This window comes from Ensifer sp. LC163, from assembly GCF_001695855.1.
Lineage (GTDB): Bacteria > Pseudomonadota > Alphaproteobacteria > Rhizobiales > Rhizobiaceae > Ensifer.
Window position 1 is genome coordinate 171,441 of record NZ_MBSS01000012.1, and the last position, 221,909, is coordinate 393,349.

General features: G+C 61.7%; 227 protein-coding genes, 1 tRNA gene and 3 pseudogenes. 98 read left to right on the top strand and 133 right to left on the bottom strand.

Going from position 1 to position 221,909, the window contains the following annotated elements; all coding sequences use genetic code 11:
- The first annotated feature begins 95 nt into the window (after positions 1–95).
- The 3 genes from BC360_RS10705 to BC360_RS10715 all read left to right on the top strand — a co-directional run bounded on the left by BC360_RS10705 (position 96) and on the right by BC360_RS10715 (position 3,942).
- Positions 96–1,496 carry a multicopper oxidase family protein gene (locus BC360_RS10705; protein WP_065795173.1) on the top strand — a complete coding sequence of 467 codons (1,401 nt, stop codon included), beginning with the start codon at positions 96–98 and terminating at the stop codon, positions 1,494–1,496.
- A 78-nt stretch (positions 1,497–1,574) separates the two neighbouring features.
- Positions 1,575–2,726: a ribonuclease D gene (gene rnd, locus BC360_RS10710; protein ID WP_065787207.1), complete on the top strand. Its 1,152-nt coding sequence runs from the start codon at positions 1,575–1,577 to the stop codon at positions 2,724–2,726.
- A gap of 172 nt (positions 2,727–2,898) precedes the next feature.
- Complete coding sequence (locus BC360_RS10715; protein WP_065787208.1) at positions 2,899–3,942, top strand: adenylate/guanylate cyclase domain-containing protein; 1,044 nt, start codon at positions 2,899–2,901, stop codon at positions 3,940–3,942.
- A gap of 3 nt (positions 3,943–3,945) precedes the next feature.
- Here the strand turns inward: BC360_RS10715 and BC360_RS10720 are convergent, their stop codons facing one another.
- Positions 3,946–4,353 carry a DUF2000 family protein gene (locus BC360_RS10720; RefSeq protein ID WP_065787209.1) on the bottom strand — a complete coding sequence of 136 codons (408 nt, stop codon included), beginning with the start codon at positions 4,351–4,353 and terminating at the stop codon, positions 3,946–3,948.
- Here BC360_RS10720 and BC360_RS10725 point away from each other — a divergent pair.
- Positions 4,352–5,248 carry an AraC family transcriptional regulator gene (locus tag BC360_RS10725; protein WP_083222509.1) on the top strand — a complete coding sequence of 299 codons (897 nt, stop codon included), beginning with the start codon at positions 4,352–4,354 and terminating at the stop codon, positions 5,246–5,248. The genes BC360_RS10720 and BC360_RS10725 overlap by 2 nt on opposite strands.
- A 114-nt stretch (positions 5,249–5,362) precedes the next feature.
- On the top strand, positions 5,363–6,721 hold the full coding sequence (locus BC360_RS10730; RefSeq protein ID WP_065795557.1) for an esterase-like activity of phytase family protein: 1,359 nt from the start codon (positions 5,363–5,365) through the stop codon (positions 6,719–6,721).
- 57 nt (positions 6,722–6,778) lie between these two features.
- On the opposite strand, the gene ppx is transcribed toward BC360_RS10730, so the two are convergent.
- The 4 genes from ppx to BC360_RS10750 all read right to left on the bottom strand — a co-directional run bounded on the left by ppx (position 6,779) and on the right by BC360_RS10750 (position 12,404).
- Positions 6,779–8,302 carry an exopolyphosphatase gene (gene ppx / locus BC360_RS10735; protein ID WP_065795174.1) on the bottom strand — a complete coding sequence of 508 codons (1,524 nt, stop codon included), beginning with the start codon at positions 8,300–8,302 and terminating at the stop codon, positions 6,779–6,781.
- An 11-nt stretch (positions 8,303–8,313) separates the two neighbouring features.
- A complete protein-coding gene (locus BC360_RS10740) occupies positions 8,314–10,500 on the bottom strand; it encodes an RNA degradosome polyphosphate kinase (RefSeq protein WP_065787211.1) in 2,187 nt (728 codons plus the stop codon).
- Positions 10,501–10,565: 65 nt separating this feature from the next.
- The gene (gene hdaA / locus BC360_RS10745; RefSeq protein ID WP_065787212.1) at positions 10,566–11,255 is read right to left on the bottom strand and encodes a DnaA regulatory inactivator HdaA; all 690 of its coding nucleotides are present in this window, start codon (positions 11,253–11,255) and stop codon (positions 10,566–10,568) included.
- A gap of 27 nt (positions 11,256–11,282) precedes the next feature.
- Positions 11,283–12,404, bottom strand: a complete 1,122-nt coding sequence (locus BC360_RS10750; RefSeq protein WP_065795175.1) for an AI-2E family transporter — start codon at positions 12,402–12,404, stop codon at positions 11,283–11,285.
- Between the two features lie 260 nt (positions 12,405–12,664).
- On the opposite strand from BC360_RS10750, the gene purM reads away from it, so the two are divergent.
- Together purM and purN are read left to right on the top strand one after the other, a co-directional pair.
- The gene (gene purM / locus BC360_RS10755; protein WP_065795176.1) at positions 12,665–13,735 is read left to right on the top strand and encodes a phosphoribosylformylglycinamidine cyclo-ligase; all 1,071 of its coding nucleotides are present in this window, start codon (positions 12,665–12,667) and stop codon (positions 13,733–13,735) included.
- A complete protein-coding gene (gene purN / locus BC360_RS10760) occupies positions 13,735–14,406 on the top strand; it encodes a phosphoribosylglycinamide formyltransferase (RefSeq protein ID WP_065795558.1) in 672 nt (223 codons plus the stop codon). The genes purM and purN overlap by 1 nt, the downstream gene beginning before the upstream one ends.
- Positions 14,407–14,417: 11 nt before the next feature.
- On the opposite strand, the gene BC360_RS10765 is transcribed toward purN, so the two are convergent.
- From BC360_RS10765 to BC360_RS10785, 5 genes are all read right to left on the bottom strand, one after another.
- Complete coding sequence (locus BC360_RS10765; protein ID WP_083222510.1) at positions 14,418–15,803, bottom strand: virulence factor family protein; 1,386 nt, start codon at positions 15,801–15,803, stop codon at positions 14,418–14,420.
- Positions 15,800–18,409: a bifunctional lysylphosphatidylglycerol flippase/synthetase MprF gene (gene mprF / locus BC360_RS10770; RefSeq protein ID WP_065795177.1), complete on the bottom strand. Its 2,610-nt coding sequence runs from the start codon at positions 18,407–18,409 to the stop codon at positions 15,800–15,802. The genes BC360_RS10765 and mprF overlap by 4 nt, the downstream gene beginning before the upstream one ends.
- 103 nt (positions 18,410–18,512) lie before the next feature.
- Complete coding sequence (locus BC360_RS10775) at positions 18,513–19,109, bottom strand: NUDIX domain-containing protein (protein ID WP_065795178.1); 597 nt, start codon at positions 19,107–19,109, stop codon at positions 18,513–18,515.
- A gap of 48 nt (positions 19,110–19,157) precedes the next feature.
- Positions 19,158–20,051 carry a cation diffusion facilitator family transporter gene (locus BC360_RS10780; protein ID WP_065795179.1) on the bottom strand — a complete coding sequence of 298 codons (894 nt, stop codon included), beginning with the start codon at positions 20,049–20,051 and terminating at the stop codon, positions 19,158–19,160.
- 15 nt (positions 20,052–20,066) lie between these two features.
- Positions 20,067–22,202, bottom strand: a complete 2,136-nt coding sequence (locus BC360_RS10785; RefSeq protein WP_065795180.1) for a molybdopterin-dependent oxidoreductase — start codon at positions 22,200–22,202, stop codon at positions 20,067–20,069.
- 69 nt (positions 22,203–22,271) lie between these two features.
- Here BC360_RS10785 and BC360_RS10790 point away from each other — a divergent pair, with 69 nt between their 5' ends.
- The 4 genes from BC360_RS10790 (at position 22,272) to BC360_RS10805 (ending at position 25,049) form a co-directional block, all read left to right on the top strand.
- Entirely contained in the window at positions 22,272–23,144 is an 873-nt protein-coding gene (locus BC360_RS10790) for a 23S rRNA (adenine(2030)-N(6))-methyltransferase RlmJ (RefSeq protein WP_065795181.1), read from the top strand.
- Between the two features lie 47 nt (positions 23,145–23,191).
- Entirely contained in the window at positions 23,192–23,638 is a 447-nt protein-coding gene (locus tag BC360_RS10795; protein WP_065787220.1) for a hypothetical protein, read from the top strand.
- Between the two features lie 2 nt (positions 23,639–23,640).
- Entirely contained in the window at positions 23,641–24,357 is a 717-nt protein-coding gene (locus BC360_RS10800; RefSeq protein WP_083222511.1) for a ribonuclease T2 family protein, read from the top strand.
- 101 nt (positions 24,358–24,458) lie between these two features.
- Complete coding sequence (locus tag BC360_RS10805) at positions 24,459–25,049, top strand: glutathione S-transferase (protein WP_053246953.1); 591 nt, start codon at positions 24,459–24,461, stop codon at positions 25,047–25,049.
- Between the two features lie 49 nt (positions 25,050–25,098).
- Here BC360_RS10805 and BC360_RS10810 read toward each other — a convergent pair whose 3' ends face one another.
- Entirely contained in the window at positions 25,099–25,737 is a 639-nt protein-coding gene (locus BC360_RS10810; RefSeq protein ID WP_065787221.1) for an outer membrane protein, read from the bottom strand.
- Positions 25,738–26,102: 365 nt separating this feature from the next.
- Here BC360_RS10810 and BC360_RS10815 point away from each other — a divergent pair, with 365 nt between their 5' ends.
- The 5 genes from BC360_RS10815 to BC360_RS10835 all read left to right on the top strand — a co-directional run bounded on the left by BC360_RS10815 (position 26,103) and on the right by BC360_RS10835 (position 30,432).
- Complete coding sequence (locus BC360_RS10815; RefSeq protein ID WP_065787222.1) at positions 26,103–26,867, top strand: SDR family oxidoreductase; 765 nt, start codon at positions 26,103–26,105, stop codon at positions 26,865–26,867.
- Positions 26,864–28,888, top strand: coding sequence for an excinuclease ABC subunit UvrC (gene uvrC / locus BC360_RS10820; protein ID WP_065795182.1), 2,025 nt, complete (start codon positions 26,864–26,866; stop codon positions 28,886–28,888). The genes BC360_RS10815 and uvrC overlap by 4 nt, the downstream gene beginning before the upstream one ends.
- Before the next feature lie 230 nt (positions 28,889–29,118).
- Complete coding sequence (gene pgsA / locus BC360_RS10825) at positions 29,119–29,706, top strand: CDP-diacylglycerol--glycerol-3-phosphate 3-phosphatidyltransferase (RefSeq protein ID WP_065787224.1); 588 nt, start codon at positions 29,119–29,121, stop codon at positions 29,704–29,706.
- Positions 29,703–29,963, top strand: a complete 261-nt coding sequence (gene moaD / locus BC360_RS10830) for a molybdopterin converting factor subunit 1 (RefSeq protein ID WP_065787225.1) — start codon at positions 29,703–29,705, stop codon at positions 29,961–29,963. Before pgsA ends, moaD begins: the two co-directional genes overlap by 4 nt.
- A gap of 4 nt (positions 29,964–29,967) precedes the next feature.
- Positions 29,968–30,432, top strand: coding sequence for a molybdenum cofactor biosynthesis protein MoaE (locus BC360_RS10835; protein ID WP_065787226.1), 465 nt, complete (start codon positions 29,968–29,970; stop codon positions 30,430–30,432).
- A 28-nt stretch (positions 30,433–30,460) separates the two neighbouring features.
- Here BC360_RS10835 and BC360_RS10840 read toward each other — a convergent pair whose 3' ends face one another.
- Positions 30,461–31,357, bottom strand: a complete 897-nt coding sequence (locus tag BC360_RS10840; RefSeq protein WP_065787227.1) for a branched-chain amino acid ABC transporter permease — start codon at positions 31,355–31,357, stop codon at positions 30,461–30,463.
- 67 nt (positions 31,358–31,424) lie between these two features.
- Here BC360_RS10840 and BC360_RS10845 point away from each other — a divergent pair, with 67 nt between their 5' ends.
- Positions 31,425–31,985, top strand: a complete 561-nt coding sequence (locus BC360_RS10845; RefSeq protein WP_065787228.1) for a CGNR zinc finger domain-containing protein — start codon at positions 31,425–31,427, stop codon at positions 31,983–31,985.
- A 5-nt stretch (positions 31,986–31,990) separates the two neighbouring features.
- On the top strand, positions 31,991–32,491 hold the full coding sequence (locus BC360_RS10850; RefSeq protein ID WP_413813741.1) for a hypothetical protein: 501 nt from the start codon (positions 31,991–31,993) through the stop codon (positions 32,489–32,491).
- Between the two features lie 74 nt (positions 32,492–32,565).
- Here BC360_RS10850 and ndk read toward each other — a convergent pair whose 3' ends face one another.
- Complete coding sequence (gene ndk, locus BC360_RS10855; RefSeq protein WP_065795184.1) at positions 32,566–32,988, bottom strand: nucleoside-diphosphate kinase; 423 nt, start codon at positions 32,986–32,988, stop codon at positions 32,566–32,568.
- A 103-nt stretch (positions 32,989–33,091) separates the two neighbouring features.
- Positions 33,092–33,781, bottom strand: a complete 690-nt coding sequence (locus tag BC360_RS10860) for a glutathione S-transferase family protein (protein ID WP_065787231.1) — start codon at positions 33,779–33,781, stop codon at positions 33,092–33,094.
- A 141-nt stretch (positions 33,782–33,922) separates the two neighbouring features.
- Between BC360_RS10860 and BC360_RS10865 the strand changes: the two genes are divergently transcribed.
- A complete protein-coding gene (locus BC360_RS10865; protein WP_065795185.1) occupies positions 33,923–34,435 on the top strand; it encodes a DinB family protein in 513 nt (170 codons plus the stop codon).
- Here the strand turns inward: BC360_RS10865 and BC360_RS10870 are convergent.
- Positions 34,376–37,042 (bottom strand): AMP-binding protein, encoded by a 2,667-nt coding sequence (locus BC360_RS10870; protein WP_065795186.1) that lies wholly within the window; start codon positions 37,040–37,042, stop codon positions 34,376–34,378. The two genes, BC360_RS10865 and BC360_RS10870, sit on opposite strands and share 60 nt — an antisense overlap.
- A 249-nt stretch (positions 37,043–37,291) precedes the next feature.
- On the opposite strand from BC360_RS10870, the gene BC360_RS10875 reads away from it, so the two are divergent.
- Positions 37,292–38,377 carry a GGDEF domain-containing protein gene (locus BC360_RS10875; protein ID WP_065795187.1) on the top strand — a complete coding sequence of 362 codons (1,086 nt, stop codon included), beginning with the start codon at positions 37,292–37,294 and terminating at the stop codon, positions 38,375–38,377.
- Between the two features lie 97 nt (positions 38,378–38,474).
- Here the strand turns inward: BC360_RS10875 and BC360_RS10880 are convergent, their stop codons facing one another.
- The 3 genes from BC360_RS10880 to BC360_RS10890 form a co-directional block, all read right to left on the bottom strand.
- Complete coding sequence (locus BC360_RS10880) at positions 38,475–38,945, bottom strand: MarR family winged helix-turn-helix transcriptional regulator (RefSeq protein ID WP_065795188.1); 471 nt, start codon at positions 38,943–38,945, stop codon at positions 38,475–38,477.
- Between the two features lie 88 nt (positions 38,946–39,033).
- A complete protein-coding gene (locus tag BC360_RS10885) occupies positions 39,034–39,312 on the bottom strand; it encodes a hypothetical protein (RefSeq protein ID WP_065795189.1) in 279 nt (92 codons plus the stop codon).
- Between the two features lie 69 nt (positions 39,313–39,381).
- The gene (locus BC360_RS10890; protein WP_065787237.1) at positions 39,382–39,669 is read right to left on the bottom strand and encodes a hypothetical protein; all 288 of its coding nucleotides are present in this window, start codon (positions 39,667–39,669) and stop codon (positions 39,382–39,384) included.
- Between the two features lie 325 nt (positions 39,670–39,994).
- Between BC360_RS10890 and BC360_RS10895 the strand changes: the two genes are divergently transcribed.
- Positions 39,995–41,884, top strand: coding sequence for an ABC-F family ATP-binding cassette domain-containing protein (locus BC360_RS10895; RefSeq protein ID WP_065795190.1), 1,890 nt, complete (start codon positions 39,995–39,997; stop codon positions 41,882–41,884).
- Positions 41,885–41,926: 42 nt separating this feature from the next.
- Here BC360_RS10895 and BC360_RS10900 read toward each other — a convergent pair whose 3' ends face one another.
- Positions 41,927–42,769 (bottom strand): GNAT family N-acetyltransferase, encoded by an 843-nt coding sequence (locus BC360_RS10900; RefSeq protein WP_065787239.1) that lies wholly within the window; start codon positions 42,767–42,769, stop codon positions 41,927–41,929.
- Between the two features lie 227 nt (positions 42,770–42,996).
- Between BC360_RS10900 and BC360_RS10905 the strand changes: the two genes are divergently transcribed.
- The gene (locus tag BC360_RS10905; protein WP_065795191.1) at positions 42,997–43,923 is read left to right on the top strand and encodes a Gfo/Idh/MocA family protein; all 927 of its coding nucleotides are present in this window, start codon (positions 42,997–42,999) and stop codon (positions 43,921–43,923) included.
- Between the two features lie 284 nt (positions 43,924–44,207).
- Here the strand turns inward: BC360_RS10905 and BC360_RS10910 are convergent, their stop codons facing one another.
- Complete coding sequence (locus tag BC360_RS10910) at positions 44,208–44,657, bottom strand: DNA polymerase III subunit chi (protein WP_053246931.1); 450 nt, start codon at positions 44,655–44,657, stop codon at positions 44,208–44,210.
- A 41-nt stretch (positions 44,658–44,698) separates the two neighbouring features.
- Positions 44,699–46,189, bottom strand: coding sequence for a leucyl aminopeptidase (locus BC360_RS10915; RefSeq protein ID WP_065795192.1), 1,491 nt, complete (start codon positions 46,187–46,189; stop codon positions 44,699–44,701).
- A gap of 325 nt (positions 46,190–46,514) precedes the next feature.
- Between BC360_RS10915 and lptF the strand changes: the two genes are divergently transcribed.
- The 6 genes from lptF to rsmA all read left to right on the top strand — a co-directional run bounded on the left by lptF (position 46,515) and on the right by rsmA (position 54,107).
- A complete protein-coding gene (lptF, locus tag BC360_RS10920; protein WP_065787242.1) occupies positions 46,515–47,684 on the top strand; it encodes an LPS export ABC transporter permease LptF in 1,170 nt (389 codons plus the stop codon).
- Positions 47,681–48,763, top strand: coding sequence for an LPS export ABC transporter permease LptG (gene lptG / locus BC360_RS10925; RefSeq protein WP_065787243.1), 1,083 nt, complete (start codon positions 47,681–47,683; stop codon positions 48,761–48,763). The genes lptF and lptG overlap by 4 nt, the downstream gene beginning before the upstream one ends.
- Positions 48,763–51,111, top strand: coding sequence for an LPS-assembly protein LptD (locus tag BC360_RS10930; protein WP_065795193.1), 2,349 nt, complete (start codon positions 48,763–48,765; stop codon positions 51,109–51,111). The genes lptG and BC360_RS10930 overlap by 1 nt, the downstream gene beginning before the upstream one ends.
- Before the next feature lie 183 nt (positions 51,112–51,294).
- Positions 51,295–52,236: a peptidylprolyl isomerase gene (locus BC360_RS10935; protein WP_065787245.1), complete on the top strand. Its 942-nt coding sequence runs from the start codon at positions 51,295–51,297 to the stop codon at positions 52,234–52,236.
- Positions 52,237–52,251: 15 nt separating this feature from the next.
- A complete protein-coding gene (gene pdxA / locus BC360_RS10940; protein WP_065795194.1) occupies positions 52,252–53,280 on the top strand; it encodes a 4-hydroxythreonine-4-phosphate dehydrogenase PdxA in 1,029 nt (342 codons plus the stop codon).
- On the top strand, positions 53,280–54,107 hold the full coding sequence (rsmA, locus tag BC360_RS10945; RefSeq protein WP_065795195.1) for a 16S rRNA (adenine(1518)-N(6)/adenine(1519)-N(6))-dimethyltransferase RsmA: 828 nt from the start codon (positions 53,280–53,282) through the stop codon (positions 54,105–54,107). Before pdxA ends, rsmA begins: the two co-directional genes overlap by 1 nt.
- A 305-nt stretch (positions 54,108–54,412) precedes the next feature.
- Here the strand turns inward: rsmA and gmk are convergent, their stop codons facing one another.
- The 7 genes from gmk to fabD form a co-directional block, all read right to left on the bottom strand.
- Positions 54,413–55,072, bottom strand: a complete 660-nt coding sequence (gene gmk / locus BC360_RS10950) for a guanylate kinase (protein WP_065795196.1) — start codon at positions 55,070–55,072, stop codon at positions 54,413–54,415.
- Between the two features lie 3 nt (positions 55,073–55,075).
- Positions 55,076–55,963 carry a YicC/YloC family endoribonuclease gene (locus BC360_RS10955; RefSeq protein ID WP_065787249.1) on the bottom strand — a complete coding sequence of 296 codons (888 nt, stop codon included), beginning with the start codon at positions 55,961–55,963 and terminating at the stop codon, positions 55,076–55,078.
- Positions 55,964–56,067: 104 nt separating this feature from the next.
- Complete coding sequence (gene mltG, locus BC360_RS10960; protein ID WP_065787250.1) at positions 56,068–57,255, bottom strand: endolytic transglycosylase MltG; 1,188 nt, start codon at positions 57,253–57,255, stop codon at positions 56,068–56,070.
- A 366-nt stretch (positions 57,256–57,621) separates the two neighbouring features.
- On the bottom strand, positions 57,622–58,887 hold the full coding sequence (gene fabF, locus BC360_RS10965) for a beta-ketoacyl-ACP synthase II (protein WP_065795197.1): 1,266 nt from the start codon (positions 58,885–58,887) through the stop codon (positions 57,622–57,624).
- Between the two features lie 221 nt (positions 58,888–59,108).
- On the bottom strand, positions 59,109–59,345 hold the full coding sequence (locus tag BC360_RS10970) for an acyl carrier protein (protein ID WP_003531676.1): 237 nt from the start codon (positions 59,343–59,345) through the stop codon (positions 59,109–59,111).
- 336 nt (positions 59,346–59,681) lie between these two features.
- The gene (fabG, locus tag BC360_RS10975) at positions 59,682–60,419 is read right to left on the bottom strand and encodes a 3-oxoacyl-[acyl-carrier-protein] reductase (protein ID WP_065787252.1); all 738 of its coding nucleotides are present in this window, start codon (positions 60,417–60,419) and stop codon (positions 59,682–59,684) included.
- Between the two features lie 27 nt (positions 60,420–60,446).
- Entirely contained in the window at positions 60,447–61,391 is a 945-nt protein-coding gene (gene fabD / locus BC360_RS10980; RefSeq protein WP_065795198.1) for an ACP S-malonyltransferase, read from the bottom strand.
- 249 nt (positions 61,392–61,640) lie between these two features.
- Between fabD and BC360_RS10985 the strand changes: the two genes are divergently transcribed.
- The 6 genes from BC360_RS10985 (at position 61,641) to rplI (ending at position 65,974) form a co-directional block, all read left to right on the top strand.
- The gene (locus tag BC360_RS10985; RefSeq protein WP_065795199.1) at positions 61,641–62,684 is read left to right on the top strand and encodes an aldo/keto reductase; all 1,044 of its coding nucleotides are present in this window, start codon (positions 61,641–61,643) and stop codon (positions 62,682–62,684) included.
- Between the two features lie 14 nt (positions 62,685–62,698).
- Positions 62,699–63,211, top strand: a complete 513-nt coding sequence (locus BC360_RS10990; protein ID WP_065795200.1) for a ClbS/DfsB family four-helix bundle protein — start codon at positions 62,699–62,701, stop codon at positions 63,209–63,211.
- 284 nt (positions 63,212–63,495) lie between these two features.
- Positions 63,496–63,942 carry a 30S ribosomal protein S6 gene (rpsF, locus tag BC360_RS10995; RefSeq protein WP_025426449.1) on the top strand — a complete coding sequence of 149 codons (447 nt, stop codon included), beginning with the start codon at positions 63,496–63,498 and terminating at the stop codon, positions 63,940–63,942.
- Positions 63,943–63,969: 27 nt separating this feature from the next.
- On the top strand, positions 63,970–64,218 hold the full coding sequence (gene rpsR / locus BC360_RS11000) for a 30S ribosomal protein S18 (protein ID WP_025426448.1): 249 nt from the start codon (positions 63,970–63,972) through the stop codon (positions 64,216–64,218).
- A gap of 193 nt (positions 64,219–64,411) precedes the next feature.
- Positions 64,412–65,365 (top strand): DUF2232 domain-containing protein, encoded by a 954-nt coding sequence (locus tag BC360_RS11005; protein WP_065787256.1) that lies wholly within the window; start codon positions 64,412–64,414, stop codon positions 65,363–65,365.
- Positions 65,366–65,398: 33 nt separating this feature from the next.
- A complete protein-coding gene (gene rplI / locus BC360_RS11010; RefSeq protein WP_065787257.1) occupies positions 65,399–65,974 on the top strand; it encodes a 50S ribosomal protein L9 in 576 nt (191 codons plus the stop codon).
- Between the two features lie 73 nt (positions 65,975–66,047).
- Here the strand turns inward: rplI and BC360_RS11015 are convergent, their stop codons facing one another.
- The 3 genes from BC360_RS11015 to BC360_RS11025 all read right to left on the bottom strand — a co-directional run bounded on the left by BC360_RS11015 (position 66,048) and on the right by BC360_RS11025 (position 69,271).
- Positions 66,048–67,112 (bottom strand): HlyD family secretion protein, encoded by a 1,065-nt coding sequence (locus tag BC360_RS11015; RefSeq protein WP_065795561.1) that lies wholly within the window; start codon positions 67,110–67,112, stop codon positions 66,048–66,050.
- Between the two features lie 18 nt (positions 67,113–67,130).
- Positions 67,131–68,699, bottom strand: coding sequence for an MFS transporter (locus tag BC360_RS11020; protein WP_139110022.1), 1,569 nt, complete (start codon positions 68,697–68,699; stop codon positions 67,131–67,133).
- A 128-nt stretch (positions 68,700–68,827) separates the two neighbouring features.
- Positions 68,828–69,271, bottom strand: a complete 444-nt coding sequence (locus BC360_RS11025) for a MarR family winged helix-turn-helix transcriptional regulator (protein WP_065795201.1) — start codon at positions 69,269–69,271, stop codon at positions 68,828–68,830.
- A 330-nt stretch (positions 69,272–69,601) separates the two neighbouring features.
- Between BC360_RS11025 and BC360_RS11030 the strand changes: the two genes are divergently transcribed.
- Positions 69,602–71,104 carry a replicative DNA helicase gene (locus BC360_RS11030; RefSeq protein ID WP_025426442.1) on the top strand — a complete coding sequence of 501 codons (1,503 nt, stop codon included), beginning with the start codon at positions 69,602–69,604 and terminating at the stop codon, positions 71,102–71,104.
- Between the two features lie 17 nt (positions 71,105–71,121).
- Here BC360_RS11030 and BC360_RS11035 read toward each other — a convergent pair whose 3' ends face one another.
- From BC360_RS11035 to BC360_RS11045, 3 genes are all read right to left on the bottom strand, one after another.
- Complete coding sequence (locus BC360_RS11035) at positions 71,122–71,427, bottom strand: AzlD family protein (RefSeq protein ID WP_065795202.1); 306 nt, start codon at positions 71,425–71,427, stop codon at positions 71,122–71,124.
- A complete protein-coding gene (locus BC360_RS11040) occupies positions 71,424–72,077 on the bottom strand; it encodes an AzlC family ABC transporter permease (RefSeq protein ID WP_065787351.1) in 654 nt (217 codons plus the stop codon). Before BC360_RS11040 ends, BC360_RS11035 begins: the two co-directional genes overlap by 4 nt.
- Positions 72,078–72,200: 123 nt before the next feature.
- Positions 72,201–73,058 (bottom strand): AraC family transcriptional regulator, encoded by an 858-nt coding sequence (locus BC360_RS11045; protein WP_065795203.1) that lies wholly within the window; start codon positions 73,056–73,058, stop codon positions 72,201–72,203.
- Between the two features lie 154 nt (positions 73,059–73,212).
- On the opposite strand from BC360_RS11045, the gene alr reads away from it, so the two are divergent.
- The 5 genes from alr (at position 73,213) to BC360_RS11070 (ending at position 79,059) form a co-directional block, all read left to right on the top strand.
- Entirely contained in the window at positions 73,213–74,352 is a 1,140-nt protein-coding gene (alr, locus tag BC360_RS11050) for an alanine racemase (protein ID WP_065787261.1), read from the top strand.
- Positions 74,353–74,509: 157 nt separating this feature from the next.
- Positions 74,510–75,913, top strand: coding sequence for a DNA repair protein RadA (gene radA, locus BC360_RS11055; RefSeq protein WP_065795204.1), 1,404 nt, complete (start codon positions 74,510–74,512; stop codon positions 75,911–75,913).
- Positions 75,914–76,047: 134 nt separating this feature from the next.
- Positions 76,048–76,671 carry a CvpA family protein gene (locus BC360_RS11060; RefSeq protein ID WP_065787263.1) on the top strand — a complete coding sequence of 208 codons (624 nt, stop codon included), beginning with the start codon at positions 76,048–76,050 and terminating at the stop codon, positions 76,669–76,671.
- Positions 76,672–76,815: 144 nt separating this feature from the next.
- A complete protein-coding gene (purF, locus tag BC360_RS11065; RefSeq protein WP_065787264.1) occupies positions 76,816–78,306 on the top strand; it encodes an amidophosphoribosyltransferase in 1,491 nt (496 codons plus the stop codon).
- A 12-nt stretch (positions 78,307–78,318) separates the two neighbouring features.
- Positions 78,319–79,059, top strand: coding sequence for an SDR family NAD(P)-dependent oxidoreductase (locus BC360_RS11070; RefSeq protein ID WP_065795205.1), 741 nt, complete (start codon positions 78,319–78,321; stop codon positions 79,057–79,059).
- A 179-nt stretch (positions 79,060–79,238) separates the two neighbouring features.
- Here BC360_RS11070 and pssA read toward each other — a convergent pair whose 3' ends face one another.
- The 4 genes from pssA to BC360_RS11090 all read right to left on the bottom strand — a co-directional run bounded on the left by pssA (position 79,239) and on the right by BC360_RS11090 (position 84,792).
- Entirely contained in the window at positions 79,239–80,114 is an 876-nt protein-coding gene (gene pssA / locus BC360_RS11075) for a CDP-diacylglycerol--serine O-phosphatidyltransferase (RefSeq protein WP_065787266.1), read from the bottom strand.
- Between the two features lie 9 nt (positions 80,115–80,123).
- A complete protein-coding gene (locus BC360_RS11080) occupies positions 80,124–80,822 on the bottom strand; it encodes a phosphatidylserine decarboxylase (protein ID WP_065787267.1) in 699 nt (232 codons plus the stop codon).
- A 113-nt stretch (positions 80,823–80,935) separates the two neighbouring features.
- Positions 80,936–82,828 (bottom strand): ABCB family ABC transporter ATP-binding protein/permease, encoded by a 1,893-nt coding sequence (locus BC360_RS11085; RefSeq protein WP_065795563.1) that lies wholly within the window; start codon positions 82,826–82,828, stop codon positions 80,936–80,938.
- Between the two features lie 218 nt (positions 82,829–83,046).
- Positions 83,047–84,792: a LysM peptidoglycan-binding domain-containing protein gene (locus BC360_RS11090; RefSeq protein WP_065795206.1), complete on the bottom strand. Its 1,746-nt coding sequence runs from the start codon at positions 84,790–84,792 to the stop codon at positions 83,047–83,049.
- Positions 84,793–85,035: 243 nt separating this feature from the next.
- Between BC360_RS11090 and BC360_RS11095 the strand changes: the two genes are divergently transcribed.
- On the top strand, positions 85,036–85,656 hold the full coding sequence (locus tag BC360_RS11095) for a TIGR00730 family Rossman fold protein (protein WP_065787269.1): 621 nt from the start codon (positions 85,036–85,038) through the stop codon (positions 85,654–85,656).
- Positions 85,657–85,730: 74 nt separating this feature from the next.
- Here the strand turns inward: BC360_RS11095 and rarD are convergent, their stop codons facing one another.
- From rarD to cysS, 8 genes are all read right to left on the bottom strand, one after another.
- On the bottom strand, positions 85,731–86,669 hold the full coding sequence (gene rarD, locus BC360_RS11100) for an EamA family transporter RarD (RefSeq protein ID WP_065787270.1): 939 nt from the start codon (positions 86,667–86,669) through the stop codon (positions 85,731–85,733).
- 432 nt (positions 86,670–87,101) lie between these two features.
- Positions 87,102–88,718: a citramalate synthase gene (cimA, locus tag BC360_RS11105; RefSeq protein ID WP_065795207.1), complete on the bottom strand. Its 1,617-nt coding sequence runs from the start codon at positions 88,716–88,718 to the stop codon at positions 87,102–87,104.
- A gap of 26 nt (positions 88,719–88,744) precedes the next feature.
- Complete coding sequence (pip, locus tag BC360_RS11110; RefSeq protein ID WP_065795208.1) at positions 88,745–89,707, bottom strand: prolyl aminopeptidase; 963 nt, start codon at positions 89,705–89,707, stop codon at positions 88,745–88,747.
- Positions 89,707–90,207 carry a GFA family protein gene (locus BC360_RS11115; protein ID WP_065787273.1) on the bottom strand — a complete coding sequence of 167 codons (501 nt, stop codon included), beginning with the start codon at positions 90,205–90,207 and terminating at the stop codon, positions 89,707–89,709. The genes pip and BC360_RS11115 overlap by 1 nt, the downstream gene beginning before the upstream one ends.
- Entirely contained in the window at positions 90,204–90,680 is a 477-nt protein-coding gene (locus BC360_RS11120; protein ID WP_065795209.1) for a GFA family protein, read from the bottom strand. The genes BC360_RS11115 and BC360_RS11120 overlap by 4 nt, the downstream gene beginning before the upstream one ends.
- The gene (locus BC360_RS11125; RefSeq protein WP_065795210.1) at positions 90,677–91,168 is read right to left on the bottom strand and encodes a GFA family protein; all 492 of its coding nucleotides are present in this window, start codon (positions 91,166–91,168) and stop codon (positions 90,677–90,679) included. The genes BC360_RS11120 and BC360_RS11125 overlap by 4 nt, the downstream gene beginning before the upstream one ends.
- A gap of 12 nt (positions 91,169–91,180) precedes the next feature.
- Positions 91,181–91,561 carry a VOC family protein gene (locus BC360_RS11130; protein ID WP_065787276.1) on the bottom strand — a complete coding sequence of 127 codons (381 nt, stop codon included), beginning with the start codon at positions 91,559–91,561 and terminating at the stop codon, positions 91,181–91,183.
- Positions 91,562–91,669: 108 nt separating this feature from the next.
- Complete coding sequence (gene cysS, locus BC360_RS11135) at positions 91,670–93,061, bottom strand: cysteine--tRNA ligase (protein WP_065787277.1); 1,392 nt, start codon at positions 93,059–93,061, stop codon at positions 91,670–91,672.
- Between the two features lie 413 nt (positions 93,062–93,474).
- Between cysS and BC360_RS32350 the strand changes: the two genes are divergently transcribed.
- Positions 93,475–93,627: a hypothetical protein gene (locus tag BC360_RS32350; RefSeq protein ID WP_167590824.1), complete on the top strand. Its 153-nt coding sequence runs from the start codon at positions 93,475–93,477 to the stop codon at positions 93,625–93,627.
- Between the two features lie 13 nt (positions 93,628–93,640).
- Here BC360_RS32350 and BC360_RS11140 read toward each other — a convergent pair whose 3' ends face one another.
- The gene (locus BC360_RS11140) at positions 93,641–94,420 is read right to left on the bottom strand and encodes an SOS response-associated peptidase (RefSeq protein ID WP_065787353.1); all 780 of its coding nucleotides are present in this window, start codon (positions 94,418–94,420) and stop codon (positions 93,641–93,643) included.
- Positions 94,421–94,481: 61 nt separating this feature from the next.
- Here BC360_RS11140 and BC360_RS11145 point away from each other — a divergent pair, with 61 nt between their 5' ends.
- The 9 genes from BC360_RS11145 to BC360_RS11185 all read left to right on the top strand — a co-directional run bounded on the left by BC360_RS11145 (position 94,482) and on the right by BC360_RS11185 (position 100,156).
- A complete protein-coding gene (locus tag BC360_RS11145; RefSeq protein WP_065795211.1) occupies positions 94,482–94,949 on the top strand; it encodes an NUDIX hydrolase in 468 nt (155 codons plus the stop codon).
- Positions 94,949–95,401: a TIGR02301 family protein gene (locus BC360_RS11150; protein WP_065795564.1), complete on the top strand. Its 453-nt coding sequence runs from the start codon at positions 94,949–94,951 to the stop codon at positions 95,399–95,401. Before BC360_RS11145 ends, BC360_RS11150 begins: the two co-directional genes overlap by 1 nt.
- Before the next feature lie 159 nt (positions 95,402–95,560).
- A complete protein-coding gene (locus tag BC360_RS11155) occupies positions 95,561–95,830 on the top strand; it encodes a hypothetical protein (protein ID WP_115420638.1) in 270 nt (89 codons plus the stop codon).
- A gap of 16 nt (positions 95,831–95,846) precedes the next feature.
- Positions 95,847–96,617: a hypothetical protein gene (locus tag BC360_RS11160; protein WP_065795212.1), complete on the top strand. Its 771-nt coding sequence runs from the start codon at positions 95,847–95,849 to the stop codon at positions 96,615–96,617.
- A 71-nt stretch (positions 96,618–96,688) separates the two neighbouring features.
- Positions 96,689–97,534: a YgfZ/GcvT domain-containing protein gene (locus tag BC360_RS11165; RefSeq protein WP_065795213.1), complete on the top strand. Its 846-nt coding sequence runs from the start codon at positions 96,689–96,691 to the stop codon at positions 97,532–97,534.
- Positions 97,531–98,139 (top strand): YfbR-like 5'-deoxynucleotidase, encoded by a 609-nt coding sequence (locus tag BC360_RS11170; RefSeq protein ID WP_065795214.1) that lies wholly within the window; start codon positions 97,531–97,533, stop codon positions 98,137–98,139. The genes BC360_RS11165 and BC360_RS11170 overlap by 4 nt, the downstream gene beginning before the upstream one ends.
- A gap of 1 nt (position 98,140) precedes the next feature.
- A complete protein-coding gene (locus tag BC360_RS11175; RefSeq protein ID WP_065787282.1) occupies positions 98,141–98,680 on the top strand; it encodes a tyrosine phosphatase family protein in 540 nt (179 codons plus the stop codon).
- A complete protein-coding gene (locus tag BC360_RS11180; RefSeq protein WP_065795215.1) occupies positions 98,667–99,662 on the top strand; it encodes an NUDIX hydrolase in 996 nt (331 codons plus the stop codon). Before BC360_RS11175 ends, BC360_RS11180 begins: the two co-directional genes overlap by 14 nt.
- Before the next feature lie 245 nt (positions 99,663–99,907).
- On the top strand, positions 99,908–100,156 hold the full coding sequence (locus BC360_RS11185) for a hypothetical protein (RefSeq protein WP_065787284.1): 249 nt from the start codon (positions 99,908–99,910) through the stop codon (positions 100,154–100,156).
- Positions 100,157–100,253: 97 nt separating this feature from the next.
- Here BC360_RS11185 and nadC read toward each other — a convergent pair whose 3' ends face one another.
- From nadC to BC360_RS11205, 4 genes are all read right to left on the bottom strand, one after another.
- On the bottom strand, positions 100,254–101,162 hold the full coding sequence (gene nadC / locus BC360_RS11190; RefSeq protein ID WP_065795565.1) for a carboxylating nicotinate-nucleotide diphosphorylase: 909 nt from the start codon (positions 101,160–101,162) through the stop codon (positions 100,254–100,256).
- A gap of 55 nt (positions 101,163–101,217) precedes the next feature.
- Positions 101,218–102,816 carry an L-aspartate oxidase gene (locus tag BC360_RS11195; protein ID WP_065795216.1) on the bottom strand — a complete coding sequence of 533 codons (1,599 nt, stop codon included), beginning with the start codon at positions 102,814–102,816 and terminating at the stop codon, positions 101,218–101,220.
- Positions 102,817–102,871: 55 nt separating this feature from the next.
- Positions 102,872–103,951 (bottom strand): quinolinate synthase NadA, encoded by a 1,080-nt coding sequence (gene nadA, locus BC360_RS11200; RefSeq protein WP_065795217.1) that lies wholly within the window; start codon positions 103,949–103,951, stop codon positions 102,872–102,874.
- 170 nt (positions 103,952–104,121) lie between these two features.
- Positions 104,122–105,360: an MFS transporter gene (locus BC360_RS11205; protein WP_065795218.1), complete on the bottom strand. Its 1,239-nt coding sequence runs from the start codon at positions 105,358–105,360 to the stop codon at positions 104,122–104,124.
- A gap of 195 nt (positions 105,361–105,555) precedes the next feature.
- Between BC360_RS11205 and BC360_RS31460 the strand changes: the two are divergent.
- Positions 105,556–105,705 (top strand): annotated as a pseudogene (locus BC360_RS31460) (phytanoyl-CoA dioxygenase); the annotation flags it as partial.
- 29 nt (positions 105,706–105,734) lie between these two features.
- Here BC360_RS31460 and BC360_RS11210 read toward each other — a convergent pair.
- The 5 genes from BC360_RS11210 to recO form a co-directional block, all read right to left on the bottom strand.
- Complete coding sequence (locus tag BC360_RS11210; RefSeq protein ID WP_065795219.1) at positions 105,735–106,586, bottom strand: MOSC domain-containing protein; 852 nt, start codon at positions 106,584–106,586, stop codon at positions 105,735–105,737.
- Positions 106,587–106,685: 99 nt separating this feature from the next.
- Positions 106,686–107,342, bottom strand: a complete 657-nt coding sequence (locus BC360_RS11215; RefSeq protein WP_065795220.1) for an HD domain-containing protein — start codon at positions 107,340–107,342, stop codon at positions 106,686–106,688.
- A gap of 9 nt (positions 107,343–107,351) precedes the next feature.
- Positions 107,352–110,171, bottom strand: coding sequence for a DUF2339 domain-containing protein (locus tag BC360_RS11220; RefSeq protein WP_065795221.1), 2,820 nt, complete (start codon positions 110,169–110,171; stop codon positions 107,352–107,354).
- Positions 110,172–110,375: 204 nt separating this feature from the next.
- Positions 110,376–110,885: a PaaI family thioesterase gene (locus BC360_RS11225; RefSeq protein WP_065795222.1), complete on the bottom strand. Its 510-nt coding sequence runs from the start codon at positions 110,883–110,885 to the stop codon at positions 110,376–110,378.
- Positions 110,886–110,949: 64 nt separating this feature from the next.
- Positions 110,950–111,696 carry a DNA repair protein RecO gene (gene recO, locus BC360_RS11230; RefSeq protein ID WP_065795566.1) on the bottom strand — a complete coding sequence of 249 codons (747 nt, stop codon included), beginning with the start codon at positions 111,694–111,696 and terminating at the stop codon, positions 110,950–110,952.
- Between the two features lie 236 nt (positions 111,697–111,932).
- Between recO and BC360_RS11235 the strand changes: the two genes are divergently transcribed.
- Positions 111,933–112,670, top strand: a complete 738-nt coding sequence (locus tag BC360_RS11235) for a L,D-transpeptidase (protein ID WP_065795223.1) — start codon at positions 111,933–111,935, stop codon at positions 112,668–112,670.
- A 15-nt stretch (positions 112,671–112,685) separates the two neighbouring features.
- Here the strand turns inward: BC360_RS11235 and BC360_RS11240 are convergent, their stop codons facing one another.
- Positions 112,686–113,042: a glyoxalase/bleomycin resistance/dioxygenase family protein gene (locus tag BC360_RS11240; protein ID WP_065787293.1), complete on the bottom strand. Its 357-nt coding sequence runs from the start codon at positions 113,040–113,042 to the stop codon at positions 112,686–112,688.
- 13 nt (positions 113,043–113,055) lie between these two features.
- Positions 113,056–113,538 (bottom strand): SRPBCC domain-containing protein, encoded by a 483-nt coding sequence (locus BC360_RS11245; RefSeq protein WP_065787294.1) that lies wholly within the window; start codon positions 113,536–113,538, stop codon positions 113,056–113,058.
- 49 nt (positions 113,539–113,587) lie between these two features.
- On the opposite strand from BC360_RS11245, the gene BC360_RS11250 reads away from it, so the two are divergent.
- The 3 genes from BC360_RS11250 (at position 113,588) to rkpK (ending at position 116,426) form a co-directional block, all read left to right on the top strand.
- Complete coding sequence (locus BC360_RS11250) at positions 113,588–113,920, top strand: ArsR/SmtB family transcription factor (protein ID WP_065795224.1); 333 nt, start codon at positions 113,588–113,590, stop codon at positions 113,918–113,920.
- Positions 113,921–113,989: 69 nt separating this feature from the next.
- Entirely contained in the window at positions 113,990–115,033 is a 1,044-nt protein-coding gene (locus BC360_RS11255; RefSeq protein ID WP_065795225.1) for an NAD-dependent epimerase, read from the top strand.
- Between the two features lie 79 nt (positions 115,034–115,112).
- Positions 115,113–116,426, top strand: coding sequence for a UDP-glucose 6-dehydrogenase (rkpK, locus tag BC360_RS11260; protein WP_065795226.1), 1,314 nt, complete (start codon positions 115,113–115,115; stop codon positions 116,424–116,426).
- A gap of 91 nt (positions 116,427–116,517) precedes the next feature.
- Here the strand turns inward: rkpK and BC360_RS11265 are convergent, their stop codons facing one another.
- The 4 genes from BC360_RS11265 to BC360_RS11280 all read right to left on the bottom strand — a co-directional run bounded on the left by BC360_RS11265 (position 116,518) and on the right by BC360_RS11280 (position 122,125).
- Positions 116,518–116,835 (bottom strand): hypothetical protein, encoded by a 318-nt coding sequence (locus BC360_RS11265; protein ID WP_065795227.1) that lies wholly within the window; start codon positions 116,833–116,835, stop codon positions 116,518–116,520.
- Positions 116,836–117,044: 209 nt separating this feature from the next.
- Positions 117,045–119,351, bottom strand: a complete 2,307-nt coding sequence (locus tag BC360_RS11270; protein WP_065795228.1) for a Tex family protein — start codon at positions 119,349–119,351, stop codon at positions 117,045–117,047.
- A 172-nt stretch (positions 119,352–119,523) separates the two neighbouring features.
- Positions 119,524–120,780, bottom strand: a complete 1,257-nt coding sequence (locus tag BC360_RS11275) for an SAM-dependent methyltransferase (RefSeq protein WP_065787300.1) — start codon at positions 120,778–120,780, stop codon at positions 119,524–119,526.
- A 298-nt stretch (positions 120,781–121,078) separates the two neighbouring features.
- Positions 121,079–122,125: a glutathione S-transferase family protein gene (locus tag BC360_RS11280; RefSeq protein ID WP_065795229.1), complete on the bottom strand. Its 1,047-nt coding sequence runs from the start codon at positions 122,123–122,125 to the stop codon at positions 121,079–121,081.
- Positions 122,126–122,281: 156 nt separating this feature from the next.
- On the opposite strand from BC360_RS11280, the pseudogene BC360_RS33035 reads away from it, so the two are divergent.
- A pseudogene (locus tag BC360_RS33035) lies at positions 122,282–122,434 on the top strand (glycerophosphodiester phosphodiesterase); the annotation flags it as partial.
- Between the two features lie 289 nt (positions 122,435–122,723).
- On the opposite strand, the gene era reads toward BC360_RS33035, so the two are convergent.
- The 8 genes from era to rpoZ form a co-directional block, all read right to left on the bottom strand.
- A complete protein-coding gene (gene era, locus BC360_RS11285) occupies positions 122,724–123,653 on the bottom strand; it encodes a GTPase Era (RefSeq protein WP_065795567.1) in 930 nt (309 codons plus the stop codon).
- A gap of 8 nt (positions 123,654–123,661) precedes the next feature.
- Positions 123,662–124,378 carry a ribonuclease III gene (rnc, locus tag BC360_RS11290; RefSeq protein WP_139110025.1) on the bottom strand — a complete coding sequence of 239 codons (717 nt, stop codon included), beginning with the start codon at positions 124,376–124,378 and terminating at the stop codon, positions 123,662–123,664.
- Positions 124,378–125,121 carry a signal peptidase I gene (lepB, locus tag BC360_RS11295; protein WP_065787357.1) on the bottom strand — a complete coding sequence of 248 codons (744 nt, stop codon included), beginning with the start codon at positions 125,119–125,121 and terminating at the stop codon, positions 124,378–124,380. The genes rnc and lepB overlap by 1 nt, the downstream gene beginning before the upstream one ends.
- A gap of 165 nt (positions 125,122–125,286) precedes the next feature.
- Positions 125,287–125,706, bottom strand: a complete 420-nt coding sequence (gene acpS, locus BC360_RS11300) for a holo-ACP synthase (RefSeq protein ID WP_065787303.1) — start codon at positions 125,704–125,706, stop codon at positions 125,287–125,289.
- Positions 125,703–126,167 (bottom strand): DUF2062 domain-containing protein, encoded by a 465-nt coding sequence (locus tag BC360_RS11305; RefSeq protein WP_244512708.1) that lies wholly within the window; start codon positions 126,165–126,167, stop codon positions 125,703–125,705. Before BC360_RS11305 ends, acpS begins: the two co-directional genes overlap by 4 nt.
- Positions 126,168–126,451: 284 nt before the next feature.
- On the bottom strand, positions 126,452–126,604 hold the full coding sequence (locus BC360_RS11310) for a DUF3563 family protein (protein WP_065787305.1): 153 nt from the start codon (positions 126,602–126,604) through the stop codon (positions 126,452–126,454).
- 356 nt (positions 126,605–126,960) lie between these two features.
- Positions 126,961–129,186, bottom strand: coding sequence for a RelA/SpoT family protein (locus BC360_RS11315; RefSeq protein ID WP_065787306.1), 2,226 nt, complete (start codon positions 129,184–129,186; stop codon positions 126,961–126,963).
- Positions 129,187–129,289: 103 nt separating this feature from the next.
- Complete coding sequence (gene rpoZ, locus BC360_RS11320; protein ID WP_065787307.1) at positions 129,290–129,697, bottom strand: DNA-directed RNA polymerase subunit omega; 408 nt, start codon at positions 129,695–129,697, stop codon at positions 129,290–129,292.
- Positions 129,698–130,167: 470 nt separating this feature from the next.
- On the opposite strand from rpoZ, the gene BC360_RS11325 reads away from it, so the two are divergent.
- Positions 130,168–130,749: an NYN domain-containing protein gene (locus tag BC360_RS11325; protein ID WP_065795230.1), complete on the top strand. Its 582-nt coding sequence runs from the start codon at positions 130,168–130,170 to the stop codon at positions 130,747–130,749.
- A 184-nt stretch (positions 130,750–130,933) separates the two neighbouring features.
- Here the strand turns inward: BC360_RS11325 and smpB are convergent, their stop codons facing one another.
- Together smpB and dapA are read right to left on the bottom strand one after the other, a co-directional pair.
- Positions 130,934–131,413 (bottom strand): SsrA-binding protein SmpB, encoded by a 480-nt coding sequence (gene smpB, locus BC360_RS11330; protein ID WP_065787308.1) that lies wholly within the window; start codon positions 131,411–131,413, stop codon positions 130,934–130,936.
- Positions 131,413–132,297, bottom strand: coding sequence for a 4-hydroxy-tetrahydrodipicolinate synthase (gene dapA / locus BC360_RS11335; protein ID WP_065795231.1), 885 nt, complete (start codon positions 132,295–132,297; stop codon positions 131,413–131,415). The genes smpB and dapA overlap by 1 nt, the downstream gene beginning before the upstream one ends.
- Before the next feature lie 295 nt (positions 132,298–132,592).
- On the opposite strand from dapA, the gene BC360_RS11340 reads away from it, so the two are divergent.
- From BC360_RS11340 to BC360_RS11345, 3 genes are all read left to right on the top strand, one after another.
- Positions 132,593–134,665, top strand: coding sequence for a lytic transglycosylase domain-containing protein (locus tag BC360_RS11340; RefSeq protein ID WP_065795232.1), 2,073 nt, complete (start codon positions 132,593–132,595; stop codon positions 134,663–134,665).
- A gap of 226 nt (positions 134,666–134,891) precedes the next feature.
- On the top strand, positions 134,892–135,377 hold the full coding sequence (locus BC360_RS30695; RefSeq protein WP_083222512.1) for a BA14K family protein: 486 nt from the start codon (positions 134,892–134,894) through the stop codon (positions 135,375–135,377).
- Between the two features lie 217 nt (positions 135,378–135,594).
- Positions 135,595–136,488 carry an alpha/beta fold hydrolase gene (locus BC360_RS11345; protein ID WP_065795233.1) on the top strand — a complete coding sequence of 298 codons (894 nt, stop codon included), beginning with the start codon at positions 135,595–135,597 and terminating at the stop codon, positions 136,486–136,488.
- Positions 136,489–136,607: 119 nt separating this feature from the next.
- Here BC360_RS11345 and BC360_RS11350 read toward each other — a convergent pair whose 3' ends face one another.
- From BC360_RS11350 to BC360_RS11355, 3 genes are all read right to left on the bottom strand, one after another.
- Positions 136,608–137,669, bottom strand: a complete 1,062-nt coding sequence (locus BC360_RS11350; RefSeq protein WP_065795234.1) for a porin — start codon at positions 137,667–137,669, stop codon at positions 136,608–136,610.
- A gap of 136 nt (positions 137,670–137,805) precedes the next feature.
- Entirely contained in the window at positions 137,806–138,195 is a 390-nt protein-coding gene (locus BC360_RS32515) for a hypothetical protein (protein WP_208858172.1), read from the bottom strand.
- 137 nt (positions 138,196–138,332) lie between these two features.
- Positions 138,333–138,422, bottom strand: a tRNA-Ser gene (locus tag BC360_RS11355).
- A 273-nt stretch (positions 138,423–138,695) separates the two neighbouring features.
- Here BC360_RS11355 and BC360_RS32355 point away from each other — a divergent pair.
- Both BC360_RS32355 and BC360_RS11365 read left to right on the top strand, forming a co-directional pair.
- Positions 138,696–139,130, top strand: coding sequence for a hypothetical protein (locus BC360_RS32355; protein ID WP_065795235.1), 435 nt, complete (start codon positions 138,696–138,698; stop codon positions 139,128–139,130).
- Between the two features lie 430 nt (positions 139,131–139,560).
- Entirely contained in the window at positions 139,561–141,522 is a 1,962-nt protein-coding gene (locus tag BC360_RS11365; RefSeq protein WP_161491373.1) for an acyltransferase family protein, read from the top strand.
- 111 nt (positions 141,523–141,633) lie between these two features.
- On the opposite strand, the gene BC360_RS11370 is transcribed toward BC360_RS11365, so the two are convergent.
- Entirely contained in the window at positions 141,634–143,169 is a 1,536-nt protein-coding gene (locus BC360_RS11370; RefSeq protein ID WP_065795237.1) for an anti-phage dCTP deaminase, read from the bottom strand.
- A 72-nt stretch (positions 143,170–143,241) separates the two neighbouring features.
- Here BC360_RS11370 and BC360_RS32135 point away from each other — a divergent pair, with 72 nt between their 5' ends.
- Complete coding sequence (locus BC360_RS32135) at positions 143,242–143,415, top strand: hypothetical protein (protein WP_161491374.1); 174 nt, start codon at positions 143,242–143,244, stop codon at positions 143,413–143,415.
- A gap of 84 nt (positions 143,416–143,499) precedes the next feature.
- Here the strand turns inward: BC360_RS32135 and BC360_RS11375 are convergent, their stop codons facing one another.
- The 7 genes from BC360_RS11375 to BC360_RS11400 all read right to left on the bottom strand — a co-directional run bounded on the left by BC360_RS11375 (position 143,500) and on the right by BC360_RS11400 (position 148,329).
- Positions 143,500–143,901: a DUF1515 family protein gene (locus tag BC360_RS11375; RefSeq protein WP_065795238.1), complete on the bottom strand. Its 402-nt coding sequence runs from the start codon at positions 143,899–143,901 to the stop codon at positions 143,500–143,502.
- On the bottom strand, positions 143,874–144,095 hold the full coding sequence (locus BC360_RS32700; protein WP_244512709.1) for a hypothetical protein: 222 nt from the start codon (positions 144,093–144,095) through the stop codon (positions 143,874–143,876). The genes BC360_RS11375 and BC360_RS32700 overlap by 28 nt, the downstream gene beginning before the upstream one ends.
- Entirely contained in the window at positions 143,998–144,240 is a 243-nt protein-coding gene (locus BC360_RS30705) for a hypothetical protein (protein ID WP_208858173.1), read from the bottom strand. The genes BC360_RS32700 and BC360_RS30705 overlap by 98 nt, the downstream gene beginning before the upstream one ends.
- Positions 144,237–144,890 carry a lysozyme gene (locus tag BC360_RS11385; RefSeq protein ID WP_065795240.1) on the bottom strand — a complete coding sequence of 218 codons (654 nt, stop codon included), beginning with the start codon at positions 144,888–144,890 and terminating at the stop codon, positions 144,237–144,239. The genes BC360_RS30705 and BC360_RS11385 overlap by 4 nt, the downstream gene beginning before the upstream one ends.
- Positions 144,891–144,917: 27 nt before the next feature.
- Positions 144,918–145,397: a hypothetical protein gene (locus BC360_RS11390; RefSeq protein ID WP_083222514.1), complete on the bottom strand. Its 480-nt coding sequence runs from the start codon at positions 145,395–145,397 to the stop codon at positions 144,918–144,920.
- Positions 145,394–146,779: a hypothetical protein gene (locus tag BC360_RS32705; RefSeq protein WP_244512710.1), complete on the bottom strand. Its 1,386-nt coding sequence runs from the start codon at positions 146,777–146,779 to the stop codon at positions 145,394–145,396. Before BC360_RS32705 ends, BC360_RS11390 begins: the two co-directional genes overlap by 4 nt.
- Before the next feature lie 284 nt (positions 146,780–147,063).
- The gene (locus tag BC360_RS11400) at positions 147,064–148,329 is read right to left on the bottom strand and encodes a hypothetical protein (protein WP_139109995.1); all 1,266 of its coding nucleotides are present in this window, start codon (positions 148,327–148,329) and stop codon (positions 147,064–147,066) included.
- 129 nt (positions 148,330–148,458) lie between these two features.
- Between BC360_RS11400 and BC360_RS31475 the strand changes: the two genes are divergently transcribed.
- The gene (locus BC360_RS31475) at positions 148,459–148,599 is read left to right on the top strand and encodes a hypothetical protein (protein WP_139109996.1); all 141 of its coding nucleotides are present in this window, start codon (positions 148,459–148,461) and stop codon (positions 148,597–148,599) included.
- Positions 148,600–148,833: 234 nt separating this feature from the next.
- Here BC360_RS31475 and BC360_RS11410 read toward each other — a convergent pair whose 3' ends face one another.
- The 17 genes from BC360_RS11410 to BC360_RS11485 all read right to left on the bottom strand — a co-directional run bounded on the left by BC360_RS11410 (position 148,834) and on the right by BC360_RS11485 (position 164,866).
- Complete coding sequence (locus tag BC360_RS11410) at positions 148,834–150,813, bottom strand: hypothetical protein (RefSeq protein WP_083222515.1); 1,980 nt, start codon at positions 150,811–150,813, stop codon at positions 148,834–148,836.
- Positions 150,810–152,870 (bottom strand): phage tail tip lysozyme, encoded by a 2,061-nt coding sequence (locus BC360_RS11415; RefSeq protein WP_065795243.1) that lies wholly within the window; start codon positions 152,868–152,870, stop codon positions 150,810–150,812. The genes BC360_RS11410 and BC360_RS11415 overlap by 4 nt, the downstream gene beginning before the upstream one ends.
- The gene (locus BC360_RS11420) at positions 152,870–153,133 is read right to left on the bottom strand and encodes a hypothetical protein (protein WP_065795244.1); all 264 of its coding nucleotides are present in this window, start codon (positions 153,131–153,133) and stop codon (positions 152,870–152,872) included. Before BC360_RS11420 ends, BC360_RS11415 begins: the two co-directional genes overlap by 1 nt.
- Positions 153,130–154,659: a tail fiber domain-containing protein gene (locus BC360_RS11425; protein WP_065795245.1), complete on the bottom strand. Its 1,530-nt coding sequence runs from the start codon at positions 154,657–154,659 to the stop codon at positions 153,130–153,132. Before BC360_RS11425 ends, BC360_RS11420 begins: the two co-directional genes overlap by 4 nt.
- Positions 154,660–154,662: 3 nt before the next feature.
- Positions 154,663–155,109: a GNAT family N-acetyltransferase gene (locus BC360_RS11430; RefSeq protein ID WP_065795246.1), complete on the bottom strand. Its 447-nt coding sequence runs from the start codon at positions 155,107–155,109 to the stop codon at positions 154,663–154,665.
- The gene (locus BC360_RS11435) at positions 155,106–156,716 is read right to left on the bottom strand and encodes a hypothetical protein (protein WP_065795570.1); all 1,611 of its coding nucleotides are present in this window, start codon (positions 156,714–156,716) and stop codon (positions 155,106–155,108) included. The genes BC360_RS11430 and BC360_RS11435 overlap by 4 nt, the downstream gene beginning before the upstream one ends.
- Before the next feature lie 2 nt (positions 156,717–156,718).
- Positions 156,719–157,321, bottom strand: a complete 603-nt coding sequence (locus BC360_RS11440; RefSeq protein ID WP_065795247.1) for a hypothetical protein — start codon at positions 157,319–157,321, stop codon at positions 156,719–156,721.
- Positions 157,318–157,920, bottom strand: a complete 603-nt coding sequence (locus BC360_RS11445; RefSeq protein WP_065795248.1) for a hypothetical protein — start codon at positions 157,918–157,920, stop codon at positions 157,318–157,320. The genes BC360_RS11440 and BC360_RS11445 overlap by 4 nt, the downstream gene beginning before the upstream one ends.
- Positions 157,917–158,090 (bottom strand): hypothetical protein, encoded by a 174-nt coding sequence (locus tag BC360_RS32140; RefSeq protein WP_161491375.1) that lies wholly within the window; start codon positions 158,088–158,090, stop codon positions 157,917–157,919. The genes BC360_RS11445 and BC360_RS32140 overlap by 4 nt, the downstream gene beginning before the upstream one ends.
- Positions 158,087–158,410, bottom strand: a complete 324-nt coding sequence (locus tag BC360_RS11450) for a hypothetical protein (protein WP_065795249.1) — start codon at positions 158,408–158,410, stop codon at positions 158,087–158,089. The genes BC360_RS32140 and BC360_RS11450 overlap by 4 nt, the downstream gene beginning before the upstream one ends.
- Positions 158,407–158,631 (bottom strand): hypothetical protein, encoded by a 225-nt coding sequence (locus tag BC360_RS11455; protein WP_065795250.1) that lies wholly within the window; start codon positions 158,629–158,631, stop codon positions 158,407–158,409. The genes BC360_RS11450 and BC360_RS11455 overlap by 4 nt, the downstream gene beginning before the upstream one ends.
- A 73-nt stretch (positions 158,632–158,704) precedes the next feature.
- Positions 158,705–159,700: a DUF5309 domain-containing protein gene (locus BC360_RS11460; RefSeq protein WP_065795251.1), complete on the bottom strand. Its 996-nt coding sequence runs from the start codon at positions 159,698–159,700 to the stop codon at positions 158,705–158,707.
- Positions 159,701–159,724: 24 nt separating this feature from the next.
- Entirely contained in the window at positions 159,725–160,696 is a 972-nt protein-coding gene (locus BC360_RS11465; protein WP_065795252.1) for a hypothetical protein, read from the bottom strand.
- A 31-nt stretch (positions 160,697–160,727) separates the two neighbouring features.
- The gene (locus BC360_RS11470) at positions 160,728–160,967 is read right to left on the bottom strand and encodes a hypothetical protein (protein WP_065795253.1); all 240 of its coding nucleotides are present in this window, start codon (positions 160,965–160,967) and stop codon (positions 160,728–160,730) included.
- Positions 160,964–163,021, bottom strand: a complete 2,058-nt coding sequence (locus BC360_RS11475) for a phage portal protein (RefSeq protein WP_065795254.1) — start codon at positions 163,019–163,021, stop codon at positions 160,964–160,966. The genes BC360_RS11470 and BC360_RS11475 overlap by 4 nt, the downstream gene beginning before the upstream one ends.
- Complete coding sequence (locus tag BC360_RS11480) at positions 163,021–164,439, bottom strand: terminase large subunit domain-containing protein (protein WP_065795255.1); 1,419 nt, start codon at positions 164,437–164,439, stop codon at positions 163,021–163,023. Before BC360_RS11480 ends, BC360_RS11475 begins: the two co-directional genes overlap by 1 nt.
- Positions 164,342–164,866, bottom strand: coding sequence for a hypothetical protein (locus BC360_RS11485; protein ID WP_065795256.1), 525 nt, complete (start codon positions 164,864–164,866; stop codon positions 164,342–164,344). Before BC360_RS11485 ends, BC360_RS11480 begins: the two co-directional genes overlap by 98 nt.
- A gap of 164 nt (positions 164,867–165,030) precedes the next feature.
- On the opposite strand from BC360_RS11485, the gene BC360_RS33130 reads away from it, so the two are divergent.
- Together BC360_RS33130 and BC360_RS11490 are read left to right on the top strand one after the other, a co-directional pair.
- A complete protein-coding gene (locus tag BC360_RS33130; protein WP_083222516.1) occupies positions 165,031–165,198 on the top strand; it encodes a DUF2158 domain-containing protein in 168 nt (55 codons plus the stop codon).
- A 289-nt stretch (positions 165,199–165,487) separates the two neighbouring features.
- Positions 165,488–165,760, top strand: coding sequence for a helix-turn-helix domain-containing protein (locus BC360_RS11490; protein WP_065795257.1), 273 nt, complete (start codon positions 165,488–165,490; stop codon positions 165,758–165,760).
- A gap of 105 nt (positions 165,761–165,865) precedes the next feature.
- Here BC360_RS11490 and BC360_RS11495 read toward each other — a convergent pair whose 3' ends face one another.
- The 9 genes from BC360_RS11495 to BC360_RS11535 are packed head-to-tail and all read right to left on the bottom strand — an operon-like array spanning position 165,866 to position 170,307.
- Complete coding sequence (locus BC360_RS11495; protein WP_083222517.1) at positions 165,866–166,426, bottom strand: hypothetical protein; 561 nt, start codon at positions 166,424–166,426, stop codon at positions 165,866–165,868.
- Positions 166,427–166,876, bottom strand: a complete 450-nt coding sequence (locus tag BC360_RS11500) for a helix-turn-helix domain-containing protein (protein ID WP_065795258.1) — start codon at positions 166,874–166,876, stop codon at positions 166,427–166,429.
- Entirely contained in the window at positions 166,873–167,628 is a 756-nt protein-coding gene (locus tag BC360_RS11505; RefSeq protein ID WP_065795259.1) for a YdaU family protein, read from the bottom strand. Before BC360_RS11505 ends, BC360_RS11500 begins: the two co-directional genes overlap by 4 nt.
- The gene (locus BC360_RS33135) at positions 167,625–168,119 is read right to left on the bottom strand and encodes a DUF1376 domain-containing protein (RefSeq protein ID WP_083222519.1); all 495 of its coding nucleotides are present in this window, start codon (positions 168,117–168,119) and stop codon (positions 167,625–167,627) included. The genes BC360_RS11505 and BC360_RS33135 overlap by 4 nt, the downstream gene beginning before the upstream one ends.
- A complete protein-coding gene (locus BC360_RS11515; protein WP_065795260.1) occupies positions 168,116–168,949 on the bottom strand; it encodes a phosphoadenosine phosphosulfate reductase family protein in 834 nt (277 codons plus the stop codon). Before BC360_RS11515 ends, BC360_RS33135 begins: the two co-directional genes overlap by 4 nt.
- Entirely contained in the window at positions 168,946–169,131 is a 186-nt protein-coding gene (locus BC360_RS11520; RefSeq protein ID WP_065795261.1) for a hypothetical protein, read from the bottom strand. Before BC360_RS11520 ends, BC360_RS11515 begins: the two co-directional genes overlap by 4 nt.
- A gap of 4 nt (positions 169,132–169,135) precedes the next feature.
- A complete protein-coding gene (locus BC360_RS11525) occupies positions 169,136–169,498 on the bottom strand; it encodes a hypothetical protein (protein ID WP_065795262.1) in 363 nt (120 codons plus the stop codon).
- 2 nt (positions 169,499–169,500) lie between these two features.
- Positions 169,501–169,881 carry a helix-turn-helix domain-containing protein gene (locus BC360_RS11530; RefSeq protein ID WP_065795263.1) on the bottom strand — a complete coding sequence of 127 codons (381 nt, stop codon included), beginning with the start codon at positions 169,879–169,881 and terminating at the stop codon, positions 169,501–169,503.
- Between the two features lie 51 nt (positions 169,882–169,932).
- Positions 169,933–170,307: a hypothetical protein gene (locus BC360_RS11535; protein ID WP_065795264.1), complete on the bottom strand. Its 375-nt coding sequence runs from the start codon at positions 170,305–170,307 to the stop codon at positions 169,933–169,935.
- A gap of 47 nt (positions 170,308–170,354) precedes the next feature.
- Here BC360_RS11535 and BC360_RS11540 point away from each other — a divergent pair, with 47 nt between their 5' ends.
- Positions 170,355–170,612, top strand: a complete 258-nt coding sequence (locus BC360_RS11540) for a hypothetical protein (protein WP_065795265.1) — start codon at positions 170,355–170,357, stop codon at positions 170,610–170,612.
- Positions 170,613–170,751: 139 nt separating this feature from the next.
- On the opposite strand, the gene BC360_RS32960 is transcribed toward BC360_RS11540, so the two are convergent.
- Genes BC360_RS32960 through BC360_RS11550 form a run of 3 tightly spaced genes read right to left on the bottom strand, consistent with a single transcriptional unit; the run spans position 170,752 to position 171,769 of the window.
- On the bottom strand, positions 170,752–170,880 hold the full coding sequence (locus BC360_RS32960) for a hypothetical protein (protein WP_274533918.1): 129 nt from the start codon (positions 170,878–170,880) through the stop codon (positions 170,752–170,754).
- Positions 170,877–171,524, bottom strand: coding sequence for a hypothetical protein (locus BC360_RS11545; protein WP_065795266.1), 648 nt, complete (start codon positions 171,522–171,524; stop codon positions 170,877–170,879). Before BC360_RS11545 ends, BC360_RS32960 begins: the two co-directional genes overlap by 4 nt.
- Positions 171,521–171,769, bottom strand: coding sequence for a hypothetical protein (locus BC360_RS11550; RefSeq protein WP_065795267.1), 249 nt, complete (start codon positions 171,767–171,769; stop codon positions 171,521–171,523). Before BC360_RS11550 ends, BC360_RS11545 begins: the two co-directional genes overlap by 4 nt.
- Before the next feature lie 87 nt (positions 171,770–171,856).
- Between BC360_RS11550 and BC360_RS11555 the strand changes: the two genes are divergently transcribed.
- The 14 genes from BC360_RS11555 (at position 171,857) to BC360_RS11625 (ending at position 179,549) form a co-directional block, all read left to right on the top strand.
- Positions 171,857–172,552 (top strand): S24 family peptidase, encoded by a 696-nt coding sequence (locus BC360_RS11555; RefSeq protein ID WP_139109999.1) that lies wholly within the window; start codon positions 171,857–171,859, stop codon positions 172,550–172,552.
- A 537-nt stretch (positions 172,553–173,089) separates the two neighbouring features.
- Complete coding sequence (locus BC360_RS11565; RefSeq protein WP_065795573.1) at positions 173,090–173,422, top strand: hypothetical protein; 333 nt, start codon at positions 173,090–173,092, stop codon at positions 173,420–173,422.
- On the top strand, positions 173,422–173,667 hold the full coding sequence (locus BC360_RS11570; protein WP_065795269.1) for a hypothetical protein: 246 nt from the start codon (positions 173,422–173,424) through the stop codon (positions 173,665–173,667). Before BC360_RS11565 ends, BC360_RS11570 begins: the two co-directional genes overlap by 1 nt.
- Complete coding sequence (locus tag BC360_RS11575) at positions 173,664–173,900, top strand: hypothetical protein (protein WP_065795574.1); 237 nt, start codon at positions 173,664–173,666, stop codon at positions 173,898–173,900. The genes BC360_RS11570 and BC360_RS11575 overlap by 4 nt, the downstream gene beginning before the upstream one ends.
- On the top strand, positions 173,900–174,430 hold the full coding sequence (locus BC360_RS11580) for a siphovirus Gp157 family protein (RefSeq protein WP_065795271.1): 531 nt from the start codon (positions 173,900–173,902) through the stop codon (positions 174,428–174,430). Before BC360_RS11575 ends, BC360_RS11580 begins: the two co-directional genes overlap by 1 nt.
- A 2-nt stretch (positions 174,431–174,432) precedes the next feature.
- Positions 174,433–175,392: a phage recombination protein Bet gene (gene bet, locus BC360_RS11585; protein WP_065795272.1), complete on the top strand. Its 960-nt coding sequence runs from the start codon at positions 174,433–174,435 to the stop codon at positions 175,390–175,392.
- A 2-nt stretch (positions 175,393–175,394) separates the two neighbouring features.
- A complete protein-coding gene (locus BC360_RS11590) occupies positions 175,395–175,820 on the top strand; it encodes a hypothetical protein (protein WP_065795274.1) in 426 nt (141 codons plus the stop codon).
- Positions 175,817–176,008, top strand: a complete 192-nt coding sequence (locus BC360_RS11595; protein ID WP_139110000.1) for a hypothetical protein — start codon at positions 175,817–175,819, stop codon at positions 176,006–176,008. The genes BC360_RS11590 and BC360_RS11595 overlap by 4 nt, the downstream gene beginning before the upstream one ends.
- A complete protein-coding gene (locus BC360_RS11600) occupies positions 176,005–176,319 on the top strand; it encodes a hypothetical protein (RefSeq protein ID WP_065795277.1) in 315 nt (104 codons plus the stop codon). Before BC360_RS11595 ends, BC360_RS11600 begins: the two co-directional genes overlap by 4 nt.
- 1 nt (position 176,320) lies before the next feature.
- The gene (locus tag BC360_RS11605) at positions 176,321–177,013 is read left to right on the top strand and encodes a hypothetical protein (protein ID WP_065795279.1); all 693 of its coding nucleotides are present in this window, start codon (positions 176,321–176,323) and stop codon (positions 177,011–177,013) included.
- Positions 177,013–177,432: a DUF968 domain-containing protein gene (locus BC360_RS11610; protein WP_065795280.1), complete on the top strand. Its 420-nt coding sequence runs from the start codon at positions 177,013–177,015 to the stop codon at positions 177,430–177,432. Before BC360_RS11605 ends, BC360_RS11610 begins: the two co-directional genes overlap by 1 nt.
- Positions 177,429–177,734 carry a hypothetical protein gene (locus tag BC360_RS11615; protein ID WP_065795281.1) on the top strand — a complete coding sequence of 102 codons (306 nt, stop codon included), beginning with the start codon at positions 177,429–177,431 and terminating at the stop codon, positions 177,732–177,734. The genes BC360_RS11610 and BC360_RS11615 overlap by 4 nt, the downstream gene beginning before the upstream one ends.
- The gene (locus BC360_RS11620) at positions 177,731–178,264 is read left to right on the top strand and encodes a DUF1643 domain-containing protein (RefSeq protein ID WP_065795283.1); all 534 of its coding nucleotides are present in this window, start codon (positions 177,731–177,733) and stop codon (positions 178,262–178,264) included. The genes BC360_RS11615 and BC360_RS11620 overlap by 4 nt, the downstream gene beginning before the upstream one ends.
- Positions 178,265–178,448: 184 nt before the next feature.
- Positions 178,449–179,549, top strand: coding sequence for a tyrosine-type recombinase/integrase (locus tag BC360_RS11625; RefSeq protein WP_065795284.1), 1,101 nt, complete (start codon positions 178,449–178,451; stop codon positions 179,547–179,549).
- A gap of 311 nt (positions 179,550–179,860) precedes the next feature.
- Here the strand turns inward: BC360_RS11625 and BC360_RS11630 are convergent, their stop codons facing one another.
- Positions 179,861–182,080, bottom strand: a complete 2,220-nt coding sequence (locus BC360_RS11630; RefSeq protein ID WP_065795286.1) for a caspase family protein — start codon at positions 182,078–182,080, stop codon at positions 179,861–179,863.
- A gap of 322 nt (positions 182,081–182,402) precedes the next feature.
- Between BC360_RS11630 and BC360_RS11635 the strand changes: the two genes are divergently transcribed.
- The 3 genes from BC360_RS11635 to BC360_RS11645 all read left to right on the top strand — a co-directional run bounded on the left by BC360_RS11635 (position 182,403) and on the right by BC360_RS11645 (position 184,700).
- Entirely contained in the window at positions 182,403–182,759 is a 357-nt protein-coding gene (locus tag BC360_RS11635; protein ID WP_065795575.1) for a hypothetical protein, read from the top strand.
- A 203-nt stretch (positions 182,760–182,962) separates the two neighbouring features.
- On the top strand, positions 182,963–183,337 hold the full coding sequence (locus BC360_RS11640) for a PilZ domain-containing protein (protein ID WP_065787314.1): 375 nt from the start codon (positions 182,963–182,965) through the stop codon (positions 183,335–183,337).
- Positions 183,338–183,575: 238 nt separating this feature from the next.
- Positions 183,576–184,700, top strand: a complete 1,125-nt coding sequence (locus BC360_RS11645) for a pyridoxal phosphate-dependent aminotransferase (RefSeq protein ID WP_065795288.1) — start codon at positions 183,576–183,578, stop codon at positions 184,698–184,700.
- A gap of 67 nt (positions 184,701–184,767) precedes the next feature.
- Here the strand turns inward: BC360_RS11645 and BC360_RS11650 are convergent, their stop codons facing one another.
- Positions 184,768–185,034 (bottom strand): sel1 repeat family protein, encoded by a 267-nt coding sequence (locus BC360_RS11650; RefSeq protein ID WP_065795289.1) that lies wholly within the window; start codon positions 185,032–185,034, stop codon positions 184,768–184,770.
- Between the two features lie 594 nt (positions 185,035–185,628).
- Between BC360_RS11650 and BC360_RS11655 the strand changes: the two genes are divergently transcribed.
- The 5 genes from BC360_RS11655 to BC360_RS11665 all read left to right on the top strand — a co-directional run bounded on the left by BC360_RS11655 (position 185,629) and on the right by BC360_RS11665 (position 188,880).
- Positions 185,629–185,970, top strand: coding sequence for a DUF2147 domain-containing protein (locus BC360_RS11655; RefSeq protein ID WP_065787317.1), 342 nt, complete (start codon positions 185,629–185,631; stop codon positions 185,968–185,970).
- Between the two features lie 439 nt (positions 185,971–186,409).
- A complete protein-coding gene (locus BC360_RS31490) occupies positions 186,410–186,583 on the top strand; it encodes a hypothetical protein (protein WP_025426369.1) in 174 nt (57 codons plus the stop codon).
- Between the two features lie 13 nt (positions 186,584–186,596).
- Positions 186,597–186,773: a hypothetical protein gene (locus BC360_RS31495; RefSeq protein ID WP_167590821.1), complete on the top strand. Its 177-nt coding sequence runs from the start codon at positions 186,597–186,599 to the stop codon at positions 186,771–186,773.
- 92 nt (positions 186,774–186,865) lie between these two features.
- Positions 186,866–187,186: a YnfA family protein gene (locus tag BC360_RS11660; protein WP_065787318.1), complete on the top strand. Its 321-nt coding sequence runs from the start codon at positions 186,866–186,868 to the stop codon at positions 187,184–187,186.
- A gap of 191 nt (positions 187,187–187,377) precedes the next feature.
- Complete coding sequence (locus BC360_RS11665; RefSeq protein WP_065795290.1) at positions 187,378–188,880, top strand: AMP nucleosidase; 1,503 nt, start codon at positions 187,378–187,380, stop codon at positions 188,878–188,880.
- A 21-nt stretch (positions 188,881–188,901) separates the two neighbouring features.
- Here the strand turns inward: BC360_RS11665 and BC360_RS30720 are convergent.
- From BC360_RS30720 to BC360_RS11680, 3 genes and pseudogenes are all read right to left on the bottom strand, one after another.
- A pseudogene (locus BC360_RS30720) lies at positions 188,902–189,199 on the bottom strand (UPF0104 family protein); the annotation flags it as partial.
- Positions 189,200–189,286: 87 nt separating this feature from the next.
- Positions 189,287–190,198, bottom strand: coding sequence for a diacylglycerol/lipid kinase family protein (locus BC360_RS11675; RefSeq protein ID WP_065795292.1), 912 nt, complete (start codon positions 190,196–190,198; stop codon positions 189,287–189,289).
- Positions 190,199–190,382: 184 nt separating this feature from the next.
- Positions 190,383–190,850, bottom strand: coding sequence for an Lrp/AsnC family transcriptional regulator (locus tag BC360_RS11680; protein ID WP_053246850.1), 468 nt, complete (start codon positions 190,848–190,850; stop codon positions 190,383–190,385).
- A 151-nt stretch (positions 190,851–191,001) separates the two neighbouring features.
- On the opposite strand from BC360_RS11680, the gene BC360_RS11685 reads away from it, so the two are divergent.
- Entirely contained in the window at positions 191,002–191,913 is a 912-nt protein-coding gene (locus BC360_RS11685) for a DMT family transporter (RefSeq protein ID WP_065795295.1), read from the top strand.
- 59 nt (positions 191,914–191,972) lie between these two features.
- Here BC360_RS11685 and BC360_RS11690 read toward each other — a convergent pair whose 3' ends face one another.
- From BC360_RS11690 to BC360_RS11700, 3 genes are all read right to left on the bottom strand, one after another.
- Positions 191,973–192,860: an ABC transporter permease gene (locus BC360_RS11690; protein ID WP_065795296.1), complete on the bottom strand. Its 888-nt coding sequence runs from the start codon at positions 192,858–192,860 to the stop codon at positions 191,973–191,975.
- Between the two features lie 119 nt (positions 192,861–192,979).
- Positions 192,980–193,978, bottom strand: coding sequence for an ABC transporter substrate-binding protein (locus BC360_RS11695; RefSeq protein ID WP_065795297.1), 999 nt, complete (start codon positions 193,976–193,978; stop codon positions 192,980–192,982).
- Positions 193,979–194,444: 466 nt separating this feature from the next.
- Positions 194,445–196,109 (bottom strand): electron transfer flavoprotein-ubiquinone oxidoreductase, encoded by a 1,665-nt coding sequence (locus tag BC360_RS11700; RefSeq protein WP_065795298.1) that lies wholly within the window; start codon positions 196,107–196,109, stop codon positions 194,445–194,447.
- A gap of 480 nt (positions 196,110–196,589) precedes the next feature.
- On the opposite strand from BC360_RS11700, the gene BC360_RS11705 reads away from it, so the two are divergent.
- From BC360_RS11705 to BC360_RS11715, 5 genes are all read left to right on the top strand, one after another.
- Entirely contained in the window at positions 196,590–197,888 is a 1,299-nt protein-coding gene (locus tag BC360_RS11705) for an Hsp70 family protein (protein ID WP_065795300.1), read from the top strand.
- 41 nt (positions 197,889–197,929) lie between these two features.
- Positions 197,930–198,832: a uracil-DNA glycosylase gene (locus BC360_RS11710; protein ID WP_065782156.1), complete on the top strand. Its 903-nt coding sequence runs from the start codon at positions 197,930–197,932 to the stop codon at positions 198,830–198,832.
- 142 nt (positions 198,833–198,974) lie between these two features.
- Positions 198,975–199,151 carry a hypothetical protein gene (locus tag BC360_RS31500; RefSeq protein WP_139110001.1) on the top strand — a complete coding sequence of 59 codons (177 nt, stop codon included), beginning with the start codon at positions 198,975–198,977 and terminating at the stop codon, positions 199,149–199,151.
- 65 nt (positions 199,152–199,216) lie between these two features.
- Positions 199,217–199,372 (top strand): hypothetical protein, encoded by a 156-nt coding sequence (locus BC360_RS32365; protein ID WP_167590825.1) that lies wholly within the window; start codon positions 199,217–199,219, stop codon positions 199,370–199,372.
- 211 nt (positions 199,373–199,583) lie between these two features.
- Positions 199,584–200,876 carry an MFS transporter gene (locus BC360_RS11715; RefSeq protein WP_065795302.1) on the top strand — a complete coding sequence of 431 codons (1,293 nt, stop codon included), beginning with the start codon at positions 199,584–199,586 and terminating at the stop codon, positions 200,874–200,876.
- 9 nt (positions 200,877–200,885) lie between these two features.
- On the opposite strand, the gene BC360_RS11720 is transcribed toward BC360_RS11715, so the two are convergent.
- Entirely contained in the window at positions 200,886–201,824 is a 939-nt protein-coding gene (locus tag BC360_RS11720) for a DMT family transporter (protein WP_065795303.1), read from the bottom strand.
- A gap of 420 nt (positions 201,825–202,244) precedes the next feature.
- Here BC360_RS11720 and pepN point away from each other — a divergent pair, with 420 nt between their 5' ends.
- A complete protein-coding gene (gene pepN, locus BC360_RS11725; protein ID WP_065795576.1) occupies positions 202,245–204,893 on the top strand; it encodes an aminopeptidase N in 2,649 nt (882 codons plus the stop codon).
- A gap of 286 nt (positions 204,894–205,179) precedes the next feature.
- A complete protein-coding gene (locus tag BC360_RS11730) occupies positions 205,180–207,540 on the top strand; it encodes an ATP-binding protein (RefSeq protein WP_065795305.1) in 2,361 nt (786 codons plus the stop codon).
- Here BC360_RS11730 and BC360_RS11735 read toward each other — a convergent pair.
- From BC360_RS11735 to BC360_RS11790, 12 genes are all read right to left on the bottom strand, one after another.
- Complete coding sequence (locus BC360_RS11735) at positions 207,519–210,476, bottom strand: bifunctional [glutamine synthetase] adenylyltransferase/[glutamine synthetase]-adenylyl-L-tyrosine phosphorylase (RefSeq protein ID WP_065795306.1); 2,958 nt, start codon at positions 210,474–210,476, stop codon at positions 207,519–207,521. The two genes, BC360_RS11730 and BC360_RS11735, sit on opposite strands and share 22 nt — an antisense overlap.
- A 33-nt stretch (positions 210,477–210,509) precedes the next feature.
- Complete coding sequence (locus BC360_RS11740) at positions 210,510–211,916, bottom strand: sensor histidine kinase (RefSeq protein ID WP_065782166.1); 1,407 nt, start codon at positions 211,914–211,916, stop codon at positions 210,510–210,512.
- Positions 211,913–212,614 carry a response regulator transcription factor gene (locus BC360_RS11745; protein ID WP_065782168.1) on the bottom strand — a complete coding sequence of 234 codons (702 nt, stop codon included), beginning with the start codon at positions 212,612–212,614 and terminating at the stop codon, positions 211,913–211,915. The genes BC360_RS11740 and BC360_RS11745 overlap by 4 nt, the downstream gene beginning before the upstream one ends.
- A gap of 136 nt (positions 212,615–212,750) precedes the next feature.
- On the bottom strand, positions 212,751–214,310 hold the full coding sequence (locus BC360_RS11750; protein ID WP_065782170.1) for a Do family serine endopeptidase: 1,560 nt from the start codon (positions 214,308–214,310) through the stop codon (positions 212,751–212,753).
- A gap of 320 nt (positions 214,311–214,630) precedes the next feature.
- A complete protein-coding gene (locus tag BC360_RS11755; protein ID WP_065795308.1) occupies positions 214,631–215,086 on the bottom strand; it encodes a cytochrome c-type biogenesis protein CcmH in 456 nt (151 codons plus the stop codon).
- Positions 215,083–217,071 carry a heme lyase CcmF/NrfE family subunit gene (locus tag BC360_RS11760; protein ID WP_065795310.1) on the bottom strand — a complete coding sequence of 663 codons (1,989 nt, stop codon included), beginning with the start codon at positions 217,069–217,071 and terminating at the stop codon, positions 215,083–215,085. The genes BC360_RS11755 and BC360_RS11760 overlap by 4 nt, the downstream gene beginning before the upstream one ends.
- Entirely contained in the window at positions 217,068–217,520 is a 453-nt protein-coding gene (gene ccmE / locus BC360_RS11765; RefSeq protein ID WP_065782179.1) for a cytochrome c maturation protein CcmE, read from the bottom strand. The genes BC360_RS11760 and ccmE overlap by 4 nt, the downstream gene beginning before the upstream one ends.
- Positions 217,517–218,665 carry a c-type cytochrome biogenesis protein CcmI gene (gene ccmI / locus BC360_RS11770; RefSeq protein ID WP_065795311.1) on the bottom strand — a complete coding sequence of 383 codons (1,149 nt, stop codon included), beginning with the start codon at positions 218,663–218,665 and terminating at the stop codon, positions 217,517–217,519. The genes ccmE and ccmI overlap by 4 nt, the downstream gene beginning before the upstream one ends.
- 91 nt (positions 218,666–218,756) lie before the next feature.
- The gene (locus BC360_RS11775) at positions 218,757–219,200 is read right to left on the bottom strand and encodes a hypothetical protein (protein ID WP_053246833.1); all 444 of its coding nucleotides are present in this window, start codon (positions 219,198–219,200) and stop codon (positions 218,757–218,759) included.
- A 172-nt stretch (positions 219,201–219,372) separates the two neighbouring features.
- Positions 219,373–220,758: a sensor histidine kinase gene (locus BC360_RS11780; protein WP_065795313.1), complete on the bottom strand. Its 1,386-nt coding sequence runs from the start codon at positions 220,756–220,758 to the stop codon at positions 219,373–219,375.
- Positions 220,748–221,419, bottom strand: coding sequence for a two-component system response regulator FeuP (gene feuP, locus BC360_RS11785; protein WP_053246831.1), 672 nt, complete (start codon positions 221,417–221,419; stop codon positions 220,748–220,750). The genes BC360_RS11780 and feuP overlap by 11 nt, the downstream gene beginning before the upstream one ends.
- A gap of 42 nt (positions 221,420–221,461) precedes the next feature.
- A complete protein-coding gene (locus BC360_RS11790; protein ID WP_065782184.1) occupies positions 221,462–221,716 on the bottom strand; it encodes a hypothetical protein in 255 nt (84 codons plus the stop codon).
- Positions 221,717–221,909 lie beyond the last annotated feature (193 nt).

Below are 221,909 nucleotides of genomic sequence, written 5' to 3' on the forward strand. Positions count from 1 at the left end.
TGCGGCAAGATGTGGCTGTGCGAGAGAATTGCTGATTGCGGCGATCAGGTTTAGAACCGACCTGTCGCCCTATCCACTTGCCGAGATTATAAAAAATGCCGCTGATCAGCCGCCGCACATTCCTCCAGGGCTCCGCCGCTTTGGGCGGCGCTTTCGCCTTTGGCGCCGGCATGGCGGCGCGCGCCGGCGCGGCACCGGACCCGCAGATCCTGACGACACAACTGACTGAGGCGCAGATCGCCGCCGATGGCGTGACACCCAAGGTCATGACCTATGGGCTGGGGGATACCGCCAGCAACGGCATGCCGCCTGTCTTGCGGATGCGCATGGGCGAACCCTATGCGGCACGGCTGGTCAACAGGCTCGACGAGCCGACGACCGTGCACTGGCACGGGCTTCGGATTGCCAATGCGATGGACGGCGTGCCGGAGATGACGCAGCCCTATGTCTATCCCGGCGATCCCTTCGACTATGTCTTCACGCCGCCGGATGCCGGCACCTTCTGGTATCACCCCCACTGCAACACGCTGACGCAGATGGGAAGCGGTCTGACCGGCGTCATCGTCGTCGAGAACCCGGATGATCCGACATTCGACGCCGAGATCGTGCTGAACCTGCGCGACTGGCGGCTCGGCAAGGGCGGCGCTTTCATCGACCCGTTCAAGCCCAGGGATGCCGCGCGCGGCGGCACCTATGGCACGGTTCGTACCGCGAACTGGCAGCAGGAGCCGAGCTACGATGCGCCCGCCGGCGGCCTCGTGCGGGTCCGTATCGCGGCGACGGATGTCACACGGATCTATACGCTCGGCCTGGAGGGGGCAGACGCCATGGTCGTCGCGCTTGACGCAAACCCGGTCGACAAACCCTTCCCGCTCGACCGCTACGACGTCGGCCCGGGCCAGCGCATCGACCTCGTCGTGCGGATGCCGGACAGCGAAGGTGCCACGGTGAAGCTCGGCAACCTGCGTGGCTCGCATCCCTGGACGATCGCCAGTTTCCGCGCAACAGGCCCATCCTTGAAGCGCGATATCCGCGATGTTCCCCCCCTTCCCGCCAATCCTATCGCCGAGGCGGACCTTTCGGTTGCCACCCGCGTTCCGATCGAACTGACGGCCACGGCCGAACATAAGGCGACACCGTCGATCTGCGGCTCGCTCGGTTACACCTTCTGGGCGATCAACAAGGTGCCGTGGCCGGGCGACACGCCCGATCCGATCGCACCGATCGAGGAAATGAAGCTCGGCAGGAGCTATGTCCTGCAGATCGCCAACCGGACGCCGCACGCCCATCCGATCCACCTGCACGGCATGAGCTTCCGCATTCTCAACTCGAACAAGCGGACCTTCCTGCCGCCGCCGACGGACACCATCCTGCTTTTGCCCGACGAACAGGCGGAAATCGCGCTCGTTGCCGACAATCCTGGCGATTGGGTGTTCCATTGCCACATCATCGAGCACCAGAAGACCGGTATGACGGGTTATTTCAAGGTCGTTTGAGAATTTCCATTGTGACAGATGGCACGAAGGGCTACACGAAAAACATAGCCGCATTTTTGCCACAGTGATTTAACTCCGATGATTGAAACAACCGCAGATCTCGAGGCCGCCTGCCAGCAGTTGGCCCGCTCAAATTATATTACGATCGACACGGAATTCCTCCGCGAGACCACCTTCTGGCCGGAGCTTTGCCTGATCCAGATGGCGAACCCGGATATGGCGGTCATCGTCGATCCGATGGCCAAGGGCATCGACCTCACGCCGTTCTTCGCGCTGATGGCCAACCCTGATGTGATCAAGGTGTTTCACGCAGCGCGTCAGGATATCGAGATCATTTTCCATCTCGGCAATCTGATCCCGCACCCGATTTTCGACACCCAGGTCGCAGCCATGGTCTGCGGCTTCGGCGACAGCGTCTCCTATGACCAGCTCGTCAACCGCATCAAGGGTGAGCAGATCGACAAGTCCTCGCGCTTCACCGATTGGAGCCGCCGGCCGCTGACGGACAAACAGCTCGATTACGCGCTGGCCGATGTCACGCATCTGCGCGACATCTATCAGTACCTGAACACGCAGCTCGAGCGCGAAGGCCGTTCGCTGTGGCTTTCTGAGGAAATGGCCATCCTCGAAGCGCGCGACACCTACGACCTGCACCCTGATGATGCCTGGCAGCGCCTGAAGATGCGCGTCAAGAAGCCGATCGAGCTCGCGGTCCTCCAGAAGGTCGCCGCCTGGCGTGAGCGCGAGGCGCGCAATCGCAACGTCCCCCGCGGGCGCATCCTCAAGGACGACGCAATCTACGAAGTCGCTCAACAGCAGCCGAAGGACTCCGAGGCGATGGCGCGGCTGCGCACCATCCCGAAGGGCTGGGAACGCTCGAGCGCCGGGGCGGCGCTGATCGAGGCGGTCAACGAGGCGCTTGCCATCCCCAAGACCGAACTGCCAAAGCTGCCGCGGCAGAACCACACGCCCGAAGGTGCGGCCGCCGCCACCGAAATGCTGAAGGTGCTCTTGAAGCTGATTGCCGAGAAGCAGGGCGTGGCTGCCAAGATCATCGCCAACAGCGACGATCTCGACAAGATCGCCGCCGAGGGCGAAAAGGCCGACGTCGGCGCGCTCAAGGGCTGGCGGCGCGAGCTGTTCGGCGATACGGCACTGAAATTGATCAATGGTGAAGTGGCTCTTCGCTTCGTCGACAAGAAGATCGAAGCGATGGAAATCGGCGATTGAAAAACGGCGGGCGGAAACAATTTTCCGCCCGAATCCGGCTCTAGCCAAGGCCCTGCAGCGGGACTGATTCGCAATCGCGGCGAGCAGACATCAGCGCGCTGACGCGTGACGGTACCAGGCAGGTTCGCCGACGCGCTCTTTCTTCGCTGTCCGGTTTCGAGGCTCTTTTCGCATGCGCTGGCGTTTCTCCACGTTCGAAGGAATTTTGCTGCTGCTGATCGTCGGCAGCGCTGGCGCGCTCTATGCCTGGGTCACCTTCGGTGGCGGCGGCCTGATCGGAGCCACCTATGCGGTCTTCATCTGCATGCCGATCCTCGCCTTTGAGCGCCACATCATTTTCCGGCGGCTCTACCGCAAGATCCATTCCTTCTCGACGCCGATCTTCTTTCTTGCGTCCCTTGCCGTCTACTTCATCTTGATCGACGTCGGCTACGCCTTGGCCGGCCTGATCATGCAAATGACGGGGCACCTGCGCGAGGACTGGTTCGACTCCCTGGTGCCATCGAGCACCGTGCTTCTCTTCACCTTCGCGATCGCGGGACCGTTGGTTTTCATTCTTCGCGTGCGGGAGTTGTTGGGCCGGGACGTCTTCCTCAGCCTGTTGACCGGCAGATACCGCAAGCCGATCCAGGAAGAACGCGTGTTCCTCTTTCTCGATCTTGCCGGATCGACGTCCTACGCCGAGCGCAACGGTGATCTGAGAATGCAGGAGTATCTCGGCAAGCTCTTTGCCACGCTTGCCGACCCGGTGCTGCGATACCGTGGCTCTATCGACGACTATGTTGGTGACGCCGCAATCATCACCTGGCCGTTTGACCGCGCCGTCAACAATGCAGCGTGCGTTCACTGCGTCTTTGATATTCTCGACGCCATCGAGGCCGAGAGCCACCGGTGGCGCAAGGAGTTCGGCGAGGTTCCGCGCCTACGGGCAGCGCTGCACGGCGGCACGATCGTTGCGGCCGAAATCGGCGTCGACAAGCACAAGATCACCTATTTCGGCGATACGGTGAACACAACGGCCCGGCTTGAAGGCTTCTGCAAGACGTTGAACCATCAGGTACTGATCTCCACCGACCTCGCCCGCAAGATGCGGCTGCCGCACTATGTCCGGGTGGAAGATCTTGGCGAGCACGCCGTCAAAGGACGCGGACAGAAGCTCGGTGTGCTGGCGCTTCGGGCTGGGGGTACGCCAGCGCCGCAGCTGGCGTCCAGCTAACTTTCAACCGTGCAGCTTCGCCCCCTTGGTAATCTTGTCGACCAGCTTCTTGTCGGCATGAATGGCGATGCCGGCGACCTTCGCTTCGTCAGGCCGCGTTTCGGCGAAGACCGCGCGGTTGGCGCTGTCGTGGCCCGTCGAAAACATGGCATCGACATAGATCGAGGTTCGAATCTCTCTTTCGATCGCGCGGCGTTGAATATTGCCGAGCGTCGCACCATCTGCCGATAACACGATGATCGGCTGAACGCTCAGAGCGTTGTAGACGTTACCGGCACCATCGCGATAGGTTTCACCGATGATCGCCGGTTTCTGCCCGGCGATGCCGGTGGCCAGAAATGCGGTGACGTTCAGTTTCTGCCAGGTGGCCAGATCCTCGCGCAACACGATCGCGAACTTGGTGTCGAACATGACGGGTATCTCCATTTCAGGACATCAGGGCGTGCCCGAAGAGGCCTTAGCCGAGGACGCGGCCATCGATCTTGAACGATTGTGCGGATCGCCCGGCGACGGGATCCGCATCGCCGCTCAGGTGGACGGCATCGAGCGCATCGAGGCGCGGCTGCACGGCAAGGTCTTCGAGCCGCATCGCCACGACACCTATGCGCTCGGCGTCACGCTTGGCGGCATCCAGACCTTCCAGTATCGCGGCGAGAGCCGCTACAGCACGCCCGGGAGCATCATCATCATTCACCCCGACGAGGTGCACGACGGTGGCGCGGGAACGGAGGCGACGCTCCGCTACCGGATGATGTACCTGCAGCCGGAGCGATTGATCGCAGCCCTTGGCGATGGCGGCGGAGCCTTGCCTTTCATCGCCGCACCTGTTGTCGGCGACGTGGCCCTGCGCCAGGCGATCGGCGAGGCCGTGATGGATCTCGACGGCGGCCTAGACGAACTGGCACTCGACGACATTCTCACGTGCATCGCCGAGGGATTGTGCCGCCATGCTGGCACGACAGCTAAACCTGCCGGCAGGTCGGCGAAACGGGCGGTGTTCGAAGCGACGGACTATCTCAGGGCCAACCTCGAGCGCCCGGTCGGCTCGCAGGAACTCGAAGCCGTCAGCGGCCTCGATCGTTTCACGCTCGCCCGCCAATTCCGAAAGGTTCTCGGCACCAGCCCGCACCGCTACCTCCTGATGCGGCGGCTGGAGCAGGCGCGCCGGATGATTGCCACCGGCCACAGCCTGGCGGGGGCGGCGATGGAAACCGGCTTTGCCGACCAGGCCCATTTCACCCGTCATTTCAAGCGTGCCTATGGTGTGACGCCCGGGCGATGGGCAAGCCTGGCGCTTGCGGGCTGACGGCGATGCCCTGTCATCAAAGCTTCACCGCCCTGTAAGCCAAGCATCACCCAACCGTCATCAAAGCCGCCTATCGGGTTCGCGTACTTTGGCATCCAACCCATGGTGACTTTCATGACCAAAACGCTTCTCGCCACTGCGGCGCTCACACTTTTGATGACGACGGCCGTCCTGGCTGAGGAAAAGGCTTTCCCGGCGACGCTTAAGGCACACGCGATCCTGCCGGCAAACACGATCCTGGCAGCCCCGTCCGACGCGCCGGAATATCTGAAAACGTCAGGCAAGTTCACCACCGCAGACCGCAAGCGCGCCGAGGCAATCGGCACCGTGCCCGGCAAGGATGGCGTGCGCCCGACCGGCCTTTCGCTGCCGTTCAACGGCCAGCCGATGCAGGGCTTCTCCGGCATCAAGGCCATGGAAAACGGCACCTTCTGGAGCCTTTCCGACAACGGCTTCGGCAGCAAATTGAACTCGACCGATGCGATGCTGATGCTCCACCATGTGAAGATGGACTGGGACGCCGGCAAGGTCGAAGCGCTGAAAACCCTGTTCCTCACCGATCCGGACCGCAAGGCCCCCTTCCCGATCGTCATGGAAGGCTCCGACAAGCGCTACCTGACCGGTGCCGACTTCGACGTCGAGTCCATCCAGCCAGTCGCCGACGGTTTCTGGGTCGGCGAGGAATTCGGTCCCTACATCCTGAAATTCGATGTCGACGGCAAGCTGACCGACGTCATCGCGACGACCGTCAACGGCAAGCCGGTGATGTCGCCCGACAATCCGACCCTGACGCTGCAGAGCGACCCGTCGAAGAAGACGCCCGCCTTCAACCTGAAACGCTCCGGCGGCTACGAAGGCATGGCGCTGTCGAAGGACGGCACCAAGCTCTACGGCCTGCTCGAAGGCACGATCTGGACCGACAGCGAAACCGTCGAACAGGCCGACGGCCGTCCGGCCCTGCGCGTCATCGAACTGGATGTCGCCAGCAAAGCCTGGACGGGCCGCAGCTGGCTCTACCCGCTGGCCGAAGGCGGTGAGGCGATCGGCGATTTCAACATGCTCGACGACAAGACCGCACTGGTGATCGAGCGCGACAATGGCGCCGGCACGCTCGACAAGGCCTGCGCAGACCCGAAGGATCCGAAGCCGGATTGCTTTGCCGTCGGCTCGAAGGTGAAGCGTGTCTACAAGATTGCCTTCGATGACAGCAATGTCGGCAAGGCCGTGCGCAAGATCGGCTACATCGACCTGTTGAAGATCGCCGACCCGGACAACAAGAAGCGCCAGGGCGGCGGCGACGGCTATTACGACATGCCGTTCGTGACGATCGAAAACGTCGACCGCGTCGATGACACGCACATCATCGTCGGCAACGACGACAACCTGCCGTTCTCGGCCGGCCGTGCGCTTGATAAGGCTGACGACAACGAGTTCGTTCTGCTCGAAGTCGGCGAATTCCTGAAGGCGGAATAATCAAAAAAGGGCGCGCGGGTTTTCGTCCGCGCGCCCTTCGTCAAAGAAAGCATGCGTTCAGCTCTCGAAGCAGAACGCCAATCTCCTGCCCGTCAGCCTGCCCAGCTGCTGCAGGCGCCCGTCGAGGCGCTCGCCGGCAAATTCCGAATAGGCCGCAGGCACGACGATCTCCAGGTCGACATCGGGCAGAGACGATTTGCGGAAGGTCAGATTCTTCGCAACACCCGGCATCGACGCCGAGAACAGATAGGCGACGCGCAGCAGGCCGCCGAGCAGCTTCGCCAGTTCCAGCAGCCGCGGCGTGGTAATGCCGGTCAGCGCGCCGGTCGCGCCATCGTCGCTCAGGCCTTCGAAGCGATAATAATTGGCAAGCGCAATATAGGCACGCCCGGCATGGGTGATGCCGGAGAAGGTCGAGTGGGCGATGATGTTCAGCGCCTGCAGACCGCGATAGTCCGGATGTGCGCGCCAGCTGATATCGGCAAGCAGGCAGGCGGCCTGGCGATAGCGGCTTTCCTCTTCGGTTTCGTCGACACCGAAGAACGGCACCATGCGGCCGGTCCAGTCTGCAAGTTCGCGCGCGTGCTCGGGCGAACGCGCGCGCAGGATGGCGATTTCGCCGGCAGCGGTCAGCAGCGGATCCTGCGCACGCTCGTTCTCGTGCAGCAGCGAGAAGAGGTAGCCTTCGCGCACGCCGAGCGCCGAGAACGAAATCCGCTCCGGCTTCATGATCGACAGTGCCTCCTGCATCGCAATGGCGCCGAAGGGAAGCAGGCTGCGGCGGCTCTTGGAGATCGTCGCGTAGGCTGACGGCTTGATGTTCTTCGGCTCGATGACCTCCGGCAGCAGCGTCATCGCCTCGTCATAGGAAATCTCGTAGCCCTGCATCATGTGCAGCGGATAGTTGCGGATTTCCATGTGCAGCTTGGCGATCGAGCGCCAGGTACCGCCGACGGCATAAAAGGTGCGGCCGGCACCGGTCTTCAGCACCGGCGAGCTCTTCATGAATTTGCGCACCCAGGTGCGGGCCTTCGGCAGCGAACCGCCGCTGTGCTCGAAGAGGCGAATACCCCCGAGCGGCAGCGTAATGCCCTTGCCGATCTTCTTGCCGCTGACCTCGACCAGTTCCAGCGAGCCGCCGCCAAGGTCGCCGACCACCCCATCGGGATCGTGGTAACCGCTGACGATACCCATGGCGGAGAAATAGGCTTCCTCTTCGCCGGTCAGGATGCGGACCTTGTGGCCGAGGATGGCCTCGGCCTTCTCGATGAAAGCCGGTCCGTTGCTCGCCTCGCGGGCGGCCGCAGTTGCCACAACATACATGGAGGTCGCACGCGCCTGCTGCGACAACGCATGAAAGCGATGCAGTGCCCGGAGAGCGCGCTCGACGCTCTCCTCGTCCATGCGTCCGGTGGCATCGATGCCCTTGCCCAGACCGCACATGACCTTCTCGTTGAACAGCATGGCCGGAGCGCGGCTCAGGCCTTCGTAGACGACAAGGCGAATGGAGTTCGAACCGATATCCACAACGGAGACCGGGCGGATGCCGGGCAGACGCCCCTGCGCTTCAGATTCGACCATGCAATTCCAGTTTACTTGCGCCAGCTGCTCTTCCAGCCGGCAATCAGCTTCGGTGCACTGGACTTCAGGGCTTCACCCCGGCCCGAGAGGCTGGGGTTGGTCATGAAATAGTGCTGCGCGTTGAAAGGCTCGGCATCCTTGCCGACTTCCATCCGGCGAGACGTGCCGTCGGGAAGAATTTCGTAGCTCTGCTGGTTGTCGATGAGATTGCCCAGCATGATCTGCGAAAGTACCTGTTCGTGCACAGTCCGGTTGATAAGAGGCACAAGCGTCTCAACCCGCCGGTCCAGATTGCGCGGCATCATATCCGCCGAGCCGATATAGACAAGCGCATTTTCCGATGGAAGGCCGTGACCGTTGCCGAAGCAGAATATGCGGGAATGTTCGAGGAATCTGCCGACGATGGACTTGACGCGAATATTGTCGGAGAGGCCCGGCACCTGCGGCCTCAGGCAGCAGATACCGCGCACCACGAGGTCGACTTCGACGCCTGCACGGCTTGCCTTGTAGAGGGCGTCGATGATTTCGGGATCGACGAGCGAGTTCATCTTCATCCAGATCGCCGCCGGCCGGCCGGCCTTGGCGTGCTCGATCTCCTCATCGATATGCCTAAGGATGCGGGGCCGCAGCGTGTGCGGCGAGACCGCCAGCTTCATGCCGGCTTCCGGCTCGCCGTAGCCGGTGATGAAATTGAAGATGTTCGCCATGTCGTGGGCGATGACCGGGTTGCAGGTGAAGAACGACAGGTCGGTGTAGATCTTCGCCGTGACCGGGTGGTAGTTGCCGGTGCCGAGGTGGCAATAGGTCCGCAACCGGCCCTCCTCGCGGCGCACCACCATCGACATCTTGGCGTGGGTCTTGAGTTCGATGAAGCCGAAGACCACCTGCACGCCGGCACGTTCCAGGTCGCGCGCCCAGCGGATGTTGGCTTCCTCGTCGAAACGGGCCTTGAGCTCGACCAGCGCCGTCACGGACTTTCCGGCTTCGGCTGCATCGACGAGCGCCCGCACGATCGGGCTGTCGTTCGAGGTCCGGTAGAGCGTCTGCTTGATGGCGACCACTTCAGGATCGCGCGCCGCCTGCAGCAGGAACTGCACCACGACGTCGAAGGATTCGTAGGGATGGTGGACCACCATGTCCTTTTCGCGGATCGCGGCAAAACAGTCGCCGGCGTGTTCGCGCACGCGCTCGGGAAAGCGCGGATTGTAGGGCTCGAAGCGCAGATCGTCGCGCGGCGCCTTGGTGATTTCCGACAGCGTGTTCAGCGCCAGCAGCCCCGGCAGGACGGCGACGCGGTTTTCCGGAACGCTCAACTCCTGAACCACGAACTGACGCAGCGAAGCGGGCATTTCCGAATCGAGCTCGATGCGGATCACCGAACCGCGGCGGCGGCGCTTCAGTGCCGTTTCGAAGAAGCGCACGAGATCTTCGGCCTCTTCCTCGACTTCGATATCGCTGTCTCTGATGATGCGGAACGTGCCCGAGCCCTTGACCTCATAGCCCGGGAACAGCCGATCGATAAACTGGCTGACCATGTCTTCGAGCGTGATGTAACGGATGACATTCTTGACGTCGGGAAGACGGATGAAGCGGTCGAGCGCCACCGGAAGGCGCAAGAGCGCCGTCATCGGTTCGCGGCCCGTCTTGCTGACGAGCTGAAGGCCCATCGAGAAGCCGAGGTTCGGGATGAACGGGAACGGGTGCGCCGGATCGATCGACAGCGGCGTCAGCACCGGAAAGATCGACTGGTCAAATTCGTTGGCAAGCCAGCTCTTGTCCTGCGCCGACAAGGATGCCGGACGGACGATCAGGATATCTTCCTTGGCGAGATACTGCTGCAGCACCGCGAGCGACGCCTGCTGTTCCATCTGCAGGTTGTCGATTTCCTTGAGAATGTCTTCGAGCTGCTCGGCCGGCGTCTTGCCGTCCGGCGACCGCATGGCCAGCCCCTGACGCACCTGGCCCTCGAGGCCAGCGACGCGCACCATGAAGAATTCGTCGAGGTTGGCGGCCGAGATCGACAGGAAGCGGACACGCTCCAAGAGCGGATGCGCCGTGTTCAGCGTCTCCTCCAGCACGCGGCGATTGAACTGCAGCCACGAGAATTCGCGATTGATGAACCGCTCCGGGCTGGAGAGCAGATCGACGTCCTCCGCCGGCTGCTTGTTCTCGTTCACCGCAGACGTCGCATTATCCATTGCTGATCAGACCCCATTTCGCCGCAGGCAGGAACTATAACAGTTTGACGACGGAACTGTGACAGTCAATCGGAATGGCGTTGATTTCCAAGCTCTTCCAGGACTTCGGCGGCAAGCGGCCGAGTCAGCTTTACGCCACGCGCAAGCGCCAGCCGATCGATACGCTCGACGATCGTCTGGGCAGCCTCAAGCGAGCGCTCCATGCGCTGGACGATAAAGCCGACGAGCCGTTCATCGATGAAAAGCTGGCGATCGGCAAAGAGCTTGATCAGCACCTGCGTCAACAGTTCGTCATCGGGCTCGCCGATTTCGACGACGGTTGCCGCCTTGAGGCGCGAGCGCAGGTCCGGAAGCGCGACCGGCCAGGACATCGGCCACAGGCGCGAGGTCATCAAGAGACCGGTGCCGTGCTCACGAACGCTGTTGATGACATGAAACAGCGTGGTGTCGTCGAAGCCCTGGCGGTCGGCATCCTCGAACAGGACAGGACCTTCGGCGGCGATCAGTGCGGCGTCCGAGTCCGCTACCGGGTGGATCGTCCGCGCGCCCGCCCTCTCCTTCCAGATGCTGGCGAGATGCGACTTTCCGGAGCCGACCGGGCCGGCGATGATGACGACGGGCGACGGCCAGTCGGGCCAGTGATCGACGATCGCGATCGCCGCGCTCAACCGGTCGGAAACGAGCAGATCCTCACGACCCGTTGCCGGGTCGTGGTCGAATGCCAGAGGCAGTTGTTCGAAGGGACGTTTTGTCATGCTGTACTCGGGACAAGGATGGGACTATCAGCCGGGCTGATCGCCCTTTGCCTTCTTCGCCGCGACCTTTCCGTGTCCATGGTAGAGATCGCTATCAAGGTATCGCTGGATGCCGAAGCGAACAAGCACGCCGATGGCGGCAGCCGCCGGAACGGCAACCAGAAGCCCGACGAAACCGAAGAGCGCGCCGAAGGCAAGCAGGGCGAACATGAGCCAGACCGGGTGCAGGCCGACACTCTTGCCCACAAGCTTGGGCTGCAGGATGTTGCCTTCCAGAAACTGGCCACTGAAGAAGATGGCGGCGACAAGCCCGATCCAGAGATAATCGGGCCAGAACTGCACAAGCGCGACGCCGACGGCCAGGACCAGACCGACCAACGATCCGACATAGGGGATGAAGCTGATCATCCCGGCAAAGAGGCCGATCAGCAGGCCGAAATTGAGGCCGACGAGCGACAGGCCGATGCCATAGTAAAGGCCGAGGATGAGGCAGAGCGAGCCCTGGCCGCGAACGAAGCCGGCGATCGTCGTGTTCATGTCGCGGGCGATCTGGCGGACGACGCCGACATAGTCGCGCGGCACCCAGCTGTCGACCCGGTCGACCATCCGGTCCCAGTCGAGCAGCAGGTAGAAGGCGACGACCGGCGTGATGACGAACAGCGACAGAATGTCGAGCAACGCCATGCCGGAGTTCCAGAGCTGCTGGAAAAGCGTGCCGAGGAAGCTGGCCCCCTGCTCCAGGAGCTTGGCCGAATTCTGCTTGATCGCCGTCATCTGGTCGGCAAGCCAATCCGGCAACAGCGTCGACTGGCTGTCGGTCAATAGCGCCTGCAGCTTGGCGATATAACCGGGCATCTTCTGAATGAAGTCGGCGGCCTGGGTGAAGATTACCGGAATGATGATCATCAGCGACAGGGCGAAGAGCACCACGAAGCCGATCAGGATGACGACGGTCGCCATCAGCCGGCTGAGGCCGAGCCGCTCGAGACGGTCGGCGACCGGATCGAGGAAATAGGCAAGCGCCATGCCCGCAAGGAAAGGAAGCAGGATCGAGCTGAAAACCATCAGGAAGGCGATGAAGGCGGCAAGCACCAGCAGCCAGAAAATCACCTGGCGCTGAAGTCCCGAACCGCTGACTCTTATGTCCATGGTGTTCCCCGTAACACGCCAAGCATGCTTTTGCCGCATCATAATCTGTTTGAGGAGATAGGGGGCTCGCCGCGCGCCGGTCAAGTCCACGTGCTTCCCAGCCCGGTAAATTGAAGCCTCGAGCCGTTTCTTGCCCGTGGGATATGGGCAAAATGATGAAAAAAGGCCGCGAAGGCAGGCTGTCGGCTTGCACTCCCTTGCCCGTCGTGCAATGCGCATCCGCAAAATACCTGTCGCACGACCAGCCTTGGAGAACCAGCATGAGCCAGTCGGGAAAGAACGGCCTCACCTACAGTGACGCAGGCGTGGATATCGATGCCGGCAATCTGATGGTGGAGAAAATCAAGCCGCATGTGCGCTCGACCCGGCGCCCGGGCGCCGACGGCGAGATCGGCGGCTTCGGCGGCCTGTTCGACCTGAAGGCCGCCGGCTTCACCGACCCGGTGCTCGTCGCCGCCAATGACGGCGTCGGCACCAAGCTCAAGATCGCCATCGACGCCAACAAGCACGACACGGTCGGCATCGACCTCGTTGCCATGTGCGTCAACGACCTGGTGGTCCAGGGTGCCGAACCGCTGTTCTTCCTCGACTATTTCGCCACCGGCAAGCTCGATCCCGATCAGGGTGCCGCCATCGTTGCCGGCATAGCCGCCGGCTGCCGCCAGTCCGGCTGCGCGCTGATCGGCGGTGAGACCGCGGAAATGCCGGGCATGTATTCCGGCGGCGACTATGACCTTGCCGGCTTCGCCGTCGGCGCGGCCGAACGCGGTCATTTGCTTCCGGCCGGCGACATCGGCGAAGGCGACGTCATCCTCGGCCTTGCCTCGTCGGGCGTTCATTCCAACGGTTACTCCTTGGTGCGCAAGATCGTGGCGCTGTCGGGTCTTGCCTGGGATGCCCCGGCCCCCTTCGGCGAAGGCACGCTGGCTGACCTCCTGATGACGCCGACCCGCATCTATGTGAAACCGCTCCTGAAGGCGATCCGCGAAACCGGCTCGATCAAGGCACTGGCGCACATCACCGGCGGCGGCTTCCCCGAGAACATTCCGCGCGTGCTGCCGAAGCATCTTGCAGCCGAGATCGATCTCGACGCCATCAAGGCACCGAAGGTCTTCTCCTGGCTTGCTCAGACCGGTGGCGTCGCTGCCAACGAAATGCTGCGCACCTTCAACTGCGGCGTCGGCATGATCGCCGTCGTTCCGGCGGAAAAGGCGCAGGAGGTTGCAGCCGCGCTCGAGGCCGAGGGCGAAACCGTCTTCACGCTCGGCCGCATGGTCGCCCGTGCCGAGGGCGCCCATGGCACGATCTACAAGGGCAGCCTCGCCCTATGATGAACAACGTGACGGCAGGCAGGAAAAAAGTCGTCGTCTTCATCTCGGGCGGCGGCTCCAACATGCTCTCGCTGGCCAAGGCCGCGGCCGAGCCTGGTTTTCCGGCCGAGATCGTCGCAGTGATCGCCGACAAGGCCGATGCCGGAGGCCTTGCCAAGGCTGCGGCGCTCGGCATCCCGACCTATGCGTTCCTGCGCAAGGATTTCGACAGCAAAGACGCGCACGAGGCGGCGATCCTTGCCGAACTCGAGCGGCTGTCCCCCGACATCATCTGCCTTGCTGGCTACATGCGACTGCTGTCGGCGACCTTCATCCAGCGCCACGAAGGCCGGATCATCAACATTCATCCGTCGCTTCTGCCGCTCTTTCCCGGCCTCCACACCCATCAGCGCGCCATCGACGCCGGCATGAAGGTGGCGGGATGTACCGTGCACTTCGTCACCGAAGGCATGGATGATGGCCCGATCGTCGCGCAGGCTGTCGTTCCCATTGTCGACGGCGACACTGCCGAGACACTTGCCGCCCGCGTGCTGACGGTCGAGCACCGGACCTATCCGATGGCGCTGCGGCTGCTGGCGGAAGGCAAGGTCTGGATGGAAGGCGGACGCGCAGTCACGCGCGGCGAGACACAGACACAAGCGCAGCCAATGCTGATCTCACCGGCCGAATAGGCTGGTCACGCCTACTTTGACGCAGCGAGCCGACGATCGAGTGCGTCGAGCACGCGCCGGGTCAGCGCCGGATAGTTTTCGTCGAAATGGTGGCCGCCTTCGATCGCGACGACATCGACACCGGTGCCCTTCAGGTCAGGGCAGGCATCGCCTTCTTCCTCCGTGCCATGGATGCATTGCACCAGAGATGGGTCGATGCGCTTGATGTCGTCGAGTGGATCGCCACCGTCGCCCTGCCCTGCCGCGCCGAGCCAGCCAAGTACCGAGATCTTGTAGTCGACCTGATGCGACAGCGCCATCAGCGTGACCTGCCGCACATGGGCGCGCTCGCCGGGCGAGAGCAGATTGAAGGTGCGCGGCAGGATATCGGCGCCAAAGGAATAGCCGATCAGCAGAACATTGCGCACGTTCCAGCGCTTGCGATAGTAGTCCATCACCTTGGCGAGATCGTCGGCCGTCGCCTGCGGATCGCGCCCGGACCAGAAATAGCGCAGAGAATCGACGCCAACGATAGGAACCCCCTGTTGCTGCAAGACATCGCCGACCTGCTTGTCGATATCACGCCAGCCGCCATCGCCCGAATAGATCACCGCCATGGTATCGCGTGTCGGCTTGGTGTCGAGCACGGTCAGGGGCAAGCCGAACGGATTGTCGGCCGCGGCCTCGCTGTCGATCAGATCAGCGAGATGGCCGGTCAGCGCCGTGTAGGCTTCGTCGTCGCTCTCCTCCTGCGTGATATCAGGGTGTTTTTCGACGAGCGCGGCCAAATGGTTTCTGCCCTCGTCGGATGCCGTCGGCGTAAAGACGACGGAGATCGGATCCGGCAAAGCGCCATCCGTCAGGCCGTAGACCATGTGGTCGCCCTTCCGGGTTTTGTCCGCCGGCGTGCAGAGCTGCTTTGCCAGTGCAATGCCTTCCTCCGGGTCGACCGCGAGCGTCTGGCCGATGGTTGCGGCGGGGGTCTGGGCCGCAATCGCCAGCGCCATGGCCCCGCCAGCCCCGACGCCGGCAACGATCGGCGGCAGATAGGCATCGCTCTTCAGTGATCGCTGGACCTGCTGGCTCAGCGATTCGATATCCGACACCGTGTAGATGCAGTCGCCATCGTCCTTGGCGAGAGCGGCCAGATAGGCATTGAGATCGATGCCGATGACGACCGTCTTGTCGTCGACAAGCGTGCGGGCGACTGCGTCTTCCTTGTCGCTCCAGCCCTCCGCATCGGACAAAAGGACGACAAGGGCGGATGCCGTCTCGTTCGGAATGAGGATGTGCGGCGCCGGGATCATGCCCGTGTCGTAGGTTGCTGGCTTCTCCTTCGCCAAAGCCGGCGCAATCGCCGCCGTCGCCAGAAGGACGGCTCCCGCCAGGGGCTTCCAGATGTTCGCGATCCGCATCATTTCTTCATCACTCCCTTGAGGCCGCCGCCGATGAGGAATGTCGCATCCATCAAGGCAAGGATCGGATTGATGCCGCCGCTCGCCACGAGGTAGCGCGGCTGCCACTGCGGATGGAACTTCGACTTGAAGGCACGAAGACCCTTGAAGTTGTAGAAGCGCTCGCCGTGCTCGAAGAAAGTTCGTGCTGCCCGGTCCCAGACCGGCGCGATCTGGCGTGAAGACATGCCCGACAGCGGCGCCATGCCAAGATTGAAGGTGCGGTATCCCTCAGCCTTCAGATACTCCATCACCTGCGCGAAGAGGAAATCCATCGCTCCCTTGGGGGCGTCCGGCGAGAAGCGCATGAGATCGACGGTGCCTTCCTGTTTGGTTGCCGTCACCAGGATGTTGGCGAAAGCAACGATCCGCCCTTCGTACATGAGGATCGCGACCGGCTGCTCGGCAAGGTACTCGGGGTCGAAGGCGCCGAGGGAAAATCCTTTCTCCTTGGCATTGTGATGGGCAAGCCAGGAATCGGAAATCGCCGTCAACTCGCCCATGATCGCCGGAATGTCAGCCGGCGCCACCATCTTGAACGCCAGCCCGTCCCGCTGGGCGCGGCTGACCTGCTGGCGCAGATTGGCCCATTTGCCGCCCTTCATCTCGAAACGTGCGAGGTCGACATGGGCGAGTTCGCCGAGCCTGAAAGCGCGCAGCCCTGCATCGGCATAGTAGGCCAGCCCGAGCGGAGAAACCTGATAGAAGACCGCGCGGCAACCGCTGGCGCGGGCCTTCTCGATGAACTGCCAGATGAGCTCCGGCCAGGCGTCCACCGGCCCCACCGGATCGAACAGCGCGATCCACGAGCGGGCGCGCTGGCCATACATGATGAAGGCGCGACCATCGGCGGAGAACAGCAGGCTCTTGTCGCCCATGCGCACCAGATTGGCATCGGACATGTCCTGCGCCTCGACGATCGCCAATGCCCGCTCCATCGCGTCGTCGCTCGCCGGCTCGGCACCCGAAGCTGCCGGGCGCATCAGGCTCCAGATCGCAAGCGCGCTGGCGCCGATCGTCACACCCAGAAGCGCACGCAGGCCGCGGGGCGCCTCGGCGGAGAATTCGAACTGCCACCAGAGTTGGTGGCTGTATTCGACGTCGCGATAGACGAACAGCAGGACGACGAGACCGCCCAGGCAGATGACGCCGAGCGCCGTCAACCACGGGAGCGTCAGCGCCTGGCCGAAGAGGGAAGCCGGCCGCACGAACAGGCGGCGGCTGACGACGAGACCGACGAGGAAGAAGGCGAGCATGCCGGCCTCGACCAGCGCGATCGCCTTGATCAGCGAAAGCAGAAGTGCGGCAACGCCGATTGCGATCGACGCCCACCAGGCGCCGTCGAGCCGCTGCGCGAGGCCTCGAGAGACGATGACCAGCGCAAGCCCGAGGAGGCTTGCCAGAAAATGCGCGCCCTCGACGATCGGCAGCGGCAGCAGGCCCTCGAGGAAAGCTAGGTTTTCATCCGGTGTCGGCGTGACGCTCGACAGCACCAGCATGATCGCCAACACGATGCCGAGCGTCGCCAGCAGAAGCGGCGTAATGCGACCGCCGATACGGCGCACGCTGGAAGCGACGGGATGGCCGGAAAGCTGCCGAAGCTCGATACCGATGACCACCGCGATTGCAATCAGGAGCGGCAGGACGTGATAGATGACGCGGTAGAGAACCAGCGCGCCGAGGATGGTATCGACATCGGCACTGTGACCGAGCGTGGCGATGATGATCGTTTCGAACACCCCGAGCCCGGCCGGCACATGGCTGAGCACGCCGATGCCAACGGCAAGCGAATAGATCGCCAGAAAGGCCGGCCAACCGATCGTTCCCGCCGGAAGCAGCACATAGAGCACCGTTGCCGATGCCGCCAGGTCCAGCGCCGTGACGAGGAACTGGCGCGAGGACGTGCGCGAATCCGGCAGGCGCAGCGTGAAGCGCCCGAGGCTGACCTCATGACCGTCGCGCGCCTTGACGAAGACAGCGAGCACGACGCCGAGAATGGCAACCGCGATCATGCGCAGCCAGAAAGGGTCTAGACCCGTCAAGGGCGCCACATATTCGCCGACGGCAAGCAGGCTCAGGCACGTGACCGTCAGGAGCCCAAGGCCGAAGGCGAGCGTCACGAAGGCGACGATCCGGGCGATGTTTTCCGGTTCGATGCCCAGGCGCGAATAGGACCGGTAGCGGATGGCGCCGCCGCTCAGGGCGCCAAAGCCTGCGGTATTGCCGACGGCATAGGCACAGGCCGCCGTCAACGCAACGTCCGCATAGGGCAGCTTGCGCCTGACATAATCGAGCGCGCCGACATCATAGAAAGTGAGCGCAAAGAAGCTCAAGGTGGTGAAGAGGACGGCCGCGGCCACAGAGGTCCAGCTGGTATCGGCAAGCGCCTGGACCACATCGTCATACTGCACTTCGGAGGTCAGGTGGAAAATCGCCAGGCCGAAAAGGGCGATCACCAGCAATGTCGCAAGCGCCTGAAGGTAGCGCCGGTTACGACGCAGGAAGAGGCCCCACCCTGCCTCGACCTGCTGATCGTCGTTGGCTGCACGTTCCGTGAGGGAGGACGTCATGGGTTGCCCATGTCACTGATGAAGACATCAGCGCTGTAGCCTACCGAAGAACGATCAAAAAGTGAAATATCCGTAATGTATTATTTGCTTACAAAACAAGATCTTACACCGTAAGCGAACTACGGTTCAGCTGAGCCCACTGCAGCAGCATGATGGTTTTGGCATCGCATATCTCGCCCGTCGCAATCATGCCGAAGGCTTCATCGAAGGGAATTTCGAGAACCTCGATATCCTCGCCCTCATGCGCCAGGCCGCCGCCATCACCGGCCTTTTCGGTGACATCAATAAGCCCAACGAAAAAGCTGGTGCGCTCGGTGAGCGCGCCAGGGCTCATATAGGCATCGAAGAGGTGGGTGGCTCCATCGACGTGATATCCCGTTTCCTCCAGCGCTTCGCGGCAGATGGCAACCTCCGGGGTATCGTCGTCGAGCAGACCCGCCGGCGCTTCGATCATATAGGCGGGATCGCCCTGTAGCAGCACGGGCACGCGCAGCTGGCGGACGAGCACGACGCTTTGCTGGCGAGGATCGAACAGCAGGATGGTCGCTGCGCTGCCATGGTCGTGCACTTCACGCTTCAGCGTCGCCGTGCCGCCGTCGGACATTTCCTGCTCAAGAGTGATTTCCTCCAGATGAATGAAACCATCCGAGAGCGTGCGTCGTTCGATGATCCTGACACGCTGATCGTGGTGTTTCGTCATGGCAGGGTCCTTGGTCCGGAGGGGAAAGAATGCGGTCGCGGTCGACCGTCAATGAATATGTTCCGAGGGCGCGCAGCTTTCGCGCTCCATCTGCAGCGTTGTGTGGTGCAGGTCGAACTCGTCGCGCAAGCGTTGTTCGATCGCACGGCGCACGGTCTCGCCGTCGGCAAGCTCGGCCAGCACGACGTGGGCCGTCAGCGATGGCTGGCTCTGGGTGATCGCCCAGAGATGTAGATCATGCACCGAGGCGACGTCGGGCACGGTGGTGATCGCCGCATGCACATCCGCCAGGCGCATGCCTGGAGGTACGCCTTCCAGCAGAATGTTGACGCAGTCCTTCAGCAGCACCCAGGTGCGGGGAAAAACCATGAAGCCGATACCGACGGCGAGCAGCGAATCGACCCATTGCCAGCCGGTGAACCAGATGATTGCCGCACCGGCGATCACCGCCACCGAGCCGAGCATGTCCGACCAGACCTCGAGATAGGCACCCTTGACGTTGAGGCTTTCGTCCTTGTGACTGGTCAGAAGCCGCATCGATATCAGGTTGACCACAAGGCCGACGACAGCGATCAGCAGCATGCCGCCGGACTGGATTTCCTGCGGCAGCGACAGGCGCTTCCACGCCTCGTAGAGGATGTAGAAGGCGACGGCGAGCAGCAGCAGGGCGTTGAAGGCAGCGGCAAGAATCTCGAAGCGGGCATAGCCATAGGTACGCAGCAGATCCGACGGCCGGCGACCGACATGGATGGCAACCAGCGCAATCGCCAATGCCGCCGCGTCGGTCAGCATATGCATCGCATCCGAGATCAGCGCCAGGCTGCCGGTCAGAACGCCGCCGACGACCTCGGCCAACATGAACCCACCCGTCAGGCCAAGCGCACCCCAGAGACGCGACACCGGCCTGTTGCTGACATCTGCATGCTGATGGTCGCCGCTCATGAAGGCATCCGTTGGCTAGGGAGCCGGTTTCACCCAGACCCTGTTGTCGTGGAAAGCCGCGCCGCCATAGGGCGCGACGGCATCGGCGCCAGTAAGCACATTGATGCCCTCCCCGTCGAGATGGGCGCCGTTCGGCCACAGGCCTTCGGCGATCACGACGCCGCGTCGCGCGCCGCCACCGACCGCGACGTGCAGGCGCACCTCGCCGCGCTGATTGCCAAGTTTGACGATGTCACCGTCGCCGACGCCGAGCGACGCGGCATCGTCCGCATGCATCATCACCATCGGGCGGACTTCCTTCTGAATCGAGGACGGAGTTTCGGCAAAGGTCGAGTTGAGAAAGGAACGGGCCGGAGACGTCGCAAGGCGGAAGGGATGTTCCGCGTCGGCGACTTCGATCAGGTCGACATGGTCAGGGAACTCCGGCAGTGCCGCATGCGGCCCCTGCAGACCCATCGACTTCGGCGGGCGGTTTGGCGCAGGGGTGCCGGTCCAGTCCGCCTTGAAGCGGAATTTACCGTCGGGGTGGCCGAAGCCCTTGAGATAATGCGCGTCCTCGAATGCCGGCTGACAGTCGAGCCACTTCTCGCGCTTCATTTCGTCATAGCCGATGCCGTAGTTGGCGAGCAGCCGGTCTATATGTTGGCGCTCGGTCAACCCGAAGCCGGCATGATCGGCAACCCCGAGCCGCCTTGCCAGTTCCTCGATGACGAAGAGATTGGTGCGCACCGTCGATGGCGGCTCCACCACCTTCGGCCCGATCAGGATGTGCTGATGGCCGCCGCCCCGATAAAGATCGTCGTGCTCCAGGAACATGGTTGCCGGCAGCACGATATCGGCAAGCTGCGCCGTGTCGGTCATGAACTGTTCATGCACCGCGACAAACAGGTCGTCCCGCAGGAAGCCGCGTTTCACCAGCCGTTGTTCCGGCGCGACATTCACCGGATTGGTGTTCTGGATCAGCATCGCCGTCACCGGGCCGCCATGGCGCAGCGCCTCGGCATCGCCTGTCAGAACCCGGCCGATCTGCGACTGGTCGAGCATGCGCACATCAGGATCGTGGAACGCCGTGCCGACGAGTTCGCGCTTGTCGAGCTTGAAGATGTCGTTGTTCGAATGAAACGCGCCGCCGCCTTCGTGCTTCCACGAGCCGAGCACCGTGGCGATCGAGGCGGCCGCATGGATCGCGACCGCGCCGTTGCGCTGGCGGGTAAAGCCGTAACCGAGGCGGAAATAACTTTTCGGCGTCGTGCCGACGAGTTTCGCGAACGCCTCGATCTCCTCGACGGAAAGGCCGGTGATCGCCGACGCCCATTCCGGCGTGCGCGATTTCAGATGTGTCTCGAGCCCCGCCGGGTCATCGGCGAATTCGGCCATATAGGCGCGGTCGGCAAAACCGTCACGGAAGGCGACATGCATGACGGCGCAGGCAAGCGCCGCGTCCGTGCCCGGTTTCAGCACCAGGCCCATGTCGGCCTGCTTGACCGTGGGGTTGTCGTAAATGTCGATGACGACGATCTTGGCGCCGCGATCCTTGCGGGCCTTCACTGCATGGGTCATGACGTTGACCTGCGTGGCGACCGCGTTGGTTCCCCAGATCACCACGCAGTCGGACTTCGCCATCTCGCGCGGGTCGGGGCCGCGCAGCGAGCCGGTCGCCATCGAAAAGCCGGTCCAGGCCATGTTGGTGCAGATCGAACCGAAGAAGCCGGAATAGCGCTTGGCGTGGCGCAGCCTGTCGATGGAATCGCGCTGCACCTGCCCCATGGTGCCGGCGTAGAAATAGGGCCAGACAGCCTCGGCACCGTACTTCTGCTCGGCCTTGGCGAACTGGTTGGCAATTTCGTCGAGCGCCGCCTCCCAGGAAATCTCCTGCCAGTTGCCGCTGCCCTTTGGCCCGACCCGACGCTGTGGCACCATCAGTCGGCCGGGATGATAGATGCGCTCGGAATAGCGCGCGACCTTGGCGCAGATGACGCCGGCGGTATATGTGTTGGCGGCAGCGCCGCGCACGCGGCCGATCCGGCCTTCAGCGGTCAGATCCACTTCCAGTGCGCAGGCGGAGGGACAGTCGTGCGGACAGACGGAGTGGCCGATCGACTTTTCTGCTTTGATGGGGGTCGCAACGTTCATGGCTTTTCTATATGGCATCGACAATCGGGCTCAAAGAGCCAAACGTCCATCCATCGAAACAATTGATCACAGCCATCGGCGGCCCTCATGAACTATCGGCATATCTATCACGCGGGCAATTTCGCCGATGTTCTCAAGCACGCGGTGCTGGCGCGCCTCGTCACCTATCTCCAGCAGAAGGAGAAGGCGTTCCGGGTTCTCGACACCCACGCCGGCATCGGCCTCTACGATCTGTCAGGCGAAGAAGCCCAGAAGACCGGCGAATGGCGTGACGGCATCGGCCGGTTGCTCGAAGGCGACCTGCCGGCGCCGGTCGCCGCCATCCTTGAGCCCTATCTTGCGACGGTTCGCGAGCTTAATCCCGGCCCCGAGTTGACGCGCTATCCCGGCTCGCCGAAGCTGGTTCGCATGCTTTTTCGCCCGCAGGACCGTCTGTCGGCGATGGAGCTGCACCCGGATGATTACGAGACCCTGCACCGGCTTTTCGATGGTGACTTCCAGAGCCGAATCACCGAGCTCGACGGCTGGCTGGCGCTTGGCGCCCACCTGCCGCCCAAGGAAAAGCGCGGCCTCATCCTGGTCGACCCGCCGTTCGAGATAGAAGGCGAGTACGAACGGCTCGCCGACGGCCTCGCCAAGGGCTATCGCCGTTTTGCCGGCGGCACCTTCTGCCTCTGGTACCCGCTGAAGAAGAATGCGCCGATCAAGGCCTTCCACGAAGCCCTCAAGGCGCTCGAAATCCCCAAGATGCTGTGCGCCGAGCTTTCGGTGCGCAGCGATCGCGAGACCACGGGACTTTCGGGCTCAGGCCTCATCATCGTCAACCCGCCGTTCACGCTCAAGGCCGAACTCGAGGTGCTGCTGCCTTTCCTTAAAACCCGACTGGGGCAAGATCGTTTCGCTTCGGCACGCTGCTTCTGGCTGCGTGGTGAAGAAGCGACAACCCGGGGCCTTGACTGAAAGGCTCAGAAAGCAGCAATCTTGCGGGACGATCCAGGGAGACGCCCATGACTCGCAAGCTCGCCGCAACGCTTCTCGCTTCGCTTTCCCTTACCGCCATGGCGGCGCCTGCCGCCTCGGCTGCCGACTATCTCGGGACCTATCGCGACCAGCCGACATCCTATAGCGCGGGTGTCTGCGGCGATGCCTCGGTTCTCGGCTTCATCACCTCGCGGTTCGAATACAAGGCGGCGAACTATCTGCACGCCAATCTCTCGATCGCCGAGATCCGCAACATGGGCCAGAACCGGCTGGAACTGCGGGACTATACCCATCGGGTTGAGCGCGAGTATTGCCGCGCGACCGCCGTCATGACCGATGGCGATCAACGGCCGCTCTACTATCTCATCGAGCGCAACTGGGGCTTTGCCGGCATTGGCCGCAACATCGAGTTCTGCGTCGGTGGCCTCGACCCCTGGTATGTCTACGGCGCCTATTGCGCTTCGCTTCGCTGACAATGCCAGAGCATTACCCACAGCGCCGGCTGCTGCCGGCGCTTTTCTTTGCCCTGGCACTTGCCGGCTGCAGCGACGACGGCGCCGAGAAAAAGCCGCTGCCGCCAGCGTCGGACCGTGCAAAATCGGACGTCGTCCTACCCGTCGGCCAGGGCTTTGATTTCTACGTTCTCTCGCTCTCGTGGTCGCCGACCTGGTGCGACGACAACGATCCGTCCGGCAAGACCGGCCAGTGCAAGCTCGGCAGCAATCGCGGGCTGATCGTGCACGGCCTGTGGCCGCAGAATGACCGGGGCTATCCCGATTTCTGCCCGACGCGGCAATCGGATCGCGTGCCGGAGGCGCTCGGCCGCCAATATCTCGATCTCATTCCGTCCATGGGGCTGATCGGCCATCAGTGGCGCAAGCATGGAACCTGCTCGGGCCTGAGCCAACAGGATTATTTCGCCGTCACCCGGGCGGCGCGCGAGCGCGTCGCGTTGCCGGCGGAACTCAGCGCATCACGTCGAGAAAACTCACTGTCCGTCAGCGCAATCGAGGCCGGGTTCGTGGCCAGAAATCCCGGCATGACGACAAACGCCGTCGCTGTTACCTGCGAGGGCAAGCGGCTGGAGGAAATCAGGATCTGCTTCGACAAGGCGCTGAATTTCCGCCCTTGCCCCGAGGTGGATCGCCAAGCCTGCCGAAGGGACACCGTGACGCTGCCACCGGCATCCTAGACCGATGCATGGGCCGACCGCATGTGGCTCGATATTATGAAACTGCGCCCGCTCTTCCGACATTCGCTTTGGAAGTCATGCGCGAAAGAGAAAGATGCTCGATGAAAATACTTTACTCGCCATCGTCCCCCTACTCCAACAAGGTCCGCATGGCTGCGCACTATGCCGGGCTGTCGGCCGAAAGCGTCTTGACCGATACCAACGCCAACTCGCCGGAACTCATCGGCAGCAATCCGCTCGGCAAGATCCCGACGCTGGTTACCGGCGACGGCAAGGCGATCTACGACAGCCGCACCATCATGCATTTCATCGACCGGGAGACGAAGGGCAAGCTCTACCCGAAGAATGCCGGGAAGCGTTTGGATATCGAAATCTTCGAGGCGCTGTGCGACGGCATCTGCGACAGCCTGCTGGCGATCGTCTACGAGAAGCGGTTCCATCCGCCGGAAAAGGTGCATCAGCCCTGGATCGACAGGCAGTGGGAAAAGGTCGAACGGAGCCTCGATCATCTGAATGAGAATCTGCCCAAGACGGGAGCCAAGCTGCATGCGGGGCATTTCGCGCTTGCAGCGCTGCTTCGCTACATCGAGCTGCGCTTCAGCGGCGAATGGCAACGCGGCCGTGCCAAGCTGAAGAACTGGCCGGCAAAATTCGAAAAGCACTTCCCGGATTATTCGAAATTCAAAGCATGAAAAAAGGCCGGGTCTCCCCGGCCTTTTCCTTGATCAGGCAGGTTGCCGATCAGAACTTTACGCCCATACCGACGCGGACGCTGTGCTCATCGTAACCGGAAGACACGTTGGTGCCACCAACGTTGAAGTCCTTCGAGCCGTAGTCCGTGTAACGGTATTCGACGCGTGCCGTGATGTTGTCGGTGACGAAGGTTTCCGCACCGGCACCAGCCGTCCAGCCGATCATGGTGTTCTTGTCGGAACCAGCCGGGGTCGATGCCTTGGCCTGACCAACGGCGAGACCAGCCGTACCGTAGAGCAGGACCGGGTTCAGATCGACACCGACGCGAGCGCGCAGCGAGCCGTTGACGCCCTGCTTCATGCGCAGGTCACCACGGGTGGAATCCTGGCCGGAGTAGCCGACGTCGGCTTCACCGCCGTAAACGATCTGGCCGCTCTGCATGTTGTAGCCGCCGTAAAGACCGCCACCGAAACCAGCCGAAGTGGCGTCGCCGGTCGCATCAGCCTGGCCATGGTGCCAATCAGCGGTACCACCGACATAGGCGCCCGACCAGTTCTTGACTGCCGGTTCGGTGTACTCGGCTGCGGGAGCTGCCGGAACTTCGTCGATCGCGTCTGCAGCCTGGGCGGCCTGGAAGGCGATGAGGGATACGGCCGAAGCCATGAGGGTGGTGGTGAGCGTACGCATAAATATTCTCCTTTACGAACCGATGCCCCGAGGTTTGGGATCCCTCAATGAAACATCGGACAACTTTCAATTAACCCGCCCGGTTGAGCTGAAATTGGCCAGCAAATGAGGATTCACAAGAGCCAAAATGTGAAATTTTGGTGGCACAATCACGTCCAAAATTTGATGTTGCTTTCACGCCACAGGGATTTTATTAACCATCTTTCAAGATTAACGAAAGATATACTATATAACTTCAAAATAATACAATTTACGCGAATTCCATTAATTTTTGCGAAATGAATCGTCAGGGAGAGTTTCAGGGCGGCGTTTCTTGCCTATATCTTCGTCCGCGTGCGCGAAGATTCGAAAAGCGGGATGAAACGTTGAAGAAAGCACTGAAGGCGGCACTCGTAACCGGTGGCGCCAAACGGATCGGCAAGGCTATAGTTGAGGACCTCGCGGCCCATGGCTTCGCGGTCGCAATCCATGCCAATGGCTCGCTTGATGAGGCGAAGTCTATGGCGGCCTCATTGACGGAAAGAGGAGTCGGCGCCGTTGCAGTGAAGGCCGATCTGACCGACACGCAGGAAACCGCGGCACTGATGGCGCAGGTCAATGAGGCGCTCGGTCCGATCGACCTGATCGTCAACAATGCCTCGCTGTTCAAGAAGGATAGCCTCGACGCTTTCGACGAAACCGTATGGGATCGCCATTTCGCGTTGCACGTGAAAGCCCCGTCCCTGCTCGCTCGCGATTTTGCCCGCCAATTGCCGCGCGGCGTCTCGGGCCTCGTCATCAATGTGATCGACCAGCGCGTCTGGTCTCCAAACCCGCGCTTTTATTCCTATATGTTATCCAAGTCCGCGCTGTGGACGGCAACACAAACGATGGCTCAGGCACTTGCGCCGGATATTCGCGTCAACGGCATCGGCCCAGGGCCAACATTGCCGAACGAGCGGCAGGATCCTCGCGATTTCCAGGCACAGGTCGATGCACTTATCCTCAGGCGCGGTCCGGCGCTCGCCGAATTCGGGCGGACGATCCGCTTCCTTTTCGGCACACCGTCGATTACCGGACAGATGATCGCGCTGGACGGCGGCCAGCACCTCGCCTGGGAGACGCCCGACATCAGGGAGATAGTGGAATGAACGGACGCGTGCCGACCGACGGCGGCATCCTCTATGACGGCAATGATGCCGAAGACGACGACGACCTGATCGAGGCGCCCGAAAGTGCGCCCGCAGGCCCGGCTATCGAATGGGCCGAGAATCGCAATGAGGTCGAGGGGCTCAAAGGCGCCGAATTGATCCAGGCCTTCGTGAAACGGCTTCCGAACGGCCCCGGCGTCTATCGCATGTTCAACGACGCCGGCGACGTCCTTTATGTCGGCAAGGCGCGCAGCCTGAAGAAGCGCGTCGGCAACTACGCCCAGGGCCGCGGCCACTCCAACCGCATTTCGCGGATGATTCGCGAAACCGCGAACATGGAGTTCGTCACCACCCGCACCGAGATCGAGGCGCTTCTGCTCGAAGCCAACCTGATCAAGCGCCTTCGGCCGCGCTTCAACGTGCTTCTGCGTGACGACAAATCCTTTCCCTATATTCTGGTCACCGGCGACAGCCGTGCACCCGCCCTTTACAAACATCGCGGCGCGCGCAGCCGAAAGGGCGATTATTTCGGCCCCTTCGCCTCGGCCGGCGCCGTCGGGCGCACGATCAATTCGCTGCAGCGCGCATTCCTTTTAAGAACCTGCACCGACAGCGTCTTCGAGACGCGCACGCGTCCCTGTCTTCTGCATCAGATCAAGCGCTGTTCGGCGCCCTGCACGGGCGAAATCAGCAATGACGGCTATGCCGAGCTGGTGCGCGAAGCCAAGGACTTCCTCTCCGGCAAGAGCCAGGCGGTGAAGGCGACGATCGCGGCGGCAATGGGCGAGGCCTCGGAAAACCTCGACTTCGAACGCGCGGCACTTTATCGCGACCGCCTTGCCGCGCTCAGCCACGTGCAGAGCCACCAGGGCATTAATCCGGCCGGCGTCGAAGAGGCCGACGTCTTTGCGATCCACCACGAAGGCGGCATCTCCTGCATCCAGGTGTTCTTCTTCCGCACCGGACAGAACTGGGGCAACCGCGCCTATTTCCCGAAGGCAGACCCGTCACTGCCGACCGCGGAAGTGCTTTCGGCGTTTCTCGCGCAGTTCTACGACGACAGGCCCTGTCCGCGGCAGATCTTGCTGTGCGAGGCGGTCGAGGAACAGGAACTGCTTGGCCAGGCGCTCAGCGAAAAGTCCGGTTACAAGGTGTCGATCCAGGTGCCGCAACGCGGCGAGAAGAAGGACCTTGTCGACCATGCGCTCGCCAACGCCCGCGAGGCGCACGGCCGCAAGCTGGCGGAAACCGCATCGCAGTCGCGACTGCTCGAAGGCTTTGCAGAAACGTTCAAGCTTGAGCGCGCACCACGCCGGATCGAGATCTACGACAACTCGCACATCATGGGCACCAATGCCGTCGGCGGCATGGTGGTCGCCGGCCCCGAAGGCTTCGTCAAAGGCCAGTACCGCAAGTTCAACATCAAATCGACCGACATCACGCCCGGCGACGACTTCGGCATGATGCGCGAGGTGATGACCCGTCGCTTCTCGCGCCTGCTCAAGGAAGAAGGCAAGCCGGACCGGACAGTCGAGATCGCCGACGACGCCGCCTTCCCGGCCTGGCCTGACGTTATCCTGATCGACGGCGGCCAGGGACAGATGACCGCCGTGCGCGCGATCCTTAGAGAACTTGATGTCGAGGATTGCGTGACGGCGATCGGTGTTGCCAAGGGCGTCGACCGCGATGCCGGGCGCGAGCGTTTCTTTGCGCTCGGGCGCGACAGCTTCACGCTGCCGCCGCGGGACCCGGTGCTCTATTTCATCCAGCGCCTGCGCGACGAAGCGCACCGTTTTGCCATCGGTTCGCACCGCGCCCGACGCAAGAAGGAGATGGTCAAGAACCCACTGGACGAGATCGCCGGCGTCGGGCCGACGCGTAAACGCGCTCTGCTCACCCATTTCGGTACCGCCAAGGCCGTTTCCCGCGCCGGGATGAACGACCTGATGGCGGTCAACGGCATTTCCGAGGCCGTCGCACGGCTGGTCTACGAGCATTTCCATGAGGACGCGGCAAAATGACCCTTGCAGCGCCGCGCGTCGAAGATGACGCGCAAGGGACGCTGTAAAGGTTCAAACTTGCTGCATAATTTCGCCGTTAAATCGATGCCGATTTAAGGAATTACGCGATGGCAATTCACCCGACGTTCAGGTGAGATGCGCCAATTATGACAACCTTCGCACAATGATTTGTTGACCTGAGGGCCGCAAAGTCATTCTGTACCTCCGAGGAAGACAGAGAACCCGAATCCATGCCCAAGCCCGTCGCCTACAGCATCCCCAACCTGCTCACCTATTTCCGAATCCTGATCGTGCCGCTGATCGTGCTTTGCTTCTTCATCGAAGGCCGGCTGCACAGTTCGGATTTCGCACGCTGGACGGCGGTCATTCTCTTTGCCATCGCCTCGATCACCGACTTCTTTGACGGCTATCTCGCCCGCATCTGGAATCAGACCTCGAACATCGGCAAGATGCTCGACCCGATTGCCGACAAGCTCTTGGTCGCCTCGATCCTGCTGCTCGTCGCCGCTGACCAGACGATTGCCGGCTGGTCGATCTGGGCCGCGATCATCATCCTGTGCCGTGAAATCCTGGTATCGGGCCTGCGCGAGTATCTGGCGGCACTCAAGGTCAGCGTTCCCGTCACCCGTATCGCCAAGTGGAAGACGACGATCCAGATGGTGGCGATCGTCTTCCTGCTCGCCGGCCCCGCTGGCGACAAGATCCTGCCCTATACGACAGAGGCCGGTATCGTATTGCTATGGATCGCCGCGGCGATCACGCTCTACAGCGGCTATGACTATTTCCGCGCCGGCCTGAAGCACGTGGTCAACGAATGAGCACCGTCAATCTCGTCTATTTCTCCTGGGTGCGCGAACGCATCGGCAAGGGTGAGGAAACGCTGGAGGTTCCGGCGGCCGTCGTCACCATTGCCGACCTGCTTGCGCATCTGAAGACGCTGGGGGAGGAATACGAGACGGCGCTCGAGCACCAGAACGTCATCCGCGCGGCGATCAACCAGGAACATGTCGAGCATGGCGAACCGATCGCCGGTGCGCGCGAGATCGCCCTCTTCCCGCCGATGACCGGTGGCTGACACCATGGGCGCGCCCGTCACCGTGCGTGTGCAGCGCGAGGATTTCGACCTTTCGGCCGAGGTTTCCAAGCTTTCGTCCGACCGCCCCGACATTGGGGCGGTCGTGACGTTTTCGGGCCTCTGCCGCGACGAAGCGGGCATGCTTGCCGCTCTCGAACTAGAGCATTACCCCGGGATGGCCGAGGCCGAGATCGAACGCATCTGCAACTTGGCGGTCGAACGCTTCGGGCTGCAGGCAGCAACGGCGATCCATCGCTACGGCAGGATCATTCCCGGCGAGAACATCGTGCTCGTGGTCACCGCTTCGCCCCATCGCCAGGCAGCCTTCGATGGCGCCAGCTTCATCATGGACTTCCTCAAGACATCTGCGCCCTTCTGGAAGAAGGAACACTTGACCGATGGCACGGCTGGCAGCTGGGTCAGCGCCAAGGATGCCGACGACACGGCGCGTGATCGCTGGAAGCGCTGACACGCGGGATCGATGCTCCACGCGCGGATTACGGGATGACTTTTTCCTGTCGCGTGACCGCAAGCACGATGACGAGGAAGCCGAAGATCGCAAAATCCCGCCAGAGCATCGGGCCATAGGCCCCCCAGAGTGTTTCGAGAAGGCCGATGGCGGCTGCGCCGAGCGCGGCATAAAGCGGCGATGTCTGGCCGCCGATCGCGGCGATAAACAGCACTTTGACCCCGAACGTGAGCCCGGTGCCGAAATCCATGTTGCCATAGTAGGACGCAGCCAGGATACCGCAGCAGGCGGCGATCAGCGATGCGGCGCCATAGGCGACGATATAGACACGGGCCGCATCGATGCCGCAAAGGGCGGCCGCGCCACGATCCTCCGACACCGCCCGCCACGACCGTCCGGCGCCGCTATGCGTCAGAAACCAGTGACCGGCCGCCACCAGCGCCACCATCAACAGCGTGTTGAGCAACTGGATCACCGTCAGCGTCACCGGGAATTTGGGGTCGGGCCAGAAGACGATGTTGCCGTTCAGAAACGGCGGCAGCCACAGGCTCTTCGTTTCGGAGGCCAGCCGCGCCGTTTCCATCAGCACTAGCAGGGTCCCGAGCGACGCGACGACGACAGTGTTGGCTGACGAGAACGCGAGCGGGCGCATCACGTAACGCCCGGCGACAAGCCCTGCCCCAACACCAAGCGTCAGACCGGCGGCGGCGCCAAGGCCGAGCGCTGCCGGCAGCAGCAGCCACAGCCGGTTCCAGCCGAAATCCGCAAACAGCACGAACATCTGGCCGGAGAAGGCAAAGAGGGCGCCGTAGGTGAGATCGGCCCGGCGGGTCACGGCGAAGGCGATGGCATAGCCGAAGGCCAGCGCCGCATAGAGTGCGGCGATCGGGACGGCATTGGCGATCTGCTGCAGGAAATAGAGCATGGCGCATCCGGAGCGTGACAACATCAATATAACTGGTAAAATCATTTTTGCCAGTTAGGAATAGCTCATGACCTTCACCTGGACCGCACATCGATTTGCCGGCGGCGCGCTGGCGCTGGATGTCGCCAACTCCGTCATTCTGCGCTTTGATGCCGCAAGGCGTATTGATCGCTTCGCCGACGTTGCAGCACTCGACGCCTTTGCCGACGCCGCCAACCGGTTCGGCGCCGAAAGCACACGTTTTGGCACGCTTTCACCCGTTGCCGAGCAGAACCGGGCAGGACTTTTGAGGTTGCGCGAGGCGACGGATCGGCATTTTCGGGCACAGGCGGCTGCCGAGCATCGGGCGGACCTGATGGCCGATCTGCTGGAGGCAATCGCCGCAGTGCTGCGCAGCACCGGCAATGGCGGACGCGCCATCGCGCTCGACACGGCAACGGCGCATTCCGCACTCAGCCTCACCGCCAGTCCCGAACCCGATCGATTGAAGATCTGCCCGAATTGCGGCTGGCTGTTTCTGGACAAGAGCCGCAACCGCAGCCGGACCTGGTGCGACATGGCGGTCTGCGGCAACCGCAGCAAGGCCAAGCGCCACTATCATCGCAGCAAGGAGGAGGCCCAGTCATGACGAGGATGATTGCAACGCTTGCGGCGATGATGGCGGCGATGCTGATGGCGGGCTGCCAGCGGGAGACCGGCCCCGATCCGCTGAAGTTGACCGGCAAGATGTTCGTCTTCAACTATCGGCTCGCCTACGCGGCCTACATAATCACGCTCAGCAAGCTCGAACCGGTACCCGAGGGAAGCATCGTTATTGCGACCTTCGAGAACCCCGCCGGGGGCGAGCCGCTGACCTTGACGCGCAAGCTCTTTCCAAAGCTCGACAGAGTGGTGCTGGAAAGTCCTGATTTGACCTGCGTGAAAAAGGAAAGGCCCTATGCGGTGACGATCGAGGTGAAGGGACCTGCCGGCGAAACGCTGCAGACACTGGAGACCACCGTCACCTCCGATATCGACCAAGATATCCTGCCGGCCAAGCCACTTGTCGAAGGGCCCGCCTACCACAAGAATCCGGAGGTCTTCTGGGGAGGCAAGGCTCCGGAGCGTTTTGAAACCGCGCGCTGCGCGACATGAAAAAGCCGGAGCGTTTCCGCTCCGGCTCAATCGAATCAATTCAAGCCGTTACGGCCCAAAACGCAGAACTTGAATCAGCCGACGATTTCGGTGCCGGAGAACCAGTATGCGATTTCTTCGGCAGCCGTTTCCGGAGCATCCGAACCGTGGACCGAGTTTTCGCCGATCGAAAGCGCGTGAACCTTGCGGATCGTGCCTTCGTCAGCGTTTGCCGGATTGGTGGCGCCCATGATTTCGCGGTTCTTGGCGATGGCGTTTTCGCCTTCGAGAACCTGAACGATGGTCGGGCCGGAGGACATGGACTCGACGAGTTCGCCGAAGAACGGACGTTCCTTGTGAACAGCGTAGAAGCCTTCAGCTTCGCGGCGGCTCATCCAGACGCGCCTGGAAGCGACGACGCGCAGGCCGGCGTCTTCGAGCATCTTGGTGATGGCGCCGGTCAGGTTACGGTTCGTTGCGTCCGGCTTGATCATCGAAAAGGTACGTTCAATCGCCATTGGCTCAATTCCCTTGTTTTCTTGAGAAGTGGCGGTTCATTAGCCGCCAATTCTGCGCAAAACAAGGGGGCTCGCTAACGATTCGCCGCGTCCGTTGCGGGTTTCACGCCGCTGTCACAGAGCGGCCTATGCCACCATGCAGGTCGAGGCAGCGCTCGAACCAGGCTGCGACCGGATCGGCGGGAGAAAGCAGGCGTTGCGGCGACACGATCCGCGCCCATTGCAGCGCGCCGAAGACGATGTAGTCGGCAAAGAGTGGCCGTTCGCCGCCGAGATAGGGCTGAAACTTCAGCATATGGCGCAACGGCTCGAGCTTGTCGGAGAAGGTTGCAAGGGCGGCAGTGCCGGTTTCCGCGACCGCTTCGAGCGACGTGCCGAAACGCGCCTCCCGGCTTTCGCGAAAATACACCCGATCGACCGGATCGAGGCTGTCGTGAATATCCCTAATGATAATGCGGGCAATCGCCGGGTGCAGCGTCGTCTGCGACCAGCCCTCGACGAAGCGGGCCATGGCCATTCCACCCGGTCCGCCAAACAGCGACGGTCGGTCCGGGTAGTTCTCGTCGAGATAGACGGCGATCTCGAAACTGTCCTGTACCAGCCGCTCGCCGTCGCGCAGAAGCGGCACGAGCTTGGTAGCACCCTCCTCCACCTTGGGGATCTCGGTAAAACCGATCGGCACGACGTCGAAGTCGAGCCCCTTGTGCGCAAGCGACAGCTTGGTCTTCCAGACATGCGGCGAGAAAGGTCGGGCCCTGTCGGCACCGCAAAGCGAATAGAGTTTCCTGCTCACGTGATCTCCCGGCGAGAATTAGGTCGTCTCACGCCATTCGACGCCAGACTGGTCGAAGGATCAAATCATTAAATTTCATAGGTGGCATTCGCCACAGGAATGCGGATCTGCGCTAACCTTGCGACCGCTTAGGAGAAACAGATGCTCGATCATTTTCGCATGTTCGCCGATTACAACAACTGGGCCAACCGCCGGCTCTATGCGGCAGCGGCAGAACTTACGGAAAGAGATCTGAGGCAGAGCAAGGGCGCCTTCTTCGGCTCGGTGCTTGCGACGCTCAATCATATCCTCGCCGCGGATCGCATCTGGATGAAGCGCTTTACCGGCGAAGGCGACGCGCCGACGGCACTGGATGCGACGCTCCACGACGATCTCGCCAGCCTTGCCATTGCACGCGAGCGGGAAGATGCGCGGATGATCGCCTGGATCGACGGCCTCGATGATGCGCGGCTTGCAGCCACCTTCACCTACACGCCCCTCAGTACGCCGGTGAGCATCACGCAAAAGCTCGGACCGACGCTGGCCCACGTCTTCAACCACCAGACCCACCATCGCGGCCAGGCGCATGCGACGCTGACGGCCCTTGGCCGCCCGTCAATTGTGCTGGATCTCGCGTTCTTTCTGTGGGCCGAGGGAGAGAAGTGGGCGAGCTAGCGCCGCCCACCGAGCGATCGGCGGCAGATGATCGAGCGACAGCCCGGCTTTCTGCCTTCCGTTCGCAGCCATTTTGAGCAAGTGGCGTTGCGCCAGCCAGGCGGCAAGGCCAAGTCCGATGCCGCCCGCGATCGACACCGTGGAGAAGAGCACGGTTGGCAGATGCGCCTGCAGCGGCGCCATCAACAGTTCCGGGACAAAACGGTGCAGGATGTAGATATGGAAACCGGCGGCCGATAGCGGCAGCACGACTTGTGCCGCCCAGCGTGGAACGCGGACGCGCGGCGCGTAGACGAGAGCGACGAGCACGGCGATCAACAGCAGATACTTGATCTTCGTGCCGATCCAAACGCCCTCGTAAAGGCCGAAGAACAGGAACGCGCCGGTTCCGGCTGCCACCAGCAGCAATCGCTGCCCATGCGTTTCGGCGATCGCCGCGCACCACCCGATCACAGCGAGATAGAAGATCCACGGCAAAGTGAAGATCTGCCGATTGCCGATCGACCACAGCATCGGCAGCGCCAGCCGGGCGACCAGCGCCACGCCGAGCAGCAGCATACCCGTTGCAAAGGGGTGTCGAGCCGCAAACCGCCGGAAGCGCGGGATCGCAAACAGCGACACGAAGACCAGCATCATCTGGCAATAGGCTTCGATGAACCAGTAGAGGTAGGGCACCATGCCGCGGGTCTCCGGATCGGCAAACCCGAAATTGCCGACGAGGAAGACGGAGGCCCAGGGGACCTCGCCCCAAACCGCAGCATAGGCGCCGACGATGAGATAATAGGGCACGAGGATCTGGGTAAGCGGTCGCAGAATAGCAAAGCCACCACCGGCCAGAAGCTGCCCCATCTGGAACCGGGCGAGGCTGAAACCGGCAAGGATGACCATGGCAGCCGACCCGCCCGGCAGCGGCCACAAGGTCTCATGGTGAAGAACGACGAGCAGTATCGCCAAGGCACGGATGATGAGATCCATTCCGATCCGTGTCGTCGTCGCGTCCCGCCTTTCCAGCGCCGCAAGCGTTGCGATCGGCATGGCCTCCCACAGTTCCGGCGCTTGCCCGAGCGCCTTTTCGAGACCGATCGAGAGCTGCACGAAACGCAACGAATCACCGCCGAGCGAGAGGAAACTATCCTCGGGCTTCACCCGTGCGGGATAGAACACCTGTCGGAAAAGGCTTTCGATGCCTTCACGATCGCTGCCGCCGGCGGCGATCGCCTGCTTTGCGGCAAGGTTCAGCGCGCTGTAATCGACTTTGCCTGACGGCAATCTCGGGATTTCCGGCAGGCGCGTGGCCCTGATATGGGCGAGTGTCAGGCCGCTCGCAGCAACAAGCAGGCGGCGAACATCCTCGGGTCGGCCCTCCCCCTGAAAAAAGGCATGCAGCCCGTCGTCATCGCCGACGATCGCCGCCACCAGACCGCGTTGCTCCAAAGCCTGCTCAAGGGCATCGTGGCCGATGCGCAGGCCAGCGATCTTGGACATGCGCTTCATGCGCCCGACGACGCGGAAAAGACCATCGGCTTCGCGGACCGCCAGGTCGCCCGTACGCAGTTCGTCAAGGTCTGCCCCCCGGGCCAGGTCCTGTCGCGACGAGGCGTAGCCCATCATCACATTGGGGCCGCGATAGACGAGTTCGCCGACGATACCGGCACCGGCAACCGCTCGCCCCTGCTCGTCCTCGATCGACAACGCGCCTCCGGGAATGGCGATGCCGATCCGGTCTTCGTTGCCCTCGAGCCGAGCCGGCGGCACATAGGCGATGCGGGCCGTCGCTTCGGTCTGGCCGTACATGACGAAGAAGGCGGCGCCCCGGGCGCGAAGATGCTCGTCATAGACACGAACGCGCTCCGGCGCCAGACGTCCGCCGGCAACCGTCATGAAACGTAAGTGCGGGAACGCGCGATTGCGAAACCCGACCTTTTCCAGGAGCTCATAGGAATAGGGCACACCGGAAAGATTGGTGCAGCCGCTGGCGGCGAGACCGTCAAGGAACCCGGGGTCAAGGATGGAGCCGTTGGGGATAAAAAGGCTGGCGCCGACGCTCAGATGGGCATTCAGCACCGAAAGTCCGTAGGAGTAATGGAGCGGCAGGATCAGGCAGGCGCAATCGTCGGCGCCGAGCTCCAGATACGCGGCAATCGAGCGGGCGTTCGCCGAAATGTTGGTGGTAGAAAGCCGCACCGCCTTGCCGCAACCAGTGCTGCCGGAGGTCGACAGCAACAGGCCAAGGTCCGGATGCAGCGGTTTATCGCTGCACTCCAGATGTTCCGTTCGCCAGCGGCCGTCCATCCGGCGATAGGCACAGTCCGGCTCGAACATGTCGGTCCAGGCCACGGTACCGGCGCCGCGCGGCGCCTGCATGGCAACCACATGTCCGGCCCTCAGTGCCGCAAGATAGGCAATGATTGCATGTTCGGAAGGCTCGGGCTCGAGCGTTACCAGCGCGCGGGTGCGCGGAAAAAGTGTCGCCTGGCGATCGACCCTTTCATGCAATTCGCGATAGGTCACGAGACGCTGGCCGGGAAGAACCAGAGCGGGACGCTCGCCCCACGCCGCCAGATCCGCAATGAAGGAAGGGGGTATGGTCAAACCGTCGCACTGCATTCGAGCCTCCCTCCCAATTTAGCAAGGCGGCATATAATTCCTGACAAGCTCCGTCAACTATAAACATGAATTAAAACAGCAGCTTTCAACGCTCCTGCTCCAACCGGTTGCACCGCCTTCCCCTCCGGTGGGATTTCGGCAACCATACCGGGCAGATCTTGTGTTGCGGCGGGTATCTTCAGACTCCCTTAAACGCCGCGCCGCCATAGTGTTTTCGGATCCCATACAGGCATCGAGGACGACCACGGAATGACCAGGCAAGTTCCCGCGAACACCGGCCGATCGCAGACGAAAAGCACGGCCATCATCTTGAAGGTGGCGCAATCCATGTCTCAGCTTGGCATCGCGGCACTGCCACGCAACTATGAGCTCGTCTATGAAGCCTTGTCCGGCCGGGTGCCGCAGCTCTCGCGCGACCTGGTGACGCTCGGCGCCACGCCGCAACAGGACGCCCTCGACGAGCTTGGTCTCAAACATCACCTGGTGGCTCACGGGGCGCTTGCAGCCGACAGAGCAAGGGCGGCGGCACAGGACGCGCTCAGCGATCTCGCTCTGCAACTGAAGCACAGCCTGGCGCAAAAACATGCCTTCAGAAGCCAACTTGACCGCTTCAAAGACCGTCTGGCCGCCGACCCGGTTGCGGCAATCTCGGAGTTCGCCGATGACGCAGCAAGGCTGCGGGACGCGGCCGGCCTGCTGATGAATGAGGAACAGGTATTTCAAACGGTCTTGCAGGCAAGCGCCGAGCGCTTCGCGGCGCTGGAAGGCGAGTTCGCCGAAAGTCGCAAACCGTTGACCAGAGACCCCGCCACCGGCCTGCCCAATCGCCTGGCTCTGACGGCACGTTTAAAAACACTGCTTGAAGCCGAGGGCAAGGCAGCGCCGGTCGCCCTGCTCGTTGTGTCGGTCGAGGGATTGCGCGGCATCGCCGAGCAGCACGGCGCCGCCACCGCGGAAAAGGCGCTCGGCAAGGTTTCGACGCTGTTTCGCAAGTCGATCAAGAAGAGCGACTTCGTCGCACGCGTCGGCGGCCAGGAATTCGCGTTCCTCTGCAGCGACGTCACTGAGGAGAACGTTGAAGCGATTGCGCAGCGCATTCGGCATTCGGTGGAAGCGTTGCGCGTCGCCCTACCCGGCCGTGCCTTCACAACAGAAACGTTTTCGCTCTCGGCCGGCATCGCGATAGCACAGCCGATGGCGACGCCCACCGATTTCATGCAGCAGGCCGAGCTGGCGCTTGCGGCCGCCAGAACGGGCCCACGGTCAGGCATACAGGCCTATTCGGCAGAGCTTGGCGGCAACCGGGCAAAGATCTATGCGCCGCACGCGGCTTAAAGCGCGTCGCAGTCGCTAGGATTTGCTTGCTGCGCTTTAAGCGTTGTCTTTGCACAGGTCGTTATCACGCGACATGCGTAATCGCGTGCGGGTTTCCCTACGCGGCCTCCGACTGTCGCTCATGGATGGCCATCCGGCTCGCGTCGATTTCGCAAGCCTTCTCGCTGAGCCGACCGAGCAGACGATAAAGATCCGTGCGCTCACCGTCATCAAGCGTCGAGAAAAGCTCCTCGATCATCTGGCGACGTGGCTGGAGAGCCGCTTCGAGGCCGGCCCGTCCAAGATCGGTAATCGAGATGATCTTCGCCCGCCGGTCCTCGGGGTCCGGCTCGCGGATGACCATGCTGTCCCGTTCCAGCCCGTCAATCGCCTCGGTCACGGTTCGCGGGGCAAAGCTGAGTGCCGAAGCGATGTCGGCGCAACGACAGGGCCCGAGTTCGCTGAGATAGAACAGGAACTTGCTGCGCGCGAGCGAGACGCCTTCTTCACTCATGGACGCGTTCACCAGGCGATGGACGCAGTGATAGAGCTCAAAGAGCCTTTCTGCGACTTGGATTTTTTCTGTCATGGCAAATCACCTCATTGGCAACGCCAAAACGAAATAACCCGGCCCCGCTTGGCGGGACCGGGTTATCTGGTCGTCCGTTTGGCGTGGGTTACTGACTGTCCTGGCTGGTCTTGCCGAAGGCCTTCGCGTGGCCATTGGCAATCGCGCCTGTCGCCGTGGCATCGACCGACTTGTTCTCGATGCCGGCGTAGTAATCACCGCCATCGACCGTGCTTGCCGATGCGCCGGCACCGGCCGAAGCGGCCGCGCGACCGGTAAAGAGCGGCGTCGGGCTGACGCCTTCATAGTAGCTGCCGCCGGCAAATGCGGCCGATGTGCCGGCCAACGTCGCCGCTGCAACGAGAAGCGTTGCGATGGACTTGTTCATAGGTCTCTTCCTTGATCGGGATGAAATGTCATGGGGCCGGTGGCCCCATGACCGGCGACGGAATGCGCCTTAGCGGGAGATGCCCTGGTAGTATTCGCCTTCGCCGCCCTGAGCAACCCGCGGCCGGGCGTCGTAATTGTAGACCGAGCCGGTGGAGGTGCGGTCAACATATCCGGCTTCCGAACCACGGATGTTCAGGGTGGAGCTACCGGCTGCCTTGGGAGCGCGTTCGGTAAAGAGCGGGGTCGGGCTGATGCCTTCGTAATAGCTGCCGCCGGCAAATGCCGCTGAGGCGCCGCCGAGAACGGCAGTTGCAACGAGAGCTGCGGCGAGTGCGGTGTGGATCGTGGATTTCATCGTCTTTGCTCCTGGGAGGCTCGTTCGCTTGAACGAGGGTTTCATCAAAACTACGTCTGGCCGGATCGGTCTTTGCTGGAACGCGGTGGCCTTGCCGATGGCGTTCAGTCGATCGAGGCGGTCGGAAGAGCCTTTCGCTGCCCTTCGTTTAAACAGATGGTCCCTCACGATGAGGATGTGTAGTATCGATTGTCGGAACGCGTTGTTCATGAATTGATAACAATGGCCCCTTGAAAACCACGAACCAGACCTCCACGCGCCTGGCCGAAACAGCAGTCGCCACGCACCTCTTGCCTTCCGCCTCAAGTCCGGGCAAAAGGCCGCAATGATCCAGATTTCCGGCCTTTCCGCCCGCATCGCGGGCCGTCTCCTCATCGAAAACGCATCCATGACGCTGCCGTCCGGCACGAAGGCCGGGCTTGTGGGACGAAACGGTGCCGGCAAATCGACGCTGTTCCGCATCATTACCGGTGAGTTCGCTTCGGAAGCCGGCACGATTTCGCTGCCCAAGAACGCGCGGATCGGCCAGGTTGCCCAGGAAGCGCCCGGCACCGAGGAGCCGCTGATCGAGATCGTGCTGAAGGCTGACAAGGAGCGCACGGCGCTGGTCGCCGAAGCGGAGACCGCGACCGATCCGCACCGCATAGCCGAAATCCAGACCCGGCTTGCCGATATCGGCGCCCACTCGGCGGAAGCGCGTGCCGCGAGCATTCTCGCCGGTCTCGGTTTCGATCACGAAGCTCAGCTGCGTCCGGCCTCCTCCTTCTCCGGCGGTTGGCGGATGCGGGTGGCGCTCGCAGGCGTGCTCTTTTCCGAGCCGGACCTGCTGCTGCTCGACGAGCCGACCAACTATCTCGACCTTGAAGGTACGCTCTGGCTCGAGGATTACATTCGCCGCTATCCGCACACCGTCATCATCATCAGCCACGACCGCGACCTGCTGAACACGGCGGTCAACGCCATCGTGCATCTGGACCAGAAGAAGCTCACCTTCTATCGCGGGCCCTACGACCAGTTCGAGCGGCAGAAGGCGGAAGCCGACGAGCTGCAGATGAAGGCGAAGGCCAAGAACGACGCCGCACGCAAGCACCTTCAGAGCTTCATCGACCGCTTCAAGGCCAAGGCCACCAAGGCCCGCCAGGCGCAGAGCCGCGTGAAGGCGCTGGAGCGCATGGGCACGATCGCCGCGGTGATCGAGGATCATGTCCAGGGCTTCTCCTTCCCCGATCCGGAGAAGGAAGCCGCGTCACCGATCATCGCCGTCACCGGCGGCACCGTTGGATACGAGCCCGGCAAACCGATTCTCAAGCGCCTGAATCTGCGGATCGACACCGACGATCGCATCGCGCTGCTCGGATCGAACGGCAACGGCAAGTCGACTTTCGCCAAGTTCATTTCCGGACGGCTGGCGCCTGAATCCGGCGAACTGAAGATCGCGCCGAACCTCAAGGTCGGTTTCTTTGCGCAACACCAGCTGGACGATCTGATCCCGACGCAAAGCGCCGTCGAGCACGTGCGTCGCCGGATGCCGGAAGCGCCGGAAGCGAAGGTGCGCGCCCGCGTGGCGCAGATGGGCCTGGCGACCGAAAAGATGGAAACGCCCGCCAAGGATCTCTCGGGCGGCGAGAAGGCGCGCCTGCTGATGGGGCTTGCCGCCTTTGACGCACCCAACCTCCTGATCCTCGACGAACCGACCAACCATTTGGATATCGACAGCCGCAATGCGTTGATCACCGCGCTCAACGACTATTCCGGCGCCGTGATCCTGATTTCGCACGACCGCCACCTGATCGAGGCGACTGCCGACCGGCTGTGGCTCGTGCGGGACGGAACGGTGACGAGCTACGACGGCGACCTGGAAGACTATCGAAGCCTGATCGTTGGCGGCCCGAAGGCGAAGGAAGACAAGCCGAAGGTTACCGGAGCGGACGATTCCCTGTCCAAGGCGGACCAGCGCAAGGCCAATGCGGACAAGCGCGCGTCGCTTGCCCCGTTGAGGAAAAAGATCAACGAAATCGAATCGCTGACAGGAAAACTGGAGAAAGTGATTCAGACGCTCGACACTGAACTCGCCGACCCCGCACTCTACGAAAAGTCGCCGGCGAAAGCCGCACATAAGGCCAAGGAACGCTCCGACGCGGTCGAAAAGCTTGCGCATGCCGAGGAACAATGGCTTGAGCTCTCGGCCGAATACGAAGACGCGATGGCCAGTTGATTCCACGCTTTCGAACTGGCCCTTCCGACAGGTGATCGCCGGTCAACCGAGTTCGAACGTGGTGATGCCGTAGATCCGGGCAAGCGGCAGATCGGGTGCGATGCCGCGATACATCCGCGCCGTTTCGAAAACCGGCTTCATGTTGTAGCGCTCGCACAGTGCCCGCGCCGAGACATTCGGCTCGGGAATGTCGAGATAGACTTCCTCCCCCTTCACCGTCGCGGCCAGCTTGCGAAACACCAGGTCGGCGGTCGTCTCGCTCTCGGAAAAGAGCGGGCCGATCCTGTAGCCCTGCCGGCAGGCGCGCAGCGTGCCATAACCGGCAATCGCGCCGTCCCGAAGCAACACAATGCTTCGACGCGTCCGGCCCTGCCTCAGCCATTCGGTGAGAAAGGCATCGCGCCGGGCCGGCATGAAGCGGCGGTCGTAGTCGATCAGCATCGGCATGTGGACGGGCGCGACCTCCACCAGGTCCGTGCCCGGAGGCTCGACCACGTCGACGATGCCTCCATAGCGAATATTGGCGTGGGCGAGGACAAAGCCGGACCGGCGGTAGTTCTCCTGCTCGGCAACGACACCATCGAGACCGACGATGCGTTGTCCGGCCGCCGCCAGGGCCTGCTGCCACATCTGGCTGCCGATGCCCTGCCGGCGAAAATCCGGTGCCGTTATGTAGAAACCGAGAAAGGCATAGTTCTCATCATCGCGCACCAGCGAAATGGAGGCAGCCAGCTTGCCCTCGCGCTCCGTCACCCAGTATCCTTCCGGGTCCGCCGCCCAGAATGCCGCAGCATCGTCTAGCCCCGGGTTCCAGCCTTCGCGAGCCGCCCAATCGATGATGGCATCGAGCTCGTCGCGACTGGCATGACGGATTTGATGGCGCATAATCTCTCCTCGTTCTGCCGGCTTCCACGCGTGTCGCGTTTGCTGACCATGTGGATCGGCATCATGGATTGTAGAAGCTAGGGCGCAAGAGGCCGGAGAGAATGGGCCCGGTCCCGTTTGTTTGCCGTTCGGCAAACCGGGCTCGCATCTCTTCGGCAGAGCTTGCCCGCGCCGCGCAATCTGCTACAAGAACCGACAATAAATCATACTAATATGAGCGAAACACCATGCCTCCAATTCAAATCGCGCTTGTCGGCGTCGGCAAGATCGTTCGTGACCAACACCTGCCAGCCATTGCCAAGAACGGCGACTACCGGCTGATTGCCGCTGCGAGCCGCCACGGCACCGTCGATGGCATCGATAATTTCAAGTCGATCGAGGCGATGCTGGAGGCGGTTCCCGCAATCGAGGCCGTGTCGCTGTGCATGCCGCCGCAATACCGATACGAGGCGGCGCGCACCGCCCTTGATGCCGGCAAGCACGTCTTCCTCGAAAAACCGCCCGGCGCCACGTTGAGCGAAGTCGCGGATCTGGAAGCCCTGGCTGCTTCCAAGGGGCTGTCGCTGTTTGCAAGCTGGCATTCGCGCTATGCCCCGGCCGTAGGGGCGGCGAAATCGTTTCTCGCGGCAACGACAATCCGCGATGTGAAAATCATCTGGAAGGAAGATGTGCGCCACTGGCACCCGAACCAAGAATGGATCTGGGCGGCGGGTGGCCTCGGCATCTTCGATCCTGGCATCAACGCGCTGTCGATCGTGACGCACATCTTGCCGCGGCCGCTGTTCATTACCGCAGCCACGCTGGAATTCCCGGAAAACCGCGACGCCCCGATCGCTGCCACGATCGCCTTCACCGATGCGAACAAGCTGGCCGTTTCTGCAGAGTTCGACTGGCGCCAGACCGGCAAACAGAGCTGGGACATCGTCGCTGAGACCGATGCCGGAGAAATGGTGCTTTCGGAAGGTGGTGCAAAGCTCTCGCTCGACGGCAAGATCGTGCACGAGGAGCCGGAGCAGGAATATCCGATGCTCTACAAGCGTTTCGCCGAAATCATCAGGGCCAAGACCTCGGACGTCGATCTGGCGCCGCTGCGCCACGTCGCCGATGCGTTCATGCTTGGCCGACGCAAGTTCGTCGAAGCCTTTCACGACTGAGCATTTCCGTCTTAAACAGAGTCATGAAAACGCTCGATCTCTTTGATTTTACGCATTTCCTGACGGAAAACCGTTTCGCACTTTTCCTGGAAAGGCTCTATGGCATAATTCCTTAAATCGGATCCGATTTAAGGATAAAATTATGCCGGAAGTTTAAAGCGCTACAGCGTCCTTTGCGCGTCATGTTTGACGCGCGGCGCTGTAAGCTTCGACGCAGGACCGAGAGAAAAAGCCCGCGATCTTGCCGCGGGCTTTTTCGTCATGAAGCAGTTCGGTTGCGTCGTTCAGGCTTTCTTTTCCCAGCGCCCGTCGCGGTTCTGTTGCCAATAGGTGAGGCTGTGGCCCTCGCCTTTCAGCCGTTTCCAGTGACCGCGGGCGGCTTCGAGCTGCTCCTGGTCGTAGCCGTCGAACATGAAGACAATCCGCTCGTAGGTCTCGACCGGTGGCGGATTGGCACCATCGATGACGAAGCGAACGGTTGCTGCGTTGTGGTTGCCGTCGTCGGCCACGAGCAGAACCGGTTGCTCGGCAGCCAGTTCACCGGCGTCGGTCCCATGCGGCAGGAAGCTTTCGTCCCGGTAAACCCAGAGATGCGTGTCGAGCGCATCGCGCCTCTCGGCATCGACCGTCTGCACCACCACCCTCCAGCCGCGCTCGACGCTCTTGTCGAGCAGCGGCGGAAGCGCATCCTCGAGCTTCGATTCCGTCAGGTGATAGAAAAGGATCTCGGTCATACCGATCTCTCCACGGCCTTCACTACGGCTCGCAATACCGCTCAGGACTCGTAGCTCGCGTGGACCAGCTCATCGAGAAGGCGAACGCCGAAGCCCGAGCCCCAGGACTGATTGACTTCGTCGGTCGGCGAGCCCATGGCGGTGCCGGCGACATCGAGATGCGCCCAGGGCGTATCCCCAACGAAGCGCTTCAGAAACTGCGCCGCCGTAATCGCGCCGCCATGACGTCCGCCGGTGTTTTTCATGTCGGCAAACTTGCTGTCGATCATCTTGTCGTATTCCTTGCCGAGCGGCATGCGCCACAGACGCTCCTGCGTGGCAATGCCGGCGGCCAGCAACTGGCCGGCAAGACGGTCATCATTCGAAAACAGCCCGGCGTGATGGGTCGCAAGGGCGACCATGATGGCGCCCGTCAGCGTCGCCAGGTCGATAATGGCCTGCGGCTTGAAGCGGTCGTTGCAATACCAGAGCGCATCGCATAGAACCAGACGTCCCTCGGCATCGGTGTTGATGACCTCGATCGTCTGTCCGGACATCGAAGTAACGATGTCGCCTGGGCGCTGCGCGCTGCCATCCGGCATGTTTTCCACGAGCCCGATGATGCCGACAACATTGACCTTGGCGTGGCGGGCAGCGAGCACGTGCATCAATCCGGTGACCGCGGCGGCGCCCCCCATGTCGCCCTTCATCTCTTCCATGCCGGCCGCGGGCTTGATCGAGATGCCGCCGCTGTCGAACACGACGCCCTTGCCGACGAAAGCAACCGGGCGACCCTTGGGCTTGCCGCCCTTCCACTGCATCACGACCAGCCGTGGCGGACGCGTCGAGCCCTGGGCAACGCCGAGCAGCGCCCCCATTCCAAGCTTCCTCATTTCCTTTTCGGTGAGGATTTCCACCTCGACGCCGAGCTTTTCCAACTCCTTCGCCTTGGCGGCGAACTCCAGCGGACCGAGGACGTTTGCGGGTTCGTTGACCAGGTCGCGGGCGAGGAAGACGCCCTCGCCGACCGCCTGCGCTGTCGCAAAAGCCTTCTTCGCAGCAATCACCGTGCCGGTAACAATGGTAACCTTCACCGGCTTGCCCGCCGGTTTGGCATCGTCGTCCGCTTTCTTCGTCTTGTAGCCGTCGAAGCTGTAGGCGTTCATTTCCATACCGAGTGCGAAGTCGGCGGCCGCCTTGCCGGTGACGTCGAGATCGGGAACGTCGATGAAGATCGTGGCCTTGTCGGCTCCACGCAACTTCGCCGCTGTGGCACCGCCTGCCTTCAGCCAATCATGATCGGTCAAGGCATCAGCATCACCGAGGCCAAGAACAATGATCCGGTCAGCCGGCGAGCCATGCGGGGCAATGATATCGAGGGTGGAGAACGCCTTGCCGCTGAACTTCTTGACCTTCGTCGCCTTGGCCAGCACGCCTTCCGGATCGGCGACATCGGCGCCCGCTGCCTGGCCTGCGGCAGCTTTCAGGAGGACGGCGACACCACCCGCCGGGCGATGGGACTTGGCGAAGGTGAACTCAAATTTCATAGACATTACAAAACTCCGGGCATTTCTCGGTCTTACTCGACCCACCCTGTTACCGGGCGGTTACAGTGACAAACATTCGCTGCGTCTACCACCGTCAAAGCTGTGGTCCGCACCCTTCTCGGTTTTCAACGGCTTGGCAAGATGCCCGCAGATGTTTACATGCGGTTAACCGAGGTTCTTTGCCTTAGATTATCCCAGTTGCTTTACAATTCGAGCGACGCCGGACGTAAGACGGAAGCTCGGTTCCCGCCGATGGCGGCGGCAGAAACAGGCGTTTCGATGCAGCGGTGCGGCACAGAAACATGAGCAGGGATTTGGACCGGAAACGGACATGAAGCTGATCGAACGCTACATTTTCCGGCGTGCCATGACCATGTTCCTCGCGACACTTTTGCCGTTGCTCGGCATCGTGTGGACGACGCAGGCCCTTACCAACGTCAATCTGGTTACCGATAGCGGGCAATCCGTCTTTGCCTTCCTCAAGCTGGCAACGCTCATTCTGCCTTCGGTCGTACCGATCATTCTGCCTTTCGCCTTGGTGATCGGCGTGACCCAGACGCTGACGACGATGAATACCGATTCGGAGCTGACGGTGCTGAATGCCGCCGGAAGCTCGCGCACGACGATCATCCGGCCGATCATCTATCTCGCCGTCGGCCTTAGCGTCCTCTCCTTCGTGGTCGACAATTTCGTCGAGCCCTATTCGCGCGTCGCCGTGCGCAAGATGCTGGCAACGGCCAATGCAGACCTGCTTTCCTCGGTCGTCCAGGAGAACGCTTTCCGCAAGATCACCGACGGCCTCTATGTCCAGGTTGGCGGCCGGCGCGGCGGCGGCGTGCTTCAGGGGATCTTCGTTGCCGATTCGCGCAACCCGGCTTTCGAGCTCGTTTACTATGCGCGCGAAGGTGCGGTGGACGAGAAGAGCTCGGCGCTGGTGATGAAGGACGGCGAAGTCCAGCGCAAACTGCCGGACGGCGGCGTATCGATCATCAAGTTCGATTCCTATGCCTTCGATCTGACCGACATGACGAAGACGACGCGCGAAGCGACGATCCGCGCCAAGGATCGCGACCTTCCCAATCTTTTCAACCCGGACCCCAATGATCCGGTCTATCAGGGCAACCCACTTGCCTTCACCGCCGAACTGCACCGCCGCCTGACGGAATGGACGTTCCCGCTGCTGTTCGGCCTCATCGCGCTTGTCTTCTGCAGCGATGCACGCTCACACCGCGAGGCGCGCGTCCATCCGATGGTCAGTGCGCTCGGTTCTGCGCTGGTCATTCGGTGGATGACTTTCTATGCGGGCAACAGCGCCGAAGATTCAGTCTGGTTCGTTCCGCTGATGTATATCGTGCCCCTTGCGACCGGCGCACTGGCCATTCACCAGCTCGTCAGCAACCGGCGCCTCGACATTCCGATGACCTGGCAGGAGAAACTGTCCGAGCTGATGGTACGCCTTCGCCTCGTTCGCCCCGCATCTGACGGGAGCAACGCATCGTGATCTTCACTACGCTCGGCCGCTACTTCCTGACCCGCTACGCCGTCACAACCTTCTGGTTTCTGGTCGGAATTTTTTCGCTCGTCTTCATCATCGACTTCAGCGAGCAGGCGAGCCGCCTGTCCAGCCTTCCGCGTTATTCGATCACCGGCGCGTTGCTGATCAGCGCGTTCCGGATCCCGACCATCCTGCAGCAGACGGTGCCCTTCGTCGCGCTCTTCTCGGCGATGGCGGCCCTGATCTCGCTCAACCGGCGCTACGAGTTGGTGGTCACCCGGGCCGCGGGCATTTCGGTGTGGCAATTCCTGCGCCCGTTCGTCCTCGGCGCCTTCCTGTTCGGTGTACTCGCCGTACTCGCGCTCAACCCGCTCGCAGCCTGGGGTGCGAAGAAGGAAGAGGCCCTGCTTGCTGCCCTGGGTTCATCGCGCACCTCGGATGCCGGCTCGATCCCGTGGCTGCGACAGATCTATCAGGGCACCGATACGATCATCGGCGCGCGCTCGGTTCAGGACGGCGGCACCACGCTTCTGAACGTCACCGTCATCCACTTCGATCCACAGGGTTCGATCATTCTGAGACAGGATGCGGCCTCGGCGAAACTCGAAGATGGTTACTGGCTTCTTAACGACGTCACGGAAACGAGCAGTGGACAGCTGCCTCGCCGTCTGCAAACGGCACAACTGCGCACCAATCTGAAGCCTGAGTTTGTTCAGGAAAGGCTTGCAAAGGCTGATTCCATTCAGTTTTTTGACCTCCCGCGGAAGATCGAAGTGGCGCGCTCCTTTGGCTTTTCCACCAACGGCATGGAAACCCAATTCCACTCACTGTTGTCACTACCGCTGCTACTTGTCGCCATGACGCTGATCGCCGCGTGCGTGTCGCTGAAATTTAGCCGGTTCAACCAATCGCGCTCGGTAATTCTCGGTGGAATCCTATCGGGCTTCGTGCTTTATGTCGTCACCGTGCTTGTCAAAGCATTCGGGAGCAGCGGTATTGTGCCTCCTTTCGTTGCAGCCTGGTTGCCAGTTGTTGTAGCGATGGCGCTGGGCTCGACGATTCTTTTAAATCAGGAGGATGGCTAGTGGCGGTAGGCAACCGCAAACGTACAAAGCTGATCAACGCTGCCCTGTTCGCAGGCGTGGCGCTGCAGACACTTGCCATGGGAATGAGTGCGCCCGCGCTCGCACAGCAGACTTCGGAGCGCCTTGATTCGCTGCGCCCGAACATGCCGGAAGATGCCAAGCTGCTTCTGTCCGCCAATGAGCTTGTCTACAACAAGGACGCCGAGAAGGTGATCGTGCGCGGCAACGTGCAGATCGACTACGGCGGCTACAAGATGGTGGCCCGGCAGGTCGAATACGACCAGAAGTCGGGCCGCATTCATGCCACCGGTGAAATCCAGTTGATCGAGCCGGGCGGCAATATCGTCTACGCCGAAAAGATGGACGTCACCGATGACTTCGGCAACGGCTTCGTCGATGCCATGCGCATCGAGACGACCGATCTGACACGGCTTGCCGCAACCAGCGGCGAGCGGCGGAACGGCGAAGAGTTCATCCTCAACGAGGCTGTCTACACCGCGTGCACGCCTTGCACGACGAAGCCCGAACACCGCTCGCTGTGGCACATCAAGGCCCAACGCGTTATCCAGAATGGACGGACGCGGACGATACGGCTGGAAAACGCCCGCTTCGAGCTCTTCGGAAAGCCGATCGCCTATATTCCGGTGATGGAGCTGCCGGACCACACGGTCAAGCGCAAGAGCGGCTTCCTGTTCCCGAAGTTTCAGTACACGCAGAAGCTCGGCGCAGGCGTGGGCGTCCCCTATTATTGGGCGATCTCGCCCTATATGGACGCGACCGCCACCGTGACGGGCCTGAGCCGCCAGGGTTTTCTGCTCGAAGGCGAATTCCGCCAGAGCTTCCATAACGGCCTTCACACCTTGAGTTTCGCCGGCATCAGCCAGCTGGACAAGGGCCGCTTTACGCCCGGCACGGTCGATGCGCTCGAAACGAACCGCGGCATGGTCGCCTCCAAGGGCAAATTCGACATCAACCCGCGCTGGACCTTCGGCTGGGACGTGCTCGTCCAATCCGACAACAATTTCGCCAAGACCTACGAACTGTCGACATTCGACGGGACGACCTACGTCAACCAGGCCTATCTCACCGGGCTTGGCAAGCGGAATTACTTCGACCTGCGCGCCTTCTATTTCGATATCCAGGACGCAGACGCCAACAGCATCGCTGAAAACCAGCAGCCTGCCGCACAGGTTCTGGACTATTCCTACGTGGCTCCGGGACCGGTATTGGGTGGCGAGCTTTCGGCGACGGTGAACCTAACCAACATCAAGCGCAACCGGCTTGATCTTGATACGAGTAACGGCACCGACAGGTTCCGGGGCCTCGAGGGCACGTCGCACCGCCTGACGGCCGAGCTCGAATGGAAGCGGACCTACATCGCTCCGGGCGGGATCGTCCTGACGCCGTTGCTCGCCGCGCGCGGGGATGCGCTCGGCCTGAACATGACGCCTCCGGGTGCCGGCTATACCGGGGACTACGACAACAGTGATGCCGCGACGCGGCGCATGCTGACGGCAGGTCTCGAGGCGCGTTATCCGATCCTGTTCGTCGGCGACGGCAGCAGCCACGTTCTCGAGCCGATCGCCCAGGTCTACGCCCGTCCCGACGAACAACTTGCTGGCGGCCTGCCCAACGAAGATGCGCAGAGCTTTGTCTTCGACGCGACGAACCTGTTCGATCGCGACAAATTCTCCGGCTTCGACCGCATCGAAGGCGGCACACGCGCCAACGTCGGTCTTCGCTATACCGGAACGTTTGACCGCGGCTACGGCTTGCGTGGCATCGTCGGCCAGTCCTACCAACTAGGCGGCTTGAACTCGTTCGCAACGGACGACCTGGTCAAGGCAGGTGCGAATTCCGGTCTGGAAACGACGCGCTCGGACTACGTCGCCATGTTCGGTGTCGATGCGCCATCTGGCCTGATGGCCAGCCTTTCCGGTCGTCTCGATGAAGAGGATCTGGCGCTGCGTCGCGCCGATGCCACCGTGGGTTATCTCGGCCTTACCTGGCAGGCGGCAATGACCTATACGCGCATCGAGGCGCAGCCGCTTTACGGCTCGCTCAGCGACCAGGACGAAATCCAGACCGCGGCAGCCTACAAGTTCCACGATTACTGGTCCGTCTTCGGCGCGATAACCTATGACATCAACAATGATGTCATCTCGCGCAACGGCTTCGGCATCACCTATGACGATCAGGACACGCTGTTCTCGCTCGTCTACAAGCAGGAACGCGATACCGACAGCACGATTGCGAACGACTGGTCGATCGGTGCGCGGATCAGCTTCCGCACCCTCGGCGACGTCAATGTCGGCGATACGAAGTTCGAAGAACTGGACTATTATTGATACATTTCGATCGGAGGGGCATTCGCCAGTTGTTTGCCCCTCTGCCGCTATCGGGCCGGCCAAACGGTCTTGTCATCGTTTGGCCGCATGTATTATGCATTCCCTCCGACAAGATAAAACAACGGCGTGAGCCGGGATGCGGATCGAAGCACCGGGCTTTGGCCGCGCCAAGGACAGGAAAAGATGATGGGCGGGAAAATGTCGATCTTGAGGACGCTTTCGGCGCTGGCTTTGGCCGGCAGCCTGAGCATTGCGGTTTGCGCGAGTGCGCAAGCTGCAAGTCAGGTGAAGGTAACGGTCAACAATACCGTGATCACCTCCGGCGACATTGCCAAGCGTGCCGCTTTCCTCCGCCTGCAACGTCAGGGCGGTGGTGCAGAGGAAGCCAAGAAGCAGCTCGTCGACGAGGTGCTGAAGCGTGCCGAGATCGCGCGGATCGGCCAGTCGGTCAGCACGCAGGACGTGGACGCGGCCTATGCGCGGTTTGCAGCCGGCAACAAGCTTTCGCCGGAGCAGCTCGGCAAGATTCTCGATCAGGCCGGCGTTGGTTCGGACCACTTCAAGCAGTTCATCGCGGTGCAGATGAGCTGGCCGCGCGCCGTCAACTTCCGTTTCGGCAGCGCAAATCGCCTGCAAGGCGCCGATCTCGTCAAGCGGATGATGGAAGGCGGCGGCACCAAGCCCGTCACCACGGAATACTATCTCAAGCAGGTCATCTTCGTCATTCCGGAGAAGAAGCGCGGCGCCATTACCGGCAAGCGTCAAGCGGAAGCCAACGCAGCGCGTGGACAGTTCCCCGGATGCGATACCGCCAAGGTCTTCGCGGCAAACTACCGTGACGTTTCTATCCGTGATCTCGGCCGCATGCTGGCCCAGCAGTTGCCGGACGAATGGAAGCCGCTCGTCGAGAAGGCCGGCGACGGCAACACGACGGGAACGCGCGTAACCGAAAAGGGCGTCGAATTCCTGGCGATTTGCAAGAAGCGCCAGGTCAATGACGACACCGCAGCAGAAGTCGTCTTCCGCGCCGAGGACCTCGGCAAGAAGAAGGCTGGCGGCGAAGATCCGAACAGCGAAAAGTACCTCGAGGAGCTGCGCAAGAAGGCGCAGATCGTCAACAAGTAAGATCAGCGGGCAAAAATGCGTGACACAACCGGCGGGCCCCTCGCCCTGACCATGGGCGATCCAGCCGGGATCGGACTGGACCTTAGTCTGACCACCTGGCTTGGTCGCCGCGAACGCTCGACGCCGCCGTTCATTTTCATCGGCGACCCTACAGTTCTTGCGGCGCGGGCAGCATTGCTCGGCCATACGGTTGCCATCCGCGAGACCGACTGCGCAGCTGCCGTCTCCACGTTTACCGACGCCTTGCCCATTCTGCCGGTGCGCTGCCCTTCTCCCGTCATCGCCGGCGAGCCGGATTCCGCCAATGCTCCGGCTGTAACGGGCTCGATCGACACAGGCGTAAAGCTGGTCATGGATGGCGAAGCTTCGGCTCTCGTCACCAACCCGATCGCCAAGGCCGTGCTCTACGAAGCCGGCTTCCGGTTCCCGGGCCATACCGAATACCTTGCGGATCTCGCGGAGAAGGCTACCGGCGAGACCCTGTTGCCGGTCATGATGCTGGCCGGCCCCAAGCTTCGCGCCGTGCCGGTGACCATCCACATCCCGCTGAAAGACGTGCCCGCCCAATTGACGGCGGATCTGATCTATCGGACCTGTATCATCACCGCGGCGGATCTTCGCACACGCTTCGGCCTATCGAGGCCGAAGCTGGCAATCGCCGGGCTCAATCCCCATGCAGGCGAAGGTGGGGCACTCGGTGCCGAAGATGATGCCGTCATCCGTCCGGTTGTCGAACGGCTGCACTCGGAAGGCATAGACGCGACCGGGCCACTGCCCGCTGACACCATGTTTCACGACCGCGCCCGCACGACCTATGACGTGGCGATCTGCATGTACCACGATCAAGCACTGATCCCTGCCAAGGCACTCGGCTTCGACGACAGCGTCAATGTCACGCTCGGCCTTCCTTTCATCCGCACGTCGCCCGACCATGGTACCGCCTTCAGCCTTGCGGGTAAGGGCATCGCCCGGGACGAGAGCCTGTTTGCAGCTCTGGAGCTCGCAGCTCAGCTTTCTAGGAATACCGCAGGAGTTATCGTCTGATGGCCGCTCTCGATGGGCTCCCGCCGCTGCGGGATGTAATCCAGCGCCATGGCCTCGACGCCAAGAAGGCGCTTGGGCAGAACTTCCTGCTCGACCTCAACCTCACTCAGAAGATCGCCCGGACGGCAGGTCCGCTCGAGGATATGACCGTCATCGAAGTCGGCCCGGGCCCCGGCGGCCTGACGCGGGCGATCCTGGCGCTTGGCGCTAAGAAGGTCGTGGCGATCGAGCGGGATGCCCGCTGCCTGCCGGCGCTTGCCGAAATCTCCGATCACTATCCGAACCGGCTCGACGTGATCGAAGGCGATGCGCTCAAGATCGATTTCGAGGAGATCGGCGGTGACGGCCCCGTCAAGATCATCGCCAACCTACCCTATAATGTCGGCACGCAGCTTCTGGTCAATTGGCTCCTGCCAAAGACTTGGCCACCCTTCTGGCAGTCGCTGACACTGATGTTCCAGCGCGAGGTGGGCTTGAGGATCGTCGCGGACGCCGACGACGATCACTATGGACGCCTGGGGGTCCTCTGCGGCTGGCGAACGAACGCCCGCATGGCCTTCGACGTGCCGCCGCAGGCCTTCACGCCTCCGCCCAAGGTGACCTCCTCAGTGGTGCACCTGGAGCCGGTGGCCAATCCTATCCCGTGCGCGGTGTCGTCGCTGGAGAAAGTGACGCATGCGGCCTTCGGTCAGCGCCGCAAGATGCTCCGCCAGAGCTTGAAGCCGCTCGGTGGCGAAGCGCTGCTGGCAAAAGCCGATATCGATCCGCAGCGGCGCGCTGAAACACTTTCCGTTGAAGAATTCTGCCGGCTGGCAAACTGCCTCTAACGCATGTCGCGCAAAAGTGCGCAGCGGTCTTGCGATAACGACATGCGAAAACACAAGAGCTTACTGAATAATTCCTTAAATCGGAATCGATCTAAGGAATTATTCAGTAAGTTTAAAGTGTTACAGCGTCCTTAGCGCGTCATGTTTGACGCGCGGCGCTGTAAAGCGTCGTAAGCGAATCTGAAGGATCGCGACGCGGTTTAAGACATGTCGCCCGAAGGGGCGCTACGGCTTCGCGGGCGCGACAAGCGTACCGGCAATACCGCTTATCGGCCGTGGCCAGCATTGCCGGCCACGCCTTCTCGTCAGAACGGGTTTTCCGTCAGAAGTCCATTGACGAATTCGAACAGGCCCGGGCGGCGGTCTCGACGCAGGCGCTCGGCCTCGACGATCGCGCGCACCGCCGAGAAGGCACGATCGAGATCGTCGTTGAGAACGATATAGTCGTATTCGCGCCAATGTTCGATTTCAGCGCGCGAATTGGCCAGGCGGGTGGCGATGACTTCCTCGCTGTCTTCGGCCCGACGATGCAGCCGCGATTGCAGCTCGGCCATCGACGGCGGCAGGATGAAGATCGAGACGACATCGCCGGCCATCTTCTCCTGAAGCTGCTGCGCGCCCTGCCAGTCGATATCAAAGAGCATGTCGCGGCCTGCGGCCATCGCAGCTTCGACGGCGTCGCGCGGGGTGCCATAGAAGTTGCCGTGAACCTCGGCCCACTCCAGCAGCGAGTCGGTCGCCCGCATCGCTTCGAACTCGCGAATCGATTTGAAGTGATAGTGCCGTCCATCGATTTCGCTCGGACGGCGCTGACGCGTGGTCACGCTCACCGAGATGCTCATCTCGGGATCGGCTTCGAGCAGGTTGCGCGCGATCGTCGACTTTCCCGCACCCGAGGGTGAGGAGATGACGAGCATCAGCCCGCGGCGGGCGATCTTGATGGGCGAAGGGGTCGCCGATTTCATGCGTTACTCCAGATTCTGAACCTGTTCGCGGAACTGATCGATCACAACCTTCAACTCGATGCCGGCTGCGGATACCGCAGCGGCGTTCGACTTGGAACAGATCGTATTCGATTCGCGGTTAAATTCCTGTGCCAGGAAATCGAGCTTTCGGCCAACCGGCCCGCCCTTTGACAACAGATCGCGGGCAGCGACGACATGGGAACCGAGCCTGTCCAACTCTTCCCTCAGGTCTGCCTTGGTGGCAAGCAGTGCCACTTCGGCATGCAGCCGGTCTCGGTCGAGCGAAGAGCCGTTACCCATCACCAGTGCCACCTGCTGCGCCAGCCTTTCAGCAATTGCCGCAGCGCTGCGCGAGGGATCGGCCTCGACCGTTCCCGTCAGCTTTTCGATGGTGTCGACCTGCGCCAACAGGATTTGACAGAGTGCCCCTCCCTCCTCCTCGCGCATCTCGCGCAGATCGGTCAGAGCGAGCTTGAGGCCCGTCAGAATATCGTCGTCGAGCGCGGCGCGTTGCGCTTCGCTTTCCTCGGGCTCGCGGAAGTCGACAATGCCGCGGATCGCCAGCAGCGTATCGAACTTGAGCGGCGCGGGATCCACGAGGTCGCCGAGCTGCTCGCGCAGGTTCAAGACAGCCGTCAAAGCAGCCTGGTTCACCACCGCTTCGACCGCGCTCTCCACCCCGCTGACGGACAGGCTGATCTGCAGATTTCCACGAGAGAAAAATTCCGCAGCGAGCCGGCGCACGTCCGGCTCGAACCGTTCAACGCCTTGCGGCAGGCGAAGCCTGACATCGAGGCCCTTGCCGTTGACGGAGCGCAGTTCCCAGGCCCAGCGATGGCGGCCGCTGCTGCCTTCTCTCCGGGCAAAGCCGGTCATTGATTGGAGCGGCATCCTCACCTCCGTTACGCTTTCTGGAAAAAGCAATAAGGCGACGGCGCGGCATCCCGCAAGGGATATCCGCGCCGTGATTCGTCCGTCCACAGTGCAGGCGGCTGTTACTGAGGCTGCGCCGTCGTTGCCGCGTCCTGGGCGGCCTTCGCCGCTTCGGCTGCCTTCTCGGCTTCCACCTTGCGCCAGCGGCGAACATTGGCGTTGTGTTCATCCAATGTCGCGGCAAAGACGTGGCCACCCGTGCCATCGGCAACGAAGTAGAGCTCTGGCGTGCGCGACGGATTGGCAACGGCTTCCAGTGCGGCGCGCCCCGGGTTGGCGATCGGCGTCGGCGGCAGGCCCTTGATGATGTAGGTGTTGTAGGGCGTATCCTTGTCCAGGTCCGACTTCAGGATCGGCCGGTCCGCCGGCTTCCCGTCACCGCCGAAAATGCCGTAGATGATCGTCGGATCCGACTGCAGGCGCATGCCTTTATCGAGGCGGTTGATGAAGACAGAGGCAACACGCGGGCGCTCGTCGGCGCGCCCGGTTTCCTTCTCCACGATCGACGCAAGGGTCACGAACTCCTCGACGGTCGAGACGGGGAGGTTCGGATCGCGCTTTTCCCAGATCTGCTCGACCAGCGCCTTCTGTGCAGCCGCCATCTGCTGGACGATTTCGACGCGCTTGGTGCCGCGCGTAAATTTATAGGTGTCCGGCTTCAACGAACCTTCGGCAGGCGGTTCTTGCGGCAGGTCGCCGACGAGAACCTCGTCATCGGCAAGGCGATGGAACATCTGCTTGACCGTCAGACCTTCCGGCAGCGACACGGAATAGAGAATGGACTTGCCGGATTTCAACAGCTGCATGATCTCCTGCATCGAAGAGCCAGCCTTGATCTCGTACTCGCCGGCCTTCAGCGTGTCGTTGTCAAGGTAAGCCTCGGAGACGAACCTGAAGACGCGGCCATCGGTGATGATGTTGCCGCGCTCGAGGCCGCTGGCGATCTCGCTGATACCGGCGCCGCTTCTGACGATGAAGTTCTTGTTGGCTTCCAGCGGGCCTGGTTTTTCGTACTGGTGCATCGCATAATAGACCGCACCTGCCGCTGCGAGCGCGACGAAAACGATCACGGTCATGACGAAATTCAGGAAGATCACGACCTGGCTGCGCGCCTTGCGCGAACGCTTCGGCGGCTGCGGCGCCTTCTCCGGCCGCAAGGCTTCGCTGGCCGATTTCGGAATGATCGGCCCGTTGTTCCCGGTGTCACTGCGGCCGAATTGCGCCGCGCCGTTCTCGTTTGAGTCGCTCACGATTGTCCCGAACCCGAAATTCGCATCCTCATTCTAGCTGCCGCGGTGCGAATTTCGGCCTGGACCGTGGCAGGTATAAATCAAAACGTTTGAGCCGCAGCCATCCCTTGGGGTTGGCAGTGGAATAAATGGTCTCGGCGCACCCGCCGGTCAACGGCGTTTCGCTCGAAGACAGCCAACATGCGCCCGGCAATAGCAATACAACAAACTGTCAGATGTGCCTTGCGCGAACATAGCCGTCAGGCAGCGCCAATCCCTGTGAAAGGCGGCACGTCCTCCTGCTACATGCTTGTAGCGAGCAATGCGGCAAAAAGCAGGATCAACGGGGCGGTGACGCGCATCGCCCCGTTGATAACCTCGGCAATATCAAACGCCGGTGTAGCGGCGCAGAACCAGCGAAGCGTTTGTGCCGCCGAAGCCGAAGGAATTCGACAGCGCGATGTTGATCTCGCGCTTGCGCGCAACATGCGGCACCAGATCGATCTTGGTCTCGACGGAGGGGTTGTCGAGGTTCAGCGTTGGCGGTGCGATGTTGTCGCGGATCGCCAGTACCGAGAAAATCGCTTCCACCGCGCCGGCAGCACCCAGCAGGTGACCGATCGCCGATTTGGTCGACGACATCGAGATCTTCGAGGCATGCTCGCCGACGAGCCGTTCGACGGCGCCGAGCTCGATCGTATCGGCCATGGTCGAGGTGCCGTGGGCGTTGATATAGTCGACATCAGCCGCCGTCAGGCCGGCGCGCTTCAGCGCCATCTGCATGCAGCGGTAGGCACCGTCGCCATCCTCGGACGGCGCTGTGATGTGGAAAGCATCGCCGGAAAGGCCGTAGCCGACGACTTCGGCATAGATCTTCGCGCCGCGCGCCTTGGCGTGCTCCAGCTCTTCCAGGATCACGATGCCGGCGCCCTCGCCCATGACGAAACCGTCGCGGTCGACATCATAGGGACGCGATGCCCTTTGCGGATCATCGTTGTGCTGCGTCGAGAGCGCCTTGCAGGCGGCAAAACCCGCCAGCGAGATACGGCAGATCGGCGATTCGGCGCCGCCGGCCACCATGACGTCGGCATCGCCGAGCGCGATCAGGCGGCTTGCATCGCCGATGGCGTGTGCGCCGGTCGAGCAGGCGGTGACAACCGAGTGATTGGGGCCGCGAAGCTTGTGGCGGATCGAAACCTGACCCGAGGCAAGGTTGATCAGACGGCCGGGGATGAAGAACGGCGAAATGCGCCGAGGACCCTTGTCGCGCAGCGTGTAGCCGCCTTCGACAATGCCTTCGAGACCGCCGATGCCCGAGCCGATCAGGACGCCGGTTGCAATCTGGTCTTCGTCGTTTTCGGGCTTCCAGCCGGCGTCGGCCAGCGCCATGTCGGCAGCCGCCATCGCGTAGACGATGAAAGGATCAACCTTGCGCTGTTCCTTCGGCTCCATCCAGTCGTCGGCATTGAACGTGTTGTTCGAGCCGTCGCCGAACGGAAGGCGGCACGCGACCTTCGCGGGCAGATCTTCGACTTCGAATTCCGTGACCTTGCGCGCAGCATTGTCGCCTGCGATCAGGCGCGCCCAAGTTGCCTCGGTTCCGCAACCCAAAGGAGATACCATGCCGGTACCGGTGATAACGACACGTCTCATAGTCCGCGACCCACCCTGACTGTTCAATTTCAGAGCCGGATCGGACCACGCGTGACGAACCCGATCCGTGCATCCATTTTAAGTTCTTATTGCAACGATCAGAGGGAAATGCGGTCCCGCATTGCTGATCGAGAACCCCGCGCTCAGCGCGAGACAGCCCACTTCCCCTGGGCTGGTACGGGCCGCTGAACGCGGCCCGTCTACGGCTTGGCCGTAAAGGATCAGGCCTGAGCCTTTTCGATGAACTTGACGGCGTCGCCGACAGTCAGGATCGAATCCGCGGCATCATCCGGGATTTCGACGCCGAATTCTTCTTCGAATGCCATGACCAGTTCGACGGTGTCGAGCGAGTCCGCGCCGAGGTCATCGATAAAGCTTGCGCCTTCGCTGACCTTTTCGGCGTCGACGCCAAGATGATCAATAACAATTTTCTTTACGCGTTCTGCGATATCGCTCATGTCGGAGTTCCTCGACCTTCGTTTCTCTGGGCGCCTTTCTGGCACCGGTACTCTCAATAAGCCTGATAGACCAAGACGGTCCAACGGGCAATCCATCCAACCAGAACCGCGGCAAACCCAGGGCAGCCAAGGCTGCCGGACACCTGGCGGGGCCGGTCGACTGCTAACAGTCATGGCCCGATTAACACGGTTTAAGTCTGCCGCAAAGTGCGAAAATGCCTGACAATCGCTTGCTCAACATTGAATTTCAGGCATTTGGCAGGTGGTATGCCGGAGCATTGAAGGCCACGATCACGCCGGTTTCGCGTGCATGGCCTGCGGGCCCCGGACACCCCGTCAGATCATCGCCATGCCGCCGTTGACATGAATGGTCTGACCCGTCACGTAGCCCGCCTCGTTCGAAGCGAGATAGACGACGGCCGACGCAATCTCGGCACCGGTGCCCATGCGCTTCATCGGAATCGCTCCCATGATGCCTTCCTTCTGCTTGTCGTTCAGCTTGCCGGTCATGGCGCTCTCGATGAAGCCGGGCGCGACGCAGTTGACCGTGACGTTGCGGGTCGCGATTTCCTGGGCGAGCGATTTCGAAAGGCCGATCATGCCGGCCTTCGAGGCGCAATAGTTGGCCTGGCCGGGGTTGCCGGTGACGCCGACGATCGACGTGATGTTGACGATGCGGCCGAAGCGGCGGCGCATCATCGGATGGGTCAGCTCGCGGGTCAGGCGGAACACGGCGGTCAGGTTGACCTCCAGAACATTGTCCCAGTCCTCGTCGCTCATACGAACGAAAAGGCCGTCCTTGGTGATGCCGGCATTGTTGACGAGGATGTCGACGCCGCCCAGTTCAGCTTCTGCCTTTTCGCCGAGCGCCTTGACTTCGGCGCGGTCGGACAGGTTGGCCGGGAACAGCTGGACGCGCTCGCCGAGCTCGTTGGCAAGCGCCTCGAGCTTTTCGACGCGCGTGCCGTGAAGGCCGACGATTGCGCCCTGAGCGTGCAGCATGCGGGCGATTTCCTCGCCGATACCACCGGATGCACCGGTTACAAGAGCCTTACGGCCGGAAAGATCGAACATCGGATTGATTCCTTATAACTGGAGCACTCAGGCCAGAAGCGCCGAGAGCGCGGTGTCGATATCGGCAGGCGTGTTGACGGTAATGCCGGTGACTGACTTGTCGATCCGGCGGGCAAGCCCGGTGAGAACCTTGCCGGAGCCCACTTCATAAAGTGTCGCGACGTTGTTGGCGGCGAACCATTCCACCGTCTCGCGCCAGCGAACCTGGCCGGTGACCTGCTCGACGAGAAGACGCGCGATCTCGGTCGCGTCGCTGACCGGAGCGGCCAGGACGTTGGCGATGACAGGCACGGACGGATTGTGCTTCTCGACCTTGGCGAGCGCCTCGCGCATCGCCTCGGCCGCCGGCGCCATCAGGCTCGAATGGAAGGGAGCGGAAACCGGCAGCATCAGGGCGCGCTTGGCGCCTTTTTCCGAGGCTAATGCGGCGGCCTTTTCGACAGCTGCCTTCTCGCCGGAGATCACCAGCTGGCCGCCACCATTGTCGTTGGCAATCTGGCAAGAGCCGAGCGCCGAGGCTTCGCGACAGATGGCATCGACATCCGCATGCTCAAGACCGATGATGGCCGCCATCGCGCCCTTGCCGACGGGTACGGCCGCCTGCATCGCGTTGCCACGGATGCGCAGCAGGCGCGCGGTGTCGGCAATCGAGAAGGTTCCGGCGGCACAGAGCGCCGAGTATTCGCCGAGCGAATGACCGGCCACGAACGAGACCTTGCTCTTGAGGTCGAGACCCTTGGCTTCAAGCACCCGGATCACCGCCATCGATACGGCCATCAGCGCCGGCTGGGCGTTGGCCGTCAGTGTCAGCCTTTCCTCGGGGCCGTTCCACATGGTTTCGGAGAGTTTCTCGCCGAGCGCCTCGTCGACTTCGGCAAACACTGCCGCTGCTTCCGGAAACGCGTCCGCCAGATCCTTGCCCATGCCGACAGCCTGGCTGCCCTGGCCCGGGAACGTGAATGCAATACTCATGGGATTGTCCCTTCCCTAGTTTTCCTCTCCATTCACATTCCTGAACGGCGAGTCAAGCGCGCAGGCCCGGCTTTGCGGGCTTCGCACGGCCTTTTGCCCTTGATCTTCGCCAATCAAGGCGTAAGTTTGCCGCGCATCGCCGCCCTGCCCGATCGACCGTCCCCTGGGCTTGCGGCCTTCACCCAATTCTGCCGCGGGCACCCCTTTCCTCCCGGGTCGAGGCTCGCTTTTCACAAGGACCATCACTGCATGCGTTACAACACGCTTGGCCGAACCGGCATCAAGGTTTCCGAAATCTGCCTCGGCACAATGACCTGGGGCTCCCAGAACTCCGAGACCGAGGCGCACGAACAACTCGACTATGCGTTCGACAAGGGCGTGAACTTCATCGACACCGCCGAACTCTACCCGACGACCCCGCTTTCCGCCGAAACCTACGGCAATACCGAGCGCATCATCGGCGAGTGGCTGTCGAAGCGTGGCCGTCGCGACGACGTCGTTGTCGCCACCAAGGTCGCCGGCTCCGGCCGTCCCTACATCCGCAACGGCGGCCCGATCACCCCGGAAGGCATCGGCGAGGCGGTCGACGCCAGCCTCAAGCGGCTGAAGACGGATTACATCGACCTCTACCAGATTCATTGGCCGAACCGCGGCCATTATCATTTCCGCAATGCCTGGTCCTATGAGCCCGCCAAGCAGGACAAGGCCCATGTCGCCGCCGACCTGAAGGCTATGCTCGAAAAACTCGGCGAAGTGGTGAAGGCGGGCAAGGTCCGCGCGATCGGCCTTTCGAACGACACCGCCTGGGGCACGATGAAGATGATCGACATGGCGGAACGGCACGACCTGCCGCGTGTCGCCTCGATCCAGAACGAATACAATCTTCTCTACCGAGCCTACGACCTCGACCTTGCCGAACTCTCGCATCACGAAGACGTCGGGCTCCTCGCCTATTCGCCGCTTGCCGCCGGTCTGTTGACCGGCAAGTATCTTGACGGCGCCAGGCCGGCGGGGTCGCGCCTTGCGATCAACGGCGATCTCGGCGGCCGCTTCACGCCACACCAGGAACCGGCCGTCGCCGGTTACGTGGCACTTGCCCGCGAACACCGGATCGACCCGTCACAGCTGGCGATCGCCTTCTGCCTCGCCCGCCCGTTCATGGCCTCCGTCATCATCGGCGCAACCTCGATGGAGCAGTTGAAGACGGATCTTGGCGCCGTGGGAATGACGCTGCCTCAGGACGTCATGAACGGCATTCGCCGCCTGCACCGGCTCTACCCCATGCCGATCTGAGCGCGATACAGCAAATGGCCGTGCCCCGGACGAAAGCGGAATTGCTCAGCGCCACCGAGACGGAGTTCGCCAAGCTCGAACGCGAACTCGATGGCATTCCGCCGGAGCGATTCGCCGAGGCATCGCTCGATGGACACGCCAAGGGCACGATGATGAGCGTCGGCGACCTCGTCGCCTACCTCACCGGCTGGGGCGAACTGGTGATCAAATGGATCGAACGGGACGAACAAGGTCTGCCGGTCGACTTTCCGGAGACGGGATACAAGTGGAACGAACTCGGCCGGCTCGCGCAGAAATTCTATAGCGACTGCCGAGCGCTGCCGCCTGCGGAACGCCTGTCGCGCCTCGCCGCCAGCAAGGCGGCATTGATCACCATGATCGAGGCGCGTGACGACCAGACCCTCTACGGGCAGGCGTGGTACGGCAAATGGCCGCTTGGCCGGATGATCCAGTTCAACACCGCCTCTCCCTATGCCAATGCCCACGGACGCTTGCGCAAGTGGAAGAAGGGCAAAGGAGGCACCTAGAAGGCAAAGCGGGGCAAAAACACCGTGCAAGCCTTGCCTTCCGCTGAAAAATGCGTATAAGCGCGCTGTTCGAAATGCCCGGTCTTCTGGCTGGTGGCTGAACGGAGGGCCGGCTTCCTCGAGGGGAGCCGTTAGGATTGCAAGTCTTTCCGGCCTCCCGTGTCTCCGCTCTCGACCGTCTCGATACAACACTTTCTTGCCGGCTGCCTGTCAGCCACTAAGAACAGTCGTTGAGGCTTAGCCGCCGATGTCCGGGCTGATTAACGCAAGAAAGGTAAGCCACAATGGCTCTTTATGAACACGTATTCCTGGCCCGCCAGGACATCACGCCGCAGCAGGTCGACGGTCTCGTCGAGCAGTACAAGGGCGTACTCGAAGCAAACGGCGGCAAGGTCGGTCGCGTCGAGAACTGGGGCCTCAAGTCCCTCACCTACCGCATCAAGAAGAACCGCAAGGCTCACTACGTTCTCATGGACATCGATGCTCCGGCAGCTGCTGTCCACGAAATCGAGCGCCAGATGCGCATCAACGAAGACGTCCTGCGCTACATGACGATCGCCGTCGAGAAGCACGAAGAAGGCCCGTCTGCCATGATGCAGAAGCGCGACCGCGACGACCGTCCGCGCCGCGATGGCGACCGTCCGGAGCGTGGCTTCGGCGACCGTGGTCCGCGTCCGGACCGTGGCGACCGCGAAGACCGCCCGCGTCGTCCGCGCGAAGACCGCGCGTAATCAAGAAGCTTTAGGAGATTAAAGACAATGGCTGAAGTTTCTTCCGCTCCGGTTCGTCGCCCGTTCCACCGTCGCCGCAAGACCTGCCCCTTCTCGGGCGCAAACGCTCCGCGGATCGACTACAAGGACATCCGTCTTCTGCAGCGCTACATTTCCGAGCGCGGCAAGATCGTTCCTTCCCGCATCACGGCCGTTTCCCAGAAGAAGCAGCGCGAACTCGCCCAGGCGATCAAGCGCGCCCGCTTCCTCGGCCTGCTGCCCTACGTCGTTTCGTAACAACGGCTGACCTTCCGTTGGTCGCCTGACTCAACGGAAACCGACTCTGGGGCAAGGCGCGCTCTTTACGTGATCGCCTTGCCCTCTCCCTTCCGCGTTGGGCGCGGATCGGAACTGGCGTGGAAACACGCAGAAATCCCATGTTGGGGCTGGCCCTAGCCATCCCCTAACTGCACGAAGCAGGACAGCGAACGTGAAGAACTTGAACAAGACATCGCTGCTGACCGGCGTTCTCGCCGGCTTTACCGCTGCCCTCCTATCGATGGGCGCGAATACGCAGTCGTCGCTTGCGATCGTTCTCTATGCCGCTTCGGCGCTCCCCATTCTCATTGCCGGCCTCGGCTGGGGCAATGCGGCCGCAATTACCGCTATCGCCAGCGCAGGCATCACTGCTGCCGGTCTGGTCTCGCCCTATTTCGCGCTGCTGATCCTCGTCGTGACGCTGATCCCCGCCGGCTGGCTCAGCCATCTCGCCAATCTGGCACGCCCGGCCACCGAACTCGGCGGCCCGGACGGGGCGCTTGCCTGGTACCCGCTTTCCGACATTCTCAGCCACCTCGCCGGTCTGGTGACCGCGGGCATGATCATCGTCGGCTTCATCGTCGGATATGATTCTGATGTGTCCGACCGCATGGTCGACATCGTCATCCAGGCGGTGAAGGCACAGGAGCCACTCTACAACCCGGACGCCGCAGCAATTGCCCAGATCAAGTCGATCTTCACGCTCGCACTTCCCCTCGTCCAGGGTGCCGTCTGGGTGGTGATGCTGTTTTCCGCCTATTATGTCGCCACCCGCATCGTGCAGATGTCGGGCCGGTCGCTGCGTCCGCGCGAGGACATTCCCTCGACGCTGCGCATGCACCGCAACGCGATCTTCATCTTTCTCGGCGGCCTGGTCCTGACCTTTGTGGGCGGCGCCCCGGCCACCATCGGCGCGCTGGTCTGTGGAACCTTCGGTGCAGGCTTCCTGCTCGCCGGCTTCGCATCTTTCCATTTCCGCACGCGCGGCAAGTCCTGGCGGCTTCCCGTTCTGTGGATCGCATACCTGTCGGTGCTCGTGTTCACGATCCCGGCAATCTTCTTCCTTCTCACGGGCCTGACAGATACGCGACGCACCATCGCGGTCACGCCGGTGGAAAAAAACTGACCAACGAAACCTGAACTCTGAAAGGAAACGAACATGCAAGTCATTCTTCTCGAACGCATCGCAAAGCTCGGCCAGATGGGCGAAACCGTAAAGGTTCGCGACGGCTTCGCACGCAACTACCTGCTGCCGCTCGGCAAGGCACTGCGCGCCAACGCTGCCAACAAGGCCCGTTTCGAAGCTGAGCGCTCGACGCTCGAAGCCCGTAACCTCGAGCGCAAGTCGGAAGCCCAGAAGGTTGCCGAGAAGCTCGACGGCAAGTCCTTCATCATCGTGCGTTCGGCTGGCGAAACCGGCCAGCTCTACGGTTCGGTTGCCGCTCGCGACATCATCGACGTCCTGGCTGCCGAAGGCTTCAACATTGGCCGCAACCAGGTCGACCTGAACCACCCGATCAAGTCGATCGGCCTGCACAACGTCACGCTGCACCTGCATTCGGAAGTCGAAATCGCAGTTGAAGTCAACGTTGCCCGTTCGGCTGAAGAAGCTGAGCGCCAGTCGAAGGGCGAGAGCCTGACCTCGGCCGACGCCATCTACGGCGTTGACGAAGACGCCCTGAAGCCGGAAGACTTCTTCAACCCGGAAGCCGAATTCGAAGGCGAAGAAGAATAAGCCTTACTGACCATTCTGAATGCGAAAGCCCGGATCACGCGATCCGGGCTTTTTCTTTGCCATCGCTTTGGCTTCAGCTGTGGGCAAGCTCTGCCACCGGCGCGGCATCCTTATCCACACGCACGACGACCGACAGACCGGGCGACAACAGATCTGCAAGCGGCTGGCCGGGATCGACGGCGATCCGGACGCCGACGCGCTGGGCGACCTTGGTGAAATTGCCGGTGGCGTTATCAGGGCGGATGATGCTGAACTCGGAGCCGGCGGCCGGCGAGAGGCGCTCGATGTGCCCGGTCAACATGCCCTTTTGCAGTGCGTCAACCGAAATGGTCACCGGCTGCCCGGCCTTCATGCCGTCGAGCTGCGTTTCCTTGAAGTTCGCCAGCACCCAAACTTCATGCGGCACGACGAAGAGCAATTGCGAGCCGGCAGTGACGTATTGGCCGAGGCGCGCCCCGATCTCGCCGAGCTTGCCATCGCGGGGAGCGACGATACGGGTGTTCTCCAGATCGATCCGCGCCAGTTCGACGGCAGCCTCGGCGCCGGCAACGGCTGCCTGCAGACCGGCGCGCGCGCCAAGCGTGGTGGCCAGTGCCTGGCGCGAAACCTCCAACCCCGCCTCGGCCTGGCTGACGGCGGCTTCTGCCTGCTCGAATGCTGCGCGCGACTGATCGGCGTCGCTGCGCGTCGCGATGCCCTTTTCCGCCAGCGGCCGGATCCTGTCCCAGGAAGCACTGGCCCTGTTGAACGCCGCCTTTGCACTGTCCAGCTGCGCTTCACTGGCAGCAATGCCCGCCTTGGCGGACAATTCCTGCCGACGCGAATTGGCGAGCGACGCCTTCTGGGCGGCAAGTGTGGCCTCCGCCTGGGCCAGCTTCTGGGCGTAGATGCGGTCGTCGATCCTGACGAGCAACTGCCCGGCCTTGACCTCCTCGTAGTCGTGCACCGGAACCTCGGCGACATAACCGGAGAGCTGCGGGCTCATGATCGTCAGGTAACCCCTGACATAGGCGTTTTCCGTGATCTCCACGGAACTGTGGAACGGCGGCAGTCGCCAGGCATAGAGAACCAGGGTCAGGCCCAAGAGGCCGGCGAGCAACACGATGATCGTGGTCGGTGAGCGCAAGAATTTCAGCATGGTCATCAACTCTGTTCGTCAAGAGGACAAGGCGGTTGCGGGAGGCGCCATGCGCGCCGCAATCCGCTTGTAAAGGATATGCGCCAGCAGGCCGGCGAGCGCGCAAAGCGCGATGACTGACGCCAGCAGAAAGGCATCGTTGTAGGCGAGAATGTTCGCCTCGCGGATCACCTGCTGCCCCAGCAGCGCGACGCCCTCGCCGTTCAGCAAGGCCCTGTCGCCGATCACCCGGCCATAGCTTGCCGCCAGTTGGCTGATGCGCTGGGCGATGAGCGGGTTGGACATCACGATCTGCTCGGACAGAACATTGGAGTGAAACTTCTCACGCAGGGTGACGAAGCTGCCGAAGGCCGCGGTGCCGATCAGGCCACCGATGCTCTGGGTAAAGAGAAAGATGACGATGAAGTTGAGAATGTAGCTCGGCCCCTTCATCAGCGCCGCCTTGAAGCCGCTGGCCATGGCCGGCGGCAGGAACAGGGCGGTTCCCGCGGCGATCATGGCCTGGCTGATATACATCTGCTCGGGTCGCGTCAGATTGGTCGCCTGGCTGTCGATATAGGCACCGCCAGCCAGGAGGCTGAGCGCCAGAACGTGCACGAACTCGGCGTGATCCGGCCTCATCAGCGCGGCGCACAGGCTGCCGCCGGCGATCGATGCGCCAAGAATGATCCAATAAAGCGTCCCGACCTGCTCGAACTGAAGTCCAAGCAACTGATAGAAGTTTGCCGCGATCGCCGACTGTTCGGAGGCGACCAGGCGAAAGACCAGCAGCACCGCGGTAAAGTGCAGAATTTCCTTCGAGGCAAGCCAGCGAACGTCGATCAGCGGCAGTTCGCGATTAAGCTCGATCAGCACCACGCTGGTCAAGGCCACTATCGCGACGGCCAGAAGCACGCCCAGCCACGGCGCCTCGAACCACCAGTGGAGCCGGCCCATGGTCAGCACGATGGCGATGCAGCCAAAGCCGACAGCCACCAGCAGGTAGCTCAGGATATCGGTGCGCTGGATCACCTTGGCGTGCGGCACCGGCGTCAGCGGCAGCAGGTAGATGATCGGCAGCGCCATCAGCGCCAGAGCCATCTCGAGCGTATAGAGCCCATGCCATTGGCCGTATTCGATCAGCTTCGGCGAAATCAGCCGGGTGATCGGCGCCGAGATGGTCGTGCATGTCAGCGCCAGGGCAAGCCCGACCGTCAGCTTGCGCGCCGGCGGGAAGGCCTCCAGCATATAGAGAAAACCGAGCGTCGACATCGGAGCCGCCGCGATGCCGCTGATGAAGCGAACGACGATCGCCGACTGCAGATCGGAAACGAAGAGGTTCATCAACGAAACGATCACGAAGCCGACGATACCGATTTCGGCAAACCGGCGCAGTCCGTATTGCGCGCGGATTTTGACGAGCGCGATCGAGAGCGAGACATTCGGCGCCATATAGGCGGCCGAGAGCCAGGCTGCCTCCGTAGAGGTCGCAGAAAGCGAGCCCTGAAGCTGCGTGAGATTGGCCAGCGCCAGGTTCATGCCGAGCCCCTGGGTCAGGAACAGCAACGCCGAGCAGACCACGTAGGTCGCCGACCTGGCAGCGCTCATCGACTGCGGCGCGGGCGCCGTCGCCGCCTGGCGTTGTGCGGGCTCGTCTGCGGGCACCTCGGCCTCGTCTTCGACAAGGGCGGTCCTGTTGTCGTTTGCTGCAGCGCTTGCGGCGGCACTCATCGACATCATTCCTTCGCGAGCGATTGGACGTTGTCGGCGATGGTGCGAACGACCTTCAGGGCGGCCGCGACTTCCTCGGCGTCGACGCCCTGCAGCACTTCTGCCCGGATCTCATCGGCAAGCTTCAGGATCTCGTCGGCAATGGTTCGTCCAAGCTCGGTCATGTGGATCTGTTTGGCCCTGCGGTCCGACACCTCGACCCGACGCTCGATGAAACCCTGCTTTTCCATGCCATCCAGCAGCCGGACGATCGTCGGCGTTTCGATGTCGAGTTCGTCGGCCAGTTCGCGCTGGTTCAAGCCGTCCTTCTTGGTCAGGGCAAACAGCGCCCTCGCCCGCGCCAAGGTCAGGCCGCGCTCCTTTGCGCGGGCATCGAAGACAGCCCGCAGCTTGCGATTGACCATCGACAGGGCGTCGAACAATTCGCGATTGACGATGGGCTGATACATAGTACCTTTTCCATATTAGTAGCATGCTAATTATTTTGTTCCTACCTAATCTATCCGGTGGAAATTTTCAAGACGCAGTTTTGAGCGGGGCGGCAAACGGCGCTAGAATTGCCGCAACCGCGGGTCGCAGCGATTCGCAGCGTCAATGTCGTTTTGCATGCGGACGTTATTTTTCGCGCTTTCGCGGCGTCAGCCTGTGGATCAGTCGAACAACGGGCAAAGGCAATGGGCCGTGCCACATGGCCAGCGACTGTGGCACTGCTGCACTTGACCCGCAAAGACGCAGACATCAAACCGGGTGCACACCAGAAAAGGCAGAGACCAACGACCATGAACGACGCAGCGCGAAAGCTCGCCCCTATCGGCAAGGACCAGTCGGACCAGCACTATCGCGAGGCGCCGAACAACCTTGAAGCCGAACAGGCGCTGCTTGGCGCTATCCTCGTCAACAACGACGCTTTCTATCGAGTCTCGGACTTCCTGAAGCCGGTCCACCTGTTTGAACCCCTGCATCGCCGCATCTACGAGGTTGCCGGCGACATCATCCGCATGGGCAAGACCGCCAACCCGGTGACGATCAAGACCTTTCTGAAAGCCGATGAAAAGGTCGGCGACCTGACGGTCGCACAATATCTCGCGCGCCTTGCCGCCGGCGCCGTCTCGATCATCAACGCGGAAGACTACGGCCGCGCAATCTACGACCTGGCGCTGCGCCGTTCGCTGATCACAATCGGCGAGGACATGGTCAACATCGCCTTTGACGCACCGCTCGACATGCCGCCGCAGGGCCAGATCGAGGATGCAGAACGGCGCCTGTTCGAACTCGCCGAAACCGGCCGCTACGACGGCGGCTTCCAGTCCTTCAACGACGCGGTAGCGCTTGCCATCGACATGGCTGGCGCTGCGTTCGAACGCGACGGCAGCCTGTCGGGTATTTCAACCGGCATCCTGTCGCTTGACGCCCGCATGGGCGGCCTGCAGCGCTCGGACTTGATCGTGCTTGCGGGACGCCCCGGCATGGGCAAAACCTCGCTTGCCACCAACATCGCCTACAACATCGCGGCCGCCTACGACCCGGAGGTTCAGGCGGATGGTTCGTTCAAGGCCAAGAATGGCGGCGTCGTCGGCTTCTACTCGCTCGAAATGTCGTCCGAGCAGCTCGCCACGCGTATCATTTCCGAGCAGACCGAAGTCTCCTCCTCGAAGATCCGCCGCGGCGACATCTCCGAAGCCGACTTCGAAAAGCTGGTCGCCTGCTCACAGATGATGCAGAAAGTGCCGCTGTTCATCGACCAGACCGGTGGCATCTCGATTGCCCAGCTTTCAGCCCGTGCGCGCCGCCTCAAGCGCCAGCGCGGCCTCGATTGCCTGGTCGTCGACTATATTCAGCTGATGACCGGCTCGGGCAAGTCGAGCGACAACCGCGTGCAGGAAATCACCCAGATTACCACCGGCCTGAAGGCGCTCGGCAAGGAACTGAACGTGCCGATCATCGCGCTGTCGCAGCTCTCCCGTCAGGTGGAAAGCCGCGAAGACAAGCGCCCTCAGCTTTCCGACCTTCGTGAATCGGGCTCGATCGAGCAGGACGCCGACGTCGTGCTCTTCGTGTTCCGTGAGGAATACTATGTGAAGAACCTCGAGCCCCGCGACGAGTTCGATCCGAAGTATGACGAGTGGAAGATGAAGATGGAGCAGGTAAAGGGCACGGCCGATGTGATCATCGCCAAGCAGCGTCACGGACCGACCGGCACCGTCAAGCTCGCCTTCCAGTCGGAATTCACCCGCTTTACCGATCTGGCCGACCCGTCGTTCACCCAATACGAAGAACACTGAGAAAGTCCGGGGGCGTTTTATGCCCCCAGCGCCATTCTGAGGATGGCCACGGTGACAACGCCGGCAGCCACCGCGGCGAGCAATGGCAACCGCATGGCGACGAGCGCTGTTATCACCGCGGCAATCGTTTCCGCCGGCCCGGTGACCAAAGCCGTCGGCGCGATCACCGCCATCAACACGGCCGGCGGGATCGCCTCCAGGGCTCGCCGCTGCGTCTCTCCGATCGTCACGAACCGAATGAGCACCAGCCCACCCATGCGGGTGGCGATGGTCGCGATTGCCATCGCGGCGATGGCGAGAAGCGTGTTTGGATCGACCGTCATGCGTGCGCCTCCTGGCTGCGGCCGGCAAGAAGCGCAACGACAACCCCAGCGGCAGCGCCTGCAGCGATGTACCAGACACCCGGCAGAAGCTGATGCGTCAGCACGGCGGCCGCGGCACTTGCGGCCAGCACCGCTCCCGTCCCGCGGCCCTTCCAGAAGCCCATCACCAGAACGATGAAAACCGCCGGAAAGGCGAAGTCGAGCCCCGTCACCTTCGGATCACCAAGGAAGGCGCCCAGCAAGGCGCCGGCAAGGCTTGTCGTCACCCAGACGAGATAGAAGGGCACCGCGATGCCTGCGAACCAGGCCGGCGTCAGCTTGCCCTCTTTCGCGCGCATCTCCGCCATCGCCCATATCTCATCGGCAAGCAGCAGCATCGAGGCGTATTTCGCCGGTCCGGAGAACCCTTGAAGCTTGGCTCCGAGCGACGCACTCATCAGCACATGCCTGACATTGACGAGCAAGGCGGAGAAGGCGAGCGCCGCCCAGGAAGCCGGATGCGTCCAGATGTCCATGGCGACGAATTGCGAGCCGCCTGCGAAAACCAGCGCACTCATCAACGTCACCTCCGCGCCCGAAAGCCCCTTGCCGGCGGCAACGGCGCCGAAGACGAGCCCGATCGGCATGACCGCCACGATCAGAGGCGCCATCGCCATGGCCCCAGCTCGAAAATCCCGGATCAATTCCGTGTCGCTCAATGTTCCTGCCTCCCGGTCGATAACGAACGGCCCACATCTAAGCCCAGCTGGGCACGGCGTATTGAACGAAAGTGATCAACCGGCGCGGAAGGCGCCGGGCGTGACGCCGGTTCTGGCCTTGAAGTGCCGGCTGAAATGCGCCTGATCGGCAAAACCGCATTGATAGGCCGTATCGACGGCCGACCAGCCGTGCCGCAGCAGCGTCTTTGCCGCCCGCACGCGCTTGTCGGTCAGGAAGGCATGCGGCGTGATGTGAAATTGCCGCCGGAAGGCCCGGATCAGATGAGCCCGGCTGAGGCCCGCAACCCTCGCCAGTTCCTCCAGGCCGATGTCCTGCGCGTAGTTCTCTGTCAGATAATCGCGCGCCCGCTGCACCGCCGAGTGTTCCTTCGTTTCGACCGGCACGATGATCGTGCTGCCGTGCCGCTCGAACATGGTGGCCAGCACACCGAACATGCGTTCCTCGGCTTCGAGCGCGCCGGTCGCATGCTCCAGCGCCTTGTGCGCGTGATAGAAGGACTGGGCCAGATCCGGATCACGCAGCATGCGCCTGGAAAAGGACGGCGTCCCCTTGAACGGTCGCCCGGTGACATCCTCAAGGATGTTCACCAGCAGTTCGGTGCTGGGATAGACCATGCGATAGCGGTAGCCGCTGCCGCCGGGGTGACCATCGTGGATCTCGTCGGGATTGATGAGGTAGAAGTCGCCGGGGCCTGCTTGCGACCGTTCGCCCCTGATCTTGCTGATCTGCGAGCCGGCCTCGATCGCGCCGATGCTGAAAGTGTCGTGCGCGTGCGGCGCAAACTCGTGCGTGATGAAGGTGGCTGTCAGGCATTCCATGCCATCGAACCGGGGATCCCGCCAGAATCGGGTCCGCTCCGCGCCTTCCAGCGGCATGGCATCGATGGCCTGTTCCTGCGAAATCGTGTGCATGCGTCGATCCTAGCGTCAGCAACGACAAGCGTCTTGCACAAAAGTGCTCTTCGCCCGTCCGGTCCAACCGAATGCCGCGATGCGGCAGCTGGGCATTTGCGGGCAGGTGCAGTTGCCTGTATTGCTCTTTGATCGTCCACGCAGAGTGCCAGGCATGCTCAGTCCAGAATTCCTCTCCGCCTCCAACCGGCTCACGATCGACCTCAACGCATTGGCAGACAATTGGCGCTCGATGAATGCCCGCTCGGGCAAGGCCCGCGCCGCTGCGGTGCTGAAGGCCGATGCCTACGGCCTCGGCATCGACGAGGCAGCACCAGCACTTTATGCCGCCGGCGCCCGCGACTTCTTCGTCGCCAACGCAGAGGAAGGTGCCGATCTGCGGCCGCTGGTGCCCGAAGGCCGGATCTACATTCTGGCCGGCATGTGGCCCGGCAATGAGGCGCTGTTCTTCGACAACGATCTGGTGCCGGTGATCAACTCGGAGGAGCAGCTCGCCGTTTTCATGGCGGCGCTGTCCGAGCGCGGCGACCATCCTTGCGTGCTGCATGTCGATACCGGCATGAACCGCCTGGGGCTTTCGGTCGAGGAAGCCGTCGCTCTTGCCAATGATCCGGCGCGCCCTGCGAGCTTTTCGCCCGTCCTGATCATGAGCCACCTCGCCTGCGCCGACGACCCGGGCAACCCGCTCAATGGTTATCAGCTCCGGCGCTTTCGCGAAGCCACCGCCGCATTCGAAGGCGTTGATGCCAGCCTGGCAAACTCCGGCGGCGTGTTCCTGGGCAACGACTACCATTTCAACCTGACGCGTCCCGGTATCGCCGTTTATGGCGGCGAAGCGGTCAATGACGTCGCCAATCCGATGAAGCCGGTGGTGACGGCCGAAGCCCGCATCATTCAGGTGCGCAACGTCGCGTCCGGCGGTCATGCAAGCTACGGAGCGTCGGCCCGCTTCAACCGCGACAGCCGCATTGCCACGGTCGCCGTCGGTTATGCCGACGGTTATCACCGGTCCGTCTCGGGCGGTGGCGTGACCCTGCGGCAGGCAACGCCTTCGGGCGCATTCGGCTTTCTGCATGGCCAGAAGGTGCCGCATGTCGGCCGGGTGACGATGGACCTCAGCCTCTTCGACGTCACCGACCTTCCGGAAAATGCCGTGCGCCCCGGCGACTATATCGAGCTTTTCGGTCGGCATATCGCCGTGGACGACGTGGCGCGTGCCGGCGGCACGATCGGCTATGAGATGCTGACGAGCCTCGGCCACCGCTACGAACGCCATTATGTCGGCGCCGTCTGAGGCGGCTATCGAAGCGATACTTTACAGTCCGTTGCCGAAAATCACCTTTTGTTCCGCGTTTCGCGGCATTATGTGAAGGCAAAAGTGATTCTCCGATCACCAGCCGTGTCGCCTGATGCGACCCGCTGAAGTCCCGGCACTGTGAAAGTCGTATCCGATGGCGAAAGCCCGCACACAATTCGTCTGCCAGAACTGCGGCACGATTCATACCCGCTGGGCCGGCAAGTGCGAGGGCTGCGGCGAGTGGAACACGATCATCGAGGACGACCCGACCGCCGGCATCGGCGGCGGTCCCTCCCGCGCGCCGAAGAAGGGGCGCCCGGTTGCCCTGACCACGCTTTCCGGTGAAATCGAGGACGCTCCGCGCATTCAGACCGGGATATCCGAGCTCGACCGCGCCACCGGAGGCGGTTTTGTTCGTGGCTCCGCCTTGCTCATCGGCGGCGACCCCGGCATCGGCAAATCGACGGTGCTGATGCAGGCGGCAGCGGCACTTGCCCGGCAGAAGCACCGCGTCATCTACGTCTCGGGCGAAGAGGCGGTGGCCCAGGTGCGACTGCGCGCCCAGCGGCTCGGTGCTGCCGACAGCGACGTGCTGCTCGCAGCCGAAACCAATGTCGAGGATATCCTGGCAACGCTTGCCGAGGGCAAGCGCCCCGACCTCGTCATCATCGACTCGATCCAGACGCTTTGGAGCGACATCGTCGATTCGGCGCCTGGCACGGTCACGCAGGTGCGGACCGGCGTGCAGGCGATGATCCGCTTCGCCAAGCAGACGGGAACCGCCGTCGTGCTCGTCGGCCACGTCACCAAGGAAGGCCAGATCGCCGGCCCCCGTGTCGTCGAGCACATGGTCGATGCCGTGCTCTACTTCGAAGGCGACCGCGGCCACCACTACCGCATCTTGCGAACGGTGAAGAACCGCTTCGGGCCGACGGACGAGATCGGCGTTTTCGAGATGTCGGACAGGGGGCTGCGCGAGGTCGCCAACCCATCGGAGCTGTTCCTCGGCGAGCGCAACGAGAAATCGCCCGGTGCCGCGGTCTTTGCCGGCATGGAGGGAACGCGACCGATCCTGGTCGAGGTGCAGGCGCTGGTGGCGCCAACCTCGCTCGGTACGCCGCGCCGCGCCATCGTCGGCTGGGACAGTGCCCGCCTCTCCATGATCCTGGCGGTGCTTGAAGCCCATTGCGGCGTGCGCCTCGGACAGCACGACGTCTACCTCAACATCGCCGGCGGCTACCGGATTTCGGAGCCTGCCGCCGACTTGGCTGTGGCTTCCGCACTGGTTTCGTCGCTTGCCGGGCTTGCCCTTCCGGCTGATTGCGTCTATTTCGGCGAAGTCAGCTTGTCGGGCGCCATCCGGCCGGTTGCGCATACCGCTCAACGCCTCAAGGAAGCCGAGAAACTCGGTTTCTCACAGGCTGTTCTGCCATCCGCCTCGACCGAATTGCCGAAGAGCGGCAATGGCCGGTGGAGCGAGTTGGAAAGCTTGCCGGATCTGGTGGCGCGCATCGCGGGATCGCGAAACGCCCTGAGGCCGGCAGAGGACGCAGATTGAAGATGCGGGTGCTGCAAGCGGCTCCACGAGACGCCTTGTGAGCAGGCTCATGACAATGCCCTGAACATCAGGCAGGGCCGATGACGGATAGGCTTGAGGAGACCCGGACGAACCGGGTTCGGAGTAAGGACAAAATGCCCATTACAATTCTCGACGGTATCGTTCTCGGCGTCGCACTGTTTTCAGCAATCCTGGCAATGGTCCGAGGCTTCTCACGCGAGGTTCTGTCGGTTGCCAGCTGGATCGGCGCAGCGGCAGCGGCCTACTTCCTCTATCCGCACCTCCTGCCCTATGCCAAGCAGTACACCAGCAGCGACACGGTCGCGCTGATCGGCTCGGCCGCAGTGGTCTTCCTGGTCGCGCTGATCATCATTTCCTTCATCACCATGCGCATCGCCGATTTCATCATCGACAGCCGCATCGGCGCGCTTGACCGCACGCTCGGCTTTCTCTTCGGTGCCGCACGCGGCATCCTGCTCGTGGTCGTCGCCATGCTGTTCTTCAACTGGCTGGTCGCTCCGCAGCAGCAGCCGGGCTGGGTGACGCAGGCGAAGTCCAAGCCGCTTCTCGACAATCTTGGCAACAAGCTGATCGCGCTTTTGCCCGAGGAAGCCGACGCCACCATCCTCGACCGCCTGCGCGGCAAGGATACGACCGGCGAAGGCGAAGGCGAGACCCCGGCCGGCACGCCGGGCCAGGCACCGTCGGGTTCGCCCGACCAGGCGCCGGTTGACGACGCTCCGGCCACCAGCGGTTGAGACATGGAAAAACTGCCGACAAAGCCCGCTGCGCGGGCTTTGTCCTTTTGGGAATAACGCTTGAGTCCGTTTTCAGCTAAGATCGCTTGAAGACGGCGAGCCTGATCACGATATGCGCACCGGCACGGAGCAAAGGCGACTGTGATGACCGATCTGAGATCCACGGAAATCCATGACGAACTCGATGGCGATACCCTGCACGAAGAGTGCGGCGTCTTCGGCATCCTGGGGCACCCGGATGCGGCGGCGCTGACGGCGCTCGGCCTGCATGCGCTCCAGCATCGTGGCCAGGAGGCCGCCGGTATCGTCACCTTCGATGGCAAGCAGTTCTGCACCGAAAAGCGCATGGGCCTCGTCGGCGACCACTACACCGACCCCGCGACGCTGGCGAAGCTCCCGGGCTTCATGTCGATCGGCCACACGCGCTACTCGACGACAGGCGAAGTAGCGCTGCGCAACGTCCAGCCGCTGTTTGCCGAGTTGCATGAAGGCGGCATCGCGATCGCCCATAACGGCAACTTCACCAACGGCCTGACGCTGCGCCGCCAGATCATCACCGATGGTGCCATCTGTCAGTCGACCTCCGATACCGAAGTCGTCCTTCACCTCATCGCCCGCTCGAAGCATGCCTCGACCACCGACCGCTTCGCCGACGCGATCGCGCAGGTCGAAGGCGGCTATTCCATGCTGGCGCTGACCCGCACCAAGCTGATCGCCGCCCGTGACCCGCACGGCATCCGTCCGCTCGTCATGGGCGAACTCGACGGCAAGCCGATCTTCTGCTCGGAAACCTGCGCACTCGACATCATCGGCGCCAAGTTCGTGCGCGACGTCGAGAATGGCGAAATCATCATCTGCGAGATCCAGTCCGACGGCTCGATCTCGATCGACGCCCGCAAGCCGCTCGCCCCGCAGCCGGAGCGGCTCTGCCTGTTCGAATACGTCTATTTCGCCCGTCCGGATTCGGTCGTCGGCGGTCGCAGCATTTATGTCTCGCGCAAGAACATGGGCATCAATCTCGCCAAGGAGTCGCCCGTCGAGGCGGACGTGGTGGTTCCGGTGCCGGACGGCGGTACGCCGGCCGCGCTCGGCTATGCGCAGCAGAGCGGCATTCCCTTCGAATACGGCATCATCCGCAACCACTATGTCGGCCGCACCTTCATCGAGCCGACGCAGCAGATCCGCGCCTTCGGCGTCAAGCTCAAGCACTCCGCCAACCGTGCGATGATCGAAGGCAAGCGGGTCGTGCTCGTCGACGATTCGATCGTGCGCGGCACCACGTCGGTGAAGATCGTGCAGATGATGCGGGACGCGGGCGCGCGCGAAGTGCATGTGCGCGTCGCCAGCCCGATGATCTTCCACCCGGACTTCTACGGCATCGACACGCCGGACCGTGACAAGCTGCTGGCCAACCAGCATGCCGACCTCGCCTCCATGTGCCGCTTCATCGGCGCGGACTCGCTCGAGTTCCTGTCGATCGACGGCCTCTACGAGGCTGTGGGCGGCGTCAAGCGCGATCCCAAGGCGCCGCAGTTCACCGATCACTATTTCACCGGGGACTATCCGACACGCCTTCTCGACCAGGAAGGCGCCAGCAACGTCCGCAAACTCTCGGTTCTCGCCAGCAACGGATAATCAGACAATAAAATGACGATCAATTTGAAAGACCGGGTCGCCGTCGTCACCGGCGCATCGCGCGGTATCGGCTATTTCACGGCCCTCGAACTCGCCAAGGCTGGCGCCCACGTCGTCGCCTGCGCCCGCACCGTCGGCGGCCTCGAAGAATTGGATGACGCCATCAAGGCGGTCGGCGGCTCGGCAACGCTCGTTCCCTTCGATCTCGCCGACATGGCTGCGATCGACAAGCTTGGCGGCGCGATCAACGAACGCTGGGGCAAGCTCGACATCATGGTCGCCAATGCCGGCGTGCTCGGCACCATCTCGCCGATCGGCCATGTCGAGGCCAAGGTGTTCGAGAAGGTGATGAACATCAACGTCAATGCCACCTGGCGCCTGATCCGCACGCTCGAGCCGTTGCTGATCAAGTCCGATGCCGGACGCGCGCTCATTCTTTCCTCGAGCGCTGCGCACAAGTGCAAGCCGTTCTGGGGCCCCTACTCCGCCTCCAAGGCCGCGGTCGAGGCGCTCGCCCGCACCTGGGCCGGCGAGACGCAGCGGCTGCCGCTGCGCATCCTCAGCGTCGATCCGGGCGCAACCCGCACCGCCATGCGCGCCCAGGCCATGCCCGGCGAAGATCCGGAAACCGTGCCGCATCCGGCCGAAGTCGCAGCCCAGTTGCTGCCGCTGGTGGGTCCGGATCAGACCGAGACCGGCAAGCTTTACATCGTTCGCGAAAAGAAGATCGTCGATTATCGCCTGCCGGCGTGACGACGACCACAGAGCTTAAATCAAAAAGGCCACCGTGCTTCCACGGTGGCCTTTGTTATTGCGCTGAAGTTCAGGGTTAAAGCGCGTCGCGATCGTTGGATTCGCTTACCGCACTTTAAGCCCTTGTTTTTGCGCATGTCATTATCGCAAAACCGCTGCGCACTTTTGCGCGACATGCGTCAGTCCTTGTCGCCCGGCAAGCCGTCGCCGCCATCTGCGGGATGGGCCGGCCAGTCGCCGCCATATTTGCGCTGCCAGGAGCGGGCGCCGAACGGCAGCGTGATCAGGTAGCCAAGCGCCGTCACCGCCATCGTCTCCCAGGTATAGGTCATCAGCGTCGCGACATAGAAGACGACCACGAGAATGACCGGCAGGACGAGATCGCGGCGCACGCGGCTGTTTTCCGACTTGCCCGACCAGACCGGCAGACGGCTGACCAGCAGGAAGGCAATCAGCACGGTGTAACCGGATGCGATCAGCGCCATGGTGCGCTCGGGTGCCAAGCCCAGCAGGCCGAGATAGACCGGCAGCAACACCAGCATGGCGCCCGCCGGCGCAGGCACGCCGACGAAATACTCCGACTGCCACGCGGCCTTGGACTGGCGCTCGGCCATGACGTTGAAGCGCGCCAAGCGCAGACCGCAGGCGATCGCGTAGATCAACGCAGCAATCCAGCCGATCGAGCGGGCCTGATCCAGGATGAAGACGTAGAGAACGAGAGCCGGTGCGACACCGAAGTTGATGATATCGGCGAGCGAGTCCATCTGGCCGCCGAAGTTCGACGTCGCCTTCAAGAGGCGGGCGACGCGACCGTCGATAGCGTCGAGAAAGGCCGCAAGCAACACCATGGCAACGGCGAGCTCGATGCGGTTTTCGAAGGCGAGCCGGATGCCGGAGAGACCCGCGCAGATCGCCAGTACGGTGATCATGTTCGGGATCATCAGCCGCAGCGGTATTTCGCGCAGTCGAGGGCCGCGGCCGGTGTCGTTGGAACCATTCGCCTCGCCCGCGACTTTCGGCGGCTCGGCTGGGTTTTCCTGTTGAGGACCTTCCATAGGGGCTCCTTATGCGCGGCGGCTGATGACCGGGCCCTTGGCCGAGCCGAATTCGGCGAGCACGGTTTCCCCGGCAATCGCGGTCTGGCCGAGGCTGACGCGGGGCTCGACACCTTCCGGCAGGAAGACGTCGAGGCGCGAACCAAAGCGGATGAGGCCGAAACGCTCGCCCGCGTCGAGCGAGGCGTTTTCATACTTCCAGCAGATGATGCGACGGGCGACGAGACCGGCGATCTGCACGACGCCGATAGCGCCGTGCTTCGTCTGGATGACGAGGCCGTTGCGCTCGTTCTCATGGCTGGCCTTGTCGAGGTCGGCGTTGACGAACTTGCCGGCGCGGTAGGCGATGCGGCTGATGGTACCGGTCATCGGCGCACGGTTCACATGGCAGTTGAAGACGTTCATGAACACCGAGATGCGCAGCATCGGCTCGGAGCCGAGACCCAGCTCTTCCGGCGGCGTCACCATGGCGATCGACGAAACGCGGCCGTCGGCCGGGCTGATCACCAGATCGTCGTCGATCGGCGTCATGCGCTCGGGATCGCGGAAGAAATAGGCGCACCAGGCGGTGAGCAGGAAGCCGATCCACATCAGCGGCTCCCACAGGAAGCCCAGCACCAGCGACACGACGAAGAAGATCGCGATGAAGCGATAGCCTTCCTTGTGCACCGGAACGAGCGTGTTGCGCACCGTATTGACCAAGCTCATGAACTCTACTCCAGATTTGATGTGGAACGTGACCTAGCGCGAAATGCCGCCCGCGGCAACGCTGGCCGCCCGACAGCGACAAAACGCGTCGCGATCAGCCAAAGGCAGCATCGTCAAACGGCCGGCTCCCCGCGCGTGACGATGCCGAGGTCGTCGCTCTCGCGCACACGCTTCAATTGTTCTTCCGCCTGGGTCGCCTCACGCTGACGGCTCCACATGGAAGCATAAAGTCCGTCGCGCTCGATCAGTTCCCCATGCGTGCCGCGCTCGGCGATGACGCCGTCCTTGAGCACGATGATTTCATCGGCATTGATCACTGTCGAAAGCCGATGGGCTATGACCAGCGTCGTGCGGTTGCGGGAAACGACGTCGAGCGCCGACTGGATTTCCTGTTCCGTGCGAGTGTCGAGCGCCGAGGTTGCCTCGTCGAGGATGAGGATCGGCGGCGCCTTGAGGATCGTGCGGGCGATAGCGACGCGCTGCTTCTCACCGCCCGAAAGCTTCAGCCCGCGCTCTCCGACCATCGCCTGGAAACCTTCGGGAAGCGACTGGATGAAGCTGGCGATCTGCGCTGCTTCAGCCGCCGCCACGACCTCCTCCTCGGTGGCCGAAACGCGTCCGTAGCGGATGTTGTAGGCGATGGTGTCGTTGAACAGCACCGTATCCTGCGGCACCATGCCGATGACCCCGCGCAGGCTCTTCTGCGTCACATCGCGCACGTCCTGCCCGTCGATGGTGATCGTGCCCTGCTGCACGTCGTAGAAGCGATAGAGAAGCCGAGAGAGCGTCGATTTGCCGGCACCTGAGGGGCCGACGACGGCAACCGTCTTGCCGGCCGGCACCTGGAAGCTGATGCCCTTGAGGATCGGCCGCGCCGAATCATAGGCGAAGTGCACGTCCTTGAAGGCAATGGCACCGTTAGCGATGGCAAGCTGTCGCGCACCCGGGCGATCAGCCACTTCTGCTTCGACGTCGAGCAGATCGAACATGTGTTCGATGTCGGTCAGGCCCTGTCGGATTTCGCGATAGACGAAGCCGATGAAATTGAGCGGGATGGCAAGCTGGATCAGCATGGCATTGATGAAGACGAAGTCGCCGAGCGTCTGCTCGCCGCGCTGCACCGCGAGTGCCGACATGACCATCATGACGGCCGTGCCCGCCCCAAAGATCATCGCCTGGCCGAAGTTGAGCCAGCCGAGCGACGTCCAGACTTGGGTCGCCGCCTTCTCATAGCGCTGCATGGATCTGTCGAAGCGCTTGGCTTCCATCTCTTCGTTGCCGAAATATTTGACGGTCTCGAAGTTCAAGAGCGAGTCGATCGCCTTGGTATTGGCGTCGGTGTCGCTGTCGTTCATGGAGCGGCGGATGGCGATGCGCCAGTCGCTCGCCTTGACGGTGAACCAGATATAGAGCCAGACGGTGATGGCCGTGACCAGCAGGTAGCTGAAACCGTAGCCCCACCAGAAGATCACGGCGGTCAGCAGGAATTCGATCAGCGTCGGAACACTGTTCAGAATGGTGAAGCGAACGATGGTCTCGATGCCCTTGGTGCCGCGCTCGATCACCCGAGACAGGCCGCCGGTGCGCCGCTCCAGGTGAAAACGCAACGACATCTGGTGCATGTGCACGAAGGTCTTGTAGGCGAGCTGCCGGACCGCATGCTGCCCGACGCTGGCAAACAGCGCGTCGCGCAGTTGATTGAGCCCCGCCTGCAGCAGGCGCGCGAGGTTATAGGCAAGCACCAGGATGACCGCGCCGGTCAGGAACTGCGGCAGAAAACCCAGCGCGTCGGGCTTGTTGTTGAGCGCGTCCGTCGCCCACTTGAAGAAATAAGGAACGAGGATCAGCACGACCTTGGCAATCACCAGGATGATCGTTGCCCAGACGACCCGTAGCTTCAGATCCGCCCGATCCGAAGGCCACATATAGGGCCACAGGTTGACGATGGTCCGAAACGGGTTGCTCGTATCGGCGGAGATCGTCTTCGTCTGGTTTGCAGGTGCCACGTCTTGATCCGCCTTCACTCTTTCGCAAGCCCAGGCGGATGGTCATGCCAATCCACCGGGTCGCGCAATTACGGCTCAACGCCTCGGACCTTGGACAAGGACATCGGGGCACATCGTCGCCATCCAATGAAAAGCGGCGTCTCGTTGAAGACGCCGCCTTATTTGACAGATAGGTCTCCGTCGACACCACCGCAATGCGATTGAGGTCGATGAGCAGCCTATTGTTCGTGTTTCATGTGCTTCTTGTGAATTTCCCGCGACTCTTCGTCGGAAAGCGCCTGATCCGGAACGCCGAACACCTGGCCCGGACGGATCCGGTCGGGGTTTTCGATCTGGGCCTGGTTGGCGAGGTAGATCGTGGTGTAACGAACGCCCGCGCCATAGACACGCCGTGAAATTTGCCAGAGCGTATCGCCGCGACGGATGATGACCGAGCTCTTGCTTTCCTTCAGCGGCGCCTGCTCCACCGTTTCCGGCTGCGCCTGGGTTTTCGCCGAGGCCACGGAAGGCTGCGCGGCCGCGACATCATTGACGATCGAGCTGCCGGCACCCTTGACCTTCGATGCGCCGGAAGCCTCGGCGACCTCGCCCGATGCGGCGGGCTGCGCCTTGGCGGCAACCGCCGGCGTCACGCTGCCGCGTTCGGCGAGAATGGCCCCGACCGATGCCTCGACCTTGGTCAAGGCCGTGGCGACGCTCGAGGGATCCTGCGACGCCTCTTTCAGCACGGCCAGCGCATCAGCTGCAGCCTTCGACGTCCGGGCCGCTTCGTCAGCCAACGCCTGGTCGGAATTGTCCGTCAGCCTGAAGTCGGCCAGTGACTTCAGCGCAAACTCGCTTGCGGAGCGTGCTGCCGCGAGTTGCTCGCCCGTCGGCACCTTGCCGTTGGAGAAGAGCCCCTTCAGCAGCGCGAGCGCCTTGCCTGCTTCGGCGCGCAGCCCGTCGAGGCCGGCCGTTGCGGCCGCAGAAACCGGGCCGGCAATGGCCGCGACCTGGCTACCTGCCGGACGGTCGAACGGAACCGATGCACGCATCACGACTTTGCTTGCGTCGTCGCTCAGCATGTCGGCGCGGATGATGTGGCTGCCGACCGAAAGGTCGATCTGGCCGTCGACGACGAAGTGGCCCTTGTCGTCGGCCTTGATTTCGCCGAGCAGCTTGTCGTCCGCATAGATGCGAACCAAGGCGCCGGGCTTTGCGCTACCGGCGACGAACATCTTCGCGCCCTCGATCTCGACGGCGGTCACCTGCAGCCCGGCAGCGGCACTTGGCTTTGCCGCCGTTGCATCGCTCGTCGTCTGCGCCGTTGCAGACGCCACGTCGGCGGAAGTTCCCGCAGCTGGCTGCGACGCTGATGCGTCGGCTGTCTGCGCCGCGCCGGCCAGGGCGTCGGGCGTGGTGAGCAGCCGGCTGGCCGCGCCCGGCTTGGAGACCATGGCAAGCAGTTGTCCCGTCGGGTCCTTCGGCACGGAAACCGTCGCGACCTCATGCGAATTCTTGGCAACGCCATCTTCGCCGACGGCGCGCAGGGTCAGCTGATAGTCTCCGGCCGGAAGCGGCTTGTCGAAGACAGCGGCGAAATCGCCGGTCACGCCGACATCCGCCGTTCCGACGACGGTGGTGCCGTTGAGGATCTCGAGCTTGGAGCCCGGTGCGGCATGACCGGCAACGACGGTCGAACCATCGGGCTCGACGCGCAGGACGTCGAAGCCGGGAATGGACGGGTCTTCTGCCGGCGCTTTCGCATCGGTGGCGCTTGCCGCAGCCTCGTTGCTTGCGCCCGCACTGGGCTGAGGCCCGCCATTCGACGATGCCGCATCAGTGGTTTGGGCAGGGCCGTTTGCCGCGCCATCGACTGAGGCTTCCTTGCCGCCACGCAAATTCGGTTGAACTACAAAAATCATCAACGCTGTTGCTGCCGCAAGGACAGTAAGGGCCACCCAGCCGGCCTTGTTCTTGATCATGCCACTCTCCACAGGAGCGGAGCGACGCTCCGCGCATGCCCTCTCATCGGCCTACGGCGCGGGGCTTGTACTATCATTATAGCGCAACTGCGAGCTACCCGCCCGATTTCTTCAATCGATCCCTGAAATTGCTAGCGTTTCCGGGAGTAGCAGACAAGCAGCCGCCCTTGCTGCAAGCGCCGTGAACCAAGCTTTCCCCTCATTTTTCTTGACCCTTGCTGCGCTGCAATGTTTTTTGGCCGGATGAACACTGAAGCCAGCACGATTCGATCCATCTGCGTCTACTGCGGCTCGCAGCCCGGACGTGACCCGATTTACATGGAAGCCGGCCGCGCACTCGGCCGCTCGATCGCCGACCACGGCCTGCGATTGGTCTATGGCGGCGGCACCCGCGGCATCATGGGAGCGGTCGCAAGCGGCGTGCTTTCCAATGGCGGCGAAGTCACCGGCATCATCCCCGAATTCCTGATGGACAAGGAAGCGACGCGCCATTCGCTCGGCCAGCTGAACGAACTGATCGTCACCGCCGACATGCATGAGCGCAAGCACACGATGTTCGAGCGCGCCGACGCCTTCGTCGCGCTGCCGGGTGGTATCGGCACTCTGGAAGAGATCGTCGAGATCATGACCTGGGCGCAGCTCGGGCGCCACCGCAAACCAATGGTCTTCGGCAACATGAACAATTTCTGGAAGCCGATGCTGGATCTGCTGCAGCACATGCGCGGCGAAGGCTTCGTCCACACCGCCCATCTCGTCCAGCCGCTCGTCGTCGACAAGGCCGAGGACATCGTGCCGGCAATCCTTGCAGCCGCCAAGGGTGCGGACGGCCGCGAAGGCGAAGCCGAGATCATCTCGCGCCTCTAGTCGCCGACTGCCTCCCAAGAATCGGAAAAGGCGCGCCGGACGGTCGCGCCTTTTTTCATTTTCTGCATGGTCGCTTATTCGGCCGGGCTGACCTGTTCCGCGCGTCGCGCGCGGCTCTGCGCCAGCATGGCGCCGGAATAAATGACCAGCGCCGCCCAGATCAGTGCGAAAGCGATCAGCTTTGCCGTACCGAAGGGCTCGTGGAAGACGAAGACGGCGATTAGGAAGATCATCGTCGGCGCGATGTACTGCATGATGCCGATGGTCGAGAGCCGCAGCAGCTTGGCGCCGTTGGCATAGATCATCAGCGGGATGGCAGTGACGATGCCGCAGGACATCAGCCACAGCACATCGGCCATGCCGGTGTCGCCGAAGTGCCCCTGGCCGGTGGCTTCGAGCCAGATGATGTAGCCGATCGCCGGGATGCTGAGCAGCAGCACTTCGAGGAAGAAGCCCTGGTTCGGTCCGATCGGCAGCGTCTTGCGGAAGAAGGCATAAAAGCCCCAGGAAAGGCAGAGCCCGATCGACACCCAGGGCAGACCACCGGCGTCGAAAGCGAGCACCGCAACGGCGGCAGCAGCCAGCGCGATCGCCACCATCTGTGCCGGGCTCGGCTTTTCCTTCAGCAACAGAGCGCCGAGGAAAATCGAAAACAGCGGATTGATATAGTAGCCGAGCGCCGTCTCGATCGCCCGGCCCGCGCCGATCGCCCAGACATAGATGCCCCAGTTGATGGTGATGAGCACGGCCGTAAGGGCCGCCATGCGCAACATGCGCGGCGAACGAAGCGCGACTTTGACGTCTTCCGTGCGCCCGAGCCAGACCAGCACGAGGCCCGCGAGCGGAACCGACCAGACGATCCGGTGCGCCACCACTTCCGGTGCCGGGATATGGGCGATCGCCTTCATGAAGAAAGGCAGGAACCCCCAAAGCAGATAGGCCGCGAGCGCAAAGGCGAAGCCCTTGGCGGAATCGGTGTTTTCTGCGGGTAGTTTCGCGTTCGGCTCGGCCATGACACTTTTCCTGATGTATTCGCCGGAGGCTATCGCGGCTATGACGCCCGCTCCGGCCCTAGAGGATTTCCGTTTTGGACGGAGCCGCAGAAACGCTCTATCTCTTTGTTTTTACGCATTTCCTGACGAAAAACCGCTCCGCACTTACCTGGAAATGCTCTAGTCGAAGGCGCAGCCTTGCCGGCCGACGACCCCTTCCATGGGGCGTCCTACTCCAATGGCCATCAATGCACCAATTCATTTCCGTGAACGGATGGTGAATTTTGCTCATACCTTACAGCGCCGCGCGTCAAACATGACGCGCTAAGGACGCTGTAACACGTTAAATTTGCTGCATAATTTTTTCCTTAAATCGATTCCGATTTAAGGAATTATGCAGTAGGCAGGGGAAGCGGCACCCCAGCGGGCGCCCCTGCTCTCTGAACCAGGCGTTTATTCGGCCGCAATCAGCCCGACATGGTCGCGGTTCTTCAACAGCTTGAAAATGATACTGTCCATCAGCGCCTGGAAGGAGGCATCGATAATGTTGTCGGAGACGCCCACCGTCCACCAACGCGCGCCCGTGCCATCGGTCGATTCGATCAGAACGCGCGTGATCGCCTCGGTCCCGCCGTTGAGAATACGGACCTTGTAGTCCGCAAGCTCAAGGTCTTCGATCTCGGACTGGTATTTTCCGAGATCCTTGCGCAGAGCCAGGTCGAGCGCGTTGACGGGGCCGTGGCCCTCGGCGACCGACATCATGGTCTCGCCATCGACGACGACCTTGACGACCGCCTCCGACACGGTCTTCAGATGGCCGTTGGCGTCGAAGCGGCGCTCGACCATCACGCGGAAGCTTTCGACGTGGAAGAAATCCGGCACCGTTCCGAGGATGCGGCTTGCCAGAAGCGCGAAACTCGCGTCGGCACCCTCATAGGCATAGCCGGTCGCTTCGCGTTCTTTGACGATCGCGATCAGCTTGTCGAGCTTGGGATCGTCCTTGCCAACGACGATGCCGCGACGCTTCAGGGCGTTGATGAAGTTGGCCTTGCCGCCCTGGTCCGACACCATGACCTTGCGCAGATTGCCGACGCTTTCCGGCGCGACATGCTCGTAGGTGCGCGGATCCTTCAGAAGCGCCGAGGCGTGAATGCCGGCCTTGGTGGCAAAGGCCGAGGCACCGACATAGGGCGCCTGCATGTCGGGCGAGCGGTTCAAAAGCTCGTCGAAGGCGTGGGACAGCTTCGTCAGTTCCTGCAGGCGATCGGCATCGATCGCCGTTTCGAACCGGCTGGAATAGATCTCCTTCAGTGCCAGGGTGGGAATCAGCGTCACCAGATTGGCGTTGCCGCACCGCTCGCCGATACCGTTCAGCGTCCCCTGTATCTGGCGGACGCCGGCCTCGACGGCGGCGAGCGTATTGGCGATGGCCTGCCCCGTGTCGTTATGGGCGTGAATGCCGAGATTGGCGCCCGGCACGCCGGCAGCGATGACCGCCGACACGATCTCGCGCACCTCATGCGGCTGCGTGCCGCCATTGGTATCGCAAAGCACGATCCAGCGCGCGCCGGCTTCGAAGGCGGCCTTGGCGCAGGCAAGCGCATAGGCGGGGTTCGCCTTGTAGCCGTCGAAGAAATGCTCGCAGTCGACCATCGCCTCGCGGCCGGCACCGACGACAGCGGCGACCGAAGCCCGGATATTCTCGAGGTTTTCCTCGTTGGAACAGCCGAGCGCCACCGCCACGTGGTAATCCCAGCTCTTGGCCACGAGACAGATCGCATCGCTCTTTGCCTCGAGCAAGGCTGCAAGGCCCGGATCGTTCGAAGCGGAAACGCCGGCGCGCTTGGTCATGCCGAAGGCGACGAAGGACGCCTTGTTCGTGCGCTTGCGCTTGAAGAAGTCGGTATCGGTCGGATTGGCGCCGGGGTAACCGCCTTCGACATAGTCCATGCCGAAATCGTCGAGCAGGCTGGTAATCGCGATCTTGTCCTCGACGGAAAAGTCGATGCCGGGCGTCTGCTGCCCGTCCCGTAGCGTCGTGTCGAAGAGATAGATGCGTTCCCTGGTCATGGCTCGTTTCCAATAATACTCAGTCGTTATTCGGTCTTGCCTGCGAATTTATCCGTGGCGCGGATCAGCTGGTCGAGGATACCGGGCTCGGAATAGGCGTGCCCTGCCCCCTCGATCAGGTGGAAGTCGGCCTCGGGCCAGGCCTTGTGCAATTGCCAGGCATATTTGGCCGGGCATGGCATGTCGTAGCGGCCCTGGACGATCACGCCGGGGATGCCACGCAGACGATGGGCATCCCGCAGCAATTGTCCGTCGTCCATCCAGCCGGCATTGACGAAGAAGTGGTTCTCGATGCGCGCAAAGGCATCGGCAAACTCGTCCTCCTCGAAGCGGCCGCTGGTCGACAGTTCCGGAAGCAGCGTAATCGTCTCGCCTTCCCAGATGCTCCAGCTTTTGGCGGCAGCGAGCCGCGTCGCCCTGTTGTCGCTGGTCAGGCGCCGGTGATAGGCATTCATCATCTCGTGGCGCTCGTTCTCGGGGATAGGCGCGATGAAACGCTCCCATTTGTCCGGAAACATCTCCGAGACGCCGAACTGATAGTACCAGTCAAGCTCCGCCTTGGTCAGCGTATAAATGCCGCGCAGCACCAGCTCGGTGACCCGGTCCGGGTGTTTTTCCGCATAGGCGAGCGCCAGCGTCGATCCCCAGGACCCGCCGAACACCTGCCATTTTTCGGCCCCTGCCATCTCACGCAGGCGTTCGATATCGGCGACGAGGTGCCAGGTGGTGTTGGCTTCGATCTCCGCATGCGGCGCCGACTTGCCGCAGCCGCGCTGGTCGAACAGCGTCACGTCGTAAAGCACGGGGTCGAACAGCCGGCGATGGTTCGGCGAGATCGTGCCGCCGGGCCCGCCATGCAGGAACACCGCCGGCTTGGCCCCCGGCGTTCCCACCCGTTCCCAATAGACGGAGTGACCGTCGCCGACGTCGAGGTGGCCCGACGCATAGGGTTCGATTTCCGGGTAGAGCGTGCGCAGTGCAGCCGTCATTATAAGTCTCTCATGGGTGGCCAGTGCACCGTATCGTAGTCGGGATGCTGGCGGTTCGTTTCGAGCACGAGCAAGTGTCGGGTGGCCGACAGTTCGCTGCCGTCGTCGGTTTGCCTTTCGGGCAGTTTCGCCAGCCGCGCGAACCACACCATGCGCGACTCCACACCCGACTGATAAACCGGCGGCAGATCGTCCGGGTCGTCGAGCGAGCCGAGCACGATGTTGAGGAAGTCCTCGTCCGGCATGTCATAGAACAGCGGCGTCCCGCAATCGTGGCAGAAGGCGCGGCGCACCAGATGCGACGAGCGAAACCATGAGGGCTGCCCGCGGGTAATGTCGAAATTGTCGCGGGCGATATTGGCAAGCGGCATGAAATAGTTGCCGGCGGCCTTCTGGCACATGCGACAGTGACAGATATGCGCATCCGCCAGCACGCCTTCGGCGCGGTAGCGGACCGCTCCGCACTGGCATCCGCCGGTAAAGATGCGCGAAATCGTCATCTGAACACTCCCGGTTCGTGCCACTGCTCGGTCTCGTGATCGGGATGCTGGAAGGAGATGATGCTCTCCTGCCTGCCATAGAAATCCGGATCCGTCAGCACCGGCTGGTCGAAGATGGTCTCGACCCAGGGGAGCCGCGAGGCATAATTGACCTGTATCTGCGGTGCCAGATCGCTGCGATCGTCGAAGGTCCCGATGGCAATCTCCATGCCGCCGGGATGGCGGTAGATCATCGGCGTGCCGCATTTCGGGCAGAAACCGCGATCGATATTGACCGAAGACTGGAAATAGCTCGGTTCGTCGCGCGTCCACTCGATGCCATCCTTCGGCGCCGTCACCAGCGCAGAGAAGAAGGAGCCGAACTGCTTCTGGCACATGCGGCAATGGCAGATCGACGGACGGCCGAGCTGTCCGCGAATGCGGAAACGAACCGCGCCGCATTGGCATCCGCCTGTTCTAACCGTGTCGGTCATTTCATGTCCTCCGGGGGCCAGGTTTCGGTGTCATGGTCGGGGTGCTGATAGGATACAAGATCGGCAAGAAAGGACGCGGCGTCGGCATCGGCCATCGTCTCCTCGCCCGGAAGCGCAGGCACTTGGTCGACATAGGGCAACTTGCCCTCAATGCCCCACTGGATTGTCGGCACGATCCCCTGCGGTTCGTCGAAGGCGGCGATCGCCAGTGCCATGCCATCGGGCGCCTCATAGGTCAGCGGCGTGCCGCAATCGCCGCAAAAACCACGCCAGCCGAAGTTGGATGACTGGAAGCGTTTGCGCTCGCCGCGCGTCCAGGTGACATGCGCACCCCGCACCGACACCAGGGGCAGGTAGAAGTTTCCGCTCGCCTTCTGGCACATGCGGCAATGGCAGACGGACGCGTTACCAAGAACGCCCTCGACGCGGAAGCGCACGGCACCGCATTGGCAGCCGCCGGTATGATACGGCTTGTTGTCAAGGCTCATCGCGACGTCTCCTCAAGCCGGCGCATGGCAGACCGCCTCGATATTGTTGCCGTCGGGATCGAAGACGAAGGCGGCATAATAATCCGGATGGTAGTGCGGCCGCAGCCCCGGCTTGCCATTGTCGCGTCCGCCGGCAGACAGGGCCGCGTCGTAGAAGGCGTCGACTTCGCTGCGGCTGCGTGCGGTGAAAGCATAATGTCGCCCCGGACCTGCGACGGCCTCGTGCAGCCAGAAGACCGGACGTTCACGACCGTAGCCGCCGACCTTGACGCCGCCGGTATGCTCCGCCGGCACCATCATCAGGAGCGACGCTCCGAGCGGGGCGAATGCCTTGTCGTAGAACGACTTCGACTTGTCGAAGTCCGCAACCGAAATGCCCGTATGATCGATCATTGCATGAACTCCTCCTTCACGCGCCCCTCCTCATGCCGCCAAGCCGCGACCGCCGTCCCCTGCCCGGACGCCACTGGCCCTCAGGCCAATCGGGAACGGCAGGCAGCTTCACCGCTTCACTTCCCAGGTCGTCACGCGCTCGCCCGTGACCGGGTCCTTGCCGTCCTTGAGCTGGATGCCCTGGGCCAGCAGATCGTCGCGGATCCTGTCGCCGGCAGCGAAATCCTTGGCTTTGAGCAATTCGAGACGTGTCCGCACGCGGCCATCGACTTCGTGCACGACGGCCTCGTCGAGTTCAACGGCCTGCGGCACGATACCGAGCAACGACGCGCTTGCGGCAAAGCTGCCCCTCAGGCTCGGATCGCTCACGGCCTTCTGCGCCAGCACATGCAGCGCCTGGACGGCCGCCACCGTGTTCAGGTCGTCGGACAGCGCCGTGACGATCGCCGGATCGACCTCGCCCTTTGCCTCGCCCGGGACCGGCCATTTGGACAGCAGGTGCTCGGCCTCTTCCAGCCGCTTGATCGAGAAATCGATCGGCTCGCGGTAGTGAGTCATCAACATGGCAAGGCGCAGCACGTCGCCCGGCCATTTGCGGCCGCCGAACTTTTCGGTGTGCAGCAGTTCGTAGATGGTGACGAAGTTGCCTTCGGACTTCGACATCTTGCGGCCTTCGACCTGCAGGAAGCCGTTGTGCATCCAGACATTCGCCATCACGTCCGTGCCGTGGGCGCAACGTGACTGGGCAATCTCGTTCTCGTGGTGCGGGAAGATGAGGTCGAGCCCGCCGCCGTGGATATCGAAGACTTCGCCGAGATAGCGGCCGCTCATGGCAGAGCACTCGATGTGCCAACCGGGACGACCCCTGCCCCATGGGCTTTCCCAGCCGGGCTCGTGATCGGCCGAGAGCTTCCACAGCACGAAATCGCCCGGGTGCTTCTTGTGCACCTCGACGGCGACGCGGGCGCCGGCCTGCTGCTCGTCGAGATTGCGCTTGGAAAGCTGCCCGTAGTCCGGCATCGACTTGGTATCGAACAGCACCTCGCCGCCGGCCTTGTAGGCATGGCCCTTGGCGATCAGCTTGTCGATGATGTCGATCATCTGCGGAATGTTGTCGGTCGCGCGAGGCTGCACGTCAGGATCGAGGCAGCCGAGCGACTTGGCGTCTTCGAGAAACTGCGTCTCGGTCTTCTCGGTCACATGCCGGATCGCCTCGTTGAGCGGCAGGCCGGGATAATCGCGCAAGGCGCGCGCGTTGATCTTGTCGTCGACGTCGGTGATGTTGCGAACATAGGTCACCTTCGGCGCGCCATAGACATGGCGCAGCAGTCGGAAAAGAATATCGAAGACGATGACCGGACGCGCATTGCCGATATGGGCATAGTCGTAGACGGTCGGGCCGCAGACATACGTGCGGACATTGTCGGGATCGATGGGCCGGAAATCGACCTTCTCCCGCGTCAGCGTGTTGTACAGCTTAAGTGTCGGCACTCCGCCCATTCCAAATCTCCAATACGCATGCGACCGTCAGAAATACGGCGCCCGGGAGGCCCGCGCGTTTGTCATCTTGGATTTCGGGAGACGAAAACGGCCAGGCCAGCGAAGCGCTAGCGAATAATCTTCCGGCAGATAATGCAGGTAACCGTTTTCATGGCCACACTTATCGCGCTTCGCATGGCGCCGGTCAAGTGGTCAGCCGCATGCGAAGCACAGCCGGCTATCCAAGCGTAGGCATGGTCATGGATTTGTCATGATTTGGCTTATCTGGGATCGCGACGCGGGAAAGAGATTCGCGGTGCAGCTTGGCCCTACACCGCAGTTCCTGTCTCCGGAGAAACTGAGGAGGAGCGTCGTTGTCGCCTATGCAAGCGACAACGAGGAGTTTCCGGTCCAGGGAAAGCATCAAGGAGTGCATGCAAGTGAAGGCCGCCAAGACCACCGACATCGCCAAGACATCCGCCGATCTGGTTCAGCAGTACCGCCCGCTCGGCCTCAAGGCCGTGCTGGCCGCTGCCCTGCAGGTCAAGGCAAAGCCCGCCGGCAAGCTGAAGAAGCAGCCGGCATAGACACATCCGCGGATCAGAACAGGGACATCTGCCCGTCGTCGGGCTTGTCCCCGTTCCTGTCGTCCTTCGCCTGTGCTTTCGGCGCCAGCTGTGGGACGATCGCCTCCTGGATATCGGGGCCTGCATTGGCAACCTTGTTGACCTTGTCGGATACCGGGATCGCTTCGAAGTAGTCCTGCGACGCCGGCGCCATCAGATCGGCGACGTCGCGCGGCTCCTGCGTCTTGCAGTCCAGCCAGCGGGCAAAATCTTCCGGCTGGATCACGACCGGCATGCGATCGTGTATGGGCGCGATCGCAGGATTGGCGCTGGTGGTGAGGACCGCGGCGGTGTCGACTTCTGAGCCGTCTGCGGAAGACCAGGTTTCCATCAGGCCGGCAAAAGCGACGATGCCGCCTTTGCGCGGGCGGATCCAATAGGCCTGCGAGGCCTCGCCACTGCCCTTTGCGGGGCGATGCCACTCATAGAAGCCCGACGCCGGCACCAGCACGCGACGATGGCGCATCGCAGCGCGAAACGACGCCTTTTCGATCGCCGTCTCGGCGCGGGCATTGATCAGTAGCGGAAAATCCCGCGGGTCCTTGACCCAGCCAGGCGTGAAACCCCAGCGAACGAGAAGGGCCTTGCGCTCCGGCAGGTTGCTCCCCGGCCCGCCACCATCTGCAGCGACGACGACGATGATCGGCTGCGTCGGCGCAATATTGAAGCGCGCCGGAAAGTCATCGCTCTCCAGCAGGCCGAACAGCTCTATCAATTCTTCCGGGGTCGCCGTCAGCGCAAAACGTCCGCACATGACATGGATGTGGCACTTCACGTAGGATGGGTCAACGATAGCGATCGAAATTGATTCCACCATGCCGAAACAGCCCGAACTCGCCTCTTCCGTCATTCTCGAACGCGATGGCCGCTACCTCTTGGTGCGACGCGCCAATCCGCCGTCGGCCGATATGTACGCTTTTCCGGGCGGACGCGCCGAGCCGGGAGAAACGCCGGAGCAGACGGCCTTGCGCGAATTGCAGGAAGAGACCGGCATTCGCGCCCGTAGCCCGGTGCTGTTCGAAACCTACGATCTGCCAGGCAAGGAATCGGAAGGACTGCATTTCTTCCTCTCCGTCTTCAGGGCGCAGGCGGACGCGACGGCCGTCGCCGTTGCCAGCGACGATGCGGCCGGCCTCGGCTGGTTCACGCCGGACGAGATCTTTGCGCTTCCCATTCCCGACAGCGTTCGCGAATGCGTGGAAAAACTGGCAGCTCAGGCTGCAGCAAACGCAAAGACGGGCGGACGCCTTGAAACAGCCGCCGATTCGGACTTGATGGGATGATGACATTCGGCCCGACCATCACCCGCCTGATCGTGACAACCCTGCTGCTCGCGACGGCGACCACCGCTGTGGCGCAGAAGGCGGCGGCACCGCCGCAGGGCAAGACGGAGACACAAGCGCCCGCCCCTGTCGTCGTCGAGGAAAAACCGACGCCCTACGACCAGAGACTGATTCGCCTCGCCGAGGTTCTCGGCTCCGTCCACTATTTGCGCAATCTCTGCGTCAAGGAGCCCGAGGATGTCTGGCGGCGCTCGATGCAGGAGCTGATCGACAAGGAAACGGCCAACGAGGAAAAACGGCGCGAGCGTATGACCGCCGCCTTCAACCGGGGGTATCGCACCTTTGCCTCCGTTTACACGACCTGCACGCAGCAGGCGATCGTCGCCGAGCAGCGATATCGTGCCGAAGGAGCAACACTTGCGTCAGAAATCGTCGCCCGCTTTGGAAATTAGCAATAAATTAACCTCTTTTCTCACGACCCCGTGTCGTTTCGGGAAAAGGCTGCTAAGTTCGTTAAGAGAGTGGTAAGAAGTGACAACCGGGTCACGGTCGTTCAGTTGAAGTTCAGCCGGACGACGTTAAAGTGAGCCACTTGCAGCAATGGAAGTCGCATGGAACGAATGATGGAACCAAGCCTGACCGACATCGATGACATGATCGTCCACGAGAAAATGCAGGCAGCGCTGGAACACCAGAACGAGGCCTGGGCGGACGGCATGGCTGATGGCATCGAGCCAGAAATCATCGCCGATGCGGCCATCGCTCTAGCCATGCGGGAAACCGTTCGGCTTCATGGTGAAGACGGTGCGGAAGCGATGCTCAATTCGCTTCGCGAGCGCATGCTCGCCGGTGAATTTTCGCCCCAACGCTCGCTTCAGTAATATCAGGACTGCCCTTATGAGCCGGAACCATGCAAACCGGACCTCTCCGGTTCGCCTTGTTACGCTGCTTCTGGCCGGTGTCGCGCTGAGCGTTCCGGTTATGACGTCGCCCGCATTTGCGCTCAGCGAATTGCAAGAGGCGCCCAATGCAATCGCGAGCGACCAGAACGCCACCCCTCCGTCAGCCGCGCCTGTGGATGACGAACCGGATCAGGAAGAAAAGATCCCGCTCGAAATCCCGATGCCGGACCCGCTGATCAACAAGTCGGCGACAGCGACGAAGGACGAACCGGCCGCCGAAGAGCCGAAGACGGTCGACCCCATCGAAGTGCTGAGCGACGTTTCCAAGATACCGGCGCCCGTGGCGCGCATGCGCGAGTTGATCGTCGAGGCGGCCGCCTCCGGCGACATCGAGCGGCTGCGGCCGCTTCTCGGCAAAGGCCCGACACAGACCCAGGTCACCGGTGTCAGCGCCGACGAGGATCCGATCGCAGCCCTGAAAAGCCTGTCGGGCGACCAGGACGGCGTCGAGATCCTGGCGATCCTGCTCGACGTGCTTTCGACCGGCTTCGTGCAGGTCGACAAGGGTACGCCGCAGGAAGCCTATGTCTGGCCCTATTTCGCCGAAAAGCCGCTGTCCTCGCTGACCGCCCCCGAAAAAGTGGACCTCTTCCGACTGGTGACGGCGGGCGATTTCGCCGACATGGAAGAATTCGGCAGCTACAACTTCTATCGCGTCGGCATCATGCCCGACGGGAAGTGGAAATTTTTCATCGCCGGCGACTGAGCGGCGGCGATACGCTTGCCGTTCATCCCTGAACATCCTACCTGTTCGGCAATGTGAACAGGATTCGAGCCATGCCCAGAGTTCGCCTCGACGACCGCGCGATCGTCTCCGTTTCCGGCAAGGATGCGGAAGATCTTCTCCAGGGGTTGATCACCACCGATCTCGATGCCCTCGCCCCTGACGAGGCTAGGCCCGGCGCGCTGCTGACGCCGCAGGGCAAGATCCTGTTCGATTTCATGATTTCCCGTGACGGCGAAGGCTTGCGGCTGGAAACCGCTGCCGACCAGGCCGAGGCCCTCCTGAAGCGGCTGACGATGTACAAGCTGCGCTCTGCCGTGGTCCTGTCGCTCGACACCTCGACCCCCACCATCATCGCCTTCGACGAACCGCAGGCCGACGGTTACCGCGATCACCGCTTCGCGAAGGCCGGTGCTACGGTGTTGCGTTCCTATGGAGGGACCGAAGCGGACACGACGTCGGCTGCCGACCTCGAGCAACTGCGCATTGCCTCCGGCATTGCCGTTTCCGGTCCCGACTACGCACTGCAGGACGCCTTCCCGCATGATGTGCTGATGGACAAGAATGATGCGCTGTCCTTCCGCAAGGGCTGCTATGTCGGCCAGGAAGTCGTCTCGCGCATGCAGCATCGCGGCACGCCGCGCCGCCGCGTGGTGATCGTCGCCGGTGCAGCGGCGCTCCCCCCAACCGGCACGGCGATAACGGCAGACGGCAAGCCGATCGGCACGCTCGGCACGGTGCGTGACACGTCGGCCTTGGCGATCGTGCGTATCGACAAGGCCGGCGAAGCGATGGCCAACGGCGTCGACCTTCTCGCAGGCGACGTGCCCGTGACGTTGACGCTACCGGAGTGGACCGGGCTTGCCTTCCCAACCACCGCCGACGAGGCAAGCGCGTGACCTCGGCGCGTGCCTGGCAACGCATGCTTTCCGGACGGCGGCTCGATCTGCTCGACCCGTCGCCGCTCGATGTCGAGATCAGCGACATCGCCCACGGTCTTGCCCGCGTCGCTCGGTGGAACGGCCAGACGGCCGGCGACCACGCCTTCTCCGTCGCCCAGCACAGCCTCATCGTCGAGGATATCTTTCGCCGGAGCTACAAGTGCAACGCCGACGATTGCCTGATGGCGCTGCTGCACGATGCACCGGAATATGTGATCGGCGACATGATCTCTCCCTTCAAGGCCGTGGTCGGCGGTGGCTACAAGCTGGTCGAGAAACGGTTGGAAAGCGCCATCCATTTGCGCTTCGGTCTGCCTGCCCATTGCTCGAAGGAACTGAAGGACCGGATCAAGAAGGCAGACCATATCGCCGCCTATTTCGAAGCGACAGCGCTTGCCGGCTTCGCGACAGAAGAAGCGCGAAAGTTTTTCGGGCAGCCGCGCGGCATCACCCGCGACAGCCTGCTGATCGACCCCTTGCCGGCAATCGAGGCCCAGCGTCTGTTTACCGAGCGTTTTGCTAAGCTCGAGGCGGAACGCGCCGCTGCGAAGGTGGATGCCTGAGATGCCGCGGATCGTCGTATCGCCCCTTGCCCGCATCGCCGAAATGGCCGTTCGCCACGGCTGCACGGAAATGCTGAGCCTTGTCGCCAAGGGCCAGGATTTCCACCGCCCGGCGGTCATCTCCAAGGCACGGCACCTGACACTGGGGATGAACGATATCAGCTTTGCCGGCACCGGCGGGCTCATCGCCCCGCAGGAAGAGCACGTCCAGCAGATCATCGATTTCGCCAAGGGCTGGGACCGCACGCGGCCGATGCTCGTTCATTGCTGGATGGGCGTTTCCCGGTCGCCGGCCGCTGCCCTGATCGCCGCGCTTGCGGTGGAACCCGAGCAGGACGACCGGCAACTGGTGGAGCGGTTGAGGCTGGCCTCGCCCTATGCGACGCCGAACACACGGCTTGTCGAAATCGGTGACGCCGTCTTATCCCGTGGCGGGCGGCTCGTCGCTGCCGTGCGCTCGATCGGCCGCGGCGCCGATACCGACGGCAATGTTCCGTTCATGCTGCCGCTTGTTGCCGAAGGAGCCCATGTTGGCGACTGAGATGCAGGCGGTCACCGTCGAAATCGGTCTCAACGCGGCCATCGTTGCCGTCGTCAACCGCAGCCCGCGCATTCTGGCGATCAACGAGGCTGATGGCGACGCACGGGACAGCCTGCCCTTCGGCCCCTTCGATCCCGCACGCCACCGCACCTTCGAGACCAGCCTGCGCGACCGCGTGGAAAAGCGCACGGCGCTCAAGCTCGGCTATATCGAGCAGCTCTACACCTTCGGCGACCGTGGACGGCAGCGGCTGCCGAGCGAAGAGGGCAAGCACATGGTCTCGGTCGGCTATCTCGCCTTGACGCGAACCGATACCGAAAACACCGAGCGGCTGGCCGAAGCCGGTGCACATTGGCGCGACTGGTACGGTTACCTGCCGTGGGAGGACTGGCGCCAGGGCCGGCCCGTCATCCTCGACCAGATGATTTTACCGGCGCTGTCGCGGTGGGAGCTTGGCACATCCGATGACGAACGCATGGCGCCAGGCGCCCAGCGACGCGCGCGCATCCGTCTTGCCTTCGGTCTCGGCGATTTCCCGTGGGACGAGGAGCGGGTGCTGGAGCGCTACGAACTGCTCTACGAGGCCGGTCTCGTGCACGAAGCGGTTATCGACGGCCGCAGCCGGGAGCAGGACAGCCCCGCCGCCGGGCAGGCGATGCGCCACGACCACCGCCGCATCGTCGCAACTGCGATCGCCCGGCTGCGCGGCAAGATCAAATATAGGCCGGTCATCTTCGAACTGATGCCGCCCGAATTCACCCTCACCGATCTGCAGGCGACGGTAGAGGCCATTTCCGGCCGACACCTGCACAAACAGAATTTCAGACGGCTTGTCGAAGGTGCGGAGCTGGTCGAGCCGACCGGCATGACGCTGGCGTCGACCGGCGGAAGGCCAGCCGCACTCTTCCGCTTCCGTCGCCAGATCCTTGACGAACGGCCGGCACCCGGCCTCAAGGTGGGCGGCCGCTCATCTTCTGCATAAAACGCTTCAGCGGGAGCGATCAGAGCGCTATGCTGGCGATCGAATGGCTGGCGCGGTTTAAAGTGCGGGTTCACGCCTAACATTTCGACACATACGCGCTACATTGCTTCGATTGGATAGCGTGCCGGCTATGTTCCGGCCAGGGTGAAAGAGAGTCATAGAAAAGCTCTAACCCCTTGTTTTCACGCATTTCCCGACGGAAGAACGCTCCGCACTTTTCCTGGAAATGCTCGAAGGAAGAACACATGCTGCTTGCGCTTGCGCTGCTCACCAGCCTGCTGACCGAACAGCCTCTCGTGCCGAACCCACAGGGGAACAAGGCGATTCCCGACTATTTCAAAAACAGCCCGACTGGCGGCGGCCAGCCCGGGGTGACGATCTGCAACCTCAATGGCGAGGATAGGCGAGGACAGTTCAAGATCTGTCGCTATGACTGCGGCACGGAGATCACCATCGACCAGCGCGTCGTCTGCCCCTTCATCCAGCAACGCTAGCGCCGGTTTCGGCTGCGCGGGCGGTCACTGGACAATGCCTTAAACCGGAATCGATTCATGGATTTGCCCGGGGCGCTTCAAGCTTTGCCGCGGGACTTTAGCGTTTGATCGCAACGTCCAACCCGATGTCGAGCGTCGGCGCAGCCATGGTGATCTTGGAGGTCGAGATATAGTCGACGCCGGTCTCGGCGATGGCGCGGACCGTGTCGATCTTGACGTTGCCGGAGGCTTCGAGGCGCGTGCGCCGTGGATCGGCGGCGTAGGCATCGCTGCCAAGCTGCCAATGGGCGGCATTGACCGCCACGGCTTCGCGCAGGCGCTCCGGCCCCATGTTGTCGAGCAGGATGACGTCGGGTGCAGCGGTCAGCGCCTCGCGCATCTGGTTGAGACCATCGACTTCGATCTCGATCTTGACCAGATGACCGCAATAGGCGCGGGCCGCGTGCACGGCGCCGGCAACGCCGCCGGAGACGGCGATGTGGTTGTCCTTGATCAGCACCGCGTCGTCGAGGCCGTAGCGATGGTTGGAGCCACCGCCGAGGCGCACGGCGTATTTCTCCAGCGCACGCAGTCCCGGGATCGTCTTGCGGGTGCAGCAGATCTTCGCGCGCGTATGGGCGATTTCGTCGGCGAACTTCGCCGTATAGGTGGCAATGCCCGAGAGATGCATGAGGAAGTTCAGGCCGACGCGCTCGGCCGAGAGCAACCCGCGGGCACGACCGGAGATACGGGCAATCGCGGTTCCCGGCGCCACACGGTCGCCGTCGGTGACCAGAGCCTCGAAGACGATGGACGGATCGACGAGCCGGAACGCCGTGCGCGCGAGTTCGAGCCCGGCAATCACCCCGGGATCGCGCGCGTTCATGCCGGCTGTTGCCGTCAATTCCGGCCCGATCGTCGACAGGGTCGTAATGTCGCCGGCGCGGCCGAGATCTTCGAGCAAAGCGGCGCGCACCTGATCCTCGACCATCAGGGCGGGCAGTTCGGGGCGAAGGGCTGCAGTCATCTGGTCGTTGTTCCTGTTTGTATTCTCAACTGCGGCGGCCATGACGACGTCACGGTCAGGCCGTTTCGGTTTCCGTGAGTTCAGCCGCCACGCGGTTCGCCTCGGAAAGCGTCAGGTAGGTGCGGCGACGCCATTCCGGCTGCTCCGACGGGCAATCGGCGCGGTAGTGGCCGCCGCGGCTCTCGGCGCGGCGAAGGGCGCCAACCGCGATCAGCTTGGCGGTGGTGAGGATGTTGGTGAAGCGCATGCGCGCATTGTCGCGCTCGAGCGCCGAGATTTCGCGGATCGCCCGCTGCAGGCTTTCGCGCGTCCTGATGACGCCGACGCATTCGCTCATCAGCCCACGCAGGACCGTGAGCTGCGGGCTGTCTTCGACCGTAACCGGGTCGTCGTTTTCGCCGGCATTGTCGCCCCATTGGGTGAGCTGCGGCGTCGGCAGGGTACCCTTGATGTTTTCCGCGATGCGGGCCGCAAAGACCACCGCTTCAAGCAGCGAATTGGAAGCGAGGCGATTGGCGCCGTGCACGCCGGTCGACGTCACTTCGCCCCCTGCCCAAAGGCCGTCGATCGAGGTGCGGCCCTCGGCATCGGTGAGGACGCCGCCCATATGGTAGTGCACCGCCGGCACGACCGGGATCGGTTGCGTTACCGGATTGATGCCGGCACCGATGCAGGAGGCGTAGACCGTCGGGAACATCTCCGGGAAATGCTTGCCGACCGCCTTGGTGCAATCAAGAAACGCGCCGCGCCCGGCCTGAACCTCGGCGAACACGCCGCGCGAAACGATGTCGCGCGGGGCAAGCTCGCCGTCCGGGTGAATGTCGAGCATGAAGCGGCGCCCGGCCGCATTGATGAGCAGGGCGCCATCGCCGCGCAATGCCTCGGTCGCAAGCGGCGCCGGGTCCTTGCCGATGTTGATGGCGGTCGGGTGGAACTGGACGAATTCCGGATCGGCGATGATCGCCCCTGCCCGTGCCGCCATGCCGAGACCCTGGCCGCAGGCTTCCCAAGGGTTGGTCGTCACCGCATAGAGGTGGCCGATGCCACCGGAGCACAGAACCACGGCCCGCGCCGGGAACGAAACGCGCTTCTTCGACTGGCCGGCATCCGGCCTGGCGATGACGCCGGAGATGAAGCGACCTTCACGCACCAGCTCTTCGACCACATAGCCTTCGATCACGCGGATCGACGGGGTGTTGCGCACGGCCGTAATCAGCGCTTCCATGATCGCCTTGCCGGCCATGTCGCCCTTGACGCGCACGATGCGGCGCTCGGAATGGGCGGCTTCGCGCGACAGGATCAACTTGCCTTCGAGGTCGCGGTCGAAGGGAACGCCATATTCCAGCAGGTCATGGATGCGCGCCGGGCCTTCGGCCACCATCATGCGCGTCATCTTCTCGTCGACGATGCCGGCGCCCGCCGTCAACGTGTCGGCGACATGCTTTTCGAAGGTGTCGCCTGGGCTCATCGCCGCGGCGATACCGCCCTGCGCCCAGGCGGACGAGGCGCCGTGGCCGATCGGCGCGGCGGCGAGAATGGTAACCGGCCGGGGGCTGAGCTTCAGCGCGCAGAAGAGGCCTGCAAGGCCGCCGCCGACGATGACGATATCGTCAATCCCATTGAAGGATTGCGGGCGAAAATGATCTCTCAGCATGGTGCGGCTCTCCTCCAGCGCATGCTTGTATGCCGGGCCTTTCGGCCGGCAGGTGTTATTGCTTGAGGTTGACCATGCGTTCGACTGCAAGGCGGGCCCGATCGGCGATCGCCGGATCGACCAGAACCTCTTCCGTCATGCTGAGCAGGCTGTCGAGGATCTTCGGCAGCGTGATGCGCTTCATATGCGGACAGAGGTTGCAGGGCTTGACGAACTCGACGCCCTCGATCTCGGCCTGGATGTTCGACGCCATCGAGCATTCGGTGACGAGCAGCACCTTCGAGGGGCGATTGTCCTTGACGTAGTTGATCATGCCGGATGTCGAGCCGGCGAAATCGCAGACGGCGATCACATCCGGGTGGCACTCGGGATGGCCGATGATTTCGATGCCCGGATTGGCTTCCTTGTAGGCCAGCAGTTCGGCGGCCGTGAAGCGCTCGTGCACCTCGCAGTGCCCCTTCCAGGTCAGGATCTTCTTGTTGGTCTGGCGCGCGACATTCATGGCCAGATATTCGTCCGGGATGCACAGCACCGTGTCCGATGCGAAGCTCTCAACGACCGCAAGCACGTTCGAAGAAGTGCAGCAGATGTCCGTCTCGGCCTTCACGTCGGCGGAGGTGTTGACATAGGTAACGACGGGAACACCGGGGTAGCGCTGCTTCAGCAACCGCACGTCCGCCCCGGTGATCGATTCCGACAGCGAGCAGCCGGCCTTGCCGTCCGGGATCAGCACCGTCTTTTCCGGGCTCAACAGCTTGGAGGTCTCGGCCATGAAGTGAACGCCGCACTGGATGATGATCTCGGCATCGACCTTGCTGGCGTCACGCGCAAGCTGCAGCGAGTCGCCGACGATGTCGGCGACGCAATGGAAGATATCCGGGGTCTGGTAGTTGTGCGCGAGGATGACGGCGTTGCGTTCTTTCTTCAGCCGGTTGACGGCGTGAACGTAAGGCGCATAGACCGGCCACTCGATCGCCGGGATGAAGTCCTTCACCTTCTCGTAGAGGTGCTCGGTCTCGCTCGCGACCGCCGGCGTAAAGGCAAGTTCGGGTCTTTCGATGATGCCGAAGCGCTGGGCTGCGCTTGCAAGAACCGGGTTCGCCACGGCTTGCGTGCGGGAATCAAGGCGCGTCATCGAGATCTCCTCTCCGCCCCTCTCTCGGGCGACTCATCAATTATGCTCAAATTGAGCATAATTGAACCAAAACAAAAGCGGCAACGCCGCATGGGTTGATTTAGAAAGTTTTGTGACAGATTTCAAGAACGGAACGTCGCATTTCCCGACGTTCCGTTCTTGAATTGACTTCAGGCCATGGCCGGCCGGGGAACGGCTTTCTCTTCGATCGGCCAATGAACGACGGCGGCAAACAGGCCGAGCGCCACGCCCAGCCACCACACCGGATCATAGGAGCCGAAGTGGTCGTAGAGGTAGCCACCCATCCAGACGCCCAGGAACGAGCCCACCTGGTGCGAGAGAAAGACGATGCCGCCGAGCAGGCCAAGATGGCGCGTGCCGAACATGACGACAACGAGCGCGTTGGTCGGCGGCACGGTCGAAAGCCAGAGCAAGCCCATGACGATCGCAAAGATAATGACCGAGGTCGGCGATTGCGGCAGCAGCAGGAATGCGGTGACGGCGACCGACCGGGCAATGTAGATCAGTGCCAGGAAATAGGGCTTGGAATAATGCTGGCCAATGAAGCCGGCCGACAGCGAGCCGATGATGTTGAAGAACCCGATCAGCGCCAGCGCGATCACCGCATAACGGGCGTCGATGCCGATGTCGCCGATATAGGCGGGAAAATGCGCGGTGATGAAGGCCACCTGATAGCCGCAGACGAAAAAGCCCGAGACCAGCAGGAGATAGCTCTTGTGACCAAGCGCTTCCTTCAGCGCCTCGCCGATCGACTGCTTGTACTGCGCTTCGGACTGGATGCCGGAGGACGAGTTTCCACGCAACGGAATGGCAAAGAGCGGCACGAGCAACATCAGCACGCCGAGATAGACAAGGCTGTCGGACCAGCCATAGGCGGAGATCAGCCCCTGGCTCAGCGGCGCAAACAGGAACATGCCGGCCGAACCCGCCGCCGTACAGATGCCGAAGGCCATGGAGCGCTGATGCGGCGTGACGTTGCGGGCGAATGCGGACAGCAGAATGCCGAACGAGCCGGAGCCGACGGCCATGCCGATCAGGACACCTCCGCCGACGTGCAACCAGATCGGCGCATTGGCATGCGCCATGATGAACAGGCCCGAGGCGTAGAGAAGCCCCGACATGGTCAGTACGCGCCAGGTGCCGAATTTGTCTGCGATCGCGCCGAAGAAGGGCTGGCTCAGCCCCCAGCAGAGGTTCTGCAACGCCATTGCCAGACCGAAGGTCGTGCGGTCCCAGCCGGTCTCAGCCAGCATCGGCAACTGGAAGAAGCCCATCGCCGAGCGCGGACCGAAGGTGAGCATCGCAACGATCGAGCCTGCCGCAATGATCAACCAGGGCATTTCCCGGCGGGCGCTCGACGGTGCGGCTGCACCGGATACAACGGACATGGATCTTCTCCAATTGAGGTGCGGCGATCCTACGCGGCAGCTAAAACAGATAAAAGCCAATTAAATTGACGACGCGATCACCGGAATTGATAGGGCGGGAAGCCCCTCATCTGGCCCTGAGAAACCGTTGGCGAAACTGGCGTGGGGTCATACTTTTCTGGGCCTTGAACTGGCGGTTGAAATTGGCGATCGAGCGAAGAGCGCGTGCGGCTCTGGCGGGAGCTCGACCATCCGAAACGCGACGCTTTTCCCGGCGACCCGCGCGAATGGGAGAAGCACAACGCCACACCCGCCAACCTGTCAGACCTCGGGGCGAAGCTGCTCGGCGTCACGCCCTGGTTCTGAGACAGAGACTATAAGCGGCTTCCGCCTTCTCAGGCGGAGGCGCGCACCTTCATCGGCCAACGCTCCTGGCGCCGGCCAATAATCCGGGCCTCGTCGCCGAGCTTCAATGTGCCCTCGCCGCGCGGCACGACATTCCAACCGAACAGTACGCCCGCCACGCGACGGTCGGCCGACATGCGCTTTTCAGCTAGGCCCTGGATCGGATTGCCGCCGATGCGCTCGCCGGTAATCTGGTCCTGGGTGGTCATGATGCAGCGGGCGCAGGGCTTGACGAAATCGAAGCGGATGCCGCCGATCTCCAGGCTCTCCCAGAAATCCTCGTCCCAAGCCTCGTCGCAATCGAGCAGGATGTTAGTGCGGAAACGGTCCATTCCGACGGGCTCCTGCCCTTTCTCCACCAGCGTACGATTTAGATCGGCAAGGGAGCCTGTGGTGGTGATCAGCAGCGGAAAGCCATCGGCAAAACCGACGGGCGCTGCCGTTCCGGCCCATTCGGCACCGACGAAGCGCTCCGCCGACGCGTCCATATGGGCAAGCTTGACGGGCCGGCCGAACCAGCCCGACAGCGTCTCGTTTGCCACATCGTCGGCCACCGCCGCATCGACGTCGCTTGCCCAGACCCGAACGTCGAGCCGCTGGTCGGGATCGAAGCGCACCGAAAGCGCCTTGTCACCCATCGTCAGACGCACACCGCCATCGATGTCGCTTGCCTCGACCTGCGCCAGCACCTGCAGTTCGCGCTGGGTGATGAAGCGCCCATCCGGCTCAACGAGCATGAAACGACGGTCGCCCTCGAAGCCATCAAGGTTGACGGTGATCGTTTCAAGCGGGATCGCTCGGCCGCTCTTCAGCGGATGAATGTTCAGTCCGGTCACCTTCATCGAAACGCTCCCCGTTCAGAAATTGATTCAGGCCGTTGGCGATCTGATTCACCGGACGGCGGCAATGGATTGAAATGCTTATACCAACCTGCGCTGGTATTAGATTTCATCCAGCATCATGGCAAGCACATCGCGCAGCCGTTGCTGGCGTTCGAGCGCCAGCCTGCGACCGGCAGCCGTCTGAAATCCATCGGCCAGCTTGAACAGCTTGGTCTCGAAATGATCGATGGCAAAGGCCTTGTCGTCGAGTTCCCGATCCTCGGCCAGCGGGTCGAGCGGATCGTAGAGGCCGCTGCCCATGCGCCCGGCGATATAGAAGCAGCGGGCAGCCCCGACCATACCGATTGCATCCAGCCGGTCGGCATCCTGCAGAATCCTCGCCTCGATCGTCTCAGGCGCGATGTTGGCGGAAAAGCTGTGAGTGAGGATCGCATGGGCCACGGACGATATGTCTCCCGCCGACCAACCGAGATCCCGCAGGATGCCGGCCGCTTTCTCGGCCGCAAGCCTGGAGGCCTGTGTGCGATGCGGCGAGTTCTTTTCGACAGAAACACAATCATGCAGCAGCACGGCCGCGGCAAGCACGTCTTCGTCGCCGCCCTCTTCGGCATGGATCCGGGCGGCGTTCTTCCAGACGCGTATCAGGTGGGATGCATCGTGTGAACCGTCGTCCGCCGCAAAAGCGTGCGGCAGGAGAACGCCGGCGAGTTCGCCGTGCGGCGCGAATGCCGCCGCCAGTGCAGAATTACGAGTCATGATCGGTTCCTAATGCGGCTGGGTCGGCGCGGCAGGCGGCTGCCGCGTCACGCCGACGCCCGAAAGGATCTTCTGGTAGAACAGCCCGATGCCGATCAAGACGCCGCCGAGCCCGATGAAGGAGAGCGCACGCAGGAAGCCTTCGAGATTGGACATGTCGATCAGGAAGACCTTCAGGACGGCGATGAAGACGAGCACGGCCGAGGCGATGCGAATGCTCTTGGCATTGAAGCGCGAGCCAAGCACCAGCAACAGGACGCCGAGCACCAGCCAGACGACCGAATAGGTGTAGGTCTCGCCCTGCAGGAAGCCTTTCCAGTCCACGACGTTCTCCCCCTGCCAGAGGCGGCGGACCGAAAGCGTTGCCCATGCGAAAGCGAGGATCGCGCCGCTGACGGCGAGCGCCATGACATAGGGCAGCGGGCGCTTGCCGCGCGCATACCAGGCCAGGCCGGCATAGCCGATGCCTGGCAGCAGATAGCCGATCAGAAGCAGGTCGAAGAACGGGATGGCCCCCAAGAGCTCGCCACTGAAGTAGGGATTGAGCCCGAAGAGATGCGCTGAGAGAACCGAGAGCATCGACAACACGCCGAGCCCCATGCCGCCATAGCGGAAGACAGGGCTTGGCGACTTCATGTCGAGCGTCATGAACACACCCGAAGCGCCGATCGCCAGCAACGTATAGATCGACTGCTCGCCAAGCGTCGGCACGGCACCGTCGAGCACGCCGCCGTTCATGGCATGGCGAACGAGGATCGCCAGCGTCAACAGCACGAAGAGGCTCGCCAGGGCCTGCAGCAGGTTGCGCACGCGCACATCCGGCCAGGATCGGACGAGATAGGCGGCAGCGACAAGCAGCAGGGCGGGAATGCCATAGCCCGGCAACAGCGCGTTAAATACCGGCGTGGTGCCGAGGCTTTCCGCACCGACGATCGTCGGCTCCCAGCCGACGCGGCCGAGAACGACGATCGCCGCAGCACCCGTCATCCAGGGCAGGATCGGCCAAGCCCGAACGCGGGTCGCTGCGGCATAGGCGGTTCCAAGCAGCGCGATCGCCAGAGTGGTGACGAGACCATCGGTCCAGGCGTGCAAGGCAATGACGAAGAGCGCGAAGGAACCGCCGACGAGAAGGCTCGCGGCGATATCCAGACCTTGCGTTTCGCCATCACGGCGATAGAGCCAATCGGCAAGTGCCAGCAGACCACCACCGACGACGAGCGCGAAAAGGCCGTGCGGCAGATCGAAGGCGTAGTTGCCGGTCATCAGGAACGACATCGTGGTGAGAGCAACCGGGACGACGGCGGCAATGCCGGCCCAGAGGATGGCGAACTGCGGGTGTTCTCGCAGGCGGCGGGCGAGCACGAACGCACCGAACAGCACGAACAGCGTTGCCAGCAGCAACGCCGTCAGTGTCGCGGTCCGGCTCGGCAGACCGATCTCGGGCGCAACGCCGGAGAGCGAGGAATCGAGATAGGCAAGCACACCGCTCAGCGCCGTCAGGCTGGCGATGCCGGCGATCGCGCCGAGGGCAGACAGCAGGGCCGGATAGACGGCATTGGTCCGCCATGCGCCGAGCGCGGCCAGGGCCGCGACCACGACGAAAAACTCCTTGACGGGGTAGTTCACCGCGCTGACGGCCGGGCTGATGAAGATCAGCGCAAGCACGGTCGCGGCGATGGCGGCGGAAACGCTGATCGCGGCATAGGCCGGCGTGAAGAGTTTCTCCCAGGGGCCTGCGACGGCAAGCGGGCGTGTCATCTCAGGCAACGGTTCTTCGGGCATATCCGTGTCCGCCGCACCCGGCCAGACCAACCCGACGCCCAGGATCATCACCAGCAGCGCAAAGGCGACCGGCAGCGCGTCGAAGGGCGATACGGCGGTGACATAGGCAAGCCCCCAAAGACCGATGCCGACATTGGCGAGCGTCGGCACCACCATCCAACGCCGCAACCGCGACGCCAGCAGCGTCGCCAGCCAGACGACCGACAGGAAGCCGAAGAGAACCCAGGGGCGCGGCTCATCGCTCGATACCAGCAACGGCGTGATCAGCGAGGCGAGCAGGCCGAGACCAGCCAGCGCCTGCCCATGCAGGAGCGACAGGCCGACGGTTGCAAGCGAAATCATCGCCAACAGCACGAAGGCCGTCGCCGTGCCGATGAAGCCATAGATGTCATAGGCCGCGTAGGCGACGCCGAAGAGCGTGACGGCGCCGGCGGCAGTCAGAATGCCGGGGATCATCGCATTCTGGAATTCGTTGGCGATAACAGGCACCGCGCGGCGGCGAATGACCTCGCCGGCAACGGCCAAGAGCAGGCCGAAGAACGCCGCCAGCGTCAGCCGGACGGCGGGGCTCAGAAGGCCGGCGTCGATCGAGTACTTGACCATGAATACGCCACCGAGCGCCAGCGCGACGCCACCGACCCAGACTGCCCAGCGAGCGCCGAGACGGCTTTCCAGACTTTCAGCCTGCCGCGGCTGTCTCGTGTCGGCGGTGGTCGCCTCGACGCTCGCCGCCACATCAGATGCGGTTTCGGCCCCAGCCGGTTCGGCATCGCCGAAGATCCTCGCCCCTTCGCGAGCACTCGCCGACAGCCCTTCGACGCCTTCGTCATCGTCGATCGCCGCATCGGCGGACCGTTCAGCAATGCCGGCAGCCCGCTCCGACGCGACATCGCCTTCCGGCGGTGCGAGGCCGACCGTCGCGGTCAACCGCGCGATCTCCTTCTTGAGCGCGGCGACTTCGCTGTCCAACCGCTCTGCTGTCTTCCTGCCGCCGAAAAAGGCGGAGAGCGCCAGAGCAAAAGCGACTAAGGCAATAACTTCAATCATGTTTTCCCCTGGCGGCAATATTCGCAGGCCGACCGCGACCATACAGATTTTTGCGCGACCACCCAATGCATAGACGGTTGAGAACCGCGATCTCTTCGCGGAAATGTATAACTTTCATTCGCGCAATGCGCAGGCATCGCGACAGGCGAGCATGGGCGGCCGACGATCGTTGTCGTGTCGAAGGAAGGGCGGTGCGACCGGTCGTTATCGGCGCAGATTGTCGATCGGGAAAATCGCACAGGTCTCCGTTCCATGCGCCAGAAGCTTGCCGCCAGCATCGCGCAACCAGGCCTCCGATGTGGCGATGGTTCGGCCACGGTGAACGATCTTGCCCTCGCAGAAGACTTCGCCCATGCCGGGCAGCAAGGGCCGCACCAGGTGCACCTTGAATTCGACGGTGGTATAGGCTTCGCCCGGCTTCAGCATAGTGAAGACCGCGCACCCGAGCGCCGAATCCATCACCGTCGCCGTCCAGCCGCCATGCACGGTTCCGAGCGGATTGAGATGCTCATCGGTCGGCAGCCCCTTGAAGACCACCCGGCCCTCCTCGACCTCGGTCAGGCCGAACTTGAGCGTCGCCGACATCGGCGGCGCCGGCAGGTCGCCCTTCAACAGATCCTGCATGACCTTGAGCCCGCCATCGCGCGCGACCCGATCCAGCGGAAGCACACCGATGCTGGATACGGGCATGCCTGGGAAAAGCTCTTGAAACATAGAAAACTCCTTTGGGGTGTCACAGCTCCCTTTACGCGCCCCATTGGACGCGCTGCGCTGCAGATCATGCAGCGGAAGAGGAAGGCCTCAATGCCTTCAGTGCCGCGTTGACGAAACCATCACGCGCGGACGAAACCTTGAGGCCGCGCGGTTCATAGACATGGCGGTTGAGAAAGAAGGCCGTCAGACGGAAGGCTGCGGCAAGGCTGTCATAGTCGGCCGCACTTCGTGCCTCGACGGCGAGAAATTCCGGCAGCACGAGCATGCGGTCGGCATAGGCCATTCCCGCCGCGCGGCAGACAGCGCGGCCAGACTTCGGCGAGACATAGGCCAGATCGTCGCGCGCGCCGGTCGCCGCGCATTCGGTGAGATCGAGCCCAAAGCCGAGATCGTTCAACACCGCCAGCTCGAAGCGCACGAACAGCTCACCAGCGTCGGCCGGATCTTCCAGGTGATCGACGATGACGGCCAGCGCCTCATAGAGATGGGGATACGGATCGCGCTCCGGCAGCAGGCGCAGCAACGCGCCAAGCGCCTGGATGCCATAGACTGATGTAGCCGTCTCCATCAGCCGCGCCGCCCGGAGCTCGAGCGGTTCGATGCGAAACTCGCCCATATGCTCATCAAGCCGTGCCCGCCAGGTCAGTTCGACGGTATTTCCCGGCTGAAGGACAGGCTGCATGGCCCGCGAACGGCCGGACCGCACCATGCCGAGATGCCGACCCCGGGACGCAGTCATGACTTCGGCGATGGCCGAGCTTTCGCCGTGCCGCCTGATCCCGAGAATGATGCCCTGATCGCTCCATTGCATGAAAAAGGCATACACCCGCGACGGAAAGCGGATCAAGCGATGATGCCCACACGGCATCGGGATGAAGCGCTTTCGTGCCGTCATGCGAACTGTCGCCTTTCGGCTACACTCGCCGATTGCCTCAATTTCGCCATGCTCGCGCCTCCCCGGGGCCATGTTCGGCGTTAGAACGGCGATACACGGCGGCAACGTCCGCTCCTTCCCGAAATGCAATCAGCAGGAACATTGACCCGATTATGTGTGTGTCCCGGAACAGCGCCGGTCGCTTGGCGCAGCTCTTCGCCCTTCTTCTTGCCACGTCCACGCTCGCAGGCTGCGTGACCAGCGGCGGACCGGCGAAGCCGAAGGGACCCGATCCCTACTATGTCGCGATCTACGGGCCGAAGCCGGAAGAAAAGTTTCCGCTCGACGCCATCGATATCAGCAAGGTCGACCAGCGCTATCTGCGCCAGCAGGTCGCTTACGCGACCCACGAGCCGCCGGGCACGATCGTGATCGACACGCAGAATCGTTTCCTCTACCTAGTCCAGGACAGCGGCATGGCGATGCGCTACGGCATCGGCGTCGGCAAGGCCGGCCTGGAGTTCGAAGGCGAAGCCCGGATCGGCCGCAAGGCCGAATGGCCGCGCTGGACACCGACCTCCAGCATGGTCGCGCGCGAACCGGAGCGCTACGGCCCGCTCGCCGGCGGCATGGAGCCGGGCGTGCGCAATCCGCTTGGGCCCCGGGCGCTCTATCTCTTCCAGGGCGATCGCGACACCTTGTTCCGCATCCACGGCACCACCGAGGCCTGGTCGATCGGCAAGGCGGTTTCGAGCGGCTGCATCCGGCTCTTCAACCCAGATATCATCGACCTTTACAGCCGCGTGCCGACGGATTCGCGCGTCGTCGTGCTGCAGGCGGAAGCGCCGATGAGCGCGACGCTCGCCCCGATGTCGACGCCGGCAAACGCCGGCGAGCCGCTGGCCTACTGACCCGGCGCCGGGCGCCTACCAGGCGTCCGGCGTACGCACCATGTGCACGATGTTGGCCGGATTCATGATCCAGCCGCCGCGAAAACCTTCACCGAGATCTTCGACCGCGTCGCAGCGCACGACGCCTTTTTCGGCAAGCCCGCCGAGTGCCGCCTCATGGTCGTCGGTGAAGAGTTCGAGCCACACCTCCGCCTGGCTGTAATTCGGCGCCTCGTCGATCCACAGCCTGTTGGGGCCGAGGATGAAACCCTTGGCCGGCGCCTTCTTGTCGAAAGGCTCGAGCCCGACGGTGTCGCGGTAGAAGGCGACGACCGCCTCATACTGATGTGACGGAACCTTCATCGCGATATTGATACCGCCCGTGATGGTCATGGCATGAACTCCCTTAGAGTTGCGGTTCCGTCGCCGGCTGGCCGGACAATTCGCTGACATAATAGCCCTGGCGCAGATTGATTCCGTATTCGAGCCAGGCCTTCATGCAGGCCAGCATCTGCGACCAACCCTCGCAATTCATGTACGAGCTCTTCTGTCCCCGCGCGTTCTCGCGCCAGCCGGTCTCGGCGATCGTCACCATGGTTGCGCCATCGTCGAGAGACTTGAAGCGCATCTCGACCTTGGTGCGATAGGGCTCCTCCCCTTTCTCCACCATCGCATCCCAGCGAAGGACGATAAGCTCGGGGGGCTCCACCGCCTCGACCTCAATCGGCACATTGCCCCACCAGGTGACGGTTGTGCCAGCAACGAGCGGCCCGCTGACCCCACCAAGGGTGACGAAGTATTTGCTGATCTGGTCCGGATTGACGACCGCATCGAAAACCTCGGCGACAGGCCGGTCGATGCGTCCATTCACACGAAATTCGAAAGACATGATCTCTCCTCCCATTGTGCTGCCACAGCATATGTTATAAAAATATAACATGTCAACCGATTCGAAAGACGACTTGATTTTCAAGGCGCTTGCCAACAACCTGCGCCGGCAGATCCTCGACGCCCTCAGGGATGAGCCGAAGACGACCGGCATGCTATGTGAACAGTTTTCCAGCCTAGATCGCTGCACCGTCATGCAGCACCTGAAGGTTCTCGAAGAGGCCGACCTGGTGCTCGTCCAGCGCGAAGGCCGCGAGCGCTGGAACCACCTCAACGCCATGCCGATCCAGGCTATCCACAATCGCTGGATCAGCCAGTATGCCGGTCACGCGATGTCGGTGCTTTCCGCCTTGCAGCAGGGGCTCGGCGGTCCCTCGGAGTGACGGTTTCGGCTTTCCATTGCCCTGCTTTCTTCGTATGAACGCGCGACAACGCAATCTGGGGATATCGTCTTGCGCTACCTCATCACCGGCACGGCCGGTTTCATCGGTTTTCATCTTGCAAAGCGATTGATCGACGAGGGGCATTTCGTCGTCGGCTTCGACGGCATGACGCCCTACTACGATGTGGCGCTCAAGGAACAGCGGCACGCCATCCTCGCCCGCTCGAACGGCTTCAAGGCGGTCGTCGGCATGCTGGAAGACCGGGATGCGCTGAACCACGCCGCAGATTTGGCCGAGCCGGAAGTCATTATCCACCTGGCAGCGCAGGCGGGCGTTCGCTACAGCCTGGAAAACCCCAAAGCCTATGTCGATTCCAACCTCATCGGCTCCTGGAACATGCTGGAGCTGGCACGCGAGATCGGCCCAAAGCACCTGATGCTGGCCTCGACCTCATCGATCTACGGCGCCAATGAAAAAGTCCCGTTCGCCGAGACGGACCGGGCCGACGAGCCGATGACGATCTACGCAGCGACGAAGAAATCGATGGAGCTGATGGCGCACAGCTATGCCCATCTCTACAAGGTGCCGACGACGGCGTTCCGTTTCTTCACGGTCTATGGCCCCTGGGGTCGGCCCGACATGGCGCTGTTCAAGTTCATCGACGCCATCCACAACGACCGGCCGATCGACATTTACGGCGAAGGTCGCATGAGCCGTGACTTCACCTATATCGACGATCTCGTCGAAGGCATCCTCAGGCTTTCCCATGTCGTTCCCTCGGAGGAAAACCGGGTACCGCCCGAAAAGGCCGAGGACACGCTGTCGCGGCAGGCGCCGTTCCGTGTCGTCAACATTGGCGGCGGCCAGCCGGTGGAGCTGATGACCTTCATCGAGACGATCGAAAAGGCCGTCGGCCGCCCGGCACTTCGCAACCTGCTGCCGATGCAGCAGGGCGACGTGCCTCGCACCTACGCTTCTCCGGAACTGCTCGAGGCGCTCACCGATTTCAAGCCGTCGATTTCGGTGGAAGACGGCGTTACGCGCTTTGCGGCATGGTACGACGAATATTACGGTCCCCCAGAAAGGGCTGGCTCACCAGCCTTGCAAGACTGAGGCGCAGGCTGCATCCGGCAACGACCGCCGCAGCCGCACTTCTCCATAAGCGAAGCTCTCGCAACAAAAGGAAGAGCAGATGAAAGTCACGATGATCGGCGCCGGTTATGTCGGCCTTGTTTCCGGTGTGTGTTTTGCCGATTTCGGCCATGACGTGGTCTGTCTCGACAAGGACGAAAGCAAGATCGACGCCCTGATGCAGGGGCGCATCCCGATCTTCGAACCCGGTCTCGACCATCTTGTTGCGAGCAATGTCCAATCCGGCCGCCTGACGTTCACGACGGATCTCGTTGCGGCGGTCGCCGACAGCGACGTGATCTTCATCGCCGTCGGCACGCCGTCGCGGCGCGGCGACGGCCATGCCGATCTCTCCTATGTCTACGCCGCCGCGCGCGAGATCGCCGTCAACCTGAAGGGGTTCACCGTCATCGTGACGAAGTCGACGGTCCCGGTCGGCACCGGCGACGAGGTCGAGCGCATCATCCGCGAAACCAACCCGGACGCCGATTTCGCCGTGGTCTCCAATCCGGAATTCCTGCGCGAAGGTGCGGCCATCGAGGACTTCAAGCGCCCCGATCGCATTGTCATCGGCCTTGCCGACGATGATGTACGCGCGCGCGACGTCATGACCGAGGTCTACCGTCCGCTCTATCTCAACCAGGCGCCGCTGGTCTTCACCTCGCGCCGCACCTCCGAGCTGATCAAATACGCCGGCAATGCCTTCCTGGCGATGAAGATCACCTTCATCAACGAGATGGCCGACCTCTGCGAGAAGGTCGATGCCAACGTCCAGGACGTCGCCCGCGGCATCGGCCTCGACGGCCGCATCGGCGCCAAATTCCTGCACGCCGGCCCGGGTTATGGCGGCTCCTGCTTCCCGAAGGACACGCTGGCGCTGGTCAAGACGGCCCAGGACTTCGACAGCCCCGTTCGTCTGGTCGAAACCACGGTCGCCATCAACGACAACCGCAAGCGCGCCATGGGTCGCAAGGTGATTGCGGCGGCCGGCGGCGATGTGCGCGGGCGCAAGGTTGCCGTTCTCGGCCTCACCTTCAAGCCGAACACCGACGACATGCGCGACAGCCCGGCCATAACAGTGGTCCAGACCCTGCAGGATGCCGGCGCCCATGTCATCGGCTACGATCCGGAAGGCATGGAAAACGCCAAGAAGCTGATCGACGGCATCGACTATGCCAACGACCCCTACGAGGCGGCCACAGAGGCTGACGTGCTGGTGATCGTCACAGAATGGAACGAATTCCGCGCGCTCGACTTCCGCCGGTTGAAAGCCGTGATGAAAGGGCCGGTTCTGGTCGACCTTAGAAACATCTATCGCCCTGAGGAAGTGGCAAAGCATGGCTTTGCCTATGCCAGCGTCGGTCGGCCACATTGAGAGTTAGACGACGAATGATCATGCGCCGGGCACTCCGCCCGGTAGCGGCTATGGGTTAGCCACCTGCTCAAAGCTCGACACCGTCGATGCCTCAAGCCTTCGGTATCGGCAGCGGAGGCAATGCCTCCCAGCTTTTACCGGCGAGGATGACGCAGCTTCGCCCGGTTACATCAGTGACGATCAGGGTCCAGGTGCCGCTGTCGGCGACGTAGATCTCCATTATCGCATGCGGGTTGATCAGTCCGATCCCCGCCGGTTTTTCCTGATACTGGCGCAAGAGAAATTCAATCACTTCGGACCGCTCGGCACAGTTCGCCATCGCTTGCGAACTCGCCGGATTTGGATGTGCCGTCACTGCGGCCGCCAACATGACGGCTCGAGCGAGGCCACGGATCACATTGCGTCCCATGACGCACCTCCTTTCGCCGGGAAACCCGGCGGAAAAGGAGTTTCCGCTGACCTGTTCCGCCGTAGACCGGCATTGTTATGATCGGCACTTGCTCGCGACACGATACAAGTGCCGCCACGAGATCAGTATGGCGGAGCAATCCGTATATTACAATTACCTAATTTATAGATAGAAACCCGGAAGCCGATACGACTTCCGGGCGATGGAGATTACTTTCGCTTCATCGCTTCCATGAGCGCGGCGCCGAACGCGCCTTGCGACGGCTGCTGCGGCTTCTGTGGACGCACCGGCGCGCTGCGGTTGCCGTTGTTCGACGCGGGGGCCCTCGCCTCGCGGCCCGTGTCGGCACCGCCATCCTTGCGCATGGTCAGGCCGATGCGCTTGCGCGGAACGTCCACTTCGGTCACCCGCACCTGAACCACGTCGCCGGCCTTGACCACTTCGTGGGGGTCCTTCACGAACCGGTCGGCCAACTGCGAGACATGGACGAGGCCGTCCTGGTGGACGCCAACATCGACAAAGGCGCCGAAGGCGGCGACATTGGTCACCGTGCCTTCGAGCTGCATGCCGACCTTCAGATCCTTGATGTCATCGATTCCTTCGGCGAAGGTCGCTGTCTTGAAGCTCGGGCGTGGGTCGCGGCCCGGTTTTTCCAGTTCGGCCAGAATGTCCTTGACCGTCGGCAGACCAAAACGGTCGTCGACGAACACACGCGGGTCAAGCTGCTTCAACGTCGCACTGTCACCCATCAGCGTGCGAACGTCGCGCCCGCAGGCCGCAACGATCCTCTTGGCGACACCGTAGGCTTCCGGGTGGACCGAGGAAGCGTCGAGCGGCTCCTTGCCATCAGGAATGCGCAGGAAGCCGGCGCATTGTTCGAAGGTGCGGGCGCCGAGACGCGCCACGTTCAAGAGCTCCTTGCGACTGGCGAACGGTCCGGCGGCATCGCGGTGAGCAACGATCGCTTCTGCCGACGACTTGCCAAGGCCGGAGACACGCGCGAGCAGTGGTGCGGATGCCGTGTTCACATCGACGCCCACGGCGTTCACTGCGTCCTCCACCACCGCATCCAGTGAGCGGCTGAGCTTCGACTGGTCGACGTCATGCTGATATTGGCCGACGCCGATCGACTTCGGCTCGATCTTGACGAGTTCGGCCAGCGGATCCTGCAGGCGCCGGGCGATGGAGACTGCGCCACGCAGCGAGACGTCGAGGCCGGGGAATTCAAGCGCTGCCGTCTCCGAGGCGGAATAGACCGAAGCGCCGGCTTCGGACACGATAACCTTGGTCGGCTTCGGCGCCGGCAATTGTGCGAGCATGTCGGCGACAAGCCTCTCCGTCTCGCGGCTACCAGTACCGTTGCCGATCGCAATCAGCTCGATCTTGTGCTTGCGGATCAGCGAAGCCAGTTCGGCTTGCGTGCCGCGGACGTCGTTCTTCGGCGGGAACGGATAAACGGTCGTCGTTTCCAGGAGCTTGCCGGTACCATCGACGATGGCGACCTTGACGCCGGTGCGAATACCGGGGTCCAGCCCCATCGTGGCGCGCGAGCCGGCGGGAGCGGCCAGCAACAGATCTTTCAGATTACGGGCGAAAACGTGGATCGCTTCCTCTTCCGCCCGCTCGCGCAGCTCGCGCATCAGGTCGAGCGACAGCGACATGGACAGCTTCACCCGCCAGGTCCAGCCGGTGACTTCGGAAAGCCATTTGTCGCCCGGCAGCTGCCCGCCGACATTGTAGGCGGCCGCAATCATGCGCTCCACCGGCTTGACCGGAGACGTATCGTCCTGATCGACGACGATATCGACGGCGAGCACCTCTTCGTTCCAGCCGCGCAGCATGGCAAGCGCCCGGTGACCCGGCGTCGTCGCCCAGCGTTCGGAATGATCGAAATAATCCGAGAACTTGGCGCCGGCCTCCTGCTTGCCGTCGACCACCTTGGCTCGCAGGAACGCCGCCCCCTTCATATGGTTGCGCAGGCGTCCGAGCAGGTCGGCGTTCTCAGTCATGCCTTCGGCAATGATGTCGCGCGCGCCGTCAAGCGCCGCCTTGACATCGGGCACATCCGCCGTCAGAAACGCGCCGGCGCGGTCAGTCGGCGCGATCGTCCGGTCGGCGAGAATGGCCTCGGCAAGCGGTCCGAGGCCACGCTCCCTGGCAATCTCCGCTTTGGTGCGCCGCTTCGGTTTATAGGGCAGATAGATATCCTCAAGCTCGGCCTTGGTTTCGACGGCAACGATCTTGGCTTCGAGTTCGTCGGTCAGCTTGCCCTGTCCGCGGATGGATTCGATGATCGAGCCCCGCCTCGCCTCCAGCTCGCGTAGATAGGTCAGCCGCTCGGCCAGCGTGCGCAGCTGCGTATCGTCCAGCCCGCCGGTTACTTCCTTGCGGTAACGGGCGATGAACGGCACCGTCGCGCCCTCATCGAGCAGCTCCACTGCGGCGGTGACCTGGGAGGTCGTCGCCTTGATCTCGCTGGCAATGATGGCGGCGATGGGTTTTGCTGGGCTGGCCATGGTGGGATCCGTCTTTCCTGTTTTCAGTCGGCGACCATAAAGGCGCAGGTCTTCAAGGCCAAGTGAAGGCCCGGGCCGGAAAACCGGAACTCCACAGAAGACGTACTCCATGCCTCTGTTTTTTAAGTATGTCGGCGCGCCGAAGCCTCGACACACCTTAGGGCGGCAAGCGTTAGATATCGACCGGCTCGAGCGGCGGGCGGGTCTTCTCGAATTCCATCAGCTCCCGTTCCTTCGCCTCGATGTAACCGCGGGCGAAAGGCACGGTGTCGAGCGACGGCGACAGCTGCAGCTGGAAGATGAAATGCTTGTCGTGGAGGAAGGCCGTCTCGGACGCGGCAAGATAGAACTCCCACATGCGGAAGAAGCGTTCGTCGAAGAGTTTTACCGCCTCTTCGCGCCGCGCCAGGAAACGCTCCCGCCACGCCCTCAGCGTCCAGGCGTAGTGCATCGGCAGGATCTCGATATCCTTGACCAGAAGCCGGGTCTTTTCAACGGAAGGCAGAACCTCCGAAAGCGCCGGGATGTAACCGCCGGGGAAAATGTACTTCTCGATCCAGGGATTGGTCGCCCACGGCTTGTAGACCTGCCCGATGGAGTGCAAGAGCATCACGCCCTCCGGCTTCAGCAGCTCCCTGATCTTGCGAAAGAACCGGCCATAATTGCCGATGCCGACATGTTCGAACATGCCGACCGATACGATGCGGTCGAACTGCCGGCCCTGCATCGTCCTGTAATCCTGAAGCTCGAAATGGACGCGATCGGACAGACCGCGCATAACCGCCCGCTCGCGCGAGATTTTCAGCTGCTCCTCACTGAGCGTGATGCCCGTCACCTCGACGCCGGAGGATTCGGCCAGATACATCGCCATGCCGCCCCAGCCGGAGCCGACCTCAAGCACCTTCTGCCCGGGTTCGAGCAACAGCTTGGCGGCGATATGGCGCTTCTTGGCGAGCTGCGCCTCGTCGAGCGAGATGCCTGTCGGCTCGAAGTAGGCGCAGGAATATTGCCAGTCCGGATCGAGGAAAAGATTGAAGAGCTTGCGATCGAGATCGTAGTGATGGGCCACATTGTGCCGGTTGCGGTTGACCGGCATCCGGCTCTTCACCTGCTGGCGCAACACGTGCTGAAGAGCAACCAGGGTGTTTGGAACGGTCGCGGCGTTCTCGAGCCCGTTTTCCTTTACGATCGAGAGCACGTCGAAAATATCGCCGTCTTCGACGACGACGCGCCCGTCCATATAGAGTTCACCGAAACGAAGACCCGGGTCGCGCGCTATCGCCTTTTCGGCCTCCGCATCGACGATGCGGATCGTTGCCGGTTTTCCCGAGCCATCGCCCAGAATGACCTGCTCACCCGCGGAGAAGAACACCGTCAGGTTGCCCTTGCGCACCAGACGGCGAAGCAAATTCAACAATGCCGCATTCATACCCAACCCCTGCCAGACCGACACATATGTCCTGGCGCACAGGCGCGGCGACGGCGCCGGTTCTATCGGGGCTTCCGGAGGGCGTCGTAGCCCGCATGACGCGAAACGCATGGGCGTGACGCAAAGCACGTCCGGAAGCGGCGAAAACCGGCTCGGGCGTGGCCAAACGGCATCCGGCAAACATGCTGCGCTGCTCACGCGCGCGTAACCGGAAATTCGTCAGGCCAGCCGCCATCTGGCTCCTATCCATCAGAACTTCCACTAACTTAGTAGGCTTCAATCGATTGGCAATGGGCTTTTATGCCCCCTCAAAGATTTGTTTGCTTAGTAAATCGGCCGAAGCGGCATCAGCGCCGACGACCCCTCGACCCGGCAGAGAACGCCGGTCATGTGGGCGGGAGAAATCGAGCAGGGGACCGGCGGGCACTATACGGGTCGGATTGACGTGGGCGATGCCGTAGTAGCCACGCTTGATGTGATCGATGCGCACCGTTTCGGCGATACCGGGCCATTGGTAGATTTCACGCAGATAATTGGAAAGCGCCGGATAGTCTTCGATCCGGCGAAGGTTGCACTTGAAGACGCCGTGGTAGGCCGCGTCGAAACGGATCAATGTGACGAACAGACGGATATCGGCCTCCGTCAGATATTCGCCCGCGACGTAGCGATTGGCCGTCAGGTGGCGCTCGAGCTCATCAAGCATCCCGAACAGGCTCGTGACGGCTTCGTCATAGGCGGCTTGCGTCTTGGCAAAACCGGCGCGATAGACGCCGTTGTTGACGCGCTCGTAAATCGGATCGTTCCAGCGATCGATCTTCGCACGCAGCGCTTGAGGGTAGAAATCGAGGCGATTGCCGGTCAGGTCGTCGAAAGCCGAATTCAGAATGCGGATGATGTCAGCGGATTCGTTGTTGACGATGCGCCCTTCCTTCATGTCCCAGAGGACGGGGACCGAGACCTTGCCGGTGTAGCCGGCGTCACTCGCCGTATAGAGCTCATGATGGAATCGGATCATGCCGACGCGTGGACCGGCATCGACAGGTTCGTCATAGACCCAGCCGTCCTCGCCCAAAAGCGGGCTGGAGACGGTAAGCCCGACCACGTCCTGAAGCCCCTTGAGATTGCGAAAGGCGATCGTGCGCGACGCCCAGGGGCAGAGATAGGAAACGAACAGGCGATAGCGCCCGGCTTCCGCGGGAAGACTTGACTGCCCCTGCGGGCCGGGGCCAGCATCGGCCGTGATCCAGCTGCGGAAACGGGTTGGCTCGCGATGAAAGGCGCCGCCCTTCATTTCGCTCGCAGCAACGTCGCCCTTGACCCATTTTCCATCGACGAGCTGCGGCATGAATTCTCTCCTGATCTTGCGGGAACGTCATTTCCCTCTCACGCGTGCGCGTGCAGGTCAATTCGGCGGCCGGTTGACAGATCGTTCGCAATACGCAGGCCACACGTCCAGCGCGACGCAACACGGTGACGCCGCATTGTCGAGCAGTCCCGGCGCCTGCTCGGCCCCTATGCGCGCGGCGACTTCAGCACCGGTATCGATAGCGCGGAAGATCTTGAATTGGTGCCGGAGAGCTTCTCGGGCTACGTCTGGACCAACCGCGCGGAGACGATCGGACCGATGCTGGCAAAAAGGCAACCGGCGTCGTGACGGTGCATATCTGCTCGCGATTGTCTTGAAGGAAACAGTGCGGTCGAGGCACAGGCGCTTTGACCTACAGCGCCGCGCGTCTTATCAGACGCGCAAAGGTCGCTGTAGCACTTTGAATTGCTGCATGTTTTTGTCCTTAAACCGGATACGATTTAAGGAAACATGCAGTAAGTGCGGAGACAAGTCCCGCCAGCAGGCTTTTGCGGAGCCACTGAAGGTCCGCGCCTTGTAAGAAGCCGCTCGCCAGCAGGCTGGCGCGCGGCGCTATTGCATATTGGGGACTTGCCGATCAGCGTGGGAATTCAAGACCCATTTCGCGGAAGCGCTCGGGGTCATCGCCCCAGTTTTCACGCACCTTGACGAACAGGAAGAGGTGCACCGGCTGCTCGAGAATCTCGGAGATTTCCTTGCGCGACGCGGTGGAGATCGCCTTGATCGCGTCGCCGTTCTTGCCGAGCGCGATCTTCTTCTGGCTTTCGCGCTCGACGTAGATCACCTGTTCGATGCGAACGGATCCGTCCTTGCGCTCTTCCCACTTCTCGGTTTCGACATGCGAGGCGTAGGGAAGCTCCTGATGCAGGCGCAAGAACAGCTTCTCGCGGGTGATTTCGGCCGCGAGCTGGCGCATCGGCAGGTCGGAAATCTGGTCCTCGGGGTAATACCAGGGACCTTCCGGGAGCGTCTCGGCAAGATAATCCATCAGGTCCTTGCAGCCCGATCCGGTCAGCGCGGAGATCATGAAGGTGCGCTCGAACTTGATCGTCTCGTTGGCCGTTGCCGCGAGCTTCAACAGATCCTCCGGCCGCACCTGGTCGATCTTGTTCAGAACCAGGATCTTCGGCTGGTGGACTTCCTTCAAACCCTGAAGGATCGTTTCCGCGTCACCTTTCAGGCCGCGCTCGCTGTCGATCAAAAGCATGATGACGTCGGCGTCCTTGGCTCCGCCCCAGGCCGTCGTCACCATAGCCCGGTCGAGCCGGCGCCGCGGCTTGAAGATGCCGGGCGTGTCCATGAACACGATCTGTGCGTTATCGTGGATGGCGATGCCGCGCACGATCGCCCGTGTCGTCTGAACCTTGTGGCTGACGATCGAAACCTTGGCGCCGACTAGGCGGTTGACCAAGGTCGACTTGCCGGCATTGGTGGCGCCGATCAGCGCCACGAAACCCGAGTGGGTCGGCGCGCTTTCGGCGGCCGTATCTTTTTCCATATCCGTCATGTTTTCCGTCAATTTCCGGCGGAGATTTTCCGCCACACGCCTTCGCGTTCCAACAATTTCGTCGCGGCCACCTGCTCGGCGCCGCGCTTGGATCGATCCGTCCCCGTCTCGGGCGCTACGCCCGCAACCTCCACGGTCACGGTGAAACGCGGATCGTGGTCGGGGCCGGAACGGTCATCCGTCCGGTACGTCGGCGCGATGCCAAACTTGGCATGCGCCCATTCCTGCAATTCGGTCTTGGCATCGCGACGGGCGCCGTCGGCGCGGGTCGCCCGCTCTTTCCAGTGTAGCAGCACGAATTTGCGCGCCGCCTCCAGCCCGCCGTCGAGATAGATGGCGGCGATGAGCGACTCTACCACATCGGCGCGCACATTCATCATCGCCTTGCCGGTGATTTTCTTCACGTCGGAACCAGTGCGGATAAACTGGTGCAGCGCCAGATCGTCGGCGACCAGGGCACAGCTCTCGGCGCTGACGAGCTGGTTCAGCCGCACAGAAAGCTCGCCTTCGTTGGCATCACGAAACGTCTGGAACAGAAGCTCGGAGACACAAAGCCCCAGCACCCGGTCTCCGAGGAATTCGAGCCGCTGATAGTTCGATCCCCTGGCATTGCGGGCGCTGGAATGGGTCAGCGCCCGATCGAGCCGCTCCTTCTCGCTGAACTGATAGCCAATCACGGCCTCGAGCTTGGCCCGATCCTCCGCGCTTAGCGACCGCGCCTTCATCATTCGACCGCCTTGAACAGGCGGTCGTAGCGCAGGTTCGCCGGCCACTTCCAGATTTCGCGGAACGAGGTGTCGTTGCCGAGCGAGAAGAAGATCAGGCTTGCGCGGCCGACAAGGTTCTCGGCGGGCACGAAGCCGACATCGAAGCGGCTGTCGGCCGAGTTGTCGCGGTTGTCGCCCATCATGAAGTAATGACCTTCGGGCACGATGAACTCGCGCGTGTTATCGCCGCGCGAGTCCGGGAACTGATCGAGCGTGTCATAGGAAACGCCGTTGTCCATGGTTTCGCGGTAGACCGGCACGTCGCCGCCGGTGTCGTACTGATCGTCGGCACGGAAGGCGCCGTCAGGCGCGCGATCGACCGGCTTGTCGTTGACGTAGAGAATGCTGTTGCGCACCTGGATGCGATCGCCGGGCAGGCCGACCAGACGCTTGATGTAGTCGATGTCCGGGTTCGGCGGGAAGCGGAAGACGACGATGTCGCCGCGCTCCGGCTCGCTGGCGAAGATGCGACCCGAGAACAGATCCGGCGAGAACGGCAGCGAATACTTGGAGTAGCCGTAGGCGAACTTGTTGACGAAGATGTAGTCGCCGACAAGCAGGGTCGGCATCATCGAGCCCGACGGAATGGTGAAAGGCTGAAAGAAGACGGTGCGAATGACCACGGCCAGGAGCAGCGCCTGGATGATGACCTTCACATTCTCCCAGAGACCGCTCTGCTTCGCTTCTGTCTTTTCTGCCACGCTGCTGTCTTCCTTTGTCATCGGCGCGCTCTACAAGCGTGCCGCTCAATCAACTGTCGTTCGCGCTTTCGGTTTCCAGCCTCAAAGGCGGATGCGCAATTTTGTATCCGGCAAGGGCACCCTGCCCCCGCAATCGGGCACGCCCGGATTTCTCAACGGAATGCTCTAAACCGTTCCCTCTGGCGGGGCAACGGGGAGCGCCTCGATAATCACGAAGGCCTGCGCCAGCGGGAAATCGTCGGTAATCGTCAGATGGATTGCCGCGCGATGCCCCTTGGGCACCATCGCCTGAAGCCGTTCGGCAGCACCACCGCTCAAATGCATCGTGGGCTTGCCACCGGGCATATTGATGACGCCCATGTCTTTCCAGAAGACGCCCTGCGCCATTCCGGTGCCGAGCGCCTTGGAGCAGGCCTCCTTGGCGGCAAAGCGTTTGGCGTAGGAGGCGGCGCGGTTCTTGCGGCCTTCGGACTTGGCGATCTCCACCTCGGTGAAGCAGCGATTGACGAAACGCTCGCCGAAACGCGAGAGCGAGTTTTCGATGCGCCTGATGTCGATGAGATCGCTGCCGATGCCGATGATCATGATGTGGACCTTGCACCGGACGACCGTGCGCGTCGGCGGCGGGACTGGAAAAGATGGGCCGTTTGATAGGCCAGCGGGTAGAAGATCAGGGCGCCGGCAGCGGCAAGCGGAGCCGATCCGATCAGCATCGGCTTGAACACGGGGCCCCAAAGGCCCGAGAATTCGAGGTGCTCGACCATATGCGCGACGTCCGCGCCGGTTGCGGCACCTGACGCCTGCGGCCCGATGATGACCGTTCCAAGCTCGTAGGACGCTGTCAGGATCATCGGGATCGTCACCGGATTGGCCAGCGCCGTGGTGATCGCTGCGGCAAGCAGATTGCCGGAGAACACGGAAGCGAGCGCGACTGCGATGATGATATGGAGCCCGAAGAAGGGCGTGAATGAGGAGGCGGCACCCGCAGCGACCCCGATCGCGATCGAGTGCGGTGACGACGACAGGCGCAGGATACGCAGCGCCATGTAGCGGGGGCCACGCCGAAAGCCCTTGCGCGGCCAAACAAGCGCGCGAAGCCTTTCGGAAATCGTGACCGGTTTTCTACGTCTGAATAACATTATGCCGTCATGACCGCATCTTGAAACCGCCAGTCGGCACAAGACGGCGTGTCCGCCTGTTTACCGGCCGCAAGATAGGCGTCATGCCCGTTGCTTGCAACCCGCTGGCGTGTGGTGCAGCGATCACGAATGAGCCATTCGCCTGGCGCATGGCTCGCTATTCCCGCCATCATGCAGGAACAGGCAGCAGCTTAGTAGCCGTTGCGGAACAGGCCGCGATCGATCTGGCGTTGGCGGTATTCGAGATCGATGCGATCGACCGAACCGTTGAGATAGGCGAGCTCGCGCTCTTCCTGAGTGGCGACGCGCAGCGCGCGGGTGATCTTCTTCAACTGATTAAACATGGCAAACCTCTTCGTTTACCTCCCGATGCAGAAGATAGTTTAGAGGTCACTGTTCCACCAGAGCCAGGAAAAGACAGCAGCCATGCGCGACAAGCATGCCTTGCCACTTTTCAGACCTCGACCTGCCTGAATTCAAGGCAACTGCGCAAAACAAACGCGCAATGGCCATGCTCTCGCGGCCGGCGACAGGTGTCGCCGGGCTTAACAAACGGCGAGACAGGCGCAGGCGAGAAGAGAAAACGTCTGGCCATCATCCGCGCCCCGGGCAGGAACCATTGCCCCCGCGACGGGTGAAGAGAACAATGGTGCCGATGATGACGGCGTGGCAGCCTATACGAAGGCCGAGCGGCGCCCCCTCACTCGAAGAGGCGCTTGACCGTGGAAATGCTGGGCAGTTCCTTCAGCTGCGTGATCAGATGGTTCAGTTGGCGTAGATCCCAGACCTCGAGATCGAAGTGCAACTCGCTGAAGTCGGCAGCCACCCGCCCCATGGAAAGCGAGCGAATGTTGACATCGCTCGTCGCAATTGACTGGGCAACCTCCGCCAGCGTGCCCGGTTCGTTCAAGGCACTGATGGCGATGCGCGCCATGAAACGACTGCTGTTGGCCTCGTCCAGATCCCAGCGCACGTCGATCCACCGTTCCGGCTCGTCGTCGAACTTCTGCAGGATCGGCGACTGGATGGGATAGATGGTGATCCCCTTGTCCTTCTCCATGATGCCGACGATACGATCGCCGGGAACGGCACCGGCGGCGCTGAAATGCACGCCGGCATTGCCCGAGAGCCCTCGGATCGGCAGCGCTTCCGGACCTTCCGCCTGTGCCGGCTCGCCTGCCTCCTTGGATCGGCCAGGCAACTTGAACACCATGCCGGCAGCACTGCGCATGTTGAACCAGCCATCATCGGCGTTGGGCTTGACGGTTACGCGCTCGTCCTGGTGGTCGGGGAACACCGCCCGCAGCACGTCGAGCGACGACAGTTCACCGCGGCCGACCGACGCGATCGCATCCTCGACTTCTTTCTGTCCAAGCCGATGCAGCGCGGGCTTCAGCGCCTCGCGCGAAAACGTCTTGCCGGCGCGCTCGAAGGTTCGCTCCAGAATGCGGTAACCAAGGCCGGCATATTGCTTGCGGATGGCCGCGCGCGTCGCGCGCCGGATGGCAGAGCGCGCCTTGCCGGTGACGACGATCTCTTCCCACGCCGGCGGCGGCACCTGGATGCCCGAGCGGATGATCTCCACTTCGTCGCCATTGTTGAGGCGCGTCACCAGCGGCATGATGCGGCCGTTGATCTTGGCGCCGACGCAGGTATCGCCGATGTTGGTGTGCACCGCATAGGCGAAGTCGATCGGCGTCGCGCCACGCGGAAGCGCGATCAGCTGGCCCTTTGGCGTGAAGCAGAACACCTGGTCCTGGAACAGTTCGAGTTTGGTGTGTTCGAGAAACTCTTCAGGATTGTCGCCTTCGGCCAGCGACTCGATCGTGCGCCGCAGCCAGGAATAGGCATTCGACGTCGGCGACAGCGCGGTTTCGGTCGAGACCCCCTCGCCGTCCTTGTAGAGCGAGTGGGCGGCGATACCGTATTCGGCGATGTCGTTCATCCGTCGCGTGCGGATCTGCAGCTCGATGCGCTGACGTGAAGGGCCGACGATGGTCGTGTGGATCGACTGGTAGTCGTTCTGCTTCGGGGTCGAGATGTAATCCTTGAAGCGACCAGGCACGACGCGCCAGCGCGTGTGCACGATGCCGAGTGCGCGATAGCACGACGGGATATCGTCGACGACGATGCGGAAGCCCCAGACGTCGGAAAGCTGCTCGAAGGACAATGACTTCGACTGCATCTTGCGGAAGACCGAATAGGGTTTCTTCTGCCGCCCCTTGACCTGGGCGCCTTTCAACCCTTCGGTCTGAAGCAGCTCGGTCAATTCATCTTCGATCTTCTTGATCAGACCTTCATTGCGCTCCGACAATTCTTCCAGACGTCGGGTGACGGTTTCGAATGCCTCGGGATTGATGTGGCGGAACGAGAGGTTTTCGAGCTCCTCGCGCATATCCTGCATGCCCATGCGCCCGGCGAGCGGCGCATAGATGTCCATCGTCTCTTCGGAGATGCGTGCCCGCTTTTCAGCCGTCATATGATCGAGCGTGCGCATGTTGTGCAGCCGATCGGCAAGCTTGACCAGGAGGACGCGCACGTCGTCGGAGATCGCCAGCAACAGCTTGCGCAGGTTTTCTGCCTGCTTGGCTTTCTTAGTAACGAGATCGAGCTTCTTGATCTTGGTCAGGCCCTCGACGAGGGCGCCGATATCCTCGCCGAAGAGATCGTCGATCTCTTGCCGGGTGGCCGTCGTATCCTCGATCGTGTCGTGCAGGAGCGCGACCGCGATCGTCGATTCGTCGAGATGCATTTCCGTGAGGATCGCTGCCACTTCCAGCGGGTGGGAAATATAGGGGTCGCCGCTTGCCCGCTTCTGCTGCCCATGTTTCTGCATGGCGTAGACGTAAGCCTTGTTCAACAGGGCTTCATTGACGTCGGGCTTGTATTTCTGAACGCGCTCAACGAGCTCGTATTGGCGCATCATCCGCTGGCGGCTCCGTGGGAAAAGACAATAAAAAAAGTGCGCCAATCATACGAGTGGCGCACTGCTTTGAAAACACGCGGGAACGTTTGTTCCGTTACGGATCTCAGTAGTCGTCGCTCTTTTCCGGGGGCACGAGGCCCTCGATGCCGGCCAGCAGCTCTTCTTCCGACATACGGTCGAACGTGATTGCTTCCGGCTGATCCTCGTCTTCCGCCGTCTCGGCAAAAGTCGTGTCGGCATCGGCCTGGACCAGCGAAGCCGGATCGGGCTCGGGCTCGTCCACTTCGACATGCTTCTGCAGCGAATGGATCAGGTCTTCCTTAAGGTCGCCGGGCGAGAGCGTCTCGTCGGCGATTTCGCGCAGCGCCACGACGGGGTTCTTGTCATTGTCGCGATCGATGGTGATCGCTGCGCCCTGCGAGATCAGGCGGGCGCGGTGGCTGGCGAGCAGCACGAGTTCGAAACGGTTGTCGACCTTGTCAATGCAATCTTCGACGGTGACGCGGGCCATTGCCTGTCCTTTTGGGCTCAAAGCGCGGCGATCATCGCCGCTGCACGGATTAACGACACGAGACCGGAACGGCCGCCGGATGACGGCCTCGTCGGCTCCGATTTCTGGAATTAGCCGCCCGGATACAATCAAAATAGCACAAGTTCAAGTTTTTCCTGCACGGAGCGTTCACATCACCCTGTGTTGGCCAATAAAATGCCATGCGGACGGGCTGGAATTCGCGCGCGCTCCCCCTAGTTGCACATTTTAATGCAAACCGGAAACGCCTGGTAGAAATTGCAGACTTCCTATGTGGACGAGCTGCAGCAACTGCTAAAACTAGCTATATTCGCAGGGAGCCGCTTGGAATAATGCAAGTGGTTAACTACATTATTTGCAATATCAGCAATTATTAATGTAATGGCCGTATTTTCGCGCATCCGCCGATGGGCGGTTTACCCGAACGCGTTGCGCACCAAAAAGGAATAACGATGTTTGACCCTCGCGAGAAAATCGCTCTTTTTATCGACGGCGCAAATCTATACGCCGCATCGAAGAGCCTCGGTTTCGACATCGACTACCGCAAACTGCTCAAGGCATTCCAGAAGCGCGGCTACCTGCTGCGCGCCTACTACTATACGGCTCTCATCGAAGACCAGGAATACTCGTCGATCCGTCCGCTGATCGACTGGCTGGACTACAACGGTTACAAGGTCGTGACCAAGCCGGCGAAGGAATTCACGGACTCGCTCGGCCGCCGCAAGATCAAGGGCAACATGGACATCGAACTCGCGATCGACGCCATGGAACAATCGGAAACCGTCGATCATCTGGTGATCTTTTCCGGCGATGGCGATTTCACCACGCTCGTCGAAGCGCTGCAGCGCAAGGGCCGAAAGGTTTCGGTGGTATCGACGATGTCGACCCAGCCGCCGATGATCGCCGATGACCTGCGCCGCCAGGCAGATCACTTCATCGACCTCGTCACGCTGCGCGCCGAAATCGGCCGTGACCCATCCGAGCGCGCTCCCCGGCAGCATGTAGAGCCGGTGGCTGACCCCGTCGAGATCTGAGCGAACCAATCACTTGCCCATCAACGGAAGAGATAGCAGAGGCTAAGCTGCGCTACAGCGCCGCGCGTCAAATATGACGCGCTAAGGACGCCGTAACACCCTAAACTTGCTGCATAATTTCCTCCTTAAATCGATTCCGATTCAAGGAATTATGCAGTAGGCCGTGGAGGGAGTGCGGCTGCGCTCAGCCGCGATCCTTGAGCAGCCGGCTCTTCTGCCTGTTCCAATCGCGCTCCTTGGCGCTTTCGCGCTTGTCGTGCAGCTTCTTGCCCTTGCCGAGCGCCAGCTCGAGCTTGGCGCGGCCCTGATCGTTGAAATAGATCTTGAGCGGAATGAGCGACATGCCTTCGCGGTTGACGGCACCCTGCAGCCGGTTGACCTCGCGCTTGGACAGCAACAGCTTGCGGCGACGACGGGTCTCGTGGTTGAAGCGGTTCGCCTGCAGGTATTCCGGCAGATAGGAATTGATCAGCCAGATCTCGCCGCCCTCGTCAGTGGCGTAGGATTCGGCGATGTTTGCCTTGCCTTCGCGCAGCGACTTTACCTCGGTGCCGGTCAGAACCAGACCGGCCTCGTAGGTATCGACGATCTCGTAATTGAAGCGGGCCTTTCGGTTTTCCGCGACAATCTTCTTGACCGTGCGCTGGCTTCCCTTGGGTGCCATCAGTTCATCAATCCTGCATGTCTGAGCGCTGCATCGATGGCGGCTTCCGTTGCCGGCTCGAGTGTCGAAAGCAGTGGCGAGCGCACCGCACGGCTCATGCGGCCGAGACGGTTCAGCGCGTATTTGGCGCCACACAGGCCAGGCTCGATGAAGATCGCCTTATGCAGCGGCATCAGCTTATCCTGATATTCCAACGCCTTGGCATAGTCGCCGGCAAGCGTGGCCTCCTGGAATTCGGCGCAGAGCCGCGGCGCGACGTTTGCCGTGACCGAAATGCAGCCGACGCCGCCATGGGCGTTGAAGCCAAGCGCCGTCGCGTCCTCGCCGGAAAGCTGAACGAAATCCTTGCCGCAGGCCATGCGCTGCTCGGACACGCGTTCGATCTTACCGGTGGCATCCTTGACACCGACGATCGTCGGGTGGGCCTTGGCGAGCGCGGCCATCGTCTCGACGCTCATGTCAACAACGGAGCGGCCGGGGATGTTGTAAATGACGATCGGCAGCTTCACGCTTTCGGCGATCGCCGAATAGTGGGCGAACAGGCCCTTCTGCGTCGGCTTGTTGTAGTATGGCGTGACGACGAGTACGGCATCCGCGCCCGCCTTTTCGGCGTGTTGCGCAAGCTCGATGGCCTCGGTCGTATTGTTGGAGCCGGCACCTGCAATCACCGGCACACGGCCGGCGGCTGCCTTGATGCAGAGCTCGACGACCTGCTTGTGCTCCGCATGCGAAAGGGTTGGCGATTCACCTGTCGTGCCGACGGGCACGAGACCGGAGCTGCCCTCATTTATCTGCCATTCCACATGCGCGACGAAACCTTCCGCATCCACCGCGCCGGTGGCCGTGAACGGTGTTACGAGAGCGGGAATGGAACCCTTGAACATGCACAACTCCTGACGGCTCAAAAACGCAAATACACTCACGCTTTGGCCGTAATCGACGGTTAGAAAACTGCCGCACCATAATCATGTGAGGGGGCTGCGGCAAGCGCCGTGACACGGCATTTCATGCCGGTTTTCACGTAAAAGCTTGACGTGCAAGCCGCATAATCCTTGAGGCTCGCCATCCGGTGCGGAGGTGGCGACGGTGCGATTGCTATGATCGATAGGCCCCGGTAACCTTTCGTTAGGCAACCCGGCGGCAAATGAATGTGAGACACGGGGAAACACGGGGCTCTTGATGCGCGGATCAATCTTTCTGCCTGTCGCCGCCATGATCGGCGCAGCGCTGCTGGCCTCGTCGGCCAACTCCTCGGAAGCCCCGAACAAAGTGCCGGTACCGGGCAGCAAACCGGCAATCTCCGACAAGGCCGGCCGCGTTTCGGGTAAGGACATTACCGGCGCGATCCCGGCGACGGTATCGCCCATCCAAGGCGACTTGAAGGTCGGTCTGGATGCACTTTCCGACAAGAACCCCGGCAAAGCGATCACCGTTCGAAACGGCATGCGCGAAGGCACGCTCGACCGTCATATTCTGACCTGGGCAATCGCCGTCTCGGGACAACGTGGCATTCCCTCCTACGAAATCGCAGACGCCCAGCGCGAACTGCAGGGATGGCCGGGCCTCAAATCGCTCCGCGCCCATTCAGAGCGCGCGCTCTATCGCGAAGACCCGCCAGCTGCCGATATACTTGCCGCTTTCGGACAGACGCAGCCCGAGACCACTGAAGGGACGATCATCCTTGCCCGCGCGCTGGTGGCCCAGGGGCAGAGTGCGACGGCAGCAACGCGGCTGCGCGCACTCTGGTTCAAGCAAGGGCTCGACAAGGATTTGGAAACGCAGATCCTCTCGGAGTTTTCTGGCCTTTTGACTGTTGCAGACCATCGGCAGCGGATGACGATGCTGCTTTATCGCAATCGCATCGAGCAGGCCGAACGCTTCAGCGATCTCGGCAAGGCGCAGTCGCTCTACCGCGCCTGGGCGGCCGTCAGCCGCGGCACTGCCGATGCTCCTGCCCTGATATCGTCGGTGGGTCCCTCTTGGCATAGTGACCCAGCCTACCTGTTCATCCGCGTCAAAAGCCTGCGCAAGCAGGACAAATATGCGGAGGCCGCCAAGCTGCTGGCCACGATGCCGAAAGACCAGGACGCGCTGGTCAATCCCGGTGAGTGGTGGACCGAACAACGGATCGTCAGCCGCGGCCTATTGGACAAGGGGGATTTCCGCGGCGCTTACCGGGTTGCCGCCAACCACAAGGCGAGCGAGGCGACCGATATCGTCGACGCGGAGTTTCACGCCGGCTGGTACGCGCTGCGCGGCATGGAAGATCCGGCCGCGGCATCGCGGCATTTCCGGCGGATCCTTGATGTTTCGAACCGGCCGCTTTCGGCGTCGCGGGCCTGGTACTGGCTTGGACGATCGGCGGAAGCGGGCGGACCGGGCAACGCCAAGGATTATTTCACCAACGCGGCCCGCTTTCCCGGCACCTTCTACGGCCAGCTTGCTGCAGCACGGCTCGGCCGCAAGGCACTCAATGTCACCTATCCGGCTCCGTCATCGGAGGATCGTGCCCGTTTCGAAAGCCGCGAGGCGGTTCGCGCGATCGCACGGCTCGACGCTGCCGGCCACGGCTGGCGCGCCGACAGCATCTATCGGGCGCTCGCGGAAGAACTGACGAGCCCCGGCGAGCTGGCGATCCTTTCGGCACGCGCCGAAAAAACCCGCAATCACCAGCTTTCCCTCCAGATCGGTAAGACCGCCTTTGGCCGTGGCATCGATGTTGCCGCACTCGCCTTCCCTGTCGGTGTCATCCCGCCGACGGCCAACATCGATGGCTCGGGCAAGGCGCTCGCCTATGCGATCGCGCGGCAGGAAAGCGCCTTCAACCCTGCGGCGGTGTCCACAGCCAACGCCCGGGGCCTGCTGCAACTCCTGCCCGGAACAGCCAAAGGCGTGGCGAGCCGCTACGGCCTTGCCTATTCCAAGGACCGCCTGACGAGCGATGCCGGATACAACGCCACTCTCGGCGCACACTATCTCGGTGAGCAGATCAACAGCTTCGGCGGCTCCTACATTCTCACCTTCATCGCCTACAACGCCGGTCCGCGTCGTGTCCCGGACTGGCTCAGCCGATATGGTGATCCCCGCGGCAAACCGATCGACGACGTCGTCGACTGGATCGAACGCATCCCGTTCCAGGAAACGCGGAACTACGTCCAGCGTGTGATGGAAAACTATCAGGTCTATAAAGTCAGGCTCGGTCAAAGCACCGACATAGTCGCAGACCTTAGAATGGGACGACAATTGCCTTAAAGCAATTCCGGGGATTTTCCGTCAGGAAATGCGTAAAACAAAGAGATAACGCGTTTCCACGGGGCCGTGCCAACGGGAAAAGCCAGGTTCAGATTGATTGCTCGTCGTGATCGTTGACGGACGGCGATGATCAAATAATCGTGATAGCCGGAGGCGGCACAAAGTACGATCTCAAGCATTTCCTTTCTTGAAGGTTCCATCTTTCCCGAAGGAAATGGTGAAGGCAATGAAGACGTTAACAGTTATCGCCCTGTCGGTGGTGACGGCAATGAGCAGCGTTCCACCTGCACAGGCATTTCCGGTCGCCCCGAGGATCGCGTCTCAAGCCACCGATGTCCAACCGGCGCAATTCCCGTACGAGCGCGGTGAAGCGCGGAAGAGCGGTAGCGGGTGTAGTTTCCCCTATTGCGGCCGTGGCTATCGGTACGACCGGCACGATTACGACCGCGACCGACACGGCTATTATCGCGATGGTTACCGCCGATACTATCGGGACCGCGATAATGATGTCGGCGCGTTCATCGGCGGACTTGCAGCCGGCGCAATCATTGGCGGCTTGTTGAGCCAGCCAAGATACTACAACGGTCCGAGAGTTGCCGGCGGCAGCCCACATACACGCTGGTGCTACGCGCGGTACCGGTCCTATCGAGCCTGGGACAACACGTACCAGCCCTACTATGGTTCGCGGCGGCAGTGCTATTCGCCCTACTGACAAACAGGATGAGGCGGCGGCCGCTCGCAACCACTCCGATGTTTCCGCTGCTCAGGTATCGGCGCGAAAACGTGGTTTCAATCCGTGATGCCTGTGACCGGCAATCTCGCGACGCCAAAAGGTAGCGCGAGCGACAAGCGTCGTTTGCCGGACCGCCTGCTTGCCGTTTCCGTTTCAACGGCTACGATCCGACCGGGTGCTGACATGGAGGGCGAGCATGGGGCAAGGCGCGTTTCGGGAACATCGCTTCCACGGGGTTGGCGGATTGCAACTCTACGCGCGGGCATACGGACCTGAGCCTCGGTTAGGGGCGGCAACGCCGGTCATCTGCCTGCCAGGACTTACGCGCAACAGCCGAGATTTTCACGAGCTTGCCACCTTTCTCGCATCTTCGTCGGGAGGCGGACATCCCGTCATCTCATTGGACTACCGTGGCCGCGGGAATTCGGAACGCGACGACGATAAGAGCCGCTATACGGTTGCAATTGAAACGTCCGACGTCATCACCGCTTGCGCGTATTTCGCTATTGAAAAGGCAATTTTTATCGGCACCTCACGTGGGGGGCTGATCCTGCATCTGCTCGCGCAGCAGATGCCTTCCTTGATCGCTGCGGTGATACTGAACGATATCGGCCCGGTGATCGAACGCGAAGGATTGCTGGCAATCCGAGACTATCTCAACAACAGCGACAAGCCTCGGAGCTGGGAGGATGCGCCGGCCCACCTCAAGACCTTGCACGGTGCCGAGTTCACGGCCCTTGGCGAAGCAGACTGGCGCGAGATGGCAACCGCCATCTACCGCGATGAAAACGGATATCCGGTCCCCGATTTCGACCAAGCGATAGCCAAGCAGTTGTTATCACTCGACGGTGACACCACCCTGCCCGATCTCTGGCAACCGTTCCAGGCGCTCTGCCAATACCCTCTGCTGCTGATCCGCGGGGAGAACTCGAGATTGCTGACAGAAAAGACAGTCGCCGAAATGCATCGCCGGCATTGTACAATGGCGTCGGCCATAGCAGCGGATCAAGGGCACGCGCCATTGCTGCATATCGGCGGTCTCAGAAGCGACATCGCCGTATTTTTGCAGACTGCGGCGAACGGCCTTTAAACAGCGAGCTGTGGACTTCATCGCGAAGAAGCCGGTTCGGTCTCAATCTTCCTGCGCCAAAACGGAAAAAGCCCGGCTCGAAAGCCGGGCTTCTCTAAGCTGACCGAGGTCAGATCAGATTAGAAGTCGCGCTGCAGGCGGACGAAGCCGAAAACCTGATCGTCGCCGTTGTCTTCATCTTCGTACTGAACCGAGACGCGGGTCGCGAGGCCTTCTACGATCTTGTAGTCAACCGTTACGCCTGCGCGCCATGCATCGTCGTTGCCGAAGCTGGTGAGCGTGTCCTGCAGGCCACCGAAGTACTGGAAGCCGGGGGTGATGGCGAGCTTGTCGGTGGCGTTGTAGCGGTACGAAGTAGCAACGCTCCACTCGGATTGAGTCCAGTAAGTGTTCGGGTTCGAAGCCCAGACACCAGCAAGCTGGAAGACACCCGGACCGAGGTCAGCCGAGAGCAAGCCGCGGATCGCGCCTTCTTCCCACTCGGTGTCGTAGCCGCCGAGCAGGTCGAAGGATACGCCGCCGAGCGAAGCCGAAACGATGCCGGAGATGCCAACGCCGTTTGCCTTGGTGGACCAGCCTTCGAGCTCGTCAACCGAGAGACCAGCCTGGAACGAACCACCGTCATAGAGGTAGGCGACCGAGTTGAATTCGGTGACGTTGCCGAGCGAATCGGTTTCGCCGTTGATGCCCTTATCCCACCAGTTGTAGAAGAAACCAGCCTTGAGGCCGCCGAGCTGGATGTAGGCTTCATCGATGTCGATGAAGTCGCTGTCGCCAGAGTCGGTGTCGTTATCAGCGTTTGCTTCGAGAGCGAAGAAGCCTGTGAGCGTACCGTACTCGGTGTCGCTCTTGGCGTCGAACGAGATATAAGCGCGCGAGAAGGCATCCCAGTCCGAAGTGGACTGATCGTCTACGCCGTTATCGTCGAAGTCAAAGTCTTCTTGGTTGTAACGGCTGGTAGAAGCATCACGACCGAACGAGCCCTGAACGCGGAGGAAGCCGCCGATCTTGAGGCAGGTTTCCGTGCCCGGGATGTAGAAGTAGCCAGTGCCGAAAGCGTCGCAAACGCGAACGTATTCCATGGGCTCCGGCTCGGCTGCGACGATTGCGTCGGCTGCCTGTGCGCCGGATACTGCTGCGAGAGCTGCAGCGGAGCCGAGAAGAAGGCTCTTGATGTTCATTTCTGACCTCCAGTCAAAAGTTTCAAACGGGTCTGGGTATTTTGCTGAAGGACAGCGTTCCCTGCCCCATCCCCAACGTTCAAGAAGTCGGACGATCAACCGCCCTTGCTTCCGGATTTGAAAATACAAGACGCGGTCATCGGCGCAACGTCCAACTGGCGAGATCACGTGCTTTGCGTCGCCCTTCGCCGAACCCTGTTGCTGAAACGACACAAAATCGCCGCATGCGGCCCGAGAAAATTAATAAAGGATTAAGAAAAGCCTTTATTCCTGAGGGCTTAGCATAAGAGCCAAGGGTGCAGCCTGTTTCAGAAAGAGGCAGAAAGCGGCCCAAAATGCGGGGAAAAGCCGATCCGGCCAGCCAATTTCCTGGGAAGAGCAAGATGCGGCGCCGCCACATTTCACGGAATCGACATTGCCCACTGCCGCTCCGACCACCGGAATCATCAGAATCAATTCGCGAGATTCGCAGTTGATCGTTGGCGGCGTCTGATTCTGTGTGGAGAAGATTGCTGACCGAAGCCAAGGAGGTTCATCGACATTGGCGCCGATGGCGCCGGGAATGCATTGGCTCACAGCTGGGCCGATGTCATCTGGATTGAGGAGCGGCACATCGGCCGACTGACATACGATGAGTGGGAAAAATCAACCATCAGAAGGTGATGGCGGAGAAGAAGGGATTCGAACCCTCGATACCCTTCCGGGTATACTCCCTTAGCAGGGGAGCGCCTTCGACCACTCGGCCACCTCTCCGTTGAGGTCTCACTATGGCGACGGGCCTTTGATTGCAAGGCTTATTTGCAGGAAATCGACAAACAGCTGGTTTTTTTCAACAACGGCGGCGTGACGTGAACAGACGCGAACATCAGGCCGGTTTGCGCCGCGCCTCGCAAAAAACTCGCAAAATTTGTTCACGTATCGTTCTTGTTGTGGCCGCCGCCTATATATAAGGAGTGGCGTTAGGCGTAGGCGGACGCCGTTTCACGACATGCGGCTTATTGAAACCTCGATCGAGGAAGAAAGCGCATGTCCGACAATAGCTACCTAGAATCATCAATCTGCATTCGCCTCGCGACCATCCATCAGCCCACGAAAAAAGGCTTTGCCGGAACGGGGCAATCGCGACGGCGGGAGAAATCGAGCGCCGCCGCGATCGCCAAGTCCATCGTGGCCGGGGTGCGCGTCAATCATCGCATTGAGCGTGCTGGTGTTTCCATCGACGATGCTGAGCTCATCAAGCTCTTGGCGACTGCGCTATGGAATGTGCCGGAAGGACTAGCGACGGACATGGTCGGTATCGACGCCAACAAGAGAGAAGCTGCGCGGGAAGCAATTGCGCGAACCTTGTTCGTCGCTCTGACCGACAACTACACGTGCACCTTTTTCCAGCCGGAACATCATGGCATGAAGGAATCGCTTGCGAACGTGCCAGGCTCCGCTTTCTATTCGCGCCGAAGCTGAGCAACGATGCAGAGATCGAGGACGTCAGCGTGTCCGCCAGCTCGCGCAGACCCGTGAACGATGGATGTCGGAGCTTTCCGTCCTCCGTCCATGCGCGATATGCCGCCGCGCAAACACCGCGCCCTTTCGCTTTAGCGACACTGCCGGCTGATCGGTCCTGATCTGATCGAGCAGCTTGACCGTTTCCTGATTGCTCCAGCCGCCCCGCAGCCATCGACGTAAACTAGCCCTCGCCTTTGCGTGCTGCCAGCAGCAGACGACCGATTGCGCCAGGGATGGTCAATAATGTTGTCCAACAGAAGCCTGAGGCTCGATGGCCGCCCACGCCCATCATCTGCGTTTTCAGACAATCGTTGCCAACCAGATACAGACGCCTTGCGCAATTTGCGTTAGGCGGCGGGGAACAATGCAGTGTTGCAGGGGGCATATCGTGCACTATAGAGCTGAGGTTGATGGCCTGCGCGCATTGGCGGTCATCCCGGTGGTCTTGTTCCACGCGGGCATCGCTTCCTTTTCTGGCGGCTTCATAGGAGTAGACATCTTTTTTGTGATCAGCGGCTACCTGATCACCGCGAAGATCTATTCCGATCTCGAACGCGGGACGTTCGATCTCTGGGACTTCTACGAACGCCGAGCACGCCGAATTTTGCCGCTGTTGATCGTGGTTCTCGCGGTGTCGATACCGGTCTTCCACCTTATTCTTGTTCCCAGCGATTATTCCCGCTTCGTCAGAAGTGCCATCTCGTCACTGCAACTGACATCGGACATCTTTTTCCGGCAGTCCGGGGGGTACTTTGATGCCGTTGATCATCCCAGACCTCTGCTCCATACGTGGAGCTTGTCGATCGAAGAAAAATACTACATCGCGTTTCCCCTGATTTTCGCGCTGGTCTTTCGGAAGCATCGCAGCCAGCTTGCTCGCACAATGCTGGCGGCCGCGGCCATTTTCTTCGCAGTCTCTATTTTCTTCACCGTCACGAAGCCGACGGGCGCCTACTACATGTTCTTCGCCCGCATCTGGGAGATACTGGCGGGCGCGGCTATTGTCGTTGTCGGGGCTGACGCTCGTTTTTCGGCGTCCTGCAGGATGCTGAAGGAACTCGCCGGGTGGATGTCCATCGCTGCGATATCGGTGGCGTTTTGGGCTTACGACGAGCACCTTGTTTATCCTGGCATGTACGCGCTGGTGCCGGTTCTAGGAACCTGTGCGCTAATAGTTTCGGCGACGCCAGGCACATCGCTCCACGCACTATTCACCTGGCGTCCATTGGTGTTCATAGGGATGTTGAGCTACAGCATCTACATGTGGCACCAGCCTGTCATCGTGGCTGCCGAAGAGCGCGGCTTGTTCGATGGATGGGCCCAAATCGCTGTGCTTCTAGTGATTCTGGCCCTTTCAGTCGCGTCGTGGGCATTCGTTGAACAACCCTTCCGCCGAAAGTCATCGGTTGGAAGGAAGCCGTTTTTTGTCGCAAGCGTTTTCTCGCTGGTCGCTGTAGTTTCGGCGGCGAAGTACACAGGATCGCTTTCAGAAGAACGCGTCGCAGGACTGATGCCGCGCGAAACGACCGAACTTCAGATGGGCGATAAATGTTTTCTTTTGGACGCGAAAAACTCGGTATTCTCTGAGACCTGTAGGCTCACAACCGACACCCGGCCGCGTGTCCTGCTCGTTGGGGACTCTCACTCAGCAAGCATCTTTCCGGCATTGAAATCGTATGCCGATAAGGCAGGTTTCGAACTAAAACTAATGTCTGCAGCATATTGCTTGCCGCTCGCGACAGCGTTTCCGGAGAATCGATCCGAGACAGCGACACCTAGATGCGCGGAGATCAATAGGCAGATCATCACAGAAATTGAGGCCAAGAAACCTGATTTGGTGGTGCTGGCGGCTTACATGTTCCAGTGGTCGGCGAAGGCTGGCGTTGCACAAGTAGATGAGCGCTGGACGTACGAGGGCTACTATCACGATTTCCTCATGTCACTCGCCGATCTTGCACGGTCTACACCGGTCCTAGTCATCGGACAGTTGCCAATTTGGAAGAAGTCGCTTCCTGATCTGGTTGCACTCGATGCGGGTGTCCGAAACATACCACTCTCAGATCTAACTCAGTACGATAGCGCCGGTCTCGCTTCCGGGTTGCTCCCCTTCGACGCCACTTACCGGCGCGATGTCACCAATGGTGGAGCGCGATATGTTTCCGTTATCGATGGCATCTGCAGATCCGGTAAGTGTCCTCGCTACACCAAGGCGAGCGATGGGAAGCTCGAGCTAACCACATTCGACTACGGCCACCTTTCGGAAGCAGGCGGTGACCTGACTGTATCGGCGGTGATAGCGCCAGCAATACAAGAAACCTTCAACGTTAAACTCACCGCCTCCGAAGACTAGAATTTTGGGCCGTGCATCGAAAGCGCCAGCGAACACATTTGCCCCAACCCAATGTCGCGTTACTCGGCCCCTTCTGCAGGGGCCGTTTCTTTTGGGTAGAACGAGATCGCGTCAATCAGTTACAGGCGTCACCTCGGTCGGGAATATCTCAGTTATCGATTTTGCCGCGGGCAGCTTCTCATTGAATATTTCAATGATTTCAGATTCTCGCCGTCCGTACCAAGGCGCCATAATTGAAATGAATGGGCGAGCCTCGCCCTTGTGGTAAGGTTCAAATTCACCACCGCTCTTTCGCTTCTTGCGGTAGAAGAATTCGCGATAGCGGCGTGGTGTGATGCCAAAAAATGGAACAAACTCAACAGCAGGGTACGTGGAATATTTGCCGCGGGAGGTGCCCTCAATGCTTACAGCGTCAGAATGAAGATCCGATGTTAGGCTCTTGGGATAAGGCTCTAGGAAAACGAGCTTCCGCAGCCCACTCGCGACAATGTGTTTTGAACACATATGGCAGGGAAAAGTCGTGCAATACAAAGTCCCCCCCGCCACACTTATCCCCAATCTAGCGGCATCGCTTAGCGCTGACATCTCTGCATGCACTATTCTGCCGTACTCAAGCGCATCCATGAACTGACTGGCGTCTAGCTGCTTTTTCGTATCGGGCTTGAGCTCGAATTCTTTCCCTAAAACGATCTCAAGCACCTCATTCAACAGCTCCGTTTTTCGAGCGTCGTTACTGTCGCTTCCTAATTTGAACTCGCGGGCATCGAATGGATCGTCACACCAGTATGTACCGCCACCGGCTTTTGGAACTTCGTTTGCACCTAAGCTGGCGACTTCCCCGCTCGCACGAAAAATCGCGGCTCCAACCTGACGGGATAGGTCTAGACTTCGAAGCGCTGCAGAGTGAGCGAGGTACATGCCGTATTCTAGGCGGTTGGGCGAATACCCATTGTTCTGAAAGAGAAGCTCCACAAATCTCTCAACCTGCAGAGGCACGTTGTTCAGGTCATCAAAGATATCAGCATTGATGACTACGTCGGCAAGCTGGAATATTTTCCCGACTTTTTGACCGTGCTGAACTGCTAGCTCGTCCTCGTCGATAACGACGAGTTTCTCCGCCCTATCCCTGTAGGAGTTCTTGTCTCGTTTTTTTTCATCGCGTGCCATGACTTGCGATAAGTGATCGACCCGAATGTCCCGCGCGGAGTAAATAGACAGCTGCAGGAAGCAGGCACCGTAAACTTCGCGGAGCAGCTCAAGCTCATCCTCGGTCTTCAACTGGTCGACAATATATGCCTTCTGGGAAAATTGCTGATCGCCAGATTGACGGAAAAACGCAATCTCAGAAATGGCTAGCGCAGCCAGAAAAGCGTTTCCAAACGTTTTCCTAAGATAGTCACCGAAGCTGATGTATGTGCTCACTCGATCGAAACGAGAAGCAGATCTAAGGCCGGAATATTGGAGCCGTCGAGCGAGTTCCTGGAACCGATCTGAAATCTTTATATGGCAGACATCGTAGCCTTTTGCAGTCAGCTGGCCTTTCAGCTCTGCAATGGTTGCAGCAATATTTGTGCCCACCGGTGACACAATCCCAAAGACAATTTCTGGATATTTAATTTCAGTACGCGGAAACGAGTGGGTGGTCATATCGTTATCGTTTTGTTAATGATTGGAGCGTGAGATACGGACTCACGATGGCACCAAAAATCAGGGAAGACAATGCAACCGAAGCCGGAGAAACAAGCTTCCGCCCAAGAAGTTCGTCAGGATAAGTCGTTGCTAGATCAGCTTGGCACGCTCGCGAAGCAGAACAAAGCAGCTTATGAGAACGCTTTGGATGATTTTCGCAGTTCCTATGCGCTTCAGCATACGATCAGTTTTTCGGATAAATGAGTAAGGTCCGTCTGAGATACCAAAGAACCCCGCTTCGGCGGGGTTTTTAGTTTGTGCAATTAATTGCAAGAATTGTCTGGCGACTCATATTCTTCCGAGAAGCGCGAACCCGACGCGCCGGATCGCCTCGGCGAAGCTCACACCGAGTGCCGTTGCAGCAATGCCGGTCACCCCGAGCGCACCGATACCCATCAATTTCCAGCGCCTCACTTCCTCTGTCACTGGCTTCATTTCGACGACATCCGCAACGACGGCGGCAGTGGACGATTCGAGAAGACCGACCCGGCCCACAAGCTCGTCCATGCGGCGGTGAACAGTCGCACGACTTTCGGTCGCCCTGTCCTCCGCGCGGTCGGCGCCCTCCTCGATTCGGCGCATTGTGTCCTGCAAGGCGCGCATTCCTGCTGCCAATTCGCCTAGCTGGCGATGGACCGCCGCCGCTGTTTCAATAGCTGCCATTATTGCCCCTCCCCGTGCCTCAGGCATTCCGCATTCGTCCAGACGCCGCCGGCGCAAAGGCCGACGACTGTCCGGTCTATTTTCCGCTGATCTGCCTGCGTCGCCCCTCGCGCGCCGACCAGGTCAGTGCCGACCACCCTCCGGAGCCCGTCGACACTTGCCGGCGCCGAACTTCCACACGCCGCCCCGAGCGATACATAGGTCATAACTAGAGCGAGCATCGCCCGCGGAATGTGCCGCCGCATTGTTCTGCCTTTCGATTGCGTTGGTTACCGAGCGGGCGCCGCCCGCCCGAAGTTCGAGGACGGTCCAGGTGACGGCGGCGAGCACGAGCGCGCCGCCGAGGATCTTCGGCCAGGCGATCATGCTGGATCGAGCCGATTGCGGATGAAGAGGAAGGCGCCGATGGCGAAGGCGACGACGAGGATCGCGGCCAGCGCCCACTGCAGCGGACCATTGCCGGTGAACGCGAAGGCGACCGTCGAGAGGATGCCCGCCGCCCAACTGACGTTTTCCTTCGTCACGACTTCCGGCGCCTTCGGTGTGGCCGGCTGCGTGTTGGTGGAAACGAACTCGCCCTGCGCCCAAAGGCCTGCCTCGGCCGATCGACGGTTGACGAGGCCCTTGATGCGCCTGCCGCCGGCATTGACCCACTTCATCAGTTCGGCCGGCACGGCGTCATAGTCGCCGGCGTTCAACTTTTTCAGCAGGGTCGACGAGTGTAGCTTGCCGGTGTTGAAATCAAAGGAGACAAGCACCGCGTGCTGGTTGTCCGTCAGCGGCACTTTGACCAGGCGCGAGACCCGCTCTTCGAACGTGGCAAGATCCGCCAGCAGGATCGGTTCGGCCTCTGCCTCGGTGATGACCATGTTCGGCTTTACGGTCGGCGCGCCTGCAGCACTGGTGTGGCCATAGCCGACGGTCCAGATGCCGCCGACATCCCTGTAGGCCTTCGTCTTAAAGCCTTCCCACTGCTTGACGAGCGCAAGCCCCGCCGCGTTGATGCGTCGATTCATAATTGTCACCTAATTGTTTGATTGGAATTAGAGATTGACCGCAGCGAGCCACATGGCGTCGATCTGGGTATCATTCAGGCCGAGCGCGGCGCCAACGGTCGCGATCAGCGGGTGCATGCGATTGAAGGTCGTCGCATATTCCCATTCGATTTTGGCGGTCTCTTTCGCTGTACCATCGGGCATGGTGTCGATCGCCTGTGTCACCTGTGCTGGCGCGTATCCGCCGGCGACCAGGCCGAGGCGGAATTGCCTTGCCGTGAGCGACGGCATGTGCTTACGAATTTCTTCGGGGGTTGGTGGGGTGTAAGGCCCGATAGGAAAGCTGGGGTTATCAGCCAACCACTGCCGAATGGTCGGGTTCAGTCCAAAATCGTCGTCCGGCCGTGAGTAGTATTCACAGTCATACCTGTCGCCGTGCATATCAGTGATGTTGCAAGTCACCATGTAAACACCCTGCTCGGGTGTCGCGGTGACGCTGTGAATTTCATTGAGTGCAAGTGTCATCATGCTGTCCTCTGCATCAAGGCGTAGTTTCCACTTTCTGTGCCCCGTGTACGCCATGTGCCAGCCAAAGCAGCGCCACTAGCATAGTTCAGATATTGCCAGTTTGATCCACTATCGATCCATACACCCTGTGCGACGTTACGCGCACCCGCAGCGGCGTTCGACCACGCCAACACAAGATGCCCGATCGGGAAGTTGGTCTCCGCCGCGTTGCTGCCGGTGTAGACCTGCGCGAATGCGCTGGCGTGATAACCATCAACCGTATCGGCGTTGCCCGCGCCAGTTGCGTAGTTCACGTTGAAGTTGGATGGGTTGTAGACGTACATATTGACGCCGTCGTTCCCGCCCCAGAGCCAAGACGGCTGACCGCCTTGACCGGACCAGTTCATGTTGAGATCACCCCCGCCAACCCGACGCGGATACGCCCGCCCATCGGTAGTGATCTTGCTGTTGAGAACGTTACTGAGATAGTTCCCAGCCCAAGGCATGTAGACGTTGCCGTCACCTTGGTAGATGGCGCCGCCAGTGATGGTTAGATTGCCGCCGATACCGAGACCGGCCGCCGGCATGCTGTAATTGGCACCGTCGTAGTGTAGATACCGCGAGCCCCCTCCAAGGAAAATGACGCCCGTCCCGTTCCCACGGCTGGCGGTGACGTCTCCTGTTGTCAATCCTGTGCTTGCAATCGGGCCAGCGACATCAAGCAAGCCATCGCTTTCTCTGAAAGTCACCGCCCTGACGAACGCCCCGGAGGAATTGTAGAGATTGAGCCTTAGGGAGTTGTCGGTCACCTCGTTGTAGAGGAGCGCTCTATTTGTGCCGGCGGCGTTTCTAAACCAGATGTGCTTGTTGGAGTTATTATTGAAGACCAATTCTTGTCCTGAAGTCACGTAGCTTCCAGAAAGCTCAATTCTAGTCCCGACAACGGTCCCCGTGAACGTCTTCGCCGTCTGCGTCGTTGGCAAGCGAGCGTCCGCGATCGTACCTGTTGTCAGGTTGGTCGCGTTGTTCGCTCCGAGCGTCGCACGTGCCGCTGCCGCGTCCACGTCATCCAGCAGCGTTCGAGCAAATGGCGTCAGTGCGGTTGTGGCGTACACGTCCAACGCGGTCGTGTAGATAATCTGGTCAGCGACGGTCACCAGACCGGCGATCGACTGCAGGCCAGCGTCGTAAGCCTGGACATTGGTACCGACTTCGACGCCGAGCGCGGTTCGGGCGCCACTCGCCGACGTCGCACCGGTACCACCTGCCGTGACAGGACGGGCCGCATTGGCATCGGCCGCCAGATCGTCGATCAGTGTGTTGTAAGGCACGCTCTGGATTGTCGTATTCGGCACGCCTTTCGTGCCGGCCGGAGGGGTGTAGACACCGCCAGTTCTGGGCATGGGCATTTCTCCATAGAAAAAGGCCCGGGCGATGAGCCCAGGCCTTGAAGATTTCCGATGATGGAAGTGGATTAGGAGGCGCGAGAAAGCGCCCGCTCTATGTCCTTGTCACTCGCATGATTGATTGTTTGGATGAACTCACGATACCGAGCTCGGCTTTCGCGAATGATCAGATCCCGATCAGCCTGTTCCGGACGTTGAGCAGCGGTGGTCTTAGCAGTCTCACCATCCTTTGCAGGCCGTGTTGCTGTAGTCTGCCAACTCATTGCACTCTCCCAAGTCTGCTACGAATGCTTTGCTGCTTGGCGCAGCGTAAACCTTGAATTGATGTCTGAGTTGAAGAAATGCTTCCGTTTAACCCAGACCAAACCCTCGTGCTTGGTGATGATGGCCACATCCACCGGGCCGCCGACTGTGGCCGACGGCTTCGTCACCTTCTCTTTCAACGATTGAAGAGTGATTAAGGTTTCCGCCAACTCGGCCATTTCGTCTACCGGCAACACGCTCAAGACACTTCGGAGCGGCAAAGAATGCTCTTTCCACGCTTTGTCAAGCACCGCATCTCCGATATTACTCGTCGCAGCTTGCATCAGGCCTTCTAGATCGTCAATTGCGTCAATTTTTCCGCCGCTTTTGTCGGCCACTTGGTGAGCAAATTCCGCGAGGTTCTCCGTCACTGTTACCATCAATTGACCATACATCGGAACACTGAGGCCGAGATTGAACGTGTCGGTCATCTCAGTTTGTGCGAAAGCTGACAGCCATGCTGGGTTGTCATGATCCAGGCGCTTGTCCGTTTTGCGGAGATGCAGGTGCTTCCCTCCGACTACTCCGCAAGACACATACTCGACCATCGACGGGAATATCTCATGGTCACCAAATCCCGTTATGACCAGCCCAGTCGTACCCAGATTATCCTCTGGATGCTTCAAAATCTGCAAGAACGCGGTTTCCACTGCATGGGCCAAGTCTGATGGGGGCTCACACTGCATATATTCAGCGAACTCAGCGATCGTCTGAAGAATCGCTTCGCGATAATCGGCGACAATCTTGTCGACCAATTCTTGCTTCAAGCAGGGCGCTAACGGCACATCAACTAGTTCTGCGCGCTGCGCTTCGATCAGCGCATCAAGCCGCTCGCGTTGCAGGCCGTCTTCATCGTCAGATTTCGAAGCTGCCATCCAACCGAAAATTTGGGCGCGAACGGGCCGGAGCAATTGGTCGGCTTGCACGCTCTCCGGAAAAAACCGCGGGTTGTCATCCAGGAACGAAAACAATTCCTCGGCATACTCTTCCACCGTGTTGAACGGCTTTTTGTCGAGATGCGTGCGGAAGCATTTCACGACGGTTTCCCACGGCACCTGAAGGATGTCGGCTGAATCGAAAATCATCAGGCCAACCGGATGATGGTCGGAAAGCTGGAAAATCTTATTGGCGCCCTTAAAGTACCGCTCTTCCTTCTTTCCATCGACCCAGCGCGAAACCGTAGTCGCTGAATCCGCTGCCAGCACCACGGCCAAGCGGTTCATCATGCACACTTCAGCCGTCATTTGCTCCCCCTTGCAATTACAAGATGAGAGCATGATTCGCCTCGAACGCCCAGACCGCCCGCTATCCGGGAGCTTGCATGTTCACCGAGATTTCGCTTTCATGCACGCATTCAACGAGGGGTGGTTTCGGTGGAACTCGACGAAGAGATTGAGCGCGGCGTTCGGCGGTTCATGGCCGAATATGGCGTCAGCCGCGAGGAGGCAATCAAGCGCATCCTTCGCGACTGGCTGATCGGCAACCGCTATCTGGCTTTTGTCGACGAGGATTGAGCAAAACCCGTTCTCGTGTATGTTGCTGCGATGCAGATTGATCACGACCCAGACGAGCCGAAGATTGACCGCGGGCCGGGCCCTTGGCGCTGGGTGTTTCCGATACTTGCAGTCGGCTGGGCGGGCTATCTGCACGCCTTCACCTTCGATTGGACGTCGATAGCCCTAGGCGCGGGAACCGGCGCAGTTATTATGGCATGGGCGATCGAGATCACTGGCAACAAGGTGCCTGAATCATGGCGCACCAAACCGCCCGGCTCCGGCCGCCTCTGAACTGATCATCGAAGCGATCAAGCGGGCTCGCATCTGGTCGGCCCGCGACAACCGGCTGAGACCGCCGCTCAGTAGCTGCCGCGCAACTTCCGGCCTCGTCTCCATCAGAACCTGAGAAACCTGCTCGATGACGCGCGGTGGCATGCCTTGCGCTTCGCCGAGCAACCGGCGTCCGCCTTCCATGATCGCCCCTGGGACATCGCCACGAAACAGCTTTGACATAAGGCCCGGGTCAAATTTCGACATCTCTGCCGCGTCCGCGAGGTTGTCGGCCGTTCGCGACCCCCCGAGTGCCTGATTGGCGGTTTCGAACATGCGCTGTTCCCGCATGATTCGAGCGGCGAGCTGATCTGCGCGCCCAGGCCCAGCGAAGGCCGGAAACTCCGCGCCTGTCTTTGGCGTGACCAAGCCGCGCGCCTTGTTCGTGGTCGGCGACATCGAGGCGTTTTCGACCCGGGCGATCAGCGGGTCGACATAGCCCGCCCGGAATCCTGATTGTTCTTCACCGGACATGCGATTGAAGGCCGGCACCGTATCATCGGCGCGCATGCGGCCAGACGCGGCGTTGCGGCCGGCATCGACTGCGTCGATAGCGCGGCTCTGCTGACGGAAGGTGTCGTTCGCCGCCCGGTACCCGGAGGACGAGTTCTCAAGCGCTTGGTCGAGCGCATTGTAAACGCCGCGCATGTCGTTTGCGACCTGCGGGTTCCGCTGCATCTGTTGGAACAGATCCGACTTGATGTTTAGGACCCGGTCAAAATCGACGAGCTGCTCGCCATCACGCTGCAGCTGGTCTCGAAGAGCCTGCAGACGCGGCCCGAGCGGCCCAACGCTTAGCGCGGTGTCTCCGAGAATCGGGTCGCGGCCGAGCAGGTTGTCGATTTCGTCGATCGCACCGTTGAGGTTGACAGCCCCCGCACCCTCTCTGGCCGCCGTATAGTTGGTGTTTCCTGTGGCAGTCCGCTGCGCAGTGAGTAATGCTGCCCGCTGCGCGGCGGTATCCGGTGCATCGAAGCCGTGGGCGAGGAAGTTCGACAGTCGATCGCCTTGCCCCGCTTGGCGCGCCTGCAGGGTCTCAACGACGGCCTGTCGTTCGTTGTTCGGCGTGCGCGCGACCGTCGACAGCATGCGCTGACCTGAGTTGCCCATGGCGTCCGCAACAGCATACATGCCCTGATCGTCAGCCTGCGAGCGGCCGAGCGCCGCGGCGATATCATCGACCGTCATGCCCGATCTACGCACGCCTTCGCCGATGGCTCGCTCGGCATATCGCTCTGGGAAAACACGCGCCATGAGCGGCGCCGCGAAGGGGGAAGCGACGCGCGAAACACCAGCAACGGCGGCCGGCGTCAGAGCACCGAGCGCAAGGCCCGTCGCAAGCCCGGTAACACCCGACTTTACCCGACCCTCTGCGCCCTCACCGCTTCCAACGCCATGCAGGCCGCCCAGTACAGCGCCCTCGCCCGCAGAGGCAAGCGATACCCGGCCAAGCCCCGCCCCGCTATTGATCGCGTTCGCCGTCGGCGAGAGGCCACCCCGCATAAGCCTTGACCCCATCCAGAGGGCACCCGTAAGGTTGCCGGCAAGGTTTGCGCCAGGATTTTCCGCCGCAACAGCTTTGTCCTCGCCCCGAACCTCTTTCAGCGCCTCATTATAGGTGACGTCCGACTGCCACGGCAGCAGTTTGCCGCCGAGCCAGCGAGCGCCGGCTCCGACTTCATCCGCGAAACCAAACGAGGCCGTGTTCGCGATACCACGGCCGTAGGCATCGACGGCCCCGGTGACGCCACCGTAAGCCGGTGAAGACGCCGATTGTGTCAACTCAGAAAGAGCCTGCCGCCCGTCAATCGACTGCTGGCTCTCCGGCGTGTTGTTCGCTTCAGCTTCGCGACGACGACGCGCGCGTGCAATGGCAAGCGCTTTCTGCTGTTCTGGTGTCATTGGAAGAGTTTCCTTTCTTCCGGCGTCATGTATTTCCAGTCTTCCGGATCGACACCAGCGGGCGCCTGGTCTGAGGATCTTGCGGCCGCATTGGGGCTTGGTCGCTGGACGTCAGGCTGCCCCGCGCCCTTGCCGATCTGCGTGCCAAGAGCCTGAATATCGCGCTCCTTCTGCTGGATGAAGGCACGCAGCAGAGCGGATTTCTCGGTCGGAGATTTATCGGCGTCACCAAGGGTTCGCGCCAGGCGAAGTCCTTCTTCGTTCGTGAACTGAGCTCCGAACGTGTCGCGAAGCAGGGGTAGGATCTGGTTGTCCACGATGGCGGTGTATTCAGCCCGGGCCACCGCTGCATCCCGCGGTTCCATGCCAAGTTGCCCGATACCGTAGTCAAGGGCACGGCCCGCCATCGTGTAGGTCGCGCCCTCGGCAAGCTGAGAAAGCCGATCTACGACGCTATAAAGTCCCGGCATCTTGCTCGTGATGCTGTCGTACTCGGCTTGCTTCTCCGCCTGTACCTTGCCTTCCCCCGAGCCGATCGCCTTGTCCCTCTCGGCCTCACGATTTTGCTTCGGCGTCCGAGAGATCACATTCCCGGCCTGGTCCATCAGGATGGTTTCGGTTCCAGTATCAACGGTCCTCGTCGGGGGCGCAAAACTCTGCCCCTCACCGAGTTTGATAGGGCGGAACGTGCCCTTGTTTCCGATCTGGCCGTAGGCGATGGAGCCGTCTTCGTTCTGCACGGCGACCGGGTTACCAAAGAAGTTCTCTCCGCCCGTTTCGGCCTCGCGGTTCAACTTCTCGATCTGAGCGCGCCGGTAATCCAGGTCCATCTGATAGTTTGGGTCGCTCTGCTTCAAGCGCTGCTCGTAATCCTGCCGCTGGCGCCACTGCCGCTCCTCAAGCATCATCTGGGCCGTGGCCTTCTGCTCCGGCGACGAAAACGGATGCGTCAGGATCTGATAGAGCGTTGCCGGGTCTGGCCCCTCATCAAGCGGGGGCTGCGCCTGGGCCACTTGCACCGGCCCGGGTTGAGCTTCGGGCTGATTGGCCTGCTCTTGGCCGGGGAAACGAGCGGCATACTCCGGCGTCCGTTCGTAGGCGGCCACTTCGTCGGAGAGAGATTGCGGCGCGAATGGGGATGCCGAGGCGATGGCACCGCTACCGGCGCCGGCCATCGTCTGCGAGTTGACTGGCTGCAGCGAGCCGCCCTGCCCCATCGCGGTAACAGCTCCGGCGGCCGTGTTCGGCATGCCGATCGACGGATCGAGGCTCGCGACCTCGCGCGGCTGCTGCTGCCCCTGAAAACTCGGCAGGTAGGCGTTCGCCGACGCCATGCGGTTCGCAGCCTCGCCGCCGGGGCGATTATAGCCGGCGAACTTCCAGGCATTATTCATTAACTGCTGGGCTTCCTCGACGGACTTCGCGTTGTTCAAGGCGGTGATGAGGGCCGGGTTTTCCTGAAGGAAGAATTCGGCCTGAGTCGTCGGGCTGATCGCGCCTTGCTTTTCGCCCTTCTTCCCAGCGAAGGAATAGAGGTTGTTGAGGCGATCATCGCGCCACGACATGATGCCGCCGGCAGTGCCCGCCTTGCCGCTTTCGCTCGGGTCACTCCATGCACGGTTGGCGTTCTGGGGCGAAAACCGGCTTTCAGCGTTGGCGGTCGAGGCCACAGCGGCGAGGCCATAAGGGTTTGTAACCCCGCCGCGCACCGTGTCCATGAAGGGTGAATAGACGTCACCACTGGTCGTGACAGGACCAGCCGCAACCGAACCGCCACCACTGCCAGACGACGGGGGCGACCCCATGATCTTGCTCGCCAGTTGACCGCGCAAACCGCTGCTGAACAGCGAATCAGCGCTCGCGCGCCCTTCCCTCTCCGCCTTATCGGCGCGGCGGTTCATAAAGCCGGCGGTGATCCCGGCGCCGAGTGCCGTCAGGCCCTCGCCTACCGTCTTAGGTGCGCCTTGCGCGCCCATGATCGCCATGGCGAGCTCGCGCTTGCGCTTCAACGTTTCAGGGGTCTCGCCGGTATTGCCACCGAACAGGTATCCGACCATCAGAAAAGACCTCCATTGCGGTTGCCGGTGAGGAAATTGGCGAGACCAGTGCCGAGAGACAGTTTCGCGCCGCCGGGGGCCGCCGGGAAAGCGGCGTTCCGATTGGTAAGCCCTGCCGCGATGCCGGCGCCGAGCATGCCCGCGCCGCCGCCGATCGTCTGAGGCAGTGGCTGGCCGAGGATTTGAGCCCGAAGACGCGCCGCAAGCTGTTCGCGCTGGTCGCCGCCCGCCTGGGCGCCCTGATAGCCGGTGTATCCGTTCATTTCTTCCTCCCGGCCAGAAACAAGGCGCCGTAGTTGACCTGCCTCATGCCATCAGAGCGGCGAGAGACGGCATCAGGACGCTTTTTCTCAACGTCCTGGGCCATGACGCCGATATGGCGCTTCCCGTCGTCGTGCTTGCCTCGATAGGCGTACTCGTAGAGGCCGTGTCCCTTGAGTTCCCCGACCTTCTTAACGTCCTTTTTCGCGCGTTTGTCCGACAGGCTGGCGAGTTGGCCGCCGAAGCCGAGCAAGCCGCCAATTAGACCGCCCGATTGCGCCTGCTTCTGTTGGTATGCGCCCAACCGGTTCTGGTAGTCCTGATTGACCAAGCCGGCATAATCGACGGTCGGGATACTCTGCCCCTGCGTCGGCACGAAATTAGGATTGCTGACCTGCGCACCAGAAAGCAGGCTCGAAATCTCGTTGATCGGCTGGTTTCGCAGCGCGTACTGCTCATTGAGATACTGCGACCGCGCCTGGTCCTGGGCCGCAAGCTGGGCCTGCTGCGCATTGAATGTCTGGTCTTTGAGCGCGTTGTTCGCCGCTGTCTGGGTCTGGTTGTTCTGGTGCATCTGCTGGTTGGCGGAGTTCCCGAACGTCGCCGAGGCCAGGCCCTGATCGAACTTCTGCTGCTGCGCGGTGTTGTTCGCCTGCAGCTGTGCCTGGTTCTGGCCAAACTGCTGCTGCTGCGCGGCATTTGAGAACTGACCGCTCGACAGCATCTGATTGTAGGCCTGCTGCTGGGCGTTGTTCCGGAAACCAGCCTGATCACGAGCGAGGCCGGCGAGACGAGATTGCTCCTGTCCTGCATTCAGGATCGCACCGAACCGGGCGTCATTCTCCTGCCGCGTCGCCGCATCTATCGCGCGATTATAGGCCTCCGACCCGGGCTGCAGGCCCTGGTTTGCCAACTGCGTTTCAAGCGCGGATCGGCTCTGGGCAAGCTGCGGGTTCATCCGCTCCATCAGCGCGTTTTCATAGCGTGAGGTGTCGGCGCTGTAGTCGTACGTCTTGGTGATGTCTCCCGCGTTCCCCAATGACGTCTGGATCTTTCCGGCGTCAGCAATCGTGCTCTGCACGTTACCGGCATTGCCGAGGCTGGTTTGCAGGTTCGGTCCCGGTCCGTACTGCGAATATTGCGGCAGTCCGATTTTGGACGGGTCACCGGCTGCCGGCGCGCCGTCCAGATTGAACGGCTTGCCCAGCAGATCCTGCAACCGTCCCGACTGCGAGTTCGCGAGCTTCGACAGATTGAGCTCTGCGGCATCATTTTCCGTTTTGATGGCCTGCTGCCCTGGGGAAAGTGTCTGTGTCGCCGTCCATGTCGGCAGATCGTAGACGGCTCCGCTCATCGGGTCGGTCCACTTGTTGGTGCCGGTCTGCGAATAGGTCAGGCTGCCGTCGGGCGTCACCTGGTTGACGTTGCCAAGATAGCCATTGGCAATTGCCGTGCCGATGTTCGTTGACGTCTGAGCCGCCGCCGTTTCGCGCGGATCGGGAGCCTTCGGTGCTTTGCTTTTGCCCATAGTTTACCTCCGATTGACGGGATGCGCCCGCCAGTCGTCATCTGTCAGAGTGAACAGGATTTCCGCCTCGTCGCGACCGCGCAGGCGAGGAATGCGATAGGACTTGAAGCCGAAGCGCTCGGCGATTGCGATCATGCAGGTATTGCGCTCGGAGACCCGCAAAACGACCATCTGGCAACCGATCTGATCGAAGGGATAGCCGAACATGGCTTTGAGCATCGGCCGAGTCAGCCAGCGCCGGCAGATTGAAGCCGACGAAAGCTCGATGACGCCGGCCTCGGGCGCGTAATTGTGGAACACGACACCGGCCACCAGGCGCTCATCATCGATGAGCCCCAGCGTCGTGAAATTCTCCCAACCGCGTTCACAGCCCGGAATTTGACTGGCGACGAACGAAGCGACGGCTTGGTTGATCTCGGGAGCGTGCTCCCCTCCCCAGACCAACGTCATGCACTCGCCTCGCCGACAGAGACTTGCAGGGTGGCAAGATCGACCTCCACATCAAGCCTAACCGGGCCACCGGAGGTGATGACGCAGCCGACGGCGAGCATGTCGCCGCTCGCCCTGACGTTCTGGCGGAAATCATACCTGTTCTGGTCGGACACGCCGTCCCAGAGGGCAACGTCCCAGAGACCGGCGTCCCATTCCGACGAGGTCGTATCGCCCGACGTTACACCGCTGAAAGTGGGCGCGGTCCGGTCATAATCTGCCTTGGCGAACAGCAGCACTTTCGGTTTCGTCTTCGCCCGGAAATACATGTGCGCCATCGTTCCCGTAGCGCGTTGCCCAAACTGGCCTGCAGGCGCGAATTGCGACAGGTAGGTCGCACCGAAGGTCATGCCATCGTCGGTACCGGTGATGTCGCCCTGCCAGCAATAACCGTCGAGCGCTCCGAAGAAGAGGCCGCCTTGCAGCGTCGCATAGCAGAGCGCTCGCCAGTTGCTGATCGTCGACCACCGGCCGGTGAGCACGTTCAAAACGAAGGTCGTATCGGCAACGACGGAGTTTTCGGGAAAGGTCACGAAAACGAGGTTCTGCTCTGGCCACTGAGTCAGCGTCCAGCCGCCGCCGGTGGCGTTTGCTGCCTTGCGCCAATCGTCTTCGATCGGCCGGGAAACCGAGACGAGGCTCAATGCCTGCCTGTCACGTTGGAACACCTGCGAAATCGGCGTGAGGCCGTCGCTCGTGGCGACGAGGATATCGCCCCCTGCCCTGATCCATGCGTTCTTTCCGAGCGGCTTGCCGATCTGATAGACGCCCTTCAGCCCGAAGTTGTTCGCGTCGCTCGGATCAGATCCCGCATAAACCGCGACCTCCCCCTCGGTAGAGACGAACACGCACATGTCGGAGAGGCCGTCGCCGCTTTCGAGTGACCAGGAAAATCCGGTCATTAACGAACCGCCCTTCTTCATGACGCCGCCGAGCGGGAAGACAGCGGACGCGCCGCCCATCGCATTGACCGGCAAATAGTAGGCGTCGAGCGTTGCGTTCTTCAGAAAGAACTGACGGTTCTTAAAGAGCCAACCGTAGTTAAGCTGCGACATCGTCGTCGAATCGGGAAACGTGATCGCTGGCGAGCTCCAGGTCGTGCCGTTGAACAGCCGGCGATCATCGGCACCGTTCAAACAGACGAGGTTGGAAACACCAGCGTTCGTATGCTGGAACGCGCACCAATTGCCACCCGAAAGCCCGCTGACCGATGCGGCCGTCGTTGCCGGGGGCACCGCGGGCGACGTCATGTCGTAAATACCCGTCGCCGTCGCCATAAACAGCTTTTCGGTCGCGCCGTATTTGTACTTGAAAGCGCTTACCAGATCGCCGCCACCGGCCGCCAGGCCGCGCTTCGTCGATCCGCCGCGGATCCTGCAGCCCTTGATCGTCGGGAAGAAATTGCGCAGCACCGTTGCCGAGCCCGGTTGTTGAGAAGCCATGTCCATCGTGGTCACAAGCCCATTTTTCGGGGCTGGAAACGTCAGTGGCTGCGATATCGTGGCGGTCTGTTCGCCCGACGGTCGGCCGCGATTGCTTTGCCCGATCCGCCCGGGCTGAACGGTCATCTTCATGAGGCGCCTCGGTCTGCGTTGAGCTCCTGCCCGAGGTCAGCCTCGAACTCGGCGACGTTGTCGTCGAACGGCAAACCTTTCTGACGCTTCCACCGCCACAGGATGCCCTTTACGAGAAGACGCTCAGGAAACAGCGTCTGGTCGTCATCAGCCGACAGTACGGCGGCAGGGCCTTCCGGATCGCGCAGCACCCAGTTTTTCGACACGTAGTCGACGATGGCGCCAGTGCCGGCCGATGGCGGCGAAAACAGCACCTGGTTACCCTTGACGAAGAAATACGGCTGCGCGGACGGAATGCCGACGATGACGGCCCATTGACCGCTGTTCGTGATCGGGCGCGCGAACGTACCCGCCGAGGTCCGGACGGAGCCGCCAGGCGTCAATCGCTCGAAATCCGATGGCAGGTTGAGAGGCGATGCGACGGCCGTTGCCTGCAACAGCATCTGCTGCCAATCACCGCGACGCGCGATTTCGTCGCCGGCCTCCTGGGCAAGCGCAACCATGGTTTGGGCATTCGGGTTCACCGATCCATAGACGCTGTCGAACCGATCGAGCGAAACGACGTCGCAAACCTCGTTGATGGATGACAGCAGCGTCATGGCGTTGGGCCTCCGACAACGACTTGAGCGTTGCCCCAGCGGGCGCGCTCATCTCCGATCTTGATGCCAGAGAGAGCCAACATCTTCAGTTGCACGGCGGCGCCCGCCTTCGTGACGTCGCTTCCCCAGATCGCGATTTCTTCGACGAGCGCGTAAAGGTAGGCGTCGTACGCCTTTTCAAGCAGCCAGTTCGTGGGGTTGGCGGGAGTGAGCGGCGGGAGCTTCCCGTAATAGGTGATGGTCAGGTTGCCGTCGCCGACTGGGCGAACATTGATCGTGTCCCCGACGATGGCGTAGCCGGTCGGGATGCCCGATCGGCCCATATAGCTTTCCGACAACTGCTGCAGTGCTACAGCGCGGATAGGCAGGCCATTGGCGTTTTTCACTTCGCGCGCCTCGAGAAAATCCGGCGGCACGGTCCCGGCACCGTTCGTGACCGCAACGGTGCTTGTTACCTCCATGTCCGCCACGCGCAGGAATCGGTTGAGCTTCAACTCTGCGAGGCCGAGGAAACGCGGGAAAAGGTGCGCGATATCGTTGCGGCCGCTGTACTCGCCGGCATCGACGAGCAGCGTGGCATAATCGGAGATAGGGCTCACAGGGGAACCTTCCGTGCACGCTCGGCGTCGGCATGCATGCGGGACCGATCGATGAGGCGGGAAATGCGCTCGTTCGCTTCCTTGTGGCCCTCCGGGTCCTGCTCGGCGCTGGGCCGGCTCGCCTCGATGGCCTTCACCTGCGATTTGATGCGCTTAAACTCGACACTCATAGGTGCCCTTCCTTCGTCCGCCAGGCGCGGTTGTCGGAACTATTAAGGAACCGCTTCACAAAGCGATCGTCGCCCTCGCTGTGGGCCTGCACCAGGCCGCTATCGTGGGCGATGTTCAGCGGGATCGAAGCGACCCGGTGCCAGTCGCCGCGCCAAGCCTTTTCGGCACTGTTGCGGACTTCCAGATTTTCGCTGATGAGATTGTCGACGGGGTAGTCGACGCGAAAAACGTCTTTCTCCCCATCGAACAGATGCCAGACCGATCGGCCCGTCACCGCGTCGTGATCGTAGAGCGTCCAAGCTCCATCACGAATGATCATGCGAAATCACCCGGGAGCGGGTCGGCGCGCTCGGCTTTGCCGGCCTCGATCAGATCCTTGGCGATTTTGACCGGGACCAAAAGCTCGGTTCCCGCCGGCACTCGCTGTTCGTCCTCTGCCCAGACATCGTAGAGCAGGCGAATGGGAACACCGCTCGTTTCGGGCCTGTCTGTATCCGGCGAGGTCGGCGAGGTCGTTGCGGGCTTGTTGGGGTCTGCCATTTCCGTTTCTCCTAAAAAGGAAAAGGCGAGCCGAAGCCCGCCCTTTCAATGAACGCTGTTGAAACCGTCGCGATTAGCTCGCGGCGGTCAGGCCGAAGAGGTCGGCGGCGACGCCGAGGCCCTTCTCGTTGTGGACCTTCAGCGTGCCCTCACCGATGATGACACCCTTGTCGGCGTCGCCCGTCTTCGCGACCGCCTTGTCTTCCTGGATCTTGCGGAGCCAGAGGAAGGACAACATTTCGGGGTCGATGAAGAAGGCATTCCGGGCCTGCTGGGCACCGGTCGCTTGCACACGGTTCGGATGGATCATCACCGTGCCGAACGGGCCTTCGTAGTAGTCGGCCGTGGCAACGATGGTGTTGCGCTCGCCGCCCTTGGAGACGGCATAGCGGAACGGAGCAACGTTGCTGTCCGACATGAAGGTGACGAACACGCTCTTGACGTAGGGCGACACCGAAACGTGACGGAAATTCGCCCCGTTCTGGTAGCCCTGCTGCATGACGCTGTCCAAGATGGGCTTGGTGAACGCACGCTGGGTGCCGTCGGTCGGCGCGACCGTGAGGCCGGTACCGGAGTTGAAGCCGCCGTTGGCGCCGGTGGCACCGCGGGAGACGTTCGAGGTGATCCAGGTGTTGAGAGAGCCGAACTCGCGGGTAGCGCCACCAACTGATGCGTTGGTGTCGACGATGGCGAATTCGACGTCCTTTCGGATCTCGACGCCCTTCTTCAGCTTCTGGTACTTCCGCTTTTCGGCGTTGCCCGCGTTTTCGACGGCCTCCTGGGTTGCCGAGATGATCCAGTCCTTGCGCAGGATCTGGGTGTAGTTGCCGAGGCGAGCCGGCGGGTTGATGGCGCCGAATGTGTATTCGTCACCTTCAGGCTTGATGTTCGCGGCCGGAGCGGCGAGCTCGTCAGTTTCCCACTCGGGATGCACACCCTTGGTGGTGCCTTTCTCGATCAGGGAGTAGATCGGGGTATCTTCCGGCGTGATGCGCGACACCACGTCGGAAAGCTGCTCACGATTGCCCGTGGCGTTCGTGGTCTGGAAGGTGTTAGCCAGTGCGGCCATGTTCGTGTTCCTTCGAAGCTGGGGTTAATCGAAGTCGATGGACATCGCGTCCTTCATCGACCCGGTTTTCGACAACCGCTGCATCGCGTCCTTGCTCTGCCGAACCTGCTGGTTGGCGACACCGTTCGGACGAGGGTTCGGCGTGGCCGGAGGGGCCGCCGTGACCTTAGTCAGCGCCTTGTTCTTCGCCTGTTCGGCGGCGAGGCCGATCCGGGCGTAGTGGGCGAGCTTGAACATCCGGTGATCGGTGATGCCGGCCATCTCCTCATTGGAGAAACCGAGTTGGCGGGCGGTGTCGAAGGCTTCATTGAAGAACTTCGTTCGTCCGTCATCGGTTTTCGTCTGGGGGAAGGCCTCGGCAAGCAGCGTGCTTTCCGTCGACAACAGCTCATCGCTGGCGCCGGCTGAAAGCTCCTCTGCAACCTTCTTCGGTTCGGCTGCCATGTCGATCAGGCGGTTAACCTGACTGAGCGCGGCGTCGTAAACGGCCTTCTGGCGCGTGAACTCTGCCGGGTTGTTGACAGCCAACTGATACGTGGGTTCCTGGGGGAGCTGCTGGAAAAGGAAGTCTGCGACAGCGTTCACGGTGTTCGCGACGCGGGTTGTCATAGCCTCAAGAGTTCGGCCTTTATTGGCGGTCTCCTGAGTTTTGTAACGGTAATCGCGCTCCCGCATGTAACCGAGCTTCAGCTCGGAAAACGGTACCTGCTCGCCGCCCTTCAGGGTGATGAGATGGTTGTCGGCTACGTTGGCTGCCTGGCCATTCTCGGCACCGGCTGGCTCGTCGCCTTCGGCGTTCTCTGCGGTCTCGCCGGCCTCTTGACCTTCAATGGTTTCAGCCGTCTCGCCTTCGATCCCTGCCGTTCCTTGTTCCGAGTTGGCCGGCTTCTCTTCGTCGCCTGGCTCCCAGAAGTTCAGATTGTCCGGGTTGTCGATGTCGGTCGAGGGTGTAACGGTTTCGTTCCCGGCGGTTGCCAGGTTGACGCTCTCGTTCATGGTGTGGTGCCTCTAAGGTTTGGCCCGGGCCCTATGCCGGGGCGTCCTTCCCGTCAGCATTGGCTTGCCCCTCGGCGAGGAACTTGAGCTTACTGCGGAAATTTCGGACAGCCCGCGCTTCGGCCGCATAGGCGGCGCGGGCTTCGTCGTCTTTCAGAGGGGCGGCGATGCAGCCGTTGATGGCTGATGCTTCCAGATCGTCCATGACGAGGTGAAAGAGCGGATTGTCGAGCATCGCCCGGGCGGCGGCGCGTTTCTCGTCCGGCTTCATCCTGGCACTCCACCGATCTGGGTTTGCGGGATGCGCTGCCCGACCATGGCTTGCGCCATGGCCTGGTCACGCTTGAGAGCGATTTCCTGGTCGATCTGATGGCGCTTCAAGGCGGCATCGCTTTCGATCTTCGCCATGTCGACCTTGGTTTGCTCGGCGAGCTTCTCGCGATCCAGTTGGCTTTGAAGCTTCGCCTTCTCCATGTCGGCTTGCGCCTGCATCTGGATCTTCTGCATTTCCGGATCCGGCTTCTCGGCGTCGGCCGCCATGCGCTTCTTAAGCTCCTCGGCGTCGGGCTTGGTGAAATACAGGTCCGGTGACTTCAGGCCCGCCGCCTCAACCGTCTTGGCGATCGAGTTATAGAGGTTGTCGGGCGTCACGTACGGGTTTTTGACCGGACCGAGTGACGCGAGCAACTTCTCCTGCAACTGCTGGATCATCTGCACCATCATCATGTCGCGCTCACGCGTACCCGCGCCGAGGCCGGTGTTCACGGTGGCATCCATGCCTGCATTCCAGTGCCGGGGATCGAAGGTCACCCACTCTCCCCGCAACCGGACAGCGCGCGGCTTGTCCTGGTGCTTGATCGTGAGCCGCAACAACCCCTGAAACACCCGCTTCAGGCCCTGCGCAAACGTGCGAACCATCAGTTCGGTTTGGCCGATGCCCGCGGCCTCGATCATCGCCGAGGCCTTCGCCGTCATGTTCTGCAACGCGTCCGGTGCCATGCCGCTCGATGCGTCGGAAATGCCGGTGCGGTCAGTCGCCTCCTGGTCGAGATAGGAAAGCATCGCATAGGACTTGTCCGCGACCATCGGAACAACGTTGTAACCGACGGCGGCGCGGACGTCCGTTCCTTGGCTCACCCGGATCGGCTGACCGAACTTCGGGTTCAAGACGGCTTCCGGGTTCTCGATCGTGCCTTCTTGAACGATGGGCTGCTGGTTGTTCTGCCAATAGAGGTTGTCGAGCGTCTGGCGAAGCAGCACCGTCTTGATGCGCTGGATTTCCGCCATGTCGTCGGTGATCGAATTGCCTTCGCGCTGGTGCGGCCGGCGCTCGGTGATCAAGTCGGCGAAAGGCACCTCGTCCCATTCCTCATTTTCGAGGAGGTTTTTCTCCGCGGTCCCGCCGGCAAAGACCATGCGGCGCAACTCGGCGATTCCGTCGTCGTCAGCGTCGATCCGGACATACAGCTCATAGTAATCGACCTCCTGCGAAGCCTTGTCGGCCTGGTCGTCTGCATTGACGACATCACGGCGACGGGCGAACTCCTCCGTTTCCGCCTCGTCGTCATTGGTCGTGGTTGGCAGGCTGTCAATCACGGCCCGGTCATAGCCCATCGCGACGAGGTCGGACCGGCGCATCTTCATGCCGATGCCGGTGCAAAGGCTGTCGTCGATCGACATCGCATCGGGATGGATGAGGAACTCCTCAAGCGGCACCGCGGCAAGCCTGGTGCAGCCCTTCTCGATCACACGCCGAATCTTCAGATCGTAGACGGGGACCTGCTGCGGACCCTGTTCGGTCTCGACCATTTCGACCGACTGCGCCTGCTCAAGCACCTCGACGTTGTCATCGGCGACGAGCTGCACCATGGCAGCCTCATCAAGGCCAGTGTGGCGCGAGGTCTCGACGACCCGCTTCTTGTCGTACCACCAGCGAATGACGCCGTTGCGCAGCTTCAGCGCGTCGTGCGCGGCATCCTGCACCGCGTCGTATCCATCGCTTTCCGGGAACACGATGTAGTTGATGTAGTCGGTTGCCTGCTCGGCGCCGGCCTCGTCGCCTTGGTTCACCGGCTCGTATTCGACGACCTTGTCGTTGCCGAGGATCGTCCGGATGATCGAGGGCAGAACCTTCTTGATCGCAGCGCGAACGTCGCGCGAAACCACTTTGGAGCGGTTCGGGTCGGCCGGCACGTCCTTCATGGTGCCATCGTAATACTCCATGGCCTTGATGCGGTCGGCCGAAAGCTGGTCGCGGAAGCTCTCGCAGTCCTTCACCAGTTGCGTCACCTGCGACGCGACCTGTCCATTCGTCAGTGCTGACATCAAACAACCTTCCGATCAGTGAACGCCCATGCGGTGTTGGATGGCTTCACTTTGGCAAAGCGCTTCATCATCAGCGCGTAGCGAGACGCTGAAATCACGTCGTCGCGCTCTTTCACGATTTTCCCGTCTTTCCGGTGATAGAGCCGGAACTCTTCGAAGAACTCGCGGCAGGTCGAAAAGACCTTGAACCGGCCCGTCTGCATCCGCTGCAGCATGTCCGAGATACCGGCCTCAACACCGTTGGTGCCATCATCAAACGTCGCCCGCTCCGGCAGCATGTTCAGGCCCTGGCCTCGATACTGCGCGGCAAGCTGTTCGCCGCTGCCCTTGTCGTGCTGCAAACCGTCATGCGGCCACGACCACGGCAGCCAGGCGCCCCAAGGCTTCAGCGCGGCCGAATGAATAATCGGCGTCGCTTCGCGCTCCCGATAGACCTTCGTCACATAGAAGGTGTCGCTGTCACGGTCCCAGGCGCAACCAGCGGCGCCGAACGGATGATCCCAGCCGAAGTCGAGACCGCCGACCTGGACCCAGTGTTTCGGGATCTCGAACGGGGCGACCGTGATGCTCGCTTCCGAGACGGGGAAGATGCGTCCGGAGCCGAGCGACGGGATACCCTTCGTTCGAGCCTCGCGTTCGTGCGCCGGATAGCTGGCGATGATGCGAGCTCGCTCCTCTGGGCTATAGTGCTCGGCATCGTCGATCGTCATCGTGATGACGGTGCGGTATTTGGCACCCTCGTCGTCACCCGGCATGATGAACCTCGCAACGACCGTGCTCATGCCCTTCAAGGGGGTGAACGTGACGGCCACAGAGCCGCCGGTCGCGTTGGTGCGGGTGATACCCTCTAGATAAACGTCCTCGGGCGGTTCCTCATCGAACCAGACGAAATCAACCGTGTTCGCCTGCCACTTGCTGCGGCCCTGGTCATAACCTTTGAGCAAGACCGTCGATGCGCCGCCTGATGCATGCCGAACTGTGACCGTATCGAGCGCGCCAGAGACACCGCCGCGGCGCGTGGTGCCCAAAATTGCGGCTTTCGGAATATAACCAGTGCCCCAATCCTCTTCGCTCATCGGCGGCCCGATCAAGAGTCGCTGCACGCCGTCGCGCGTCAGTTCGTAGGATTCAGAGCCGGCCAGCATCGTAATAGGCCGATCCCAGCGCCGGCCTGGCCACCAATCCGGATACTCCCCCGTCAGGTGCATCGCTGCTTCGGCAGCACCAGACAGCGTTTTGCCGAGCTGGTTACCCGCCATGAATAGACGTTCGCGATAGGCCGCACCCGCCTTATGAAATTCGATCTGCTTTTTGTACGGCCTATACGTCGCCAACCGGTTCTGACGGTTCCTGCGATCCTGTTCCGCCAGCAGCGCCGCCAACTCCTGCTTTTCCGAGTAGCTGAGCGATTCGAGCATTCAAACGCTCCTCGGGCATCGTTTCGAGGCTGCCGGACACGTTGAGGTCGAGCTTTTCGCCGTACTTCTTCGGCCGGAGCTTGCCCGCCATCCATTTCCGCGCTTCGACGCGAAGCTGTGAGCGCCTGACGGCCTCGCCGTTCTCGCGCCAGCCAATGCTTTCGCCTTCGGCGCTGACCTTCTCCATCCAGTCATTGCGGCCATCGTCGGCGATCGAAAGGATTTCATCAAACAGCGCATCAGCCTGAGCTTCGCGTGCGCGGGCGTATCTCTCCGAAAAGTCCGGCTTCTCACTCAACCACTTGAAGACGGTGGACTGCGCCGGCATGTCGTCGGCTTCGCAAATCGCTTTGAGGCTTGCGCCGGTCGCGATCCGCTCGCAGATCGTGTCAACCAGTTCGTCCGAGAAGCTACTAGGCCTCCCCATGATCTCTGGCTTCTTATCTTCGCTCATTGAGGTCAACCAATCAGAGGCGTTAGGTTGTGGGCGCGTCAATTCACCACTTGCCTCTGTATCCTTCCTCTGCTGATCATCCGAGGGTTCGCCTGCTTAGTAAGCGGGGAACTCAATAACAGAAGAGGAATGACGGAATGAAACCAGGCAGCATAGTGAAATTGAAATCCGGCGGACCGAGCATGACGGTCAGGTGGATCGATGATGGTGACGCTTATTGCGAGTGGTTCAGCGAAGTTAAGGGAGCTCACGAAAACAAAGGGGCTTCATTTCCGCTTACGTCATTGGAAGTGCTACAGGCCTGATCGTTACATCAGAAAATGAAAAGCCGCCCGGTGACAAATCGGGCGGCTATTTTTTCCACGGTTTCCGTGGTTTTTGCTTGCGTTACCACGGAAACCGTGGGATAACAATCTTACCGAAGCAATCCCGCTTCGGCAGGACTAGGAGCCTACCATGAGCCTCAAGCTCAGCTTCCAAGTCCGGATCGGCAAGTGGAGACTGACTATCTCCATTAGCCGGTAACCGGGGGCCGGAGGGGTCTAGCCACCTCTCCGGTTCCCCCAAATGTAGCAAACCGTAGGAGAACCTACAATGACGACAACTGTCGCAGGCGAAAACATCTTGAAATATTGGCGTACCGGAGCGGGACTAACTCAGGCAGCCTTTGCAGCGGCGATGGGTGTCCCCTTGCGGACATACGAAGATCTGGAAAGCGGCAAGTCGGCTATCCGACCTGTCCATATCAATGCTGCAGGCTGGGCCATGATAACGCTGGCATCGGAGAGCCCTTTGAAAATGGGTTTCTTGCCGCTCGAATTGGCCGCCGTTGTGCAAAAGTTTGTGCCCAGCCCACAAGGGCTGTAGCCTGCATCGATACAAAACTGGTTGCGGGGGACGGAACGTCGCATTCGGCGCAATTCACGACTATATTTTTCCTATAGCATTCTCGTGTCCCGAGGGAAATAGCAATCAAGCCGTTCTGCGCAATTTTCCGGTGTTTTCGTAGCCGAAATGCACGGCCAACGCCGTCAGACCTTGCTTTAGGATTTCTATATAGGCCCGCTGAAGGTTCTTGCTCTGCGTCATGTCCGAAATAGGCCGCCCCTCGCCGGCAATCTTGACCATGACGTCATAGCCGATACCGAGAATCCGGCGGCAATCGGCGAGATCGATGCCGGCCTGTATCTGGCTATCGGACAGCGCCGAGCGCGGACCACCGCCGTCGACCGGCTCGCGGCTGTAGTCGAACGAACCGGCGCCGGAGCCGCCGAGTGCCTCCCAGATGCGGCGGAACTTTTCGCCGGCCTTGACCTGGGCGTCATTGATCAGCCGGCGCTGTTCGAGCACGACAAGCGCACTCTCCTTCACGTTGACGGCGACAAGGATCTTCTTTGGGTTCCATGTCTCGCCGTCGTGGGCGGCGTTGTGCAGTGGGTTGTCTACCTGCTTCAATTCGGCGTGCGCCTGGGCCGAACCGATCGTCGGCAGAGAAATCGGGCTCGATTTTGCCTTGCGGCCTCGCTTTGCCATTTAGCGCTTGGCCTCCGTTTTATGGACTGCGTGCAGGATGGTGGTGTGGTCTCGCCGGAAGACGCGGCCGAGCATCGGAAGTGAAAGGTCTTTCCGCTCTTCGTAAACTGCGGCCATGCAACGATGACGAGGTTCAATCAGTCGCTTTTCGCGGCGAACGCTGGTGATGTCTTCCCATGTGACACCGGGATACAAAACCAGCACTTCCTGGACGATGTCGCGCACTGGCCGGCGAACGCCTACACCTTCTGACGAATCTGCGTGTTGACACAGCGTCTTCGCCTGTTCGAGGATACGCGCCTGCGCATCCGCCAGCGCTAATTGGAGCGACAGTATCAGCTTGGATTGTTCATCGTTCTGGCTGGCCAAACGCTTCGCCCGCCGTTCGAGGAGGAGGATTCGATCGGCCTGTTCGAGTGTGCCAGGCGGCAGTTTTGGTTGCGGGTTCATTGGAAGCTCCTTTCGGATCGGCGCCGCTCGGCGGCGAGGTATTCCTCCCGGGTCTGCCCGGGCTTCGCTGCGGACGAGAACGACGGCGGCGAGCGGGAGCTCGGGCCGCTCGTCCGAGCATTGCGGATCCAGTTGCGCCAGGTCGCCGGCCAATCGAGCTTGACGGCGTCCTTCCCCGCTTTGGCGGTCCAGTAATCCCGAAACTTGTCGAACTCGATCAGGGCTCGGGAATGGTCAACGCCGATCGAGGCCGCGAATTCCAAGTCGGGTTTGAAATCTGCTGAAAGCCTTGACCCGCGTTTTTTGGAAGAGCCGACAGGTTCTTCTTTTTCTATTCTGGCATCTGGCTTCTGGTTAGCATTGCCTTCGCTATGCACTCGTAATGCGTCCGCATCGTTTCCAACGTCGTTTTCATTACCCTTTTTACCCCAACGTGCGCGGGCTGCTTTCGATCCTACCTCTGACTTTTCCGAGAGGTAGACTTGCTCTTTTTCGACACGATCGTTCCAGAGACCACCGTCGACACGATTGATTTTCCCCTCGTCGACCAGAGTTTCGAGCGCCTTTTTGAACGCCGAATTTGATGCTCCGCAGAGCCGCGCCAGGCGCGCATGATCTTCCGGAATTGGCTCGCCGCGTTCGTACATGGTAGAGATGAGGGTGATATAGATACCGGTCTCAACCGCGCTCATGCCGCGCGTGCCTGCGAGCCAGTCAGAGGGGAAGAACCGTATCCATGGCATCTTGCTCATACGCCGCTCCATTCGGAAATGAGCCGTGCGCCCTTGCTGAGATTGCAATCGCGACATGCCACTGTGAGGTTTTCCGGGTCATTGCTGCCGCCCAGAGCGACAGGAAGGATGTGGTCGACGTGAAACGGGCCTTCGGTCGTGCCGCAATAGCGGCATCTCTCGCCGTCACGCTCGAAGATGGCGGCTTTCGCGCTCTGCGACATCGAGATGCGTGACGTAAGGCCATACCCTCGCCGGTCGATCTTCCCATGGGTGATTTCATCGGCCGCGACGTCGAAGAAGGCCAGCAGATCATCCTTGATCGCAAGCCACTTCTTGACGCTCATCCGCACCACGCGGGCCAGCTTCGCATCATCGTTCGGCAGCCTGCCCCCGGCATTCCACATAGCCATCAGCAGCAGCATGTAAGCCCCGATCTGCTCGGTGCTCAAATGCAGGGTGTCGCCGATGAAATCGGAGACGTACAGCTGCATGAAGGGGCGTTCGCTCACTCTGCCGCCTCCGCTGCGCAAAGAAGGCCGCATTCGGCGTCATGTTCCTCTTCGAACACCGGGTCGAAAAGATCTGGCGCCCGCCTAATTTCACCGACCAGGTCAGCGATCATGTCGCGCCGATCGAAGGAACCGCCGGTCAAATCCTCCTGTTCAGCCCACCAGTTAGCGCGGGCGGGGTTTTGCCGAATGATGCGCTTGCGAATGCCTCTGCCTTTCATGAAACAGAGGTCACAGTTCCCTTCCCATGGCTGCAGCTTCAGGTCGAAGGGCTGCCGCGACCAGAAAGTCATGATGTCGGCCTTGCATACTTTCGCCCTGGCGAGAGGATAGACGACACGACGCCCCGTCTTTTCCGCATCCTCAAGCCCGCGGAAAATTCTCATGCCTTCGTCATCGCGCAGTCCGATGATCTCGCTGTATTGTCCAGGAGCAAAGCCGAGATGCTCGGCGAGAGCTTGCAAGGGTGTCACTTTGAGATACTGGCTGCACCAGCGCTCTTGCCAGTTTGGGAGACGCTTCTTTTTCCTGATCAAAGCCGAGAATGGCTCACCCTTTCGAGCGGCGCTGTTATAGCCGACGCGCTCGAACCCTTCCGCCGCGTCACGGAACTCCACCCAATATATTGGGACATCCCAGCGGGACTCGCACTCGTGAACGAAGCGCAATGTCTCTTCGCGCTCCCTGCCGGTGTTGGCAAACGCCACAACGACATCGGCTGGAAGCGCGCCATTGTGCGCTTCAAGGATCTTGTGAAGCATGTAGGCCGAGGTACGACCGCCCGAGAAGGAAATCAGCGCTGGGCCGATGATGAAGTATGAACTGGTCACGCGTCGCCTCCCCGGGCGCGCTTGGCGTCTGCCTCGGCTGATCTCTGATAGTCCTCTCGGATGTCGCGCAGCATCTTGAGTTTGGCGCGCTGGACAGAGTTGCCACAATCGCCGATGCGGGTGCGCAGGCCTTTGATTTCACCATCGAGAAACGCGATCTTCTGTGGGATCATAGCGACCATCGGCTCACCCTTCCTTCGTCACCGAAATCGGGATTTCCACTGCCTCGAACAGCCGGCAGGCCTTTGCGGAATGAGGGATGAGGCGGTTGGCTTTGTTCAAGATCGGGCGATTGCAGAAAGCCTTTTTCAGTTCGCAGGGCGCTTTCTTGTGACGCTTGCCGTAATAGCCAGGGTCTGCCGGCACCTTCTCGATACTTCCGCCTGCCACCTTCCGCGACTTCCAGATGTGCCAGAATATGCACTCGCGGCAGGTTTTACCCTCAGGCCCCGTTCCGGCGATGTGTGCCTGGCCGAGATACGTTTCCGCGATCGGTCTATGGACTTCCTTCGCGGTAAGATGCTCGCTGAAAAGAAGGTGCTCGGCCATCGCTATGCCTCCAACGATTGAACGTTGGCGAGCGGGTCCGCTACCATTCGCAGAAACTTCTGCCGGTTCTCGATGCGATACCCGGTGCCCCAAATGGTGCGAATGGCGATGCCGCGCTGGCTCAGTTTCTTCCGAAGCTTGTGCACCCAGACCTGAGGGGTGGCCTCGCAACTGTCCTCATGCCACCCGCGGGCGGCCAGAATGATTGCATCCTTCGACACGATGTCACGAGAGGCCAGGCAACGAAGAACGCGCTGCTCGGTCGGGGTCAGCATCCAATCAAGCGGAAACCGCAGCTTCGGAGGCATCAACTCTTTTTCGAGTTGGCGAATGCGCTCCTTAAGAACCTCGTTTTCCTCACTGACGGCTATCATGGCATTCATTCGGCATCCTCCGGCTGGGTTTCGCGCTTCGTCCCCACTTCGTCGCGGAGTTCAGGCGCTATGGCGAAAGCCAAGGACCGAGCGAACCGCAGCAACGATCGAGCGAACGAGATGCGCATCCTCGCCGCCCAGGAGAGCGGTGGCCTCGGCAATTGCGTCTTCATTTTTCTGCACCTCCTGGCGTGCCTCATAGACAAGCCCGCTCAGGTCCTCGACGCGGCGGAGCTCATGTCCTCTGATGGAAATTCTGGGGTCCGCGTACCAAGCGTCACGGGTTCGGGTGTACGACCAACCGAGGTGCCTCGCTGCGGTCGCAATTCGTATCTGCACGCTGCCGACGTTCTTCGGCGCGATTTTGGTCTGTAGTGCCTTCTGACAAAACGTGGCCGTAGTCATTTCTGATTTCTCCGACGACTTTTCGGACATTTCCGACAACTCCTGTGCGATCTCTGATCTCGTTGAAGGAGACGTTGATGCGCACAGGCATTACTTCCGAAGGAGAGGACGGCGCCGCGCCAACGGCTGCCGGTCCCTTCCAGGTCATTCCATTCCGCAGAGCCGCCGCCGCACACGAAGGCTCTGCTGCCGGTGACGATCCGCTGTCGTCACCGGCCATTCCCTTGGGAGCCGCAGTTCAAGCCGTGGTTTTGAAGCTGGCGAACAAGCGGATCCGGTTGAGGGTTGCTCGCGCCGACCGAGAGGAGGAGGAGGAGAGCCGGCGCGAGCGATGATCGCGGGGGAAGAGGGAAAACCGCGATCAATCCTTGGGCTTGAAGCCGTTCCAGCGAAATTCGAGCTCGGAAAAGAGCGCGACACCGCCGAGGAGCATTGCCGTGACGATGGTTCCGGCGAGCGCAGCGGCGATGAACATCAGGCCGCCCTCTTCTCTTCCGGCTTCGCCAGGGTCGTGAACCTGTTCGGAGCCGTGCGAACGTCTTTGACTTCGCCTTCAATGAAGCGCTGAACCATTGCGTCGAGGCCGGATGAAATCTTCTTCATGCCAACTCCCTTTCCTTAGCTCGCAGGCACGTGCCGCAGTGAGTTCGGCCATAGCCGCCGCAGTTCTCTGGACGCTGGCAATTCGGGCGCAGCGGAGAAGGCAGCTTGGCTGGGAATGTGGTTGCCCGTTCAGCCTCCGGGCCAGAGGGTTCGAGGTCGGGGCTACCCCCTTCGGCCTGGTCATCCTCTTGGTTGGCGCCTCCATCGTTGGTTTCGGGAATAGCCTGATCGGACGGCGACGGATCAACGCCAGCGGCGTTCGCCAGTCGGGTATCTCCCTTCACTGCAGCGATTGCGCCGCCGTCCGAACCCGGAAATTCATCAATGTTTTCTCGTGTACGCGCAGGTGCACGTGCGCGGGACTTGCTCAGGATCGAAACGTAGTCGTCGACCCGGTCGCCCTTCTCTTCCCGCTTCACCTTCTTCTCCTCGTCGAGACGCATCTCGGCGATGGCACCCTTCAGCGCTGCGACTTCCTTGGAGACGTTCTGACCAACCCAACCGAGAGCTTTGAGCTCTTCGCGCAGGTCGCCATAGATCGTCTTGAGGTCGTCAGCCGCCTGCTCGCGCATGTTCTCGGCCTCATTGATGAGGCGCGCCGTGCGCTGGGCAATCTCGTCGGGGATGGTAAGGGCTTCGGTCACTGGACCAACTCCCTTTCAGGTCTCGTAACCGTCGCGGGCCAGTCGGCACCCGCCGGCCAGTTGACCGAGAACCAGGCGACCACCTCATCGTATTTCTTCGCCGTGAAGGTCTTTCCCTGCCGTATCCGGGAGAAGAACCGACCGTCTGCGGCGCACTGCTTGCCAACGGTTGATTCCGTGAGTTTGCGCGCCGCGCTGTACCGCTCGGCCAAAGTGAATAGATTTGAGGTGAGTTCGTTTTCCATGTCCCAATGGATAGTTGAAAATCTCCCACTCTGCAAGGGGATATTTTCAACTCGCACATTGAAGAGGTTTTTTCCTACAATCAGGCCATGACAGATCTAAAAACCATCGTCGAAAAGCGACTTGAGGAATTGAACCTCAGCCCGATCGAGGCCGCGACCCGCGCCGGCCTGGAACGCACTTTCTTGCGCGACATCATTGTCGGCCGGAAGAAGTCAGTTCGCGCCGACAAGATGGGGGAGCTTGCCAAAGCCTTGAGGCTTGACCCCGGCGCGCTTGCTCGCAATGAAATGGTCCCTGTGGATATCGTCGGGCAGCCGGCGCGCCCTACCCCCAACGCAACTTTCCCACCGCGGTGGCAAGCCTTCCCCGCGGACGTCCGAATTCCACTTCGGGGACACATCGCCGCTGGCGCCAATGGTCGCTTCATCCTGAATGGGCAAGATATCGCACACGTATTCTGCCCTCCCGGCCTTGAAGGCGTCGAAGGAGCTTATGCTGTCCAGATTGAAGGGACGTCGGGAGAGCCGCGCTTTTACCACGGCGAAACGGCGTGGGTGAACCCTCACACAAAGGTTCGACAGGGCGATGATGTAATCGTGCAGGTCCTTGGCGAAGGCGATGACGACGAGGTTTCAAGCTACCTGAAGCGCTTTGTTTCGCGCTCTGGGGACGTCCTTCGCCTCTACCAGTACAATCCTGGCAAGGGCGAAGAACACGAGCTTGAATTCCCCGCTGACAAGGTATTCAGCGTTCACAAGGTCGTTTTTCACGCCATGCTTTGAAGCAGATCAGCGCCCCGCCATGAGGGCCTGATGGTCAAGTTGCGGAACGCTGTCGGCATCTTGGGGCATTCACTGCACCGGATCTTCCTGCAAAGCTGCATGTAGTTGTGCACGCCCAGGTCGGCGGCCTTCTGAAGGTTCGCCAGGTGGAGCACACGCGAGTGCCCACAATCATCACAAGCCACATAAACGCTTTCGAGCTCGACGACCAAACGAAGGGCGTCGGGATGATCGACGGGAGCACTACGCGACATTCTTCTCTCCTGTGTTCCTATTTTGTTCTCATCAAAACAGCAGGAATGAAACCGAAAGTCGAGTCGACTTTCTGAAATAATTCGCTCGCCACAACCCTTAGTCACGCCCGCGCCGTCAGCCGCGAAGTCTGGCGCTTGGCGGCATCCGTGACCATGACCGATTCTCTCCGTTCAACGCCCCTTCCCACAAAAGTAGGAAACTTTCTATTTTCTGATTGCAAAGTTGGAAATCTCCAACTATCTTCAACTTCAACAGCAAGGCGCTGATGAAGAGGACAGAACGATGAGCATCAAGGGCATCACACAAGACATCGTAATGAACGCAAAGGGCTTGGCGTTCGCCATGTCGTGCGACCCGTCCGACGCCACCGCGCAAGCCGCCCTCATGGAATTTCTTCAAAAGACCTATTGCGACCTCGCATCGCTCGCTTGGCAACTCGGCGCCGACGGCGATGTCTTTCAGCGCGAAGCGGTCCCGGCATCCGAACTCGCCGGTGAAGCCTATTTCGAGCTCAACCGCGAGAGGGAATTCGAGGCGCCGGCTCGCCGCCAGACGTATTCGACGCTGAACCACCGCCAGCAGTTCGGCTCGCCAGTCGTGGGAGCAACACTCTGATGGGCAAGGTCAACACTCAACTCCCGGTCATGTGCGGCGCTTGCAAGAACTTCTTCGCGAATGAAAAGGCCGCCACCGACCACATTAACGCGAAGCATCAGGGCCGGCGCGTCGGTGTCTATAGCCGAACCAAATTTGTCGACCTTCGCGAAGATGACGAGCCGTCCATGGCAGACCGGCAGATCGCCGCGATGCTGGCCGTCTCCATGGGCGAATACACCGACGACGAATGGCTGCTGCCATGACCCGCCCCGTTTCCTACGCCTGCGACCCGTCGCAGCGGCACTGCGAGTGCGGCCACTGCGCCCTACCGCCGGCACGCAACATCGATCTGGACGCGGTGACCGACTTCAACCGCGCCGCCTATTCCACCGCCATGTTCCTGATCCTGCTTTCCGCCGTCCTCGCCTTAGTGGCGATCGGCACTTGGAACACGGAACAGGCCCACCGTGAAATCGTAGAAGCCAGGAGCGTCTGATGGCCGCCACCGATGTCGAACACAAGATGCGCCGCCAGACTGAAGCGGCAAAGTCGTTGCTGTTGAGTTTGCGCGAACAAGGCGTCGACGATGACGCCGAACTGGTCGCCGACACGATCGAGGGCGAAACCAACCTGCTTGAGGCGATCGGCGCCGCCCTTGCCCAGATCGACGAATGCGACGTGCAGACCATTGGCCTCAGCGCGAAGATCGAAGCATTCGAGGGCCGGAAGAAGACGAGCGAGGCCCGGGCCGAGCGCCTACGGGCGTTGATCGAGCAGGCTATGCTGGCGACCGACCAGGACAAGCTCAAACTGCCGACGGCAACGCTGTCGCTCACCAAGCGCGCGCCTGGGCTCGTCGTCGTCAACGAGGCAGATATCCCGGTCAAGTTCTGGATCGAGCAGGAACGGCCAGCGCCGAAGCTCGACAAGAAAGCCCTCACCGCCGCTCTGCGCGAGGAGAACGCCAGCATTCCCGGCGCGACGCTCGACAACGGTTCGTTTTCGCTCTCGGTCCGGAGGAAGTGACCATGAACGCCATCACAGTTTTCGACATGACCCCGCGCCAGGTTGCGCTGGTCAAGCACACGATTGCCAAGGACTGCAACGACGACGAGTTCAACCTCTACATGGAAGTCGCGAAAGCGAAGCGCCTGGACCCGTTCCTGAAGCAGATCATCCCTATGGTCTTCTCCAAGAGCAGCGCCACCAAGCGCAACATGACGATCATCATCAGCCGCGACGGCCAGCGTGTCATTGCGCAGCGATGCGGTGACTACCGGCCGGCAAGCAAGCCCCCGCTCTACGAGTTTGACCCGGCGCTGAAAGGCCCGCTGAACCCCCTTGGCATCGTGTCCGCAACCGTTTTCCTTTGGAAGCAGGACCCAAAGTCGGGCGAATGGTACGAGGTCGCCGGCCAGTCATTCTGGGATGAGTTCGCGCCGATCAAAGACGTGTGGGCGGAGAACGAGCAGACCGGGAAGAGCTACAAGACCGGCAAGCAGACGCTCGACGACAGCGGCAATTGGTGCCGGATGCCGCGACTGATGATCGCAAAATGTGCTGAAATGCAGGCACTGCGCGCCGGCTGGCCGGAACAGTTCACCGGCCTTTATGACGAGGCCGAAATGGACCGCGCCAAGGTTCTCGATCTGACCGCTTCTGAGATCGTTCTGAAGGAGCGCGAAGACAACCGCTTGCGGGCCGTTGGCGCTGACAATTCGATCACCGTCACTTGGGGTGACAATTGGGCGCTGCAAAACGTACCCATCGGCAAGTTCTTCGACGAGGTGGTCAAGTTCATCACCGAGGCGACGCCCGAAACCGTTGCTAGATGGCAGGACGCCAACCGGGAACCGCTGCAGCGTTATTGGGCCCAGCAGCCGGGTGACGCACTGGAACTGCGCAAGCGCATCGAAGCCGCGATCGCTCGCAAACCATCTCGGCCGGCGAACGACGAACGTCTCGGCCACCCCCTGATGGCGGGCTGACCATGGCGAAGAAGGAAAAGCCCCCGCACATCGAAGCCGTGATGACGCCCCGCGGTCTTCGCGCGCACACGGCCGACGACGCCGAGAAGATGGCCGGCATTCCACAAGGGAAGGTTTTTGAACTCGTGCCGGTGTCGCAGCGCTCGAACAAGCAGTTGCGCACCTACTGGAAAGCCCTTGGCCTGGTGGTCAAGGTCACCGGCAAGTGGCCTTCTCCTGAAAACCTTCACCGGGACGTCAAAATGACGCTCGGTTACCGGGAGCAGACCATCAATCTCCGGACCGGCGAAATCACTCTCGTTCCCGACAGCATCGCCCTCGACAAGATGGATCACGACGAGTTCTGCGCCTTCATGAACCAGGCGATGGAGCTACTTGCCGATCATGTCGGGTTCGATCCGCTCGCGTTCCTGCAGGAGGCAGCATGATGGACACGGAAACCAAGCTCAATAAAGCCGGCGAAGCAATCGCGTATCTGCTCAACCGGTCCCGCCGCGACGACAAGCTCTACTACCAGATCGGCTTTGGCACCGAGGCTTTCCGCCTGCTCACCGAAGCGCACGCTGCGCTTACCGGCGAGGACGTTGCGGCCGTAGAGAAGAGGTATGGAGCATGACCGATCTACCAAACAAAGCAGATTTCATCGCTGACGAGCGCCCCGGCGAGTATGAGGCGACATTCGAGGTGCGCGGCACGATCCGAGTAACGATCAAAGCGGAAAGTTTGCAGGAAGCCGAAGCGAAGGCCGAGGTCATGGCCGAAGACGACGAATTCGGCTTGGAGCTCGATGAGGCAGATGAGGTTTCTGTCAATTGGGTTAGCAGACCGCTCCCGATGTTCCTGGTGACCCGCGACGGGCGGAAGATGAAGGTTAGCCGCCTTCAGCCTGGGGACGTTCCTCGTCAACCTGATGAGCGGGGGTTCTGACATGACAGATCGCCCTATCCTCTTCTCCGGGCCGATGGTCCGCGCATTGCTCGACGGTCGGAAGACCCAGACCCGCCGCCTGGTCAACTTCCCCGGCGCAGACAAGGTTATGGATTTCGTGAAGGTCGCGACCGACAAGGAGGGTCGTTTCGTCTACGAGATGAAGAACGGCGCTGGCAATTTTCTGTCTCGCCCCGCCGGCAAGGATCTCGTCGACTATAATTTTTCGCCCCGCATCGGGGTTGGCTACCGGCTCTGGGTTCGGGAAACGTGGCAGGGGCTGACGTTCGGCGATTACCAGCCTACGAAAAGCAGCCAGTGCGAAGTGCGGTACGCCGCCACCGATGCCCTTGCCGACTTGTCTAGCGAAGATCGTGGATACCCCTGGCGCCCCTCGATCTTCATGCCCCGCTGGGCGTCGCGCATGACGCTGATCGTCACCGACGTTCGCGTCGAGAGGTTGCAGGATATCAGTGAGGCCTATGCCATCGCCGAGGGCGCCGCACAGTATTCGAGCTCGACGAAGCTTTCGCGCGCTTTCAACCCTGATTGGAAGGGCGTCTATCGGGAAGGCTACGCCGAGCTTTGGAACGAGATCAACGGCGCCGGCTCCTGGGAGGCGAACCCGTGGGTTGCCGCCTACACCTTCCGCGTCATCAAGGAGAACATCGATCAGATCAAGGAGGCTGCGTAGTGGCATCCCGCATCGCAAATTTCATCCGCCCCGACCCGACGCCGAAGCGCAAGCCGACGAAGAGCAAAGACTATCTCGCGTTCATCCACGAGCTGCCTTGCTGCGTGACCGGCCGGTATGGCGTCGAGGCTGCGCATCTATCGTTCGCCTCCCCGCGCTACGGTCACTATGGCCGCGGCAAGGGCAGCAAGGTTTCCGACCGCTGGGTGTTGCCGCTCCATCCTGGCGAGCACCGCCGCCAGCACGGTATGAGCGAGGAGCGCTTCTGGTCGGCGATCGGGATCGACCCGCACCTTCTGGCGCTCGTCATCCACGGCATCTGGTCCGACCTCGGCGAAGACGCCGTGCCGTTTGCGACCGCCATCATCAACCAGACGCTGGCCGACGCCGGCGCGCTCCGTTCGAGGGACGAGGCATGAGCGCCCGCCACAGTTCAATACGCCGCGACCACATCGAATACAGCTTCTGGCTCGTTTTCACAGACGACGGCGGCATGCGTTTTGCTCGGGCTGAGCCAACGACAAGCAGAGGCGAGCGCGCCATGAAATGCGGCGCCACTCTGCCGATCGCGCTTTTCCGGACCCCAGAGCTCAGAGCCACCATTGCAATTAGCGAGGGCGTGCCGGCTTCATATCAGATCGATGTCGAAGCTGCCGGCGAAGCCCTGCGCCATGCGCTCGGCGTGGATATCGACCTGCAAGTGAAAGGCGGTGACGCGTGACCGGGATCGATCTGTTCTCGAAAGAGCCGACGTCTTCGGCAATCATTTCAAGTTGCGGGGAATATCGCTACCGCCTTGAGCGTCGATGGGATGCGGACAAACCGAAAGTCGCATTCCTCATGCTCAACCCGTCTACGGCTGATGCTGATCATGACGACCCGACTATTCGTCGATGCGTTGCATTCGCGAAGTCGTGGGGCTTTGGCTGCCTGATCGTTGGGAACCTATTCGCCCTGCGCTCCACCGATCCGAAAGCACTTTACAGCCATCCTAGCCCGATCGGGCCCGACAACGACCGGCACTTGTTCGCGATAGCACAGAGCGCCCGCAAAATCATTTGCGCATGGGGCACACATGGGGCGCTCCATGATCGGGGTCGGAGAGTCGCCGAGCAGTTCGAATTCTTCCCGCTCGCTGCGCTCAAGGTGACGGCAGACGGCCATCCCGGCCACCCCCTCTATGTCGCCGCCAGCACGCAGCCGCAGGAGTATTTCGCCCGCCAGGCTCGCGGAGAAGGCGAGGACAGATGAACGTCACCCCCATCCCCCTCGATCAAGCCGCCGCCATGCTCGGCATTACCGAGCAGGACGTCGGCAACCCTGTACGCCTCGTGCGCGAGTTAATCCGCCGTCACGAGATACCCTTTGTGCGCTGCGGACGATCGGTTAAGCTTCGGCTCGATCAGGTGCGGCTTCTTGCTGAGAAGATGGTTCAATGCCCCTCAAGATCTCCCGACACGACAACGGAGTTTACTATGTCTCCGGTACCGTCACTGTCTGGCGAGATGGAAAACCTCATCCAATTGAGGTCCGCCGCTCCACAAAGTCGCGAGACGCTGAACAAGCGGACGCTATCAAGCGGCAAATCGAAAACGAGGTCGCGGAGCGCAATATCACCGGTAAAGAACCCGCTGTCACGTTCCGCCAGGCCGCAAAAAGATACGTAGACCATGGCGGCGAGGCCCGTTTCCTTCAGGCCTCGAAAGATGGAATGTTCGAGCTGCATTCTCGTTTCAACAGGTTCGCAAAGAAGCCGGTCGACGAGATCACCCAAGAGTTGATCGACGACGAGGGGCTGAAAGCCTACCCGAACCCCGCCACGCGCCGCCGGCAGTTCCACGCTCCGGTTATCGCCGTGCTTCGCAAAAGCGGCGTGAAACAGCAGTTCGAGCGCCCGGAAGACAGCCAGAAGCGAACGGACTTCCTTCGGCCAGTACAAGCGGTCCAGATCCTCGGCCGAATCATGGACGCTCGCTATCCTAATCCCTGGGCGCCGGCCTTCGTGACTTTCTTGTTCGGCCAGGGCTCGCGCGTCAGCGAAACCCTCTCGATCGATGGCCGCGACGACATCAGCCTCGAACATCGCTATGCGATCCTACGCGACACGAAGAGCGGCAAGGAACGGCTGGTCAATCTCTGCCCGCGCGTCATCGCCGCGTGCTCGACCTTGCCGAACATAGGCGAGCCCGGGCCCCTCTTCCTGCGCTACGACGGGCGCCCCTACACGAAGAAAAAGGATACTGGCTATCGGTTCGGATTTTGGAGCCGAGCCGTGACAGAATCGGGCCTCGACCCCGAAACCTACACTCCGCACACCGCGCGGCATTCATGGGCCACCTGGTTCTATAGCCAGACCAAAGACGTCGTCCGTCTGAAGGCTGAAGGCGGTTGGGATTCGTCTGAGTGGGAGCGATACGTGAAGCTCGCGGCGCCGAGCCTTGGGGCAGAAGCCATCAAACACAGCTTCGATTTTCGCCACTTTCAGGAAAGCGATGGGCGGAACAAAAAATCCGCAAACAGGCGTTTTCAGCGCTGATCACGAAGCATCATAAACAATTGATTTTAAAATGAAAAACACGCTTGCAGCGATATCGAAGTGTTTCCCTTAGCAGGGGAGCGCCTTCGACCACTCGGCCACCTCTCCGTTAGCGCCTGACTAGTGTCAGACCGCAGGCAATGCAAGATTTTTTTGTCGGTTTCCAGCAAATCGGCGCATTTTCATGTGGGCGCCGGAGCAACCGAGCCTGTCATGCCGCTGAAGACCTGCAGGAAGCAGCAGTTCGACTTGGTGTAGAGCGGCGAGAACGCGAGGCAAACAGGACCGGATCTGGTTGTCGCCTGCCCGCTCTATGACTTTCGCGAGAGCCTATCGATCGCATCGAGCGTCGCGGCGCCAAAATCTCCATCGACCGGACCACTATAAAAGCCGCGATCCTTCAGCAGCACCTGCATCTCCTTGCGGAAGGCCGGCGTAAAGTTGCTCGGCTGGGTCTTGAGTTCCTGAAGCTTGGCCGGGTCACCACCCTCGACGCTGGCTGCCGCCCAGCGCACAGCCTCCTTCGCATCCGCCTTGGTGCCGAGGCCATAGTCATAAAGACGGCTCAGATTTCCCATGGCGTAGGCGCTGCCGGCATTTGCCGCCATCTCGTACCAGGTGCGGGCCTGGGCATAGTCCTGGGCGACGCCGGTGCCGACATCGTAGAACCAGCCGAGCAATGCCATGGAATAGGAATCGCCGACATTGGCCGCCTTTTCGTACCAGGTCTTGGCTTCGGCATAGTTCTGCTCGGTGCCAAGCCCGTTCTGGTAGGCCCAGCCGAGAGACGACATGGCGTTGACGTCGCCTCCTTCGGCCGCCTTCTTGTACCACGACAGCGACTGCGCCAGGTCCTTGGGCAGGCCAAGCCCCTCTCGATAGAACCAGCCCACGGTGGCCATGGCGTTGGCATAACCCTGACCGGCGGCCAGCTGATACCACCTGGCGGCTTCATCATAGTCCTGGGCGATGCCGCCATAACCTTCGCGATAGAGCCAGCCGAGCGATGCCTGACCATAGGCATTGCCGGCCTTGGCCGCCTGCTCGAACATGCGCTTGCCCTGGTCGACATCGACGGCACCATCGGTGCCGTAGACGGAGAACCAGGCCAGATTCGTCAACGCGTACATATTGCCGCCGTCGGCTGCCTTTTGATAATTGTGGCGCGCCTCGACATAGTCGCGTCCGGCATCCTGTGCCCGGCCCAGCATATTGACGAGCATCATGTCGTCGGGGTTCTCGTTGACCGCCTGGGCGCAGGCCGTCAGCGCCCGGGCGGAATCAAGCTTCAGGAAGTTGACGCCGACGAAGCCGGGCATGGACTGCGGCTCGCCTGCCAGCAGATAGCAATCGCGCGAAGCCTGGGTGTCCTTGCCGGTCTGCGAGATGTTGAGACCCTTCTGCGGTTCGAGCGCGGCAATCTGCTGCTCCGCCTCCGCCTTGTGCTTGCTGTCGGGATAACGCTCGAGGAACCGCGTGAGCGCGGCGGCGTCGGTCGACTGCTTCAGGGCGTCCCAGGCAAGCTCGTCGGGCGTCGCGCTCGACGTCTGCTCAGCCTCGGCCAGAAGCTTCAGCTTCTTTTCCGCCAGCATCTTATAGACAGGATCGGATCCATGCTTGGCGAGGAAGGCAGCGATCAGATCCTTGTCGGCGAGATCGCGGATGTTCTGCCAATCGGCAGCAGCGGCCGATTGGCTGTTTGGCGAGAGCTGCTCACCGTTGTTGGTGATGTTGATGTTCACTTCCTTTATGTTCAGGAAGATCTGGGCGCCACCGAGCGATCCATAGACAAAGGGCTCCTGGCCGCGGTTTGTAACCGAAACCACCTCGTCACGCACCTTGCCCAGGGCGATGCGCACGTCGACGCCCGGCTCAGTGAGGTACTTCGCAAGTGCTGTGGCAAAAGGGCTGTTCCTGCCCTCGCCATCGAGCGCAACGGTTCCGGCCTTGGACGCGAAGGCGACCAGCAGGTCGGCCGATTCGGGCTCAACACGCGCGAGCCCGCGGGAGACGGCGCGCGTCGAGATCGACCGCGTCATGCTCTGCTCAAACGGATTGTTGCGGCAGGCGTCGAGAATCACCAGCTTGAGCTTGGTTGCGCCTTCGAGCGACCGCTGAACCCGGTCAAGGCCGATCGCCTCGTCCTCGATATCCTTGTCCGTCTTTAATTGCACATCGGTCGGCAAAAGGAAGTTCTGGCCGTTCATTTCCATGCCGTGGCCGGAGTAATAGACAATCGCCACCTCGGCGCCGGTTGCCAGATCTTCAAAATCGCGCAGCGCCTTCACCATGTCCTGGCGCCCGACGTCATGAACCGTGGTGACGGAATCGAAGCCCGCATCCTCGAACGAGGCCTTCATCAGTTCGACGTCATTGGCGGGATTGTTGAGTTGAGAGGTCGCCTCGTACTTCTCGTTGCCGATCAAAAGGGCGACACGCTTCGCGGCCAAGACATCGGCTGGCGCAAACGCCAGCACCGCCACGAAAAGAATGACGAACGGCCGCCAACGCGACGAATGCCCCGTAAACATGCTCTTCCTTCCGGCGCCACCCCTTATCCCCTGGCTCACCGGGAGCAGGAGACGGGAGGCGCTCAACCCCATGAACGGCACTTCGGGACGATGCCACCGCCCCAAAACCATGCCCTGATGAAACTATTACGTATGAGCCAGGGGCTTTCAATGTCTCGGTTCGCCATATTTTTTTGAGGCAGTTCGTCTTCAGCGCTCCCGCAAGGTCGAAGCAAGTCGGCGATCTTAACTCAGACGCCGCATCGCTCGGGCCGGGGTGATTCCGCCAGGTCCCGATGCGCCTCCTGCGCCAATGAAAGGCCATGCGTTCTCGGAGCTTGCCATGTCGATGAAAATGCACGTCGCGGAAGCGAAGCCAGGGCAACTGGCAACGACGTATCAACATTACTTCATTGAGCGTCCCTGCCGGTTACTGATCATCGGCCAGCACCTCAAGGCAAAGACCAAATACCAGTGCCTGCTGCGTCACATCTCGATCGCCGGCGCCATGCTCGACTTCAATGCCGCACTCATGGTGCCGAAACACTTCTTTCTGGAGATCGACGGATTCAAGGAAGAGATCGGCTGCTCTCAAGTTCATCGCAGCGGCGCGGAGCTCGGCGTGCGCTTCAACATGCTGCTCGCTCCCGACTTCGTCAGCCGGCTCATCCGCATGCAATTTTCAAGCGGTGGCTTTTGACCGCGGCCGGGTTCCGCCTAGGGAAAATGACCGATGTTAGATTTTTATCGATCTCCTTCAGCGGATTGCAAACTTCTGCACCGAGACTGCACTCAACTTGCCTCGGCATTCACGCGAGGATTAAGCGTGGGCGAATGAATTGCCCACGGGCCGAGCTTGGCAAAGATCGCATTTCGCGATCCGGCGTTGACGGAGAATGACAGATGCAGCAGACGATGTATTCCTGCGTGCCCTCGCCGTTCTACGAACGTCGCTACGAGCGCTTTTCCATCGGCCATGCCGCCACCCTGACGACCGTACAGCCGGGGCTTGGCAGCGTATCGGTCAGAACCTGTCGGATGATCGACATCTCCCGCGGTGGCGCCAGCTTTGCCGTGCAGACCACCATCGGCCTGCCTCAGCATTATTATCTTCATATCATCGGCACTTCGCTTCGCATCGGTTGCGCCGAGGTCTATCGCAATGGCGATCGCATCGGGGTGCAGTTCATCAAGCCGATCGAGCAGACCCTACTGCGCGAGATCATCCGGCAGGAGTTCTTCACCGGCCAGGACGCCAAGGCGCCCAAGCGCCGCTAATGCCCATGCGGCCTGTGCAACAGGCCGTCAAAACCCAACAACTCGCGACGGCTTTTTCTCATCAAGGCGATTCCGCATTGCCAAAGCATGCGTTACAGCGCCGCGCGTCTGTTTAGACGCGCAAAGGTCGCTGTAACACTCTGAGTTGCTGCATAATTTTGCCCTTAAATCGATTCCGATTTAAGGAATTATGCAGTAAGTTCCGCGAACTTTGTTCGAACGGGGCCTTATATAAAGCATGTCCGCATTCTCTCGCTTCACGCCGCTCATCCAATCCCTGCCCTCCACGATCCCCTTCGTTGGACCCGAGGCCATCGAGCGCCAGCGTGGGCGCGCCATTGCTGCCCGCATCGGCGCTAACGAAAGCGGGTTTGGGCCTGCTGAAAGCGTCGTGCAAGCGATGCGAGAGGCGGCAACGGGAACGTGGAAATATGCGGACCCGGAAAACCATGATCTGAAGCAGGCGCTGGCGGCCCGGCTCGGCGTCTCTGCCGCCAACATTGCGATCGGCGAAGGCATCGACGGACTGCTGGGGCAGATCGTGCGGATGGTGATCGAGCCCGGCATGCCGGTCGTCACTTCGCTCGGCGCATATCCGACGTTCAACTATCACGTCGTCGGCCACGGCGGCCGGCTGGTGACGGTGCCCTATGTCGGCGATCACGAAGATCTCGACGGGTTGCTAGCAGCAGTCAAGCAAGAGAATGCCCCGCTCGTCTATTTCGCCAATCCCGACAACCCGATGGGAAGCTGGTGGAACGCCGAACGCGTTGTCGAATTCGCCAAGGCCCTGCCCGAAACCACGCTCTTCATCCTCGACGAAGCCTATTGCGAAACCGCTCCGGCAGGGGCCTTGCCCGCGATCGCCGCGTTGATAGGCATGCCCAATGTCGTCAGGACGCGGACTTTCTCCAAGGCCTATGGCCTTGCCGGCTCGCGGGTCGGTTATGTCATCACCACGCCCGGGACCGCCCAGGCGTTCGACAAGATCCGCAATCATTTCGGTATGAATCGGATCGGCGTGGCGGCGGCAGTCGCAGCGCTTGCGGATCAGGACTATCTAGGTTCGGTAACGGCAAAAATTGCGCATTCGCGCGAGCGGATTGCTGAGATCGCCAAAAGCAATGGCTTGTCGCCGCTCGAATCGGCGACCAATTTCGTCGCGATCGATTGTGGAAAGGACGCGGTCTATGCGCGCGCGATCGTCGATACGCTGATGAGCGACCACGGCATCTTCATCCGCATGCCCGGCGTCGCCCCGCTCAACCGCTGCATTCGCGTCAGCACCGGGCCAGAGGCGGAGATGGACCTGCTTGAAGCCGCCCTGCCGAAGGTTCTGGAGAAACTGGCAGGCGGCCAATAGGCCCTCATATCCGGCGCCTGCTCGCTGGCGGGCGCCGCCGGACGGGAGCTTACTCCCGCCTTGGCGTTCAGTGAACGGTCATCCATTCGCGGGCCGCGCGAAGCGCTGCTGCAAGGTCGGCCTTGCTCATCGTCATCGAAAGGTCGGCGCGCAGATCGACGGCGCGGTCGCAACCCTTGATCGCGGCAATGTTCAGCCATTTATGGGCGGCTACCAGGTCGACCGGACGACCACGGCCCGTCGCATAGGCCAGACCCATTTCGCAAAAGACGTCCGCCTGGCTTTCACCACCCATCGCGGTATTCGAAGCAACCTGCATATCAAAGCGTGCCATTGTCTTGTCCCTGTTTTGCCTGGTTGGTTTTCCGAAGCGGCCCGCCCTTTAGAGGCGGACCATGCTCCAGATCAGCATTTGTTTTTTGGTCCCTGTTCGACCGTGCCTCTTTGTGGGCCTTTCCGAACCGCGCCATCTTTGCAGCGTCGTCTTCGGTCATTTGGCGGGGTGAATTTCTCCGCTCGTCTTATGGGTCTTACTATGCAGCACGGCCTTCAATACGCGCTTAAAATGCATGATTAATTTGAGACAAACAAAGTTCAAACACTTGGTAAACTTGAGTTTTTGTTAAACATCGAAAGGCCGGAAATCTGGCGCATTCGCATAAAAATTTACGAAATATTCAACCGCCGACCTCAACCAAACGGTAACCACGAAAAGGGTGTCCGACCTGCCAGTCCTGGATTTCCTCGATTTTTCTCGGCCGAAAACCGGCAGATAAAAAGCACAAACAGGCGCACTCGAACCAGTTTACCTTTACGTGCGCGTAAGCTACCTTGCCGGCGGCGGTGAGGAGACTGCCTTTCAAACGAGGATATCTGAAGAGGTGCCGGCGAAGCGGACCGCGCCGGCGGCTTTTATCTGGAGGAATGAATGATTCGTACCCTGTTCATGACCGCGGCTCTCGCTTTTGGCGTCGCCGGAACGGCCGTTGCCGCCGAACCGATCGTCGGCAACTGGAAGACCGCAACCGGCGCGACGGCCGAGATTGCACCTTGCGGCGGCGCCTTCTGCGTGACGCTGAAGACCGGCAAACACGCCGGCAAGCGGATCGGCAATCTGTCCGGCACGGATGGCAGCTATTCCGGGGAAATCACCGATCCCGAAACCGACAAGACCTATAGCGGTTCGGGCGCGGTCAACGGCAACTCGCTGAAGATGAAGGGCTGCGTGCTCAAGATTCTCTGCAAATCACAAACCTGGTCGCGCCTCTAGGATCAATCGCGTACAAAAAGGGCGGCCCTCGGGTCGCCCATTTTTTGCGCCTGATAGGCGCGTTCTTCCTTATCGACTTCGACGGCCTTCTTGACTGCGGGCCGCCTCCGATGATCGCTGGCATGCGGTTATTCGGCACGAACTGCTCGCCTGCCGATGTCGAGGTGTCTACCTCATAGGGAGCACCCAGTTCCTCCAGCATGACGGTGACTTCCAGCCGTTCACCGCACGCCAGTAACAAAGCACGATCTGTGCAGTCACTATTCTCTCCTGATGCATTGGGATCAAACACCTAGGCACACCTCTGCCCGCGAGAACGGCAGCGACATCAATCACAAGATGAACGCCAGATGAACGGCCATATCAGCAAGAGTTCAGTTTGGTTATGCGAAAACACACTCAATCGATTTGAACCGCCTCCAGACCAACGGACAGAACCATGGACATTCTTGCTCGGCGCCTCACCATTATCAGCCTTCTGATGGTTGTTTTTGCGATGACCCTTGCTGCCGCAGTCAGCGCAGATACCGAACGTCGCCGCAGCAACACCTATCTCGGCTCGCTGACGGATTGCACCGCGCACACGGCGCAATACTGCCAAGCCAAGCTCTAACGGAGAGACTGATATGCTGGCCGCCCTTTCCACATCCGCCTTTCTCTCGCTGCGTGTCCTTGCACTTGCCAGCCTGCTGATGGCGCCGGTTGGGGCGCTTGCCTATAGCAAGGCCAATGGCCTGAGCATCGGCAAGCAGGGGGCCGGCCTCGTTCTCTTCGTGACGCTGCAGCGTCAATCGATGAGCTGACCGAAGGCGCCATCGGCGCCTTTAATTTTTCAGTCTCTCTTGCATCGCTGCGCGCCTTACTGTCCTTTCACCGTTGAAAGGACCCGCCACTGATGCCAGCCTATGCCGTCTATTCCCTTGCCGCCCTTGCCGAGATCGCCGGATGCTTCGCCTTCTGGGCGTGGCTGAAACTTGACAGGCCGATCTGGTGGCTGATCCCGGGCATGGCGTCGCTGGCACTGTTTGCCTGGCTGCTGACCTTGATTGACAGCGCGGCGGCCGGCCGCGCCTATGCAGCCTATGGCGGGGTCTATATCGCCGCCTCGCTCATCTGGCTGTGGCTTGCCGAAGGCGTGCGGCCTGACCGTTGGGATCTGACCGGAATGGCCGTCGCCCTCGTCGGCAGCGCCATCATCCTCGCTGGACCGCGCTAGGGGCAGCTACTGCATAATCCCTTAAATCGAAAACGATTTATGGCGAAAATTATTCAGAAAATTCAAAGCATTACAGCGTCAGTTGCGCGACATACCTGACGCGCGGCGCTGCAAAGCTGTGCTGACCGACGTGGTTGTGCATGCCCGCATCTTGTCGTTTGCTTGTCAGAAGCCTCAGCCTATAATGCGACATGAACAAGCGAATCTCTTCACACTCCGTCCTTTCCGTCTCCACGCCCGAGCCGTTCGAGCCGCAGTTCTTCGAAGATCCGGCGGCCGCAGTCGATTGCCTGGAGGCGCTTTACGATCGCAATACCCGGTTCCTCACAGAGGCTTTCGAGGGGCTGGGCAAGAATGGCGTTCTGCTCACGCGCTACCGCGCCTGCTATCCGCAGGTCAGCATCGAGACCAGCAGCTTCGGCCATGTCGATTCCCGCCTGTCCTTCGGTTATGTCAGTGCGCCAGGCGTCTACACCACGACGATCACGCGGCCGAAACTGTTCCGGCATTATCTGAAGGAACAGCTGGGGCACCTGATGCGCAATCACGGCCTCGGCGTCACCGTCTCCGAATCCTCGACCCCGATCCCGCTGCATTTCGCCTTCGGGGAAGGCGCCCATGTCGAAGCATCGGCCGGCGATTCCATCGATATTCCGCTGCGCGACCTGTTCGATGCACCCGATCTGACGACGACCGACGACGAGATCGCCAACGGTTCCTATGAGCCGGGCCCGGGCGAGCCCTCGCCGCTGGCGCCGTTTACCGCCCAGCGCATCGACTATTCACTTGCCCGTCTCAGCCACTACACGGCCACGAGTGCGAACCATTTCCAGAACTTCGTGCTGTTCACCAACTACCAGTTCTACATGGACGAGTTCTGCGCCTGGGCGCGCCAGCAGATGGCGGAAGGCGGCAACGGCTACACGGCCTTCGTCGAGCCCGGCAACATCGTCACCCCGGCCGGCGCCGACAAGCCGGAAACCGACTATACGCTCGCCCGCCTGCCGCAGATGCCGGCCTACCACCTGAAGAAGAAGGGCCACGGCGGCATCACTATGGTCAATATCGGCGTCGGCCCGTCCAACGCCAAGACGATCACCGACCATATCGCCGTGCTGCGCCCGCATGTCTGGCTGATGCTCGGGCACTGCGCCGGGCTCAGGAACAGCCAACGGCTTGGCGACTATGTGCTCGCCCATGCCTATATGCGCGAGGATCATGTGCTGGACGACGACCTGCCTGTCTGGATCCCCCTGCCCGCGCTTGCCGAAGTGCAGGTGGCGTTGCAGGACGCCGTCGCCGAGGTCACCGGCTATCGCGACTACGATCTCAAGCAGATCATGCGCACCGGCACCGTCGCCACCATCGACAACCGCAACTGGGAACTGCGCGACCAGCGCGGGCCGGTCAAGCGCCTGTCGCAGGCGCGCGCCATCGCGCTCGACATGGAATCGGCAACGATCGCCGCCAACGGCTTCCGCTTCCGGGTGCCCTACGGCACGCTGCTTTGCGTTTCCGACAAGCCGCTTCACGGCGAGCTGAAGCTTCCAGGCATGGCCACTGCCTTCTATCGGACGCAGGTCAGCCAGCATCTGAAGATCGGCATTCTCGCCCTTCAGAAACTCGCGGCGATGCCTCCGGAGAAGCTGCATTCCCGCAAGCTCAGAAGCTTCTACGAGACGTCGTTCCAGTAGCCCCTCGGCCGGCAGCGAAGCTCAAGGCTTTCTCTGCAGAAGCATCGACAGCGTCGTGCCCGCGGCAACGGACACGATGATCAGCAGATGGGCGTTGACACCGGCCCCGGCCAACTGCTCCAGCGCCGCGCGGCCCGCCCCTGCTCCGACAGAAACGGCACCGGCGGCGATCGCCGCCGGTGCCGACGCCCGCAGGCGCATGCATCGGCAGCACCGAGGAGAACTCGCCACCGAGCGCCCCGCCGAAACAGGCAGCAAGCGGCGCAATACCCGTGAACGCCAGCACCCAGGCGAGAACAGCGACCTTGACCGCCCAATTCGTCTCTCCGGCGCGAAAAGGCAGCATGACATTCAGGAGGTTACCGTTACGCCTTCGGCTACCTCTGGGTCATGGACTGACCCGGGGTCACGAACTAGCCCGGTCAGCGCCGACGAGCAGCTTGAGCTCACCGGGATGGATCCGCAACGCGACGTCGCGGCCCATCGGTAGAAGTTCGCCGTCGATCACGCAGTTGATCTTCCGGTCGACCTTGGGGAAATGCAGATCCAGCGCATGGCCGCTCATCTCGGTAATAACCGGATTGTCGCGGAACTTGCCGCGCAGCACGTCGAGCGCAAGCTTGGCAACGCCGGGCGGGCTCAAGGGGGGCGCCGTGTAGAAGCCGAGATGGCCGGCGGTCACATCGTCCGCATACATCAGCGTATCGCGTCCGAACGGGTTGTTCGACACGGACACGGCCGAGACGTGGCGACTTTCGTGGTGACCATCCACGTCGAATTCGATCTCGAAATCCGGCGGATTGAGGATGACCCCGACGGCGGCCCGGGTGCTCGCCGTGATCTTGCCCAGCCGCGACCGGAAACTGAACGATTCGCGGTAGCGCACCATGCGAGCGTGCAGGCCCATCGAGAACTGGTGCACGAAGGCTCGGCCATCGGCACTGCCGATATCACCGTCGATGATCGTGCCCTGCGCCAGAACCTCCGGCGCCTTCCAGATGTCGAGCGGTAATTTCAGCGTGCGCGCAAAAAGGTTCATCGTCCCGGCGGGCACGACGCCAAGCGGCATACCGGTCTTCCAGGCAACGCCGGCGGCTGCCGAAATCGTACCGTCGCCACCGCCAGCCACGATCGCATCGAGATCTTGGCGCCGGCAGGTCTTTTCCAGGGTCTCCTGCATCTCAGCGCCTGAGACGGTCGCGATCTCGATCTGATGACCGGCGTCGCGAAAGATCGCCTCAACCCTGGTGCCATAGGCCGTCATATCCGTCGTTCGGAAGGTCCCACCGTCCCGATTGAAGATAGCTTTGATTTTCATGAAAGGCTTACTGGCTCCATTGCCGTGGCAAAGTGCGTCCACTGCGATGAGATAATCGCAATCGGCGCCGTTTCCAGAGCCTTACAAAAACTTAACGTTGATCCCATGCCGGACGAGCGCTCGGCTTCATCGCCGCTGCGTGCCCCTGTTTGCGGCGCGGCAGCACCACCAACGTGCCTGGGCGTCACTCCGGCAGCTTGAGGGGACCACCCGTCTTGATCGAGCGGATGGCGAAGTTGGAGCGGATGTCGGTCACCCCAGGCATGGCCAGCAACGTCTCCGTCAGCAGCGTCTCATAGGCCGAGAGGTCTTCGACCACGACCTCGGCGAGAAAATCGGCGTTGCCGGAGATCAGGAAGCAGGAGACAACCTCGGGAATGGCAAGCAGGGCCTCTTGCTGACGCTGGGCATTCTCGCGGCTGTGCTGGCCGACCTTGATTTCCACGAAGACGGTCAATCCGAGCCCGACCTCCTTGCGGTCGATATCGGCCCGATAGCCGCGCAGGATCCCCGATTTCTCCAGATTGCGGATACGTCGCAGGCATGGCGATGGCGACAGATTGACACGTTCGGCAATCTCCACATTCGTTGCCCGCGCGTCCTCCTGTAGGATCTTGAGAATCGCGAGATCGAATTTATCCAGATTTGGCATAATTGATAATCCACTGAGGCGGTATTGGCACATGATTGCGCATCATAGGCCATTGTAAGCACAAATCGCAAGGACATGCCCTGCCCGTTGGCAGTAATCTTCTTCCCAGGCCCAAACAATTGCGGGCATTCAAATCGGGAAGGAAAATCAGATGGTTGCGCTCACACTCGGTCGCGGCAGCGCCGCACCGGTCGCCACCGGCTATGCCGGTGCCCTGGTCACCGTGCTGATCTGGGCCGGGTGGATTCTTGCTACACGACACACTGCCGGCACCGCGCTCGGCACGATCGACCTTGGCCTCATCCGCTACGGCATCCCGGCGCTGGTCCTCGCGCCGGTCTGGCTGAGGACCGGGCTTCTGCCGCGCAAGCTGCCGATCCACTTGCTTCTCCCGATGGTCGCGGGCTCCGGCGCGCTGTTCTTCCAGGTCGCAGCCTTTGCCATTCACGCCACGCCCGCCTCCTCGGTCGGCGTGCTGCTCGGCGGCTCCATGCCGCTGGCAACCGCCCTGATTGGCATCACCATCTTCGGCGAGCGGCCCGACCGCATGCGTGTTGCCGGTTTTGCCGCCATCGTTGCCGGCGTCGCCCTACTGCTCGCGCGCAGCCTTGCCGGCACCACGGGCACCGGCTGGACCGGTTACGCCCTTCTTCCGGCAGCGGCCACACTCTGGGCGATCTATACTCACGCCTTCCGGCGCTCCGGCCTCAGCCCGCTCGAAGGCAGTGCGCTGATCGCCATCTGGTCGTTCCTCATCCACCTGCTGCTTGCCGGCATCTTCGGCAGCACGCTTGCCAGCGTGCCCCTCAAGGAGATCGCCTTGCAGATCACCAGCCAGGGTCTTCTCTCGGGCCTCGTGGCAATGGTCGCCTATGGCGTGGCAGTCCGCAGCCTCGGCGGAACCCAGGCCGCCGCCTTCACCGCGCTCACCCCCGTGCTTGCAATGGTCGGCGGCGCGATGCTTCTCGGCGAGCGGATCGGCCCGTTCGAGATTGTCGCCGCGGTCATCACCGCTGCTGGCGTAGCGCTCTCGACCGGCATCCTTTCACCGCGCAGGGCGTGAAGGGCAAGAACAAAAAATGGCCCGGAAACGACAGTTTCCGGGCCATTTCGCTTGTGGGCTCAGCCGTGGATGATCTCGCGATGTTTCTGCAGCCGGTGGCCATAGGCCTGGCTGACGCGATCGAAGATGATCGCGATGCCGACGATCGCAAGACCGTTGAAGATGCCGAGCGTGAAATACTGATTGGCGATCGCCTTCAGCACCGGCTGTCCCAATCCCTGAACCCCGATCATCGAGGCAATAACCACCATGGCCAGCGCCATCATGATCGTCTGGTTGATGCCGGCCATGATCGTCGGCAATGCCAAAGGCATTTGCACGTTCTTGAGCTTCTGCCAGCCCGACGAGCCGAACGCGTCGGCCGCCTCCAGCACATCCTTGTCGACCAGGCGGATGCCGAGATTGGTGAGGCGGATCATCGGCGGGATCGCATAGATCACCACTGCTATCAGCCCCGGCACCTTGCCGATGCCGAGCAGCATCACCACCGGGATCAGATAGACGAAGCTCGGCATGGTCTGCATCACGTCGAGAATCGGATTGACGACATTCTGGAACCGGTCCGAACGCGACATGACGATGCCGATCGGTATGCCGATGGCGATCGACAGCACGGTACAGACGAAGATCATCGAGATCGTCTTCATCGTGTCGTCCCACATGTCGAAATAGCCGATGAGGAGCAACGTGCCGACGCAGCCAGCGACGATCTTCCAGTTCCGGCTCGCAAACCAGGCGAGAACCGCAATCAGCAGGATGATGATCGGCCAGGGTGTGCGCGTCATGAAGCGCTCCGACTGGATCAGAAAGAACTGCAACGGTTCGAAAAACGCTTCGATGCCGTCGCCATAGGCGCGCGTGAAGGTACGGAAGCCTTCGTCAATCGCCTTCTTCAACGCCCGCAGGCGATCATCATCCATATGCGGAAACTGGGTCAGCCATTCCATTCCATTTCCCCTTCACTATTCCCCGGCGGCGACCTTGTTCTTGTTTTGCGTCCGCCAACCATCAACCAATGGGCGGCGCACGGAACAGTGCGCCGCTCAATTTCGTCAGTCGATGGCAATCAAAGCGCGGCCTTGACCTTTTCGGCAACGTCCGGCGAGACCCAGGTGGTCCAGATATCAGGGTTTTCCTGGAGGAAGTGTTTCGCACCTTCCTCGCCGCTTGCCTGGTTGTCGGTCATCCAGGCCATCAGCTTGTTGACGGTGTCGTTGGTCCAGGCGCGCTTGTTCAAGTAATCCATGGCCGGACCGGCGCGATCGGCAAACGTCTTGGTCACCAGCGTCTGCACCTTATCCTTCGGCCAGTCGTTCTTCTTCGGGTCCGCGCAATCGGCAACCGTGTTGCAGCGCTTCCATTCCGCAGCATCCGCCTCGACGCCATGGCCGAGCTTTACCATCTCGTACTTGCCGAGCAGTGCCGTCGGCGCCCAGTAGTAGCCGACCCAGCCCTGCTTGCGCTCGTAAGCCTTGGCAATCGAGCCATCGAGACCGGCCGCCGAGCCGGTATCGACCAGCGTGAAGCCGGCTGCCTCGCCGCCATAGGCCTTGTAGAGCTGAGTCGTGACAACAGTGCCGCCCCAGCCCTGCGGGCCGTTGAAGACGGCGCCCTTGCTCGCGTCCTCCGGATCCGGGAACAGTTCCTTGTGCTTCAGCACATCGTCGATCGTCTTGATGTCGGGGTTGGCATCTACGATGTATTTCGGCACCCACCAGCCCTGGACGGCGCCATCGGAAAGCGCGACGGCGGCACCGACCAGCTTGCCCTCTTCAAGGCCGCGGTTGACGACATCGGGCAGAAGATCCACCCAGCCTTCCGGCGCGATATCGGGCTGGCCCTTCTCGATCATCGAGGTGATCGTCGGCACGGTATCGCCGACGACGAGCTCGGCGTTGCAGCCATAGCCTTCCGTCAGAATGATCTTGTCGACACTCGCCAGAACCTCGGCGCTCTGCCAGTTCATGTTGGCGATCGTCACGTCGCCGCATTCGGCTGCCGAGGCCGTGCCGGCAAGGCCAAGAAGGCCGGCGGCCAGGCAAGTCGTTGCAAGAAGCTTGTTCATTTCTGTTCCCTCTGTTCTGGCGGTACGTCCCGTCGGACGACCGATCTCACCGCAGTGATCAGTCGCGTGTCAACAGGCTCGGGCCCTACTCAAGAACAACAGGGACCGAACGGCCTGCAGATCCGCCGGAGCGCTTCACGAACCGACGGCACCCTCAAAGCTATAGGGTCTTTCCGGCAAGGACTTTCCCATTTGCGTCAACGATTGCCTTTCCTAATGTTCAGGCACCTGCCGACGCGCGGGAGAGGCAGGCTCATTGCTGATCAGGGTGAGTCGTTGCGCCGGTGGTATCGCGCGGCACACGGATCCGGTCGCCTGCTTGAAATGAAAGAGGCGCCGAGCAAGGGCTCGGCGCCTCCAAATGTTCCCTATTGCGCAGATCACGCAAAGGCCAGTCACATGTTGGGATAGACCGGTCCCTCACCGGCCTTATCCACGGAGGTCCGTGCGGCCAGACCCCCGAACATTACATGTTCGGATAGACCGGGCCTTCGCCGCCCTGTGGCGGCACCCAGTTGATGTTCTGGTTCGGGTCCTTGATGTCGCAGGTCTTGCAGTGCACGCAGTTCTGGGCGTTGATGACGAAGACCGGCTTGCCGTCCTTCTCCACCCATTCATAGACCCCGGCGGGACAGTAGCGCGTCGACGGGCCGGCAAAGACGTCCAGTTCCGAGGTGCGCTGCAGCTCCGGGTCCTTCACCTGCAGGTGGATCGGCTGGTCTTCCTCGTGGTTGGTGTTCGACAGGAACACCGACGACAGCCGATCGAAGGTCAAAACCCCGTCGGGTTTCGGGTAGTCGATCTTCTTATGCTTGGCCGCCGGCTCCAGCGACTGTGCGTCGGTCTTGCCGTGTTTCAGCGTGCCGAAGAAGGAGAAGCCGAACAGCTGGTTGGTCCACATGTCGAGGCCGCCGAGCGCCACGCCGATCGCGGTGCCGAACTTCGACCACAGCGGCTTGACGTTCCTCACCCGCTTCAGGTCGCGGCCGATATCGGTCTGGCGCCATTCGTTCTCGATCTCGACCGGCTCGTCATTGGCGCGGCCCGAGGCGATCGCCTCGGCCAGCTTGTCGGCGGCGAGCATGCCCGACAGCACCGCATTGTGACTGCCCTTGATGCGCGGCACGTTGACGAACCCGGCCGAACAGCCGATCAGCGCGCCGCCAGGGAACGACAGTTTCGGCACCGACTGGTAACCGCCCTCGGTGATCGCGCGGGCGCCGTAGGACAGCCGCTTGCCGCCCTCGAAGGTGCCGCGAATGGCCGGATGGGTCTTGAAGCGCTGGAACTCCTCGAACGGGAAGAGATAGGGGTTCTTGTAGTTGAGGTGCACGACGAAGCCGACGGCGACCAGGTTGTCTTCGAGATGGTAGAGGAACGAACCGCCGCCGGTCTTCATGCCGAGCGGCCAGCCGAACGAGTGCTGCACCAGGCCCGGCCTGTGGTTCTCCGGCTTGACCTGCCACAGCTCCTTCAGGCCGATGCCGAATTTTTGGACGTCGCGGTCCTTCGAGAGATCGAATTTTGCAATCAGTTGTTTGGCCAGCGAGCCGCGCACGCCCTCGCCGATCAGCGTGTACTTGCCCAAGAGCGCCATGCCGCGGGCGAAATTCGGGCCCGGCTCGCCGTTGCGCTCGATGCCCATGTCGCCGGTGGCGACACCGATGACGGCACCGGCGTCGTTGTAGAGCACTTCGGTGGCGGCAAAACCCGGATAGATCTCGACGCCGAGCGCTTCGGCATGGCTTGCCAGCCAGCGACAGACAAGCCCAAGCGAGACGATGTAGTTGCCGTGATTGTTCATCAGCGGCGGCATGGCGAAGTTCGGCAGGCGGATCGAGCCGGCCGGGCCGAGGAACAGGAACTGGTCGTCGGTGACCTCGGTCTTGAACGGATGATCGACCTCGTCGCGCCAGCCCGGCAGCAGCCGGTCGATGCCGATGGGATCGACGACGGCGCCCGACAGGATATGCGCGCCGACTTCGGCACCCTTTTCCAGCACCACGACGGAGAGCTCGGCATTGATCTGCTTCAGCCGGATCGCCGCCGCCAGACCCGCAGGTCCCGCGCCGACGATCACCACGTCGAACTCCATGCTCTCGCGCTCGGGCAGCTCTTGTCGCTCGCTCATACCGTCTCTCCAGTCTCGCCGGTCTTCTGCCAGCTCAGTTCCCAGGCCATATCATGTCGTCATGGCAAATGCCGTTTGGCTTGTCGAGCCGGGATGCGACAGACGATGCCCGCTTTTGCGCATGAGGTCATGAGTTTAGCACAAATGTCTATATGACGTGAACGTAAACGTAAATACGTGATTTCTCCAATGTCATGTGGGCCGTCCGCCTTCCAGCCTTGCTTTTGCCGAATAGCCATGTCAGGAGGCCGGGCATTCGACTTTCCGGCGGAAGACGCCGGCAATCCCATCCGCAACCGGCATTTCGGCAAGGCGCCCCACGGCGCCGGAACGGCATGTCTTTCGCTTCATTCCGGGCATCGCCGACCTCCCCGGCGCCAGCCCGGAAAGCGGCGCGCGGAACAGAGCCGTGACGCCTTGCGAAGCCCGGAAGGGCGCGTGGCGCAGCGACACCAAAACACAGACGTCAGGAGACATCACATGGCCAGAGCACTGGGCTTCGACTTCGGCACCACCAACTCGGTCCTCGCGGTTTCGGCAGGCGACACCACCCACTCGATGAACTTCGACAGCCTGGCCGGCACCACCGATGCGATGCGCACGGCACTCTCCTTCATGAAGGATCCGAACCTCGGCGCGTCCGCCCTGAAGGTGGAAGCCGGACAGGCGGCAATCCGCTCGTTCATCGACAACCCCGGCGACTGTCGCTTCCTGCAGTCGATCAAGACCTTCGCCGCAAGCCCGCTGTTCCAGGGCACCCAGATCTATGCCAAGCGCCATAGTTTCGAAGACCTGATGCGGGTGTTCCTGACGAAGCTGCGGGAATATGCCGGTGACGATTGGGCGAGCCAGTATAGCCGCATCGTCGTCGGGAGACCCGTTCGCTTCGCCGGTTCCAGCCCCGACCCGGCATTGGCGCTCGATCGCTACAGTGCAGCCCTTTCGGAATTCGGCTTTCCCGAGATCCACTATGTCTACGAGCCGGTGGCGGCCGCATTCTACTTTGCCCAAAACCTCAAGCGCGACGCCACGGTGCTGGTTGCCGATTTCGGCGGCGGCACCACCGACTATTCGCTGATCCGTTTCGAAACCAAGGCGGGACGCCTGACGGCGACGCCGATCGGGCATTCAGGCGTGGGCATTGCCGGTGACCATTTCGACTTCCGCATCATCGACAACGTTATCTCGCCGCTCATCGGAAAGGGGAGTCTGTTCAAGAGCTTCGACAAGCTGCTTGAAGTGCCGTCGAATTACTACGCGAATTTTGGCCGCTGGAATCAGCTTTCCATCTTCAAGACATTGAAAGACTTCACGGACCTGAAGAAATTGGTGCGCCAGAGCCTGGAGCCGGAAAAGCTCGAGGCCTTCGTCGACCTGATCGAGCACGACGAGGGTTATCCGCTCTATCAGGCGATCTCCGCGACGAAGATGCGGCTGTCGCAGGAGGAGGAGACCGAGTTTTACTTCTCCCCGCTCGGCGAGATGTCGCGCCGCACCGTGCGCCGCGCCGACTTCGAAAGCTGGATTGCACCGGAACTTGCGCGCATCGAAGAGGCGCTCGACGAGGTGCTGCACACGACGGAAACGCCGCCGACAAGCATCGACAAGGTCTTCCTCACCGGCGGCACTTCCTTCGTGCCCGCTGTGCGCAATCTGTTCGAGCGTCGCTTCGAAAAGGACCGGATCGAAAGCGGCGGCGAACTGCTGTCGATCGCGCATGGTCTGGCGCTGATCGGCGAACATGAGGATATCGGCCACTGGACGGCGAATGCCGCATGAAGCCATTGGACCGCATTTTCTGACGTGCTAGGTTGGCGCCCATGATTTCTGCCGACAACCTCTCCCCCGGCCAACTCGCCGCCCTGCTCGCATTCCATGCGGATGCGGGTGTCGAGTGGCTGATGGAGGAGGAGCCGGTCGATCGCTTCGCCGAGTTCGAGGCGATGAAGGCGGCACGTTCCGACTTGCGGCAACAGGCCGATTCGCGCCAACAGGCGAGCGCAAGCCAGCCGGCAGGCCGCTCGGAGGCCTCGCCCGCAACGCGGCAGCCGGCCAGCCCGGCCGCTGGCCAAGCCCGCGCGCCAGCACCCGTTGCAAACGCGCCGGCGGTGGCCATCCCCGACGCCCAAGCCGTCAAGGAGGCGCAGTTTGCCGCCGATTCGGCGCGATCGCTCGCCGAGTTACGATTGGCAATGGAAGGCTTCGTCGGCTGCAACCTCAGAAACAGCGCCCGCAATCTCGTCTTTGCCGAAGGCGATCCGTCCAACGGCATCATGATCGTCGGCCCCATGCCCTATGCCGATGACGATCGTGACGGCCAGCCCTTCTCGGGCAGGCTGGGCGACATGCTCAACCGCATGCTCGCCGGCATCGGCCTGTCGCGCGAGGGTGTCCTGCTCAGCAACGTCGTACCATGGCGTCCGCCGGGCAACCGCGTGCCGACCGCCCGAGAAGCCGATATCTGCCGCCCCTTCATCGAGCGCCAGGTTGCCCTGGCCGAGCCCAAGCACCTGTTGCTGCTCGGCAATTTTACGGCCCGCTTCTTCTTCGGCGGCAGCGACACCATCCACCAGCTGCGCGGCGAATGGCGTGATCTTCAAATCGGCGGACACACGGTTCAGACCCTTGCAACCCTGCACCCGCAAGACCTGGTGACGGCGCCGATCAGCAAGCGCTTCGCCTGGCAGGATATGCTTGCCTTCAAGGCCCGCATCAGCGGCTGAAAGCCGGCTGCCCGGTTCATGAACAAAGTGTGAAAAAAGCCATGCGGTTTGCGCATATCTGCGCAGCGTTCTAATGCATTGCAAAATCTATGTTGCAGCGCAATATATCGACACGGGAGGAATGGAATAAGGAACAAGAACCATGACTGCCCGCTTTCGCCCGATCCACAGCAGCTTTGAGACGCTCCGTCACACCGACGCTGCCCGGCGGACGCCGTTCAACCGCTTCGGCACGGCAGCCAACGAGCAGATGACTGCAATCGGCCTTGCCCGGACCACCCGTCCGTCGCAGCTCTTCGCCGACTTCATCCAGCGCTGATCCCCACGCGGTGCGCCGAAGGGCGCGTCGCGCGAATGAGACGACATAAGACAAGGAACAAGATCATGACCAAGCCCATCGCAAGCCTCAAGGTCCTGTTCGATTCGATCGCCGATATCGGCACTGCCGTCCGGGCCTCGCGCGAATACACCGCGCTCAGCACCACCAAGGACGCCCGCCGCGCCCATCGCTCGGCGATCAGCCCGCTGCTGCCGAACTGATCGCCCCTCGCGACAGACCGTTACCGTCTTTTTGTTATCGGCTGTCGCAATCGACAGCGCTTTTGAAACTGGATAGAGCCACAGTCGTTTTCGACTTCGAAGCGACAGGTCTATCCGGCATCTTCGCCTGACTGCCCTCGCTCCGCATCGCGCCTTCGTTGCCAGCCACCCGGCTGGTCGACACGGCACGCATTTGTTTTCAGGAGCGCCGATGCTGGCCAGTCTCGCTTCCGTCCTCAGCCTGATGCTGTCCACTCTTTTGATGATGGTGGCCTTCGGCCTTCAGAGCTACGTGATCCCGGTTCGGTCCGTCGCCGAGAACTGGTCGACGATGACGGTGTCGGTCATCGCCACCGGCTACACGGTCGGCTTCACGCTTTCCTGCATCGTGACGCCGAAATTCGTGCTGCGGGTCGGCCACGTCCGCGTCTTCACGGCACTCATCACCCTGCTTTCGATCGCCATCCTGCTTTGCGGGCTTATCGTCGACTGGCGCGCCTGGATCGCTTTTCGCGCCATATCCGGCTTCGCGATCTCCGGCAGCTATCTCGTCATCGAAAGCTGGCTGAACGAACGGGTGACCAACGACAACCGCGGCATGCTGTTTTCGCTTTATCTGATCACCACGATGGTCGGCACCATCGGCGGGCAATACATGGTGCCGCTTGGAGACCCGACCAACACATCGCTCTTCATCCTCTGCGGCGTCCTGTTCTCGCTGGCGCTGCTGCCGACGGCACTCTCTTCGTCGCCGATGCCGGCGCCGCCGGCGCAGGCGCGATTCGACATTCCCGGGCTGTTTCGCCGCTCTCCCGTTGCCGTGGTCGGCGGCTTTCTCGCCGGCGCGCTGTCGGGCGCCTGGTTGAACCTTGGCGGCGTGTTCACGCAGAAGATCGGCCTTTCGACCGGCGAAGGCGCAACATTGCTTGCCTCGCTCCTGACCGGCAGCGCCATCTCGCAGATCCCGATCGGTCGCGCCTCCGATCGCACCGATCGGCGCATCATCATGGCCGGCTGCGGTATTGTCGGCGTGATCTCCTGCCTGGTCATGTCCGCGTCGATCGGCAGCAGCCCGACGGTGCTCTACGCGATCGCCGCCTGTGTCGGCTCGGTCCTGTTTCCGATCTATGCGCTGAACGTCGCCCACGCCAACGACCTCGCCAAACCCGACGAATATGTCGAAATCTCCTCGGGCCTGATGATCACTTACGGCCTTGGCACGATCTCCGGCCCGCTGATGGTCGGTCCTGTCATGGATCGGTTCGGGCCGGCGGCGCTGTTCCTCGTGCTTGCCGTCTATTTCGCGCTCTACGGCGGTTATGCGGCCTGGCGCATCCTGAGACGCGATCAACACCAGGGCCTGGTCGCCAAGACCGACTTCCAGGCGACGACGGTGCTGCCCACACCAGGGCCCGACGTCACCAGCCCGATGGCACTGCAGGCGGCCCAAGATGGATTGATCGAGGACGACACGGTGCCTGCCTGGGAAAGGCAACCGGACTAGAACCGGACGTCAGCCCTGCGGCGTGACGTGCTTGCGCGCGCCTTTACGTTCCAGGCCAAGCCGATGTTCGCGAAAGATGATGAAGATGCCGGCACCGACGACAATGGCGGTCCCGATCAGCATCGTAGCCGTCGGGACGTCATCAAACAGAAAATAGCCGATGATCAGGCCGAGCACGATCGACGTGTATTCGAACGGCGCAATCGTCGACATGTCCGCGTGGCGGTAACTTTCGGTCAAGAGGATCTGCGCCACACCGCCGCAGAAGCCGGCCACCATCAGCAGCAGGAAGGCTTCGCGCGAAATGCTCGGCCAGCCGAACGGCAAGGTGGCAAGCGAAAAGACCGAGGCCGAGAGGGAGAAATAGAGCACAATCGTGTGCGTGCGCTCGGCCTTGACCAGCTTGCGCACCAGCACCATGGCGATCGCGCCGAGGGCCGCCGACAACAAAACCGCCGCCGCCCCGAGTGCCTCGGACGAGCCGAGACCGCCTTCGCGGAACAGTGTCAGCCGCGGCCAGGTGATGATCATGACGCCGACCAGACCGATGACCACGGCCGACCAGCGGTAGAGCCGGACGGTCTCGCCGAGAAAGATTGCTGCAAAGGCAACGGCGATCAGCGGCATCGCATAACCGATGGCGATGGCTTCGGGGAGCGGCAAATGCACGAGACCGTAGAAGCCGAAGCTCATCGCCAGGATGCCGACGAAGCCGCGTGCGATGTGGCCACCGAGATCCTTCGTCTTGAAAGCATCGCGCATTTGCCCGCGAAGGGCGAGGTAGCCGAGGATTGGCACCATGGCGAAGGCGGACCGGTAGAAGGTGATCTGGCCGGTGGCGATCTCACTTCCCGCCGCTTTGATCAAGGTCGACATGCACACGAAAATGACCACCGAAAGGACCTTGAGCAGGATCCCCTTCATCGGGTTTTCGACTTCGGCATCCATGGAAAGCACTTTTCGGACCTGAGCGGATAAGAACCGCAGCGGCGACAGCTTGGGAGATTTGGGCGAGAGGCTCGCCGGAGAACCATGTCACTCTAGCTGCGCCGCCTGCGAAAGTCGGATCAAACTTCTTGATGGCTTGTGTTTTTTCTTGATGAGTTCATCGAAGCAAAGGCAATCGCCATAATTCTTTAGCGAGGTCGAAAAAAACCTTTCCGATTTATTTCTTGTTAGTGCCACTTCGATACACGTCAAAACGATAAGGGAGCGGGAAGAATACCGGACGCCATGTCTTTTCTGCCGGAAGCGCGGTCGCCGGCATCACAATCGTGTGGCATATCCGGCTTTTCGCCCTTTGGCCTTTTCACCATCACAAGCGCCCTCTACAAATCCACCAGTAGCAAGGCGCGAGCGGGACTGACCATGCGGACAAATACTGGCCAGATCATTCATCTGGAAGACTACCGGCCGACCGACTTCGTTCTTGAAAGAGTGGATCTGACCTTCGAGCTTGACCCGAAGGAAACCAAGGTCGAAGCGCGGCTGATCCTGCATCGGCGGGAAGGCGTGGACGCATCGGCGCCTCTGGTGCTTGACGGCGACGAGCTCGTCATGACCGGCCTGCTCCTCGACCAGGAAGAGCTTGCAGCCTCACTCTACGACGCTGCCGACGACACGCTGACGATCCGCGGTCTGCCCGAGGCCGCACCGTTCGAAGTCACCATCACCACGATGCTCTCGCCAGAGACGAACACCAAGCTGATGGGTCTCTATCGCACCAACAATGTCTATTGCACGCAGTGCGAGGCGGAAGGCTTCCGCCGCATCACCTACTTCCCGGACCGTCCCGACGTTCTTGCCGTCTATACGGTCAACATCATCGCCGACAAGACATCCGCGCCGCTGCTGCTTTCCAACGGCAACTATCTCGGCGGCGCCGACATGGGCGATGGCCGGCATTTCGCCGCCTGGTTCGATCCGCACCCGAAGCCGAGTTATCTCTTCGCGCTGGTTGCCGGCGATCTCGGCGTGGTCGAAGACACGTTCACCACCATGTCCGGCCGCGAGGTCGCGCTGAAGATCTATATCGAACACGGCAAGGAGCCGCGCGCGTCCTACGCCATGGATGCGCTGAAGCGCTCGATGAAGTGGGACGAGGAGGCGTTCGGCCGCGAATACGATCTGGATATCTTCATGATCGTCGCCGTCTCCGACTTCAACATGGGCGCCATGGAGAACAAGGGGCTCAACGTCTTCAATGACAAATACGTGCTGGCTGATCCGGAAACGGCAACCGACGCCGACTATGCCAATATCGAAGCGATCATCGCGCACGAATACTTCCACAACTGGACCGGCAACCGCATCACCTGCCGCGACTGGTTCCAGCTCTGCCTCAAGGAAGGCTTGACGGTCTATCGCGACCACGAGTTTTCCGCCGACATGCGTTCGCGTGCCGTCAAGCGCATCGCCGAAGTGCGGCACCTGAAATCAGAACAGTTTCCGGAGGATACCGGCCCCCTCGCCCACCCGGTCCGGCCGACGAAATATCGAGAAATCAACAACTTCTACACGACCACGGTCTATGAGAAGGGCTCCGAAGTCACCCGGATGATCGCAACCGTTCTCGGTCGCGACCTGTTCAAGAAGGGCATGGATCTCTACTTCGAGCGCCACGACGGCCAGGCTGTGACGATCGAGGATTTCATCGCCTGCTTCGCCGATGTCAGCGGCCGCAATCTCAGCCAGTTTTCGCTCTGGTATCACCAGGCGGGAACGCCGCTGGTGACAGCCTCCGGCGCCTATGACGCAGCCAAGCAGACCTTCACCTTGTCGCTGGAACAGACCGTGCCGCCAACGCCGGGACAAAGCGCCAAGGAGCCGATGCACATTCCGCTGCGCATGGGCCTGCTGCTGGAAAGCGGCCGCGAAGCAGACCTTTCGAGCGTCTCCGGCGCCGACATCACCGGCGATGTGCTGCATCTCACCGACCGCAAGCAGACGGTGGTTTTCTCCGGTATCACCTCGCGCCCGGTACCGTCGTTCAACCGCAGCTTTTCCGCCCCGATCAACCTGCATATCGAGCAGACCGACGACGATCTAGCGCTGATCGCGCGGCACGAAAGCGATCTCTTCGCCCGCTGGCAGGCGCTCAACGCCATTGCGCTTGCCAATCTGGTATCGGCGACAGCCAACGTTCGCGCGGGTAAACCCGTTACGTGCGAAAAGGCGCTCATCGACGGCCTTATCGCTGCGACGGCCGACGACAAGCTGGAGCCGGCGTTCCGGTCGCAGGCGCTGTCACTGCCGAGCGAAGCCGACATCGCCCGCGAGATCGGCGCCGACAACGATCCGGATGCCATCCATGCCGCCCGCCAGCAGATCCTCACGGCGATCGCGGTCGCCGGCCGCGAGACCTTTCTTCGACTGGCGGGCGAAATGACGTCGACGGGTTCGTTCAGCCCCGATGCGGAAAGTGCCGGACGTCGCGCGCTGCACAACGCAGCACTCACCTATCTCGTCCAGGGCGAGGACGATCCGAAGCGGGCGGCCGAAGTCTTCGCAGCCGCTGACAACATGACCGATCTCAGCCATGCGCTGGCATTGCTCGCGCACCGGTTCCCGGACGCTTCCGAGACCGCTCAGGCATTGGCGGCCTTCCGCAAGCGCTTCGCCGATAACGCGCTGGTCATCGACAAGTGGTTCGCGGTTCAGGCGACGATCCCGGGATCCGGCACGCTCGAGCGCGTCAAGGCGCTGATGACCGAGCCGCTTTTCAACGGCAACAATCCCAATCGCGTCCGGTCTCTGATTGGCAGCTATGCCTTCGCCAATCCGACAGGCTTCAACCGCGCCGATGGCGAGGGCTATCGTTTCCTGGCGAAGCAGATCCTCGACATCGATCCGCGCAATCCGCAACTGGCAGCACGCATCCTGACATCGATGCGCTCCTGGCGCTCGCTCGAAGACGCGCGCGCCCAACATGCCCGCAATGCCCTGAAGGAAATCGCAGGCGCGACCAAGCTTTCGGCCGACGTCAGCGACATCGTCGAGCGCATGCTCAAAGCCTGAAAAGGCTACTGCATGTTTCCTTAGATCCTATCCGATTTAAGGATAAAAACATGCAGCGATTGAAGTGCTGCAGCGACCTTTGCGCGTCCGATAAGACGCGCGGCGCTGTAGGGAATGTGGGCATTTTTCAAGGGCCGGGCCGCCTGCGCGACCCGGCCTATTATTTTCCAACGATAAGAAATGGTTAAGAAATCTTTACCATTGCCTCTGGACAAGGCGAATCGCCCTGTGATTCATTGAGTCAGATTCGGGCGAGCGGCGCGCCGAATCATCAGAGGGTTTCATATTGGGTAAGATGGCGGACGCGCGACCAGCGAGCGCAGCCGACGGGCGGTTGCGACTCAAGTTTCCAGGCTTTTCCGGCCTGGAACGCGAGTTCATCTCGCAGGCGAAGATTTTCGCCGAGCCGACGTCGCAGCGTCTTGCGAGCGCGGAGCCTATTCTCAAGCGCTCCATCCCCATCCTCATCATCGCATTCCTGATCATCGTCGCGGTATCGCGCATGTCCGGCATCATGGGTGAACACGCCCGGATGGAGGACAACTCGCGCCAGACCGTCGGGCTCGCAGCGGCAACGGCCGTCGCCGCGTTCCAGGCCGACGGCATGACGCTGTTCGACGAGGGCCGACGCTGGGACGCCGAACGGCGGCTGACCCAATACCTGCCCACCGGCATGCTCGACCCGGGCATGTTCCTTTTGACCGTGCGCAAGGATGGCCGGATCTTCGCCAGCACGCCGGACGGCGTGCCGCTGATCGGCCGTACGCTTGCCTCGGTCGCGCCGGATATCGCCACGCTGCAGTATTACGGCGAACATTCCAGTATCATGAAGACGGCCCTCAACGGCGTCGACCATATCGTCGCCCTGGCACAGTTGCCCGACGCGGCCGGCGTCATCCTGGCGGCAACGCCGGTGACCCAGCTCGAAACGGCGTGGCGCGATGAGGTCTCGCTGAACGTGACGCTGTTTGCCGGCATCTCGGCGATCCTGCTGGTGGTGCTTTACGCCTATTACATCCAGGCCAAGCGCGCCCGCGACGCCGACTCGGTGTTTGCGGAATCGAACCTGCGGGTCGAAACCGCGCTGTCGCGTGGCCGATGCGGCCTCTGGGATTTCGATCTTGCCAACCGGCGGCTGTTCTGGTCGCGGTCGATGTATGAAATGCTGGGCATGCCCGGCGAAAGCAGCGTGCTTTCCTTCGGTGATGCCGCGCGGCTGATGCATCCGGACGATCGCGGCATCTATGGCGTTGCGCGCACGATCGCTCGCGGCGATGCGCGTCAGATCGACCAGGTGTTCCGCATGCGTCATGCGGACGGCCACTATGTCTGGCTGCGCGCCCGCGCCGAGATCATCCAGACCGTTTCAGGCCGCGCCCATCTCATCGGCATCGCCATGGATGTCACCGAGCAGCATCGCCTGGCCCAACGCTATGCGGAGGCAGATCAGCGCCTGGCCGACGCCATCGAATGTACGTCCGAGGCCTTCGTCCTCTGGGACAAGCAGGACCGCTTGGTCATGTGCAACACGCACTACCAGGAAGCCTACAAGCTTCCGGACCATGTGCTGGTTCCGGGCACGGAACGCATCGCCGTTCACGCCGCGGCCGCGCGCCCTGTGGTGGAGCGCCGCATCGCGGATCCGGACCGCAGCAACCACTCGCAAACGACAGAGGTGCAGCTTGCCGACGAGCGTTGGCTGCAGATCAACGAACGACGCACGCGCGACGGCGGCCTCGTTTCGGTCGGCACCGACATCACGCTGCTGAAGCGCCACCAGGTGCGACTGCGCGAATCCGAGCGCCGGTTGATGGCGACGATCGGCGACCTCTCGGCCTCGCGCATGACCCTGGAGCGACAGAAGACCGAGCTGTCGATCGCCAATGCCAACTACCAGGCGGAAAAGGAACGTGCCGAGGCGGCGAACCGCGCCAAGTCGGAATTCCTGGCCAACATGTCCCATGAGCTGAGAACGCCGCTCAACGCCATTCTCGGCTTTTCGGAGATCCTGCAGAACCAGATGTTCGGGCCGCTCGGTTCGGAAAAATACGATGAATATTCGCGGGACATCCACGAGAGCGGCAAGCACCTGCTGAACGTCATCAACGACATTCTCGACATGTCGAAGATCGAAGCCGGGCATATGCGCATCAGCCGCGAGACGATCGATCTCGCGCCCCTGATCGAGGAGACGTTGCGCTTCACCACGATCCCGGCGCAGCAGAAGAACATCCATGTCGTGCAGCATATCGCCTCGGGCCTCACCGTGGTCGCGGATCGGCGCGCAATGAAGCAGGTGCTGCTCAACCTCTTGTCCAACGCGGTCAAGTTCACCAATGAAGGCGGGCGCATTTCGTTGCGCGCCCGCAAGGTCACGGGTGCCGTGACGCTGACGATCGCCGACTCCGGCATCGGCATTCCGCGCGACGCCCTGCAGAAAATCGGCCAGCCGTTCGAGCAGGTTCAGAGCCAGTATGCCAAGAGCAAGGGCGGCTCCGGCCTCGGGCTTGCGATCTCCCGGTCGCTGACGCGCCTTCACGGCGGAACGATGAAGATCCATTCCGCCGAGAATGTCGGCACCATCATTTCATTGCGCATGCCCGATCGCGACGGCGACGTGCGCCCCTATCCCGAAACCACCGACTGAAAGATGCGCCGAACGGCCTTCGACAACCGCTTGATATCGGCCTCCAGCGACTTCAAGTCGGGATAGTCCCCTGCCCGGCAGACGAGATCGACGAGACCGGCAGGCGCCTCCTTCGGGTCGAATTCTCCCTCGATGCACAGGCGCACGATCTGCGACAGCTCGGTAAAGAGGCTCAACGCCTCCATCGTCGTATCGAGATCATTGGGGTTCATCATCGCGCCGCCGAGAACCTTCAGGGCGTCGGCCGTGTGGGCGCCGGCATCAAGCGGCGGTACGCCCTTGGCGGGCGCGATCAGCGCCAGGTACTGCGCGATGAACTCGATATCGACGAGGCCGCCGGGGATGAGCTTGAAGTCCCAGATGTCGCTTGGCGGCTTCTCGCTGTCGATCATCTCTCGCATCGAGATCACGTCGGCGCCGATCTTGGCGACATCACGCTTCTGGTCCAGCACTTCGGCGAAGATGGCATCGGCTTGCGCCTTCAGGCTGTCGTCGCCGCAGATGCAGCGCGCCCGCGTCAGGGCCAGATGCTCCCAGGTCCAGGCCTCTTCGCGCTGGTACCTGGCAAAAGCGTTGATGCGGGTGGCGACCGGTCCCTTGTTGCCGGACGGCCTCAGCCGCATGTCGACCTCATAAAGCACACCTTCGGCCGTCGGCGCCGAGAGCGCGGCAATCAGACGCTGCGTCAGCCGGGTAAAATAGCGCACGGGATCGAGAGGCTTACCGCCGTCCGATTCCGCAGCCGTGTCGTCATAGTCGTAGAGCAGGATCAGGTCGACGTCGGAACCCGCCGTCAGCTCGTGGCTGCCGAGCTTGCCCATGCCGACGACGACAATGCGTCCACCCGGGAAATCGCCATGGACCGAACGCACTTCCGCCAGCACCGCGTCCACCGCGGCAGCGATGATCAGGTCGGCGAGATCGGTAAAGGCACGGCCCGCCTGCAAACCCGAGATTGAGCCGGTCAACAGGCGAATGCCGATCAGAAACCGCTGCTCGGCGGCGATGATGCGCAGCCGGTCGAGGACCTCTTCGTAGTGGCGGGCGCCAGCGACGAAGTTGGCGATGCGCGGCGCCAGATAGTCTCTGGTCGGCAGTTCCGCCAGGAGGCCCGGATCGAGCATGCCGTCGAACACATGCGGCCGCGCCGCGATGATTTCGGCAAGCCGTGGCGCCGAGGACATGATGTTGACGATCAGGGACAAAAGCCGCGGATTATTGCCGAGCAGCGAGAACAGCTGGATGCCGGCGGGCAGGCCCGAGATGAAATGATCGAAGCGCAGGAGTGCCTCGTCGGCGCGCCGGCTTTCGCCGAAGACACGCAAAAGCTCCGGCGTCAGTTCCGTCAGCCTCTCGCGTGCCTCGACCGACTGCGTCGCTCGGTAGCGGCCGTAATGCCAGGTCCGGATCGTATGCGAGATGTCGGACGGCCGCTGGAACCCGAGCTCTCTCAAGGTCTCAAGCGTATCCGGATCGTCGCGCTGGCCGGTGAAGACGAGATTGCCCGTCTCGCTCGAAAGCTTCGCTTCCTGCTCAAAGAGCTGGGCGTAACGCCGCTCGACCGTGCGCAGGACCTTCGACAGCGCCTTGGAAAAAGTGGACGTATCCTCGAAGCCGAGCATGAAGGCGATGCGCTTCAGCTCCGCCTCGGTCTCCGGCAGCACATGGGTCTGTTCGTCGCGCACCATCTGAATGCGGTGCTCGACATCGCGCAGGAACCAGTAGGCTTCGACCAGTTCGTCTGCCGTCGTCTCGTCGATCCAGCCGGCCTTCACCAACGCGCGCAGCATCGGCTCCGTCGCCTTCAGCCGCAGTTCGGGCATGCGCCCGCCGGCGATCAGTTGCTGCGTCTGAACGAAGAACTCGATCTCGCGGATGCCGCCGCGGCCGAGCTTGATATTGTGACCTTTGACCGCAATCTCGCCATGGCCCTTGTGGGCGTGGATCTGCCGCTTGATCGAATGAATGTCGGCGATTGCCGCATAGTCGAGGTATTTGCGAAAGACGAACGGCGTTAGTTCCTTCAAAAACGCATCGCCTGCGGCGATATCGCCGGCAACGGGGCGTGCCTTGATGAAGGCTGCGCGCTCCCAGTTCTGCCCCCTGCCCTCGTAATAAAGCATGGCCGCCTCGACCGGGATTGCGAGCGGTGTCGAGCCCGGATCCGGGCGAAGCCGAAGGTCGGTGCGGAAGACGTAACCGTCGCCGGTGCGCTCCTGGAGAATACGAATGAGGCGGCGCAGCAACCGGCCGAAGGTCTCGGATGCGTCATCGCGATCGACGATGATGCCGGACTGCGGGTCATAAAACACCACGAGATCAATGTCGGAGGAATAGTTGAGCTCGAAGGCGCCGAGCTTGCCCATGCCGAGCACCACGACGCCCGAACCAATGCTGGGTGCGGTCACGTCCTTGAGCAACAGCTTACCGCCCTGGTGGCCGCTCAGCAGAAGGTGGTCGATCGTTGCCGAAACAGCAGCACCGGCGAATTCGCTCAGCCAGCGCGTCGTCTCGCGACCGTCGAAATGCCGGGAGAGGTCCGCAAGTGCTACGGCAAAGGCAAGCTCGCGCTTGGCCTTTCGAAGCCGTGTCATGATCTCGGTATCGGCCAGCGCGACGCCGAGCTCCGCCGGTGTCCAGGCATCCCGCGCCAGCCGGACCCGTTCGGTGAGAAATTCCAGCAGCGGTTCTGACAGGATCTGTTCGAGTATGCCGGGCTGACTGCCACCGGTGTCACGCAGGAACGGCGACAAGGCGAAGGCGGCAACGATGAAGGCCTTGAACGGTGTTTCGGACGCCAGCAGGCGGCTGATCTGGTCATGGCCCTTGGCCATGTCCTTCAGCACCGACAGCGCGGATTTGGCATCGGCCTGGCTTGCCGGTTTGATCGGCGCCGTTTCCATGCCCCACCAGTGCCCTGCCATCGTGTCCTGCATGCCGTTCCCCCTTGTTCTCCGCAAACCGGTCTATCAGGTCGCGGACGCCGGGAAAACCATGCGTACCGTCAATCCCTTGCCGCTACCGGCGTCCTCGGGCTTCGTTGCAACCAGCTCCAATGCACCATGGTGCATTTCCATGACCGCTTCCACGAGCGATAGGCCAAGACCCGTGCCGGGCTTGGAGCGGCTCTCATCCAGCCGAACGAAACGTTTGACAACGTCGTCGCGCTTTTCCTCGGGAATGCCCGGGCCACGGTCGGCAACCGAGAGGACAACCTTGCCGTCGCGCCTGCCGAGCCCAACCTTGATCAGTGGCTCGTCTGAGCCTTCAGCGTATTTGATCGCGTTGTCGAGCAGATTGCCGAGCGCCTGGCCGACAAGCTCGCGATTGCCCGAAATCGCCACGGCGGGAGCCACATCCGCTGTCAGCCGCAGGCCGACGTCTTCCGCGACCGGCTCATAGAGTTCGACGCAATCGGACACGATCTGGGAAAGGTCGACCTCGCTCATCTCGGCGGCAGCCGAGCCCGCTTCGACGCGCGAAATCATGAGGAGCGCATTGAAGGTGCGGATCAGCTGATCCGACTCGCCGATGATTTCTTCAAGCGCACCGCGCTGGCTTGTGCCCTTGCGCGCAAGTGCGGCTTCCGCCTTGTTTCGCAGCCGCGTCAACGGCGTCTTCAGGTCATGGGCGATGTTGTCGGAGACCTGACGCAGGCCTTCGTTCAGCTTCTCGATGCGTCCGAGCATCGCATTGAGGGATTCGGAAAGCCGATCAAACTCGTCGCCGGAACCACTCGTCGGCAGACGCTGCGACAGATCGCCCGCCATGATCTTGGTGCTCGCCTCCGACATGCGGTCAATGCGCTTCAGCGCATTGCGGCCGATTGCAAACCAGATGATCAGCGCACCGAGGCCCATGATGCCAAGCGCTACCATCAGCGCCTGGCGCACCAGGGCGCGAAACTTCTGCGGCTCCTGCAGATCGCGGCCGACAAGAATGCGCAGGCCGTTGTCGAGCATCAGCACATGGGCAAGTGCGACATGGCTGTCCTTGCGGGTCTCATCGGTATAGCGCTGGTAGGCGAAGGGCCGCTCCGTCCAGCCCTCGCGATCGAGCAGTCCGGGTTCCAGGCTCGCCACATTGCCGGCAAGGATTTCGCCACTCGGCCCGGCGATTACATAGAGATTGGCGCCCGGTTGCCGTGCACGTCGTTCAAGCGAACGCAGCAGGCCATTGATCCCGGCACGGGTATAGACCTGCTCGATCTGGGTCACCTCTGCGGTCACCGCGTCGCGCGTCTGCTGCTGGAGCAGGCGTTCAGACATGCCGGTGACGTAGAAGACGAGAAAGGCGGCGCAGAGCGAGAAGAGGATCAGATAGAGCGCGGACAACCGAACGGCGGTTGTCCTGAACAGGACGCCGAGTTTGCTCATGCGTTGGCGGTCCGGTCGTCCTTGATCATATAGCCGGCGCCACGCACTGTGCGAAGCAGCGGCAGATCGAAGTCCTTCTCGATCTTCGAGCGCAACCGCGAGACATGCACGTCGATGACATTGGTCTGCGGGTCGAAGTGATAGTCCCAGACGTTTTCGAGCAGCATCGTGCGGGTCACGACCTGACCGGCATTTTTCATGAGATATTCGAGCAGCCGGAACTCGCGCGGCTGCAGCGGGATTTCCTTGCCCTGGCGGCGAACCGAATGCGACAGGCGGTCGAGCTCGAGGTCGCCGACCCGATAGACCATGTCCTGTTCCGGCGTACCCTTGCGGCGGCCGAGCACTTCGACACGGGCGAGAAGCTCGTTGAAGGCATAGGGTTTCGGCAGATAGTCGTCGCCGCCGGCGCGCAAGCCCGTCACCCGGTCGTCGACCTGGCCGAGCGCCGACAGAATGAGCACCGGTGTGTGGATATCCTTGCGGCGCAATTCCGAGATTACCGACAGGCCATCGCGACGCGGCAACATGCGGTCGACCACGAGAACGTCGTAGCTGTTTTCACTGGCCATGAAGAGGCCGCTTTCGCCGTCGCTGGCATGGTCGCAGACGATGCCGGCCTCGCGGAACGCCTTTGCGAGATAGGCCGCTGCCTCGATATCGTCTTCAATAATAAGAATCTTCATACGCGTGACCATAATCCCGGACCCCTGTCTGTCTCAACCGGTTTCGGTCTCTCCGGCAACCGGCATGGCGATCATTTCGCCCCAAACGGTGAGCGCCGCGAAATCGCTCAGATGTCGCGGCGCCCTGGTCATTCATTCGCTGCCGCGATCAACCCTGGTCGATGGGAAGCGCCACGAAGCGGCTGCCGTTCTCGGCTTCGATCTGGAAGAGTGCCTTGCTGCGGCCGTCCTTCTTGGCAAGGTTGATCACCTTGAGGATATCGTCCGCCGACTTCACTTCCTGATTGTTGACGGAAACGATCTTCTCGCCTTGCTTCAGGCCACGATCGCTGGCATCCGAATCTTCGTCAACCGAGGCAATCGTCACGCCCTTGCCGTCGTCGGAAGGCACGACCGTCATGCCGAGGTCGGCCAAGGCCTGCTCGCTCGACGGCTGGGTCTCCTCGGACTGAGTGCCCTGATCCTTGGCCGCTTCCTTGTCCTCCTTCGGCAGCGTGCCGATCTCAAGCTTGACGCTCTCGGACTTGCCATTGCGCCACAGCGTGACATCGACCGTGGTGCCCGGGCGCATGCCTGCGACCCTGCGGGCGAGATCACGCGGATCCTTGATCGTGTCGCCGTTGAGTGCGGTGACGACGTCGCCCTTCTTGATGCCGGCCTTTTCGCCCGGCGAACCGGCCTGAGGCTCGACGACGAGCGCGCCGCTTGCCTCGGAGAGACCGAGCGATTCGGCGATATCCTTGCTCACCGGCTGGATCTGAACACCGAGCCAGCCGCGCGATACCGAGCCATCCTTGATGAGGTCGGCAACGACGTCCCTGGCGACGGATGCCGGAATGGCGAAGGCGATGCCGACATTGCCGCCCGACGGCGAGAAGATCGCGGTGTTGATGCCGACCACTTCGCCCGAGAGGTTGAAGGTCGGGCCGCCGGAGTTGCCGCGGTTCACGGCTGCGTCGACCTGCAGATAATCGTCATAGGGGCCGGAGCCGATGTCGCGGCCACGGGCCGAGATGATGCCGGAGGTCACGGTGCCGCCGAGACCGAACGGGTTGCCGACGGCAACGACCCAGTCGCCGACGCGCACCTTGTTGTCGTCAGCCCAGCTGACATAGGTGAACTTGCGCTTGTCATCGACCTTGAGCACGGCGAGGTCGGTGCGGCTGTCCTTGCCGATCAGCTTGGCGTCAAGCTCGGTGCCATCGTTGAGGATCACCGTAAACGCCGAACCGTCGGAAACGACGTGGTTGTTGGTGACGAGGTAGCCGTCTTCGGAGATGAAGAAGCCGGAGCCTTGCGAAGTCGGGCGCAGGCGGCCTTCGCCGTGCGGGCCACGACGGCCGGGGCCGCGTTCGGCGCGATCATCGCCGCGCGGGCCGCCGAATTCCTTGAAGAAGCGCTTCAGCGGGTGATCGTCGGGGAGCTCATCCAGACCGCGACCGCCAAAATCGAAGGTGAAGTCGCTGCCCTCGTCGGAAACGGGGTTGGCGCGCGACTGGACGCGGACGGAGACGACGGCCGGGGAAACGGCGTCGACGACATCGGCAAAGCTCGGCACCGAGGGCGCATCGACCTTGACGGCTTCGGCGAAGGATTGGGTGACCGTTGCCGGCAGACCGGAGGTCAGCATGACGGCCGCAAGACCCGCAACCGTCGAAGTCTTCAGGACAGTCTTGAGGGAGGGACGCAGGAATTTGGTCGTAAACATCCGTTTTGCCTTTTCTCTTCCTTGAAGCCGCTGGCAAGCAGCTTCGACATCGTGGTTTCGAGCACCGCCGCGGGGGTGGCGATCTCGCTATTGGCTGACTGGAGGAACAGCCGATGACGAAAGGTGTAACGGATGGGACCTTACTGAGTTCTGTCCGGAAGATGAATTTTTGGTAATGTTGGCGAAGGTTGCCGGAAACGACGCGTTGCGCCTACAGCGCCCTGCGTCTTTTCAGACGCATAAAGGTCGCTGTAGCACTTTGAATTGCTGCATGTTTTCTCCTTGAATCGGCTACGATTTAAGGAAACATGCAGTAGATTCTAGGGCTGAAGCAGCTTCTTCAGCTTTTCCTTCTCGTCGTCGGAAAGCGGCGTGCCGCGGGATTGTCGACCGCGCCTGAGTGCCGCCACCAGCAGGGTCACGGCGCCGATGAGCAGAAGCAGGACCGGCATGCCCCAGAGGATCATGGTCTTGGTTTCGAACCGCGGCTTCAGCAGCACGAACTCGCCGTAGCGGGAGACAACATAGTCGATCACCGCTTCGTCGCTGTCTCCATTTGCCAGCCGCTCGCGCACCAGAACCCTGAGATCCTTGGCAAGCTCGGCGTTGGAATCGTCGATCGACTGGTTCTGGCAGACCATGCAGCGAAGCTCGGCCGAGATCGCCCGCGCCCGCGCTTCAAGTGCGGGGTCGGGCAAGACCTCATCCGGATTGACCGCGAAGCTCGGGCCGAGCGACGCCAGAAACAGAAAAAAGGCAAGCAGCAAACGGTTCATTCGGCCGCCCCCACCGCGATCGTCTTCGGCCGCTTGGCGCGTGTCGGCGCGCCGACACGCAGGCGACGATCGCTGAGCGAGACGAAACCACCCGCCATCATGAACAGCGTTCCGCCCCAGATGCACAGGATCATCGGTTTCCACCAGATGCGCACGACGATGCCACCCTCGCTGATCTGGTCACCAAGAGAGACATAGAGCTGGCTCAGGCCGAACGTGCGGATGCCGGCTTCCGTCGTCGGCATGCGCCGGGCCTGGTACAGCCGCTTCGACGACCAGATGTCGGTGACGACGACGCCACCGCTGCTGATGGTGAAATGCCCGGATTCCTCGGAGTAATTCGGGCCACTGCCATTGCGCATGCCATCGAAGCGCAGGGTATAGCCTCCGGCGTCCACCGTCATGCCCGGTTTCATCTCGACGACGGTCTCGGTCTCGAAAGCGGTGACGGCGACGATGCCGATCAGCGTGATGCCAAGACCGATATGCGCAAGGGCAGTGCCGAAGGCCGAGCGCGGCAGGCCGGAGAACCGCCTCCAGGCGACGTTGCCCGCAACCTTGCCGAGCCCCGACCGTAGCGCCAGATCGGTCAGCGAGCCGGCGATCAGATAGACGCCCAACGCAATGCCGAACAAAGCGAGGATGGGCCCGCCGTTCATCGCATAATAATAGCCGCTGCCGACGACGAGACCGACGGCAACCGCCGCAAACAGCCGCTGGGCGACACCGATGAGATCGCCGCGCTTCCACGCAAGCAGCGGACCGAACGGCACCGCGAACAGAAGCGGCAGCATCAACAGCCCGAAGGTCATGTTGAAGAAGGGCGGCCCGACCGAAATCTTGTCGCCGGTCAGCGCTTCGAGCACCAGCGGATAGAGCGTGCCCGTCAGCACGGTTGCGGTCGCCGTCGTCAGGATGAGGTTGTTGAAGACGAGAGCGCCTTCCCTCGAAATCGGCGCGAAGATGCCGCCGGCCTTTAGCCGCGACGCGCGGAAGGCAAACAGCGAAAAGGCGCCGCCGATGAAAAAGACCAGGATGGCAAGGATGAAGATGCCGCGGGTCGGGTCGGTGGCGAAGGCGTGAACCGAGGTCAGCACGCCGGAGCGGACGAGGAAGGTGCCGAGCAGCGACAGCGAAAAGGTCATGATCGCGAGCAGCACGGTCCAGATCTTCAGCGCCTCGCGCTTCTCCATCACCAGGGCGGAGTGCAGCAGCGCAGTGCCGGCAAGCCAAGGCATGAAGGAGGCATTTTCGACCGGATCCCAGAACCACCAGCCACCCCAGCCAAGCTCGTAGTAGGCCCAGTAGGAGCCCATGGAGATGCCGGCGGTGAGGAATGTCCAGGCGGCAAGGGTCCAGGGGCGCACCCAGCGCGCCCAGGCCGCGTCAATGCGACCTTCTATCAGGGCAGCGATGGCGAAGGAGAAGCACACGGAAAAGCCGACATAGCCCAGATAGAGCAAGGGCGGATGGATGGCGAGACCGACGTCCTGCAGGATCGGGTTCAAGTCTTTGCCCTCGCCCGGCGCCGGGATCAGGCGGGCGAAAGGGTTGGAGGTCAGGAGGATGAACAGCGTGAACGCGAACGCAATCCAGGCCTGGACGGCGAGCACGTTCGCCTTCAGCGTTTCCGGCAGATTGCGGCCGAAGGTGGCGACCAGCGCCGAAAAGAACACCAGGATCAAGAGCCAGAGCAGCATCGATCCTTCATGGTTCCCCCAGACGCCGGAGATCTTGTAGATCAGCGGCTTCAGCGAATGCGAATTTTCCCAGACGTTGCGGACCGAGAAATCCGACGTCACGTAGGCGAAGGTCAGAACCGCGAAGGCGAAGGCGACGAGCAGGAAGCAGGCAACCGCTGCGCTGGAGGCGAGTTCCATCAGGGCGCGATCGTTGCGCCTGGCGCCGAGGATCGGCAAGGCGGCCTGCACGAAGGCAGTCGCCAGCGCCAGAACCAGCGCATAATGTCCAAGTTCGATGATCATCGAACGGTTTCCTTCCCGCTGAGTTCGACACCCTGCGCCTTCAAGCGGTCGGCGACATCCTTGGGCATATAGGTCTCATCATGCTTGGCGAGCACGGAATCCGCAACGAAGACGGAGCTGCCGGCAACGAAAGTGCCCTCGGTGACAACGCCCTGCCCCTCGCGGAACAGGTCCGGCAGGATGCCGGTATAGGTCACAGGCACTTGGCCCAGCGTATCGGTGACGGTGAAGGTCACCGTCTTGCCGTCGCCGCGCTTGACCGAGCCGGCCTCGACCAGGCCGCCAAGACGGATGCGCGTTCCCGGCGGCACGTCGGCCTTGGCGAGATCGCTCGGCACGTAGAAATAGGCGATCGCCTGGCTGAAGGCGAACATCACCAGGAGAACGGCAAGCGTCAGAAAGCCGACGCCCCCGCCGATGATCGCCAGTCGCTTCTGTTTGCGCGTCATTGCGTCTCTCCGTCGGTCTCAATCCCGAGTTCACGGGCGAGCGCAAGCAGCTGTTTTCCCTGTTCGCCGTCCGCCGGGAAGGTTTTCTGACTTTCCTTTAGGGCGGCGGCCGCCTGATCTCTTTGATCAAGCACAACATGCGAACGGATCAACCGCGCCCAGCCTTCGGCATTGGCAGGATCTTCCTTGAGACGCCTCGCCAGGCTTTCGACCATGCCGCGGATCATCTCCTCGCGGTCGCCGGCGCTCATGTCCTGCGCCGCGGCGATATCGTCCGCGCTCGGATTTCCCGGTGCAGCACCCGCAGCATTTCCGGCAGCGCCACCCGAGAGCTCGGCCACATGCTGTTTGACCAGCGGCACCCACGGCGCATCCGCCGGGGAACCGGCGATGAGCCGGTTGAAGGCTGCCAGCGCCTCGTCCTTCTTGCCTTCCTGCTTCAGGCCGAGGGCAAGATAGAATTCGGAACGCGGATCGTTCGGGTCGATGGCGAGGGATCGGCGCAGCGCCGACTGCGCCTCGGTGGTCACCAGTCCGCCCGACAGCGTAATCAGCGCTTCGGCATAGCCACCCAGCCGTGCCGGCGTCGGGCCCAGCAGGCGCACAGCGCTGTCATAGGCGGTGACCGCTTCTTCGACGCGACCGTTGCGCATGTAGATCGGCGCCAGCACCTCCCAGCCGGCACCATCGTTCGGGTTCTGCGCCAGGTGGTTTTCGGCCCGCGCAATCAGAATGTTGATATCGGCGCCGGGATCGGCAAGGCGTGCCGCCAGCGGCTGCGCCGGAACACCCGGGCTGCCTGTGAACAGGTAAAGACAGAGCCCGATGGCGGGAAGACAGAGCAGCACGAAGGCCTGCGCCAGGATGTTGAAGCCGCGGCGCGTCGTTGCGACCGGTTCCGCGGTACGATCGATCTCGCCGGCCGCAAGCAATCGGCGGGCGACCTCGGCGCGGGCGAGCTCGGCATCGTCGCCGCTGATCAGACCGCTCTCCTGATCGCGCGTCAGCTCGTCGAGCTGGTCGCGATAGACTTCGATATCATGACTATGCGGAGACGATGCGGGCGCTGCCGCCCGCAACAGCGGGAGGATGAGCACGGCAGCCACAGCCGCCGTCAGGGTCGCGACGAGGATCCAGAACAACATGGATGCTCAATACTATGGCACCCATGCCATTCCAACTCGAAAACCTGCAATGACAGAGATTTGAGGCGTTTCGCCGCAACCGGAAATCCGGTCAGCTCAGCGGTGTCCAGCTACCGTCGGAATTCCGGCAGGCAGCACCGCGCGCCGTGGTCGGCTGTCCCTTGACGGTCACGGTGTGGCTGTACTGGCGGCAGTTCTGCGAACCGACCTGATAGGGTGCGGCGGCGACGACCGAACCGGTGACGCTGCGCCCCTGCCAGTTGACCGGCTGACCGCCCGGAGCGGCCTCCAGCGCACGGTACTCGGCCTCGAGCGCACGCTGGCGGTCCGACGTTCCGATATCGAGATTGCTGAGCCGACCGATAACACCACCCTGAAGCGCCGCGATGTAAGTCGTCGAAGACACGCTGCGGGTCGCGGTTGCGCCCAGCCCCGCCGCCGCGGTCTGCCCGCCCGAGGTGGTGCTGCAGCCGGCAAGAGCCACCGCCGACGCGATCACCGCGATCCTGCCGCTGACGACAATCGTTCGTGTCATTTCTGCCTGGTTCCTCATGATCCGCGACATGTACTCTCTACTGCGGGGCTCCGACTGCGCCGACTGGCCGGGCCGAGCGGAGACTTCCCTTTGATTTTCTTTTGGCATTCCCTGTTGACAGAGGCAACCGGAAGGGCCGTCGGCGCGATACTTTCGCGCGCCACTGTGACACCTAAACCGCAGCCGGCAGCACGAGCTCGGCGCGCAGTCCGCCCTCATCGCGGCGCGACAGCGTCAGAGTGCCCTGATATTCCCGTACTATTTCACTGACGATCGAAAGACCGAGGCCCGTTCCCGGCTTGCTCTCATCCAATCGCTTGCCGCGCTTCATCGCCAGCGCGATCTGATCGGGGTCGAGGCCCGCTCCGTCATCGTCCACGTCGAGCACGATCCATTGCCGCCCGGTTTCCTTGGCATGCTCTTCGTTCGTGGCCGGACGAACATTCAGCCAGACCTCGCCCTTGGCGTGGCGGGCAGCGTTTTCGAGCAGGTTGCCGACGGTTTCCTCGACATCCTGCAGTTCCATCGCAAGCACCAGACCCGGCGGGTTGATCGACAGATGAACCTCTTTTTCCGGATTGAGCTTTCGCATCACGCGCACCAGCCGCTCCAGCGCCGGCTGCGCTTCCGTGCGGGCGAGAACGGACTCGCGCTGGGCAGCGATCCGCGCGCGGCTGAGATAAGATTGGACCTGCATCTGCATCGCATCGACCTGGGTTCTTACGAGTTCGCCATGTGACGCCTCAAGCACGCGGGCCTCGTTGAGGAGGACCGCGATCGGCGTTTTCAACGAGTGTGCGAGATTGCCGACCTGCATGCGGGCGCGCTCGACGATGCGGCGGTTGCTGTCGATCAGCGCATTCACTTCGTTTGCCAGCGGCTGGATCTCGCGTGGAAAGGCACCGTCGAGCCTTTCGCTTTCGCCGGCCCGGATCTTCTCCAGCGAGCGGCGAACCTGATCGAGGGGCCTCAGACCGAAGAGAATGGTCAGAGCGTTCATGCCGAGCCCGCCGAGGCCGAAGATGGAAAGCGCGATCGTCAGATTGCGGGTGAAACGGTTGACGTCCGCCTCCAGCACGTCACGATTGCCGGCAACGCGGAAACGCGCGGTGTGGCCCTGAATATCGAGAACGACTTCGGTCTCGGCCACTTCGACCTCGTTCCCGAAGGGGTCCTTGGTGGTGTAGAAGCGGACATAGCCGGTATCGAAGGGCACTTCGTCAACGCTCGCGATCGGCAGCTTCGCGTTGCCGAGCGAGGTCGAGATCAGTGGCGGCGTGTCAAACTCGCCGATCGGATCGACGATCCAGTACCAGCCGGTCTGCGGCTGGGAAAAGCGCAGGTCGCCGAGCTGGGGACTGCCGGCCAGCACCGTCTTCTCATTGACCGAAATCGAATTGACGACGTTGAAAAGCTGGGCGCGCAGGAGGTCCTTGAAGCCACGCTCCGAGCCCTGCCGATAGAGAGCCGAAATGACCACCCCGATCACCACCAGGGCGACGACGGCCCAGACGGTCGAAACCGCCAATACCCGGGCCGTGAGAGATCTAATTGCCATTGCCGGGTGCTTGCATGCGGTATCCCAGGCCCCGCACCGTCTCGATCAGGTCGTTGCCGATCTTCTTGCGCAGCCGACCGACGAAGACTTCGATCGTGTTGGAATCGCGATCGAAGTCCTGGTCGTACATATGCTCGACCAGTTCCGTCCGGGACACGACCTGGCCCATGTGGTGCATGAGGTAGGAGAGCAGGCGGAACTCGTGTGACGTCAGCTTCAGCGCCGTCCCGTCGACGGTTGCCTTCGATCCCTTGGTGTCGAGCCGCACCGGGCCGCAGACGATTTCCGAGCTTGCATGGCCCGCCGCCCGGCGGATCAGCGCGCGGATGCGGGCAAGCACTTCCTCGACGTGGAACGGCTTGGCGACATAATCGTCGGCGCCGGCATCGATGCCGGCCACCTTGTCGCTCCAGCGATCGCGCGCCGTCAGGATCAGGACCGGCATGGTCTTGCCACCGCCGCGCCACTTTTCCAGAACGGTGATGCCGTCCATCTCGGGCAGGCCGATGTCGAGGATCACCGCGTCATAGGGCTCGGCGTCGCCGAGATAGTGCCCCTCTTCGCCGTCATAGGCCTGATCGACGACGTAGCCAGCCTCCTTCAGCACTTCGGCGAGCTGCCGGTTCAGGTTGACGTCGTCCTCGACTATCAGAATGCGCATTCGTAACCACTTCCCCTCTTTCGCAGCGTCTTCACGAGCGAATTACATCGGCACCCTTACGGTCACCTTCTTCGGTCGCCCGCCGTTGCCCGGCACGAGCACCGTGATCACGCACTGGCCATCGGAGGTCGGTTGTGCCGACAGCAGTTCGCCGCCGGTTTCCGAAACGACTTGCTGGGCAGCGGCGCTGCAATCGCCGGCCACACGGACGACAGGGTCCGACGGTACGCTGATCTCAGGCGGAGCAAATCCCGCAAGGCCTGCGGCAAGCGCGGCTATGATCACTGGTGAAGACATGAACGCACTTTCAACTTGGGAAGCATCATGGAAAAAGCAATAACCGATAGAGGCTGAATGGCAAATGAATGTCGGCCGCCCAGCCCTGCGAACAGCAATCAGTGAAGGCGCACATTCACTGTGACCCGACCGCAGATTGCAACGATTCCCTCGACGGCGAAACCCAACAGCAGAAAACCATCTCCTGGCAAGC

What these genes read in the sequence shown, in the direction of transcription:
- smpB (WP_065787308.1), bottom strand. Translation starts at nt 131,413, where the DNA reads ATGGCACCCAAGGGAAGCCAGCGCACGGTCAAGAAGATTGTCGCGGAA.
- BC360_RS11700 (WP_065795298.1), bottom strand. Translation starts at nt 196,109, where the DNA reads ATGAGCGAGCGACAAGAGCTGCCCGAGCGCGAGAGCATGGAGTTCGAC.
- rpoZ (WP_065787307.1), bottom strand. Translation starts at nt 129,697, where the DNA reads ATGGCCCGCGTCACCGTCGAAGATTGCATTGACAAGGTCGACAACCGT.
- BC360_RS11310 (WP_065787305.1), bottom strand. Translation starts at nt 126,604, where the DNA reads ATGTTTAATCAGTTGAAGAAGATCACCCGCGCGCTGCGCGTCGCCACT.
- era (WP_065795567.1), bottom strand. Translation starts at nt 123,653, where the DNA reads ATGACGGATATGGAAAAAGATACGGCCGCCGAAAGCGCGCCGACCCAC.
- BC360_RS11025 (WP_065795201.1), bottom strand. Translation starts at nt 69,271, where the DNA reads ATGTATCAGCCCATCGTCAATCGCGAATTGTTCGACGCCCTGTCGATG.
- BC360_RS11385 (WP_065795240.1), bottom strand. Translation starts at nt 144,890, where the DNA reads ATGAATCGACGCATCAACGCGGCGGGGCTTGCGCTCGTCAAGCAGTGG.
- rpsR (WP_025426448.1), top strand. Translation starts at nt 63,970, where the DNA reads ATGGCTGAAGTTTCTTCCGCTCCGGTTCGTCGCCCGTTCCACCGTCGC.
- BC360_RS11480 (WP_065795255.1), bottom strand. Translation starts at nt 164,439, where the DNA reads ATGCTCGAATCGCTCAGCTACTCGGAAAAGCAGGAGTTGGCGGCGCTG.
- bet (WP_065795272.1), top strand. Translation starts at nt 174,433, where the DNA reads ATGAACGCCATCACAGTTTTCGACATGACCCCGCGCCAGGTTGCGCTG.
- BC360_RS10780 (WP_065795179.1), bottom strand. Translation starts at nt 20,051, where the DNA reads ATGAGCGGCGACCATCAGCATGCAGATGTCAGCAACAGGCCGGTGTCG.
- radA (WP_065795204.1), top strand. Translation starts at nt 74,510, where the DNA reads ATGGCGAAAGCCCGCACACAATTCGTCTGCCAGAACTGCGGCACGATT.
- BC360_RS10775 (WP_065795178.1), bottom strand. Translation starts at nt 19,109, where the DNA reads ATGACGAAACACCACGATCAGCGTGTCAGGATCATCGAACGACGCACG.
- BC360_RS32960 (WP_274533918.1), bottom strand. Translation starts at nt 170,880, where the DNA reads ATGAAGAAGATTTCATCCGGCCTCGACGCAATGGTTCAGCGCTTCATT.
- BC360_RS11455 (WP_065795250.1), bottom strand. Translation starts at nt 158,631, where the DNA reads ATGGCAGACCCCAACAAGCCCGCAACGACCTCGCCGACCTCGCCGGAT.
- BC360_RS11060 (WP_065787263.1), top strand. Translation starts at nt 76,048, where the DNA reads ATGCCCATTACAATTCTCGACGGTATCGTTCTCGGCGTCGCACTGTTT.
- BC360_RS11475 (WP_065795254.1), bottom strand. Translation starts at nt 163,021, where the DNA reads ATGTCAGCACTGACGAATGGACAGGTCGCGTCGCAGGTGACGCAACTG.
- mprF (WP_065795177.1), bottom strand. Translation starts at nt 18,409, where the DNA reads ATGACGTCCTCCCTCACGGAACGTGCAGCCAACGACGATCAGCAGGTC.
- BC360_RS32355 (WP_065795235.1), top strand. Translation starts at nt 138,696, where the DNA reads ATGTCCGACAATAGCTACCTAGAATCATCAATCTGCATTCGCCTCGCG.
- BC360_RS11665 (WP_065795290.1), top strand. Translation starts at nt 187,378, where the DNA reads ATGAACAAGCGAATCTCTTCACACTCCGTCCTTTCCGTCTCCACGCCC.
- BC360_RS31500 (WP_139110001.1), top strand. Translation starts at nt 198,975, where the DNA reads ATGACTGCCCGCTTTCGCCCGATCCACAGCAGCTTTGAGACGCTCCGT.
- BC360_RS11740 (WP_065782166.1), bottom strand. Translation starts at nt 211,916, where the DNA reads ATGAGCAAACTCGGCGTCCTGTTCAGGACAACCGCCGTTCGGTTGTCC.
- recO (WP_065795566.1), bottom strand. Translation starts at nt 111,696, where the DNA reads ATGCAATGGAGCGATCAGGGCATCATTCTCGGGATCAGGCGGCACGGC.
- BC360_RS11755 (WP_065795308.1), bottom strand. Translation starts at nt 215,086, where the DNA reads ATGAACCGTTTGCTGCTTGCCTTTTTTCTGTTTCTGGCGTCGCTCGGC.
- BC360_RS10810 (WP_065787221.1), bottom strand. Translation starts at nt 25,737, where the DNA reads ATGCGTACGCTCACCACCACCCTCATGGCTTCGGCCGTATCCCTCATC.
- BC360_RS11215 (WP_065795220.1), bottom strand. Translation starts at nt 107,342, where the DNA reads ATGACTCGTAATTCTGCACTGGCGGCGGCATTCGCGCCGCACGGCGAA.
- BC360_RS11440 (WP_065795247.1), bottom strand. Translation starts at nt 157,321, where the DNA reads ATGACGCTGCTGTCATCCATCAACGAGGTTTGCGACGTCGTTTCGCTC.
- BC360_RS11235 (WP_065795223.1), top strand. Translation starts at nt 111,933, where the DNA reads ATGTGTGTGTCCCGGAACAGCGCCGGTCGCTTGGCGCAGCTCTTCGCC.
- nadA (WP_065795217.1), bottom strand. Translation starts at nt 103,951, where the DNA reads ATGACGCGCCTTGATTCCCGCACGCAAGCCGTGGCGAACCCGGTTCTT.
- BC360_RS10985 (WP_065795199.1), top strand. Translation starts at nt 61,641, where the DNA reads ATGCGTTACAACACGCTTGGCCGAACCGGCATCAAGGTTTCCGAAATC.
- BC360_RS10790 (WP_065795181.1), top strand. Translation starts at nt 22,272, where the DNA reads ATGAACTATCGGCATATCTATCACGCGGGCAATTTCGCCGATGTTCTC.
- BC360_RS11525 (WP_065795262.1), bottom strand. Translation starts at nt 169,498, where the DNA reads ATGGCCGAGCACCTTCTTTTCAGCGAGCATCTTACCGCGAAGGAAGTC.
- dapA (WP_065795231.1), bottom strand. Translation starts at nt 132,297, where the DNA reads ATGTTCAAGGGTTCCATTCCCGCTCTCGTAACACCGTTCACGGCCACC.
- BC360_RS11220 (WP_065795221.1), bottom strand. Translation starts at nt 110,171, where the DNA reads ATGATTGAAGTTATTGCCTTAGTCGCTTTTGCTCTGGCGCTCTCCGCC.
- alr (WP_065787261.1), top strand. Translation starts at nt 73,213, where the DNA reads ATGCTCAGTCCAGAATTCCTCTCCGCCTCCAACCGGCTCACGATCGAC.
- BC360_RS10905 (WP_065795191.1), top strand. Translation starts at nt 42,997, where the DNA reads ATGCCTCCAATTCAAATCGCGCTTGTCGGCGTCGGCAAGATCGTTCGT.
- BC360_RS32135 (WP_161491374.1), top strand. Translation starts at nt 143,242, where the DNA reads ATGCAACCGAAGCCGGAGAAACAAGCTTCCGCCCAAGAAGTTCGTCAG.
- BC360_RS11495 (WP_083222517.1), bottom strand. Translation starts at nt 166,426, where the DNA reads ATGGCAAAGCGAGGCCGCAAGGCAAAATCGAGCCCGATTTCTCTGCCG.
- BC360_RS31495 (WP_167590821.1), top strand. Translation starts at nt 186,597, where the DNA reads ATGCTGGCCGCCCTTTCCACATCCGCCTTTCTCTCGCTGCGTGTCCTT.
- BC360_RS10765 (WP_083222510.1), bottom strand. Translation starts at nt 15,803, where the DNA reads ATGATGCGGATCGCGAACATCTGGAAGCCCCTGGCGGGAGCCGTCCTT.
- rnc (WP_139110025.1), bottom strand. Translation starts at nt 124,378, where the DNA reads ATGAAGGCGCGGTCGCTAAGCGCGGAGGATCGGGCCAAGCTCGAGGCC.
- BC360_RS11775 (WP_053246833.1), bottom strand. Translation starts at nt 219,200, where the DNA reads ATGACACGAACGATTGTCGTCAGCGGCAGGATCGCGGTGATCGCGTCG.
- BC360_RS11325 (WP_065795230.1), top strand. Translation starts at nt 130,168, where the DNA reads ATGTTTGACCCTCGCGAGAAAATCGCTCTTTTTATCGACGGCGCAAAT.
- BC360_RS10835 (WP_065787226.1), top strand. Translation starts at nt 29,968, where the DNA reads ATGGGCGCGCCCGTCACCGTGCGTGTGCAGCGCGAGGATTTCGACCTT.
- BC360_RS11410 (WP_083222515.1), bottom strand. Translation starts at nt 150,813, where the DNA reads ATGACACCAGAACAGCAGAAAGCGCTTGCCATTGCACGCGCGCGTCGT.
- BC360_RS11520 (WP_065795261.1), bottom strand. Translation starts at nt 169,131, where the DNA reads ATGGTCGCTATGATCCCACAGAAGATCGCGTTTCTCGATGGTGAAATC.
- BC360_RS11035 (WP_065795202.1), bottom strand. Translation starts at nt 71,427, where the DNA reads ATGACGGTCGATCCAAACACGCTTCTCGCCATCGCCGCGATGGCAATC.
- BC360_RS11070 (WP_065795205.1), top strand. Translation starts at nt 78,319, where the DNA reads ATGACGATCAATTTGAAAGACCGGGTCGCCGTCGTCACCGGCGCATCG.
- BC360_RS11680 (WP_053246850.1), bottom strand. Translation starts at nt 190,850, where the DNA reads ATGCCAAATCTGGATAAATTCGATCTCGCGATTCTCAAGATCCTACAG.
- rarD (WP_065787270.1), bottom strand. Translation starts at nt 86,669, where the DNA reads ATGGCCGAGCCGAACGCGAAACTACCCGCAGAAAACACCGATTCCGCC.
- BC360_RS11315 (WP_065787306.1), bottom strand. Translation starts at nt 129,186, where the DNA reads ATGATGCGCCAATACGAGCTCGTTGAGCGCGTTCAGAAATACAAGCCC.
- BC360_RS11205 (WP_065795218.1), bottom strand. Translation starts at nt 105,360, where the DNA reads ATGTCCGTTGTATCCGGTGCAGCCGCACCGTCGAGCGCCCGCCGGGAA.
- pgsA (WP_065787224.1), top strand. Translation starts at nt 29,119, where the DNA reads ATGCCCAAGCCCGTCGCCTACAGCATCCCCAACCTGCTCACCTATTTC.
- BC360_RS11715 (WP_065795302.1), top strand. Translation starts at nt 199,584, where the DNA reads ATGCTGGCCAGTCTCGCTTCCGTCCTCAGCCTGATGCTGTCCACTCTT.
- BC360_RS10740 (WP_065787211.1), bottom strand. Translation starts at nt 10,500, where the DNA reads ATGGATAATGCGACGTCTGCGGTGAACGAGAACAAGCAGCCGGCGGAG.
- BC360_RS11210 (WP_065795219.1), bottom strand. Translation starts at nt 106,586, where the DNA reads ATGAAGGTGACCGGACTGAACATTCATCCGCTGAAGAGCGGCCGAGCG.
- BC360_RS11225 (WP_065795222.1), bottom strand. Translation starts at nt 110,885, where the DNA reads ATGTTTCAAGAGCTTTTCCCAGGCATGCCCGTATCCAGCATCGGTGTG.
- BC360_RS11605 (WP_065795279.1), top strand. Translation starts at nt 176,321, where the DNA reads ATGACAGATCGCCCTATCCTCTTCTCCGGGCCGATGGTCCGCGCATTG.
- BC360_RS11690 (WP_065795296.1), bottom strand. Translation starts at nt 192,860, where the DNA reads ATGGAATGGCTGACCCAGTTTCCGCATATGGATGATGATCGCCTGCGG.
- BC360_RS11685 (WP_065795295.1), top strand. Translation starts at nt 191,002, where the DNA reads ATGGTTGCGCTCACACTCGGTCGCGGCAGCGCCGCACCGGTCGCCACC.
- BC360_RS11625 (WP_065795284.1), top strand. Translation starts at nt 178,449, where the DNA reads ATGCCCCTCAAGATCTCCCGACACGACAACGGAGTTTACTATGTCTCC.
- BC360_RS10785 (WP_065795180.1), bottom strand. Translation starts at nt 22,202, where the DNA reads ATGCCATATAGAAAAGCCATGAACGTTGCGACCCCCATCAAAGCAGAA.
- BC360_RS11615 (WP_065795281.1), top strand. Translation starts at nt 177,429, where the DNA reads ATGAGCGCCCGCCACAGTTCAATACGCCGCGACCACATCGAATACAGC.
- BC360_RS31490 (WP_025426369.1), top strand. Translation starts at nt 186,410, where the DNA reads ATGGACATTCTTGCTCGGCGCCTCACCATTATCAGCCTTCTGATGGTT.
- BC360_RS11015 (WP_065795561.1), bottom strand. Translation starts at nt 67,112, where the DNA reads ATGCTGAAATTCTTGCGCTCACCGACCACGATCATCGTGTTGCTCGCC.
- BC360_RS11645 (WP_065795288.1), top strand. Translation starts at nt 183,576, where the DNA reads ATGTCCGCATTCTCTCGCTTCACGCCGCTCATCCAATCCCTGCCCTCC.
- BC360_RS11450 (WP_065795249.1), bottom strand. Translation starts at nt 158,410, where the DNA reads ATGATCATTCGTGATGGAGCTTGGACGCTCTACGATCACGACGCGGTG.
- BC360_RS11270 (WP_065795228.1), bottom strand. Translation starts at nt 119,351, where the DNA reads ATGGCCAGCCCAGCAAAACCCATCGCCGCCATCATTGCCAGCGAGATC.
- BC360_RS11780 (WP_065795313.1), bottom strand. Translation starts at nt 220,758, where the DNA reads ATGGCAATTAGATCTCTCACGGCCCGGGTATTGGCGGTTTCGACCGTC.
- BC360_RS11175 (WP_065787282.1), top strand. Translation starts at nt 98,141, where the DNA reads ATGCCGCGGATCGTCGTATCGCCCCTTGCCCGCATCGCCGAAATGGCC.
- BC360_RS11550 (WP_065795267.1), bottom strand. Translation starts at nt 171,769, where the DNA reads ATGGAAAACGAACTCACCTCAAATCTATTCACTTTGGCCGAGCGGTAC.
- BC360_RS11115 (WP_065787273.1), bottom strand. Translation starts at nt 90,207, where the DNA reads ATGACGATTTCGCGCATCTTTACCGGCGGATGCCAGTGCGGAGCGGTC.
- cimA (WP_065795207.1), bottom strand. Translation starts at nt 88,718, where the DNA reads ATGACCAGGGAACGCATCTATCTCTTCGACACGACGCTACGGGACGGG.
- BC360_RS11575 (WP_065795574.1), top strand. Translation starts at nt 173,664, where the DNA reads ATGACCCGCCCCGTTTCCTACGCCTGCGACCCGTCGCAGCGGCACTGC.
- BC360_RS10935 (WP_065787245.1), top strand. Translation starts at nt 51,295, where the DNA reads ATGATGGGCGGGAAAATGTCGATCTTGAGGACGCTTTCGGCGCTGGCT.
- BC360_RS11600 (WP_065795277.1), top strand. Translation starts at nt 176,005, where the DNA reads ATGACCGATCTACCAAACAAAGCAGATTTCATCGCTGACGAGCGCCCC.
- BC360_RS10805 (WP_053246953.1), top strand. Translation starts at nt 24,459, where the DNA reads ATGAAAATACTTTACTCGCCATCGTCCCCCTACTCCAACAAGGTCCGC.
- BC360_RS10885 (WP_065795189.1), bottom strand. Translation starts at nt 39,312, where the DNA reads ATGAACAAGTCCATCGCAACGCTTCTCGTTGCAGCGGCGACGTTGGCC.
- BC360_RS11280 (WP_065795229.1), bottom strand. Translation starts at nt 122,125, where the DNA reads ATGCCGCAGCTCGTCGATGGAAAATGGGTCAAGGGCGACGTTGCTGCG.
- BC360_RS11240 (WP_065787293.1), bottom strand. Translation starts at nt 113,042, where the DNA reads ATGACCATCACGGGCGGTATCAATATCGCGATGAAGGTTCCGTCACAT.
- BC360_RS11375 (WP_065795238.1), bottom strand. Translation starts at nt 143,901, where the DNA reads ATGCCTGAGGCACGGGGAGGGGCAATAATGGCAGCTATTGAAACAGCG.
- BC360_RS11535 (WP_065795264.1), bottom strand. Translation starts at nt 170,307, where the DNA reads ATGTCCGAAAAGTCGTCGGAGAAATCAGAAATGACTACGGCCACGTTT.
- BC360_RS10875 (WP_065795187.1), top strand. Translation starts at nt 37,292, where the DNA reads ATGACCAGGCAAGTTCCCGCGAACACCGGCCGATCGCAGACGAAAAGC.
- hdaA (WP_065787212.1), bottom strand. Translation starts at nt 11,255, where the DNA reads ATGACAAAACGTCCCTTCGAACAACTGCCTCTGGCATTCGACCACGAC.
- BC360_RS11460 (WP_065795251.1), bottom strand. Translation starts at nt 159,700, where the DNA reads ATGGCCGCACTGGCTAACACCTTCCAGACCACGAACGCCACGGGCAAT.
- BC360_RS11305 (WP_244512708.1), bottom strand. Translation starts at nt 126,167, where the DNA reads ATGGCGCTGCGTATCCTGCGCCTGTCGTCGTCACCGCACTCGATCGCG.
- BC360_RS11095 (WP_065787269.1), top strand. Translation starts at nt 85,036, where the DNA reads ATGAACACTGAAGCCAGCACGATTCGATCCATCTGCGTCTACTGCGGC.
- uvrC (WP_065795182.1), top strand. Translation starts at nt 26,864, where the DNA reads ATGAACGGACGCGTGCCGACCGACGGCGGCATCCTCTATGACGGCAAT.
- BC360_RS11030 (WP_025426442.1), top strand. Translation starts at nt 69,602, where the DNA reads ATGAACGACGCAGCGCGAAAGCTCGCCCCTATCGGCAAGGACCAGTCG.
- ccmE (WP_065782179.1), bottom strand. Translation starts at nt 217,520, where the DNA reads ATGACGCGCAAACAGAAGCGACTGGCGATCATCGGCGGGGGCGTCGGC.
- BC360_RS10730 (WP_065795557.1), top strand. Translation starts at nt 5,363, where the DNA reads ATGACCAAAACGCTTCTCGCCACTGCGGCGCTCACACTTTTGATGACG.
- BC360_RS10900 (WP_065787239.1), bottom strand. Translation starts at nt 42,769, where the DNA reads ATGCGCCATCAAATCCGTCATGCCAGTCGCGACGAGCTCGATGCCATC.
- BC360_RS11675 (WP_065795292.1), bottom strand. Translation starts at nt 190,198, where the DNA reads ATGAAAATCAAAGCTATCTTCAATCGGGACGGTGGGACCTTCCGAACG.
- ndk (WP_065795184.1), bottom strand. Translation starts at nt 32,988, where the DNA reads ATGGCGATTGAACGTACCTTTTCGATGATCAAGCCGGACGCAACGAAC.
- BC360_RS11180 (WP_065795215.1), top strand. Translation starts at nt 98,667, where the DNA reads ATGTTGGCGACTGAGATGCAGGCGGTCACCGTCGAAATCGGTCTCAAC.
- BC360_RS10970 (WP_003531676.1), bottom strand. Translation starts at nt 59,345, where the DNA reads ATGAGCGATATCGCAGAACGCGTAAAGAAAATTGTTATTGATCATCTT.
- BC360_RS10880 (WP_065795188.1), bottom strand. Translation starts at nt 38,945, where the DNA reads ATGACAGAAAAAATCCAAGTCGCAGAAAGGCTCTTTGAGCTCTATCAC.
- BC360_RS11660 (WP_065787318.1), top strand. Translation starts at nt 186,866, where the DNA reads ATGCCAGCCTATGCCGTCTATTCCCTTGCCGCCCTTGCCGAGATCGCC.
- BC360_RS11630 (WP_065795286.1), bottom strand. Translation starts at nt 182,080, where the DNA reads ATGTTTACGGGGCATTCGTCGCGTTGGCGGCCGTTCGTCATTCTTTTC.
- BC360_RS10915 (WP_065795192.1), bottom strand. Translation starts at nt 46,189, where the DNA reads ATGTCTATGAAATTTGAGTTCACCTTCGCCAAGTCCCATCGCCCGGCG.
- BC360_RS11490 (WP_065795257.1), top strand. Translation starts at nt 165,488, where the DNA reads ATGACGACAACTGTCGCAGGCGAAAACATCTTGAAATATTGGCGTACC.
- BC360_RS10890 (WP_065787237.1), bottom strand. Translation starts at nt 39,669, where the DNA reads ATGAAATCCACGATCCACACCGCACTCGCCGCAGCTCTCGTTGCAACT.
- BC360_RS11350 (WP_065795234.1), bottom strand. Translation starts at nt 137,669, where the DNA reads ATGAACATCAAGAGCCTTCTTCTCGGCTCCGCTGCAGCTCTCGCAGCA.
- pssA (WP_065787266.1), bottom strand. Translation starts at nt 80,114, where the DNA reads ATGGAAGGTCCTCAACAGGAAAACCCAGCCGAGCCGCCGAAAGTCGCG.
- BC360_RS11540 (WP_065795265.1), top strand. Translation starts at nt 170,355, where the DNA reads ATGCGCACAGGCATTACTTCCGAAGGAGAGGACGGCGCCGCGCCAACG.
- BC360_RS10850 (WP_413813741.1), top strand. Translation starts at nt 31,991, where the DNA reads ATGATTGCAACGCTTGCGGCGATGATGGCGGCGATGCTGATGGCGGGC.
- BC360_RS11570 (WP_065795269.1), top strand. Translation starts at nt 173,422, where the DNA reads ATGGGCAAGGTCAACACTCAACTCCCGGTCATGTGCGGCGCTTGCAAG.
- BC360_RS10955 (WP_065787249.1), bottom strand. Translation starts at nt 55,963, where the DNA reads ATGCCGCTCCAATCAATGACCGGCTTTGCCCGGAGAGAAGGCAGCAGC.
- BC360_RS10895 (WP_065795190.1), top strand. Translation starts at nt 39,995, where the DNA reads ATGATCCAGATTTCCGGCCTTTCCGCCCGCATCGCGGGCCGTCTCCTC.
- BC360_RS11400 (WP_139109995.1), bottom strand. Translation starts at nt 148,329, where the DNA reads ATGACGGCTGAAGTGTGCATGATGAACCGCTTGGCCGTGGTGCTGGCA.
- BC360_RS11735 (WP_065795306.1), bottom strand. Translation starts at nt 210,476, where the DNA reads ATGCAGGACACGATGGCAGGGCACTGGTGGGGCATGGAAACGGCGCCG.
- BC360_RS11745 (WP_065782168.1), bottom strand. Translation starts at nt 212,614, where the DNA reads ATGGTCACGCGTATGAAGATTCTTATTATTGAAGACGATATCGAGGCA.
- ppx (WP_065795174.1), bottom strand. Translation starts at nt 8,302, where the DNA reads ATGGTCGAATCTGAAGCGCAGGGGCGTCTGCCCGGCATCCGCCCGGTC.
- pepN (WP_065795576.1), top strand. Translation starts at nt 202,245, where the DNA reads ATGCGGACAAATACTGGCCAGATCATTCATCTGGAAGACTACCGGCCG.
- BC360_RS10795 (WP_065787220.1), top strand. Translation starts at nt 23,192, where the DNA reads ATGACTCGCAAGCTCGCCGCAACGCTTCTCGCTTCGCTTTCCCTTACC.
- BC360_RS11265 (WP_065795227.1), bottom strand. Translation starts at nt 116,835, where the DNA reads ATGGGACGCAATGTGATCCGTGGCCTCGCTCGAGCCGTCATGTTGGCG.
- BC360_RS11790 (WP_065782184.1), bottom strand. Translation starts at nt 221,716, where the DNA reads ATGTCTTCACCAGTGATCATAGCCGCGCTTGCCGCAGGCCTTGCGGGA.
- BC360_RS11040 (WP_065787351.1), bottom strand. Translation starts at nt 72,077, where the DNA reads ATGGCGCCTCTGATCGTGGCGGTCATGCCGATCGGGCTCGTCTTCGGC.
- nadC (WP_065795565.1), bottom strand. Translation starts at nt 101,162, where the DNA reads ATGACTGCAGCCCTTCGCCCCGAACTGCCCGCCCTGATGGTCGAGGAT.
- BC360_RS11435 (WP_065795570.1), bottom strand. Translation starts at nt 156,716, where the DNA reads ATGACCGTTCAGCCCGGGCGGATCGGGCAAAGCAATCGCGGCCGACCG.
- BC360_RS11595 (WP_139110000.1), top strand. Translation starts at nt 175,817, where the DNA reads ATGATGGACACGGAAACCAAGCTCAATAAAGCCGGCGAAGCAATCGCG.
- BC360_RS11500 (WP_065795258.1), bottom strand. Translation starts at nt 166,876, where the DNA reads ATGAACCCGCAACCAAAACTGCCGCCTGGCACACTCGAACAGGCCGAT.
- BC360_RS11145 (WP_065795211.1), top strand. Translation starts at nt 94,482, where the DNA reads ATGCCGAAACAGCCCGAACTCGCCTCTTCCGTCATTCTCGAACGCGAT.
- BC360_RS11165 (WP_065795213.1), top strand. Translation starts at nt 96,689, where the DNA reads ATGCCCAGAGTTCGCCTCGACGACCGCGCGATCGTCTCCGTTTCCGGC.
- BC360_RS11150 (WP_065795564.1), top strand. Translation starts at nt 94,949, where the DNA reads ATGACATTCGGCCCGACCATCACCCGCCTGATCGTGACAACCCTGCTG.
- BC360_RS10725 (WP_083222509.1), top strand. Translation starts at nt 4,352, where the DNA reads ATGACGGGTATCTCCATTTCAGGACATCAGGGCGTGCCCGAAGAGGCC.
- BC360_RS11340 (WP_065795232.1), top strand. Translation starts at nt 132,593, where the DNA reads ATGCGCGGATCAATCTTTCTGCCTGTCGCCGCCATGATCGGCGCAGCG.
- BC360_RS11695 (WP_065795297.1), bottom strand. Translation starts at nt 193,978, where the DNA reads ATGAACAAGCTTCTTGCAACGACTTGCCTGGCCGCCGGCCTTCTTGGC.
- BC360_RS10840 (WP_065787227.1), bottom strand. Translation starts at nt 31,357, where the DNA reads ATGCTCTATTTCCTGCAGCAGATCGCCAATGCCGTCCCGATCGCCGCA.
- BC360_RS11185 (WP_065787284.1), top strand. Translation starts at nt 99,908, where the DNA reads ATGCTGCTTGCGCTTGCGCTGCTCACCAGCCTGCTGACCGAACAGCCT.
- BC360_RS30695 (WP_083222512.1), top strand. Translation starts at nt 134,892, where the DNA reads ATGAAGACGTTAACAGTTATCGCCCTGTCGGTGGTGACGGCAATGAGC.
- rplI (WP_065787257.1), top strand. Translation starts at nt 65,399, where the DNA reads ATGCAAGTCATTCTTCTCGAACGCATCGCAAAGCTCGGCCAGATGGGC.
- pip (WP_065795208.1), bottom strand. Translation starts at nt 89,707, where the DNA reads ATGACGGCTGCACTGCGCACGCTCTACCCGGAAATCGAACCCTATGCG.
- BC360_RS33130 (WP_083222516.1), top strand. Translation starts at nt 165,031, where the DNA reads ATGAAACCAGGCAGCATAGTGAAATTGAAATCCGGCGGACCGAGCATG.
- BC360_RS11530 (WP_065795263.1), bottom strand. Translation starts at nt 169,881, where the DNA reads ATGAATGCCATGATAGCCGTCAGTGAGGAAAACGAGGTTCTTAAGGAG.
- BC360_RS10800 (WP_083222511.1), top strand. Translation starts at nt 23,641, where the DNA reads ATGCCAGAGCATTACCCACAGCGCCGGCTGCTGCCGGCGCTTTTCTTT.
- BC360_RS11155 (WP_115420638.1), top strand. Translation starts at nt 95,561, where the DNA reads ATGGAACGAATGATGGAACCAAGCCTGACCGACATCGATGACATGATC.
- BC360_RS11020 (WP_139110022.1), bottom strand. Translation starts at nt 68,699, where the DNA reads ATGAGCGCTGCCAGGTCGGCGACCTACGTGGTCTGCTCGGCGTTGCTG.
- BC360_RS11505 (WP_065795259.1), bottom strand. Translation starts at nt 167,628, where the DNA reads ATGAGCAAGATGCCATGGATACGGTTCTTCCCCTCTGACTGGCTCGCA.
- fabF (WP_065795197.1), bottom strand. Translation starts at nt 58,887, where the DNA reads ATGAGACGTGTCGTTATCACCGGTACCGGCATGGTATCTCCTTTGGGT.
- BC360_RS32140 (WP_161491375.1), bottom strand. Translation starts at nt 158,090, where the DNA reads ATGAGTGTCGAGTTTAAGCGCATCAAATCGCAGGTGAAGGCCATCGAG.
- BC360_RS10720 (WP_065787209.1), bottom strand. Translation starts at nt 4,353, where the DNA reads ATGTTCGACACCAAGTTCGCGATCGTGTTGCGCGAGGATCTGGCCACC.
- BC360_RS11705 (WP_065795300.1), top strand. Translation starts at nt 196,590, where the DNA reads ATGGCCAGAGCACTGGGCTTCGACTTCGGCACCACCAACTCGGTCCTC.
- rsmA (WP_065795195.1), top strand. Translation starts at nt 53,280, where the DNA reads ATGGCCGCTCTCGATGGGCTCCCGCCGCTGCGGGATGTAATCCAGCGC.
- rkpK (WP_065795226.1), top strand. Translation starts at nt 115,113, where the DNA reads ATGAAAGTCACGATGATCGGCGCCGGTTATGTCGGCCTTGTTTCCGGT.
- cysS (WP_065787277.1), bottom strand. Translation starts at nt 93,061, where the DNA reads ATGGGCGGAGTGCCGACACTTAAGCTGTACAACACGCTGACGCGGGAG.
- BC360_RS11565 (WP_065795573.1), top strand. Translation starts at nt 173,090, where the DNA reads ATGAGCATCAAGGGCATCACACAAGACATCGTAATGAACGCAAAGGGC.
- BC360_RS11130 (WP_065787276.1), bottom strand. Translation starts at nt 91,561, where the DNA reads ATGATCGATCATACGGGCATTTCGGTTGCGGACTTCGACAAGTCGAAG.
- BC360_RS11195 (WP_065795216.1), bottom strand. Translation starts at nt 102,816, where the DNA reads ATGCTGAGAGATCATTTTCGCCCGCAATCCTTCAATGGGATTGACGAT.
- rpsF (WP_025426449.1), top strand. Translation starts at nt 63,496, where the DNA reads ATGGCTCTTTATGAACACGTATTCCTGGCCCGCCAGGACATCACGCCG.
- gmk (WP_065795196.1), bottom strand. Translation starts at nt 55,072, where the DNA reads ATGAAATCGGCGACCCCTTCGCCCATCAAGATCGCCCGCCGCGGGCTG.
- BC360_RS11045 (WP_065795203.1), bottom strand. Translation starts at nt 73,058, where the DNA reads ATGCACACGATTTCGCAGGAACAGGCCATCGATGCCATGCCGCTGGAA.
- fabG (WP_065787252.1), bottom strand. Translation starts at nt 60,419, where the DNA reads ATGTTCGATCTTTCCGGCCGTAAGGCTCTTGTAACCGGTGCATCCGGT.
- BC360_RS10845 (WP_065787228.1), top strand. Translation starts at nt 31,425, where the DNA reads ATGACCTTCACCTGGACCGCACATCGATTTGCCGGCGGCGCGCTGGCG.
- BC360_RS11710 (WP_065782156.1), top strand. Translation starts at nt 197,930, where the DNA reads ATGATTTCTGCCGACAACCTCTCCCCCGGCCAACTCGCCGCCCTGCTC.
- BC360_RS11390 (WP_083222514.1), bottom strand. Translation starts at nt 145,397, where the DNA reads ATGATGACACTTGCACTCAATGAAATTCACAGCGTCACCGCGACACCC.
- BC360_RS11140 (WP_065787353.1), bottom strand. Translation starts at nt 94,420, where the DNA reads ATGTGCGGACGTTTTGCGCTGACGGCGACCCCGGAAGAATTGATAGAG.
- BC360_RS10865 (WP_065795185.1), top strand. Translation starts at nt 33,923, where the DNA reads ATGCTCGATCATTTTCGCATGTTCGCCGATTACAACAACTGGGCCAAC.
- BC360_RS32700 (WP_244512709.1), bottom strand. Translation starts at nt 144,095, where the DNA reads ATGCTCGCTCTAGTTATGACCTATGTATCGCTCGGGGCGGCGTGTGGA.
- moaD (WP_065787225.1), top strand. Translation starts at nt 29,703, where the DNA reads ATGAGCACCGTCAATCTCGTCTATTTCTCCTGGGTGCGCGAACGCATC.
- feuP (WP_053246831.1), bottom strand. Translation starts at nt 221,419, where the DNA reads ATGCGCATTCTGATAGTCGAGGACGACGTCAACCTGAACCGGCAGCTC.
- BC360_RS11160 (WP_065795212.1), top strand. Translation starts at nt 95,847, where the DNA reads ATGAGCCGGAACCATGCAAACCGGACCTCTCCGGTTCGCCTTGTTACG.
- BC360_RS11420 (WP_065795244.1), bottom strand. Translation starts at nt 153,133, where the DNA reads ATGAACGGATACACCGGCTATCAGGGCGCCCAGGCGGGCGGCGACCAG.
- BC360_RS11485 (WP_065795256.1), bottom strand. Translation starts at nt 164,866, where the DNA reads ATGGGGAGGCCTAGTAGCTTCTCGGACGAACTGGTTGACACGATCTGC.
- BC360_RS10715 (WP_065787208.1), top strand. Translation starts at nt 2,899, where the DNA reads ATGCGCTGGCGTTTCTCCACGTTCGAAGGAATTTTGCTGCTGCTGATC.
- BC360_RS11425 (WP_065795245.1), bottom strand. Translation starts at nt 154,659, where the DNA reads ATGGGCAAAAGCAAAGCACCGAAGGCTCCCGATCCGCGCGAAACGGCG.
- BC360_RS11120 (WP_065795209.1), bottom strand. Translation starts at nt 90,680, where the DNA reads ATGACCGACACGGTTAGAACAGGCGGATGCCAATGCGGCGCGGTTCGT.
- BC360_RS11080 (WP_065787267.1), bottom strand. Translation starts at nt 80,822, where the DNA reads ATGAGCTTGGTCAATACGGTGCGCAACACGCTCGTTCCGGTGCACAAG.
- purF (WP_065787264.1), top strand. Translation starts at nt 76,816, where the DNA reads ATGACCGATCTGAGATCCACGGAAATCCATGACGAACTCGATGGCGAT.
- BC360_RS11555 (WP_139109999.1), top strand. Translation starts at nt 171,857, where the DNA reads ATGACAGATCTAAAAACCATCGTCGAAAAGCGACTTGAGGAATTGAAC.
- BC360_RS10870 (WP_065795186.1), bottom strand. Translation starts at nt 37,042, where the DNA reads ATGCAGTGCGACGGTTTGACCATACCCCCTTCCTTCATTGCGGATCTG.
- BC360_RS32350 (WP_167590824.1), top strand. Translation starts at nt 93,475, where the DNA reads ATGCAAGTGAAGGCCGCCAAGACCACCGACATCGCCAAGACATCCGCC.
- BC360_RS11580 (WP_065795271.1), top strand. Translation starts at nt 173,900, where the DNA reads ATGGCCGCCACCGATGTCGAACACAAGATGCGCCGCCAGACTGAAGCG.
- BC360_RS11650 (WP_065795289.1), bottom strand. Translation starts at nt 185,034, where the DNA reads ATGGCACGCTTTGATATGCAGGTTGCTTCGAATACCGCGATGGGTGGT.
- BC360_RS11635 (WP_065795575.1), top strand. Translation starts at nt 182,403, where the DNA reads ATGTCGATGAAAATGCACGTCGCGGAAGCGAAGCCAGGGCAACTGGCA.
- BC360_RS11275 (WP_065787300.1), bottom strand. Translation starts at nt 120,780, where the DNA reads ATGAATGCGGCATTGTTGAATTTGCTTCGCCGTCTGGTGCGCAAGGGC.
- BC360_RS11090 (WP_065795206.1), bottom strand. Translation starts at nt 84,792, where the DNA reads ATGATCAAGAACAAGGCCGGCTGGGTGGCCCTTACTGTCCTTGCGGCA.
- BC360_RS11125 (WP_065795210.1), bottom strand. Translation starts at nt 91,168, where the DNA reads ATGAGCCTTGACAACAAGCCGTATCATACCGGCGGCTGCCAATGCGGT.
- BC360_RS10750 (WP_065795175.1), bottom strand. Translation starts at nt 12,404, where the DNA reads ATGGACATAAGAGTCAGCGGTTCGGGACTTCAGCGCCAGGTGATTTTC.
- BC360_RS11750 (WP_065782170.1), bottom strand. Translation starts at nt 214,310, where the DNA reads ATGTTTACGACCAAATTCCTGCGTCCCTCCCTCAAGACTGTCCTGAAG.
- BC360_RS11415 (WP_065795243.1), bottom strand. Translation starts at nt 152,870, where the DNA reads ATGGTCGGATACCTGTTCGGTGGCAATACCGGCGAGACCCCTGAAACG.
- BC360_RS11590 (WP_065795274.1), top strand. Translation starts at nt 175,395, where the DNA reads ATGGCGAAGAAGGAAAAGCCCCCGCACATCGAAGCCGTGATGACGCCC.
- BC360_RS32365 (WP_167590825.1), top strand. Translation starts at nt 199,217, where the DNA reads ATGACCAAGCCCATCGCAAGCCTCAAGGTCCTGTTCGATTCGATCGCC.
- BC360_RS10910 (WP_053246931.1), bottom strand. Translation starts at nt 44,657, where the DNA reads ATGACCGAGATCCTTTTCTATCACCTGACGGAATCGAAGCTCGAGGAT.
- BC360_RS11760 (WP_065795310.1), bottom strand. Translation starts at nt 217,071, where the DNA reads ATGATCATCGAACTTGGACATTATGCGCTGGTTCTGGCGCTGGCGACT.
- BC360_RS11640 (WP_065787314.1), top strand. Translation starts at nt 182,963, where the DNA reads ATGCAGCAGACGATGTATTCCTGCGTGCCCTCGCCGTTCTACGAACGT.
- BC360_RS11465 (WP_065795252.1), bottom strand. Translation starts at nt 160,696, where the DNA reads ATGAACGAGAGCGTCAACCTGGCAACCGCCGGGAACGAAACCGTTACA.
- BC360_RS11655 (WP_065787317.1), top strand. Translation starts at nt 185,629, where the DNA reads ATGATTCGTACCCTGTTCATGACCGCGGCTCTCGCTTTTGGCGTCGCC.
- BC360_RS10705 (WP_065795173.1), top strand. Translation starts at nt 96, where the DNA reads ATGCCGCTGATCAGCCGCCGCACATTCCTCCAGGGCTCCGCCGCTTTG.
- BC360_RS10990 (WP_065795200.1), top strand. Translation starts at nt 62,699, where the DNA reads ATGGCCGTGCCCCGGACGAAAGCGGAATTGCTCAGCGCCACCGAGACG.
- BC360_RS11720 (WP_065795303.1), bottom strand. Translation starts at nt 201,824, where the DNA reads ATGGATGCCGAAGTCGAAAACCCGATGAAGGGGATCCTGCTCAAGGTC.
- BC360_RS32705 (WP_244512710.1), bottom strand. Translation starts at nt 146,779, where the DNA reads ATGCCCAGAACTGGCGGTGTCTACACCCCTCCGGCCGGCACGAAAGGC.
- purM (WP_065795176.1), top strand. Translation starts at nt 12,665, where the DNA reads ATGAGCCAGTCGGGAAAGAACGGCCTCACCTACAGTGACGCAGGCGTG.
- fabD (WP_065795198.1), bottom strand. Translation starts at nt 61,391, where the DNA reads ATGAGTATTGCATTCACGTTCCCGGGCCAGGGCAGCCAGGCTGTCGGC.
- BC360_RS11470 (WP_065795253.1), bottom strand. Translation starts at nt 160,967, where the DNA reads ATGAAGCCGGACGAGAAACGCGCCGCCGCCCGGGCGATGCTCGACAAT.
- lptF (WP_065787242.1), top strand. Translation starts at nt 46,515, where the DNA reads ATGAAGCTGATCGAACGCTACATTTTCCGGCGTGCCATGACCATGTTC.
- BC360_RS11345 (WP_065795233.1), top strand. Translation starts at nt 135,595, where the DNA reads ATGGGGCAAGGCGCGTTTCGGGAACATCGCTTCCACGGGGTTGGCGGA.
- BC360_RS11370 (WP_065795237.1), bottom strand. Translation starts at nt 143,169, where the DNA reads ATGACCACCCACTCGTTTCCGCGTACTGAAATTAAATATCCAGAAATT.
- BC360_RS11250 (WP_065795224.1), top strand. Translation starts at nt 113,588, where the DNA reads ATGTCAACCGATTCGAAAGACGACTTGATTTTCAAGGCGCTTGCCAAC.
- purN (WP_065795558.1), top strand. Translation starts at nt 13,735, where the DNA reads ATGAACAACGTGACGGCAGGCAGGAAAAAAGTCGTCGTCTTCATCTCG.
- ccmI (WP_065795311.1), bottom strand. Translation starts at nt 218,665, where the DNA reads ATGTTGTTCTGGATCCTCGTCGCGACCCTGACGGCGGCTGTGGCTGCC.
- BC360_RS11430 (WP_065795246.1), bottom strand. Translation starts at nt 155,109, where the DNA reads ATGACGTTGGTCTGGGGAGGGGAGCACGCTCCCGAGATCAACCAAGCC.
- rnd (WP_065787207.1), top strand. Translation starts at nt 1,575, where the DNA reads ATGATTGAAACAACCGCAGATCTCGAGGCCGCCTGCCAGCAGTTGGCC.
- acpS (WP_065787303.1), bottom strand. Translation starts at nt 125,706, where the DNA reads ATGATCATCGGCATCGGCAGCGATCTCATCGACATCAGGCGCATCGAA.
- BC360_RS30705 (WP_208858173.1), bottom strand. Translation starts at nt 144,240, where the DNA reads ATGATCGCCTGGCCGAAGATCCTCGGCGGCGCGCTCGTGCTCGCCGCC.
- BC360_RS11245 (WP_065787294.1), bottom strand. Translation starts at nt 113,538, where the DNA reads ATGTCTTTCGAATTTCGTGTGAATGGACGCATCGACCGGCCTGTCGCC.
- pdxA (WP_065795194.1), top strand. Translation starts at nt 52,252, where the DNA reads ATGCGTGACACAACCGGCGGGCCCCTCGCCCTGACCATGGGCGATCCA.